Origin of the sequence: Pseudoalteromonas sp. H103 (assembly GCF_001469205.1) — a bacterium.
Taxonomy (GTDB): domain Bacteria; phylum Pseudomonadota; class Gammaproteobacteria; order Enterobacterales; family Alteromonadaceae; genus Pseudoalteromonas; species Pseudoalteromonas carrageenovora.
The window spans coordinates 57,302-220,996 of sequence record NZ_LOFG01000021.1; the positions used below are offsets into that span (position 1 = coordinate 57,302).

The following is a 163,695-nucleotide window of genomic DNA, read 5'->3' on the forward strand; positions in this document are numbered from 1 at the left end:
CCTATTTTTTGTGTGAGGTAAATGATACGCCTGTGCGTATTTACCAAGCACTATTGTTAGTTCTAAATTTGGCAGAGCACCCAGTAATTGCTCTCTCCATGCGGGCGCGCATTCTTTTCGAGGTGGTAAATCGCCCGACTTACCTTTACCAGGGTAGCAAAAGCCCATAGGTAAAATAGCTATTTTTTGCGGATCATAAAACTCATTAACACTTAGCCCAAGCCATTCGCGTAGGCGGTTTCCGCTGGCATCGTTAAAGGGTTTACCGCTTTGGTGCACTTTAATACCGGGCGCTTGGCCTGCAATTAAAATACGGGCGTTAGGGTTAAATTGTATTACTGGGCGAGCGCCCAAAGGTAAATGTGGTTCGCAGATCACGCATTTACTAACTTGCTCTATTAATTGGCTGGTATTCATGTTTATTTGGCCTTAAATGCTTAATATTTATCCTAAATGGCCATTTCTACCCAGTGAGTTGGTAAAAAATCGGTTTATTTTAATTAAAACGGCCTTTAGTTGGTAAAATCGTGATCTCTGTTTAAAAAAGCGCTGTAGCCCTTGTAATACTTAGTGTTTTTCAGACCAAACTGCAAATTCGTTACCACTGGGCTCTGTAAAATGAAAGCGGCAACCACCCGGAAATTCAAAAATAGGTTTTACTATTTCACCGCCAAACTGCGTTACTTTTTTATAAGTTGCATGAATATCGTTACTGTAAAAAATCAGTAGAGCAGCCCCATTTTGAGTAAGCGATTTAAGCGGCGCATTAAAAAAACCGCCATCAAGCCCTTGGCCGCTAAACGCCGTGTATTCTGGGCCGTAGTCGGTAAATTGCCAATTAAACACGTTAGTAAAAAAGCTTTTTGTGGCTGTTAAATCGCACGCTGGAAACTCGACATAATTTAGCTTTTCGTGGTTGCTCATTATAATTTTGCTCTTTATGTTGGCCTGTAATTACCACTTTAAACCTAAGCTATTGGCTTATCAACAATGCTAAAACTGCCCAGATCAGTATTTTACTAAGCTTTAAAAATTTAATTTAGATTAACTTAATTGTACAAATGAGAATAGCTATCTTTTGTATTTGAACCCTATATAATAGCGCCTTCATTTTATCCTCCATGTTTAAATATAGGATTTGTTAACTATGCAGGCACCGTTGCATCGTGCATCTTTTACTAAGTTTAACCTTGCTGCATTATTAAAAATTGCCAGTAGTTACAGGCTATTAGTATTTTTACGTTTTTTTATTGCCATTGTGGGCGGTTACGCTTTTACCTCAGCGAGTATTGCATTATTAAGTGCTGTGTTGCCAATTGCTAAACAAGATGCGGTTTTGTTTTGCGTGTCTATTAGTATTTTAATTTATGCGATTGTGTTTATTTATGCATTTGCGATTAAGTCGCTCAAAACTGTTTGGATCAGTATTTTACTAAGTACAGGACTGTTTGTTGGAATACTAGCAGTATTAAAGGATTGGCTATGAAAGACAGTTTTTTTAGGTCGATGACCTGGCTACACACCTGGGTAGGCTTACTTACTTGCTGGATTATTTACGTCATTTTTTTTGCAGGCACGGTTAGCTTTTTTAGAGACGAAATAAACCTGTGGAACCAGCCCGCAATTCATAATGTGCAAGCTCAAACCGACAGAGTGGCCGCGCAGCGTATGCAAATTGTTAAAGGCTTTGATTATTTAAGCCACCATGGCGCTGGCTCTAATAGTTGGCGAGTAACGCTACCAGAGCAGCGCATTCCCTATTTGGTGTATGGCTATGCGAAACCAAAAGAGCCAGGGCAGCGTCGCAGTCAATTTGTAAATACCCAATTAAACCCTAACACAATGCAAGAACTACCACCTTTTGTAGATACTAAAGGCGGTAACTTTTTTTATCGGCTGCATTACCAGCTTTATTATTTAGATGCCATAACTGGGCGTTGGGTGGTGTGTTTTGCCAGCTTTTTTATGTTGCTTGCGATTACATCGGGCGTGGTAATTCATAAACGTATTTTTAAAGATATGTTTAGTTTTAGGCGTAATAAAGGAGTGCGTAGCTGGTTAGATGCGCACAACTTAAGCTCGGTGCTTGCTTTGCCATTTCATTTAATGATTACCTACACAGGTATTATTACGCTTATATTTATGTTGTTCCCCTACCCTGCGCTAACTACCTACGACAATGGCATGCGTGGCTTTTTTAACGATGTAACACCTAGCAATAACGTGACTAATAAAGCGCAAGGCAGCGCGGCAATGTTGCCTATTAATACCATTTTGGATCAGGTTTATACTAAGTGGCCAGATGCAGATATTCGCAGTGTTAGAGTAAGCGAGCCTAATATGGCGGCCTCAACGGTTACTGTTTTGGTAGACCCTGGTAAGGCGCTGCGCGATCAAACACCAAGGCTTTTATTTAGTGGTGCCACAGGCGAGCTTGTTGACCAATCGGCAGATGAACTCACTAACAGCAAGGCGCTTTACGAGTCACTTAACTCTATGCATACAGGGCGCTTTGCCACACCACTATTACGCTGGTTGTATGTATTAGGCGGTATTGCAGGCTGTGTGATGATAGCTACTGGCTGCATAATGTGGGCTAAACGCATACGCGAGCGCAGTAAAGGTAAGGCATCGCTTGGCTTACAGTTAGTAGAAGGTTTAAACCTTGCCACTATTATGGGCTTACCGCTTGCAACCTGCGCGTTTTTTATTGCTAATAGGTTACTTAGCCCTAGCCTTTCTGGGCGCGACGATAAAGAAGTAACAGCGTTCTTTTTAGCTTGGTTAGTGGCGGGTGTTATTGCTCTAATTAAACGCGATAAGCTGCAATGGCGGGTAATGGCCGCTATTAATGCGCTTGCATGTTTAAGCGTACCTGTAGTTAATGCGCTCACAACTAATGGTAATATTGTTAGTTATTTAATGCATAAACAGTGGGCATTATTTATATTTGATGCGCTATTTTTGCTCTTTAGTATATTGTTTTTAGTACAAACCGAAAAATTACGTACTGCTACAAAAGCTAAATGCTCACCCTCAAGTAGCCGTTCAAACACTAGTAAAGGGCAAAAAGCATGATTGATTTACTTAGTTTTAGCCTGTGTTTGTTTGCGTTTAATGGTTTTGCGCTGGCTAAATTTAACCATTTTAAAGATGTTTTTAAAAAACGCCCAACCGAATTACAACGCAAACAGTTTTTAGCTATTGCTTGGATCAGTATTTTACTAAGTTTAGTGCTTTGTGTAGAAACACAAAGTGGCTATGGTGCACTGCTGTTTTGCGGATTTATGAGTTTAAGTGTTTTAATTATAACGATTTTTTATAATTTACTCACCGGATTCGTAAAAGTGTTTAGTGTTTTAAATGTGGTATTAATTGCAGTGAGCGGGCTATTTTTAGCGTTAAATTATCACTAGTTAGTAAAATCGTGATCTGAAGATACAAATTTTAGGCGAAAAAAATGGCAAGCTATAAAGCTTGCCAACAATAAGGGGATATTCAGTATGTCCAACACTTGCATGTCTCGTTGCAAGTGCAGCTAATATAGCCCGAACATATTTAACTTACCTTACAGTGAGATGATCGTTTTATTACAGCTGTAAAGGGGCTTTACATTGCTTACTGCTCAACCCAAATTATTTGATCTGTAGCAAAACCAAGTTTTTTAGCTTTAGTTGTAAAATGTTGTTTAAGTTCATCGCTCACTGTAGGTGTGCGCGATAAAAACCATAAATAATCACGGTTGTAGCTCGTTATAAATGCATACTGGTAGTCAGGCTGGTCAAGCTCAAAAATTACGTAAGCACCATAAAATGGGCCAAAAAACGACACTTTAAAATGGCCTATGTCACTGCCTTCTACAAACTTTGCTAAGCCTTCTGCTTCATCCCATTTTTGCTCTTTAGTGATATACCCTTTGTTAAGCACCTTTACTGTGCCGTCGTCGTTTACTATGTAAGTAGCTGTTACTTGCTCCATGCCTTCTTCAAATGAGTGATTTAGGCGGGCAATTTCGTACCACTTACCTTTGTATTGCTCAAGGTCAAAGTTTTTAACGGGGGTAATACCTTCAGGTGCACTTGTGCAAGCAGTGAGTAAAAATAACCCTGTAATAAGTAAAATAGTCGTAATGGCCTTCATGAAAGCTCCTTTTTAAATGTGATGATGTTTGTACGATCGCAAGCAAATAAAGTTTGCTAGCCGATTAAAATAAATTGCTATAGGATCAGCTAAATACTAGAGCAATTAAAAGATTAAAGTATGAAAATATGGGTAGATGCCGACGCGTGCCCCGTGGTAATAAAAGAAATTCTTTTTAGAGCAGCAGAGCGCACGCAAACACCAACCATTTTAGTGGCTAATCATGCAATGCGCATTCCGCCTTCAAAGTTTATTAGCCGCGTTCAGGTTTCGAGCGGGTTTGATGTGGCCGATGACGAAATAGTAAAGCGCGTAGAAAAAGGTGATTTAGTTATCACGGGCGATATACCCCTTGCCAGCGAAGTTATTGATAACGGCGGCCAAGCACTTAACCCGCGTGGAGAGCTTTACACGCCAGAAAACATTCGCTCGTTATTAAACGTGCGCGACTTTATGGATACGATGCGCTCAAGCGGCGTTGAAATGAGTGGCGGGCCTCCACCACTTAGCCAAACCGACCGCCAAAACTTTGCTAATAACCTTGACCGAATTTTAGCGCAAAACAAGGCCAAGTAAGTGACAGAGCAAGCTATTGGCCTAGGTGTACAAAATTTTAATGTAGCCGTGTATGTCGCAAAAGCGCCGCCGATGCCCTACTTTGAAACCCTGCAAAGTGTTGAGCCTGTAATAAACGAGCAAATAAATACCATAAATCAGCATTGTGGAAATGGTTGGCGCAAGGTGTTTAACGTATACGCTAAAGTGCTATTTGCACTACCGAGCGAGCATTACAGCTTTGCTAAACAAGCCGATAGTTGGCAAGCGTATCGCGATACATTTTTACTGCAAAATAACAGTAAAACAGCCCTTTTATTTAGTGCGCCAATTATTAACGGCACTAATAAAAACCAGTTACATATAATTGCTGGGCGTACACATGCAAAAAACTTACTTCAACAAGGTAAGCTAAATGCGCAATTTAATTGGCTAGACGATGAGTTTGCAATTGATACAACGAATAATATTATTGTGTGCCCGTATTTCGATTACAGGCAGCTAAGTAATATAAAAATTGCGAGATTAAGCGAGCTAGTTGCCAAGCTTAAAACATCTAATTGAAAATGTAAGGAGTCAACATGGCAGGAATTTTAGAATTAAACACCTTGCTTAAAACAATGAACCCCGAGCTTAAGCAAGATGAATACATATTTTGTTGTTTAGCAGGCAGCCTTGCCGACTATGTTCATTTAAACCCACTTGCCAGTTATGTTGAAGATGAAGGCCTAACCCTTATTTTAAACGCAGACACAGCCGAGAAAGCCGGTATTACTTACGAGAGTAAATATAATTTAATTACCCTTAATGTGCATTCAAGCCTTGAGGCTGTAGGGTTAACCGCTGCGGTATCGGCTAAATTAACCGAGCATAATATTAGCGCTAACGTAGTAGCTGCGTTCTATCACGACCATATTTTTATACAAACCGATAAAGCGCAGGCCGCGATGAAAGCACTTGGAGAGATTGGTTAGAGACTTAGTTGATATAAATCTGATCTGAGTAACTTGTAATCAGTGGTTTGCGATCTTTTTTATGTAAAACACAAAGCCGATATTGCAGTATCGGCTTTGGTTGTTGTTTTATTTATCGCTGCAAAAGTGACGCGCTACAGACTCTAGTTTTACTTTATCGCCTGCAGTTACGGCTACACATTGCGTATTTTTATCAAGTTTTTGCTTTTGAATTACAGTAAATTCACCCTCGTTGGCAGCGTATAAATTATATTGATAGGCATCATTACCGCCTTCAAATAATGCGGTAAATAACCCTCCCACTAACCCACCAATTATTGCTCCGCCGAGCATTTCTTCGCTGTTGCCATCTAAGTTATCGACAAAGCCGAATCCGGCGCCAGCTGCTATTCCTGTGCCTACTTCAGATGAAAGTGTTACGGGTTGCATTGATTCTACTGATGCGTAGTAACGCTTAACTATTTGGTTTTGATTGTTTCGATCTACCCCTTGTGATGCACAGCCTGAGAGTAGTAATACCGCGATAAGATACTTTTCCATGTTGAATCCCTTAAAATATTTAATAGGGAGATTGTAAGTATGAAAGCATAAAAAATATGTGAGGAGTTTGTTTGTAGCTGTCAGGAAATGTAAGGATGTGTATAAAATAAAACACCGAGTATGCATACTCGGTGTTATGGGGTTACATTACGTAAACTTTATGTTTTTAAACAACGTACCCGCTAAAACCAAGCGCTTTAAAATAAAGCTTAGGAATGCCGTATTTACACTCGTTAAGTAACTCGCTAAAGCGCATTCTATCAAGTGGGTAAAATTCACTTTCTAAGTTTTGAGCTGTGTAGGCTTGCCCTGCATCACTTAAGCCTAAATCGGCACACACTGTAATTTGTGCTTCGCGCTCAAAGTCGGTTTCGGGTTTCATTAAATCGCTGATAAATAAGTTTGCGCCTTTATTTAAATTAGCTTTAATGTTTTTAAGTAGCTGCTTTTTACTGCCGTCGTCTTCTAAAAAGTGCATTACGAGTAGGCATAGTGCGGCATCGGCCTTTGTTGAAAGTTTATCAAGCTCGCCTTCAATAACGTTAACGCGCTCTGATATGCCTTGCTCTTCAAACTCTTGTTTAGCAATGGCGAGCATATCACTAGAGATATCTTGCGCAGTAAATTGCCAGGTAGGGTTTAATGCTGCTAGGGCGAGTACTTCTTTTCCTGTACCAGCGCCTACGACTAAAATATGCGCATTATCCTTAAGAGTTGCTTTAAGTTGTGCATTGGTAACTTGGTGTAATAGCTCATAACCAGGCACTAAGCGTGTTATACGGCTATTGTATTGAGTTGCTTGCTCGTCTTTAAATGTTGGCATTTTTAACTCCTTTAATCAGCTTATAAAACTTCAACAGTGGAGTATCCACCACTTTGTTTACTTACATGTACTTGCGTGGCTACACGTTCGCTCATTTCACTCACGTGCGATATAACCCCTACTTTGCGGCCTTGTGCTTGTAATGAATCGAGCGCGTCCATAGCAACGCTGAGTGTTTCGCTATCTAACGTACCAAACCCTTCGTCAATAAACAAAGAGTTGATTTGAACTTTATTTGACGAAAGCGATGCAAGCCCTAATGCCAGTGCCAGTGATACTAAAAATGATTCACCACCAGAGAGCGTATTAACCGAGCGTTGTTCGTCGGCCATGTCGCGGTCAATAATGGCAATATCGAGCGATTGCGCAATGGCTGTGAGCTCGTAGCGTTTGTTAAGGGTTTTTAAATGGCTATTTGCATAATGCAGTAATATTTTTAGCGTTTGTGTTTGCGCTAAATTACGCATGGTTTTACCGGTTGCATCGCCTAATACTTTATTAAGTAGGTGCCACTGCTCTACTTGCTTTTTAAGGGTAGCGAGCTCAGTTTGTTTACCTTCAAGTGCTTTAGCATTTTGATTGTGCTGCCCTATGGCGGTATTAGTGGCAAGTAAACTATTTTGCTGCTCAGTTTGCTTTGTATTTAATGCCGCTAATTGTTCGCTAAGTTCTGTGTGGCTTTGTGATGGCTTGTTAGTATTTTGATGATCTGTATGCGCACTTTGTTGCTGTTTAAGCGCAGCATTTGCATCTAAAAGTGCAGCTGAAAGCTGCTCAAACTGGGTTAAATGGGCTTTAATTTGCTCGCTGCTTAACGTTAGTAAAATTGTGATCTGCTCATGCGTTGCCTCATTATACTGGGCTTTAAAGTCACTAAACCACTGCTTATAACGCGCATCAAGGGTTGTAAGCTCTGTGCTTTGCTCGGCTAATCGAAGCTCTGCGTTTTTAAGCTCAATTGCATGCTCGTCTCGTTTTTTTACAGCACTATCATAAGCTTGCTGGCTTGCGTTTAACTGTGTTTGGCATTGCTCAAGCTGGGCATTAATTTTTGCTTGATAGTCGTTTGCGCTTATTTGTTCGTTATTAAATAATGCAAGGCGCTCACTTTGTGTTGTATTTTGTAGCTGCTGATCGCTGACTAAATCATCTTTTAGTGTTTTAAGTGCACTCTCGCTTTTAGTAATTAGCGGCGTAAGTTGCTGCAATTGCTGATTAGCAGTATCTATTTGTTTTTGGCTTTGCTCAAGTTGCGCATGTGTTTGCTGATACTGCTCAACCTGCTGGCTTAAATCGCTTAAGTTAAGTGAGCCTGTTTGTAGTTGCTGCCAAAAGTTGCTGTGTTCAAATTGTGCATTAAGCGTTGTAGTGAGCTCACTAATTTGCGACGTTAGCTCAGCGTGTTTTGTATTTATTTGGCTTAGTTTATTGGTTAAATCACTATTTAAATTATACAATTGTTGCTGTGTTTGTTGCTCTGCTTTTAGTGAGTTTTGTTGTTGGTTTACTTTTTCTTGCAGGGCATTTTGTTGTTTTTGCGATTCAAAATACTGCGCTTTTTGCTCATTAAGCTGTTTATAGGTTTCATCTAGCTGCTCTGCTGTAAGTGCATTTAGATGAGTACGCGCAGCCTCCATGGTGGTTTTCATTTCGCTTCGTTTAGCATTGAGCGTTTGAATGGTTTGTCCGTGCTGAGCGTGTTCGTTAACGAGTACGGCATGCTGTGTTTGATGCGTGTGTAACTGAGTTTGGGCACTATCGTGCTGCTTTTTAGCATTAGTATAGCTGGCTTCAAAATCGGCTATTAAGTTGTTTAATTGCGAGTTTTGGTTAGTAGCATAGGGGTGCTCGGTTGCACCGCACACTACGCAGGGCTCGTTAGGGTTAAGCTGTGCGCGCAAATGCTCTACGTTTTCGCTGGCACGCAGGTGAGCTTGGTTTAGCGCGTATTCGTTATGTTTTAGTGCTTGCTCGCACGTTGCTAGGTTTTGTAAAAGCGAGTGCTGCTGTTGTTCACTTTGGCTAAGTTTAGCTGCAATGTTATTTTGCGCTTGTGTGCTTTGCTTAAGCTCTTGGGTAAATTGTGCGTAGCGTATTCGCTGCTCTTTTAAATAATCAATATTTTTAAGTTCGCTGTCGCATTGCTCAATATTAAATTGGCGCTGTTGCTCGTTCAGCTCGTTTAGGTTTTTTTGATCATGGCTTAGTTGCTGCTCTTGCTGCTCTACTTTTTTATTTTGCGTTGTTAAAAGCTCTGCCTGTTTGCTTTGCTCAGTAAGTAACGCCTGGTTTTGAGCAGCTGTTGCTTTAAGCTGCTCATTAGCGCTTAGATACTGATTAAAGCTATGTAGGTAGTAATTCCAATCATTAGCCAACGGTTTAAGCTGCGTGTGATCAGCAAGCCATTGCTGATGCTGCGTGTTTAGCTTAGTTGCTTCGTCAAGCGCGGTTTGGCTTTGCTTATGTTGCGCGTGTAAATCACTTAATTGCTGTTGCTCTTTGTCGCGTTGCTGAGTAAGGCTAGTAATGCTTTGTGCGTGTATAGCAAGCTGGCTGTCTAGCTCGCGGGCTTTTGCAATAATTGGCTCAGCAGATTGCTTTTGCTCTTGCGCTGTTTTTAACTCGCTTTGCTTTGTTTTAAGTGTTGCGGCCTGCCCTTCTATAAGCGCGGCATGGTCAATATTTTTTAAGTCAGTTATTTGTGTATTAAGGGCGTTATTTTGCGCCGTTAAATACTCATGTCGCTTACGGTTATCTTTTATTTCTAGCGCACTTTGTGCTTGTTTTGCTTGCTCGCTTTGCTGTGCAATAGCTGCAAGTTCGTTGTTTGCATGTTGCTGATTTTTTGTGGCTTCTTCAAGTGCTTGCTCAAGTGCACTGGCTTGCTTATACCAGTTTAGACTTTGCTCTGTGCTTATTAGCGCTTTTTTAGTATCTTCTATTTGCTGTTTTAGCTCATTAAGCGTGGTGTGTTTTACTGCTAATTCATCTTCACTTAATAAGGTATAGCTTGCGAGGCTTGCTTGAAGTAAATCAAATTTATCTTTTAATTCTTTGTTGCGCTCAAATATACGTTTACCAATCAGGCTAAATTTGTCGGTGCCCGTTAGGCATTCTAATAATTGCGCGCGCTCATCGCCGGTGGCTTTTAAAAAGGCAGCAAATTCGTGCTGCGCTAATAATACCGCGCGGGAGAATTGTTCAAAGCTTAAACCTATTTTGGTTTCTATTTCTTTTATGGTTTGGCTTTTGTCGGCTATTAGGGTTTCATCTGGCAAGGTAACTAACGTATGTTCGGCTACTTTTAATTTACCCGTTACTTTTTTATGGGTGCGCTGGATTGAATATCGCGCGCGGTAAAGTTGTTTGTCCTGCCCTATAAAATCGACCTCAGCGAAGCCTTCCCACTTTCCTCGGCGCAATAAGTTACGCGCATCGTTTAATTTTATGCTGTCGCCATTAAAATCAATAAGATTACCTTTATCGCCTTTTAGCCGTGCTGTTTTTGTGTAAAGTGCTAAACAAATGGCATCTAAAAAGGTACTTTTACCCGCGCCTGTGTCACCGGTTATAGCAAATAAGCCCGCATCTTTTAGTGGAGCTTGAGTAAAGTCGATTTCGGCGTCAACAATAGATGCTAAGTTATGTATGCGAACTGCGGTTATTTTCATAGTTGCTCTTGCTCCGTCAGCTCATTTATAACATCGCTTAAAAGTGCTTTTAGTTCATCGGGTACACTTTGCCCGGCCATGTCTTTGTCATTTGCAAAGGCTTGTTCTAATAAATTGAGCGGGTTGAGCATTTCAACTTCACTTAAATCTTCAAATACAGATTCGTTGTCGTCTGTTGCTGATTTTTCACGTACTCGTTCAATACCACAAAATTTTACATTTTTGCCCTCTAGTGCTTGTTCTATTTGTTCTCTGAAAGTGGTGTCGGTATCACTTGATTTAAGCTTTACGCGTAAATATGGCGCTAATGTACTTTGCGGTGTATCGAGGGTTTTAATTTGTTCGCACAGTTCATCTAATGGTACACACTCCCCTTTTGGTAAAATAATAACGCCGGCTGAGCGCGGAATGTAAAGGGGGTTTACAGTTGTGCTAACACTCTGTTTTTCATCGCTTTTAAATTCGATAATATTAACTTGGTGAGTGTAATTACGCTCTGAAAACGACATAGGAATAGGCGTGCCGCTGTAGCGAATAGCATCATTTTTAGCAACTTGTTGCGCTTTGTGTAAATGGCCTAGAGCTACATAATTGGCTTTATTGCCAAATACATTGGCTGAAATAGACTCTTCCCCGCCTATCACTAAGTTACGCTCTGAATCGCTTGATATGTCGCCGCCTTTAGCATGTAAATGGCCCATAACTATTAACGGTGAATTTTGCTCATTAATTTTATAAGCATGCTCAAGGGCAAGCTCATATGCTTTTGCAACGCCTTGTGCGTAGCTAGGGCCGTTTTTTGTTTGGCTTAGTGAACTTATATCGCTTGAGCGTAAAAAAGGCATAGCGGCGATTACAGCGCGTTTATTATTAGTGTTTATTTCTATAATAATATCGCTAGGCGCTGATACATCAAAACGCCCTACTACGTGTGTATCAAATTGAGCAAGCAAAGGCTGAGCCGCCAAAATACGATTTGCAGAGTCATGGTTGCCCGCGATAAGAACCACATGTAATTGTGGGCACTGCTTTTTAACGTCTTTTATAAACTGATAAAGTTGGTTTTCGGCGCTAGCGCTTGGTGTTGCCGTATGATAAATGTCGCCTGCAACTAATAATAAATCTATTTGTTGCTCAACAAGTGTGGCAAGTAACCAGGTAAAAAATGCTTGATGCTCTACACGGCGGTCGTGTTCGTAAAATTGTTGGCCAAGGTGCCAATCTGAGGTGTGGAGGACTTTCATGTCGCGCTCTTAATAAAACCGTAAGAGCGCCAATATACCCAAGGCAGTTAAAGATGCAAGCCTTGGGCGTGCTTTAGCGCTAGGTTAAGTTATACCACGCTGCAAAAATAACCGGTAAAGCTAAAAGTGCCATTAATAATGGTAATTTTAACGTTTTAGTTTGCTTTGCTTGTAATGCTTTAAGTGCGTTTGTTTCGTTACAGGCCGCTACTTTATCAATATAAAAATAACCTGAATCGAGATACTGCTTGCAGTTGTTCTCACTTGCTGGGATTGCAATTAGTTCTTGTTGTTTTTTTAGGATGTAAAAATCCATAAGCCCACCGCATTTCTTACTAGTAATCGATACAAATTTGAGGATAAATGTGACGAATTTATTTGCCTCAAATAAAAAGGTGGGCGATTTTAAATACAAACAGCAACAAAGATCAACCTAAAATTACACTATTTTTAATTTATCGTATAAATAGTTAAAATTAATGAAAACACCGCAATATTTGCGCCAATTATTAGCCACATTTTACTGTGTTTTTGTTCAGTAGGTAAGCGTTTGAGCGCATCTTGCTTGTCGCATGCCGACACCACATTAACATACGAATATTGGTTAGCTTCGTAGCGTTCAAGTAATGATTTTTCAGCAGGGATTGCTTCGAGCTGATGATCTTTTTTTACGATGTAAAATTTCATACGTTGCCCCTTTAACACGTTACTTAATTTAACTTTAAGCTATTACTATGAATTAGGCCTGAAGCAAGTAAATTCAAGGGTGTGTACCTGTTTTGATACGTGGACTCTTCTGAGTTTTGTAAACCCCCTTTACACTTTTTAGCTTGTTGCATTTTGTTACAAAATAACTGTATTTTTTTATACTTAAAAATAGGCGTATATCACCCTAAAAATACGGTACTTGGTCGCTAATTTATTGAAGCTTGAAGGTATATTTGTCAAAGTACGCTCACAAAATTATTTTAGGACTAACAATGAAAAAAATAAGTCTTACGCTAAGTGCTTTTGTATTGCCGTTGGCAATATCTAGTGCAGCTATGGCGTCTTCAGTTGAGCAAACAAAAGGCTCTTACGTTGATAAGTTTCGTCAATTAGACGAAGCTCTTCCAACACCTAATGTTTACCGCAGTGCAGCCGGTGAGCCGGGTGAAAATTATTGGCAGCAACGTGTTAATTACGACATTGATGTAAAGCTAGACGAAAAAAAACGCCGTATTACTGGTAGCCAAAGTATTGAATATAAAAATAACTCGCCACATACATTAAAATATTTGTGGTTACAGCTAGATCAAAATATATTTAAAAGCGACTCTATTGCTGAAACAACTAAAACTTTTAAAAGCACACTTAATAGCTTACCTGCGCAAAAGCCAGCTAAGTTAAGTTTAGGTGAGCTTCGTCGTCAGCAGTTTATGAGCGATAACGAACTGGGTTATACAATTAGTGGCGTTAAAGATGACAATGGCAAAGAGTTACGTGTAACGGTTGTTGATACATTAATGCGCATTGATTTAAACGAGCCATTAAAGCCAGGCAAAGAAGCTGAGTTTAGTATGAACTTTGCTTTTAACATTGTAGAAGAAGATGCCGTTGGCGCACGCTCTGGTTACGAGCACTTTGAAGAAGATGGCAACGATATATTTTTACTTGCTCAGTGGTTTCCGCGTTTAGCTGCTTACACAGATTACGAAGCATGGACTAACAAACCGTTTTTAGGTTCTGGTGAGTTTACGCTTGAATTTGGTGACTACGACGTAGAAATTACGGTTCCTGCAGATCACATTGTATCGGCAACAGGTAAGCTTGATAACGCAAGTAAAGTACTTACACGCACTCAACGTAATCGCTTAGAAAAAGCAGAAACGTCAAAACGCCCTGTGTTTATCGTTACTGAAGAAGAAGCGTTAGAAAACGAAAAAGAAGGCACCGACAAAACTAAAACCTGGCACTTTAAAGCAGAAAATGTACGTGACTTTGCTTGGGCGTCTTCTCGTAAGTTTATGTGGGATGCAAAAGGGTATCAGCAAGGCGGCGACGTTCAACCGCTCGTAATGGCTATGTCGTTCTTCCCTAAAGAAGGTGGCGATTTATGGAAAAAATACTCAACCGAAGCTGTAGTGCATACGATGGAAGTGTACTCTAAGTACTCGTTTGATTACCCATACCCAGTGGCTCAATCGGTAAATGGACCAGTGGGTGGTATGGAATACCCAATGATTACCTTTAACGGTCCGCGTACGAAGCTACAGGACGATGGTACGCGTACTTATTCGCAAGCTGAAAAGCGTTTTTTACTTGGCGTAGTTATTCATGAAGTTGGTCATATTTACTTCCCTATGATTGTTAACTCAGATGAACGCCAATGGACGTGGATGGATGAAGGCTTAAATAGCTTTTTAGATGGCGTTGCTGGTCGTGAATGGGATCCTAGGATTCCTTGGGGCGTTGAGCCACGCGATATAGTGAGCTACATGAAGTCTGAAAACCAAGTACCTGTAATGACTCAGTCTGACAGCGTATTACGTTTAGGTCCAAATGCTTATACTAAACCTGCTGCTGCACTTAATATTTTACGTGAAGTTATTTTAGGTCGCGATTTATTTGATTTTGCATTTAAAGAGTACGCTCAGCGCTGGAAATACAAGCGTCCTACTCCAGCAGATTTTTTCCGTACCATGGAAGAAGCCTCTGGTGTTGATTTAGATTGGTTTTGGCGTGGTTGGTTTTACACCACAGACCATGTAGATATTTCGCTGGATAAAGTTTATCAACTGCGTTTAGACACTAAAAACCCAGATATTGACTACAGCCGCCTACGCGATATTGAAGCCGATAAGCCAACGTCTTTATTTGTTGAGCGCAATCGAGCTGAAGGTAAAAAAACGTGGGTTGAGAAAAATACTGACGTCACAGATTTTTACGACGAAAACGACCGCTTTACTGTTACCAATAAAGAGCGTAACTCGTATAACAAGTTCTTAAAAGGTTTAGAGCCTTGGGAGCGTAAAACGCTAGACCGCGCGCTTGAAGAAGATAAAAACTATTATGTTATGGAATTTTCAAACCTAGGTGGTTTGGTAATGCCTATTTTGTTAGAGCTAACTTATGAAGATGGCACTACCGAAGAGCGTTATATTCCTGCTGAAATTTGGCGTCGTAATTACAAAAACGTTCAAAAGCTAATTGTTACTGATAAGAACAAACCACTTGTTTCGGTAACTGTTGATCCACGCTGGGAAACTGCAGATGTGGATGTTGAGAACAATAACTACCCTCGTCGTATTATTCCTTCGCGTATAGAAGTATTCAAAAAGGAAAAGAGTAAAGCTAAGGTTAGCCGCGATATCATGCAAGATATTAAAACTGAGCTTAAAACGGACGAGAAAAAAGACGAAAAGGATGACGGTGAGGAGCAACAGTAATGCGCTTTTTGCTTGTTATTGTTTGCCTTTTAGTTGCTGCGCCAAGTATGGCGCATCAACTAAAGTCATCAGTTACTACTGTGCTTTTTAATAAACGTACGAGTAATATTGAGCTTATGCATCGCTTTTACTTACATGACACCGAGCATGCTGTAGGTAAATTATTTGAAGGCAAGGTTGATATTATTAGCAATAAAGTTGATCAGCAGCGTTTTGCTAAATATGTTGAATCGCATGTGGCTTTAAAAACGCTCAGCGGTGAAACTTTGAAGCTTAACTCTGTTGGAGCACAAGTAGATGGTAAGTTTTTTTGGGTATACCAAGAGGCGGCCATTCCTAAAGGGATTAAGGGTATAAAAATGAGTAATGGCGCACTGCGTGATTTATGGCCATCTCAGGTAAATATGGTAAACGTTGAAGGTAAAGGAAAAATTAAAACCCTTAACTTTAGCCAAGACGATACTTGGCTTGAAGCCCGCTTTGAGCAAAACTAATATTTAATACTTTCCCAACCGACGCGCACTGCAGTTAATGTGCGCGTTTTCTTTATACGTTTAAACTGTGTTCATTTTTGATCTGCTATATGTAAATTTGCGTAAAGATTGGTAGTTCAGTTTGTATATTTACCTTTTATTGCGCATGCTACAATTACCAATTATATTTACTGTGTTATCAATAGATTGATAGCGGTGAAAATAAATAATTTAAATATGGTTTCATTTATCCTTTTATATAAAGGCATAAGCAGTAGAGATTTTTATGTTTAAATTTCATTTAGTACTAACTAAATTCAGGGAATGATATGACTACTCAGGTAGAGGCTATTTATGGTGTTATTTTTGATTTAGATGGAACCCTAGTTTCGTCAGAATTAGATTTTTCGTTAATAAAAGCTCAGATTGGTTGCCCTTGTGAACAAGATTTACTTGATTACATTGCTCAGTTGCCATCCCCTTATATGCGTGAGGAGGCAATGAATATTGTTCATCAACACGAGTTAATAGACGCTCAACATGCCAGTATTTTACCGGGCGTGGCTGATGCCGTTAATGCTTTAAAAGCAAAAAAGATTCCTATGGCTATTGTTACTCGCAATTTTGATAAAGCAGCTGCGATTAAGCTACAAAATAACCCACTCCCTATTGAAACAGTATTAACCCGAAGTGATGCGCCAGCAAAGCCCGATCCGAGTGCGTTAAATGCAATTTCTACACTATGGAATATAAGCCCTAGCAATTTATTGTACGTAGGGGATTTTCTATACGATATACAAGCTGCACATAATGCGAATATGCGCGCTTGTTTATACGCTCCTGATACCACTCCAGCATACGCCGACCAAGCGGATTATGTTTTACATGATTTTATAGAATTAGTGACTTTGGTAGACAGCTACTCTAAAAAAATAGAATTATGTTAAATAGCGTGCAGTTTTATTTATTCAACAAATAGAGCTGCATTATTTAAATTTGATAACTAGCCCAATACGACTGAAATTGATAAAATATGGCAAAAGGTAACGTATTCATTAGAGGCACAAAATGGGCAGAGCATTTGTAGTTCGTCAAAGTTCTATGATCAAAACAGCCAACGCAAAAACAAAAATAAACTCAAAGTACGGTAAGGAGATTTACGTTGCAGCAAAAAATGGCGAACCCGATCCTGAAGTTAATCAAACGCTACGTCGCTTAATCGAAAAAGCTAAAAAAGACCAAGTTCCAGCACACGTTATTGAAAAAGCAATTGAAAAAGCAGCCGGTGGGGCAGGGGAAGATTACTCTGTTGCTCGCTACGAAGGGTATGGCCCTGGAAATTGCATGGTTATTGTTGATTGCTTAACAGATAACCCAAACCGTACAATAAAAGATGTGCGCTTACCGTTTACTAAAACAGACTCAAAAATTGGTACTCCTGGGTGTGTTGCACATATGTTTGATCATTATGCAGTACTTGGTTTTGCTGGTGATGACGATGAAGTTGTACTAGAAGCATTAATGATGGCCGATGTAGATGTGAGCGATGTTGAGTGCGAGAATGGTAAAGTATCGGTTTTTGCTCCGCCAACAGAATACTTTAAAGCTAAAACTGCCCTTGAAGACGCATTTGAAGGCATTAACTTTGAAGTAGACGAAATAACGTTTATTCCTCAAGTTAATATTGAAATTGAAGACGAAGAAGTGATTGCTAACTTTGATAAGTTTATAAATATGCTTGAAGATTGTGACGATGTACAAAATATTTATCACAATGCTATTGTAAAAAATTAGAGTAAACTCCTAAAAATATTAAAGAAGCGCGTTTTGTGTAAGCAAAACGCGCTTTTTTACGTTTGAATATATGTTAGATATTCATGCGTATTATGCTAATTTGGATATATCTTTTACAAATGTCATAAAAGTACAAATATTTTAATTTTAGGTTATAAAAACCAGCTCCAAGGCCGGTTTAGTAACGTTAAAGTGTATTAGCTTTTCTGTGATTTATATTTGATACGGTAGTTATGCAGTAATGGCTCGGTGTAACCACTTGGTTGTTTTGCACCTTCTAAAACTAAAGCTAAAGCGGCTTGATAAGCAATGCTATTTTTAAGTGATAGCTCGTTACTTGCCATAGGTTTATAAGCGCTGTCGTGCTCGTTTTGGCCATCAACTACTTTAGCCATTTTAGCCATTGTTGACTCTATTTGAGCCTGGGTACATACCCTATGGTGAAGCCAATTAGCCATATGTTGGCTTGAAATACGCAGTGTAGCTCTGTCTTCCATTAAACCTACATGGTTTATATCGGGCACTTTTGAGCAGCCAATCCCTTGGTCTATCCAACGTACAACATAACCTAAAATGCCTTGTGCATTGTTTTCAAGCTCACTTTGAATATCTTCTTTTGAGAGCGCTGTAACATTGTCCATTAATGGTGGCGTAAGTAAGTCGCTAAGGCTTGCTTGTGCACGTGTCGCTATGTTTTGTTGCTCGTTAAATACATTTACATCATGATAATGCATTGCATGTAAGGTCGCCGCTGTAGGGGAGGGTACCCATGCGGTATTGGCGCCAGATTGCGGGTGCGCAAGTTTTTGCTCCATCATTAGTGCCATTTTATCTGGCATTGGCCACATGCCCTTACCTATTTGTGCTTTGTGACTTAAGCCACAAGCAAGGCCAATATCTACGTTACGGTCTTCGTATGCTTGGATCCATGGCTGCTTTTTAATCTCAGCTTTTGGTAATACAACTCCTGCATGCATTGAGGTATGAATTTCGTCTCCGGTTCTATCTAAAAAGCCGGTGTTAATAAATACAACACGCTCTTTAGCTCTATGTATACAGGCTTTTAAATTTGCAGAGGTGCGGCGCTCTTCATCCATAATACCCATTTTAAGTGTATTTTTAGGTAAACCTAGTGCCTCTTCTACGTGGCTAAACAATGTGTTGGTAAAGGCGACTTCGTCGGGGCCATGCATTTTTGGCTTTACAATATTTATACTTTGCGCGCTTGAGTTTTTAATGCCTGTTTTTTTGTTTAAGTCGTGCAGGGCTGCTGTGGCTGTAAACATTGCATCCATAATGCCTTCAAATACAGGCTGACCGTAAATATCAGAAATAGCCGGATTAGTCATTAAATGGCCTACATTACGTACAAACATCATACTACGGCCTTTTAAGGTCACTGTGCCACCATCAAGAGCTGTGTATGTTTTATCGCTTTGTAAGGTGCGCTCTACCGTTTTATTTCCTTTTTTAAATGACTCAGTTAAATTACCTTGCATAAGGCCTAACCAATTTTTATAAACTTGTACTTTATCCTCGGCATCAACTGCGGCTACAGAGTCTTCGCAATCCATTATGGTAGTGAGAGCGGCCTCGAGTACGACATCTTTTAAGCCAGCTTTATCGGCTTGGCCAATAGGGTGGTGATGGTCTATTTGTAGTTCTAAATGTAGGCCATTATTTTTTAATAAAATAACGCTTGGGTTTTGTGCTTCACCCTTAAAGCCAACAAGTTGTGAAGGGTTAGCAAGCGTTGTTTGCGAGCTGTCGCGAAGCGTTATCACTAGGCTGCCATTAACTACTGAGTAATTAGTGCTTTCAATGTGCGAACCATTACTTAGCGGTAATGCTTTATCTAAAAACTGGCGTGCATAAGCCATTACTTTAAAGCCGCGCACTGGGTTATATGTGCTGCCTTTTTCGGCGCCGTCTTCTTCACTTAGCACGTCTGTGCCGTAAAGAGCGTCGTATAATGAACCCCAGCGAGCATTCGCTGCGTTAAGCGCAAAGCGTGCATTACTAACAGGCACAACTAATTGTGGGCCAGCTGTAAGTGCGACCTCAGGCTCAACATTTTGAGTCTCAATACTAAAATTTTCAGGCTCTTTTACCAAGTAACCTATTTCTTGTAAAAAAGAGTGATATGCAGCGCTGTCCCACGATTTATTTTTTAAGTGGTAGTCGTCTATTTGCTGCTGCAATTGCTCTCTTTTTTCAAGTAGTGCACGGTTTGTTGGCGTCAATGTTTGCACTATATTTGCAAAGCTTTTCCAAAATTGCTGCTCTGATAAATGAGTACCTGGAAGTAGCTTTGTTTTAACAAAGTCAGCTAGCTGTGTATCTACGCTTAGCCCTGAGTGTGTGAGAGTGTGAGTCATAATTACCTTCCTTAAACGGTGCCGTGTGTTGTTTTTATAAGTGTGTGTTAAACAAACAATACCGCATAAATACAGTGTTGAGTGCTTTTTGCTCATTCATAAAATATATAGCCGCAATAACAACTATAAATTTACTAAATCTAAAAAATGAGCCTAATGTTGAATTAAGCAAACGGAGCACACACTCCTAGCCACTCTCACAACATTAAAATAATTTATAGACCCGTTCGAAGGATTTTTATTATGACAACGTACACACACGAAACAGACACTCTAGCGACCCTTTGCCAATCACAAGGTAATGCGTGGAAAGCAATTAACCCAGAGTATGCAAGCCGCATGCGTTTACAAAACCGCTTTCGTACTGGGATTGAAATTGCACAATACACAGCCGACGTAATGCGTGAAGATATGGCTGCATACGATAAAGACACAAGCCAATACACACAGTCTTTAGGGTGCTGGCATGGTTTTACTGCGCAGCAGATGATGATGGCTATTAAGCGTCATCAAAAAACAACTAAACGCAGTTACGTTTACTTAAGTGGTTGGATGGTTGCAGCGCTTCGCTCTGCATTTGGCCCATTACCCGATCAAAGCATGCACGAGAAAACATCGGTACCTGCATTAATTGAAGAGATTTATACGTTTTTAAAACAAGCTGATGCACGTGAACTAGACCATTTGTTTAACGATTTAGATGAAGCAAAAGCAAATGGTGGTGATGTACAAGCTGTGCTTGATAAAATCGATAACTTTGAAACCCATGTAGTGCCAATTATTGCCGATATTGACGCTGGCTTTGGTAACGAAGAAGCAACCTACTTACTTGCTAAAAAAATGATTGAAGCCGGCGCGTGTGCCATTCAGATTGAAAACCAAGTGTCTGACGCTAAACAATGTGGCCACCAAGCGGGTAAAGTGACCGTACCGCATGAAGACTTTTTAGCAAAAATTAATGCTGTTCGTTACGCATTTTTAGAGCTAGGGATTGATAACGGTATTATTGTGGCACGTACCGACTCGTTAGGTGCAAGCCTTACACAAAAAGTGCCGGTATCTCAAACGCCTGGTGATTTAGCTAGCCAATACAACGCCTTTTTAGAAACTACACCTATTAATGGGGTAGATGACTTAAATGAAGGTGATACCGCAATGAAAATTAACGGTGAGCTTTGTAAACCAACTCGTCTTGAAAATGGTTTATACCAGTTCCGCGAAGGCACTGAAAAAGACCGCGTAGTACTTGATTGTATTACTAGCTTACAGTCGGGCGCTGATTTACTGTGGATTGAAACAGAAAAACCACATGTTAAACAAATTGCAGAACTGGTAAATCGCGTTAAAGAGCAAGTACCTGATGCTAAGCTTGTATACAATAACTCTCCTTCATTTAACTGGACGCTTAAGTTCCGCGAGCAAGTGTACCAAGAATGGCAAGAAGCTGGTCGTGACTTAAGTGCTTACCCAAGCTTAGGTGACAACAAAGGTTTAATGGCACCAGAAATGGATGACACTGAGCTTGCTCAAGCAGCTGACTTGCTAGTACAAAACTTCCAGCGCGATGGCGCACGTGAAGCCGGTATTTTCCATCACTTAATCACATTACCTACGTATCACACTGCTGCACTAAGCACTGATATTTTATCTGAAGGTTACTTTGGTGACATGGGTATGCTGGCTTATGTACGTGATGTACAGCGCCAAGAAATTCGCCGTGAGCAGGCGTCAGTTAAGCATCAGGATCTTGCTGGTTCTAACATTGGCGATACTCACAAAGAGTACTTTTCGGGTGATAATGCACTTAAAGCAGGTGGTGAAGATAACACCATGAACCAATTTTAAATTCCTAACTAGATAGTGTTACTCAAGGGCCGGTAGGCCCTTTTTTATTATTTTAAATAAAGTTACGTCACTGACGTACAGCTACAGATCATACTTTAACCAACCAAATTATTTTGGATCACGATTTAACTATCTGAGTAAATTTACAGATCAGAGTTTAACTAACACGGTGTAAAACACATTTTTAACGCTAATTTTTACCGTAAAGGACCTTTGTTGGGCATTAAAAAGCCGATAAGTTACTGATTTTAGGTTTATGGAAAGATTAAATGTGTTTTATAAACCGATTTTTTACTAACTTCTCGTTGCTATAAAACAAAATTTTACTAACTGAGAGGTTATAAACAGTGGCTCAAACCGCTTTTTTACTAACTCAAACTAGTTAAAATAGTATAAACCGAAATTTTACTAACTGAAGTTTTAGCTAAGTCCGATATTTGTCTGCCATAAAACTGTAAAGGGGGTTTACAGTTTGAATGCTACAGCAGTAAATTTAAAAGCCACTTATTTAAAGTGGCTTTTATTTGAACTATAGATTTATTATTTTGAAATTAGGTTATTTAGTATGCTTATCAAACCACCATTGAATGTAAGCTACTTTAGTCATTAAGTTAGATGGGCGTGTAGTAATACCGTGAGAGGCATTAGGAATACGCACCATGGCTGTATCAACACCCTGTAGTTTTAACGCTTGATAAAACTGCTCCGTTTCTGATATTGGTGTACGGTAGTCAGATTCTCCAGTAAGCAACATGGTTGGTGTGGTTACATTACCTACATAGCTTATTGGTGAGCGCTTCATGTAGTGCTCAATGTGATCCCACGGTTTACCCGGAAACCAGTAATCGGCAAAAAATGGATAAAAGTCAGCAGTTAGTACAAAGCTGATCCAATTAATAACGGGTTTAGCAACCACCGCTGCTGCAAAGCGGTCAGTGTGGCCTACAATCCATGCTGTTAGTACACCACCGCCGGAGCCACCTGTTACAAATAACTTAGACTCATCTATAAAGCCTTTTTCAATTACTGCATCAACGCCGGTCATTAAATCATCAAAGTCGTTGCTTGGGTAATTATGGTGTATGGTTTGAGCAAATTCTTTACCGTATGAATCACTCCCACGTGGGTTCATATATAAAACTACATTACCTTTGGCGGCGAATAACTGTACTTCAGCACTAAAATGAGGACCATAATTAGCAACCGGCCCGCCGTGTATTTCTAGTATTAGTGGGTATTTTTTACTGCTATCAAACTCAGGCGGGTACGTAATCCAGCCCTGAATAGGCAGCTCATCGTGGCTTGATTTAACCCATATTTCTTCAACTTTAGCTAATTGCTTGGTATCGAGTGCATCGGCATTTAGGTTTGTTAAACGCTCAGCTTTACCTCGTTTAACGCTAGCTATATCTGCTGGGCGTTGAGTATCTCCCAACGTAAAAGCGACATCACCATCTTCACTCACATCAAAGTCGCCACCCGAATAAGGGCGACCAAAAGCAACGCTGCCAATTTGCTCAGTGATTACTTTACGTTTACCGCTTCGAGGTTGATAGGCAAGGGCGGTTTGGCCTTGATCGGCATAGCTAAAGTACACACCTTTTGAGTTAGCACTCCATTTAATTTTCCCAACGCTTCTATCAAAATTAGGGGTTAAACTTTTTGTATCACCCGTTTTTAAATCACGAATATAAAGCTGGGTATTTTCGTAATTAGTGCGTTTGTCATCGTAACCTGTGTACGCTAAATAACGACCGTCGGGAGAGATTTTAGGTTGCTGATCAGGGCCATTTCTATCAGTTATTGGCTCAATAGCTAAGGTATTTAAATTAAGTTTATACACTTCGCTATTGGTTGGTTTAAGTAAGTTTTGCTCGTGTCTGTTTGCTGAAAAATAAAGTGATTTCCCATCTTTACTAAAACTAACATCGCCAGTGTTATCAAATTCATCATTTGTGAGTTGCTGTGCATTCCCACCGTTGGCATCTATGGCAAAAAGCTGGCTAAATCCTTTTTGCGTATAACCGCCACCATCTGCTCGGTAGTAAACATCGTCAATAAATTTTGCTGGCTCTGCCCACGTTGCACCTTTTGGCTTTCCCGGTAAGCTTACTGGCGCCGAAGAGTTGCTTGGAACAAACATGCTAAAAACAAGCTGGCTTGAATCTGGGCTCCACGAAATAGCACGAGGGGAGCTTGTTAAGTTACTAATTTTTGCTATTGCACCGGTTTTTAGCCACTTCATATAAATTTGGCTACTGCCATCGCGGGTAGATATAAAAGCAAGGCGCTGACCATCTGGAGAAAGCACTGGCGAGTAATCCATATGCACGCCAGAAGTTAATGGCTGCAATTGCTTAGTTTTATAATCAACAGACCAAATATTACCTATTTTACGGTCGGTTTTTATATCCATACGGTTACGAACAAAATAAACCGTTTTACCGTTTTCGGTCATATCTATTTGATTGGCGTATTCTAAATTGAATACGTCTTGTAATTGCAGTGTATTTGTTTCAGCGTAGGCTAAATTACTGCATCCTAAAACGAGGCTACTGCCAAAACTAAGCGCTAAAAACTTTTTCATTTGTGATCCCTGTTGTGATTTTTATCATTCTAAATGTATTTATATGATAGCTTTTCAGGGATTAAAAGGGAGATGCGGTGAAGCTCTTATAAAACTCTATGAGTTAAGCTGTAAAGGGGGTTTACAGCTTCAATTAAAGGTAATGTAAAGACTTAGTCAGCTGATTCGCACAGTGCTTTAATATCTTTAATAAGCGCTATACCGTCTGCATTGTCGCCATGTACACATAAGCTATGCGCGTTGAGCGTTAGTTTTTTATCCGAGCGAGTTGTTACGCTACCATCAAACAAAAGCTGAGTTACTTGCTCTAGTAATGCTGTTTTATTGTGAACGCTGCCTTCAAGCGTTCGTGATACTAAATGTCCGTCATCGGTGTATTGCCTATCTGCAAAGGCCTCTAGTATTAACTCAACGCCTAAACTTTTAGCTATTTTAGTGTGCTTATCGGCATTTTTAGTAGCTAAAATCATTAATTTTAACTTGCTAGGGTAGTTGGCAATAGCATTTATAACCGTTTGTAACATTTGCTCATCAGCCATCATGTCGTTATAAAGTGCGCCATGTGGTTTAACGTAGCTAAGCGTTAAACCTTGCACTTTTGCCATCCCTTCAAGAGCCGCTATTTGATAATGCAGGCAATTAGTAAGTTCTACTTCACTAAGGTTCATTGAGCGCCTCCCAAAACCCTGTAAATCAGGGTAGCTAGGGTGAGCACCAATTTGTACCTTATGCTGCTTAGCAAGTTTAAGAGTTTTAGCTATTACATCAGCGTCACCTGCATGAAAACCGCAGGCAATGTTAGCCATATTAATATGCGGCATTACATCGTCATCTAAGCCCATGTTCCATGAGCCAAAACTTTCGCCTAAATCGCAATTTAGTTTCATGTTAGTGCGCCTTTTGCGGTTTAATTGTGACAGGTAAAACGCCATTTGCTTGCTCTTTACCAAGTAATACTTTTGCTAACGCTGTAAAAGCGGGCCCAGAAACCCTCTCGTCCTCATCTATATCAATATTGTACGCGTATGATGCAAGTACTGCCTGAGCATATTCACCATACGTAGCAATATCGTAAGGCGCTCTTAAACTGATAAACACGGTGCTTTTATTACTTTGCTTAGCCATTTTTAATAATGATTCAAGCGCTTGAGGTTGCTGTGCAGTACTAAGAGCAAAATTAGGGTCATCTTTTAAATCGTCCATTCCGCCAATTTCTACTGCACTTTGATTAGGTGTAGCATTTGCGGCAATAACTACATCAGCAGATTTTATTTGCCTGCCAGCTTGTTCGGGATCAAATCCTTGTAAGCTAGAACAAGTATAGGTAAATACTTGCTCGCTGATAGTTTCAATTGCTTGCTGCATTGCCATACATTTGCGCGTGTCGGGCATAATAATATGCAAACGCTGTGCGTTTTTTAGTTTTAGTGGCAAGGTGTTATCAGTATTTTTTACTTGCGTAATTGCCTCTACGGCAAGATCTGCTTCTATTGCGCGGTGAGCTGTGCTGCCAATAATCTGCTTTGCATTAATAAGCGCGGGAATAGGATCAAAATTAGTGCTTAATCTAAATTTATTTTTAAGAGAGGTAATACGCTTCGCAGATTGTGCTATTTCGTGCTCATCGAGTTGTTTTGACTTTACAGCCGCTACAAGCTCTTTAATTAGCTCATCTAATTTGTTTAGATCATCGGGTGTTCTTATCTCTATAGGCATAAGTGCTATATCAACACCTGCCGCAAAGGTATTTATAACCGCTTGTGTAGGCGTAAAAAAGTGGCTAATACCCGCCATATCAAGCGCATCTGTAACCACGACTCCTTGATAGTTAAGTTCGTCTCGCAAAATATCTGTAATGATAGTTCGTGACATAGTGGCGGGTTTAATCATGGTTTTACCATCAACGCTTACAAAGGTGCTGCTATCGAGTTGCGGGTATTGAATATGTGCTGTCATTATCATGCCAGGGTTTTGCTTAGCAATAATATGTTTAAACGGCGCTAGATCTTGCTCGTAAATAACCTCTTTTGAATGGTTTACTTGAGGTAGCCCTGTATGGCTATCGACACTTGTATCACCATGCCCAGGAAAGTGCTTTAAAGAGGTAATAACACCATTACTTTCAAAACCAGCAACTTGAGCTGCACCTAGTTTGCCAACCAGTGTAGGATTTTCACCAAAGGAGCGAACATTTATTACAGGGTTGTCTGGATTCATATTTACATCAACAGTAGGCGCGTAGTTAACATTAACCCCTAATGATGCAAGCTCTTTTGCTATTACTGTTGCCGTTTTTGTTGCGTATTCAATACCGTGCTTTTTGTAGGTTGCGCCAATCGACATATTACCCGTAAAGGACGTCGCTACATCGCGAGGTAAACGTGCTACGCGTCCGCCCTCCTGATCTATTGATATAAATAGCGGCAATTTACTGCTTGATTTGCTTGCAGCAGTTTGTAGCTGTGTATTAAGCGTAATAGTTTGCTCGATTGATTGTGTATTTTCAGAAAATAAAATAACACCACCAATATTGTGTTTTGTTATTACGTTAGCAAGTTCGCTTGGCAAACTGGTCATTGGGGTACGGCATTGCTTGCTTGATCCTTGCTCACAGTAGTAGCGAAAGTCGAGTATTAACTTTTGGCCAAGTTGCTGTTCAAGAGAAAGTGCTGATTTAGCAAAAGAAGATTGTAATGGCATTAAGCACCCAGATAAAAAAACAAGAGACGATACAACATACTTATTTAGCAAAATATTCTCCAAAGCTAAATAAAATTAGATAAGTACACGCAGCTTATCTATTTTTACGCGCAACTGCAAAGCGCGTATTGTTAACGATTTTTAGTAAAGTATAGATAGTATAATTAATGGCTAAATATTCAGCTAAGAGTTATAATTGACGGCTTTTTTACACTTTAATGTGTTATTAATAACGAGTTGTGGAAGCGTTTTGATTAAAAAATTATTACCTGCTTTAAATTTAAGGTTTCTTATATTATTGCTCGCATTTTCTGCTGCAATGAGCACACTAGTGGGAAGTTTTTACTCTACTTATCAGGTTCAAAAAGAGCAGTTAACCACATATACATTAAATAGTAATTTAGCCTATGCTCAAAAATTGGCATCTGCAACAGATAACTTTTTAAAAGCAGCTCTACAGCAACTTGCTTACTCGGCAAAAGTTATTGAGCAGTCAGCGAGTGATTCAAAGCTATTAAGCAAAGAAGTAATTAGATTAAATCACCAAACAGACAGCTTTAATTCTGTTGTTATTAATGTACATGGTGTTATTGCTGCAACTTCACCGTTACTTGAAAAAATTATAGGAAAAGCAATTAACTCCCCAGGAGCTATAGAGGCTTTAAAAGAAAAGCGGCCTCTAATTAGTGAGCCCTATATGTCGGCTGCAGGCAATTTAATTGTATTTATATCGCACCCATTATTTGATAAAGAAGCTAATTACATAGGTTACGTTGGTGGCTCTTTATATTTAAAAGAAAAGAATATTTTAAATGAGCTTTTAGAGCAACACTACTATAAAGGTGGCTCATACCTATATGTTGTAAGTTCAAGTAAGCGAATACTTTATCATCCAGAGCCTACAAGAATTGGTAACGTAGTAAATAGCAATAGCGTAATTGATGACGTGGTTAGCGGTGGGCAAGGTAAATCACTGGTTGTTAATAGTGTTGGCAAGCCAATGATAGCAGGCTATGCACCTGTTGCGTTGTCTGGCTGGGGAATCGTAGCGCAGAGACCTTTAAAAACAACACTTTCTTCACTGGATATATTAACGATTGAAGTGGTTAAACGAACAATTCCTATGGCATTGATTACGTTTATATTTATCGGTTTATTTGCGCATTTCATTGCAAGGCCACTAAAACGTTTAGCCGACAATGCAGATACCCTTGACGATCCGCAAAGTTTAAAAAAATTAAAAGCAGTTAAATCTTGGTATTTTGAAAGCCATAGATTGAAACTAGCAATGTTAAAAGGGGTTAATATACTGCAAATGCAAATAGGGCAGCTTCGCCACGATGCGCAAACAGATCCTCTTACAGAAACACATAATCGAAGAAGCCTAAATGGCTTGCTAAATCAGCTTATATTTAAACAAACCCCCTTTGCTATTTTAGAAATTGATATCGATTTTTTTAAACGAGTTAACGACACCTTTGGCCATGATAAAGGTGATGAAGCACTTGTTTATTTAACAAACATCATTAAAAAATTATCAAGGAAAGACGATATTGTTGCACGTATTGGCGGCGAAGAATTTGTGCTTGTACTGCCTAACGAAGACAGCCAAAGCGCTTTTAAAATTGCAGAGCGCTTACGTACCACTGTTGAATCATCAAAAATAGATACTATTGGCTACATTACTATTTCGATAGGTATAGCAACTTGGCCAGATCATAGTAACGATATTGACCAAGTATATAAGTGTGCCGATAAAGCCCTTTATCATGCAAAAGAGCACGGTCGTAATCAAAGTGTGGTGGCTGATTTACTGTAGCTGTTACCACTTTTAATGTAATTACAGATACTTACTTGTTTTTATATATTAGTATTGAGATTAATATTATTAGCTACTTGTAGTTATTTAATTAGCTTTAAATGCTTGACAAAATATTCGAACTCTATATAGTGGGCCGCAGCTAGAAAGAAAGCATGTAATTTATAAATCTCCATTTCGTTGTTGTATAAGTAATACTTGTAGTACCGTCCTGAAGTTTTTAAGTACCATCTCATTTTTTGCTACACCCGCTCACATGAGCATATTTTTTATTTTATATCAGGATATTACAATGTCTAACATCGTATCAGGTACAGTTAAGTGGTTCAACGAGTCTAAAGGTTTTGGTTTCATCGAGCAAGAAAATGGCCCAGACGTTTTCGCACATTTCTCAGCAATCAAAAGCGAAGGTTTCAAAACTTTAGCTGAAGGCCAACGTGTAGAGTTCACTCTTTCACAAGGTCAAAAAGGTCCTCAAGCTGATAACATCACAGCTGTATAATTTTACTTTTTAAGTAAAATGAAAAAAAGCGCTTAAGGCGCTTTTTTTGTGTCTGAAATTTGACTCAACCCAACCTGCACCTATTATTAATGTAAGTTTATCAAGTAGGTATTGTTATTATTAAGTCCTTCCTTTCACTCTTTTTTATTTTTTTCAGCTATTATGCACAAGCTGAAGCTTTTGAGCTCACAATTTACACTGAGCATTTTTCGCCATACAACTTTGAAAATAAAGCGGGTCAGCTTGTTGGCATAAATCTCGATATTGTAAAAGATGTATGTATTGCTTCAGACATAAAGTGTGATTTTCAAATGCTGCCGTGGAAAAGAGCCTATAGCTTAGTTCAAAAAAAAGAGCATTCTGGCATTATCTCTATTGCTAAAACGGCTGAGAGAGCTCCTATATTTAACTGGGTTGGGCCTTTGGCATCTAGTCAAACATTTTTTTATAAGCTTAAAAAGAATACCAATCTTAAAATGAATAACCTAAATGATGCAAAGCAGTTTTCACTTGCTATTGTAAGAGGGGATATTTACGAATCTATAGTAAAAAAAGTAGGGTTTGAATCAGGTAAAAACCTTTTAGCTATAGGCGATGAAATGCAGTACATGCACTTATTTTTAAATAGTAAGATAGATTTGATTTTAGGATCTGAGTACACCATTGGCTACCAGCTATCTCCATTTGGGTATAGTGAAGACGATATAGTTAAATTGCAGGAACTACCAATACCTGAAATAGCAGGTAACTACATTGCTTTTAATAAATCTGTACCCAAATACATTGTAGAACGATTTAACAAAGAATATGTAAAGCTTAAAATAAAAGATAATTTTGCGGCCTATAAAAGCCGCTATAAGCTCTAAATTTAGTGATTTTCAGCTAATCCTTTACGCTGTTTTATTTGTAAAAAAGACTTTTGAAGGGCGTTAACTAAGTTTATATCTGTCTTTTTATTAGCGGCTAAATACGCATCCACAGTGAGTTCATCAACTTTGTATACAAATTTTAAATACTCTGGATCAAGCTTTAAGTAATCACTCATTTGCCTCATAAATAAAGGATCATCGACAATTAAATCTACTTTTTTTGCCAGCAATAGGTTGTATGATTTTTGAATGTCACTTGTAAGTACAACATTAAAACCTAACTCCATAAGCGTTTGTGTAGAAAAGTCGTTCCTTTGCATAGCAATTTTATAACTTTTAGCTTGCTGTGTATTTTTAATATGAATGTCATCTCGCTCTGAAAGGGCTATAAAACCAAGCTTAAAGTGCCCAATAGGGGCAATCCAATAAAATTTATCCTCTCGTTCAGGTGTGCGGGCAAGGCTGTAAATAAAAGTATTCTTTAACTCCCGAGCTACTTTGTAAGCCCTTGCCCAAGGATACATATGAATATCAGGGGTTAGTTGAGCATTTTTAAATATATCCCTAATCAGGTCTGTAGAGTGGCCCATCACCTCTCCATCCATTAATACTTGGTTTGGTGGAGCAAGCTCTGTTACTACTAAGTAAGTGTCTTTAGCATTAGCAAAAAAAGAGGATGCTAAACATAAAAAATAAAGAGTATATTTCACAGTTGCGAGTCATTAGTCGTTTATTAATCGAATAATAAGTGTGGCTTAAAATGTTAAAAACACCAAAATTAAATAACCATTAGCTGGCTTAAATAAAAAAATAAATGAGATTAAATAGTAATTTAAAGCGCCCTAGTCAAATAATATGGTATTGATATTGGTGTCTCATTTAATGAAGGGTCACTAAATAAGTACTAAAGAGTAAATCTGATAAGAGAAAGGGTTGTTTGTAAAGGGGGGCTGTTAAGCATAGAGGGCGAGATTTAGCTTTATCAACGATCAGATCAATTTTTTAAAGTCCTAAAACGATAAAAGGGCCTTGCGGCCCTTGGTGAAGTATCGTTCAAGTCAGATAGTGCTTTAACCCCTTAAAGGACTATCTTCTTGTTTTGCAACACCTGAGTTCATCTCAATAAGTTTCTAAGCTAGCGAGAGGAAAAACCCAGCAATTGCTGCGCTCATAAGGTTAGCCATAGATCCTGCTAACACTGCTCTGAGCCCTAAGCGTGCGATATCCTTCCGCCTGCTAGGCGCCATACCGCCTAACCCACCTAGTAAAATGGCTATCGATGATAAGTTAGCAAATCCACACAATGCAAAAGTAACAATTGCCTGTGTGTGTGCGCTTAACGTATCGCGATAATTTATAAAGTCTAAGTAAGCAACAAACTCGTTTACTACTATCTTTTGACCAATAAAGCTGCCGGCTATAATTGCTTCATCCCACGGTACACCGAGTAGCCATGCAACAGGAGCAAATAAATAACCTAATATTTCTTGTAGCGTCAATGTTGGGTAATCAAACCACCCGCCAATACCGCCTAATAAACCGTTTAATAGAGCAATTAACGCTACGAAGGCAAGTAGCATTGCACCAACGTTAAGTGCTAAATGCATGCCGTTAGCGGCGCCTGATGCAGCTGCATCAATGACATTAACGGGTTTATCGTCATCATTTAAATCTAAATCTGCTAAGTTATCTTTAGGAGTTTCTGTTTCTGGCACAATCATTTTTGCCATTAAAAAACCACCTGGTGCGGCCATAAAGCTTGCCGCAATAAGATACTTAAGGTCTACACCAATAATTACATAACCGGCCATTACTGAGCCTGCTACAGTGGCTAAGCCACCCACCATTACTGCAAACAATTCAGACTTAGTCATTGTTGCTATAAATGGCTTAACTATTAGCGGTGCTTCAGTTTGGCCTACAAAAATATTGGCCGTTGCTGAAAGCGATTCTGTACGCGAGGTTTTCAATAATTTTTGTAAACCACCGCCTAAAATTCTAATTATCCAATCCATAATGCCAAGGTGATATAAAACAGCAACAAGCGCTGAGAAAAACACAATAACCGGCAATACTTGAATTGCGAATATAAAACCCAGTGTATCTTGTGACGCCAGCGGGCCAAATAAAAACCCAATACCGTCGTTTGCATAGCCAATTACCGATGAAACGGCTGCCGACATGCTAGTTAATACATTTTTTCCTGCTTCAAAAAACAGAACAAAACCGCCGATAACAACTTGCATGGCAAACGCTATACCAACGGTTCTTAAACTAATTGCTTTACGGTTTGTTGAAGCCGCAAAAGCAATACTTAGCAGCACAACCATGCCAACTAAGCTCATAAATGTTGTCATACCCATGTTTCCCGTTATTATTCTTGTAGTAAATATTTGATTTTACTTTTAATAATATCAATCGCAACACGGTTCATACCGCCTCGAGTCACAACTAAATCAGCATTATGCTTAGAAGGCTCAATAAATTGATAAAACATCGGTCTAACAGTTGCTTGATATTGCTCAACAACAGATTGTAATGTTCTGCCTCTTTGCTCCATATCTCGTTGCATACGGCGCATTAAGCAAATATCTAAAGGTGTATCTATAAACACCTTAATATCAAATTCTTTATTAAGCGCTTTATCGCTCAGTAATAAAATACCTTCTACTATTAAGATTTTTGCAGCAGGTACACGTCGCGTTTTATCGCTACGGGTATGTTGTGCATAATCATAAGTTGGTACTTCTACAGAGTTTCCACTACGAAGTTGTGTTAAATGCTCAAGCATTAGTTCATGTTCAAATGCATCAGGATGATCATAGTTGGTTTGAGTACGATGAGCCATAGGCAAATGCGACTGATCCTTGTAATAAGCATCTTCTTCGATAATGGCGATAGCACCAGGTTCAAGCTCGTTAACCAGTTCGTTGTATATAGTTTGGCTAAATAGAGATTTGCCCGACGCTGATGCGCCAGCAATGGCTATAATAGTAGTTCGTGTCACTAAAGTTCTCACCCACACAGAAAGATATATTGTTGGTAGATCACAATAGCAAAAAAGACACGATTAATCTCTTTTGCTTCGCTTAAGAACGCAAATTTATAATGTTTAGGTTTTATGAAACAGGACTTTTGTCCTGTACGAAAAATTCGATCAGCAGATAAAGTAACCACCTAGAAGCAAAGTGAGGTCAAAATGGCAAGAGCAATTATCTTAATGGCGGATAGCCTAGGAATCGGTGCAGCACCAGATGCAGACAAATTTGGTGATCTTGGCGCCAATACATTCGCTCACTTACTTAAAGCATATTATGACGAAACGGGCAGTGCACTATCGCTACCTAATTTATCTAAATTAGGTTTAGTAGATGCATGTGAAGCTGCCGGTGGGGAAACGTGTTTAGTGTCAGACCGTCAAACACCACAAGGTGCTTGGGGTTGTGCTAAAGAACTTTCGAGCGGTAAAGATACACCATCGGGTCACTGGGAAATGGCGGGTGTACCTGTGTTATTTGATTGGGGTTACTTTCCTAAAACACAGCCGAGCTTCCCACAAGAATTTATAGACGAGTTTATTGCTCGAACAGGTATTCCTGGCATTTTAGGCAATTGCCATGCATCAGGAACCACCATATTAGAGCAGCTAGGTGAAGAGCACGTAAAAACAGGTAAACCAATCTGTTACACCTCAGCTGATAGCGTGTTTCAAATAGCCGCGCATGAAGAGTCATTCGGCCTAGAGAAGCTTTATCAAGTTTGCGAAATCGCACGGGCGCTACTTGATGAAATGAATATAGGACGAGTGATTGCGCGGCCATTTTTGGGTTCAAATAGTCAAGACTTTGCCCGTACAGGTAATCGTCGTGACTATTCAGTACTTCCGCCAGCACCTACCTTGTTAGATGTATTAGCAAAAGACGGTGGCGAAGTAATTAGTATTGGTAAAATTTCAGATATTTACGCGCATCAGGGCATAACCCAAAAGCATAAAGCTCCAGGGCTTATGAACTTACTTGAAAAAACCAGTGAAGTTATTTCAAGCGCGCCAGATCGCAGCCTAATATTTACTAACCTTGTAGATTTTGACGAAAAATTTGGTCATCGCCGTAATCCAGTAGGTTACGCAAAAGCATTAAAAGAATTTGATGACTATTTACCAACTATACTTAAACAGTTAAATGCAGATGATGTATTAATGATCACTGCCGATCACGGATGTGACCCAACCTTTCCAGGTTCAGAGCACACTCGTGAATACGTACCTGTAATAGCTTACAAGCCAGGTATGAATAACACACCATTAGGTGAACGCAACAGCTTTGCAGATATAGGCCAAACCCTAGCACAGTGGTTTAACCTTTCTGAGCTTGAATACGGTGACAGCTTTTTAGATAAGCTAACTACACCAAATAAAAAGGAAAACAATTAATGAGTACTCCGCATATCAGTGCAAACGTTGGTGACTTCGCCGAAACAGTATTAATGCCTGGCGATCCGCTACGTGCGCAATATATTGCTGAAAACTTTTTAGATGATGCAGTACAAGTTACAGGTGTTCGTAACATGTACGGTTTTACTGGCACTTATAAAGGTAAACCAGTAAGCATTATGGGTTCTGGCATGGGCATTCCATCAATGTCTATTTATGCACGCGAACTAATTGTAAGCTTTGGCGTTAAAAACATTATACGTATTGGTACATGTGGCGGTATTGGTACCGACATTAAAATCCGCGACGTAATCTTTGCACAAGGTGCAAGTACAGATTCAAACGTAAACCGTGCACGTGTACGTGGTTACGATTTTTCTGCTATTGCAAACTTTGATCTACTTTTAAACGGCGTAAACGCTGCGAAAGAGTTAGGTATTAAAGCAAAAGTAGGTAACGTATTTACTACCGACACTTTCTATCAAGCAGACGACACCTTTTATAAAGATTTAGATAAGTTAGGTGTACTTGCAGTAGATATGGAAACAGCGGGTTTATACGGCGTTGCAGCTGAATACGGCGCAAACGCAATGGCGCTATTTACCGTAAGTGACCACGTAATCACTGGCGAAGCAACACCAGCCGATGAACGTCAAAGCACGTTTAACGAAATGGTTAAAATTGCATTAGAGTCTATCTAATTAACCAAATAACCTGAACTTTGGTTAAGAGATTTATTATCCAGAGTTTAGGTTAAATATAACAGTTCCTTGGTAACGTATTCACTAAGTTTTGGAGACACGCCCAAAGTGAAGTGAGACTAAACCTCCAAAGCCGCATTTTATGCGGCTTTTTTTATGCCTTAAAAAATTATATAAGTGACTTATACCAATCCGCAATAATACTTAATTATTTTCAGGGGCTAAATGTGTCGCTATCTGCGTTAAAAGATTCTCATTTAGAACAACTAAATAGCGATTTTTTTGCCTTGCTATCAACACGTTTATCTATCCTCAAAATAGATCACTTAATTATGCGGATTGGTATTACAATAAAGCTTTTTATGTGCACAACTTGTAAGCACTATTTTAATTTACTCGCTATCAAATAATGCCTCATCATCGTTCTATATTGTGCTGTAAGTCTTTGTGACTTAATGCTAATGTTTATATTGAAGTCGGTTATTTAAATATTCTGCGGGGGACGTATGTCTAATTGGGTAGAAGCAACAGTAAAAAACGTTACATGGTGGAGTGAAACACTTTTTAGCTTAACGTTTAATGCAGACGTAGAGCCATTTAAGGCAGGGCAGTTTACTAAGCTTTCAATAATGGATGGCGATAAGCGAATTGCTCGTGCTTACTCATATGTAAATGCTCCCGAAAACCCTGATTTAGAATTTTATTTAATTAACGTTATAGATGGATTACTTTCACCTTACTTAGCTAAATTACAACCCGGCGAAACTGTACTTATAGAGCAGCGTGCTACAGGCTTTTTTACACTTGACGAAATCCCGCAAAGCGATCAGCTTTGGATGCTTGGTACGGGCACTGCAATAGGGCCATTTTTATCAATATTGCAGCAACCCGATGTATGGCAAAAATACAAAAGCATTAATATAGTCCATGGCGTAAGGTTTAATAACGATTTAAGCTATCAGGCTCTTATTAACGAACTTTTAAGAGTGCACCCTGAACAACTTAATTATATTCCGGTAGTAAGCCGAGAAGAGCCTTTACAAGGCTTGAGTGGCCGTATTACTAGTGCAATTGAAAACAACAGTTTGTTTGAGCACGCTAACTTAGAGCCGACTCCAAATAACGCACAGTTTATGATTTGTGGAAATCCGCAAATGGTAAAAGACACCACAAATTTACTACTTGATAAAAACTTTACCCGTAACCGCCGCAAAAACCCCGGCAACATCACCGTAGAGCAGTATTGGTAAGCTACATTAGTGGTATTAACTACCCGATAACGTTAAAATTTGCTATGTTGCAACCTTATACCAATTTTATCAAAAATATGAGCATTCTATCGCATTAAATAACTCACTAACTGCGTTAAAAATTATTCATATAGAACAGCTATATGTCACAATTTTTCGCCTTGTTATTGTGCTATTTTCTTGACGCTATAATAGAACACTTATTTAATGCAATTGGTATTACACGTGTTTAGTGTTCATTTTAGGAAAGTTATGAAACCGTTATCTATTATTTTGGCCTCTTTAATTACTACCGTTGCGCTTATTACTTATGCAGCAGATCAAACCGAGCCTGAGCAAAAAGAAGCACAGTCGAGCGAGCAAGTACCGGTGAGTGCACAAAAGCAAAGCACCGAAGAGGAAAAAGCCGCTACACAAGCAACAACTGACGATAAAGTAAATACGCTTGAGTACAAAGCGCCAGAGATTAAAAAGCCAGTTATTGATAACACCAAACCAGATGATTCAAAAGTATTAGGTAACGAGCAAAGTAAACCAGCTGAACAACCTAAAAACAAAGTAGAAAAAGCGGTAGCCGTAGCAGAAGCTGAAAAAGCAGTAACTCAAGCTAAAGAAGCCCTAACTATTAAACAGCAAACTAAAGCTAAGCAGTCACGTGAATCTCTAGCTGTAGTTGAACAATTAGTAAAAGCGTATAACGCACGAAATATTGAAGAATTTTTGCGTGTATATGACGAAGATGTAGAGTTTTATATTTTCCCTAATGAGCTACTATTTAAAGGAAAAGAAAAACTAATAGCACGCTACGGGCTAATGTTTAAAAAGTTAAAGTGTATTCATTCATCGCCAATTAAACGCATTGTGCATGGCGATATTGTAATAGATCACGAGCTATCAGAAACCTGCTCAACCGACGAAAACGTGGTTGATAAACGCTCAGAGCTTATTTCGAGCTACCAAATAAAAGATGGAAAAATAGTACGTGTACTGTTTTTTAGATAAAGGGTAAGTATGCAAATAAATGACGACAAAAAAATTCGCTTAATGTATCGCATTGAGCCGGGTTGTTTAGGGCCTCAGGGTGCTGAGCATATTGAAGATTTTTGTCGTTATGCCAACAAACATATTAAGTCGCCATTTTATGCTCAGTTTGTATTTTTACCACGCTACGATAAAAAAATTGATGAGCGTCAATACAGCGTAAATAGCCGCAATTTATCACTTGTGCAGGCACGTGCCTATTTAAAGCACTTTGATATAGATATAGAAGAATTTGAAGAGCAGCTCGACGAACTCCTTACTAAAGCCATTGATTTATACTTTAAGCGATAATCTTAAATCGCTTAAAGCTATTACAGTTTGTTTTATTGAGCTTTTACTTGCAGCTATAATCTCGTAAAACCCTTACCCAGAAATACCATTCTATTTAAAGCTTTAAAAACAAAAAAAGGGCCTAAGCCCTTTTTAAATATCAGCACGTCCTAGCTAATAACAATTACACTTGCTCACCCGCTACAATAGTATTAAAGCTATCGTTATCGTGCAGACTTGCAAATGCACTCTCATGCAATAACTCGTTACGTAAATTAGGTGAATACTCTAAAGCCATTTTAATATCGGCTAACGCATCGGCATGTTTGTGCGTAAGTGCATAAGCACAGGCTCGTTGCCAATATGCATAACCATAGTCACTATCTATATCAATGGCTTGGTTACAAAGCTCAATAGCCTGCGCTGTTTCGTTTATTTCAAGCAGGGCATCGGCTTTATAAGCAATGGCTTCAACATCTTCAGGTTTGCGATTAAGTATTTCGTCAAAAATTTCAATTTTGTTCGCAAAGTCGCTTTCTAAATTGGCACGCATCCATAATGAATGAACTTCGTTAGTTACCGATATACGCTCTTGGTTACTGAGTATTTCTTCTGAGCGAACGCGTAGTTTTTCTTCAAGAATTTTTAAGCGATCTTCGTACTCGTCTGTAATAACACTTACACGCGTATTTACTATATCTTCTACTTTATTTTTAACATCGCGCAAAGAGTTCCAGCCTACTAATACTAAAATAGAAGCGGTAGCAGTAATTATAAAAAATACATTATTAATGGTGTCGGTGGTGTACGTTAAAGCGCGGTCGGCGGTATCTAATTGGGCATGTGTTACTTGTTTAGTTACATCTTCTCGAAGCTTTTGCTGATCTTGTCGAACAGCTTTTAATTCGTCAAGAATGTAACGCTCCATTAGTGGTTTGTACATAGACTCTTTAAGTTGATCAAGGGCTTGTTGTTCTTCTTGTGCTGTAGGTGCCTGAGGCCTTTGCTCTGCAGTATAAGCCGAGGAAGTAAAGAGTGTAAAACACACACAAACAAAATAGAGGTAATAACGCATTGGTACGCCTAGTTAAATTAATTAAATCTTACAAATACTTTAACACGCGCGCACAATGTTACCCAATTAAAACGGGCAAAAAAAAAGCCAGCTCAAGGAGAGCTGGCAAAAACTGCTTAAAACAACAATATGTCGTAAGGGTTCACAGGAGAACAACTTCATACTAACTGAATTTATCTGAACAATTACTTAACTTAATTCAATTAGTTAAAAATAAAGAAAGGTGCATTGGGCTTAGTAATACACCTTTGTCGTTATAACAACAATTTCATGGTGAAGGGGGTATTCCAATGTGCGCTTTGATAAACCAAGGCCACTTTCAAACCCTTCAATTACCATTACGCCTGCTTTTGTAAATTAGATCAGTGAGTGTTTAAAATTAATTTACAAGTTTTACATGCGCCGCAAACTACGTTTTAAGCGCTGATTGTTACCCTATTCACAAATAAACTGCCTTTAGAAAATTTAGCACTTTGTAAAATAGTGCACTATTTTAAGTTTATTCCTAAATGGTTTTACGCAAACCGAGATAAATTCGTACGAACATCTGAATTATCAATAGTATCAATCGATTTAATTAAATGTTTATAGGTAGCTAATAACGGGGGGGATGCCTATATTACTAATACAGATTATAAAAAGTGCAATAACCGTTAAATATCGATTTTAAATAAATAATTTAAATAAATAAGGATCCACAATGAGCAAGCCAACAGCGGGTAAATGCCCTGTTATGCACGGTAGTAATTCAGTTGTTTCTAAAGTAAACACCGATTGGTGGCCAAACACACTCAACTTAGACATTCTTCATCAACACGATACTAAATCAAATCCATACGGCACTAATTTTAACTACGCAGAAGAATTTAAATCTCTAGATTTAGACGAAGTAAAAGCCGACTTAAAAACCTTTATGACCGACAGCCAAGATTGGTGGCCTGCCGATTGGGGCCATTACGGTGGTTTAATGATTCGTATGGCATGGCACTCAGCGGGTACGTACCGTTTATCTGATGGTCGTGGTGGCGCAAGTACCGGTAACCAACGTTTCTCGCCTTTAAATTCATGGCCAGATAACGCAAGCTTAGATAAAGCACGCAGACTTTTATGGCCACTTAAGAAAAAATACGGTAACAAACTTTCATGGGCCGATTTATTTATTCTTGCTGGTAATATGGCATACGAATCAATGGGTCTTAAAATTTATGGTTTTGCAGGCGGCCGTGAAGACATTTGGCACCCAGAAAAAGATATTTACTGGGGTGCAGAAAAAGAATGGTTAGCACCAAGTGATGAACGCTACGACAATGTTGAAAAACCAGACACCATGGAAAACCCATTAGCCGCAGTACAAATGGGCCTAATTTACGTTAACCCTGAAGGTGTTAATGGTATACCCGATCCACAAAAAACGGCAGATCACGTACGTGAAACATTTGCTCGCATGGCGATGGATGACGAAGAAACCGCAGCGCTAACAGTGGGCGGCCATACAGTAGGTAAAACTCACGGTAATGGTAAAGCAGAGCACTTAGGCCCAGAGCCAGAAGCAGCAGACGTACACGAGCAAGGTTTAGGTTGGAATAGCACCAAAGAAGGCGGCTTTGGTCGTCATACTGTAACTTCAGGCCTTGAAGGTGCATGGACCACACACCCAACAACATGGGATAACGGTTACTGTTACTTACTATTAAATTACGAATGGGAATTAACAAAAAGCCCAGCTGGCGCTCATCAGTGGGAGCCTGTAAATATTAAAGAAGAAGACAAACCGGTAGACGTAGAAGATCCATCAATTCGTTTAAACCCAATGATGACCGATGCAGATATGGCCATGAAAGTGGACCCAGCGTACCGTAAAATTATTGAGCGTTTTAACAACGACTTTGAATACTTCTCTGATGTGTTTGCACGTGCATGGTTTAAGCTTACTCACCGTGATTTAGGACCTAAAGCATGTTACTTAGGTAAAGACGTACCAAGCGAAGACTTAATTTGGCAAGATCCTATTCCAGCAGTTGATTACACATTATCAGACGATGAAATTACAAGCTTAAAAGCACAGCTACTTGATTGTGGCGTAAGCGCGAGTGATTTAATAAATACAGCGTGGGATAGTGCACGTACGTATCGTGGTTCTGATCGTCGCGGTGGCGCAAATGGCGCACGTATTCGTTTAGCACCACAAAAAGATTGGCAAGGTAACGAACCTGCGCGTTTAGCAAGTGTACTTAGTGCCCTTGAAAAAGTACAAGCAGGTTTATCTAAGCCAGTAAGCATGGCTGATTTAATCGTATTAGGTGGCACAGCGGCTGTAGAACAAGCTGCAAAACAAGCCGGTGTTAATGTAGCAGTACCATTTGCACCAGGACGAGGAGACGCAACAGACGAAATGACTGATGCAGAATCGTTTGATGTACTTGAGCCTGTTCATGATGGATTTAGAAACTACCTTAAAAATGACTTTAGCGTATCCCCAGAAGAGCTATTGTTAGAGCGCAGCCAATTAATGGGCTTAACAGCACCAGAGATGACTGCACTTATGGGCGGCATGCGTGTACTAGGCACAAACTACGCAGGCACTAAACATGGTGTATTTACCGATAATGTAGGCACGCTATCTACCGACTTTTTTGTAAACCTAACCGACATGGCCAATAACTGGAAGCCATTAGAGCCAGGTATTTATAATATTGTTGAACGCAAAACAGGCACCATTAAATGGACAGCCACACGCGTAGATTTAGTGTTTGGTTCAAACTCTATTTTACGTGCCCTAAGTGAGTTTTATGCACAAGACGATAATAAAGAGCGTTTTGTACATGACTTTGTAAATGCTTGGGTAAAAGTAATGAACGCAGATAGATTCGATCTTAAATAATCTACGTGTTAAAACTAAAAAAGGTGGCAAATGCCACCTTTTTATATAAGCGTTAAATCACCCACCGCAGGCGTTAAACGTGACCACGTGAGAGGCAAAGTTTCTATCATTTACGCTCAACAAAACCCACCTTTTTACATAAAACGTTAAATCATCCACCGTAGGAGTCAGCTTGCTCACGTGAGAAGCAAAGCTTCTAATCACTTGCACTTAGTAAAGCCTATCTGCATTCATTCAAACTTTTTCAACAGCTATAAAAAAGGTAACCAAAGCCACTTCTTTATATAAGCGTTAAATCATCCACGCGTAGGCGTTGAGCTTGCTCACGCGAGAAGCAAAGCTTCTAATTACTTGCACTTAACAAAGCCAACCTACGCTTAAATTTTTAGCTACGTCTATTCAAACTATCAAAAATCAGGCATTAAAAAAGGTGGCAAATGCCACCTTTTTAGTAAAAATTTACTTAATTATAGTAGTGCAAAAATCTTTTGCAGCTGTGGCATGTACTCGCTCACAAGCTCTAAGTTACTTTCGCTAACTAGCGAATCAGTAGACTCTTCAGCAGCGCTTGATGCTTTACCAAACGAGCCCATTAACGAGCTAGCATCACTACTTTTTGCACTTTTAAGGCTCTGTAGGCCGCCCATTACTTTAGTTGCTGTTTCTTGGTTTTCAGCAGAAAGGCCCGACTTTAAGTTTTCGATGTAAGCCATAGATACTTCAGAACCCACAGATACTAATTCTTCAGGAGAAAAACCATAACGATTTGTCACGCTTGCAAAGCTTTTGTATAGGTCTTGTTCTTTGATCATGTTAAGCGCAGTGTTAGCCATTGAGCTTTGCTCATCAACACTTTGATCGGCAGAGCCACCAAGCATGCTTGCTAAATCTAGGTTTTTTAACGACTCTTGGCTGCTTGCCCAGTTAGACACTGCAGGCAGTGCTTTCATATAGCTTTGTAATTGGCCTTCGCTAATGTCTTCTGCAAGGCTTGAAAAACTCATTGCTAATAAGCTAAGTGATAAAAGTATTTTTTTCATTGGGCATTTCCTATTGTTTAATTAACGCTATTTAAAACTAAATGTAAGCGCTTGCCAATACATAACTAAAGTATTAGGTGTATTTAGGCTATAAAGTAGTATAAATACTTTAAAGTCCTATAAATTAAGCTGATTCAGCACAAATATAGTTACAAATGTTATAATGCATTTTTGTCGATAAGAGCTGAACGTAATGTTAACTATTTCAAATACTGTCACTATAGATGAATGGGAACTTGAGCTAACTGCTATTCGTTCGCAAGGTGCCGGTGGCCAAAACGTTAACAAAGTAGCCAGTGCTATTCATTTACGCTTTGATATAAATCGCTCAAAGTTACCTGACTTTTACAAAGAGCGATTACTAAAGCTAAACGACTCGCGCATTACTAAAGAAGGCGTTTTAATAATAAAAGCGCAAAGCCACCGCACACAAGAACTAAACCGCGAAGACGCACTAAACCGCCTAAAAGATCTAATTCTTAGTGCTACAAAAGTAAATAAAGCTCGCCGCGCAACTAAGCCAAGCCGCAACTCGCAGCGCAAACGCATGGATAAAAAAACCAAACACGGGCAAACCAAAGCCCTGCGCGGTAATATTAAGTTTTAACCGCATAAAAAAACGGCGCTAAATTTGGCGCCGTTTTTTGTAAGCTATTAAAGGTAAAAGCTTACGCTTTTTTCATTTCAATGCTTGATAGGTACTCGTCAAACGTACCTTGAAAGTCAATTACTTGCTTATCTTTAATATCAATAATGCGTGTAGCAAGTGACGATACAAACTCACGGTCGTGGCTTACAAAAATAAGCGTACCTTCAAAGTCTTTGAGGGCATTGTTTAATGCTTCAATGGCTTCCATATCCATGTGGTTTGTTGGCTCGTCCATTACAAGAACGTTTACGTCTTGCATCATTAACTTACCAAATAACAAACGGTTTTTTTCACCACCTGAACAGTTACGCGCTTTTTTGTTTGAATCGTCGGCAGTAAACAACAAACGGCCTAACATGCCACGAACCATTAAATCGTTATGCTTAGCTGTACGCCATTGCGACATCCAATCAAACAACGTTAAATCGTTATCAAAATCTTTTGTGCTGTCTTGCGGGCAGTAACCAAAGGTTGCATTTTCAGACCATTTAATTTCGCCTTCATTACTTTTAAGCTCGTCTACTAAACAGCGTAAAAAGGTTGTTTTACCCACACCGTTTTCGCCAATTACCGCAAGCTTAGCGCCTGCTTCTAGTAAAAAGTCGCCGCCGCTAAATAATATTTCGCCATCAAAACCGTGGCCAAGCTTATTAACTTCAAGCGCTTGACGGTACATTTTTTTGCCTTCGTCAAAACTTAACGATGGGCTCATACGGCTCGATGCTTTAACTTCATCAAGCTTAATTTTATCCATTTTTTTAGCGCGCGAACTTGCTTGTTTAGCTTTTGAGGCGTTAGCACCAAAACGGTTAACAAAGTCTTGAAGCTCGTCTATCTCGGCGCTCTTTTTAGCGTTTTCAGCTAAAAGCTGCTCACGTTGCAGGCCTGCCGCTTCTAAAAACTTCTCGTAGTTACCTGGGTAAATACGCAGCTCGCCGTAATCAATGTCGGCCATGTGTGTACATACCGAGTTTAAAAAGTGACGGTCATGAGAAATAATAATCATGGTACATTTACGTTTGTTTAGCTCATTAGCTAGCCACGTAATAGTATGAATATCCAAGTTATTGGTAGGCTCATCGAGTAGCAGTATGTCTGGGTTTGCAAACAAAGCCTGTGCTAAAAGCACACGCAGTTTCCAACCCGGCGCCACGTTTGCCATTAAACCGTAATGAAATTCTTTTTCTATGCCAGCTTCTAGCAAAATTTCTTCTGCGCGGCTTTCGGCTGTGTAACCGTCCATTTCGGCAAATACGCTTTCAAGGTCGGCTACTTTCATGCCGTCTTCTTCGCTCATTTCTGGCAATGAGTAAATACGGTCACGTTCTTGTTTTACTTTCCAAAGCTCAACGTCGCCCATAATTACCGCGTCTACAACGCTGTATTGTTCAAACGCAAACTGGTCTTGGCTTAGGTTACCTACTTTTAGCCCCGGAGTAATCGACACATTACCCGCACTTGGAACAAGCGCACCGCTTAAAATTTTCATGAAAGTCGACTTGCCGCAGCCGTTAGCGCCAATTAAACCGTAACGGTTACCGTTACCAAATTTAGCTGAAATGTTTTCAAACAACGGCTCTGCGCCAAACTGCATCGTAATATTTGCGGTGGAGATCAAAAAGTTAGTCCTAGAATGAGTACTGACAGGGGCCAACTGTAGCAAAAACGCCACAAACAAGACCAAGCAATAGGGTAAATTAGCTGGCGAATTATACAGATCAGCCCGCTCGAATGAAAGGTAAAAGGCGGCTAATTTTTATAACTTAAATTTAAAAGAGGAAGGTATAAAACGCAGCTTAACGTAAGTAGCGGTTTAATAATTACAAATGTACTCAATGTAGGTATTTAGTGCAGCGTTTTATAAAATTAATAAATACTATAAATTTGCTCAATAGCGGCTTTGTTTTTTTTAATAAACGAATTAATTACAGCAACCTCGGCAAGTGTGGTCGATTGTTTACTCATCATAAAATGTACTCCATTTATATTAATAGGGGGCGTACTTTTTACGGGCATAACCGTGTTGTAGTGCTTAGCAAAATATTGCGCAACAATAGAGTCGTCAATTACATAATCAACCCGTTTTTTATTAAGTAAACCAAAGCGTTTATTAGCATCAGCCGTTAGCACTACTTGGGTAGCGTATTGTTTTTTTACTTTTTCAAATTCAGCGCCAAAAAAGCTTCCTCTATTTACTGCAAGGCTATAATCACTATCAAAAAGAGACTCTAAGCTGGTTACATCCTTTGCGCCTTCATGCTTATAAAGCAGCATAATTTCTTCGCGGTACGCAGTAGTAAAGTGAGCATATTCAGCGCGTTTTTTAGTAAAGCTTGCTGCATAAGTAATATCTATATGGCCAGTTTTAAGCTCTTGCTGCACCCGCGAAAAGCTCGGAAAATAAACCCATTCAATACAAAAAGGCGAATCTTTAAAAATAGCATTAACTGTATCAACCTCTGTGCCTACAAACTCATCACCTTGCTTAATTAAATAAGGCGCCCAATTAGTTTCGTTGGTGCCCATTATTAATGTTTTAGTACACGCGAGTGCATTACATTGAGTAAATAAAAAAATAAACGCCATTAGTAAAGTTTTCATATAAGGTCCTTACAAACGTGTTACTCAAATAGCGCTTTAAGTGCGGCTTTATTTTGTAAAATAAGCTGGTTAATTACTTTAACCTCGTCAACCGACACCTTTTTTTTGCTAAGCATTAAGTGAATGTCGTCTTTGTTTATTGCTTTAAAATTTGGCATAGCCACAATGTTTTTAGCGCGCTTACTAAAATAAGTGCCTACTAGCTCGTCTTCAATGGCAAAATCAATGCGTTGCTTATTAAGCATTTCAAAACGTTTACTGGTTGCACTGGTGTATTCTATTTGGCCTTTATGCGTTGTTTTATATTGCTCAAACTCAGCGCCGTAGTAACTACCAAAATTAGCGCCAATGGTTAAACCTTGGTTAAAAATATCAGCCAAATTTTTAACTTTATGTGTATTGTTTTTGTTTTCGTATAAGCGCATTACCTCGGTGCGGTAGGCTTCAGTAAAGTGCACATACTTTGCGCGATCATGAGTAAAGCTAGCCGCCCAGCCTAAATCTATTCGGCCATGGCGCAGCTCGGTAAAAGCCCGTTTAGAATTAGGCAGCATTTTTATTTCAAAACAAAAAGGCGAGTCTTTAAAAATAATGTTTAATGCATCCACCTCTTTACCCTGCAACTGGCCGTTCATACCCATTACATAAGGTGGCCAAAAAGCATCATGCGAGGCAACGCTAAGCGTTCTTTCGCAGGCAAACACACCCCAAGAGGTACTAAACAACACACACAATAGTAAGGTTATTAATTTATTCATTAAGACTCTGAGGTAAGCTTTTTTGTACGTTATTAAAACAGTATAACCTAGCTTTAATACTTTAGCGGCGTGGGTTTGTGTAAATGTGTAAATAGTTCGTTAGAAAATATTACTTTTGAGGATAATGTTGGGCAGCTAATTTTAAAGTTATATATTTTATTAAAGTAGGTACGTATTAATGCTAATGGCGTAGTCTTTATTGGTTATATAACTAATAAGCCTATATTTTTTTTATGTGATCATGTAAATTGTTTCTAAATGAATACTAACTTAACGGTAAGTTAGTTTTAAACAGACAAACCAAGGAGCGGTTTAATAAAGCCGCTCTGTATTGGGAATATTATTATGCGGTTGAAAGAAGCGCTAAGCGTCTTATCAAAGTCATCCCCTTATGCTGTGTCTACAGAGCGCAGCTCTACAAATAAAAATATTTTGGATGATGTAAAGTCATACTTGTATATTCAAATGCCAATCGAAACTGCTGTAAACAAAGCTATCTCGTCTTTTGGTGCAAACGATAAAAAAATATTGTTTTTATGCGGTAGTAGTGGCGACGGTAAATCAGAACTATTAACTAAAGCTAAAGTTAATTTTGGCTCTAGAGTAAAATTTCATTTAGATGCTACTCACAGTTTTGATCCCCATGGCACAGCAATTCAAACATTAGATAAAGTATTTAATGAGTTTGAAGCTTCAAACTCACCCCTAGTTGTTGGCATAAACGCTGGTATGCTAGGTAATTATGCTGAAGAAGGTCAAAATCAATTAATACGTAGCAAAATTAGTGAATATCTTAAAAATAAAAATACCCAAGATGACACTGCTATTTTTATTAACTTTGAAGACTATCCAAAATTTGAAATAGGCGAAGATGGTTATAAATGTGATTTTGCAGAAAAGCTATTACAAAGAATCACTCAACCCAAAGATAATATTATTAGACAACTTCTTGAAAAAGAAAAAGCTCAATTACTTGATCCATCAACCTCGCGGTTAATAGCAAACTTTGAATTACTTAGTCTATCTTCTGTTCAAAAAGTGATTATTGATTTGCTTCTTAAAGCGCGTTTAATGCGAGATCAGTTTTTAACTGCGCGTGCATTACTCGATTTTATTCACGAGCTTTTACTCGGTGAAGGATGTTTATTCGACAACTTATTTGCCGGTGGAGATAACGAACTTGCAAATAAAATTGAAAATTTTGACCCAGCACACTTTCGCACCAAAGAAGTTGATCGTTTTATTCTTGCTTACGATCTTGGTTTGCCAGATGGGAAGTTTGATGTATTCAAGAATGCATTAAACCAGTTAGGTATTACTAATATTGATACCGGTGAGCAGTACTTACGTTTATTTTACCTACTTAAGTACGACGATTTCGCTAATAACTATCATTATAATTTTACAGATGACTTCAACGAAGGACTAATCGAAAGTTACATTTCTATTTACCAGCTACATAAAGCTTACAGTGGCGATAGCAAACAAAAAAACAGCTTAAAAGAGTTTTATAGAGATACTTTAATTTCAGCTATTCGTACCTACATAAATCGTAATGCTCCAAAGTTAGGTAAAAAATTCTTTTTATTATCTGATTTCGGAGATTACCAAATTGCTGCCCCAGCAGATTTATCAATGGATTCTAAATCTATTGCAGCATCTACCCCCGCTAGCAGTGCAACATTTAATGCACATTTAAAGCTGCAGGATAAAAAGTTTAAGCTGCCAATAAATATTAACCTTTTGTCGTTACTTATTAATATCAACAATGGTTATCGGCCTAATAAACATGACAAAAATTCGGTAATACTACTAGATGAGTTAGCCGCAGAGATTGTACAGCAAGCAAAGGCCGCTAAAGAAATAATCATTACAGGTGTAGATGGTAAATATCATCTAGAGCTTGATGATGAAGACATTATGGTTAGTGAGGGTTAATAAATGCCATTATTAAAAGAGTTAAAACCAAAAAATAATAGTGCAGCTAGTTATTTCCCTATATCAGCTAATAGTACTAACAATAAGTATGATTGGGAAACGGTAGTTGGTTTTTTCATTAAGTCTCTACATAGTCTTAAACTTGAAAAAAACATTGAGTCACTCGACGACTTTAAAAAGCTATGTAAAACGCATTTTACTGATAAGTTAGATGGCGAATCGTTTTGGCATGTTATCGAAAAAATGTATTTTGATAATGAGCAGGTGCTAAATATAGCGCCTGAGATGCAAGTGTTGAAAGTATTAAACCCAGATAAAAGTAACTCAGGTGATGAGCGGCTTACATCATTATTTAATAGCTTAATGGGTGATGTTGAAGTCGCTAATGCTCCAAAAGCGCAGCTTAACTTTTTAGAACAAGAAGTAAAAAAGGTTTTTGACTCGCCACTTGTTACTAATAAAAATCAAAAAATACGCAAGCAACATAGTGCTTACCTGCCTTTTTTGTCAGCACAATTTCAGCAAGATCTTAAATTCTTAGTTAGCTATCCAGAGCATTTTTTACAAAATATTAAGGCCTTTTTAAAGTTGTACGGCTTTTTGTATACGGCGCAATTGTCGCTAAATATAAAAGGTTGGGCGCAAAAGCCTGAAGTAAAGCCTTGCTACTTTATTTTAGACAGTGAAAAAGCCAGTAAAGAGCGTACTAAATTGCAGTTACACGGGCATAAACAGGTTCTTGAGTCTAGTTATGCGTTGTTTCCTTATTTAGCATTAAATGAAAGCTTACAAGATACAAAAACAGCTATTAGCCCTCTGTGGCAGTTAATGGATGAGATTAAGGATACCGACATTGAGGCATTAAATTCTTATGCTAATAAATTTTATATTGATAGAAACTTAACGAGTCAGCAGAAACAGCCAACCACTATTGACGAATCTATTAATCATTTAACCCAGCTTTTTGTTGAACAGTTTAAAAAGGGCACAACACGCGAGACAGCGTTTAATAATTTTGTAAAAGCCACAAGAGAAACCTTAATTAAGCCGTTTGAACAAAACCGCCGCCGAGCAGGATCTTTTTTAGTATTAAACCAAGACTACCTACTGTTGCTCACAAATTTATGTATAGGTGAACGTGAAAAGTTAAGGCTCCATGAGCTGTTAATTGAGTTTCAAAAACGCGGTGTGTTTTTTGATAAAAGCAGTGAAGAATGCTTAATCGATTTGTTTGAAAGAATGGGTAATGTAGAAAGAATGAGTGATAGCGGAGATGCAGTTTATGTCAAAAAAACTATATGAAGACTTTTTAGTTGAACACTTTTGCCAGTGGGCAACTAAAGGTTTTGAAGGTGAAAGCCGCTTTCAGTTTCGCTCGCCAGATAGTGATAATAGTTTAAAGCTTTATCAGGCAATGCTTAATAAGGCAGATACACGCGTTGAATTGAAAACTAATGACATAAACCAAACGCTGCCCGCTATTACTTTTGGTAAAACTACGTTAATACCTGTTGTACATAGCGAAAGCGCACTAGGGCTGAGTGAAAACTTTATCTCACATTTACGCGATTTAGTATCAGCGCAAGACGGCCCTTTGAAAGACTGCGCATTACTCGTTATCCACAACTCTTATTTAGATACACTCATTAATTCAGCACGTGACTTAGGTAAAGCTGGTGAAGTTTGGCATCCGTCAACAATAAAAAAATCACTCAGTGAGCTTATTTCGTCAATAAGCGGTACTGACAAAGTATCGCAGTGCCTGCTCGATCATCGCTTTAAGCTCATTATCGAAGACGGTGCAACCATGTTTGGTTTTACCGAACTTTATGATGCGTTAGAAGATGGCGTTATTCAATTTAGTGAATTAGGGCTTTTTAACGACAACACCATTGTAAGCTGGGACGATACAGACCAAATAGATAAACGTTTATCACAAAACCACCAGTTATACGGTAATATTAGCGAGATAGTTGAAAAGTACCCGCAAGAGCTTGTAGAAAAGCTGGGCGATTTAGAACTTAGCGAAAAGTTTGTAAATACTCATTTTTCAGATGGTCAAAATTGGGAAGAGCTCGATTTTGGCGCAATTATAAAAGAGCGCCGAGACAATAAAGAAAACCTACTGTCGTTTGAAAGTGAAATAGTCACAGATATAAACTTTTTAGCACGCGAGAATAAAAAAGAGCGCCATTTAATCATTCAAATGCCCGCAGATAAAACTGACTTTAAAATTGAAGCGAGCTTTGTGGGCGGTAAAATTCAAAAAAATGAATTAAAACTACAGCACACTAAAGAACAAATTACTCTTGATGTAAATAACCGTTCTCACAAACGTAGCATTGCTGAAATTTCGGGAACGTTTAATAATCAACCGCTTTATTTTAGTGTTGATTTTAAACGCGAAAAACCGCAAGAGCGTTTTAAATACAGAGTTTTAGTTATTCCACAGGGCGCTTTTTATCTTGATGATTTAGCTGATAGCTTTTTGCTCGTACCACGTAAGCAGCTTATAACTTTGCAAACAAATGCCGGGATTTTACAGATTGCTGAACAAGGAACTCCTGCAAAAGTTACGCAATCAAACCAAACTTTCCTAGTTGACCAAACACAGGTTGTCGATTTTGCACAGTTTGCCAATGAAACAGACAGCTTAACTTTTGCAGTTCAAAGTGGATCGCATGTACTTAATTTTGAAGTAGATGGCGCTGTTTCGTCAGATACATTAAGCCTACCACTAGTGCTTGATACCAACCTGTTCAACCGTCTATACAATGATAGTTTCAATGGTTTATACAATCGCGCGAAAGAAAAGGTCGTTATTGACGGGAAAGACTTAAACCCAACTGGTATGCGTAAAAACCTATTAAATTGGGAAGCAAAACTACAAGATGAGCGCATACTTGCAACACAAACTGCTGGTAGGCCAGAAGTTACATTAGACAATATTGAAAGCGCATTCCCAGATTTATTTGTAGCTTATCTATCACTATTTGATTACCTAGACGAGCGAAAGGCACTCATAAGTTCTTGCTCGTGGGGGACCGAGTTTTTAGGTTTAGCAAATAAAGTTGTTGAGTGCTACTTAGCGCAAGTTGATAAATTAGAAACCAAATCGCTGCTATCACCGCAAGCAAACATGCTAGTGAATATAGGGATTGCTGAGTTTGATGAGCAAGAATACATTACGCCGCTGCACCCGTTAACTCTCGCATACTTTTCCCAACTAGTTACTAGTGCGAGTGATGAAAACGACAATAGCTTTAATACGTTACCTAAAGCCACAATTAAGCGTTTAAATGCAGAAGGCTTATTACCTTTTGTATGGCATGCAACAGATGGCTTTGCATACAACCAAGCTGTGCCCGAGAACCGTATGTGGTGCAAACTCGTTTCTAACAAAAAAGCAGCACTTGAATATGTACGCCCATTAGTAAGGCAAAAAACAAGTGAGTTTACAAAAGCGTTTGATGTCCTTTTTGATAAAGGCAGTAAAGAAACTGTTTATATTAACTCTATCAATAATGGGAACAACACCGCGCTATTTTTAGGCTTAGTTGATTACCTAAAAAAGAAATCTCCTGACGAAGCAAACCGCATTCACGTAAATATTTACGACAAAACACTACAACGTACTTACTTTGATGATTTTGCAGATGCGCCAAGTTACGACGAATTAAAAGAGTTAGCTGAGCTCGGTAGCGAAAAAGATAAAGCCGATGCTATTGTCGATATGCTTAAAAATCGCATAACGTACAGTAAGTTTAAGTTAAATGCACAAGAGCCAACATTTAACTATGCACACATTAGCTTTGTACGTAACGATACAACAGTAGAGCCAGTACCTGTTGATGTACTCACCGAAAAAACCGGCGTCGCATGCCATGGCTTATTAGCTGGCGAAACCGCATATCAAGAGCAAAACACGTACTTTACAACCTTTGGCCTTAATAAGCTCGATGTTGACAGTACTGCAACTTTAAAACTGAGTAGTCAGTTTAACAGTTTAGCTAAAGCTGCGTGGTGCGGCCAAAAGTACGAAACTAGTAATGGCTTAGGTTTAAAAGTGGCGGGGCAGTTGTCAGAGCTACTTGATGGGGTATACGAAAACTCAGTATGGACAGTGATTATTGACCCTAAAGTAACACTTGAGTTTTTTAAAGGCCAAAAAGATGCCGTACTGATCCACTATTCAGACAACTTTACTAATTCAGCAAATTACGATGCTATAACCGTTACCAAGCGTCGAGACTTATACGACCAAGTACTTTCTCAAGGAATTAAAGGCCTAATAGACGAGTTTAATGCGTTTAATGGTGAGTGGTTACTTAAAATGATCACCAGTAACGACAACGACCGTAAAGAGAAAAAAAGCATAATAGGTGCCTATAAATACGTAAACTGTTTGCTGCATCAAAGCGATATAACATGGGTGCCAATGAGTGTGGCCGAAATGCTCCGTGTAGCGGGTAATATAGGCTTAAAAATGAGTGATAGTGACTTCTCGCGCTATTCACAAAACATAAAAAGCGGCGCAATTTCTGACGACGTTTTATTTGTTGGCTTTAAAGGCAGCAACATGTACTTGCTACCACTTGAAGTTAAAATTGGTAAAAAGCGCACACATGGTAAAGGTATTCAACAAGCTAAAGAGCTTAAGCGTTACTTAGTTGAGAACTTATTTGGTCGTGACGACTTAGCTGGGCATTTATACCGAGGCTTGTTTATTCGCCAAGTATTAATGCAAGTTGATAAGTTTGAATTATACAAAGTTTACGAGAATAACTACTTTAACGAGCTACAAAACAATCGTGAGTGGTGGCTGCAAGGTGATTACCAAGTCGCTGATTTAGCTGACTACCCGCAAGGCTTTATGATGGCATTTTTTGAAAATGCCGATTTTGCTAAAGAAGAATACACCGTTGAAGACGATATTCTACAAATCATTCTACCAAGCGCTAACTTAAATCGCTTTATAAGCACGCCTTTGCAAACATTGCTTAGCAATATTCAAAGCAGTGAGCTTTGTTATATACCCGAGCAATATATTTTTGAAGGTGAAGCAGTAAATAAAAGTAGCGTGACGCCAATAAAGCCTATCGAAAAAGTGGATCCCGATGCAGCAAAAACCATAGATGAGCCTCTACCTAAAGTTGCCGAAGAAGCAGCGCCAAACATTGTGGCAAAGCCAACGTCAACAGACTCATTAAAAGTACTAGTTGGACATGTTATGCAAAATAATGAGCCTGTTTACTGGGAGCCGACCAACACTGCTAAATTTATGAATACCAACTCGGGTATTATCGGCACTATGGGCACGGGTAAAACCCAGTGTACTAAATCGGTAGTGACTCAGCTTTATCGTAATCAGCACAATAATGTTGATAGCAAACCAATTGGTATACTCATTTTTGATTACAAGTCGGATTACGTAGACGATAAGTTTATTGATGCCACCAATGGTAAAAAGTTTAACTTACATAAATTGCCATATAACCCGCTTAGTTTATTTGGTGATACACCCATGCTGCCAGTGCACACAGCACGTGGTTTTTCAGAGACTATGGGCAAAGCGTTTAACTTAGGGACTAAGCAGCAGCTTAAGTTACGTAAATTAATTGGCGATGCTTACGACTTGGCAGGTATTCATAAAGCGAATAAGTCTACATGGAGTAAAGCTGCACCGACTATGGCTGATTTATGGTCATTGTTTTTAGACAGCGAACCAGCGGAAGATTCACTCTACGCAGCGCTTGAGAGCATCTGTGAGCTTGAAATATTTGAAGATGATACTAGCAAGTGTATGTCGCTTTATGATCTCGTAGATGGCATTACCGTCGTTGAACTTGCGGGTTACCCCGGTGAAATACAAAACCTTGTTGTAGCGCTTACGCTCGATTTGTTTTACTCGCAAATGCAAAAACAAGGCAAACCAGAAGTACAAGGTGACTTTAGACAAGTTACTAAGCTAGTACTGGTTGATGAAGCCGACAACTTCATGTCGCAAAACTTCCCAAGCCTTCGCAAAATATTAAAAGAAGGCCGTGAATACGGCGTAGGCGTTATTTTATCAACCCAAGATATTACCCATTTCAAAACCAGCGAAAATGACTATTCAGCGTATATATTAAGCTGGATTGTGCATCGCGTAGCGCAAATAAAAACCCAAGATATTAAAGGTATATTCAACAAAGATGATAAGACAGAGCAAGAGCTTCTGATGAAAAACATCCGCGAGCTTGAAAAACATACAAGCCTTTATATTGATGGCGAAAAACAAATTAAACGCATTAAAGATAAAGCGTTTTGGGAATTAATTTAAAAACACATTATTAAAAGGTATTCAAAGTGGACGTTAAACCTAACTACTGTTCTTTAGAGACAGTTTTTTCTGAAAATACATTATATATAGTTCCAAAGTTCCAAAGAGCTTATTCTTGGAAACCTGAGAATGTAGTTCAATTTACATCTGATATTGAAAGTTTATATCAAAACATTGCTTCAGGTAATGGGGAGGATAGCCATTTTTTTGGTGGGATTGTCTGTGTTAAGCAAAAAAATGAAAATGTATTAGACGATAAAACAATTTATCAATTAGTTGATGGACAGCAAAGGTTATCTACAACCGTTTTATTAGTGTCTAGATTGATAAATTATCTTAAAAGTTTAAAACTCGATGATGAGCAATCATCAATAAGAGAAAAAAGAATTCAAAAATATAAAAATAAATATCTTGAGTTCAAGACTGAAGAAAATGGTAAAGATGTTGTTTTTTCTCGAATTGAGTTATCAAGAAGAGACAAAGAGTTCTATGAAAGGTTTATCATCAGAAGTGAAGCTATAGAACCAAGCTTGGAGTCTCATAAGTTAATCAAATCTGCAGCACAAAAAGTTGATAAATGGTTATCTGACTTTTTCAAAGAATTGACAGTGGACGAGGTTTTGAAGAAAAGCGATGTTTTGTTCAGGGTTTTATCTACGGCATGTCGAATACTGATGATCAAAATGTCAGATGTAAATGATGCTTACAGGTTATTTCAAGTAATCAATGATCGGGGCCGATCGTTAACAGCTGGAGACTTATTAAGGGCTGCTTCACTAGGTGCTTTTGACGGTGTGAAGGGACGTTGTGAGCAAGAGTTAATTCACTTAGAGAATTGTTGGGATCGCATAACAAATATGGATTCAGCAGCAACAAATAATAAGTTAATAGCATATTACACAGCTAAGAAGGGAAAAGCGTGTCGCAAAACTGCTTTATTTGAGGAGTTTAATAAAGCATTTTTTCAAAACCCTAGCTTTATAAGGGAGACGATAGAGGACATAGATAAAGATTTAGCTATGTATGACAAATTACATAAAGGTATATGGCCATATACTGAATCAAAACTGACAGGGTTTCAGAAGAAAAAACTAGAAAACTTAACTGTTTCATTTAAGCATACGCTTTCACTTCCCTTAATTTTAGCGGCTAGTAAATTAAAAGAGAAAAAGTTTTATCAGATTATTTTCTATTTAGAGAAGTTTTTCTTTTTGTTTAAAGTTTCATTAGATAAGCGTATGAGCCCTGTAACAAAGTTGTACCATTCAACTATACAACAAATAAATAAAGATCCAGAAAAATATCAAGTCCAGAATTTTTTAAATGGTCTTAAAAACATTATTCAGGAAAAAGTTAAAAAAGAAGAATTTGAAAATTATCTTAATGGGCTTGAATATGAAATTGACGGTGATAACAGATCTATTAAATACTTACTTTCTAATATAGAAGAGAATTGGAAATGGGTTTTAGGTGATAATAATAACCCTATTATGATGTATAAAAATGCATTTAGTGGGCTAGCCGAAAGCAATTTCATTTTTAGTATTGAGCATATCTATCCAAAATCAGCGAAAAAAGGCGAAATAGTCGATGACTTAGAAGGTATTAAAAACAATTTAGGGAACCTTTGCCTTTTATACGGTCAGGATAATAGTTTATTAAAAAATGATCAGTTTAAAGATAAAAAAGATTTTTACTCCAAATCACGCCTTAATTCAACATTGCTACTAGCCACTTCACCCAAATTTGAAATGCCTGAATATAGCCAAAGAGCTGAAGATCTGATATCTCAGTTGAATAAAATTTTCTTTTTTGGAATATAACTAATTACTTATAAACAAGGACGCTACGATAGACCTTGTTTATAAGTCACATAGGTTAAAGTACTAGATTATGGTAGTGTTGTTAAAAGCCCTATAAGGTTCTTTTGGTTTCTCAATGAAGAAACCCCATCCTCAACATGCGCTGCCCATGCTGTTTGTAATTCTTTATCAGAATACTCAGGGTAGCGCTGTTTAAGTAGCAACTCAGTGACTATTTGTGTTTTACCTAACCAAGTAAATTTATCGAGTTTAAGGCTACCAGAGAGCTTGTAGTCTTTTTCTTTATTGAAAATAACCCCCTTTTCGATAGAGCGAAAAAACGCGATACGGGCTGCTACGTTTGGTGTAACGCTTTTAGTATTTTAAGGCTTTATCAAGCGATATTGTTCGTGCGGCGGTACAAGCCTTATTTTAAGATAAAATTAAACTTTTAATTCTGCCTTCATTTTACTTAGTAGAATTTTTATCTATGCTTGCGCTGCCCATTCAGAATTAAACCCTGATTTCTTTGCTAAATTATATTGGCTCTCAATTATTTGACCAAGGTTTTTTGAAAAGCTCAGTTCGTTTAAAAGTTCCAAGTGATCTTTAAAACCTAAGTCAAGAACATATGTGACAGCATATTTTTCCCAATCTTTTGTTTCCTTTGCATGAAACTTTATTGCTCTCACCTGTTGCTCAATGAATGGTTGTAGATAAGTACTTAGATCAGGTAAATTGTTACTTTTACTGCTATTAGTACTGCGATCTGTAGGTATTAAATTCCAAAGTTTATCATGGCATATGAAAGACCATGGTAAGAAATGATCTATGGTCACGTTTAATGTTATTAACTTCTTACCAGTAAAGATACATTTTTCTTCTGGGTTTTTAGAAATAAATTCCATCCAAAAATTTTGTTGTTTTTTTAAGCTGCTTCTTTGAGTTGGTGGCTCTGTTTTATAGATAATTGCAGGTATGTTTGGGTTGTTTTTTTGTAAATAATGAACCCATTCAAGCTGTTGATAACTGTCAAGAACAGAAATATTTGTTCTAATAAAATCGAACCACAATGAATTTAACTCTATTGATCTTTTATCAGAATTTATTTTGTACAGAGGGCATTTACTTTCAAAGTACTTGTTAGATAGAGAAAAAATTAGCCGATTTTTTTCTTGGTCTTCTTTACCCCTAAGCTCCTCATTAAAAAATGGAGTTAATAAACGATATTGAACATATTCAGCTAATTTATTTCTAATTCCACTTATATCGATATTATTAGCGATGTCTTTCTTTAGCTGTTTTTTAAAAGAGGAGGAAGTTATTGATACCGAAGAGTTATAGTTAAAACCTTGTTTAAAGAAAATATTGCCAATTTGATCTTGAAGGCCTAGAGATAGTTTAAAGTACTGACTTGGGTACCAAGCTAAAACTAACATATCAAGAATTAAGTCATCGATAAGAATGAGTTTTTCATTATTAATGACTCTTACCGTTATAGCTTTTAAAAATAGGTATTTATAAGAATTTGTAGTGCCTTTTAATAAACGTGAAAATAAAGCTGAATAGTTCATATCGTATGCTCTTTTATAGTTTTCTATAGATATAATTTACGAATATTTCACTTTGAGTTAGATTACTGTTCGACTCCCACGTTTCAACTTTTTCCATTTTATAAAGGTCTATAAGTATTTTATCAACTTCATCCGTACTATAAGAGTAAAAATCCCTTGCATCTACCTTTGAGGGATCAATATGTTTTTTTAATGAAAAATAAAGATAAGCTCCAGGCTTTAATGATCTGTGAAGCCTTAGTATGGCTTCTTTAAAATTAAGCGCATCGAGATGTAGCAAAGAAGCACATGCCCAAACTAAGTCAAAGATAGGTGGATAATTGATAGTTAAAAATGATTTTTCTTCGCAAAAAGCGAATGGGTATTCATTACATAACTCGACCATCCTCGGTGACGCATCAAAGGATGTAACTTTAAAACCATGTTTGATAAAGTACTGAGTGTCCCTTCCTACACCGCAGCCTGCATCTAAAATATTAGAGCCATTTTGGACATACATTCTGACTTTTTTATAAATATCTAACATATCTAAATCATTTGTTTTGTTGTAATAACTTATATAGTTCTGATCGTAATAATTAATTGTTTTTGACTTTACTGGACGTGAAAGTGTTTCTTGATCATCAGATTTGATAATTTCTAGTAATTTACAAATCTCACTATTTATTGCCCCATTTATCTCAAGAGGAAAAACGATGCTTTCTAGGTACTCACTCTGACCAGTCAACTTGCCCTCATACGCAGATTTGATTATGCGATAGTGGGCAGCTAATTTACCTAGAAGAATATGTAGAGCTGGATTGTCAATATGGCCACTTTCTGTTTCGATTAAAACAGTCACTTTATCTGATATATCTATAATGTGTCTAAATAGCTCTTTATCATGTTTTGATAGTCTTTCTACTCCATTATAGTCCTCGTTTGCATCTTCGGTTAAGAACCTTAAAGTTCTGAAATATCCATTTTGTTTTTTAAGTGCTTCTTTTTCTTGGAGTGCAAAATGTGCATATATAGTGCTGGATTCTTCTAGTAAAGCGTTTATAGGACCATAAAACTTTTCAATTTTATCTTTTGCTTTTAATACCTCATCTTTCCTTTTTTCCGACTTTACTTGCTCTATTTGTAATTTGTGATCGTTTGAGTATTTTTTTATAGTTTTAAATGCTAATACTAATGAGATTAGAGCGGTTAATATCGACGCTGTAGGTGTAATTGCGTCAGATAATTTAAAAGAGTCTATCGCTTTATTTTTAGATGGTTGAATTATAAGAGTTACTGTATTACACCCTAATAACCCTTCAGTTGGCTTCTGGATAGGATTGCTTTTATCACTTATTGGATCTACTTCTTGTTTCATAAATCACCTACCAAAGGTAATAGCGATTTATGATTTCTTATCGCAGAAACTCCATCCTCAACATGCGCTGCCCACGCTGTTTGTAATTCTTTATCAGAATACTCAGGGTAGCGTTGTTTGAGTAATAGCTCAGTCACCATCTGGGTTTTACCTAACCAGGTAAATTTATCGAGTTTAAGGCTACCAGAAAGTTTGTAGTCTTTTTCTTTATTAAAGAAATAACCCTTCTCGATAGAGCGAAAAAATGCGATACGGGCTGCTACGTTGGGTGTAACGCCTGTTTTGCCTTTAAGGGTTTGAAGTTGTTCTTCAACGGCTTTATTAAGCCACATAGTTTGTGGGAGCATGTTATATGGCCTCCTGTGCAAGCTCTGCCCAAAAGTAACCTTCTCGCAGGGTTGAACAATTAGTATGTTGGTTAAATTCAATTTCGAACGCGTGAGACACTTTATGCTCAATGGCTTGGTAAAAGTCTTCGTCTACTTCGGTATCGGTTGAAAGCAGTATTACTTGCTCGCTGGCCTCGGGGAAGTAATGCTTAATAAGTTTATCGCGGTGTTTTGAATCTAAACGACCAAGTGGCGTATCAACTACCACTGGCAATACTTTACCCGATAGTTTGCCGAGTGCTTCTAAAATAGCGAAGGCAAATATTTGCTTTTCGCCTGCAGACATAGATTTACGGTTAATAATAACGCCTTCGGCATCGACTAGGTTTACGTCAAAGCTGGTTGGGTCTATTTTAGCCGAGAGCTTTAAATCTTCTTTACGGGCGAGCTTACGGTATGCTTTTACAAATAGCTCTTCTAATTGCGTTACACGCAGCTCTGTAAGGGCGTGTTTAAAGTCGTGCAATACATATTGGCTAAGCTCTACACGCTCAACGGCTTTATCGGCTGAGTGGTTGTTTTTAAGCTTGGCGTAGTCTTTCTCTAAGCGTTTAGCTAGCTCTAACTCTTTAGCTTTTAATTCTTTAGCTTTAAGGAGTTCGCTTATGTACTCTTTGCTTGTTGTATCACGTTGTTTTTCAAGTTCGCGCAGCGATGTATATAGCTCATGTAAGTCGGCAGCATCAGGGGCACGCTCGATATTAATTGAAAGTGAGCTTAATTTATTTTGCGTTTGAGAAAGCGTTGTTGATAGCTCTTTTATTAACGCTTGCGACTGCGAAGCCTCAGTTACTTGTGCGTTTATAAGCGCAAATTCAGAGTCTGAAATATCTAGTTTGGGTTCGGCAAGCGCCGTTTGATTTACAAGCTGACCAAAGTAACTATTTACCGTTGCCATTATATCGCTGCTTTGGGCATCAAACTTTTGATTAAGCGCGCTTTCAAGGTTTGGTAACGCTTGTACTAGCTCGTTGCCAAAAGCTTTAGCCTGTTTAATTTGTTGATCGCTATTTAGCTGCTCAATTAAGTTTTGCATAGCTGTTGGCGCAAGTGCCATTGGTAGGCTGCCGCTTAGTTCTTGGCGTATTTTAGCGGTTAGCTCTTTTTCAAGCTCAATAAGCTCAGAGGCTTGTGCTTGCTCTTGATCTTTGGTTTTAGCCCATGCGCCACCTTGTGCTTGTATTTCGTGCTCTTTAGTGGCTATTTTATTTTTAAGCTCTGTTAGTTGTGCACCAATGCTATCGGCTTTATCTCTTGTAGCATTGACTTGTTGAGTGATTTGCTTTTTTTGATCTTCAGCGGCTTTAATTTTTTTAAGCGTGTCTTTATCGGCAGTTTCTGCGCCTAGGCCTTTTAAGTAAATATCAAGGTCGTTGCTTAGGCGGTTTATAATATCGATACCTAGCAGTTTTTGTACGGCCTCTTTTAAGTAAGAGCCGGTATCGTCCTCTGCTAGCTCTGCTATTTTTTCGCCATCAAAAAAGAATAAATCACCAATACCCGGCGGTACTATTTCATGTAAAAATGCTTGTACCTGCTCTGAGTTTAATGAAGTATCTTGCTCGCCATTAATAGTAAGCGTTAACTTTTCATCGCCCTCAAGTTGCCATTTACGGGTTACTTCGTAAAGGTTATGTTTGCCTTGATGAGTATGCGAAAAGCTTAGCGTTATACTTCCTTCGGCATCTTGCTGGGCTTTGGTAGCTGTTTTATTAGTCTGCTCGTTTAAGTAGCTTAGGTAATCTTTTTTAGTGATTACAGCACCCAAAGCGCGTTTACCTAATAAGGCTAAGCGAATGGCGGTAAGAATAGATGTTTTACCCGCGCCATTTAAACCACCAAATAAAATAATAGGGCGCTCAAACATGCCTTCTTTACGCGGGTCTAAGTCTATAGTGGTTTGGCCGTTAAAAACTCGAAAGTTATTTAGGGTCAGTGTTTTAAAAATCATTCTATGCCCTCAGCTTTGAGCAATGCAGTAATTTGTTTTAGGTCGTCTTCTAGCGCTTTTACTTCGTTACTTTGGCGCATTTGGTTCTGACGAATATCTAAATTAGAGGCAATAATAACTTCGGCACTTTCCCAGTCTTGCTGAATTAAGCGGCCAATGCGATTAAAAATACCTGTACGACGAGCAAGGCCACTCATTTGGGTTTCAACATCTATTAGCTTTTTAACCATTTGCGGCGATACGCCATGCTTAGGTGCAATGTCGTTAAGTAATTGACCTTCGGTTAGGCTAAATTGGTTAGAGTCGTCTATTGTCCAGTCGAGCTTTATGCCTAGCGCATCAAATACAATACCGGGTAGGGTATCGTCCCAATCAGGCTCGTTGGGATCGTTTAACCATTCGTGCCTTACTGCGTGTAATTCATCAACGGTAATTAACTCTACATCACGGCCTTGGTCGTTAAATTGCTTTTGTATATTAAGCAGTAAGCGCATGGCATGCTGGCGATATTTTAATTTGTAAGGGCCTGTTGTGTAGTCGTCTGTTAATACGCGCTCTTTGTCTTCTTTTAGGGTTTTAAACGCTAAACGGCCATCGCGACGAATATGGTTGCGGTATTTCTTTTTAAGCTTAGGCGATGTACTACGCGATAAAATATTGCGGTATTTAAGTAGTGGTGTCATCCACTGCTCGCCGTTTTGAATTAGGCTTTCCATTGCGCGGTCGCGCGTGACTACGGTACATGTCCAACAACCAAAACGTGAGTTACCACACGATGGCGTGGTTTCATCAATAACCATTGGGCACTCGCCTTGGCCTGATGAATCTTTGTATAGGTTCCATAACACAAGGTTCTTACCGCCCCATGGGTTTTCCCACTCTAGGTCGTACTTATCAAACCATTTGTTTTTAGTGCCGTATGGCGTTTCTTCGGTTTTTAAGTGACACAGGCGTAGAATTTTCCACACATCGTCAACACTCCATGTATCAATTGGTGTGTAAATAAAGGCGTTGCTTAAAGTGGTGTGTACGGCGAGATCGGAACCATCGATTTTGTGCTTTTTAATTACTTGCGCACGGGATGCGCTTTCTTGCGAGCGAGAGCCTAATACAACAATTACTTCGTCGTATTCACTTACGCGCTCTTTTATAAAGGTGCTTACAGGGTCGATTTTCATTCGCTCTGTACACCAACGAAAGTTACGCGTTGGTGCTGGGTAGCCTTTACCAAGTAAGTTAGCCCAAAACGTATTATTAGATTTTGGCACTACTTTATGTGAGGTAATTGGTAAGCCTTCGCGCTTTGCACCTTCTTCAATCAGCTTTAGTGATTTATCGACGTGATCAACCACCATAGGTGTTTCTACCAAGGTATCGGACGCGACTACAAAAACAGGCTTATGACGGTCTTCTGGTTTTAAACCAAGTAATGCAAAGTAAATTAGAGTCATCACGGCAGATGAATCTTTACCGCCACTGTAACCTAACACCCATGGGCGTTTGTCAGCCATGTATACTCGTTGGGTGTCGGCTACAAAGTTATGTAGTTGGCTACCTGCAAACGATTCGTTTTCGATAAATTCGATGTAGTCTTCTAGATCGTACTGGTTTAATAATTTCATGCGTTTAAGTATTCATTCTCTTTTTGTACATCTTCTTTCGAAAGAGGGAGGCCAATTTCACGTTTTATTTGCATGCTGGTAAGGAAAATATTGCTCATAGCTTTTGAAAGTCTGCCATGTTGCATTGCTCTATGAGCCCAAGCAGGATTACTTTTAAGCCAGTTGATGTTGGCAATTAACTTAAGCTTTTTTTGTTTTTCTGATTCGCTCAGAGTTAATAAGCTTTTACCAACTAGTGCAAGTGCCTGAAGACCAATACCATGTGCCGAAATATACTCTTGTCGAAACTCAGCAGCCGAAAGCTGTTTGTTTTGTACTTGTATCCATTCTGGCATATAAATATTTAGTGCTTCCCAGTACTTTGCGGCAATTTGCCTTTCGTCTTCGTTAAAGCCTTCCTTAGTCCCTTTACCAAGTAAAACGCGGTTTGCTTGTTTAATGCCACTAAGGGTAAACAGTTTACTACTTTTAACGGCAATTGTAGAGCGTTCAAACTCAGTAAATCCTGCAAAAGGTTTTGTATTTAAAGCTAAATAACGAGCAAGTTCAGATGCTTGATCGCGGTGATCGTACATGGTGCCGAGCGATGGGCTAGGGCGTACTGCGTATTTATTTAAATCGGCAAACATTTGTTGGCTACGTTGTAAGCCTTCGTCTACAAAAAATAATACGGCTATGTTGTCTTGGCTGAGCTCTGGGCGCTCTTTTATAGCCTCTTCAATAGCTGCGCGACGGTGTTGCCCATCGTTTATTAAAATTTGCGCATCCATTGGTACTTTTAAGCTCCCAATGTTGCTGTTTTTATCTACTTCGATAAAGTCAATTTCAGCCCCAATTGAGGCGGTTATAGCTGAAAATACATAATCGTGCGGTGACTCAACTAAGTAACGAGCCATTTCTGGTATGCGGCCTTTATTGAGAGTACGTTGTGCTCTGAGCTCTACGGGGACTTCTTCTTCGTCATACATGAAGATTTTAGGTATGAGCCTTAAAGGGCAGGTTGCTATATAAAATGGTTTGCCAGCCTGTTGGCCACGAACTGCGGGGAAGCTGTAGCAATAATTGCTTTCAAGGTTGCTCATAGTTTAATCTCATCACGTAAGGTACGTAATATTATTACGTACCTTACGTGATAAATACAGTTTTTATTGTTTTATTTATCGCAATTTCGATACGTAGAAATATAGTTCCTTGTTATGAATAGGATTTATTTCTTAAAAAATTTATCTCCCTTCAACTCAACAGCCCAATATTCAAACACCTTTTGTAATATGGGCCAGTTGGGCCATTCTGCTTTGGTCACTCCTTTGAGCATATCGGCTAATTTTTTATCAAACCGTTGTTGGCTTTTGTATTCGCTACTGTCTTTTTGTAAATAATCTACTTTGTTATAAAAGGGCTGGTAGGGGTAAGCCTCGCCGTAGTAAAAATAGTCTATATCTTGCTCTAGCATTTTTACTTTTATTCGCTCAGTGAGAAGCGGCAGCTTTTTATTAAAGTCATCGTATTTTAAAAATGTTACTTTGCCTGAACGCATATGTATTTTTACTAAATCTACGTCGTCAATATCGCCATACAATTGCACGGCACAGCCTATGTAAACACGCAGTATTGCGGGGAGTTGGTTTAAGTAACGAGTGGGTAAAATGTATGAGTGGTTTTCGTGTAACTCACCGAGCTGAATTTGATCAAAGGCTTGGTAACAAGCATTACCAATATTAGCGGGCTCTGCAATCGAGAAAAGCAGTTGCTTTGCTTGCTCTAATGCTTGGTTGTAATCGCTAAAATGTACTTTTAAATCCCGCGTTAACCTTGCAGGCATATGACTTTTAGCTTGGCGTTTACCAAATAAGCTAAGTGCAAAGTAAACGAGTAAATCGTCTTTTCGTTTTTGCTGTGCTTGCTCAAATTCATTTTGTTCATAGTAATTTTGTAGCAAGTTAAATGCTTTGTTATGGCTGGCAAAATATTTGCGCAGTGTTGTACTTTGCTCAAACTCGTCGTTTGCAGGTAAACGGCCGTAGTGCAGGCAGTGCTTCCAAAAATCATCAAGCAGTGTTTGGTGTTTTTCAAACAAGGTTTTTTGCTGGGCTTTGGGTAGTGCTTTTGGCTGTGGCCTTTGGGTTATATGTTGCCAATTATAATTTTGAAATTGTAGCTCTAGGTGATGAGCCTCTTCTAATTGTGGGCATTTAAAAATAGCAATTATACCTTGCCCAAACGCCATTGTTTTAACGTTTAGGGTTTGCTCTATGTAAGCTCTTATTTGAGCTTGGCTATAGTACTTTTGAAAGGTATTCCATTTTGTTATTACGCCATCTTTGTATTGTTTAAAGTGTTCTTGTTTGGCCTCATTGGCGAGCATTACCGATACTAAAAGCATTTTTTTAGTATGTTGGTAAGCCGCTTTTAAAGTCTCTTTTCGCTCTTGTTGATCTTCAATAACATTAAGTACAAAGCCCAAATTAACAATATCACTTGCTTGCTTATTTCCGTTTGGCCTGTGTACTGGATCCCACGCGTTAATGTTGAGCCCATGAGCTTCTAGCTCTGTTGCGTCGTCTGCTAGGCCGCAGCCGTAATCAAGTATTGAGTAATCACCATTTAAATAACCGTACTTTGCCAGCTTTTGAAAAGGCGCTGAAAGTCTATCGCGGTTTATTGCTGTTAAATGGCGCTGTATTGTTTGTGGCTCATTTTTAACTATCGGCTCTGGCAACTCAGCTATTTTGTTTAGTCTGCCTTGTTCATCTAGTTCAAAGCCTTTACGTTTAATTAAGTTTTGCCATTGCTGTTTATAGCCGATACTTTTGGTGTTTTGATACAGACCTATTTGCTCGCCTTCTTTAGTTATAGCTTTAAATAATGCGTAATGAGGGTAATTAGGCAGTACAAAGGTTTCTTTACGGTGCAAAATAGGCGGATTATTTGAGTTACTGTAGTTGGTTGTTTTTATTGTTTGCTCGTCACCATCAATTGTATAGCTGGTGTGGAGTTCGGGGTATGCGTATTCATCAAAGTGAGGGTAGTTAAGTAACGTAAATTTTAGATCGCGTTTATAGAGTTTAATTAGGTTCCAAGGCTCATTTGTGTTTAGTTTGCTTACGGTGCTTTGAATAAAACTTAGTAACTCAAGCGGTAGCGCTTCCTCTAGTGAGCTTTTGTGTAAATAAATAGCTGTTGGTAGTGATTTACCATGTTTGAGGTTTTTTACTAAATCACGGTATTGAGGGAAGTTTAGCGTTGAAGATAAGTTAGCAGCCATTAAAATTACTCAAACAGTTAAGATAGTTAAATATACATAACGGTAATACCAACAACAAATTTAAAGGCCGCTGTTAAGACAATCCCCCCGTCATTTTGCCTGAAAGGACTCAATTGATGAGTAATTGATTGCATGGAAGCAAGTGAAGCCGTGACTTCGCCATGGACGGCGAATACACGGCGGTTACGTTCATATTGATTTAGGCTTTGAGGAAATTGCAAAATGCTCGGGGCGCCGAAAGATTCCAAAGAGAAGTCGGCGGTTACTTCTCTTTGGTTGCCATCGCCAACGCGATATTTGTAAATTATTTTAAAGCTTCGCTTTTCGCGCGAGCAAGCTGAGCGCCTACATTAAATTTAAAGGCTGTAGCTCAAATATTTCCCCCTTCAACTTCACCTGAAAACATATAATTAATGAATAATTGCCTCGCATGGATGTGAGAAAAGCGATGCTTGCAAATGGGTGAAAAACGTAGTTTTGAACGAGAGGGTAGGGATATCCGAACTGGGCAGCGTACAGGGATGTGAAAGTTATGCGTTCATCGCGTTTACGTTCATATTAATTTGGTGTTTAAAGATAAGTGAAGTTGCGGGGCGCCGTGGGTGACGAATGACCAAAGCGTAGCTTTGCAGCTTGAGGAAGTGGAAGCATGGATGCTGACAGGAACCCGGCTTCAGGGATGAATTATTAGCAGCAGAGCTTGTTTGAAGAAGATCGCCCCTTGGTTGCCATCGCCAACGCGATATAAGGAACTAAAAACACAGAGCGCGAGCAAACTTCGCGCCTACGTCGAGTTCTAACAGAACATTTTGATATAACCTTGTAGACGCGCAACTTGTTGGCGTTTTAAAAGCAGGGCTTTTACGTTGTTAATTTATTGAGTAATGAGAAGCTGCGCTTCTAACGTGAGCAAGCTTGGCGCCTACGGTAAACTTGAATGCCGCTGCTCGAAGCTCATTACGTCTCTATTTAAATAATATTGCAATCATAATAAATACCGCTAAACTAATCATTAATGTATTAATGACCGATTTGGTAGTCATTTATGAGATCAGAACAAGCATTAAAGCTGGCGCGTCGCTTGGGTGATTTAATTCGTCAGCATCGTACTTTACTTTATACCCAGAGCACGTTCGCTAAGATGATTGGTGTATCTCGTTCCACGGTACAAAAGCTTGAACAAGGAGAGGTAGTAAAAAGCGATATATTGTTTGAAGCCCTTGTTGTTCTTCAATTGCAGGGCTCATTGCTGGATGAAATTAACGAGCTAGCCGCAGATGTGGGCGGTTATAATGCAAGACAGCGTAAAAGCAATAAAACTCAGGTGATTAACGATGACTTCTGAAGCTTATGTATTTATTGACGGTTTAGAAGACAGCCCCATAATTTGTGGTTTTTTTAAGTTAAATCCACAAACTGGCCGAGGTGAGTTTAATTATGGTAAAAGTTACCTTGCGCGCTCTGATGCGTTTGCGCTCGATCCGCTGCATTTACCATTACAGCCTGGCATAGTTAGTTATTCTGCCAATAAAGGTGTGTTTGGGGTGTTAAGTGATGCGGGAGCTGATTCGTGGGGGCGTAAGCTTATACTGTCGTTACATAATACCAAGCCAAAGAATGAGCTAGAATTTTTACTCGCAGGGTCTGGGTATGGTGTTGGCGCCTTGGTATTTAGTTTGTCGCGCAGCGCATCAAAACATAAAGCGAATAAAAATACATTAGCCGATTTAGCCTTGTTAGATCAAGCAAAGGACGATTTGCTCGCCAATAAAGCGATTTCACAGGAAGCAAAAAAAGCCTTTGAATTTGGCCAAAGCATGGGGGGAGCAAGACCTAAAACCTCTGTGAAAATTGATGATAAGCTTTATTTAGCAAAGTTTAATCGTCAAGACGATTTGTTTAATTTAGCTAGGGCTGAGCATGGTGCTATGTGTATGGCTAATGAATTGGGGATTCGCACTGCAAATACCCGTATTCATGAAACAGAAAATGGCGATGTTCTGTTAGTTGAACGTTTTGATGTAAGCGATGACTTACCAACTCATCACTTTTTAAGCGCCAATAGCTTATTACAAAAACCAAAAGTCGCGATAAGCGACTTAGCAACATACTATAGCTACGGTGAACTGGCAGAATTTATTCGCCACCACACAAGTGAGTTCGCTGCTGATGCTACAGAGCTCTACAAGCGAATGGTATTTAACGTGTTTATTGGTAATACCGATGATCACAGCCGAAATCATGCATTTTTGTATCACTTTGCTGGGCAAACGTGGCGTATGAGCCCCGCTTATGATATCACCCCTATTAATAACTCAAAGCAGCATGGCATAGGGCTTGGTGATGATGGCCGATATGCTAGTATCGATAATTTATTGTCGCAAGCCAAACGCTTTGGCCTCAACAAGGCTCAAGCAACAAAAATAATTGCAGAGGTTGAAAGCTATACTCGCCAGTGGCCAACGCACTTTAAACGTTTTGCTAATATCAGTGATATTGACATAAAGCGCTTAGAAAGCGTGATCCCTCATATAAGTTAAAGATTATTTAAGCATTCATTAGATAGTTAATGACTGATTAAGTGGTCATTTATTGGTTGGCGCTTTTATGAACCATAAAGAAGAAATGAGAAGGCAGCGGGCTTTTGGTAAAACCTAGCTTGTAGCTCTAAACCAGCGCCAGGTTAGTCGGCCTGAGCTTTATTTGTGGGCTGATAAACGCCATTATCTAACGCATAAAAGTAAGCTTGATAGCGGACGGTTTGCTCAAATTTAAGTAATTGCTGATTAAAAAATTTCAAGCCGCTGCTTACTGTGTTCGTTATTTTTGGCGAGCATCATAAAGCTTTGAGATGATGGTTAATCGAGCTAGATAAGTTAGGTAACTTACTGGCCAAGGCAAAAAGGTAAAGTTAACTTTAATATACATAACGGTAATAACAACAACAAACTTAAAGGCTAATGCCAAGACAATTTCCCCGTCATTTTTGCCCGAAAGGACTTAATTGTGAGTAATTGATTGCATGGCGGAATTTTGTTCCCGATAAATTCCAAGTACCTAAATCCCTTTAGGCAATGCAATTAAAGCCGTGACTTCGCCATGGACGGCGAATACACGGCGGTTACGTTCATGTCGATTTAGACTTTGAGGAAATTGCAAAATACTCGGGGCGCCGAAAGATTCCAAAGAGAAGTCGGCGGTTACTTCTCTTTGGTTGCCATCGCCAACGCGATATTTGTAAATTATTTTAAAAGCTACGCTTTTCGCGCGAGCAAGCTCTGCGCCTACGGTATATTTAAAGGCTGCTGTTAAAGGCGCTCCATATTGTTGGCTGTCGTCAACGCGATATTAGTAAATTATTTTAAAAGCTTCACTTTTCGCGCGAGCAAGCTGGGCGCCTCCAGCCAATTTTAAGGCTGCTGCTAAGGCGGCCTCTTTTTGATTGCCGTCGCCAACGCGATAAAAGTAAATACATTCTAAAACCTGCGCTTTTTGCGCGAGCAAGCTACGCGCCTACGGTTAAAAATCAAAGCGCGTAGTAAAATTGCATCTACAAAGTTTAAATTACTGTTGTCTATAATTTAAAAGGCGGTGGTGCTTAAAAACAATGAGGCAATTAACTTTACTATTCGCCTCATTGAATGAGGCAATTAAATCATATAGACTGAGGCTAACTAACTTAAGGGCTAAAGACTATGTGGATATGGCAACAACAAAACTGGCCAAACTTTACGTGGGACGATGCGGCGCTTGCTCCTTTACTAAGGGAGCTTTCATATAACCAAGGTTTGTTAGTGGGCCGTATGGGCGTGCAAAGTGCTCATCAAAAGCAGCAGGCTCTTGATACCTTACTTGCAAATATTATTCACTCCAGTGCGATTGAGGGCGAAAAGCTTAATGCATTTTCGGTTCGCTCTTCGCTTGCTAAAAAGCTCAACATTAATGAGCAGCCTTACCCCACAACAGTGCAAAGCGACAATCTTGCAGAAATTATGCTTGATGCAATAACGAACACAGATTCGCCGCTTGATTTAGAACGGGTGCTTAACTGGCATCGGTTATTATTTGCCGATGAGCAAAGCTTGCTTACTAACATTGAGGGCGGGCAGTTGCGTGGCGGCGAGCCAATGCAGGTGGTGTCGGGGCGTTTAGACAAACCAGTATTACATTTTACAGCCCCCCCTAAAAAGTTAGTAAACAAAGAGCTGTTACTATTTTTTAATTGGTTTAACAACACGCAAAACGATCGACAAATAGACCCTTTTATTCGTGCTGCTATCGCACACTTATGGTTTGTAACAATACATCCGCTTGAAGATGGTAACGGGCGTATAACACGGCTTATAACCGATTTGGCTTTAGCACAAATGTATGCAGAGTCTATTCGGTTTTATGCTATGTCGGTGGCTATTTTAGACGATAGAAAAAGCTACTACGAGGTGCTAGAAGCCACGCAGCGTGGTGGGCTTTGTACAACACAGTGGATTAAATGGTTTTTATGTACGCTTAATAATGCGATACACCATACGCTTAAAAACATTGAGCAAACAGTTTTTAAAACCAATTACTGGGCAAGTAAAGAACAAGCAAAACTAAGTGAGCAACAGGTAAAAGTAATTAATAAATTACTCGATGGCCAATTTGAGCACGGCATTAGTGCCAGTCAGTATCAAAAGGTGGCTAAAGTTAGCCGTGCGACTGCAACGCGCCATTTAGCTGATTTACAAACGCTTGGTTTCATAACAAAAACGGCTGCCGGTGGGCGCAGTACACGTTACAAAGTTGCCCAATGAGGCAATTAAATTAATATTTGACTCACCATATGAGGCGAATAGATGTTTAAGTTGAACAAGTAATGTTAAATGCTTTAATGAGAGCGCAAGGTAAACTTTTGTCCAAAATTTAAAGCTTCGCTTTTCACGCGAGCAGGCTTTGCGGCTAATGTGTAAATGGTATTTTATATGTAGTAGGTTGCTATGAGTGTGATAAGCCGCGCTGTTACCTCCCTCGTAGGTTTAAAACAGTATCTTAATGTGAATCATTCCTACCTAAAATTTTTTGCTGGTATATAAAAGCAAACAAATAAAGCATACCGATATTTATAGTAACCAATTTGTACCTATAAAGTAATTTATTAGCGTGTGGTTTAATAAATATGCAGCTTTTACTTATGTGAAATTGAAATTGCTTAATAAGTTACTTGATAGACTATTCGATCTTGGTATTATTGTGGGTCTATATAAAAAAATTACTGTGTAAGGCGTTTTGTAGATTTACAAATAATGGGTAATTTACGCAAGCAATCGTAGATAATGAAAAACACGGTGTTCAATAAGTAGTCAGCTCGTCATTTTTAGAATTGATTTACTTTAAGCTAAATTTTTTATCAATAGTATGAGTTAATAGCCTGGAAATACTTGGGCATTAGTTTCACATTGTTAAATAGGTACAAGCTCTAATTTAGGTTAGTAATTAAAACTATTAATGATAAAGGGTTGGTTTTTAAAATTTTGTACTATTTAACTATCAGTAATAATAGTTGGCTATTTTTTAAATGCAAGTAAACCTTATGTGTATGAAATAATTTGTAATTTAATAATAGCAGTTTGTATTTTTAGTATTTAACACTGCCCGGCCTTTAAAATAGCGGCTATTTAGGCAATATTTATTGATTTGGTAGTTAAATGTTAGTATTATTTTTAGTCAATAAATATTATAAATATAAAACAGTTTATATTGTTTTTTAAAATTATAATTTTAAAAGTTATTGTTAATAATTTTTATTTGGCCTTGTTCAAATAATCACGCAATTTTTTAATTGCTGTACACGGATGTTTTTAAGATGATTAATAGGAAATTTTTATGCACAATATTGGGGTAGTGATACCATTTTATCAAAGAGATAAAGGGATACTATTAAAGTCTCTAAAGTCTATACTTGAACAAAAATGCTCAAGTGAAATAAATTATTATGTTGTTATTGTTGACGACTGCTCCCCACTTGCATTGTCTGAAGAATTATCTCAACTACCTACCTTACCTAAAAATGTACACCTTATTAGCCTTTATCATAAAAATAATTCTGGCCCAGCGATCGCTAGGAATACAGCTTTAAGGCATATTCAAGAAAAGCTCAGTAGTGTTGTAGATTACGTTGCGTTTTTGGACTCTGATGATCAATGGGGCGAGAAGCACTCTTCTTTAGCCTTAGAAGCATTTGATTTAGGTGCTAATTTTTATTTTGGAAATACGGACCGTGATGGTTTTTATGATTCAAATTGGAATACAGATATCCCTGAAATGGAACAAGACCTTAGTCGTTTTTCAATAGGTGACTCTCAGTTTATTATTGATTCGTCAGTTGTTATTGAGTCTATGTACAATAAGTACTTATCGCAAACCTCCACTGTTATGTATAGGTTAAACAAGTTCCCTGATATTTTATTTTGTGACCAATTAAGGTTTGCAGGGGAAGATGAGTTAATGTGGTTGTTACTATGCGCAGGCGCAGACAAAGTAGCTTATTACCCTTGTGATGTTACCAAATGCGGTAAAGGGGTTAATATGTTCTTTTCTAATATTAGTTGGGAACTGGTCGGCTCTTGCAATATTATGGGAAGTAAAGCATTAGCAACCGCGATGATTTTAGAAAACATAGAGTTAAATTCTAAACAACGAAAAATTTTAAAGAAAACGTTTAACTCTCATTGTTATGTTTATTTTAAACTGATGATAAAGCATGCTTTTAAATTTCGTGAAATAGATTTCAAAAACACCATGCTGATAGTGAAATACTTACTAACTAAAGACCTTTCTAGTTTAAATAAGCACGAATGTGTTGAGGCTAAAATTTATAATTAAACTAAGTGTTCCTCATTTGGTTGCAGTTTATTTTAAATGTTAAAGTTAATAATATTTAACTATTTAAATTTTAATATATGTTTTAGTTTATAAATAAATTATAAACGTAATTAAGCTAACTTTAATTTGTTTATATTAAATATTCTTGTTTATAAACAAAAGTATTTAACTATAAATAAAGGCGGTAAATAGGCTTTTATTTATAATAAATTATATCTTTTAAATTTAATATTTACCCTCCAATTAATCCCCTTTTTAATTTCTGCTAATTTATACAGGCTTACCAAATGCTTAAATGGATTTTAATATTAGTGCTTAGCGTGTTTGCAACATTAACCCAAGCAGGTACAGCTTACTCACAATCTCAATGCGACAGTATTAAAAAGCAACGCGAAGCTATCCGCTCGCAATTTAGAAGTAGTTGCAGCACAAAAGAAGGCGAACACTTAACTGCGCGCGATAAAGCGTTATTTACCTTACTTGCTAATCACTGTAGTAAGCCTAAAAAGAGTAGTAGCGTTTCTTCTATTGCTTCAACTCGAACGTCTAACAGCAATTGGTTACTTAACTAAAATGTATCTAATATGTCTTTACACAGCGATAGCTATAAAGATGCAGCTAAACTAGATGCTTGGTCTAAATTTTATAAACTGCCTAAACGTTGTCGTAAAAAAGGGATGGAGTCGGCCGATTTTGTGTGGTGTAGCGAATACAGAGGTAAACAAAAAGATTTATTTGAAGCGCAGTGGCAAGGGCGCCCATAACGATGTTTAACACAAAGTTACGCATAATATTTATGTTTATTGTGTTGCTTATAGCATCGGCACTTATTGCTAATCATTTTACGGGGCGGGTGTTTAATTATCACGACCCTGTGGGTGAGGTTAAACGAATTTATAATGGTTTAACGCAAACGATTGTTACTAAACCACAATTTATAAAACGTTTAGATAATCAAAGCACTGTAACTTTACAAAATACGCCAGTAGCTATGGATAATCATTCGCCACAAGGCGATATTACGCGCTGCGTGGATGTATCGTTAGGTAAAGTTAAATACAAACAAAATGGCGATATATTTACCTGGACCGACACTGACGGCGTACAGCACTTTAGTGATAAAAAACCTGACTTTGCAGTAGCCACTTATAACACTGGTTTTATTGAGCCATTAGATTATTTTGATCTCACATTAAATACGCCTAATTTACCCTCGTCGTTTAACCAGGCATTACACATCAAACTTAATACGGTGTTTAAAGTATATGGCCAGATTATTGGTGTGCACGCGCTTAAAAATGTAAAACTCAATTTAACTGTATTACCTACGCGCCGTGCTTACGAAGCGGCAATAAAGCAACGAGGCGCTAACCCTACCAATACGGCAGGTATGTACTTTCATGCAAGTAATTCTGCCTTTATTAATTATGATAATGAACATGCTGCAATGCGAACTGCAATACATGAGGCTGTGCATGCTATTAATAAAGCGGTATTAGGTTATACGCCTAGGTGGCTTAATGAAGGATTAGCTGAATACTTTGAACTAACAAAAAACCATATGCAAACAGGTATTGTTGAACCTAATAGTTCATGGGTAAAAAATAGCAAAATTACAAAAAGTGTATTCACATTTAACTCGCTAATTACTTTGGATAAATCTTGGAGTAAAAGTGATACTAGCAAGTTATATGCAAGCAGTTGGGCTGCTATTTATTTTTTGATGGACTCGCATTCAGGCAAAGTTTTACTTAAAAACATAATGCTTGCTGAGCAAGAGTTACCTTGTAATAAGCTATCTAAAAAACAATTGAATACTTTGCTGAATGAGCAGTATCCTGATATTGATAGTCAATATTCAAAGTGGTTAAAAACCTCTTTTAAAACACATAACTTTTAGCGTGAATGGCAATTTAAAAGCTTCGCTTTTCGCGCGAGTAGGTTTTACGCCTAAGATGGTTGTAGCAAGCTCTGGTATTTAATTACAGACCTCGAGCTTGCTCTCGTTAAAACCCCGAGAATATTTGTAAGCGCAGCAAACCAAAGAGTAAGTGCTACTCTTTGGTTTTCATATTTTTAGCGCGTTCTTCTGCGTCTATAAGTGCTTGTGATTTAGGGGCACGTTTTTTCTCTTCTATTTTTGGCTTTTCTGCAGAGTTTGGATCCCAGCTTTCATCAAGTGATAGGTTTGCAAATGGATTGCTGCTATCTGCCTTTTTAGGCTCTGGTGCCGGCTCTGGTTTTGAAGGAGCTTGCTCTGGCTCTTCAATTAGTGGCGTAATGTTTTCAGGTTTATTTTCAGGTACAGGTTCAACTTTAACTTCTGCTTTTTTAGGTGCTGGCTTTTTACCTGGAAGTGGTGCGCTTGGGTCAAATGTACGTACTTCTGGCTCTTTAAAGTCGTGCTCGGTGGCGAATGATGTAGCCTCATTGTTTGCTGTTTCATTGGGTGTATGTAAGTCAGCAACAGGCTCGCTGGGCGTTATTGGCTCAGGCGTGTTTTGTGTTTGCTCTACTGTATTGCGCTCAGTTTCTGTGTGGGTAGGCTCTGTAATTTGAGCGCCGTGATTACGCTTTCTTTTTACTGGTTTTGCGTCAGGATCAAATTCACGTATTTGTGGTTCGCTAAATTCATCGGCGCTTTTTATGCGCTCTAACGTGGTTTTGGCTGCGGCTTCAAACTCGGCGGTATTAGGCTCGGTTTTTTGTTTAGCATCGCTAAAAGTAGCGCTAGGTTCATCAGTTGGCTGAGCGCTTTGAGGCTCGATAGCAACGGGTTGTTCAGTGGTATTAATTGCTTCATTGCTGATTAGTTGCTCATTTGGCTGCTGAGCCACTTCCTGAGTTTCGCTTTTTGTATTTGGTAAATTAGCCTGCTCAGCTTTTACTTCTACAGGTATTGGTTTATTTAGCTCTGTGCTTTGAGTTGAAGGTGCTTTATGTTGTTTTTTAATAGGCGCAGCTGCAGTCGTACTTTCGGTATTTACTTGCTCAGCGGCAGGCTCTGGTTGTTTAGTCTTTTTAGCTGCGCTTTGCTCACTTTTAGCATTTTTAATTAAAGCGGCTGCGGCCATAACTGGCTCGGTTTTTTGTTGCTTAGCGCGGCGTATACGCACTAATACCATTGCGCCAATTAGCACCACAATAACAATAATTAAGGTCGGTAATAACAGCGAGCTTGAATTTTGGTTTGCCGGTGGTGGTGTAACTATTGGTGCTGGTTTGCTTGGTACTTTTTTAGGCGCCGTGTTTTCAGGTGCTGTGTTTACCGGCTCTACTTTTGGTTGTTTAACTGGCGGTACGGCTGGGGTTTGGCTTTCATCTGTATTGTTATTAATTGTGTTTTGCGCTGCGCTTTGCTCATTTTCGGTTTGTGTTTGTGGCTGATCATTAGCTGTATTTACATCAATGGTTATTACATCGTTTGTGTTTAGCTGCTCACTTATTTGCTGCTTTTGCTCGTCTGTTAAATTAAGTGTTTCTTCGTTTATGTTATTAGCAGGTGCGACAATGGGCTCAACAACAGGTGCGGGCTCTACAATTACAGGCTGAGGCTGAGTAACTATAGGCGTTGGCTCTGGCTCACTTATTTGCGGCTTAGGCTGGGTTTGAACTTGTTTTGGCTTATTACAATTGTTTTTGTAGTCGCGCGCGGCTTTTCGGTATTGTCGGCTGGCTTTATTATTGCTGTTTTGCTGCATTTCTTGTTTTATTAAAATGCACATGGCTTCGTTGTAAGCAGCGCTTTGTGCGCTATAAAAAAGGGCAAAACACAGAGTAAGTCTAACTAATTTTATGATCATAAAGTAACAGCGCTTAAATATTAATAGTTTGATTTTAAGCGCAAAATTAAAAATTATCTAGGGGGCGCGCGACTTAGTCGATCACCATCAGGCTGCGGTATTCATCATATGCAAATTGATCGGTCATGCCGCTTATGTAATCTTGAATTAACCTACAGCGATAATAAAACTCGTACGCTGCAAAGTGGTCAGGCTCTTCTTGCATGGCATCTATTGCATGTTGGTAACTGTTTAGGTGTTTTTTAGAGAGCTTTTTAACTAAACGCGACTCTATTAATAAGCGTGAGTCGCCATTAAGTGCTCGCCTAAAATCGTCGCTGGTTAATTGCAGCAAAGGTTTATAACAATCAAGCAGGCCGTTAATTATTCTATAGCCTTGTAGCTCTAGTTTTTCTACCTCTTTATTAGAAAAAACATGCTCAAGCGCTACTTGTTTAAGCGTTTTAGTTACGGCGTGTAAATGGCTTCTGTCTTCTAAAAGGGCTTGGTTAAAGTCGCCATGGTAAATAGGCTCTATGTGCTTAATAAAGCGTTTTGCCGCATGATTCACCAGCGGGTGGAGCAGTGCTACGCGCAGGTATATAAAAAATTCGCTATTAAAGTTATATGGCTGAGCCTGTGCACGATCGAGAGCGTAATCTACCGCTTTATCTACAAAAGACAGATGCTCAGCATCGGCTATGGTTAGGTTTATAAGCGCTTTTTTATATTGGCTTTTAAGTGCTTGGCACAACAGCTCGGTGCTTATTATGTCTTTTTCTACAGCGTCTTCTATGTCGGCTAGGCAATACGAAATATCGTCGGCGGCTTCCATTATGTAACTTGCGGGGTGGCGGCAATACGGCTCAATGGTTAGCTCGTTTTGAAGCGCTTCTACAAACGCTTTTTCGCTGTAGTAGTAACCTACTTTTTTCATTAAGTAGTTTTTGTTTTGCGGTATGTCTTTTACATCAAGCCCTGCTGGGCGAGTGTATTTTAAAATCCCCGCGCTTTGGCTGTAGGTTAAATTAAGGGTTTGCAGCGAATGAATAATGCGTATGCCTTGTGCGTTACCTTCAAAATTACATATATCGAGTGCAAGGTGTTTAAAAATAACGCCTATGCCGGTGTTTGGCTCTTTACAGCGCTTTGGTGTAACACTTGCTAAATTATTATTAAACCAGTGATTTATTGCAGCTTCGCCAAAATGTCCAAACGGTGGGTTGCCTATATCGTGCATTAGGCAGGCCATTTCTACTAAGCTTTCGAGCGGGCGTTCTAGCCCTTTTAAGCCAAACTCGGTTTGTTGCTCAAAGCTTAAATTAGCAAAAATGCGCTGCACTATAAAACGGCCCACTTGTTGAACTTCGAGTGAGTGAGTTAACCGCGAGCGCACTGCTGCGTTTCGCTCTAGCGGAAAAACCTGGGTTTTTTGCTGCAACCGACGAATAGCTGCACTGTTAATTATGCGACCGCGATCGCTTTCCATCGCCATTTGTAAATTTGCAGTCGTGCGATACATGCGCGCGGGGGTTATTTTTTTACTAAAGTCGATAGTCATCGGAGTCCTTGCTTAGTGGTGACGACTGGCAAAGTAAATGCGCGTTGTCATTCGTTTTTAATACTTACTTGTTAATATATACATCTAGACGAGTTAGGTACAGGTGCTTGTATCATTTAAGGCCCGGCAATTGTATTATAAAGCTATATTTTTCAGTATTTAACGCATTTTAATGTAGGCGAGTATTTGTAATGAAGTATGTATTTTTAAAGGCAATGATGTTGGCTCTTTTAGTGTTAACCAGCCAAGCGGCATATGCGGCAAAAGAGCAAACAGTGGTGCTGGTATCAATAGATGGCCTGCGTTGGGATTACATAGAAAAACACGGCGCGCCTAATTTAAAAGCAATGGGGGAGCGCGGTGTAAGGGCTCAAAAGCTTATTCCGGTTTACCCAACTAAAACGTTTCCTAATCATATTTCTATAATTACGGGTTTACTGCCTGTAAACCATGGCATTGTAGATAATAACTTTTGTGATAAAGCCCGTAAAAACGAGTGTTACAGTATGGGTAAAGGCATGGGCGATAGCACGTGGGTAAGCGGTATTCCACTTTGGAATTTAGCAAAAATGCAGGGGCTAAAATCGGCTACTTATTTTTGGCCAGAGTCGGATGCGCGCTTTAATGGCATGACGCCCGACTATTACTTTCACTACTCTAAATACAGTGAGTACCAAGGCCGTGTTGATCAAATAATACAATGGTTAAGCTTACCTAAAGCACAGCGTCCACGCTTTGTAGCGAGTTATTTTTCGTTAGTAGATAGCATGGGGCATGAGTTTGGGCCAGACGCGCCGCAAACTCGCGATGCGGTAAAGCAATTAGACGATTTAATGGGCCAATTACAAACCCGATTAAGCAAGTTAGAGCAAGACGTTAATTTAGTTATTGTATCCGATCACGGTATGGCGCACGTAGACCCTGAGCAAAGTATTGATATTTCAACACTGCCACAAGACGATAACTTTTTAGTTAAAAACACAGGCCCTCGTTTATTAATTTATACGCAGCCAGATGCTAAAAGTGCAGATATTGAAGGCTACAAAGCACGTTTAAAAAAGGCTGCTAATGGGCGTTATACAGTGTTAAATGACGAGCAGTTAGCTGGGTATCATTATAATAAGGGCACTCGGGTGGGCGATATTGTAGTGCAAACTACAGCGCCGGCGGTATTTACCAATTCAGATAAAGCAATGTATTTAGGTACTCATGGCTATGCCTATACTGATGACATGGCGGCATCACTTGTAGCGGTTGGCCCAGCCTTTAAACAAGGTGTAAAACTAGAAAAAGTAAGTAACCTTGATATTTACCCAGTACTTGCAAAAGTAATGGGGCTTAAGCTTTTAAATAAAGTAGATGGTGACGGTAAAACGTTAATGCCTGCTGTAAAACAAAAAATAGTAGTGCATTAATTAGCAGCACACTTTTAGGCTTTTAGTTACTACTTTTTAGTTATTACTATGGTGTAAGTGTACCTATTACCAAATATTATAAAGGTGGACGCAACATTAAATTTTGTTAATGATTTAAAATAAAAAAGAGCGCAAATGCGCCCTAAAGGGAATAACAAACTAAGCAGGCTATATACAGCCTGCTTTAAATCACTTACTTAAAGTTAGCAATACTTGTTTTTGTGTCGGTAACAGTACGAATTGCATATGCTTGGTTAGTTACACCAAACGCTAAACCGTTTACTGTCCAATTAGGGTTAGAGAAGTAATCGTATTGTGTTGCGCTACCGTAAACGTGCGGGTAAGCCATTATACTTGCAAATTCGTTTTGAACGCCGTGGCCCATACCATCAACATACACGCCACCCGATGTATCGCCTTGCTTACGAGAATGCGCTAAACCTTGGTTATGACCAAGTTCATGTACAAACGTAGTTGCGCCACAATCAATAGCAGTAATAGAGTACATACGATCGCTCATTGAGCTGTATAAATTACCGTTAGTGCCTTGGCCAACCCAGGCTAAGCCGCACGAAATTAAACCGTTACCAGCACTTTGGCCTGTACCTAGTACAGCAATCATGTCGGCTTTCCAATCTGTGCGTAAACCATCAACGTAACTGCTGTCGGTAACAGCGTCGAGCCACTCCTCAGACGGTGTTACTGCGTAATCGCCTAGGTTTTGTGTGCCTGCTAAGTTAAGTGTAATGTCTACACCATTTTGGCTATAAACTTGGTTGCTAAAAGCAATTAGCTGGTTAATTTTTGTTGTAATGTTACTTGTAGCAGCCGCCGATTGATCAGTATATAAAATACCAATATTAATCGTTTCTGCTTGAGCAACACTTGCTGCACATAACGATGCTGCTATTACGCTTGTTGAGATTACTTTTTTCATTGTTGTATTTCCTTACTTTTGTAGTGGTTTTAATTTGTTAAGTTTTCATCTTTTTTAGGTGCAAATACATCAACTCCTTTTTGTGTATTTGGCGAAAGCGAACTTGTGTCGTGTTCAATATGGCTTTTGTATAAATCACGCTTAGCGGCTATCCAGCCATATTTACCTTTACTTTCAAAAACGTAATTACCATTAGGGGTCGTAAATTGCCCGTATACAGCGTCTTTACCTACGGTTAAAACGGTATTGTGCATGTTCCCATCTATACCTGTTACTTGGCCAAAAATACTTTTATCGCCATTGCTAGCCTCACTCACGCTTGTAATTTCTGCTGTGTAGGTTTCTGCAGATTGCGGAATCGCTAAATCGAAGTTATCACCCATATTTAGTGCTTTTAGTGTTGGTAAATCAAACTCTATATAGGCTTCGTTGTTTAAATCGGTTGGTAGAACTTTGGCATTTTTAAGTATTGCTTTTGCATCATCCGAAAGCTTATTTATGGCATCAAAGTGCTCGGGTATTGAGGTTTTTGCAGGCTCAATATTTTTAACTGTTATTGGATCTTTGCTCATATCAATTGGTTGAGGTGCTTTTTGATTCGTCGCAAATTTAGAGTTCACAGGCACTACGTCAATAGCAATTGGGGCGATAGGTTTTGCTGCTTTTTTGGGAGTATTTAAAAATGAATAAATAGCATATGCCGATAAAGGAATGGCAATAATTAAGGCAACATAACGTTTCATTTGTTTCTCTTATGGGGTTTAAAGTTAACTAGGTGTTATGTTTTATAGTATAAAATAGTTTAGATCAAGTTTATAAATGTAATCATAAAGTGGTAAGAGGTGTTTTTGTAACTCATTGTAAAAAGGATCTTTACCTATTTTAGGACTGCTAAATGTAAATTTATGTATTGGTTTTTTACAATGTTCATGCGCCCTGCAGGGCTGTTTTTAGGTACTTGATTTGTTTTTATAATTACAATTATAAGTATGCTTTTTAAGCGTTAAAAAAAGTTTAACTATGCGTGAAAATTTTTCATTGACCATAGCGTAATAGCCAATTGCAAAGCACTAACATGCAAAGTATGTTGTTTGCTGTAAAAATGAAGTATGAGGGATTTATGAAGGTATCTGATCAGTTGCTTAACCGAATTACAGCAGGGCTTGTAGCTGTAATTATTGGTTTTTCGAGTTCAATTGCACTGATTTATCAGGTAGTAATTACTTTAGGGGGCACGCCGGAGTTAGTTGCCAGTTGGGTTTTAATGCTGGGTTTAGTAATGGGTATAACCTCAATTGGGTTATCGTATTATTACAAAGTGCCGGTTTTAATTGCGTGGTCTACTACAGGGGCTGCACTGCTTATATCTAGTGCGCAGGGATATAATTTAGGTGAGGCAATTGGCGCGTTTATGCTCAGTGCATTGCTGGTTTTTTTGTCGGGTATTACTGGTTGGTTTGAAAAAATAATGAACCGCATACCTAGCGAACTGGCCTGTGCGATGCTGGCAGGCGTACTGGTTACTTTTGGTATTGATGTGTTTAATTTTATGAACGATATGCCGCTAGTAATTGGTTTAATGGTGCTCACGTACTTTATTGGCAAACGTTTTTTTGCACGTTTTGCTATGTTAAGCGTACTTATTGTAGGTGTGATGCTTGCTTGGCAAATGGGGCATATAGATACCAGCGCACTGCAATGGAAAATAAGCGAGTTTGCTTATATTGAACCCGTTTTTGATCTTCAAGCTTGTATTAGTATTGGCTTACCGCTTTATATAGTAACCATGACGTCGCAAAATTTACCTGGTATAGCGGTATTAAAAGCACATAAATATAAAGCGCCAATTTCGGCATCTTTAAACGTTACAGGTTTTGTAAATTTACTAACCGCCCCATTTGGTGCTTATTCAATTAATTTAGCCGCGATAACCGCTGCAATTTGCATGAGTGATGAAGCCGATAAAAACCACGATAAACGTTATTGGGCAAGTATTGCAGCCGGTGTATTTTATATTTTAATGGCGCTGAGTGCCGCTACGCTTGTTGGGCTGGTAGCTAGCTTACCTCAAGCTCTAATTTTAGCTTTAGCGGGTATTGCATTATTTGGCACCATTGCCAATAGTTTACAACAAGCACTTAATGGCAGTGAATATACAGAAGCCGCCATAGTTACGTTTTTAGTTACTACATCTGATTTAACTATGCTGTCGGTTGGCTCCGCCTTTTGGGGAATAATTGCAGGTGTTTGCACGGTAATGATCACCCGAAAAGATTAGATGATTTAGTTTTTGTGCTATGTATTTCTTGGGCGTATTTATTCTTTGAAATAGTTTGAGTAGCTTGTATTCATGTTATGAAAAATTACGAGCTGCGCTCGTCACGCCAGCAAGCTACGTGCCCAAAAGCATGAGCTAATCGTGTAGCAGCGAGTTTAACTCGTGCTTGTATTACATTCTATCGCGGCATAAATACTCTGCTACTCATGAATTACACCACAGAGGACACAGAGGCGCTTCGCGCTACACAGAGAAAATACAGGTATAGGTTCATGGCTTCTCCTGTTCTTCTCCTTCACTTCTCTGTGGTTCATTTGTCCTGTACACGTGGAGTTTGATCGCGCAAAATATTAGCTATGATATTTAATAAATGTTTATCTTTAAAATTAAAAAGCGGTGTTAAATGTAACACCGCTTTTTTTGCGAACTATGTATTATTCATGCTTTAGAGCATAGGTTTGATCACATCAAATATGGCATCAATATGATCGTCTCTGTCGTTTAAAGCGGCTATGTAGCGGTATTTTTCGCCGCCGGCATTTTCGAATATTTCACGGTTTTCTTCTTCTAGCTCTTCAAGCGTTTCTAGGCAGTCGGCACTAAAAGCTGGGCTTATAATAGCTACATCGGTGATGTTTTCATCTGGTAAGGCTGCAAGAGTTGCATCTGTGTAGGGTTTTAACCATTCAGCTTTACCAAAGCGACTTTGAAAAGTACTTATAACTTTGTCTTTATCTAGGCCTAGCTTTTCAACAACTAAACGTGTGGTTTGCAGACATAGGCAGTGATAAGGGTCACCTCTGTCTAAAAACAGTTTAGGCATGCCGTGATACGAAAAAACCAGTTTTTGTGGCATACCGTTTTTTTCTAAATCTTCACTTATACTATTAGCAAGCGACTCTATATAACGGGTATTTTTGTGATAACCATTTACAAAGTGCAGCTCTGGCACCCAGCGCCATTTGCGCAGTACATTAGAGACCGCGTCAAATGTTGAACCCGTCGTTGGGCTTGAATACTGAGGATACATTGGCAAAATAATAATACGCGTTAAGCCTTTATCGCGTAGCGCTTCAAGACCTGCCTCTATAGAAGGATTACCGTAGCGCATAGCCATAACAACTTCGGTGTTTGCATAACCTTGCTCTTTTAATAAGGTGTTTAATTTAAGGCTTTGCTGGCGAGTTATGTGAGTAAGCGGCGAGCCGTTTTCGGTCCATATGCTTTCGTATAATTTTGCAGAACGTTTAGGGCGTACGCGCAAAATTATGCCATGTAAAATTACCATCCATACTAGGCGAGGAATTTCTACAATACGAGGGTCAGATAAAAACTCACGTAAATATGTACGTAGTGCTGCAGGCGTTGGCGCATCGGGGCTGCCTAAGTTAGTAAGTAATATCCCCGTTTTTTGATTAAAACGCCCGTCGTGGGGATTGTCAGTAACAGCAGAAAATCGCGACACGGTGTGCTCCTTCAAGCAAAGTTAGTTAAATAAGCAAAATTTTAGGTTATGCAAGGTAGATTTAGCCACATTGTAACGAAAAAAACTGCGGTTTAGATCAATCATTTAGCGCTTTTAACCATTATTCTAAATGGTGCTGGTTTTTTAGCTTCAAGCTGTTGTAATTTTTCGATTGATTTTGGGCTAAATACATGTCCTTTAGGTAGTAACATTATACCAGTGTGGTTATGCAGTGCATGGCTTAGCACCATGTTCTCTTTAAGCTCACTTGCTTTACAAATTTGTATAGTACCAGCGCTACTTAATTTTTCGTTTAATTTTGCGTGGCTAGCTTCAAGCGCGCGTACAATTTTTGGGTGATAAAATGAGCCACTGTAAAGTTTTACGCTTTCAAGAGCGTGTTCGTGGCGCTGTTTATCGTCAGTTATATTGCATTGCTCGAACGCATCCCAATAATCGCGCGCCACACCTAATACCATAGCACCTATTGGAATATCGTTTCCGGCCAGGCCTTTAGGTAACCCATTTCCATTATAACGCTCAAACTGATGGTAAATGGCATCCGATACATCGTGTAAATGTATGGCAGGCATAAGCATTAGCTGTGCTGTACTTGGGTGAGTGTAAAATGTTTTACGTTGTTGCTCAGTTAAAGAGTTTACTGGTTTTTTATAGAGCTCGGGGTCCATTGCGAGTAAGCCTATTTGCGCTAAGTAACCTGCCATAGGGGCAAGGTCGATACTTTTTTGCGATAGGTTTAAATAAAGCGCTATTTGCGTGCAGGTATTGGCAATATTTTGTGCTTTATTGCCATCTAAGTATGGGTTTGCATTAATAAAATTATAAAGTAGCTCTACGGTTGCTTTGTGCTCGTGTTTTTCTCGCTCGTTAGCCGCCTCTAGTTGTTTTAGCACTTTTTTAATTTGTAGCGTTCGCTTTTCTACGCTTTGCTCTAATGTGTTATTTAGCTCTAGTAACTCTTGGTTTTGTGCTTTAACTTGCTGCTCTAGCTTTTTATTTTGTTTTTTTAATGCAAACTTTTCAAGGCTGTCTTTAATACTACGAAGCAGTAAGTCGTTTTGCCATGGCTTTTGAATATACCCATTTATTTGCCCTTGGTTTACTGCTGCAAGCGTGGTTTCAATGTCGGCATAGCCAGTTAAAAGTATACGCTGGGTGTCGGGGGCAATAGCGCGTGCTTTTTCTAAAAACTCAGCGCCGTTCATTCCAGGCATTCGCATATCACTAATAATTAAGCCAAACTCGTGATTTTTAAAAAGCGTTAGTGCGCTTTGTGGGTTGTCACACACTATTACCGAAAGCTCATTCACTTTAAGTAAACGTGTTAACGAACGCAGTACAATTTCGTCATCGTCTATGCAAAGTACATCAACTTGATTAATAGGTGTGCTGGATGTTGTTTGTGTCATGGTTCACCTTGAAATTACTACTGCTTAAATAATAGCTTAAAACTGCTACGGCGTATTTATCGTTAAAGCAATTTACTATTTTGTTCAAAATATACACTAAAGTAATCGGCTATTACCTATAAATAATTGAGGCTAGTTGCAAATTTGTATGTTGACGACTAAACGTTAGGTATTAACGCTATATATATGGACTGAAGGAATGAAAGGATCAGGTCGCGATTTTGAGCAGGCTTTTTTAAACGAGCAAAAACTTCGCTTAGCGGCAGAGCAACTACTTAAAGATAAAAGCGATGTTTTAGTTGCAATAAATAATGAGTTGCAAAAAAAGGTGGCCGATTTAGAGCACCAGCAAGCATTGTTTGTACAAACAGAAAAAATGGCTACGCTTGGCACCCTTAGTGCTGGCATTGCTCATGAAATAAATAATCCGCTAGCATATGTTATGAGCAATATAGAAAGTATTCAGCATGCAACCCCTTTACTCGTCACTCTTTTGAAGCTTAATGAGCAATATCTTAATAACGAAATTAAAGAAACTCACTTTAAGCACGAGCTCGATATACTCAATTTACAATATCCTTATGCATGGCTGTATAACAATTTACCTGGGCAAGTAAACGACAGCGTTGAGGGCCTGAAGCGCATTAAACAAATAGTACATAATTTATTAGACTTTGCTCACCCAAGCACACAACAAGACAAACAGTTAACAGATATAACTGTGGCTGCAAAAAATGCTTTAAAATTGCTCAGCAGTAAACTTAAGCTATGTGAAATAAAAACACGTTTCGAGCCTTTACCACTTATTTGGTGTAATTTATCGTCAATTAATCAAATTTTTGTCAATTTACTAATGAACGCGTGGCATGCTTGCGAATACGATTTAGAAAAAGGCTGCATAATTGAAGTTAATCTTTTTGAAATAGAGGAAAATATTTGTATTGAAATAAAAGATAACGGTTGCGGCATGACTGAGCACACAATAGAGCATATTTTTGACCCTTTTTACACAACCAAAGAGGTGGGTAGAGGGACTGGCATGGGAATGACACTTGTATATGCTATGGTGCGCGATCATGGTGGAAAAATAGAAATTAACAGCATATTAGAGACAGGTTCGACCATTCATTGTCTATTCCCTTTAAAAACACCAATCAACTAATAAAACTACATTGTAAATAATTCATTAACAATTCTATTTATTGAAATATAATGCCTTATTAGGGTGTAAATTAATCAATTAAACGTGGTTTTATCCCATCTTTAAGGTTATTTGCATACTTACACCAAAAAATTAGATTTTTTCATTTCTTTTTGTTTGCATATGTTGCTAGGATGTTTGCAACAAGCGGCACATAACACCGCTTTAACAAATTAAACAGAACACACAAAAAACAGGGTCGTCACCATGTCAACATACCGTTTAAACACATTAGCTGCAGCCGTTGCGTTTGCTTTTAGCGCACCGAGCATTGTAAACGCACAAGAAGCGCCTGTTCAGGCACAGCAAAACATAGAACAAATATCTGTATTAGGATCGCGCGTTTCTAACCGTACCTCAACTGAGTCTTCGTCACCTATAGATTTAATAGACGCAGATGATTTAAATAAAGGCGGATTCACAGAGTTAGGGCAAAGCCTGCAAGCAACTGCGCCTTCGTTTAACTTTTCGCGTACACAGGTATCTGATGGCTCTGATTTATTTAGACCTGCAACGCTTCGTGGTTTACAGCCTGATCAAACGTTAGTTTTGGTTAACGGTAAGCGCCGCCATAATCAATCAATTTTTGGCCTTAACGGTACTGTAGGTGCGGGCGCTGCCGGCACCGATATGAACGCTATTCCGCTTACTGCACTTAAAGGTGTAGAGGTATTACGTGATGGCGCAGCAGCGCAGTACGGTTCAGATGCAATTGCGGGCGTAATTAACTTATCACTTAATAATTCAACGGGTGTAACCACTGGTTACGTTCAGTACGGTGGCACCAGTGAAGGTGACGGCGATACGCTTTCTGCAGGTTTAAATCGTGGTTTTGACTTAGGTAACGAAGGCGGCTTTATTAACTTATCGCTTGAATACCGCGATGCCGATGGTACAAACAGAGCTGAGCGCGATACGGGCGGCTCGTTAAATGTTGAACCCGGTACGCTTAGTGAAGATGTACGTTGGAGCCAAGGTAATTCTGAAAGTGAATTTACCTCGTTGTTTTACAATATGGCATTGCCTATGGGCGACGGCGAGCTTTACTCGTTTGGTGGTTACTCTGAGCGAACTGCACTAGGTAATGGCTTTTACCGCAACTTTAACGAAGCCTCTAAAAACGTAACTCAAGTGTACAGTGATGGTTTTTTACCTCGTATTTATAACGAAGCTGAAGATATTTCAGTAGCGGTTGGTTTTAGAGGCGATATAAACCCAGATTGGAATTACGATGTATCGGCAGTGTATGGTGAAAACCAATACGACTTTACCTCACGTAATACTATAAATGCCTCTTATGCGGCGGAGTACGTATTTAACAACCCAGATGCAAGCGATGCCGATATAGCAGCAAATGCAGGCCCAAGCGGCGGTTACTCTGGTGGTTTTAGGTTTGATCAAACTACGGTTAATTTAGATGTAAACGGTATTGTAGATATTGGCCGCAATGAACCTTTATATGTAACTATTGGTGCAGAATACCGTAAAGAAAACTACGAAATAGTACCTGGCGATGAAGCATCTTACGCATGTGGCTTGGCAAATACGGATGCTTCGTATCCATCAGTAAACGATCCTGATCAGTTTGCAGAGTGTGGTTTTCAGGCGTATAACGGCCTGCGCCCAGAGGCAACTAATGAAAGCGATCGCAACAGTTACGCGTTTTATGTAGACGTAGAAACTATGATCACTGACGCATGGAACGTAAGTGGTGCGCTGCGCTACGAGGACTTTTCGGATGCGGGTGATGATTTAATTGGTAAGTTAGCCACACGTTACGAATTTAACGATGACTTTGCAGTGCGCGGGGCGGTATCTACTGGCTTTAGAGCACCTTCGCTTCAACAAAGTGGTTATACAGCGTTTACAACTAACCTAGGTTCTGATGGAACACTTACCCAGTCGTTCACTGCAAATACGGGTACTGCTTTTCCAAGTGCATTAGGGGTAGATAACCTAGAGCTTGAAACATCAACTAACTACAGCGCAGGTTTTGTTTACGATGTAACAAGCGAGCTTTCGTTAACGGTTGATTTTTACCGGGTAGAAATTAAAGACCGTATTACCCTTGGTAGTTTACTGTCTGCGGATGATGTTGCCTTTAGTGATGAAGCCGTAGCTGCTTTACAAGCAACAGGCGCCGTGCAAGCTAACTACTTTTCAAACTCTGTAGACTCAACTACGCAAGGTGTTGATATTATTGCATCTTACCGTACAGAGGTTGAAGGCGGAAACTTTGGTGTAACCTTTGCTGGCAACTTAAACGACACTAAAATTGATAACGTAAATGCAGAGGAAGGCATTCCTGAGTCGGTTGCGTTTGATGATTTACAACGTAGCTTTTTTACTGATGGGCAGCCAAGTGAACGTGCCACACTAACGTTTGATTACGAGCGTGATGTTTACACATCAACACTTCGTTTTAACTACTTTGGCGAAACAGACGTTAAGTACTTTGGTAACGACCATATCTCTTTACCAGGAGAGCTTTCGCCGACTGGTTCGTTTAAACCAACAAGCACGGTTGAATCAGCAGTATTAGTGGATTTAAACGTTAGCTACCAAATTAACGAAATATTTAATTTATCAGTGGGCGCCGACAACGTATTTGATGAAACACCAGATGAATTAGGTGACGACGAAGTACTTAATTTTATCACCAATGGTGCGTTTAAATACCCTGTACGTGCATTGCCTTATGGCTTTGACGGGCGTACTTACTATGCAAAAGTAAGCTTTGAATTTTAATTAAAGCTAAAAACTATTTAACCTGAACTCTGGCTAGAGATAGATTTATTATCCAGGGTTTAGGTTGCTTATTAAGCGCAGTTATTTACTGCGCTTTTTTTATGCATATTTATTATGACAAAATAGCGTTATGCAATGATAAAAATACTTGCAAGGTTGAAAATTAGGCATACAATCGCCACTTCTTAAAATAGAAACTCATAGTCAAAATAGGAAATAAAATGGCTAAAAAATCGAAAACCAAAGCCGCAAATAATAGTGCGGTAGACACCGGCCGAGGTGTTATTAATCATAATGCGCTTGCGGCTTTAGTAACCTCTAAAGTGTTTAAACCACAAGTGGTAAAAGCTAAAAAAGGTAAAGGTTCGTTTAAACGCAGCAGTAAGCATGTAGGACGAGAGTCTTATTTAATCGCGGCTTAAATAGCACCGATCAAATAAGACTTTTACTGCCTACTTTTTGCCAAGCATGCGGGTAAGCGTGTTGTCTTTATCTATAACGTGATGTTTTATAGCGCCCACTGTATGTAAGCCTAGCGCAACTAATAGCGCATTAGCTGTTAAGCCGTGAACGGTTTTACCTAAATTTGACCAGCTTTCGCTAAATGGCATGCTTCTTTGTGGGTTTTCTAGGTTAGGATTATGCGGAATAATTTCTAGCCCAAACAAGTCTACGCCATGCCCACCCATACCTGAGGTTATTAATCCTGAAATTGGCATTAATAACATGCTAATTATCAATACGTAGTGAATAACTTTAGCGAGTATCATTTCATACTCTGGATGAGTATTAGTGTGTTTTGGCCAGCCATTTATAATGCGCCATGTTACCCTTAATAAAGCAAAAGCAAAGAGTAATACTCCAAATGATTTATGCCAGCTCATAAGAAAAAACGCTTCAAAGTTTTCCATGTACAGCCCAGAGCCTAATAACCCAATAATAAGTACCGCTACAATCCAATGTAGGCTGATTGTGGTTTTGCTCAGCGTGAGAGGTGTATCTTTTATAAGTTTCATACAGTCTATTCCTAACTTTAATACTTAAAAAGTTTTCAATATGTAGTTATACAATTGAACAAACTACATCAATGCAGTTAGCTTAATTTATAGAGGGTTAAAGTAGGGTTAACGAAAATTATTTTTTAAATTTAAAAGGATAAACCCGCAACGTGAAATGAAAGTTGTAGGCGCGAAGCTTGCTCGCGCAAGATGATAGTTGCTTCTCTAAAAGCGACGCGCCTCTGAGCCTCTTTGTGGTTTATTGATCTTTAATACAAAAATGCACAAAGAGAAAGGATAGAGAAGTAAATGAGCAGCCAAAGTAAATTGGTATAAGTTATCTGTATATCACCACCGAGTACACCGAGGCGCTTCGCGCAACACAGAGAAAACACGCGTAACGTTTAGTCACTTCTCTCGGTATTCTCCTTCGTTTCTCGGTGGTAAAACAATTACTTTATACCTCGGTTAAAGCGTTGCTTTTAAAGGCCAGCAAGGTGCGCCTCTACAAGGTAATTTACCTCGGAGTTAATTTTGTCGGTAGGCGCGAAACTTGCCCTCGCAAGATGTTAGTTACTTCTCTAAAAACGAAGCGCCTCTGAGCCTCTTTGTGGTTTATTGATCTTTAATACAAAAATGCACGAAAAGAAGGGAATAGTGAGAAAATGAGAAGTGAAAGTTGTAGGCGCGAAGCTTGCTCGCGCAAGATGCGCAGCATCTAAAAATCTAGGCCGCTTTCTTTTAAATTATTTGCTATGGTTTGTGATGGGTTTTCGCCAAATAACTGAGTGTAGTCTTTAGTAAATTGCCCGGCATGCCAAAACCCCCAATTGGCTGCTATGACTGAAATAGGCTTGGATTGACCAACCAATTTAAGCTCGCGCCTTACATTATTAAGGCGGGTTAAACGCAAAAACCTAAGCGGATTAATTCCTAATATACTTTCGAAACTGTACTGCAAAGTACGTCTACTAACAAAAGTAAGCTCGCAAAGCTCTGTTATAGTAATTGTTTTTTGTGGGTTGGCTGCTACGTACTCTTTTACTTTATCGACCACTGCTTTACGGTGTTTGTAACTTGGGGCTATGTTTTGCTGCGGGTTATCGGCTTGCAATAAGTGTAGTGCTAGCATACTTAGCATATCTTGCTGAGACTCTGGTTTAAGCCCAAAGCCTTTACTTACAACCATACTGTTAATAATTTGCTTTGCAGTTTGCAGCGATGAGTCACTTACCGACAAACGAGCAAATTGTGCAGATGATAGGTTTTTTATTGTTACGCCTTGTAACTGTGCCATGTACTCAATTGAATGCCAATCAATAACCAAACCGTAAATATCAAATTGTTCAGGCGTAATTAGCTCAAAGTCGCTGTTACTTGTACGGCACATAAACTGATTGCTCGCTACATCAAGGCCATTAATTTTACTTTGTTGTGACTGGCTCGGTATTCCAAGCCAAATAGAGTTAGGCGCTATGCTGCATTGTTGGCGAAGTGAGCGCTCGGTATATTCTTTAAAAGCATGAATATCGCTGTAGTTAACACCTTCTATACAGCCAAAAAAGCTGCCATCGCTTACTTGGTCGTACTTTTGTTGCCACTGAGTGAGGTTATGCGCTTGCTCGTCAATATCGTGCGTATATACCTTGCTCTTTTGTGGTGCGTTGTTGCTGCCTTGCTGCGCCATATAGGTGATGCTCTTTTAAAGTAAACATATTTTTATTTTAAGTTAGTGCCTAATAAAGGCAGCAACTTACTGAAATAAAATAATAAAACGTGATTTGCCAAAATTCGATAGTCACTTGGTACAAATTAAGCTCCCTTGTGACAATTAAAAATTGATTTATAGCTTATATAAGGCAAGACCTATACCAAGGTTTGTAATATTAGTTATGTGGAGTAAATCATGGGGCATGCGTACAGTTATACGTTAGGAACACATACTTATCAATTCAAGAGTTTAGCGCAGTTAATGGCTAAAGCTACGCCTCAGCGCTCGGGTGATAGGTTAGCGGGAGTGATTGCACAATCGGCGCAAGAACGTGCCGTAGCACAAATGACATTGGCCGAAGTACCGCTTAAAACATTTTTAAACGATGTACTTATTCCCTACGAACAAGACGAAATTACACGCTTAATAATTGATGAGCACGATGCAAACGCATTTTCGCTTATATCGCACTTAACCGTGGGAGATTTTAGAAACTGGCTATTAAGTGATTATGCCACCCCTGCGGTTCTTGCAAGTGTAAGGCAAGCTATTACACCAGAAATGGCCGCTGCGGTAAGTAAAATAATGCGTAATCAGGATCTTATTTTAGTTGCTAAAAAATGCCACGTAAAAAGCGCATTTAGAAATACCATAGGTTTGCCAGGGCATTTATCTACGCGTTTGCAACCAAACCACCCAACTGATGACATAAATGGTATAGCCGCATGTATGCTCGATGGGCTTTTATACGGCAATGGCGATGCGGTAATTGGCATTAATCCCGCAACCGATAACGTAGCGCAAGCCATTAAGCTTATGATGCTGATGGATGATGTTATTCAAAAATACGAAATTCCAACGCAAAGCTGCGTGCTTACCCATGTAACGAACACCATAGAATGCATAGAAGCAGGCGCGCCGGTTGATTTAGTTTTTCAGTCTATAGGCGGTACAGAGGCTACAAATTCAAGCTTTGGTTTTAATTTAAATACGTTAGCAGAGGCGCAAGATGCTGCGCTTAGCTTAAAGCGAGGCACGGTTGGCAATAATGTAATGTATTTTGAAACCGGGCAAGGCAGCTCGCTTTCGGCAAATGCACACCATGGGCTCGATCAACAAACTTGTGAGGCGCGTGCTTATGCTGTGGCGCGTAAGTTTAATCCTTTATTAGTTAATACCGTTGTGGGGTTTATTGGTCCTGAGTACTTATTTGATGGCAAAGAAATTACCCGCGCAGGCCTTGAAGATCACTTTTGCGCCAAGCTTTTGGGCATACCTATGGGGTGTGATGTGTGTTACACCAACCACGCCGAAGCCGACCAAAACGATATGGATAACTTACTTACGTTACTAGGTGTGGCGGGTTGCTCGTTTGTTATGGGAATTCCAGGTTCGGACGACATAATGCTTAACTACCAAACGACCTCATTTCATGATGCGCTCTATGTGCGCCGGGTTTTAGGCTCTCGCCCAGCCCCCGAGTTTGAAGCATGGCTAAGCAAGATGAAAATTATGGAAAATACCGCCGAGTCTATTTTATCAAGTACCTTACCAAGCGCATTTGCTAAGCCTTTAAAAGCGGTGCAAGGGGGGATGTGATGAAAGCTGTTGAGCCTATAAAAACAAGTCATCATATAAATAACGGTAAAGTGGTTGAAAACCCATGGAGCGATTTACGCCGCTTTACCGATGCCCGAATAGGCCTTGGCCGAGCGGGTATAAGTTTACCTACAGCTGAAATGCTAGCGTTTCAGTTATCGCATGCTCAGGCGCGCGATGCGGTTAACTTTCCGTTAGATATTAACGAAATGACAAAAACACTCAGTGCTATTGATGCGCTTAGCGGTGCAGATAAACCTTTGAGAGTGCAAAGCGAAGCTGTGGACCGTGTTACTTATTTACAACGCCCCGATTTAGGCCGAAAGCTAAACCAAGCAGGGCGTACAACGCTTTTAAACACCATGCAAAGTAGGCAAAGCAGTACTCAGGCGCAGTACGATTTAGCCATTGTAGTGGTCGATGGGCTTTCGTCTTTAGCGGTACAAAAAAATGCTGCGCCGTTTATTAGCGAGCTGCTTAGCCAATTACATAGCAATTCAATGCCTTATAAATTAGCGCCTATAACGCTTGTAGAGCAAGGTCGCGTAGCGATTGGTGATGATATTGGCGAGCTATTAAACGCACAAGTTGCAATGGTACTCATTGGTGAGCGCCCCGGGCTAAGTTCGCCCGACAGCCTAGGCCTTTATTTAACGTGGGAGCCAAAAACGGGGCTTAACGATGCGTGTCGTAATTGTATTTCTAATATTCGCCCTGCAGGGCTTAGTTACTCTGAAGCCGCTCGAAGAGCTGTATATTTGCTGCAAGAGGCTAAAAAGCTCGGGCTTACAGGGGTTAATTTAAAAGACAGAACACAAGACGATGTAATTGAGCACCAGGTTCAAACAACTAATTTTTTAATTGCACAATAAAACTATAAAAAGAGGTCAAAATGTCTAATAACAATAAAGAGTATCTTGCACAAAGGCAGTTAAAAGGCGGCACCGCTGGCTGGCTATTACTTGCTGGTTTAGGTGTGTCGTATGTAATATCGGGAGATTTTGCTGGTTGGAACTTTGGTATAGCAGAAGCCGGATGGGGCGGCTTTGCAATTGCTGCCGTGTTAATGGCAATAATGTATTTAACGCTTGTGTTATCGCTTGCTGAAATGTCGGCTGCTATTCCTGCAGCCGGTGGTGGTTATAGTTTTGCGCGTCAAGCAATGGGGCCTGCTGGGGGATATTTAACGGGTCTTGCGGTATTAATTGAATACGCACTAGCACCCGCCGCTATTGTTATATTTATTGGCTCAGCAGTTGAAGCTTTAACGGGTTTTAATGGCCCGTGGGTATATGCACTGTTTTATTTAGCGTTTGTGGGTATTCACTTAGCGGGTGTTGGCGAAGCCTTAAAAGTGATGATGGTGATCAGTGGCTTAGCTGTATTGGCTATTATTGCAACGGCTGTTGTGCTTGTTGCTAACTTTGACGCCTCAAACTTATTTGATGTAGCAGTAACCGACGCCGCAGGTGCAAGCGACTTTTTACCGCTTGGTTGGTATGGCGTGTGGGCTGCATTACCATTTGCTATGTGGCTATTTTTAGCTGTTGAAGGTGTGCCGTTGGCAGCCGAAGAAGCTAAAGACCCTGCCAAAGATGTACCTAAAGGCATTATTGGCGCTATGTTATTTTTACTGTTTACGGCATTACTGGTTGTTGTGTTGGTGCCAGGTGCTGGTGGTGCACAAGCTATGGGTTCAAGCGCTGTGCCGCTAGTAGATGCGCTTAATGTAACGGGTAATACAAGTTTAGCAACAGCCGTAAATATTTTAGGATTAGCAGGTTTGGTTGCATCGTTTTTCTCAATTATTTATGGCTATAGTCGCTTAGTATTTGCACTTTCGCGTGCAGGCTATTTACCGCGTTCGTTATCAATTACCACAGAGCGTAAAGTACCAGCGCGTGCGCTCATTGTACCTGCCATATTTGGTTTTGTTGTATCACTTAGCGGTGAGGGTGATTTAATACTGGCCATGGCGGTAGTAGGTGCAACTGTATCGTATGCACTAATGGCGCTTAGCCATATTATGTTACGTATAAAGCAACCCGATTTAGTACGCCCTTATAAAACACCGGGCGGTATGGTTACATCTGGCGTTGCATTGGTGTTATCGCTAATAGCATTAACGGGTGTATATGCGTTCGACCCTCGTGCATTTTTATACACCGTAGTGCTATTTGTTATTGGCGCAGCTTATTACTTTGGCTATAGCGCAAAGCACTTAGTTGCTAAAAGTGCAGATGAAGAGTTTGCAATGCTTGCCGACGCTGAAGCGGATTTAGCAGCCTCAAACTAAGTGGGTTAACGACGATATTTATAGGCAATACGAGCTATTGCTCGTCACGCCAGCAAGCTGCGCGTCTACAGGTAATTTAACCGTTGTGTTAATTTTGGCGATAGGCGCAGAGCTTGCTGGTGTGAGATACAAAGCATTTAAGTACTTAATTATATAACTTAAAAGTAGGACTATCACTTACCCTAAACGTGTTACTTTTACTTTTATTTTACCTGCATTAGCGCCATAAAAGCGGCTTAAGTCGTTGGCAAATGGGCAAAACTCGCCCGACTTAGCTATTTTTATATCACCGCCACCAGCAATTTCAAACAGGTGTTCATCGTCTTGATTTATTGCACCCACTAAAGAAAACCATTGTGCGTGAGGAAGTCGCCTAAATGGCTCAAGTAATGCCATGGGTATTTCTTTTACACCTAACTGCACATTATCGCGATGCCAACCTAAAGAAGTGCACTTTATGCCATCATCGTACCAAAACTGGTCTGGGTAGGGTGTAAATCGATACGTAGCTCCTTGTTCGAGCATTAAGCCTGTGGTGTTGTATTGCTCTGAGGCAAATACCATTACATCTTGGCTTTGGTTAATACTAAGCACGCTCATATTTTGGTTTGCGAGTGCAATATGTGGGCTTAGCCCTACAAAGCTTAATGTTGTGCCATCGTTATAACTAATTTTGTAATGACGTTTTTTAAGAGACTCAGGGCGATAACTGGTGAGTTTATTTATACGCGCAGCCACACTTTGGTGAACTAATGGCTCAAGTTTGCTTGCTTCATTATCAATAAGTACATAACACTCCCTATCAACCAATTTAAAAAAGGGGTTAAACCAAAAGTAATTTTGTTGATGGCTTAAAGCAAGTGGGTCGGGTATGACTGTTACATCATCTTGATCTACTAAATTGCTCTCTGGCAGTAAGGCGTTGTAGTCAATGTCGTGACTCGTTAATAGCGATATATTAAGTGGCTGCTCAATTAACCACTCTAGTGCGTAACGCAAGCAAATATCAGCAAGACCATCGCGATAATAGCCACCACCAATATCTGAATGCGCACCTGCAAACCAAAGTTCTGTAATGTTATTTTGATGGTTCATTAGGGTGGGTTCAAACGCACGGCGTTTTTCATCAAGGGCAACGCAGTGCAGCGCCTGCGAAATATTATTAGCAATGGTGTGGTTTTCAAAAATAACGTGTTCAGCGCCGCGAGTTGCTTTACTTACTTTTGATAAACCAATAGAGGCCACGGTATCAAACACACATATATAAACATTATTACTAATTAAAGGCTCTAGAATTTTTGCAAAACGCCTGGCAAGTGCGCCGCCTCGGCTAAAACCACTAAGGAGTAGGGTATCGCCCATTTGGTAATGTGTTTTAAAATCACTCATAGCCTGATTTAAAATACTGGCAACATCGTCACCGCGCGGTGCTAAGGTTTGGTTTAAAATACGTTTTAAGCGGCTGCCTTTAGTGCCAATACCTTGGTAATAAAAACTAAGCTGATTTGTAAATGGAGTAGTGGGGGAGTCATCAAGCTTGCCGCCTAATAACAAGTGCAGCTTAAGAATATTAGAAATACTACTGTCTTCTTTAAAATGGTCTGAGCTAAATTGCTCTGCGTCGCGGGGCTCGCCCCCTGTACCATCAAAATTAAAAATCAGCGTTTTACCCGTCATAGCGTCATTCCTTCAGTAGATTTTGGTAAAAATACACATCCAATGTTAAATATTAAAGACAGCAGCGATAAATAATTATTATCGCTGCTTACTCTATTTTTAATGCAATTTCATTTTAGGGCGTACTACGCGTAGTACTTTTTCGCTTATCCATAATGCAAAGGTTTTTGCGCTGCCGTGTATGGCGCGCTGGTGCATGCGATAAAGCGATATATACATAAAGCGGGCAATTTTACCTTCTATAAAAAAGGTATTGCTGGTTAAGTTGCCCATTAAGTTACCTACAGTACTGTAGCGCGATAAGTTAACAAGTGAGCCATGGTCGCTATATTTAAAGCCGCATAGTGGTTGTTGTTTTAAAGTGGCAATGAGGTTTTTTTCAACGCATAGTGCCATTTGATGAGCCGATTGTGCGCGTGGCGGTACAAGTTTTCCGTCTTCTTGGGTAAAGGCGCAACAATCGCCAAGTACAAAGATGCTCTCATCCACGGTGCTTTGTAAAAACTCGTTAACCTTAATTTGGTTGCTACGGGTAAGATCAAAAACACCTAAGTCTTTAATAAAATCTGGCGCTTTTACGCCTGCGGCCCATACCATTATATCGGCATCTATGTGTTCTTCATCTTTTGTGATAAAACCTTGCTCGGTGGCTTCTTTTACCTGTGTTTGCTCTCGCACGTTTACGCCCAATTTGAGTAGCTCACGTTTAGCGCTTACGGCAATTCGCTCGGGCAGGGCGGGTAAAATACGAGGGCCCGCTTCAATTAGGTGTATATGTAAACGCTTAGACGACATGTTTGTAAGGCCGTAAAGCTTAAGTAATTCAGATACATGGTACAGCTCAGCTGAAAGCTCAACGCCGGTTGCGCCGCCGCCTACAATGGCAATATTTAACGATTGCTGTTGGTTATCGTCTTGGTGCAGGCGGGTAAAACTGTCGAGCAGTGAATGCTGAAAACGCTCTGCTTGCTGGTTTGAGTCTAAAAAGTAGCAATGATCTTTTATACCTGGCGTATTAAAGTCATTACTTACACTGCCTATGGCAATAACAAGATGATCGTAGCGTACGGTGCGCTTTGGTAAAATGGTGTGGCCTAGCTCATCAAGGTGCGGCGCAAGGGTGATAGTTTTATTGCTTTGATCAATATTACAAAACGTACCAAGCTGAAAATTATAATGGTGTTTTGCAGCGTGGGCTGAATACACAACACCATCTAAATCGGGGTCAATAGAGCCTGTCGCTACTTCGTGAAGTAACGGCTTCCATATGTGAGTACGGTTTTTGTCTATTAGTAGAATTTCTGCTTGTTTTTTCTTTCCTAGTTTATGCCCTAATTGTGTTGCTAGCTCTAATCCACCAGCGCCACCGCCAATAACGACGATTTTAGGTTTAGTAATACTCATAACGTTGCCCTCAAAAAATAATATACCCAAATAATCTGTATTATTTTTAGTATTTTGAGGTCACTTGGGTATAGAAAAAGTTATTTTTGGCAAACGCGACTATTTATTTTTGCGCTATTAGTTTGCGCCTAAATAAAGGATATGTCAGCAAAAAATGCTGAATAAAGACATATAAGTTATACTCACTTTCTTATCGTTTAGCTGTGCAGTTAAATTGCTGTTAAAAACACCGAAAAGGAATATTTATGACCTCGCCATTAATACAGTCGCTTGAGCAACATTTTGGTTTTAGCCAATTTAGAACAGGGCAACAGCAAACCATTGAGCAGCTTTTAAATGGGCAATCGTCACTGGCTATATTTCCTACAGGATCGGGTAAGTCGTTGTGTTATCAGCTAACGGCTATGCATTTACCAAACTTAACCTTGGTGGTATCGCCTTTACTTGCATTGATGAAAGATCAAATTAGCTTTTTAAATAGCAAAGGTATTTACGCGGCAAGCCTTGATTCGAGCCAAGACCAAATGCAAAGCAGCACCGTAATGAACGATGTGCGAAATGGTAAAATTAAAGTGTTAATGGTGTCGGTTGAGCGTTTTAAAAACGAGCGTTTTAGAGAGTTTATAAGCCAAGTTGCGCTGTCTATGCTGGTGGTAGACGAAGCGCATTGTATATCTGAATGGGGTCATAACTTTAGACCCGATTACCTTAAATTACCGCGATACCGCGAAGAGCTAAATATTCCACTGGTACTATTACTCACCGCCACAGCCACTAAAAAAGTAAAACGCGACATGAGCGAGCGTTTTAATATTGCCCCAGAGTGTATTGTACAAACCGGCTTTTACCGCGCTAACCTCGATTTAAGCGTGCTAAGTGTCAAAACGGCTGATAAAAACACTGAGCTTACAAACATAGTGCGTGCGCAAAATGGCCCAGGTATTGTGTATGTAACCCTTCAGCAAAGTGCTGAGCAAGTGGCTAATACGCTAAGTGCGCAAGGTATTCAGGCGGTTGCGTATCATGCGGGGCTTGAAGATACACTTAGGTGGCAAATTCAGGATGATTTTATGGCGGGTAAAATTAACGTTGTTGTGGCAACTATAGCCTTTGGTATGGGCGTTGATAAATCAGATATTCGCTTTGTTATTCATTACGATTTACCAAAATCAATTGAAAACTACAGCCAAGAAATTGGCCGCGCAGGGCGCGATGGCAACCCATCAAACTGCTACACCTTGGCTAATTTAGATGGCCTAAACACAGTAGAAAACTTTGTGTACGGCGATACTCCCGAGCTTAGCGGCATTGAATACGTAATTAACGATATTAAAGCCCAGCCGCAGCAATGGGAAATGCAAGAGTACAGCCTTTCAAGCGAAAGTAATATTCGCCAATTAGCGCTTAAAACCTTGCTGGTACAACTCGAAATGCAAGGCGCAATAACGCCGCAGTACGCCTATTACGCCGATTTTAAATACAAGTTTTTGGTAGATAAAAACGAGCTACTTAGCCAGTTTGACGAGCAGCGCCAAGCCTTTTTAACGCAAATATTTAGCCACACCGATTTTAAAAAAATATGGGGCACGCTTAATTTTGACACCCTCACACAAGCCGCGCAGGTTGACCGTAAACGCGTAGTAGCAGCGCTTGACTACCTAGCCGAAAAAAACCTAATAACCCTTGAAACCAAACGTATTACCCAAGTATACAAAGTGCATAGTGAGGTTATAAATAACCCTGAGCTTGCAACGCAATTACACAGCTACTTTTGCGATAAAGAACAAGCCGAAATTAAACGTATTGCTGCACTGGTGCGCTTTTTTGAATTACAAAGCTGCTTAAGCTATAACTTAGCGCGCTACTTTGACGACCAAAACGCGCCAGCGCAATGCGGGCATTGTAGTGTATGCCGTGGTAATGCTGTTAAGCTTGAATATTCAATAGAGCCTGCTCACATTGCCGATGACGTTGTTTATCAAAAAGTGGATGAGTTTTTAGCGCACATGGCAACAAAAGGTATTCACAGTGTAGGTATTGAAACCCAGTGCCGCTTTTTAGCGGGCATGAGCGTGCCATTATTTGCACGTAATAAAGTGCGCCAACTGAGTGGTTTTGCGCTTTGCGAGCAGATGCGTTACAGCGATATAAAAGCAAAATTACTAGCGCGTTAAATTAGTTACTGTATCCTAGTGGCTTATTCAAAAAAGTAAGTCACTATGCCTAATACTGTTATTCCAAGTAAAACTATTTCCTCTACACCTGAGCCCGTAACCTGCGCTAATTGCCAGGCATGTTGCTGCCAATTAGAAGTGCGCATAGTGACCGACACCGGCGTGCCTTTTCAGTACATTGATTACGACAAATGGGGCAGCGAAGTAATGAAACGCGCAGACGACGGCTGGTGCCAAGCACTCGACCGCAACACGCTAATGTGTACCATTTACGAAAACCGCCCACTTACGTGCCGCGAGTTTGAAATGGCCTCAAACGAGTGTATTACAGAGCGCGAAATAGCGGGTATTTAATAAAAACATATGCACTAAAAAAGGGGCTTAAAAAGCCCCTTTGTTATTTGCGTTAAAAAATTATTTCACTTTAAAGTAACTGATGTACTGTTTTAGTGTTGTTGAAAGGTCGGCTAATGCAACGGCTTTTTGCGCGTTGTTATTAAGCGATTGACTGGTTTCTTGTGACATACTGGCAATTTCTTCAACGCCTGAGCTAATTTGTGCAACGGTTGCTACTTGGCTTGATGTGGCTTCTACAATTTCAAGTACGTTACTTAATGAGTCGTTGGCTTGTTGTTGTATTTGGTTAAGTAACTGGTTGGCTTCATGGGTTAGGGTTAAACCGTTTTCTACCTGTGGTACGGTGGTTTCCATTGCTGTTACCGACGCTTGAGTGTTTTCTTGCACTTGTAAAATCATTTTTTCAATATCGCCGGTTGCATCGCCGGTGCGTTGTGCAAGCTGCCTTACTTCGTCGGCTACAACAGCAAATCCTCGGCCAGATTCACCCGCTCTTGCTGCTTCTATTGCTGCATTAAGTGCTAATAAATTAGTTTGATCAGAAATACTGCGGATCACACTTAATATATCACCTATGTGTTTTACATGTTCTTGCAGCACATTTACTTGATTTACAGTGGCTTTAACCGTTATTGAAATTTGCTCAATTTCGGCCGCTACCTTTTGCACTGCAATACTGCCCTGCTGCGATAACTGTGCGGTTACTTTTGAGTTATCTTCTGTTTGTTTAACAGAGCCTGCAACTGCATTTATACTGCGGCTCATTTCTTCTAAGCTGCTTACCGCTGAATTAGTATAAGTAACTTGTGCATCGGCTGCGCTAAGTGCTTGCTGTGAGCCTGATGCAACACTTGCAGAATGGGTAGACAGCTCATCTGATGAATTAATAATGCTATCTACAATGGTTTTTAATTTACTTTGCATAACGGCTACAGAGGCCATCATGCTATTCGGGCAGCACGAATCGACATTTGCAGTTAAATCGCCTTGTGAGATTAACGCTATTACTTTAGCGGCTTCTTGTGGCTCACCACCTACTGAATCTCTTATACGCAAACTAATCACGTAAGCTACGCTTGCACCAATTAAAATAGCGAGCGCGGTAAGCGTAATCATCCATATTTTAAAGGAGCTAGCTACATCGAGTGTATCGATAGTTGTGCTTTGATTTGCTTGTTCTTGCAAATTTATAAACTCGTTTATAGTGTTTAACCAAAGCGTGAATGCAGGGCGAGCGTCGGTTAGCAATATACGTGATGCCTCGTTTAAATTCCCTACACCTTTAGCATTAATAACATCTTCAATATACGGCTGGGTTTGTTGCTCAATTTGGTTTATTTTATTAATTAAAGCGCGTTCTTCGCTATTCATTTCACTCATTAAAGCACGCATAGCGCGGCTTGATGTTTGGTAAAACGCATCTAACTCTTTTATATCATTTAACACCGCATTTAAAGTGCTTTTCTCGGTTATTAATACTACATCTCTAAGTGCTATAGCACGGTCGTGTACGCTACCTCTATAGTTAATTGCATAACGCTGTTTGACCGAGTTTACGTCGGTCATATGAGTTATGTTGCTATTAATGAGGCTTACACGCGATATACCTATAATAGTTAAAATAAGCATCATCGCTAAAATAATGCCAAAGCCTGTTACTAAACGCATGTTAATGGTCATAGTCATTTCCAATTTAAAACACTAAACCATATGCGGATTAATGAGATATCTAAAATAATGTTTTATTATGCACCAAAAAAAGCGCATTGAAGCAATAATAGACCGATAATCGTTAATTTACTTTACAAACTTTATTAATATGTAATGCCAATAGCAGAAATAAATTATTTTGAGTATTAAAAAAGGGGCTTAAAGCCCCTTTGGTTTATCTGTGTTTTGTACTTAAGCTAGGGCGTGTCGATCTTTGGTGGGTGAATTTGCAGCAGTATGTTTGGTTTCTAGGCAAGGCAGAGCCTATGTAGTGTGGTTATTCCCCATGAATAGGCGATAACGTAGCATAAATACCAAACATGCGCTGCCCAAAGGGTTCTTTCTAGGGACGATTAACTCTTTGTTGCTCGGTTTTTACTTAGCCCACTAGGTTACAAACCTCGCGCCGCGATTTAATCGCCCATAGATTGAACAAATTTCAATCCACAAAGATCAACACGCCCTGATTAATCGTATTTAGCTTCTAGCTCATTAGCTGTATGAAACTTCTCATGGCTTTGTAATTGCTCATCGTACTTTACAAGGTGTTTAAAGTGCGCAAGTTGGCCTGAGTTTTTAACTATTTCTACAATAAACGACATCATAATGTCGGCACCAGTAAGGGTGTCGCCTACTAAATAGCGCTTACCTTGTAGTCGGTCATTAAAATAGCTAATTACTTTAACGGTTTCTGCGTCGGCATAATTTTCTAAAAACTCTGTTTTAGCGCCATCTTTTAAAACAAACATTTTAAGTAATAGTGGTAAAATAGCTGAGCTTTCAGCAAAGTGTAGCCATTGTTGATATTCAACATATTCAGCGGTGCCTGCTTCTGGCGCAAATTTTCCGTTACCGTATTTAGTAATTAGGTAGTCGGTAATAGCGCCAGATTCGGTAACAATTAAGCCATCGTCTTCAATCACTGGCGACTTACCTAATTGGTGTACTTTTTTAAGTTCGTCAGGCGCTAAAAAAGTCTCGGTATTGCGCTGGTAAGCCACAATTTCGTAATCAACATCTAGCTCTTCTAAAAGCCAAATAATACGTTTTGAGCGCGATTTATTTAAATGGTGTAGTTTAATCATGTCAGTCCTTGTTGGCGTTACAGCATTTGCTGTAACGCCTTAATATTTATTAAAGTGGTTCGTTAATTTTAACCACAGTTTTACCAAAGTTTTTGCCGCAAATCATATCGTTAAATGCGCTTACAGTGTTTTCAATACCTTCAACCATGTGCTCGCGGTATTGAACTTTGCCTTCTTTAAGCCATTTTTTCATGTCTTGTGCAAATTCGTCATAGCGGTGGCCGTAGTCGTCAAAAATTATAAAGCCTTGCATTTTAATACGTTTAGTAAGCAACTGCCCCATTAGCATACCCATACGATCAGGGCCTTCAGGTAAGCTTGTAGAATTGTATTGCGATACTAAACCACACAGTGGCACACGGGCAGCGGTATTAAGTAGAGGCAATACGGCATCAAACACTTTACCGCCCACATTTTCGTAATATACATCTATGCCGTTATCACAGACTTTTTCTAGCTGGTCTGCAAAGTCATCAGCTTTGTGATTAATACAGGCATCAAAGCCCAGTTTTTCAACAGCATGTGTACATTTTTCGCTGCCACCAGCAACCCCCACTACTTTACAGCCTTTAAGTTTAGCTATTTGGCCAACGGTTGCGCCAACCGGCCCTGTTGCTGCAGCTACTACAACGGTTTCGCCTTCTTTAGGTGCGCCAATATCTAGTAAGCCCATGTAGGCTGTAAAGCCAGGCATACCTAAAATACCCAGTGCGTACGATGGGTTTTCTGGCTCTTTACCTAATTGCATTAAGCCTTCGCCATTACTAATGGCGTAACTTTGCCAACCGGTGTAGGCAAGTACCCATTCGCCTTCGCTGAATTTATCGTTTTTAGACTCTTCTACTTGGCATACGGTAGCGCCTACCATTACATCGCCCACATTAACCGGATCGGCGTACGACTTTGCGTCGCTCATGCGGCCACGCATGTATGGGTCTAGTGATAGGTATATGGTGCGCAGCAGCACCTCGCCATCTTTAAGCGCTGGTAAATCTACTGTTTTAAGGTCAAAGTTTTCATCGGTAGGGGCTCCGTGCGGGCGTGATGCTAAAGTAAGTTGACGACTAGTTGCAGACATAAAAATCTCCTCTTAAGAGTGAATTTACTTAGCGAATGTTTATGCGTTAAATCTCTATTTAACCTAAACAATAATGCGCGCTAAGTAGTGTGAATATATATTTTTACCTTAATACATGAGCTTTGGGCGAGGTGATGGTAATTCAAGCTTTACAGAGTATTTATTCTAAATGGTTTATTTTAGCTTGCTAAAAATATGGCTATCGTAAAATACACCATTTTTATAAATGGCCTGTTTGAGAACAGCTTCAGCTTCAAAGCCGCATTTAGTCAGCGCCTTTATAGAGCCGCTATTACCAGTAAATACAGCGCCAAAAATCCTATTTAGATTTGAGTTTTTAAACGCGTTATCGCAAATTTTTGTAATAGCGTGAGTTATTATTCCTTGCCCCCAAAAGTGGCTATTAAGCCAATAGCCTATTTCGCCACTGCGGCTATATTCAAACTCTCCGGGCGTTATACCTATACACCCTGCAAATTGCTCATTTACTATAATTGCTTTAATAATCCCATTTTTAGAGCCTTGGTTTATCCACCAATCGGCATCGGCTTGAGTATACGGAAATGGAATTTTAGACGATAAAAAGCGCGTAACCTGTTCATCGTTTAAGGTATTAATAATGTGTGGCGCGTCTGTTGGTTTAAAGTCTCTTAGGGTGATCATTGTTTTAATTAAGTGTATGTTGCATACGGGTCAACTTAGCAAGCAATTATAGATTGCACAATCACAAAGATTAACCGCTTACGCCTATAACTTTGTTTTAAAGTACTCTAATATAAGCAAAATATGATACCTGTTTAAGATACCTTTATGCACCCACACATAGCCGCCCTTTATAATAGTGCCCAAAAACCAAGCCGTTTAATTATAGGTTTAATGAGTGGTACCTCGTTAGATGGGCTCGATGTAGCACTGTGTAAGGTAACGGGCGCAGGTATAAATACGCAAATTGAAGTGCTGAACTTTACCACCGTTGACTATAACAACGAGTATAAAAGTAAAATAAAGCAGGTATTTGCCAAACGAGAGTGTGATTTAGAACTAGTTACCTTACTGCATCCATGGGTGGGTAAAATCCATGGCGATATGGTTAATCAGTGCTTACATACTTGGCAGGTAAATCCAGCAAGTATTGATGTAATAGCCAGTCACGGGCAAACAATTTACCACTGCCCACAGTCGCAGCATAATCATAAAAGCTTTACTAATGGCACATTACAAATTGGCGATAGCGACCAAATAGCCGTTACTACCGGTATTACAACTATTGGCGACTTTAGGCAAAAACACATAGCCGCAGGAGGGGAAGGTGCACCGCTTGCGGTATATGGCGATTACTTATTTTTTGCAAACCCCAATGAGAACCGCATTTTATTAAACATGGGTGGTATTGCTAATTTAACGTTTTTACCTAAAAGTGGTGATGCAAATAGCGTATTTAGTAGCGACGTAGGCCCAGGTAACACCATTATGGATGCGTACATACAGCAGCATTTTGAAGGCATGCACTTTGATGATGGCGCTAAAATAGCAAAAGCGGGCAAGGTAAATACAGCCTTATTAAATGCAATGTGTAGCAACACTTTTTTTGAGCTTGCGCTGCCTAAAACAACGGGGCCTGAAGTATTTAATTTAGCGTATTTGCATGCTGCTCAGCTGCAAACAAATACACAGCACTTAAGCCATGAAGATGTAATGGCAACTTTAAATATGTTTAGCGCAAGGGTAATTGCAAATGCGTTAAACGAATGCGCGCAAAGTGCTAAAGAGTGTGTGGTGTACGCAAGTGGTGGCGGTATTCATAACCCATTATTAATGGCGCACCTTAATGCGCTGTGCCCGACAATTAAAGCGTTTAAAAATACTGATGATTTAGGCATAAACCCCGATGCCAAAGAAGCCGTACTATTTGCCATTTTAGCCAACGAATGCCTAGCAGGTGAGCAGCAGCACCTAAATAATACTGCGCAGGGTATTGCTGGGGTCACTATGGGTAAAGTGAGCTTTGCTGATTAAGGTTTTATGAGTTTGTATACCAACACATTAAAAAAACGAAAATAAACTTGAGCTCATATTACGAAAGTATTTTTTAACGCCATGGGGCTTAGCTTGGCTTTTAAGGGCTTGCTGATTTTTATAACCAGCCTCAAACGCATTTACTTGCATATCAAACTGTAAACTATTTTTTAAAGTGGCATTTAAGCCATGCAGCATCAATTGCATTACTAAGCAGTGGCTTTGGGTAATTTTACTTAATGTTAAATACACATAACCACGCTCTAAGTCGGCGTTAGTGAGTGCTTTTTCAATAAAGTATTGCGCATCACGCGCATTGGGATACGTTGCGCTCAGCGAAATAATATCGTTTTCGTGGGCGTCGTCGGGCAATACGCATTGCAGCGTAATTTCATGCATAGCACTGGCTTGCAAGGTTAACTGCTCGTATTCCATTGTGTGACCCATCGCCGCAGAGAGAGGATCTTCAAACGATTGTAACGCAAATGTGAGTTGCGTCATTGGTGTGCTCATTTACTTCAACTTCTAGATTATAAAAAATACAGTTCGAGTTTAAATTATCACCTATTTTGATTGCAGTTTTATGACAAATTGCACTTAATCGTATAATCGCTGTATTTTGATCAAAAAAGATCGCTATATGTTCTTTCTCATTCAACTTTGGAATTTGGTTGTTGGGATTAAACTAATTGAAACACTAAATAAAGATCCTAAATTAATATTCCATACTTTATTTTTCTTGATTAAATACGGTATAGGTTGCGGTTTATTGTTGTAGCCCGTATTAGAAGAGTGCCCTCACAAGCTAAGCTATCTTATATTAAAAATGTAGTAAGGCGTTTATGAGCGATAACCGCTCATTGAGATTGGCTAAATATCGCCGTTAATTGATTGGTTAAACTGCGCTTTGCGCATATATTCATGAAAATGAGCGCTGCGCGCAAATTGGATTATTTAACTTTACCTAAAAACTTTAGAAAACTTAGTGATAGTAATAGCTTAGGTAATTTGTTAAAACTATATAAAGTAGATAAGTGAGCGTTAAGTCGGCAGAAATATGCGCGATGAGCGCACTATTAAATTGTTAGGTGCTTTGGTGAAAAAAATGTTTACTTCGGGATGGGAACCAACGCTTCTTTCAGAGGAAGTTTTGGCCTCTGGCGTATGGTTTTATGATAATAAAATACCATTCAATGCAAAGTTGCTTAGACAAAAATATGATTACACATCCTTTGATTTACCAAAAATAGAAGTGACTGTTCACCCTTATAATTTGGATTATATCGATTACTCCATAAGTGACGAGGGCTCTGTATATTTCTGGCAATTTGAAGGACAGGGGCGCAAAAGTAAATCACCTACATTTAGTACTTATTTCGCCGCAAGGGACCACATCAATTCCTACGGTACAAAATATGATATTTCATGGTAAGCACGCACCTAACAAAAAAATTAAGTTCGCCCGCTTCGCGGGCTGGGACGCATACACGCAGGCCGGCTTCGCCATTATGCCCTACGTGCCTGCGCCCCTTATTTAAAAGTTAGCTGCTTTGAGGTCAATCATTAGTAAGGTGTCATAGTGGGAATTTTAGTAACGGGCTCTGCCGGTAGAGTCGGGCGTGCAATCTATATTAAATTAATGCGCACCCATGACGTGGTCGGCATTGATAAAACGCCTTGCTCAACAGCCGATTACATTGGTGATATGCTTGATAGTAATCTGATTGAGCGGGCTCTTAAAAATGTTGATGTCATCATTCATACAGCGGCTCTTCACGCTCCACATGTTGGTTTAGTACCTGATTCAGAGTTTCAGTCTATCAACGTAGACGCGACCGAGAAACTCGCTCTGGCTGGATTAAAAGCAGGTATTAAGCACTTTATTTTTACCAGCACTACTGCATTGTACGGCTATGCTTCAACACCTAAAGGTATTGCAGGTTGGATAAATGAAGACGTCACACCTCAACCCAAGTCGATTTATCATAAAAGTAAAATTGCGGCTGAAGCTAAGCTAGAAGAAATTTCAAAGTTGTTTCAGCTTCCAGTTACTGTGCTGCAAATGTCGAGATGTTTTCCTGAACCTGCGGATTTAATGGCAGTATTTCGCCTTACTCGTGGCATAGATGCTCGTGATGTAGCAAACGCTCATTTATGTTCTGTGGAAAAACGCTTAAGTGGTTTTAATCGTTTTATAATCTCAGGCGCTACACGTTTTCAACTTTCTGATTGTGAAGCTCTATATACTGATGCTGCATCTGTCATCGAGCGTCAATGTCCTGACATCGCGCTAGCATTTAAACAAAGAGATTGGCAACTACCTCAAAGCTTAGATCGCGTATATGATTCATCATCTGCATGTGACAAATTAGGGTGGTCACCTATACATGGTTTTAAAAGCGTTTTGGAAATGTTAGATACTGAAATACCTGAAGTATTGCCAATTTTGAAACGCAGCTAACAAAGCAATTAAGAGTGATTCGGCATGGGTAGCGTTTTTACTATGCATTGCTTTTAACATTAGGCAAAGCGAGTTCGCCCTCAGTACACTCTTTTTTAAAAGTTTCATACTTTGTGCCTAAACTCGTTTGCAAGTTTAGTTTTTCGATAGCTGCCTGTATTAGCCCTTGTCCATCTTTTGTTCACTAAATGCTGGTGTTCATTTTTATTGAACGATATTAATTAGTGAACAGGTAAACTTAAATCCCTTACTGTAATTAGTGGAATAAGTACAAGCCTGATAAGTTACCTTTAGAGAGTTTATAACAGCTCAATTAAAAAGCCCTGTGCTAAACGTTACGTTTAACACAGGGCTTTTTAGTTTTAGATTAACCGGCTTAAAACTACAAAGCGCATTAAAACGAATACTGCAGCCTTAATGAGATTGCATTGCCGGATGTGATAGTACCGCCTGCCTCGTAGTAATCGGCTTTAATGTAGTCGGCCATAAACTTTATATTCTTGTTTACGGTGTAGTTAACGCCGAGGGCGTAGGTTTTTGCGTCTTGGTTTTCTTGCTTGAGCTTAAGTAGGCTGTAGCGGCCTGTAATTTCCCAGCCGGGCTCTGAGCTTGCGCCTAGTTTTGCGTTTTTATACTTACGGTATCCGCCCGATAGCTGATAACCAAATTGCAAATAGCCGCCTTCGTAATCATTGGTTGTATTTTCAATACTGGTTACTTGTGCTTGTTGCCACTCGGCCATCATGGTAAATCTATCTTTAAGCCATAGTAGCTCTACGCCTTGTTGCGAGAGGCTATCGGCATTAATTTTATCGCCTTCTATTAATGAGTCGGCGGTATAAACTTCAAGAGGTTCATTCACTCTAAATTCGTTACCGTCGTACTGCCTCTCACTAAATGCGACGCCTAGGTGTAAAAGGTTGGTGTTTTGCTGCCATGGCACCCAAGCTACGCGCCCTGTAATAGCAGACGTTGCTTCGTCTTCATCGGGCTCGTAATAACCTAGTTGCCAATTTACTGAGGCTATGTCTCCCGATAGGCTAATACCTAAGCTACGGCCTGGCGAAAACGCTTCGCTTATCATGCTTCGTTCGAGCATTAATAAATTACGAGAGCTGGTTAGTTTTTCTAGGCCAAAGCCTTCTTTTTGTTGGCCTATGGTTAAATCGGCATATTTCCAGCCAGAGTATTCTAAGTAGGCGTCTTTTATTTCGGTTTCGCCATCGGCAAAGCCAAGTTGAAATTTACTTTTCCAGTCTTTGCTGATGTCTGATTTAAAACTTAGGCGTGCGCGGCGTATTTCAGAGGTACTTTCTGAGTCGTTGCTTTCGTATTGCCCCTCTAATAATGAAGTATCAAACTTGTTGTAGTCGAGCATAATATAGCCGCTTAGGTCTATATCGTCGTTAATTTTGGCAAAGCTTGCGTTACTTACAAAGCAAAGTGCTGAAAGTGCCGCATAAGTAATCGTTTGTTTAGAGGTCATGTTAGGCTGCCTTTGTTTGTTTTTCGGCTAAGTAACTTACTTTCAGTTGCGCTACGTCTCTTAAAAAGTCGATGTGTTCTATATCTACAGCAACTACGTTTAGCCCTGTGCGCTGTTTTAAATCATGGATGAGTGTGGCTTGGTTTTGCGGGGTTATGTTTTCAATACGCTCGTAGCAAACGCTTTGTACTTCGTAGCGTTTTACAAATACGCTAGAGTCAATCAAAAAGGCAATTAAGCAAATTATGCCGTTAAGAATGCTTAGCTCAATTAAGCTCATTTGCCCTACAGAGGTCAGTAAAGCAATGGCAGTAACGAGAAATAAGTAAGTCATTTCTTTAATCGAAATAGACTCAGTGCGGTACCTTAGCATGGTAAATACGGCAAATAGGCCAAATGCAAATTCCATCGACATATCAACGCCGTGCAGCAAAAAGGTAATAATAAAAACGCCTACGCCAAATAAAATAAACGAGCCTGCCACCACTGCATTTTTACTTATGCGAAAGTAACAGCCATAGCAAAGTACAGCCAGCGATAGGATGTTAACTAAAAAGCGGGAAAGAAAAATAAGATCTAATTTGGTCATTTTAATTATTCTCTAAAGGTAATAGTGGGTTAGTGCGGTTAAGGTGTTTTAAGCGGGCTAAAACAGGTTTAAAGCGGTTTACTTTTAAGCGCTCGGGGTAAAGCAAAGCACAGCCAATGCAGTATTTACTAAACGAGGCAGGGAATATGTGGTGTTTGCTCATAAGCTTATAAAATGGCGAGTGTTTTGTTTTTTTACGTTGCTTAAGTTCGGCAATAAAAAAGCCCGGTAGTGTTATTTTGTTATCGCCTTTTGGGGTGTTGTACCACAGGTTAAAATCAAGCGTTAAGCGCTCGGCTTTTTCTTCGTTAGCTAGTGCTATGCGGTTATAGCCGCTTTGCTGGGTTACGTTTAGATGTGCAAAGCTGTTTTTCATTTGCTCTTTCATAAACGCAGTACAATGGGCTTGCTCGTTGTTTTTTTCGAGCTTGATGCGTGTTTTAACCGTACGGCTTTGGTTGTTTTTTAGTTTTACTTCTAGGTATTCGGTGGCGGTATCAACGTAGCGTCTTTGGCGCACTTTGTAGCGATTAAGCTTACCGTTATGGTGGGCTTTATATAAATCAAGCTCGGGCGTATCAAAGTACTGATTATAATAAGAAAATAAACGCTTACCTTGTATATCAAGTACGCGGTACTGCCCTTGTAAGTGAGTTAGTAACTCAGGTAAAAAAGACAGTGGCAGCATAAACTTACTGTCTACACGGTTCATTAAATTAGCGTTATTAAGATCGTTTAATCCGTAACCTTCAAATGGGGTGAGTAACTCGTTAATCAATGTTGATAATGAGCCATCAGCATTTGGCTTTTCAGGTTGAGCCTGCTTATTTTTAGTGTTTATAGCAGTAATTGCTACTGGTGAGATTGAAGTATCCTTTTCAAAAAGTTCATCCTTAAAACGTGCTTGAATAGTCATAATTTTCTCAGATTATTAAATTGCAAAGTTACAGAGTGCAGTGCCAGCGTGCTGGCACTGCGCAAAGGATGGGCTGTTTATCTAGCGCAAAATCCGCTGCCATCACCCGCTGAGGGTAATGTGCCATCAAGCTGCGCGACCATATTTGCTACGCGGTACTGCATAAAAGACGTTAAGCCGTAAAACTGCCCCGTTGTAGAGGTAAGGTTTTGCTCAAAGTAGGTTGAGCCATAAAAGCTAGTTGGGTCGTTTTGTACGTGCTCACGAATTAAATCGGCTATTTCATTTACGCGTGCGTTAAATGTGTCACTTGAAAGTGAGCCATTAATAAGCTGTGTTAAGTAACTGTGGTACGTGTCTAGGTTGCTTTGCTCGGCAAAGACATTAGCAATTAACGGGCGCTCGCTTAATGCGCCGCTTACTGGCTCATCAATGTAGAGCTCTCTTACATCTACGTTATTACAATCCATGGCAAAGGTGCCGAATGACTCGTTAAAATCCCACGGCAAAATGCTAAATACGCCATCGTCATCGTAAATATAATAGTTATGTGCAAGCGGGCCGTGGTAGCTATCTAAATTGGACAGTGAAGTACTAACCGACATATAACGTAAAAGTGTGTCTACTTCTATGGCGCTGGTTTCGCCTTTATCGAGCGATTCAACAAAGTTAATAAAGGCGCCGTTATCTGTGGTGTCTTCGTTGGTTTGCAGGTTTATATCGGTGTAGCTTTGTATGTCGTCACCTAGCCATAATAAATCGCTGCCTGTGCCATCTGGCTTGTATAAATCGCCATTACTGTTGGTAAAGTGTTTTTCAACAAATTCGCCATCTACGGCTTCTACCATTAAATACAAACCAAATAGTTCGCCGTTTACATAAAAGTTAACGTAAGCATGCTCAGGCGTTGGTACGCCCATTTCATCCATTAGCTCGTAGGCGATTACTTCACGCATGTACGACGGGTCGTTAAACGAGTTTTGTAGTGTGAATTTTTTTAGTCCAAAAAACTTTTGCCCCGACACATATTCGTTAATATCAACCTTAAAGCTGTAACGGTCGCTGCTAGAGTTGGCAACACTGCTTAAGCTTGAGCCGCCTTTAGTGCGAATAGCAACGCTATCAAGTGTTACACCATTAAAGGTAATAGCGGTTTCGTGATATTCCTCATCAAGTGGGTTATCTAGAATGTCTTGCCAGTTTTCGTCAGTAATTGTAATAGAAAGCGTATTAACCGCTGTGGGTGTAAAGGCGGTTGCAACTGTATTTTCACTACTTGGGGTAGGTGTTAAAAACGCATGAGTAAAGCCTGTATTGCTACTTAGGCCGTAACTAAAGCCTGTGGCTACATCACTTTCATCCCAGTCAATGTAGTCAATTACTTCATCGTTGAGTATTAAGCTTAGCTCGTCTTCTTTGCCTAGTTTAAACGGGACGTAGTAAGTGCCTGGGTCTTCGTCGGTGGCATAAATAGTTATGTATTCACCCGCGTATAAATCTATGTCGGGCAGGGTAACGGGGTCTATGTCGTCGCTTTCATCAATAACTTGGTAGTTGGCTAAGTTAATTGTATTTGCGCTGTTGTTGTATAGCTCAAACCAGTCGTTGCCATCGTCTGCGGCGCTTGCCACTATTTCGTTAATAACGAGTGGCCCGTGGGTTGCTTGGCTGTTTGAGCTAAGCTCTGTTGGAGTGAGTACCGCAGTTGCATCGCTGCCATCAGGGTAGCGACCATAGCTGTAACCACTCAGCGCTTGGCCTTTATTCCACGATAACTGCTCTATAATTACATTGTTACTGTAAAGGCTTACGGTATCGCTTGAGCCTAATTTAAACGCAACGCTTGGCAGATCGCCTAAATCATCGGTGCTTGCGTAAATACGGTAAAACTCACCCGGCGATAACGTAATATCAGGTAGAGCAAATTGTTCGTTATTGTCATCACTTAGGGTGTAGTCTGCTAAATAAACATCGCTACTGCTTGTTACATAAAGCTCTATCCAGTCCTCGCCGCCACTACTATCTTTTGCTACTACTTCGTTTATACGAAGTGGTGCATCTTCAGCAATTAGCGTTGTAACAAGTGTTGAGGTATCTGCTGTTTGGTTAGCTGCGCCCTCTGTGGGCGTTAGTATTTGCGCGGTGCCGGTGCCATCGGTGTATAAGCCGTAACTAAAACCTTCAGCGGCTTCGCCTTCTTCCCAATCAAGTACAGAGATAGCAGTGCCGTCCTCGTATAACGTAACCGCATCGTCGCTACCTAGTTTAAAGGTGACGTAATAACCGTTATCGGGCGGTGTATCGGTTTCATCAATGGCTTGAATAACAATAAACTCACCTTGGGAAAGCGATACTGCGGGCAGAGCTTGAGGCTCTCTGTCGGCGTTATCATCAACAAGTGAAAATATCGATAAGTCGGCTATATCTTCAGTGGCGTATAGCTCAATCCAATCGTAGGTGGTATCGCTTGGGCTTGCGACAATTTCGTTAATAACTAAACCAGTTGACGTGATTGTTGATGATGAGTCAGTACTTTGCTCTGTGCTGCTATCGGCTGTTTGCTCAGTACCGCCACAGCCATACAATAATGTAGTAGAGGCAATAACTGAATAAAATATAAAAGGTTTTATATTCATGTATGCACGCTTATTATTTTATTAAAGTGGATAAACTATAAGAATAAAAGGTGCAAACAATGTGTAAAAATTCAGTAAATTACATTTTTATGATGGTTTTGTGACGAGCTTTAGGGACGCGTTAACTGCAAGGCTCACAATAATAGGGTGCGTGTATTTAAACGTAAAAAAGCAGATACTTAATTAGCATCTGCTTTTTAATTTTAACGAAGAATATTTAATTAAGCTTGAGGTTTAATTAAGTACTTCTCGCCGGTAGCTTGTTTAGAGTAAGCCGCGATTGATTGTAAATGTAATACCTCAGCTAATGACACTTCGTGCGTGTAGTTGCTCGCAAATGTAGTGGTGATTTCATTAGCAACGCGTTTGCGCATTTTCATTACTGTATCTGTGCCTAATTTACCTAAAGCATTAAATAACAAGAACCCGTTTACAGCCCAAGCAAAGCCAAAGTTACGATTAAGTGTAATAGGCCCGCGATCTAACGCACCATAAATATATGCTTGTTTAAACGTGTCTGAGCCATATAGGCTGTGCTCTTTCATATCACGCGCAGCTGCCGCTTCCATACAGTTCAGTATGTCACTTGTTAGTTGGCCGCCACCAATTGGGTCAAACGAAATAGTCGCGCCAGTTTCAATAATGGCCGCAGTTAAATCGTCAATAAACGTATCACTGCTTGAGTTTACAACGTATTTAGCACCCATATCGCGCAGTAACTTTTCTTGTTGTGGTTTGCGTACAATGTTAATTAAATCAACGCCATCGGCAATACAAATACGGTTTAGCATTTGCCCAAGGTTAGAAGCCGCTGCGGCGTGAATAATGGCTTTATGGCCTTCAGCGCGCATGGTTTCTACCATGGCGAGTGCGGTAAGTGGGTTAACAAAAGATGATGCACCTTCTTTAGCGGTAGTCCCTTCTTTTAACTCTAGGCAACTTTGTACATTGGCACATATAAATTGACGGTACGTACCGCCACCAATAACAGCCACTGTTTTGCCCATTAATGCTTGTGCGGCTGGCGATGAGCCTGCTGCCACTACGGTGCCCGCGCCTTCATTACCTACGGGTGTTGCTTTACCTACACGGGTTTTAAGTGATGGCATAAATTGAACTGGAACATCGGCAGTAATTACTGGGTCTTGAGCAGTACCCGATTGCTTTGCTGTGCTCATATCGGCTGCGCTAAATAGCACACCTAAATCAGATGGGTTCAGCGGTGCGGCTTCTATACGTACTACCACTTCATCGGCCTCTGGTGTTGGTATATCTATATTTTTTAAAGCAAGCGTTAGGGTGTTGTCGTTGTTAATTGTTGAAGTAAGTTGTGTATTTGTATCTGTCATAAGACTGTTCCTATAAATTGAGAATGGGTAGCGTATAGCGTAATTACTTGCTTTGAGCTGCCTGTATTTGTGCTGTTACCTTTTGCATAAACTCAGGCATATTTGCTTGGCGATCTGCCTCTATTTGCTGAGCAATGGTCGATTGACTCATTTTTGTTTGCCACTCTTTCATACCAGGTATTTCGGCTAGTACATCCCAGTTAAGCTCTTTTGGCGTAAATGCGTTAACCACTGTATTTACGTAGTAAACGTAAATATCTGCCATGCTAAATTGTTCGCCTGCTATCCACGGCGAAAAATGCGTTAATTCACAAAGGGCATTTACACCGCGCGTTAATAGCCTGCGAATGTCGTCTTTTACGTGTTCAGGTGCAGGGGAGCCTGTAAATACATACGGGATTAAGCGCCTGCTTGGCAATTCAAAGTAAAGCTCACTTATTTTCATAATTTGGCGAACAAAAGCACGCTCGGCTGAATCTTCAGGGTATAGCGTGTTGCTTGGGTAGGTTTCTTCAAGGTAGTCGCAAATAACGCTCGACTCTGCAATATTTAGCCCATCAGCGGTGGTAATAGCCGGTACTTTTCCCATAGGGTTTATAGCTAAAAACTGCTCGTCGTTGTTGTATATAAGGTGCTCATTAAATGGCAGCTCTTTGTGTAAAAGTACATGCTTAACCAAGTTGTAATAGTTACTAGCTGCGAAGCCGTGCAAAGTAATCATAATGTAGCCTTTGGTTTTAAGCTTTAACTATTGGCGTTAAATAAATTAAAGCGTGTAGATAAGTTAAGGTTATTATTACTTGTTTTAATTTGCTTATATATAAGGGAAAATGCGAATCACTTTTGTCTTTAAGACAATAAAGCATTTTATTTAATGGAGAGGCAACTTGGATCAACTAAAAGCAATACGGTATTTTATTAAGGTGGTTGAAACAGGCAGTTTTACCAAAGCCGCAAAAGCATTTGATGTGCCGCCCTCGTCGTTGTCACGGCGGGTTGCTGATTTAGAAAAAAGCCTAGGGGCGACGCTTTTAAAGCGTTCGACCCGTATAGTTAAATTGACCGAAGTTGGACAAATTTACTATAACGATGTTCAGCAAATATTAAATCAGCTAGAGCAAAGCCACGAAACAGTGCGTAGTTATCAAACAACACCAATGGGGCGATTATGTATAAGCTCAATGGTGAGTTTTGGTGATAAAATATTACTGCCTCTGCTTGATGAATTTAGCGCGCTATACCCCGAAATTATATTAGATGTTAGCTTAAGTGATGAGCTGTCTACACTTGGGCGTGACGATGTAGATATTGCTATTCGTGGTGGTTATGCGCCAAATGAACGCGTGCTAGCAATAAAACTAATGGATAATGGCTTTATACCTGTTGCGTCGCCTGGCTATTTACAAAAATACGGCGTGCCTAATAATGTTATGGAATTAAAGGATCACAGTGGCCTTTATTTTAAAACGCCAGCGGGGCCAACGCCTTGGTTATGTAAAGTGGATGATCAATGGCACGACGTTTCTGGGCCTGCGGTCGCTATTTCAAATAACGGATCGTGGCTGGCTAAAAAAGCATGTAATGGTGAGGGTATTTTAATGTCTACTCGGTGGGCGCTCGACTCATACCTTGAGTCTGGCCAGTTGCAAGAGCTTAAGTTTGAGCATGAATTAGCGATAAGCCAAAATGCGACTATGGCGGTTTATTTGTTATATCAAAAACAGCGCTATTTAGTACCAAAGGTGAAAGCGGCGGTCGACTTTTTAGTACAAAGAATAAAAGAAACAGATGAAGATAGTAAGCGAATAAAATAGGCCTTAAGAGTTAGGCCTATTGTTTGTATAAATAATAGGTAAAAAATATCTCCTTAAGCTAAAGCTTTTAACTAAGCGCCCGATACATTACTTAATAGGGTTTAGCGATTAAGGATAATCATGGTTAATAATGCACTTGGCAGCCAGTCTAATTTAAGCATTTTACTTGCCCAATCAGTTAATAACGCTAACCAAACCTCTGTGAGTCCTTCGCTGCTAACCGGTAGCGACCTTCAAGCTATTAATGATTTACAAACTAACGCCCCCAAAATATCCGATGAATTATTAAGCCAGCTAAATAACCACACTATTGATGAAGCACTAGCTAGCAATCAAAAAGTAGGGGATATTTTACAACAGCAACTTACCTCGCTATTTACTATTTCAAGTACGCCTAGCACGCTTAACTATAAACTCTCCGATGAAGAACTCGCCCTGCGCACCGTAATAAGCTCTCAGCATGAGGGGTTATTAAAAAACGAAAACAGTACCCAATTAATTGAGCGATTAAATACGTCGGTTAAAAATATTCAGGGTGCTTATGCTAATACCAGCGATATTTTATCGAGTTTAGGGCAGCTTGGACATGAGCAAAAAACGTTTTTAGCCTCAAGTCAGCAACGTGTTGAGCGCTCACTTAATCCCTACATGGAAAGCCTCAATCGCGCAAAATACGAGGATGACGATAACTACCTGTTTGAGCTCTCGGTAAAAACTAAAGAGGGTGATGTTATAAACATTATCTTTAACTCATCGCAAGGTTATGACGAAGAAACAGGCGAAGCCGTTGATGGCTTTAGCTTAAGTTACGAAGTAAATGGCGATTTATCTGAGGCTGAGCATAAAGCACTTACGCAGGTGCTCAGTGGTGTTGGCGAAATGGCCGATGAATTTTTTAAAGTGAGTGAAAACTCATTTAATCCTCTTATAGTGCCAAACCAAACAGACATGAGTTTAGATTTTTTAGCAGGGTTTAATAGTGAGCAGCTAACAGGCTTTGATGTGTCGTTTTCAACAACGCAAAATAAAGATCTTGATTCGAAAGAGAACACGCTTGATTTAAGTTACTCCATTGATGAAGCATCAAACCAGCAAGCACTTGTGTTTAAAGCCGCAGGTGGGCAAAACGACATTGATTTTGCACTTGATATGTCAACCATTGGCGCTAAAGACACGCAGCAAATGCAGCAGTATTTAGCGTCGCTCGATCAAAGCTTAGAAGATAGCCGAGTAAACAGTACCAAAGACGATAAAGAGTCGGCATTTGGGCGCAAAGGCGACGAAGTAATGCAGCAAGGTTTTGCATTGTTTAAAGGCGCTTTTGCGAGTATGTCGTCAGCGGCTGAGCGTTATAGCAATTTAGAGTCGCTTGCAGATCAGCAATTTAATGACGGGCGCGCTATGGTAGCCGATTTAGTTGATAACATGATTACAAACGATAGCCGTTACCAAGGGCTAGGTAATAAAGCGCCGAATACATTAGGGGCGGGGATTTCTAAGCTCGCTGATTTTGATGCTACATTTTCTTATGCGCTGGATAACGGCGACTATCAACCAAAAAGCAGCATTGAATTAAGCCAAGCAACTGAGCAAAGCCAGTTAGGGGAACTCAGCGGTGTAACGCAGAGTAAAAATGTAAGTAGCCATTTTGATTATCAATACAGTCGCCCTGATTACTACAACAAAGAAGAGAGTTATAACGTAGGGACTGCGGTTAAAAATAAAGAGCTAGTGGGGCTTGATCAGTCTCACGAAGTGGATGTTGATACAAAAATGTATGCGTTTAACCCGCAAACTAACCAATATGAACTGCAAATGGCGATGCAAGAGCAAACAGTTAGTAAAAGCGACATTCGCTTAATTGACGATATTTGGCTCGAAGAAAACGAAAACAGCTACTCTATGCATAAAAAAGAGCGCGATGAGAGTGATGACAAGCAAGATGATTTTATAGAAACAAACCGTCACTCACACACCAAGCTTGTTACCTTAATTGGTGACTTAGATAAGTTAGCCGAGAATAAAGCAGTAAGGCGAGAATATTTAACTAACTTATCGCAAGTTAATTTTTTTATGGATAAAAAGTAACGCCTGAGAGTTATTCACTCCACGCTCAATATTGGGTATAGTCGTTTAATACCTAAATTAAGAGTAACCTCATGTTTAAACAATTAATTTTATTGTGTGCTTTAAGCATGCCGCTTGTAAGCTGCGCTGCTACAGCGCCATTTTCGGGCGAGATAAGTACGCAATCACTGTTAAGCGACTACGACAAATTTAACGAACAATACAAGGCATATACCCCAACAGCACAAGATATAGCCCTAATGCAAAAACTAGAAGGCAAAGAGCTTATTGTATTATTTGGCACCTGGTGCCACGACAGTGAGCGCGAAGTGCCAAAACTCATTAAGTTACTTGATGCATCGAAAGTACAACTTGCAAGCATTGACTATGTGGCCGTGGGTTACAACAAGCAAGACGATGCAGGCATTGCAAAGGCTCACGACTTGCAATACACCCCAACGTTTATTGTTAAGCAAAATGGTAAAGAGTTAGTACGCGTAATTGAAAAGCCAACGGGGTCATTGGCACAAGATTTAACTAAGGGTTTGTAAGGCCTATTCTTATGTTATGGCAATTCAATTAAAAGGATGTATAAAGTTTGGCATTCTTTGATTTGTTGCTAATTATAGCCTGTCATTTAACGTCAATTAGGTAAGCGTTATGTGAGCATCATCCCGCGATTTTATTTATAATTAATATGGATATTTATGAAGTGCAAAAAGTGTAAATCAGGAATTACCTCCCCAATAGTTAAAACGGCAAATCTTAACGGGACTCCAATCGCGTCATCATCTTGCCCAGTGTGCGGTGAAAATTTAGATGGTTCAAAAAGATATTGGGCTTTATTAATTATTTTACTTATCGGCATTGGTGTAGCATCAAGGTATTTTTCTTAATTTTTTTGGTAACTTACACATAACAAACGCACTAGAACGAACTATGCTGTTGTGACTTCATTCAACATTTTAGCCCCTTATGCGGCGTTAAATTTTAAAGGAATTCTATGACGCTGATTGAGTTTGAAGCTCTAGCATCTGAAAAGCTCTCGATAAATAACGAAGAAAGCAGAACAGACTTTCTTCGATTGTTAAATGCTGGATTATTGTCAAAAGTTATTGAAAGCTTATTAGGTAATGAAAGAGAGCTTAACGAAGTAGCAAGCAGATCCTATTATCACAACAACGGCTTTTTAAAGGTTGTTTTAATAGAAAAGCGACCTCAATACTCAGTTAGATTTCACATTTGGCCAGAAGAGTCTTTTCAAGCACCTGACGTTCATAATCATCCTTGGGATATGACGGGGTTACTTTTGAATGGTTCATATGAGTGGCCAATTTATACCTTCAATCAAGCTTTGGGAAGCTGTGAAAGTCTTAATTTATTTGAGTGCCGGTATTTGGAAGATTACTCAGGACATTCGTTCCACAATCTTGATAAGGTTATTTTGAATCAGGTAGATAAAATAAGCTTTCAAGAAGGTGATATTTTTCAATTTCCTCAGACACAATACCATAGTGTAAGAAAAGAAAACTCCCAACCTGCAGAATCAATAGTCATAACTGGTGAGTCTGTCGGGTTAAGTGCAAATGTGATTACAAATAGGAATATGATGTGTAGCTCTATATTTAAAAACTCCCCTGTCGAGAGTGCTTTCTTACAAGATAAATTATCCTCATTTCTAGATCGGAGGCTGTTTTGATCGTTAAAGATATAATAAAAAGTCCCGCAAAATTAAGAGCTTACTTTATTGGTCTAGCAGTGTTTTTAGTATTCATGATTGTTGCTAATTATTACTTGTTACCGGAGGCATTTATTTACTTTGGAGGACAATATGATGGTGCGATTCCTTCATTTATAAATAATTTAATAGCGTTACTTGGTTCAAGCTTGATTGCTTCAGGATTTATATGGTTTTTGACACCCAGTGGACTAGATAGTAGTGATGTGAATGTAATTTCCTCGCATGATATTAAAGATTCTCTTAATTCCATGCTCAATAGAACAGAACGCTTTTCGTACTATGGTCATACGGCTAGGTGGAACAGAGCTGTTACATTCCCCAAAATTCTAGAGCAGGCCAAAGATTTAAGAGTTACTAAGTATATTGATTTGATAATAATCGACCCTGATGATGCAAGTGCTTGTGATCTCTACGCTTCATTCGGGCATGGCGAAAGAAGCAAAGGTAGAAAAATACAGACAGCAACAGATGTAAGAATTGAACTGCTTACAACTTTTTTGTGTTGCCTAGAAATCAATAAATCACCATTTATCGAAATCGGTCTATATGTAACAGATAGGGTTTCAATATCCAGGTATGATATTTCCGATAACGCATTGATGATGACTAAGCCATATCAAGGTGATCCCGCTCTTTATTTTCCTAAAAATACATTCTTTTACTCTTCTTATAAAGAAGAGTTTAATGTCGCCAAGCAGCAATCTAAGAAGATTAATTTGAACATCTCGGAAAAAGATATCAATGTATCGAATCTAAATAAGGTTCTATGCGAGGCGGGTTTTCAGATAGACTATGTTAATAATGAATTTGAGACAGAACTATTAAAAGCATTTGACAAAGTAGAGAGGCCATATTGATTTTACAATCGCATGTTGAAAAACTGCTTTTCCGCTATGCTCCAAACCAGCCGAAAATGCGGCTGTTAAGTTTTTTGGGAGGTTTCGGTGATTGTTAGGAAAATGGATGTGAAGGATATTGAAGCTGTAAGTGCAATTTGTTGTGCTTCGTTTTCTCACTCTATTGCAGACACTTTGTCAGAGGAGGGGAAGGAAACCTTTGCGAATATTGCTGCGAACAATGCTTTTCTTGGTAGAATGAAAGGCGACAACTTAATGTTAGTTTCCGAAAACGATAAGAAAATTGAGGGCATAATTGAGCTAAAGGAAGGTCGTCATATTGCCATGCTTTTTATTAGCCCTGATCGTCAGAAAAAAGGCATTGGCAAAAATCTGCTTTCATCAGCCCTAAAGCATGCAAAGGTTGACACTGTCACTGTGAGTGCGTCTCTGTCTTCAATACCTGCTTACGAGAAGTATGGGTTTGAGTGCAAGGGCGAGGCGAAAGAATCAGCGGGTTTAGTCTATCAACCTATGGAGATAAAGCTTAATGGGGCAAAACAAACAACAAAATAATAGAGTGTAAATATTAAATTAATTCACCACGATTTATCAACGCTTACTATTTGTACATAGGCTACTTTCAGCTCAATTCTAATTTTACTCACATAATCACTATCCACTAAACAGGCTTTTTTCGAATGCTTGCGCAGCATGTGAAGACGGTCTGTCTTTATAATGTAGTTGATACAGTGGCCGAGAGAGTTGCTCGTTATTTTTTTGGCTCAGGCGTGTTAATTTGCCCAGCTGCACTAAATCTTCTGTGACTACATTTGGCAATAAAGCGACCCCCATACCTTGAGCAACGGCCCTAGCTATGGCTTCGTTGCTGCCTAATTGCATACTTTGCTCAGCTTGTACGCCATGTTGTGCTAATAACTTAACCGACATTTCTAAAGTGCCCGAGCCTGGCTCGCGCAGTAGCCAAAACTGCTCGTTTAACCATGCTTTTAAGTCTTTAGTAGGCTTAAAGTTGCTGGGTATAACGACACTCATTAAATCGTTTTGCCAGTGCTTACTTATTATATGCTGCTCGGTAGGTGTGCCTTCAACAAGGGCTAAATCTATAGTGCATTCTAGCAATGCGTGCTCAATTTGCGCGGTATTAGCCACTTGTACTTCTACTTTTATATGCGGGTACTGCGCACAAAATTTGGCTAAATAAGGCGGTAGCCAATAACTGGCAATGGTGGTGCTGGTGCCTATAACTAATGTACCGCGCTTAAGCCCTGTGCGCGATTTTATATCGTCAATAGCGGCTTTTTCGATAGCAAAAATACTGCGGGCGTGATCATACAAAGCTTGACCGCCTTCGCTTAAGGTGAGCTTTTTACCCTTAGATGCGCGCTCAATAAGTTGCATATTTAACTGATGCTCTAGCTCTTTTAGCGCTTTAGAAACAGCGGGCTGGCTTATAAAAAGCGCTTCAGCTGCGCCTGAAAAGCTACCCAATTTAGCCACTGTATAAAACACCCTAAGTGCATGTAAGTTCATTGAACACCCTTAAATTGTATAACTCTAAATTGTATAACCTTAAGTTATCAAATCATGATTTTAATATATTGGAGTTATATTTTGAGCTTTCTTACAATTAAGTCAACACATCAATATGGTTTAAGTGAGGGAATATTATGCTTAGCGCTATTAAAAGTAGTTTTCAGCCTTTGGGTATTAATACTAAGCAATACGGCGATACGCGCTGGTGGTTAGGTATGCTGCTGGTGGTTGTGTTAGCGGGGGTATCTGTTGCATTAAGTAAGTTACCTATAATGCAAAGTGCGCAATTTAGCTCCTTAACAATTGGTATTGTGCTTGGCATTATTGTGGGTAACAGCGTGTTTGCGCGTATTGCTACGCGTACAGATGTAGGCGTTGATTACGCTAAAAGTATATTACTTAAAGCGGGCGTTATTTTATTTGGGTTTAGAATTACTTTTGCGCAAGTAGCGGGTGTAGGCTGGCATGGCCTATTAACCGATGTGGTAATGCTGCTTGGTACGTTTATATTAGCAGTACAGCTAGGTAAGCGCGTTTTTAAGCTTGATGAACAAACAACCATACTAATAGGTGCGGGTAGCTCTATTTGTGGCGCCGCAGCGGTAATGGCAACCGAGCCAGTAATAAAAGCACAAGCGCATAAAGTATCGGTAGCGGTGGCAACGGTTGTGGTGTTTGGCACGTTAAGTATGTTTGCCTACCCAATTATGTTTGAATATATGGGTGTGAGTGAGCATGCGTACGGTATTTTTGTTGGTTCAACCATTCATGAAGTTGCGCAAGTGGTAGCAGCAGGTACTGCGGTAAGTGCCAATGCAGCCGACACCGCCGTGATAGAAAAAATGCTACGCGTAATGATGCTTGCGCCATTTTTAGTAGGCTTATCGTTTTGGCAAAGTAAAAAGCATGCAAACATAAACGCACATGGCGGCGAGCAAAAAGCGGGTATTACAATCCCTTGGTTTGCGGTGTTATTTATAGTGGCAAGTGGCGTGCATTCGTTATCGGTTATTCCGCAAGGTGCTACAAACGCCATTGTATGGTTTGATAATATATTGCTCACCATTGCCATGGTCGCACTTGGGCTGCGTACACATGTTGGCGCTATTCGCCAAGCGGGTATAAAGCCACTGTTATTAGCAGGTTGTTTATTTTTGTTTTTAACCTTAGGTGGCTTTGCCATTAATATAGGCATTGCTCAGCTGTTTTAAATATAACCTGGTGGAGGTAGATTGGCTTAAATAGGCCAGTCTACTTCGTTTAAGTGATCGAGCTGCTGTGTTTTATTACTGTGCCCGTGCCATTTATTGGTATAAATACCATTTGGGTCAAACTGCTGTGTTTGCTTTTGTATATTAAAGTGGCGTCCGCCACGCGGGTCAACCCCTACACCGGCTATGTACTGCCAGTTGCCCCAGTTAGCCGTTACATCGTAATCAATCAATTGCTGCTCAAAATAGGCTGCGCCGTATCGCCAATCAAGGCCAAGCTCGTTTACTAAACAGCTTGCTGTAATTTGCCTTGCTCGGTTTGAAATGTAACCCGTAGTGTTTAGTTCTTCCATAATGGCATTTACAAGCGGGTAAGGCGTTGTGCCGTTACACCAAGCAGCAAAGCGTGTAGGTGTAAAAGTAGTAAGCGGTTTAGTTTGTTTTTGCCCTTTAAAGCTAAACAGGCTGTTACCTGCTTTAAGTGCGTGCCATTTAAAATACTCTCGCCATAGCAATTCAAATTTAATCCAGTAAGTAGACTCGTTTGCCGTGTTGCTTTGTTCGTAATCTTCTACGGCTTTATATACTTGTTTTGCACTTAAACAACCAAAGGCAAGCCAAGTACTAAATTTGGTGGTGTTGTTAAAGCCATCAAGCTCGTTGCGAGTCGTTTTATAAGTACTTGGCATAGCGCCTGCAAAATACTGTTTTAAATGAGCTTGCGCGTTGTTAAGCCCGCCATGCATTACGCCTTTATTTGTTATACGTTCTATAGGTTTTTTTGCGCATAAAGTTATTGGCTTAGGCAGCAAGCCGTTTGGCAAAGTTGTTGGTGTAATAGGGCTATTAGCGGCCTCTACCTTTTTACGAAAAGGGGTAAAGTGTTTGGGTAATTCGCTTAAATCAAAGGGGAGGTCACTTTGCTTAAAGAGCGTGTCTTGCTGCGACCCTGTAAATTGTGTATTGGGGCAATGTGCTTTGAGTAAGTTTATTTGGCGTTGTTCGTACAGGCCAAATTGCTCACTGTATACCACTTCATCAATATTTTGCTCATTTATACGCGCTTTTAAAAGCGATACGGGTTCGCCTTCAAGCACATGTAGCGTTTGCCCACGCTCAATAAGTGCTTGTTGTAGCTCGTACAAGCTTTGCATTAAAAACTGCTGCTTATGTTTACCGTAGGGTTTTTGTTGGTAATTATTATTTTTAAACCAGTGCGGGTTTATAACAAATACAACATCAAGCGCGCACTGCCTAGTAGCAAGGTCACTAAAAACTGGGTTATCGGTTAGGCGTAAATCGTTTTGTAGCCAATATAAAATGCGTTTGCTCATACTTATGCTCTGGTCTTTGTAATCATTAAGTTTACGAAGCAAAAGCGGGTAGGGATTGATTTTCACTTGTATTTAATTAAGAAAGGATGAGCAAGTGTGACTTGCTCATCTAGGTTTACTTAAGAGATTGAGTGGCTTGGCGTATATTTTCAGATATATAGGCAATTAAATAAACAAAAACAGTGAGTGGTAAACCAAATATAAATAAGGCAATTTTGTACTTATTAGCAACAGTTGATTTAGGTAATGTAATTGCAAAGCAAACGCTCATGGCTAACCAAAATAAAGCTAAAAGTGGTGATATGTTTGATTGAGGGTTAGATAAATCACAAGTGCCAAATGAAATACTGGCAATAGATGCGTTACCTATTTCTATACACTCGTTGCTGTTAATAAGGCTTAATGTAATTACTGTTATGATTAATACTAGTAATAGAGGTAATAAGTGTTTCATATTTTCTTCCTTAATTATTTAATTTTATGGGTCGCTCTATAGCGCCTAAACAAATTAAAACGATTGGCAAAAAATAACGATAACAAAGCCATTAACTAGTTATTATAAAGTTATAACCATGGTATTACCTTGGTTATAACTTTTATAAGTCATTACTATTCAATAGGTTGTGTTTTTACTTCAGCTATAAGCTGATAACCTCGTTTCATTACAGATTTTATATATGTGGGGTTTTTTGTGTCGTTATCGTTAAGGGTCACACGTAGTTCGCTAATAACTCGCCTAACTGCGGTGTCGGTTACAATTTGATTCTCCCATACATTATTGTGTAACTCTTCAAGGCTAACTATTCTTGGTTGTTGTTCTATTAAATAGCTAAGTACCTGCATGCATTTGGGCTCTAATGTGTAGGGGTTATCTTCTTTAATTAAAGACTGCTGCATGCTGTCAAAAGTGTACTCACCAATTATTAGCTGATTAATACTCGGTTTTTCAATAACAGCTTTTGAGTCATCAGGGTTAGGCTGAGCTGTTTTGGCTGAAGAAGTAGTTGCAGATTTTTGATAAACCCGAAATACCACCATCCCAGTTAAATTCATTAATAGTACTAACGGGCTCAGTGGGAACGCACATAGGAAAAGTAAATATTTAAACCCCACGTGTATATTTGGCTTATTAAGCATTTGCCCAAATAACACATTTAAAAGCATCCATATAACAAAATAAGGCGTAAGGGAAATTGAATCAGTTTGCTCCCCACAAACGCCATATTTTACTCCCTCTATGTAGTTTGATGCGTCTAAACAAAACGCAGTAGCTTGGCTGCTAAATAAAATGAGTGATATAAAAATAAGTAGGTGTTTCATTAAAAAGTCCGTTTAGAAAGAGGCGGAAAATAATACCGCCTTCATTAATGTTAAATAGCCGATTTTTGTTGTGCTATCCAATCGTTTATAACGTCTTCAAGCACTGCCATAGGCAATGAGCCTTGGCCAATAACGGTGTCGTGAAAGCTGCGTATGTCAAATTGTGGGCCGAGTTCTTTTTCGGCTTTTGCACGCAGTTCGCGTATTTTTAGCTCGCCCATTTTGTACGAAAGCGCTTGGCCTGGCCATGAAATATAACGATCTATCTGATCTTCCACTGCGCTTTGTGGTAAGGCAGTGTGACTGGCTAGGTAATCAATTGCTTTTTGGCGGCTCCAGCCAAATGCATGAATACCGGTATCAACCACTAAGCGTACTGCACGCCACATTTCGTAACCTAAACGGCCAAAATCACTGTACGGGCTTTGATAAAAACCAGCTTCTTTGCCTAAGCGTTCTGTGTATAGTGCCCAACCTTCGCCAAATGCAGAGTGGCTAAGTGTGCGTCTAAATTCGGGTACATCTAACTCCATAGCAATGGCGTTTTGTAAGTGATGCCCAGGGATTGCTTCATGCAAGCTAAGTGCTTCTAAATTATATAAAGGCTGCAGTTTAGGTGTTGAGGCTAAAAAGTAAGTACCAGGGGAACGGTTATCGGCCGGTGGCATATAAAATGCGCCGCGACTCGCTGAGCCTTTTATAGTAAAGGTATTACGCGGTAAATGGCCAAAGTAGGTTGGTAACTTGCCATACATTTTTTGCGTAATAAAGGCTGTTTTTTCAAGCAGGTCTTGCGCGTCTTTTGCGTAAAATTGCTCATCGGTTGCTAAAAATTCTAAAAACTCACTATAGGTGCCATCAAATTCTACTTCATCAATAATGCTTTGCATTTGCGCTTTAATACGCGCGACTTCTTTAAGGCCTAGTTCGTGAATTTTTTTAGGTGTGGCGTTTGTTGTGGTGTAGTAATTAACCGTATACTTGTAGTAATCAAGCCCGCCTTTAACGCTTGCAATACCCGGCTGCGCTCTACAATGGGGCATATAGTCATTTTTAAAAAAGTCGTAAAAATGCTGATAGGCAGGAATTACTTTTTTTTCAATTACGGCTTTTGCTTTTTGTTTTAAATTTGCTTTTTGCGATGCACTAAAGGTATTAGGTATACGGGTAAAGGGTTCGTAAAGGGCGCTATTTTCGGGGTTGTTAACTATGTGCGCGCTAATGCTTTGGCTGTAATTTTCAAAGGTTTTACAATAATGAGTAAAGCCTGTTTTTATACCTTCTTTCATTAAATCAATATTTTGCTGATTAAAGTGCGGGTAGTCGGCAAGGCTGATTAAAAATGCGTTGTAATCATCAACTGTTAAAAAAGCCATGTTAGCCGGCGCTTCGGCAAAGTAAGTATGCCAGCCACTTAAAAAATTTACCGGAAAATACTTATCTTGATAAAGATAGCTTTGCTGCTCGGTTTCTCGCTCATATTTAAATAAGCGGTAGTTCATTAGCTGCTCGTTGTTGAGCGTTTTTGGGTCAATATTGGCTAAGCTTTTTAGTACGCTGTTGTTATAAGCTTGGCGCTTAGCAATGGCTTGCTCGCTCCAATTTGGTAATGTGCCGTTTGGTTTCCAACCGTCTGGATCGGTACGAAAAAATATTTTTTCAGCTTTGGCGTTTTGCCAGTGGTTATCAATAATTGTTTTTAAATCGCTGTTGCCGTCGGCAAGGCATGATAGCGAGGTGGCTGCTAAGCAAATAGCTAAAATACGTTTTTTAAACATAGTCATCCATTATTGGCGAGTTAGTCGCGCTTTTTTATTTTAATTTGTGCTCAATATAGTACCAAGTTAACTTTATTAATGCGCTTAATTTTATAACCTGTATTAATTGGCTTTACTTTTTGATTGAACAAATTTCACCGCTGAAGTGAGTGGGGCACTAGTTTATTGTTTTACCAGCGTTTAGAATGATTAAAACTAATTACAATAAATGACCGTCATGTTTAATAAAGTAATAACGCTGATTGATGAAGCTAATAACCAAGACCCGAATACTGAGCAGCACAATGGAGAAAGTTTTCCAAAAGAGTATTTATACTCACAGCGTATGAGCGAAATGCTAACTCGCTTTAAGCCTGATACCGATGAACTCATGCAAATTGCAGTGCGTGCGCAACATATTCAGCGTTGGAAGTCGCCACGTAGCGACTTTGAAATGAACAAACAGGGTTATCATCAATGGCGTAGTGCTCTTTATATATTTCATGCAAGTAGTGTTGTAGCGCTTATGCAGCAAGCAGGGTACAGCGAGGCTGAGCAAAACAGAGTGTACGATGCAGTCGCTAAAAAAAATATTAAACGTAACCCAGATAGCCAATTAGTAGAAGATGTAGCAAGCCTAGTATTTATTGAGCATTACATGCTTGGGTTTGCCAATGCAAAACCAGATTACAATGAAGAGAAATGGATAGGGATTATTCGCCGTACATGGCAAAAAATGTCACATGACGCGCATGAGTTTGTACTTGCAGGTAATATTACATTGCCAGCGCCGCTTGTTGGGCTTATTCATAAAGCGCTTGAGTAAAAGAACATAAATAAAAAGGAATTTTAAATGTATTGTCCTCGTAGTAATACGCCACTTGAACCTTTACTTGTTGGCGGCATTACTGTTTTTACGTCAGCGCAAGGCGGCGTATTTTTTGATAACAGCCAAATTTTTAAGTTTAGCTCTCCAGAGTTAAAGCATGGTCAGGTATTACTTAAGTATTTGAGTAATTACATTGAAGGTGAGGGCGATGTATCATCGCGAGTAAATTGCCCAAAGTGCGCAAGCATAGTGATGATGCGCCGGTATTTTTCACCGCTCAAAGTAGTTGAGATAGACGAGTGCCCGGGTTGTGCAGGAATATGGCTTGATAGTGGTGAGCTGGCAAAAATACACGAAAACCATTTAACACCCAAAGAGAGAAAGTTGTTAGCCCATGAAATGGCCACCAACCATGGGTTTGTATCTATTAAGCCACCAAAATCAAAGTATTATCCTAAAGCGCCTACAAATGTTCAAGGCACCACAGTTGAACGGCTGGTGCAATTGGCATTACTTAATTTTGAGTAATAAAAAACGGCGTACTAACAAGTACGCCGTTTTTTTGTAATAAATTAACGCTTATGCGGTTTATTTATTACGATTTTCTTTTGCAAAGGCACGTATTTTACGTTTTTGCGAAAGGGTTACTTTATTAGTACGCCCTGCAAATGGGTTATCACCTTCTCTAAATTCAATTTTGATTGGGGTGCCCATAATTTTAAGTGCTTTACGGTAGTAGTTCATAAGGTAGCGTTTGTAGCTATCTGGTAAATCGTGAACTTGGTTACCATGAATTACGATACGTGGCGGGTTATAACCACCGGCATGCGCATATTTAAGCTTAACACGACGACCACGAACAAGTGGCGGCTGGTGATCGGCCTGTGCCATGTCCATAATACGGCGAAGCATTGCGGTACTAATACGCTTAGTTGCTGACTCGTACGCTTCATCAACCGACTCAAATAAGTGGCCAACACCTGTACCATGAAGTGCAGATATAAAGTGCAAGCGTGCAAAGTCAATAAAGCCTAAACGGCGATCAAGCTCTGTTTTAATACGGTCTTTAACGTAATCATCAAGCCCATCCCATTTGTTCACGGCAATAACCAATGAACGACCTGAGTTAAGCGCAAAACCTAATAAACTTAAATCTTGATCAGAAATACCATCGCGAGCATCAACAACAAGTAGTACAACGTTTGCGTCTTCAATCGCTTGAAGTGTTTTAATTACTGAAAACTTTTCAACTACGTCGCTTACTTTTTTACGCTTACGAACACCTGCGGTATCTATTAAAATATATTCTTTGTCGTTACGAGTCATCGGAATATAAATAGAGTCGCGGGTTGTGCCTGGCATATCGTATACAATTACACGTTCTTCACCGAGTATACGGTTTGTAAGTGTTGACTTACCTACGTTAGGGCGGCCGATAATAGCCAGTTTTACAGGTTTATCTGCAAATGCTTGATGGTCTGTATCGTCGCCTTCACCTTCTTGATAAAGGTCAATTAGGCTTTCGTCATCGTCTGTTACATCTTCGTCTTGTGCAGCTAGTTCAGCAATTACTGGCTGAAGAGTTTGCTCAAGTAGTAATGTAATACCACGGCCATGTGCAGCAGCAATATGGTGTATTTCACCTAATGATAACTGGTAAAACTCAGCACAGTTTGAGTCTGCATCAATACCATCGGTTTTGTTAGCAACAACAAAGCTCTTTTTCTCTTGCTTGCGCAAGTGATTAGCAATGGCTTGGTCAGCTACGGTCATGCCCACGCGGGCATCAACCAAAAACAACACTATATCGGCTTCTTCAATGGCGAGTAATGACTGATCAGCCATTTCTGTTTCAATGCCTTCCTCAGAGCCATCAATACCACCCGTGTCTACCACGATAAATTCAAAGCCATCGTAATTAGCTTGGCCATATTTTCTATCTCGTGTTAAACCTGGAAAATCGGCTACGAGCGCATCACGAGTACGTGTTAAACGGTTAAATAATGTGGATTTGCCCACATTGGGTCGCCCAACTAGAGCGATCACGGGAAGCATAAACTACCTCTTTAAAAAACAACAAAAGGCTTCGCAGTGCGAAGCCTTACAAAAAACCTTTAAGTGTTAGCTAGTTAGTTAGGTATGTTTACCACACTAACTTCACCATCACGGGTGTATAAAATTAGCTTGTCGTCGGCAACAACTGGCTCAACAAAAAAGCCTGAGCTGTCAAAGTCTTCGCGAGATACTAACTCGCCAGTTTCTTTGTTAAGCCAATGTAGGTTACCTTCTTGGTCACCTAAAGCTAAGTGGTTACCTGCAACTGCAGGACCTGTTAGGTACCAACCACGTAGAGCGGGTTGGCTCCAACGTTCAATACCTGAATTTTTATCTAATGCGTAAATTACACCATCGCTATCGACTAAATAGATAGTTTGTGAATCCATCGCAATTTCGCGGTAGCTGCTGTATTCACGTTTCCATACAACATTACCAGAGCGAATATCAACTGCAGCTAGGTTACCGTTGTAGGCAATTGCGTAGGCGTATGGGCCGCTAATAAGTGGCTGAGTATCTACGTCAACAAGGCGTTCAAATTCTGATGCACCTTTAGCAACCGCAATTTCTGCGCTCCATGCTGAGTAACCACTGTCTGAAATTAATACGCTTAGCTTGCCTGTTTCAAGGCCTACTAATACACCACCGTTTGCAACAGTTGGTGAGCTTTGGCCGCGTAAAGTAAGTGGTGGAACTTCTTGTTCAAAGCTCCAACGCTCTTCGCCAGTATCTGGGTGAAGGGCTAACAATTTACCAGAGCCTAAATTTACAAAAATTAGGCCATCACCTGCTATTGGTTTAGACAGGGATTCGCCTGGTACTTGTTTACGCCAAACTTCTTTACCGGTTTCGCGGTCAAGGGCAATAATAAAGCCATGTTCAGAACCTATGTATATTTTACCATAGGCTTGCAAAATACCCCCTGATAATTTTGCAGTTCCGTTGTCGCTCCAAGGCCAGATAGATAAATCTTGGCGTACATCGGTTTCCCATTTAACATCGCCATTAGCTAGTGATAACGCTTCTACTTGGCCTTCGCGGCTGGCAACAAAAATAGTATCTTTATATACCGCTGGCGATAAACGAGAGAAATAATGCTCAACGCCATCACCCACTGATTCTTGCCAAACTACGTCTGTTTCAAATTGATTTACAATTTCAGGTAGTACTAGTTCGTCTTCATCATCGCTTGATGAGCAACCCATTAATGTTGCCATACATAAGGCAAGCGTTGCTGTAGTTATTTTTCTCATACCTAAAACCTTATGCCGCTGGGCTAGTTACTGCTAGGTCATCTAACTTAATTTGTAAAAGTGGGTTACCTGTTAATCCACCTGCATCTACTGCAGCTTGATACGCAGTACGAGCTTGTTCTTCATTACCTTGCTCTGTGTAAATATCGCCTTTAAGCTCGGCAACGTTTGCATCAAATGCTTCGGGTAATGGTGCATTTAGTGTAGATAATGCATCGTCATATTTAGTTTGAGCAATTTGAATACGCGCTAAACGAGTAATAGCAATTGCTTTTAACTCTGTGTTTTCAACGTTTGATACTATCCAGCTTAATTTTTCGCTAGCAACATCTAACTTTTGCGCTTCTACAGCATCTTTAGCTGCTACAAATGCAGCTAAAGTTGCGTAGTTTGTATCTTTGTTTTCGCTAATAAATGTATCTGCAGATGATAAAACATCATCACTTTCAACAAGCTTAGTGTATGAATCAGACGCTTGCTCAGCGGTAGTAATTTGGTTTTGGTTATATGCTTTCCAGCCATATAAACCGCCTAAACCAACAATTACACCTAGCGCAAGTGAAAGGCCGTTTTCACGGAAAAAGCGCTTAATGGCTTCTGCTTGTTGTTCTTCTGTTGAATAAATATCCATTCTTACCTCTAATGTTCGCTTAGCCGTTTATAAGCTCAGCTAGTAGCGCTTTAGCTTGTTCTAATTCTAATGTGACTTGTTCTTTACGCTCGCGTAAATATTTTATGGTCACAACGCCTTTTTCTAATTCATCTTCACCAATAATCACTGCAACAAGTGCATCGCTTTTATCAGCACGTTTTAATTGTTTTTTAAAGTTGCCGCCGCCAGCATGAACCATAACGCGTAAACCTGGTACGTCGCTACGCAGTTGCGCTGCTATAGCAGGTGCTTGAATGCTGGCTTTGTCGCCCATTGCAGCTAAATATACATCAGCATTACGACGAATGTCACCTACGCACTCAAGTGCTTGTAGTAACAATACTAAGCGCTCTAGACCCATAGCAAAACCAACTGCGGGCGTTGCTTTACCGCCAAGTTGCTCAACTAAGCCATCGTAGCGTCCGCCAGCACACACTGTACCTTGTGCACCTAGGCTATCTGTCACCCATTCAAAAACTGTACGGTTGTAGTAGTCTAAACCACGTACTAACTTTTCATTAACCGTGTATATGACGCCAGCTGCGTCTAAACGTTCACATAAATTTTCAAAATGTTCTTTTGATTCAGCATCTAAATGCTCAGACAATTTAGGCGCATCAACTAAGATTGCTTGAACGTCTGGGTTTTTGCTATCAAGTACACGTAACGGGTTTGAATACATACGGCGTTTTGAATCTTCATCAAGCACGTCAGTATGTTGTTCAAGGTAGGCCACTAATGCATCGCGGTAATCGGCGCGCGCTTCGTTAGAACCTAAAGAGTTAAGTTCTAAACGAACGTGTTCACTAATACCAAACGCTTTCCATAATTGCGCCGTTAATAAAATAACTTCTGCATCTATGTCGGCTGTGGAAATACCAAATGTTTCTAAACCAAATTGGTGAAACTGGCGGTAACGACCTTTTTGCGGGCGTTCATGACGAAACATTGGACCCATGTACCATAGGCGCTGCTCTTGGTTGTACAGTAAGCCATTTTGGTTACCTGCACGTACACACACTGCAGTGCCTTCTGGGCGAAGTGTTAGCAAATCGCCATTGCGATCGGCAAAGGTGTACATTTCTTTTTCTACTATATCGGTAACTTCACCAATAGAGCGTTTAAATAGATCGGTTGATTCTACAATAGGAAAACGAATTTCTTGATAACCGAACGAAGCTACTGTCTCGCGTAAAATGTTTTCTACTTTCTGCCAAACTTGCGTGTCGCCCGGCAGACAATCGTTCATACCGCGAACTGCCTGAATTTGTTTTGCCACTGATAAATCCTAATTACTGTTTATGTGTAATAAAAAAATGCTTACACAACAAGAATGCTAAAAATTGACCCGCTATTATAGCGTTCTGGCTATAAAGGTAAACGCCAAACACCGCTGTTTGGCGCTTTATGCGGTATTTATTCGACGATTTTAACGTCGATAGGTGTTTGCTGCTCTTTTTGAGCAATAAAGTCGCGCACGTAGCCTTCAAGTTGGTCAACAATGTTATTGTTATCTATACGTGCTTTTTGGCGTTCGCCATTAATGTATAAACCTGAGCGACGGTTTGCACCTGCAAGGCCAATATCACTAACAAGGGCTTCGCCTGGGCCGTTTACAACACAGCCAATTACCGAAACCGATACCGGTTCAATAATATCCTCTAGGCGTTCTTCAAGTTGGTTCATGGTGCTTACTACATCAAATTCTTGGCGTGAGCAGCTAGGGCAAGCAATAAAGTTAATACCGCGTGAGCGTATACGCAGCGATTTTAAAATATCAAAACCTACTTTTATTTCTTGCACTGGGTCGGCAGCAAGCGATACACGTAGCGTATCACCAATGCCTTCAGCAAGTAACATACCCAAGCCAACAGCCGATTTAACCGAGCCTGAGCGCATGCCGCCAGCTTCAGTGATCCCTAAGTGCAGTGGCTGATCTATTTCTTTAGCAAGTAAACGATACGCGCCTACCGCTAAAAATACATCTGACGCTTTTACAGATATTTTAAATTGATCAAAATCAAGGCGACGTAATATGTCTACATGGCGCATTGCTGATTCGAGTAATGCCTCTGGTGTTGGCTCGCCATATTTTTCTTGTAAGTCGCGCTCAAGTGAGCCACCGTTTACACCAATACGAATAGGAATGTTATGTTCGCGTGCTGAGTCAACTACGGCTCTAATACGCTCTTCGCTACCAATGTTACCTGGGTTTATGCGCAAACAATCTACGCCATATTTTGCCACTTTTAAGGCTATGCGGTAATCAAAGTGAATATCGGCAACAAGCGGAATACTTACTTGCTCTTTTATACTTTTGAACGCTTCAGCTGCATCCATAGTTGGCACTGATACTCGAACTATGTCGGCACCGGCATCTTGTATAGCTTGAATTTGTGCAACGGTTGCATCAACGTCCATGGTGTCGGTGTTGGTCATCGATTGCACTGCAATAGGGGCACCATCACCAATAGGTACGTTGCCTACATTAATGCGGGTTGATTTTCTGCGTTTAATTGGAGATTCTGAAAACATAGCGACTACTCTGCTAATGGTAATTTAAATTTAGCTAAACGATTTTTAGGGAACGCTGAAATATCAATAGGTTCGCCGTTTAGGGTAATGCTTACAACGTCATGCTTACCAAGCACAACAGAAAAAGGAGGGGTGCCGCTTACAGTCATTTTGTAGCCTGCTTTTTTAACACCAAATGCTACTTTTTCGCCTTCGCCATCGTAAATTTCAACCCAACTTTCATCGTTAAAGTTCATTACAATTGTACTTAGGTTATCTGTACTTTGTTCTTGCTGTGCAGCGGGTGCTGCTTCAACAGGCGTTTGTGGCGTGAGTGTTTCGCTAGTTGCAAGTGTGCTTTGCGGCGTTAATAACGATTCGTCATCTATTTGGGCTTGCTGCTCTTGTTGTAAAACTGTGGGCTGCGCAGCTTGGCGTTCACTCATTTTTGAGTTCTCGACATTTATATTGCTGGTTTGCTCTTCTATTGGGGTCGCGTTTTGCCAAAACCATAAAGCAGATGAGCCAATAACAATCGCCAAAATTAAGTAACTAAATAGCATTAAGCGGCTATCGTTTGCTTCTTTTTCTGTGCGACGCGAAAAACTTTGCATGTTAGCTGGCTTTGTAGGCTCAGGCGGCGCAGGCATCATCGCTATTATTGGTGCGCTATCAACTTTTAATTCGCGGCAATAGTTTTTTATATACCCTTTTACAAACGTAATAGGGCCTAGTAATGCAAATTCGTCGTTTTCAAGGCGCTGTACTTGTAATTCAGACAGCTTTAAAGGGGCTGCGATAGTTTCTATGCTAACGTTTGCTTGCTCACGGTGTTTTTTTAATATTTGGCCTACCGTAGGCTGCTCGCTTTGAGCTTGCGTATTTTCTTCATTCATAATTTGTATGAGTCTGGATCCACTAGTAAAAGTCTATGCCCTGGTGTTAATGCAATGTCAGGACTTAATTTATTCCATCGCATTAATTCATCAATTAATACATGCCGCTGGGTAGCTATATCGTAAAGGGAATCGCCAGCTTTAATTTCGTAATAAATATTAGGATCGTTTAGGTAAATTTTACTTCCGTTCATCACCCGATCCGACTCTTTTAAACCATTCCATTGCAGGAGCTTTTGTAGTTTAACATTGTATCGCACCGAAATGCTAAATAGGTTTTCACCAGCAGCAATTACATGAAACGGTACTCGCAAAGCGGGTACTTTAGGATTGAGCATTGGTGGCTCTGTTTTTTTCACTGCATCGTAAGGTTTAAACTCAATGTCTGAGCTATTTTGATAATCGTTATTTTTAAATACACCGGCATCTTTAGTGGTTTCGTAAAATACCACATCAGCGCCTTCATTTTTTACAGAGCTTGCAGGTGCAGTTGTTGCGTTACTCGTTGTTTTCGGTGAGTTAAAGTTGGCTGCTTTAGGCGCACCAAATGAAATTATTTTAACCTCATCATCTGTTGTTGCAGGAGCCTGCATAGCGTTAGCAGTCGTTGGCTTAGAAACATTCGGTTTAGGTGTGCTTTTTTGCATTTTTGCAGGCTGAGCAGCAATGCTACTCGCCGAGTCATGCTCTGTAGTAAGTGCTAGCATAACTGCTGATGTATCGTTAGGTGTACTTGGTGTTAATACTTTTTTACTTGGTGCCGGCTTTGCAGCGGGTGCCATGCTTGTAACTGTAGGCGCTGCATTTGCTAGTTGTTTTGTGCTTTTATCGGCTTGGTTAGTTATTGCAGCTTGAGCTGGCTGCGTTTGCATTGTTCGGGCAATAACAGGGTTTGCGTCTTCTGCAGGGGCTACTATCGGTAGTGTTGCCGTTGGCTGATTGTTTTTTGTAACTAAACTGGTTGAGCCATCTGGCGATGCGCTTTTTTTTCTGACAATTTTTATTTTTGGTTTAGCACCCACTAGAGCGCCATTGTCGTCTTCTTTTAACTCATTTAATTTAGCTTTGCGGTATTTTTCGCGTAGCATTTCAAACTCGTTAAAGCGTGTGCGTTTTTCTCTTATTGCGTAAGCTTCGTTACTGCTTGGGTAAGTTTGTAAAATAGTGGCTGCTATTTTTTCCGACTCTTCTATTCTGCCCATTTTATTTTTAACTAAGTAGCTAAGCATTAGGGCTCGAGAAGATACACGTCCTGTATCATCGTATCGCTTTACAAGTTCGCCGGCTTTATGTAAATCGCTTTTAGCGTAATACAGTGCCGCTAAACTAATTAAAGTAGATGTACGTTGCGAGCTATGATTGAGCGCTTGCTTAAAGTAGCTTTCGGCATTTTCAAAGTCGTCAAACTCAATGGCACATAAGGCTAAGTTTTCGTAGCTTTCGGCAACTCGAATATAGCTAGGTATGTCAATGGCTTTTAAAAATTGGTCTGTTGCGCGGTCGTACTCGTCAATACCACACAAAAATACGCCGTAGTTATTTAGCGTATTAGGATCGTCTGGTTTTATATCAAGTGCTTTTTGGTAGGCTTTATCTGCACGAGCGTTTTCGCCAACTTGTTGGTAATAATAAGCAAGCGAGTAGTGAACTTCAGGTAAGTTAGGGGCAAATTCAGATGCGCGTTCTAAATTATATTTTGCTTGAGAGTTGTTACCCGCTTTTAAGTACTGAAGGGCTAAAGCTATACGTGTGCGTGCTGCGCCAGCATTATTAATTTTATTTTTGACGACGGGTTTGTTACTTCCGTTATAACTACTTTCGCTAACACAGCCACTTAGGGCAAGTGCTGATAGTGTTAAAGCAAGTATAGATCGCATTACCTTGTCTCTTTATTTTTGTCCATAGCGCCTATCTTACCTAAAACCTTTCGTGTTGCATCATTTATTTAAAAATAAACAACTTAACCACCCTGCACAGCTAATATACGCGGGGTGGTTATAGGCTTATGCTTGCTGAATATTAACGCTAATAGCGTTATCATCACGCATTTTCTTTTTCGCCATACGTTTAGTACGGTCAACTACATCACCTGCTAATTGCCCACACGCTGCGTCAATATCATCGCCTCGAGTACGGCGCACAATACAGGTAATACCAGCAGCCTGTAAAACCTTAGAAAAACGGTCAATTCGGCTATTGCTAGAGCGCGTGTATTCGTTACCAGGGAACGGGTTAAATGGAATAAGGTTTACTTTACAAGGTGTACCTTTTAACGTTTTAACTAATTCGTGAGCTTGATCAGTGCTGTCGTTAACGCCGTTAAGCATTACGTATTCAATCGTTACGTCTTTATTTGCTTTAGAGCCATCAATGTAACGACGACATGCTGCTAAAAACTCTTCAATAGGGTACTTTTTATTAATAGGCACTAAAATATCACGCAGTGCGTTATCTGGTGCGTGAAGTGAAATAGCAAGCGCTACGTCAATCTTCTCTTTTAATAAATCAAGTGCAGGTACTACACCCGACGTACTTAATGTTACGCGGCGCTTAGATAAGCCAAAGCCCCAATCGTCCATCATTAATTCCATTGCTGGTACTACGTTTTTAACATTAAGTAATGGCTCGCCCATACCCATCATTACTACGTTAGTAACAGGGCGTTTTTCGCTGTTACCATCAAGGCCAATATCTTTAGCTACGCGCCATACTTGGCCAATTATTTCTGATACTTTTAAGTTGCGGTTAAAGCCTTGTTGCGCGGTAGAACAAAACGTACATTCTAAAGCACAGCCAACTTGTGAAGATACACATAACGTTGCACGTTCTTTTTCTGGTATCCACACAGCTTCTACTTCTTGGCCGCCTTCAAGTACTAATGCGTATTTGATTGTGCCGTCGCTCGCTTGTTGGCGTACAGATATTTCTGGTGCAACAATTTCGCATTCGTTTTTAAGCTTTTCTTTAAGCTTTTTATTTACGTTGCTCATTTCGTCGAAGTTATCTACGCCAAAATGATAAATCCATTTCATCACCTGGTCGCCACGAAATGGCTTTTCACCGAACGATACAAATAGCTCGCGCATTGCATCTCGGTTTAAATCTAATAAGTTAATCTTTTTTTGCTCGGTCATGAAACAACCTCAATCGGTGACGGTGGAGATAAAAATTTACAAGGACGAATTGTACACAATTCACTCAGTTTAATCATTAAGTAAAATATCAAAAATGTACTTATGAATACTTTACGTAATGACTAAAAAAGGGCCCGAAAGCCCTTTTCATTTTGTTAACGAGTTCGAATTAACGAGTACGTGAACAAAGCTCTTCATCAGAGAAGAAGTACGCGATTTCGCGAGCAGCAGATTCAACAGCGTCAGAACCGTGAACAGCGTTTTCGTCGATGCTATCAGCGTAGTCTGCACGTAAAGTACCAGCTAGTGCTTCAGCAGGGTTAGTAGCACCCATGATTTCACGGTTTTTAAGAACAGCGTTTTCGCCTTCAAGAACTGTAACCATTACTGGACCAGATGTCATGAAAGATACTAAAGCGCCAAAGAAAGGACGCTCGCTGTGCTCTGCGTAGAAACCTTCAGCTTTCTCTTGTGAAAGGTGAACCATTTTAGCTGCAACGATTTTAAGGCCAGAAGTTTCGAAACGGTTGTAGATAGCGCCAATGTGGTTTTTAGCTACTGCGTCTGGTTTTACGATTGAGAAAGTACGCTCTAAAGCCATCTTTATGCTCCAATAATTTATAAGTAAAAGTGTGAATATTAACGGGCGCGAATTATACGCGCTTTAGCTGAAAAATCCTAATTTTATTAAAAACCAGTTTGATTGCAGTTTTGTGATCTTGATCAAAAGCACAATGCTTGTCGGATTTATAATGCCGCGCTTGTAAATTAATTAATCATGCAACCGACTTATACTCGGTTCGATGTATGGAGCGCACATGCCAACTGTTTCTTCTTTAACTTCTTTTGTACCTGAACTGTTATGCCCTGCAGGGAGCTTAAAAAATATGCGCTATGCGTTTGCTTATGGCGCAGATGCCGTGTATGCAGGTCAGCCCCGTTACAGTTTGCGTGTACGAAATAATGAGTTTGACCTAGACACTTTACAAATAGGCATTAATGAAGCACATGCACTAAATAAAAAGTTTTATGTGGTATCAAATATTGCCCCGCATAACGCTAAGGTTAAATCGTATTTACGTGATATTGAGCCGGTAATAGCAATGGCACCCGATGCGCTAATTATGTCAGACCCTGGGCTTATTATGCTTGTTCGTGAAAAATGGCCAGCCATGCCTATTCACTTATCGGTGCAAGCAAACGCCGTTAACTTTGCTAGCGTGCAGTTTTGGGCGAAGCAGGGCATTGAGCGGGTTATTTTATCAAGAGAACTGTCGCTTGAAGAAATTAAGGAAATACGCACGCTCTGCCCAAATACTGAGCTTGAGGTGTTTGTACATGGTGCATTATGTATGGCGTACTCTGGTCGCTGCTTATTATCGGGTTATATAAACAAGCGCGACCCAAACCAAGGTACATGTACAAATGCATGTCGTTGGGATTACGATGTAAAACCAGGCGTTGAAAACGAAACGGGTGAGATGGTGCATAAAATTGATCCGAAACAGGTTATTCCTACCCTTGGTGAAGGCGCGCCAAGTAGCGAAGTATTTATGTTAGAGGAGCAAGGCCGCCCTGGTGAATATATGCCTGCATTTGAGGATGAACACGGCACGTATATTATGAACTCAAAAGATTTACGCGCCGTGCAATATGTTGAACAGTTAACAAAAATGGGTGTACATAGTTTAAAAATAGAAGGGCGCACTAAGTCATTTTATTATGTGGCGCGCACTGCACAAGTGTATCGACAAGCAATAGACGATGCGGCTTTGGGTAAACCATTCGATACTAACTTATTTAAAACACTCGAAAACTTAGCACATCGTGGTTATACCGAAGGTTTTTTAAAACGCCATGCCCATCAAGAATATCAAAACTATGAATACGGTCACTCGGTATCTACTAAGCAGCAATTTGTAGGTGAAGTGCTAGGGCGTGACGAAAATGGATTAGTAAACATAGACGTAAAAAATAAATTTTGCACAGGCCACTCACTTGAACTGATGACACCACAAGGGAACATTATTTTTGAACTTGAATACATGCAAAACAAAAAGGGCGAAAGTATTACCGATGCCAAAGGCTCTGGGCATATTGTAAAAATTCCGCTAAATGAGAGCGTTAACTTAGATCACGCTATTTTAATGCGTAATCTAGATGCACACCAAGATACCCGAAATCCATTCAAAGAGGTCAGTTAGAGTCCACTTTAATAACTGCTCAAAGCTATTTTATTATTAAATATGATACATAGAGTGACGCTGAGCAGTTATATCTTCACCTGCTATTTTTAAATACCATTTATGGAATTTACTTTATCATTAATGCTTATTTATAAAATTTTAAAAGCGAATATAATGGATATTCGTACTTAATACGTGTTGTTAAATCGCTCCTCACTGTTACCCCATTATTTTTTAAAGGAATCATTTTTGTATGTGGATAATTTTTGCATTACTCGCGACCGTTTTTTTTGGTGCTCGAGGAGTGTTGTATCAATGGACGTCGCAGAAAAAGATTAACCGTAACTTATTATTATTCGGTGTATTTTTTGTAGGGTTTATTATTAGTGCGCTAGGTACTGTGGTGTTTGAGCACACGTGGTATGGCTGGGCAGACATTACGGTTGGGTTGGCTTTAGGGTTTGGCTCTTTTGCTGCTAATGGTTTGTTGCATAAAGGGTTTTCGGTTGGTAAAGCGTCTTTAATTAGTATTTTATCTGGATTAACACCTCTGTTTGTCCTTTTATTTGCTTTTTTATTGTGGCAGGAGACCTTAACAACAATTCAATTAATTGGTTTTTTCATTATTTTTGGTGGCCTTTATATCATTCGCTACTCAAGCGATATTTCGTTGAATAATCTACAAGGTGCGCAATGGGGATTACTCGCTGCACTTGCCTTCGCATTTAATGATTTAATGGGTAAGCAATCAACACTCCTCGAGGCAGATACGTTTGCAACTTTAACGTCTATGTTTGGGTTTGGGAGTTTTCTTTTTGCTGTCAGTTGGTTAGTAAAACGTAAAAATGCACTTGCAGCGCAAGACCGATCTCATACGTATTGGTCTGCGAGTAAAACATTTTCGTGCGGGTTACTTATAGGGCTAACAAACGTGGCGGGTATGGTGGCAATAATATCGGCGTTTTCGCTTGGTAATACAGGACTTGTTTCAGCTATTTCCGGAATGAACATTTTAATTATTTTGCTCTATTCACGCATCGTTTTAAAAGAGTCGTTTACCCGCCAAGAAGTGATAGGATTAGCAACAGCATTTTTAGGTGTAATTGTACTTAGGCTCAGTTTTTAAACGTTTAAAGCTTTAATACTTTCTTTTTAAAAGCATACATTGCTAACTTTCGTTAAAGTGTTGCAATGTATGCTCTATTAACAGTCGCACTCGATAAGGGATTTGTTTTCTGTCGCGATAAAGTATAGAAAATGGCTGCCCGTTACTTTTCCAGTCAGGAAGAATACGTTTAAGTCTTCCTGCATCTATAAGAGGTAATGCTATGTAATCGGGAATGTAGCTAATACCTAAGCCTGATTCGACCGCTTGTTTCATCATTTGTATTTCATCAACTTCCAATCGAACATGTGTGTTTGGGTTGAAGCTATATTCCTCGTTCGTTTGCAGGTTTTTTAACTGCCACGGAGCTAACCCAACGCACGTAATTTTTGGGTGATCTTTTAATTGCTCAGGATGAGTGATGGATTGATGATCATAATTTGGGTGAACACACAGCAGATTATGAGTAAGCTTAAGCTCTCTAATAACCCAATTATCAATGGCTGGGTTTCTCACTCTAAACGCTATATCAATCCCTTCTTTTTCAATATCAATAAGGTTATTTGAAAAGCGTAAATCTAGTTGAATATTGGGATACTGCAGTAAAAAATCACAAAAAATGGCACTTAAAAAGTGTTTACCCATGTAAATGGGGGCAGAGATCCTGATTTTCCCTTTAGGTTGGTCTTTCTCATCACAAAGTGCTTGCTCTATACACTCCACCTCGTCAAATAACTTACGATAGCGATCGTAATATAACTCGCCAGTATGCGTTAGCGTTACTCGATGAGCATCTCGATTGAGTAGCGTTAATTGAAGAGCTTGCTCTAATAGACGTATTCTACGGCTTAAGGTTGATAGTGATATATCAAGATTTGCTGATGCTTTTTTAAAGCTACCCAGTTTTACTATGGTGCAAAAGTAACGTAAATCATCGAGAGAATAACTAGCTGCCATCAGAACTACTTTAATATTTAGGAGGTAGGCAATAGTAACAGCGGCACTTTAAAATTTCATTAGAGATTAAGGGGGGAAAGAACTGAAGTTAGGCAATAAAATTTTATATAACTTTGATTTCATGACCTTTAAATAAAAGCACTGGTAAATAACGTAACTCAATCTGATCAGCTAAATTAATTAAAAGTAGTTTTAAGTCATATTTGCTAAAGCCATTGAAAATAGATTTACATTGAGTACTTTATTTAATTAAGTGTATTTATAAGTCGTCTTTTTAGGTGAATAGCTAAAGAATAATTAGAGGCTCTACACAAAATAGAGCCTCATTTTTATAATTTAGAAACGATAACTTGCACCTAAATAAACAGTACGGCCATTAACCGTTGTGTTGTATAAACGATTATTAGAGTCTGAATATTGCTCTTCTCGTTCATTAGTTAAGTTACTGGCTTCTATAGTGAGTTTTAGCTTTTCATTTACCTGATAAAAAGCAGATGCATCTATGTATGTGCTGGCATGAAAACCGTTTTCGTCTTCATCGCCGTTACCCGCTTGTACCGCTGCAATATAGTCACTTCTATAAGCGGCTGCAACGCGAGCGCCCCATGAGTCAGAATCGTAATATACTGTAAAGTTACCAGAGTGTTCTGAAAGCCCTGGGAACGATTTATATTGATCAACACCTGAGTTACCCACATTACGGTACAGCGCTTCACCATCAGCAAATGTATAATTCGCAATAACACCTAAGTTATTAAAAGGAGCAGGTAAAAAGTCGAGATCTCGTTGAAAAGCCAGTTCCCAGCCACTAATATCACTTTCATCTAAGTTTTGTGGCTGAATAACGGTAAAAACAGTACTTGCAGTTTGCGGGTTGCCGTTTTCGTCTACGTCGCCTAATAAACTAACAGGGTAGCCAGTCTGGCTGTATGGAATGTCATATGTTTCGGTGATAATGAAGTTATCAATAGATTTATGGAAGTAACTTACGGCTGCATACCCTATATTTTCAAAGTAATATTCAACTGAAAAGTCGAAATTAACTGATTCATAAGGTTTAAGGTTTGGGTTTCCTGAACTGATACTTAGGCCATTGGTTGATGTGGCATCATTTTGTACCACACCTGTTGGCACTAATGCAGCGAGTGAAGGGCGGGTGAGATTTTCGCCATAACTTGCACGTAGCACTAAACTGTTATTACTATCCCACACTAAATTTATAGCGGGTAGTAACCCTGAATAGGTATTTTCAACGTCAACTACTTCTCCATTTATTAACCCTATAGCATTGGTAGTTGTATCGTAATGGCGTACACCCGCATTACCCAGTAAGTAACCTGAGCCTAGCTCCCATTCAGCTTCGTACTGCAAATAAGCGCCAAAGGTTTTTTCTTGTACGTTATCGGTAAAATCAGGGTTATCTAAATTAGGGTCGATATTCATACTCGCTAGAGTGCCTAGTACATCAACACTTACCCATTGTTGCTTATTGTGTGCGGTATTGGTAAATGTGAGGCTTGAATCTACCGTGTCATCCAGTACGCCATCTTCCCAGTCACTACGGTTAATGTTGTCAGATTTACTTTCACCGTTTTCACTTTCAAACTTTTTATTAGATACACCAAACTTTATATTTGAAGCATTGTTTAGTGTGTAATTAAAATCTAATTTTACAGAGTCGAATGTATTAGTTATTTCTTCTTCAGATATATCAATTTCGTGATAACGAAATAAACTACTGTCTGTAGGCTCAAATCCGTATGTGTTTTCACCATAATAAGCATCTTGGCGGTAATCAATTGTTTCATCGCCAAATGTTTCTAGATAAACTTTAACACTCCCGGTATTAAATTTGGTTTCTGAGCGCCCCACGAGAGCGGTCATATTTAAATCGTTTGTAATTTGCCAGTCACTTTTTAATACAAATTGGCTTATTTTAGTGTCTGCATATTGGCTGCGGCTTTCTGAGTGTATTGCGGCATCTTCGTATACTGAGTAAATAGCGTCGTTATTTTCATTTATTTCAAGTGCTGTGAGCTTTGAACATACTTGCTCGTTGTTATAAGCAGGGCCTGTACAGCCAAGAGCTGTTGAGCTTGAGCCTCGGTTTTGTAAGTGGAATTCACTACGATCATTATTCAGTTCACCATATAAAGCATCAAAACTAAATTCAAGGTTATTATTTGGGCGATATTGCAGAGCAAGGGTCGTCCCTAAACGTTCCTGTTCGTTTTCAAATAATGAGTAGCGGCTACCACGAGAAAAGCTCACTTCTTCGTTGTTAATTTTATCTTGTAATTCATCTGATAGTTCAGATATATCGGAGCCTGATGCATTTTTTTTGCGCCAGCGATAAGTATTGTAGCCTTGCTCATTTACATCACGTTTGCTGTATGCAATTGAAAATAATGCACCAAATTTATCATCCCATGTATTTGAGATAAGCGCTGCAACTCGTGGGCTAACATCATCGGTTTGTGAGTTGTCGCCAAGTTGACCTGATAGAGCAGTATTAAAACCATCAAAATCAAATGGTTTAGCTGTATGAAGCCCAACAGTGCCGCCTATGCCGCCTTCATCCATTTCGGCTGAAAATGATTTTTTCACATCAACGCGTTGAAATAACTCAGAAGCAAATATATTAAAATCAAAAGCGCGAGAGCGACTTACTGAACCTCGGCTATCCATTGCTGAAGACGATGTACCTAAAGCTTCCATACCGTTGAGTTGTACTTGTGTAAAGTTTGGACCCAAGCCTCGTAACGAAATTTGTCGGCCTTCGCCGCCTTCTCGAGTTATGGCAATGCCAGGTACACGTTGTAGTGAGTCTGCTAGATTTAGATCGGGAAAATCTGCAATATCTTCAGCCACAATAGAATCTTGTGCGCCCACAGCATTTCGTTTTAAATCTTTTGCTTTTAACAAACTGTTGCGATAACCCTGTACAACAATTTCTTCCACTTCTGTTTGCGCAGATTGTTCTGCATACACATAATTAGACACGCCTAATGAGCTCATTATAGCCGTTGCTAAAAGCGTACGAGATGGTTTGTTCAACATAATGCTTCCTTGGTTTTTAATTTAAAGTTGATTATTAATAAAAGGGTTTGTGCGCACTAAATGACCTTCGTCAAATTGCACCACATAGTTAAAGCGCGCCTGCTGTGGCGAGCCGGGTATAAAATCGGTTGAAATTACTTGTGCGCCGCTATTTTTTGCAGCATTAAACTGCATTGTTCGTTGCGAATTAGTGGCACTTAAATTTGCATCTGCGCGGGTACGCACCATGTAGCCTTTTAATACAAGTTGCTGAATTTTATAAAAGTCGCGTATAGGGTTGTTCACAATCATAAAAGCAGCTTCGGGGTGGTTTTCATCATAATGGGCAAACATGCTAGCCCCCTTTAACGAAGGTCTATTTTGTTTATAAAGTGCGGATTGCTGTGTATTGCCATCAAATAAGAATATGAATTTACCTGCTAAAGCACGTGTACTTGGCCACCCAAACTTAACGACGGTTTGGTTTAAAGATAATGGCGTTTTGCGTAAATCATCTGGCGTGAATAATAAGTTAGGTAACGATTTTTGAATTAACTCATCGAGTAAATAATAATCTTTCGATGTAAATTTAAGTGGCTGGGTTCCTAAAATTAAATCAGATCGTGTTTCTTTTACATTAAGCATTACAACAATTGGAAAGTGCTGCGGATTTGCCTCTGACCATGCTTTGAGTGTATTTAAACAGCCACTAAACAACACACAATGGCTTTGCACATCAATGTCGGGAATGTGCATTACTTTAAATCCTGGCGTTGCTAATTGCTTTTTTTCTAACTCATTAAACAAAGGCGTTGTTGCAAAAGTATTAGCCCAAGGTTTTATGTATAAATCACCATTAGGGTCTTTTAAAACGTCAATTTCTAAATGGCGAACACCGCTATTTAACTGTTTAATAATAGATGAATGACCGTAATCAATACGGGCCATTAGCTTGGGGCTTAAATCATTTAATTTATGTTTAACGCCTACGTTTAATGTTTTTTTATAGCTGTTATGTGAGCCAATCATTTGCAGGGTATTTAATGGCATAGCGTTAATGCTAGTTACATAACCTGCAAAAATAATAAAAATAAAAAATGGCATAGCACGTCTCAATTGTTGAGTTTGCTATCTAAGAGCGAGCATTTATAAATTAGGGGACACAAAAATATGCATTTAATAAAAGTTTCATAATAGAAAAGCATGTTTATAAAATTTTATGTCCCCTTTTATCCATTACCGCGCTCTAAATAATAAGTGAAATAAAAACGGGATAAAGCCATCATGATTAGAGTCAAAGTACTATGGTTAGCACTATGGATTGGGTTATGTATTACATGCAAAGTAAGTGCTATTGAATACTTTGAGGTTAAAAGTGCGCCGCAGATGGAGACGGTTAAAGTGGCCTTTTTAGCCGATATTCATCTACATGATATTTTTGCTAATTTACATGACGTAGATAATATAGAACTCCCAAAGGACGTTACCTCAAAGCAACCATTACTAATGCGTAGTATGCTTGCCCAGCTTCATTCAACACGTCTTTTTAATGAAAATTATTTTGTTTTTTTACATGTATTAGATGAACTAGCCGAAAAAAAAATAAAACTAGTCGCCTTACCTGGCGATTTTACTGATGATGGCCAACCTATTAATGTGCGGGCTCTGGCGCGTATTTTAGGTCATTATGAAAAGAAATATGGAATGCGTTTTTTTGCCATACCGGGTAATCACGATCCCGTAAAACCATATACAACACCGGCAGGTAAAGCGGACTTTTTAATGGCGCAAGGTAAAGAGTTTGGTGTTTATAGTTATCAACATGAAAAGTGTATGGCTAAGCTGGCAGTATGTGATGATGGTTTAAAAAACTGGGGATACGCTGAAATACTAAGCACACTCGATGACTTTGGGTTTAGTAAACATAAAGGTGATGTGCTATATGAAACGCCTTATAAAAACCGAGAGTTTATATGGTGTAACCCCAATAACAAAAAACACTGTATCACCATGCCCGATGCGAGCTATTTAGTTGAGCCTATAAAAGGGGTTTGGTTAATGGCAATTGATGCCAATGTGTATGCACCGCAATGGCAAAACTCACCGCTCACTTTTAAAGGGTCGTCTGGTGCCGGCTATAATGCTTTAATTGATGCAAAGCCTCTATTGTTAAAGTGGATAAAAACGGTTGTAAAAAGAGCCAAAACTCAAAATAAAACACTGGTTGCATTTAGTCACTTTCCAATGGGGGAGTTTTACGACAATGCAAATGACGAATTACATAAAGTGTTTAGCCGTGGTCATTTTTCTCTACCAAGAGTGCCAACACCACGTACAGCAAAAATACTGGCAGATACAGGGTTAACGCTCCATTTTGCAGGGCATATGCATTTAAATGATACGGCGCTGATAACCAGTAATCAGCACTCCCAGTTAGTTAATGTGCAAGTGCCAAGTTTAGCGGCTTACAAAGCGGCCTATAAAGTTGTAGAGCTAAATTTAGCTAAGCAAACCGCGCTTATTAGTACTCATACATTAGACGATGTGCCGGGTTTTAATAACTTATTTAGTTTATATGAAAAGGAATGGCAGTATCGTAACTTGCATAATCTTAGTAATTTTGACCGCACTATTTTGAACTCAAAGAGTTATGGTGATTTTACCAAGCAACATTTATTTGGGCTGATTAAACAGCGTTTTTTAAAACGCGATTGGCCTAAAAATTTAGTGGCATGGTTAAATGACAATCATCATTTAGCCGATTGGTTTATAAATATGCAATGTTTAAATGAAGCACCGCCTAATTTGCTCTCTCAGCTTGAAGCTGTATCGACAAAAGAATGGCTTCAAGATTTTTATTTATTACGAAATGGTGATGTAACAGCAGATATAACAGCTAAAAAGCGTATTACTTATCAACAACTAAATACTTTTTTAGCACAATCGACATGTAAAACAGATACGCAAATACAGCAATACTTAGCCCTGTTAATAAAAGTAATGGCAAAATTTAGTCAGCATACCCAGGGGGAGAATTTCCGCGTTGATTTAAAAACAGGAAAAATCATTTAATACTGATAACTCAACCCTAAGTAAAAGGTACGTCCACTTGTGGTTGAGTTGTAAGCTCTGAGGGTTGAATTACTGTATTGTCGCTCTTGTTCATTACTGAGATTAAATGCGCTAAATTTAAGTTTCCAATAATTAGAAAAATAATAATTTACACTTGCATCCCAATAGGTGGTCGGCATAAATCCGGTTTCGTTTTCATCGAGTAAAAGGCTGCCAGCACGCACTAAATATTTATCTCTAAAAATAGCGCCGAGTTTAAAATTGAATTTGGGGTGGTCGTAAAAAATCATACTTGATGCGGTAATTTTAGATAAAAAAGGCAGGTTTTTTTTAAATAAAGCAGTGCCATTATTTGAGTCGTAATAGGTGACTTTACCTTTATTATAAGCAGCTTGTATATTAATGCCCCAATCAGAATTATGTATTAAGTAGTTTAAACTTACCTCGGCTCCCCACTGGTAGGCCGTTTCTGCATTACTTAGCCAAAGTAATTGACTATCGGAGTTTGGAGGCGGCGAACCTTCAAATAAAGGCGCTTGTGTTGTGACTATGTAATCCTCTAGATCTTTATAAAAAAGTGATATGTTAAACGAACTGTGACTACTAAAATCAGCCTCTAAAGAAATATCGCTATTATAAGATAAGTAAGGTTTTAGATTTGAGTTAAATATGTATTTTGTACTATTGGGGGTATCGTTTGAGCCATCAAAATTGAGTGAATTTAGTAATGGTTTTGAATAGTTTTTGGAAAGTCCTGCACGAAATCGCCAATTATCGTTAATAAAATATGACCCATTAAAAGTTGGAAGCCATAGACTATACAAAATCGGAGAGTAAGGCGCTTGAGTGTAAGATGTTATAGATTCTGATTGGTAACGTACACCTATATGAGCCTCCCATTTTTCTTGCTCTGTACTTAATAGAGTATAAGCACCTCTGCTATATTCCTTTATATGTTCAGCTTTAGTCGTGATTAAAAAATTATTGGCTTGTACATTAAATGGGTCAATGCCATAAAGCTTAAGTGCCTCATTCGTGTTTATTTTTAACCACTGCTGTTTTTTATGTGCATTTTGCGATGAAACATACGATGCAGGAAGGTCAATTAATTGTTGTGGTGTATCGGGTATTTCATTAAAAAAAATATCGTTTTGCTGTGCGTTATTCATTTTATTTTCAAACAGAGTCCAGTCAGCCCCGAATTTAAGGGTTATTAAACTATTAACGTCATATTGAAAATCTAATTTTGCGAAGGTGTACTCACTATTTGAATTGTATTGCTCTATATCACCATGATGCATTTGCCACATCGTCGGATTTTTCAAGTTTTCGCTGTACTTAATATCTGCATAAAATGGCGTTTTACGATAATCAATTGTAACGTCACTTACACCTTGGGTATAAATCTTATTGCTGAAAGGAATGTCATACTTTGAGCGCTCGTTTCCTAATATGGCGTTTATTTTCCAATTTTGATCTACTTGTTGTGTAAGCGAGAGCACGCCTTGCTGATATGCCGTTTTTATTTTTTGGGCTCTACTTTCAGTAGCGACTCTTGCATTTTCATAACGTGCATACACAAGCTCATTATTTTTATTAGCTTGAATGTCTTTAATTGTTGTTAGCCCTATAATTATAGGCGTTGACTGATCCCCCCTTGGGTATAAATGATATTCATGCCTATCACCTTTTAAAAACCCTGAGAGCATATCAAAATCAAAATGGGTGGTTTCATTTTTGTACTCTACAGATAGGTTTGCCCCAAATCGCTGCTGGGTTGCTTGCCATACCGAGTAGCGATTACCGCGAGGGATTATATAATCGCCTTGAGTTAAATGCTGAGCTTGTGATTGAGTTAACGCCGAGAGATCAGCGCCTTCTATGGCAATATTTCGCCAGCGAAATGTATTAGCGCCTTGCTCTAACGATTCTCTGTTTGTGTACGCAACGCTTGCAAGTACCCCCCAATTATTCCAGGTGTTAGAAATTAAGCTTGAATAACGCGTTGCGCCAGTACCTGTATAGTCGTTGTAGCCAAGCTCAGGGGTAATAACAAATTTAAACCCCTCATTATCTAAGGGGTTTATAGTTTTCAGTGCCATAGTACCAGATATTCCACCTGCTATTTTGTCGGCAGAATAGGCTTTAATTACATGAATTTGTTTAAATAGTTCGGCAGGTAATATATTAAAATCGAAAGAACGATCGCGCTGTTTTTGCACTCGGCTATCCATCGGTGAATCGTTATTTGCTAAGACAGGCATGCCGTTAAGTGTTACCAAACTAAAATCAGGATAACTGCCACGTATTGATACTTGGCGTCCTTCGCCAGCTTCGCGAGTAATGGCTACACCCGGAATATACTGTAAGGCTTCAGCCAAGTTAGTATTTGGTATATCGGTAATATCTTGTGCAGAAATGGCTTCGCTAATCGTTTTATTAGTGTGTTTTAAGTTTCGTGAGCGAGCCAACGAATAGCGGATACCCTTTACTGTTATTTCTTCAAGTGTTTCGTTATCGTTTACTACTTTTTTTGGAAAAATAACAAAACCATCGTTTTGAATTTTATATGTTAATTCACTGTCTTCTAACAAATAATCCAATGCTTGAGCAAGTGTATGATCGCCAATTAAGGTGGATGTAGTTTTGTCGTCGATAAGTGAAGGGTTACTACTAAAAGAGACTGCATACGCATTTGCTACTTCTCTTAAGCTGTCACTGAGAGAACCGGCAGGTATATAAACAAACGTATGTATGTTTTTTGCGGCACTTGGCATTGCTGTTAAGCAACTAACAGCAATAAAAAAGTACACTAAAATACGTTTATTTAATGTACACACATGTTTTAGCATAAGAGTTTAATCAACATACTTCATTTAAGGTCGCGTTAAATGAAGTTCGTTGCTCTTTTTTTCTACATTCCAGTTGTAAGTAGATGCTATTAGCATAAGGCTTTGTTGCGGCGTTTCGAGATTAAATCGTCCGCTAATTAAAGTATTATTGAGTGCGTTATCTACTTTAATTACCATAGGGCTATAACGCTGCAATTGCTTAATAACAGTGGTTAGAGGTTCTTTTTTTGCATCAATCCAACCCATTCGCCAAGCAGGGAGTTGTGCCAACTGCTGGCTATAATCTACAGCTATATGTCCATTTTTTATAACAGCTTGTTGAGAGGGAGTTAATATCACTTTATCTAAGGCCGAGACTTCTACCCGGCCTTCGTACACTGTTACCACTACTTCATCCTTATTGCGCTCTACATCAAAAGAAGTACCTAGTACTTTAATGCTTGCTTGTCCGGAATTTATTATAAATGGCCGTGTTTTATCTTTGGCTACATCAAAAAAAACCTGTCCTTTTTTTAATTCGATTTGCCTAGAGTGTGGTAGTAAGTGTGCAGTCAACTCACTATCTGCATTTAAGTGTAAATATGAACCGTCATCTAATAACTTAGATACACGTTTGCCTAAACGTGCTTCTAAAAGCTGAGGTAGGTTAGTTTCAACTGCTGTTTTTGCAATAGGTGTTGGTGTAAACGCTTGTTGAGATATAGCAAGCCAGTACACTGCAAAGGCAATAGCGCTAAAGCTTGCCGCTAACGCGAGCACAGGGAAATTTCTAGAGCGTTTAGTGTTAGGTGCAATTTCTGGAGTCGCTAAATTATTTTGTTTAGTGTAAATGTATAGAGCTTGTTTAACAGCAGGATCGCCAAATACATTGGCTATTTTTTCAAATGCATTCTTATTTTCTGCGCATTTTAACCAAAGCGATAGTTCTTCACGGTCATGATCATTTAAATCATTAATCCGGTCTAGCCAATCTGCTGCCTGTTCTAAGCGTTGTTCGTTCATTAAAAAACCTAATCTGCGTTGATTAAATATAAAGAGCGTAAAAATTTAAAAAAGGGGACATTGTTATTGATTTTTTTCTATGTGAAGCGTTATCTGTATCATTGCACGCGTAATATGTTTTTTTACAGATTCTTGGCTCATATTTAACTGCTTAGCAATTTCTTCGCGACTTAATCCATCAATACGACGAAGCTTAAATACATTTCGCCTTAGTGGTGGTAAATCTTGAAGTGCATTTTTAACAAGATCGAGCTTTTGCTCTGTAATAGACTGCGCCTCAGGATCGCTATTCTCATCTGTAAACAGCTCAATATCGTCAGTATTATTTTGTTGGCTTTTGTTTTTTTGCCAATCGCTATACATAACAGACTTTGCTACCTGATTTATATATGCCTGAAGGTTTTCTATCTCCGATGTATTATTTCTATTTAATGTTCTTAATAGAGCCTCTTGTACTAAGTCGTCTATGTCATCTGCATTGCTAGATCGGCGACTAATGAACTTACGAATATGGCTAATAATATTTTTTACATCGGTCTGTTCAGAAGAAGCATTTAAATTCGATGGCAGGGGGCTTTTAAAAGTCTTCATTACTCGCTCTAGAATTTTATTTTAAATAAATAATAAGCGAATAATATGACCAGCTTATTACAAGCAAGTTGGTGCGTAAATTTAAAGAAAGTAATTGATTAAGATCAATTGTTCTATATTAATAAAGTGCATAATTTTGGGATAAAATAAATTATTAACTAGCGAGACTAAAAAGTGGCTCTACTTATAAATAACAAGTGCATTAACTGTGATATTTGTGTTGCCGAGTGTCCCAATACAGCCATTTATATGGGGTCAAAAACTTATCAAATAGATCCAGCAAAATGCACAGAATGTGTTGGGCATTATGACAACCCTACGTGCGTTATTGTATGTCCAATTAATTGTATAAAACCCGATCCTAATAATCGTGAAAACCTCGATGAATTAGCTCAAAAGTATGTCAGGTTAACTAGTTCGCATTAATAAACCTTTTTAGTGCTCACAATACGGTACAAATGCCACATCCTTTAAGGTTGCTTAAGGGGGGTTATAATTTGAACATACTTCAATCCCGAGAGGCCAATATTACTTTGGCTTCATTAAATGTTAACTATAGTGTGTTACTTTAGTACTTTATAAACTCAATGTTTAATCTAGAAATAGGGTTAGATTTATAGGAGTCTATTTTGAAAATAGGTACTAACGCTATCCAAAATGCACCTTCTAAATGCGTAATATCGCTTGATAATGATTGTCGAGTATTTGTTATTGGCGATCTTGATGGTGACTTACCCGCCTTAAAGCATGAACTTAACAAGGTAAATTTTGACCCACAGAAAGATTTTTTATTTTGCTTAGGCGATTTCGTTGATCGAGGTGAGCAAACCCCTGATTTATTCACTTACCTACAGGCCATTAATGCATTTATGGTTTTAGGTAATCATGAGCATTTAATGCTTGAGTCGTTATTGAGTAACGATAAAGCTGCATATAAATTATGGACAGAAAATGGTGGTAATTGGCATAAGTCAATTTCAAGTGAAAAGCTTAAAGTTATGTGTAAAGCGCTTTTAAGTAAGCCGCTTTCTATAGTACTTGAATATCGTGGTTACAAAATTGGTTTATCTCACACATTTCCTCAAATATGGGATTGGAATAATTACCCCGATGATAAGTCAACGGTTGTAGATTCGTTACTGTGGGATCGTGATGTAGTTAAGCACGATAAAATAATAAGCAGTGATGGCGTTGATTTTTCTATTCATGGGCATAATTCAACAAAGACGCCTTTTTGGGTTGGCAATAGTTATCATATTGATACAAATTACTTAGGAGGAAAACCAACCCTTTTAGAGCTTAGTGAAGTTATTAAAAGTATATCTTTAAAATAATTAACAGTAATGGCTGTTTAATAATCTATTTTTTATTTGCGTTAACAAACGATTAAGTTTGGCTATGTAAAATTGGCGCAAATTTGCCATTACGTAACATAATTACGTAAAAGGATTAACTATTTGCTTTAGCTTGTGTAAAGCAAGTTTAAATGGAACAGCCTCTCTCATGTTATCAACACGCCATTTTTCTCTCCCTTTTTCAAAACTTTGTAAATCATCACTTTATTTATCTGTACTTTCAGCGCTTGGTTCAGGTTACGCCTATGCAGAGCAGGAAGCTTTAAATGCAATAAATAAAAAAGAGATGGAAGTAATAGAAGTACGCGGAATACGTTCCAGCATGGCCGAAAATTTAGATGTTAAGCGTATGTCGGGATCAGTGGTAGACGCAATTACTGCTGAGGATATTGGTAAGTTCCCTGATAAAAATGTGGCTGACTCATTGCAACGTGTTCCAGGTGTAGTTATTGAACGCGATGGTGGCGAAGGTGCGTCGGTGAGTATTCGTGGTTTATCGTCAGAGCTTACGTTTACTCAGCTCAATGGTAATTTTATTGCGTCTTCGCCGGGCGAGCCTTCACGTTCTTTTGATTACACATTATTACCCTCTTCCATGATTGAAAGTGTAGAAGTATTTAAATCGCCAGAAGCGCGTTTAGATGAAGGTGGTGTTGGTGGTACTGTATTAATGCATAGCCGAAAGCCATTAAGTATGGAGGCGAACTCAGGTGTATTTAATGTAGAAAGCACTTACGCCGATGTTACCAAAGAGTATGAACCTCAATTTACTGGGTTGTATTCGTGGAAAAACGATGATGAAAATTTTGGCATTTTAGTGGGTTATACCTATCAAGAGCGAACAAATAGAACGATCTCAGGTGGTACCGATGCAAATGTATGGCGCTACACCGGTGACGGCCAACCTACTGATGTTACTGGCAACTCAGTTGATAACAATAATGGCTGGGATACGATAAATGATTCAAACGGTAATAGTTACGATGGAGTGTGGTTTCCGCAAGTAGTGCGTGGCTCAGTACTGAACGAAAAACGTGAGCGCGAAGGAGTTCGATTTAGTACGCAGTGGCGACCAACAAATCGTTTAGAGCTAGGTTTTAATTACTTTGGCTTTACACTTGGACAAGACAGAACTGAGTCTGTAATTGATATACCTGAATGGTCACTCAATCCAGACTTTTTAACGGCGGTTAATCTCGACGAAACAGGCACTATTGCAACAGGTATGCAGTACGATGCTATGGCAAGCGGTATTGAAAGTGATATGCAGTTTCCGTGGATGCGCGGAAGCTATGTGCGAGAAGAGTCAACTTCAGACACGTTTGATTTTAACTTAACTTACGAGGGTGATAACTTCAAAGCACGCTTTGTAATTGGTAATACACAATCAGAGGGTGGCCCAGAGGAAAGCTGGGAAGCGGCCTATAAAAGTTCTAACGCGGGCGAAAACGCAGCGACTATACAAAACGCAGCTCAAATGGCTGGTTGGTCACTAGAGCAAGATAACGTATCACTTAATATTGACCCTAATACATTAGTTAATTTACAAAATGGAATTGGAGGCGGTCGTGATGCGGGCTCTTCAAATTCAAGCTTTGTACGCAGCGAGCTTGAAGAAAACTACTACCAAGCAGATGTGGATTTTTATATTGATTGGGGATTTTTAAAAACAATTAGAACAGGCGCTAAATATCGCCATGCGACACTTCATCGAGAAACAGGTAATACTTTCTTTTTAGATCCTAATTTTGATATAGCTGCAGGGGAAGCAAGTGAGCAAGGTATTACGCGTTTTGATAGCTACCAGTGGAATGGTGGAATGCCATTAGCTCAAAATGTATTTACAAGTGAGAATAATATTGCTGGTGGTTTTGATATAAACCAAATGCCGAGTATCGACTGGAATAAATACCGCGATATGGTCACTGCTAATTATGTACCTTATACGCGCATTGAAGATAATTTTGTTTACGATATAGAAGAAAAAATATCAGCTTTTTATATTCAAGGTGATTTCGAATTTAGTGAGGTAAGAGGTAATTTGGGTGTGCGTGTTGTGCAAACAAAAACATTTACGTCATCTACCGACTTATATACCTACCAGTTAGATCACACTAATGATGAAACAGGTGAGCCAGTAACAGGTGACGCTCGCTTTGTTGAGGACTATCAATTAGTCACTCAGCAAAATAAAGACACTCAAATTTTGCCAAGCTTTAATATTGCGTGGGATGCTACCGATGATTTGGTTGTTCGTGGAGCAATTGCTAAAGTGATGTCTCGTCCTGATTACAGCGATTTAGGTGCGCAGCAGCGTATTACATTTGTATCGGATGAATGGGCAGATGATAGAGCTGCATTTAACGAGCTTCCTGGTTTTAGTGGCAGCGGTGGTAATAAAAACTTAAAACCGTTTGAGTCAGTACAGAGCGATTTATCTATTGAGTATTATTACAGCGAAGGCTCAGCAGCAGGTTTAGCACTATTTTACAAAAAGGTCGATAACTTTGTCGTACCGCTTGTAATAGATGCACAGCAAAGCTTTGCAGGAAAAACCAACATAGTAGATAGTGGTACTATTACTATTGCACCCTATAGCACTGTAGGTAATGGCACCGATGCAGTATCTAAAGGCGCGGAAGTATTTATTCAGCATGCATTTGATAATGACTTCGGGTTTTACGCAAACTATACTTACAACAAAACTAATAAAGCAGACGTTTCTATAAATGGCGAAGCGTTCGGTCAATCGCCACTAATTGGCAGCGCCAAATATCAGTACAATACTTCTGTTTATTACGAAGCTGATTATTTTAATGTACGTGCTTCTTATAATAAGCGAGGCGAAACAGTACTCGGTTTAAATAGCGGATTAAATGTATACCAAGATCCTTACGAACAGCTCGATGTAAATGCATCCGTAAATTTATACGATGGGCTTAGCCTTACCGCAGCGGTTATTAATTTAACTAAATCTGAATCAGTAACGCGTTTAGGAAATGACACCGATGCACGATTACTCAATACGAGCTACTCAGGTCGTCGTTATTACGCTGGTTTTAACTATAGCTTTTAGATATATGGCTTAATAGCAGATCAATAGACATTACTATTTGATAGCGCAGGCTGTAACAAACACTTTAAAAGGCATTAAATGTTAATAAAGTGCTAGTTATGTTGTTTTTTTAAAGTGTTTAGCTCAAATACTCAGCGAATAGTGTTTTATTTAAAGTTTTATCAATAAAACGCTTGCGTAAGAATCGAATCTCCCTATAATGCGACCCCACTGAGACGGGAAACGCCGATGCATAGCAAGGCAGCAGCGGCTCAGAGAGTTAAATAAAACTTCGGTTTTGAATCTTCTAAAAAGAAAGTTTAAAACAAAGTGTTGACTCGAAAAATAAAGGGTGTATTATTCGCATCCCTTGAGACGCTAAAGCGACTCAAAACGTTCTTTAACAATATAAAGCAATCATCTGTGTGGGCACTCGTACAGATTGAGTTCTAACAGCCAACCTACTTCGGTAGCGAGGCAAGCAAATTAGAGTCTCAATTGAAACTGAGTGACCAACAGCAATAACTACTTCGGTAGGAATTGCAGCACAGTCAATTCAATATCGAAAGATATTAAATAAATTCAGAATTCATTGAGCTGTCGAAAGACATAAAACTTTTTAATTGAAGAGTTTGATCATGGCTCAGATTGAACGCTGGCGGCAGGCCTAACACATGCAAGTCGAGCGGTAACAGAAAGTAGCTTGCTACTTTGCTGACGAGCGGCGGACGGGTGAGTAATGCTTGGGAACATGCCTTGAGGTGGGGGACAACAGTTGGAAACGACTGCTAATACCGCATAATGTCTACGGACCAAAGGGGGCTTCGGCTCTCGCCTTTAGATTGGCCCAAGTGGGATTAGCTAGTTGGTGAGGTAATGGCTCACCAAGGCAACGATCCCTAGCTGGTTTGAGAGGATGATCAGCCACACTGGAACTGAGACACGGTCCAGACTCCTACGGGAGGCAGCAGTGGGGAATATTGCACAATGGGCGCAAGCCTGATGCAGCCATGCCGCGTGTGTGAAGAAGG

At 39.5% G+C, this 163,695-nt stretch carries 129 protein-coding genes, 1 rRNA gene and 1 pseudogene (1 of these 131 running past the window's edge); 61 read left to right on the plus strand and 70 right to left on the minus strand.

Annotated elements, in window-relative coordinates:
• Both ATS74_RS18950 and ATS74_RS18955 read right to left on the minus strand, forming a co-directional pair.
• Positions 1 to 417, minus strand: the 5' portion of a protein-coding gene (locus ATS74_RS18950) for a uracil-DNA glycosylase family protein (RefSeq protein ID WP_058550421.1). The gene continues 165 nt to the left of window position 1, outside the view; 417 of the gene's 582 nt are visible here — the first part of the coding sequence; the start codon lies at positions 415 to 417; its stop codon lies off the left edge, out of view.
• A gap of 150 nt (positions 418 to 567) precedes the next feature.
• The gene (locus ATS74_RS18955) at positions 568 to 924 is read right to left on the minus strand and encodes a VOC family protein (protein WP_058550422.1); all 357 of its coding nucleotides are present in this window, start codon (positions 922 to 924) and stop codon (positions 568 to 570) included.
• A gap of 223 nt (positions 925 to 1,147) precedes the next feature.
• Between ATS74_RS18955 and ATS74_RS18960 the strand changes: the two genes are divergently transcribed.
• Genes ATS74_RS18960 through ATS74_RS18970 form a run of 3 tightly spaced genes read left to right on the plus strand, consistent with a single transcriptional unit; the run spans position 1,148 to position 3,416 of the window.
• Positions 1,148 to 1,486: a hypothetical protein gene (locus ATS74_RS18960; RefSeq protein ID WP_058550423.1), complete on the plus strand. Its 339-nt coding sequence runs from the start codon at positions 1,148 to 1,150 to the stop codon at positions 1,484 to 1,486.
• The gene (locus ATS74_RS18965) at positions 1,483 to 3,078 is read left to right on the plus strand and encodes a PepSY-associated TM helix domain-containing protein (protein ID WP_058550424.1); all 1,596 of its coding nucleotides are present in this window, start codon (positions 1,483 to 1,485) and stop codon (positions 3,076 to 3,078) included. The genes ATS74_RS18960 and ATS74_RS18965 overlap by 4 nt, the downstream gene beginning before the upstream one ends.
• Positions 3,075 to 3,416 (plus strand): DUF3325 domain-containing protein, encoded by a 342-nt coding sequence (locus tag ATS74_RS18970; RefSeq protein WP_058550425.1) that lies wholly within the window; start codon positions 3,075 to 3,077, stop codon positions 3,414 to 3,416. Before ATS74_RS18965 ends, ATS74_RS18970 begins: the two co-directional genes overlap by 4 nt.
• A 202-nt stretch (positions 3,417 to 3,618) precedes the next feature.
• Here ATS74_RS18970 and ATS74_RS18975 read toward each other — a convergent pair whose 3' ends face one another.
• Positions 3,619 to 4,140 carry a lipocalin family protein gene (locus ATS74_RS18975; protein ID WP_058550426.1) on the minus strand — a complete coding sequence of 174 codons (522 nt, stop codon included), beginning with the start codon at positions 4,138 to 4,140 and terminating at the stop codon, positions 3,619 to 3,621.
• A 120-nt stretch (positions 4,141 to 4,260) separates the two neighbouring features.
• Between ATS74_RS18975 and ATS74_RS18980 the strand changes: the two genes are divergently transcribed.
• The 3 genes from ATS74_RS18980 to ATS74_RS18990 are packed head-to-tail and all read left to right on the plus strand — an operon-like array spanning position 4,261 to position 5,669.
• Positions 4,261 to 4,716, plus strand: a complete 456-nt coding sequence (locus ATS74_RS18980) for a YaiI/YqxD family protein (protein ID WP_058405404.1) — start codon at positions 4,261 to 4,263, stop codon at positions 4,714 to 4,716.
• Entirely contained in the window at positions 4,717 to 5,259 is a 543-nt protein-coding gene (locus ATS74_RS18985) for a DUF6942 family protein (protein WP_058550427.1), read from the plus strand.
• 17 nt (positions 5,260 to 5,276) lie between these two features.
• Entirely contained in the window at positions 5,277 to 5,669 is a 393-nt protein-coding gene (locus tag ATS74_RS18990) for an ACT domain-containing protein (protein WP_058550428.1), read from the plus strand.
• 108 nt (positions 5,670 to 5,777) lie between these two features.
• On the opposite strand, the gene ATS74_RS18995 is transcribed toward ATS74_RS18990, so the two are convergent.
• The 6 genes from ATS74_RS18995 to ATS74_RS19020 all read right to left on the minus strand — a co-directional run bounded on the left by ATS74_RS18995 (position 5,778) and on the right by ATS74_RS19020 (position 12,634).
• Entirely contained in the window at positions 5,778 to 6,209 is a 432-nt protein-coding gene (locus ATS74_RS18995; RefSeq protein WP_058550429.1) for a hypothetical protein, read from the minus strand.
• A gap of 166 nt (positions 6,210 to 6,375) precedes the next feature.
• On the minus strand, positions 6,376 to 7,032 hold the full coding sequence (locus tag ATS74_RS19000; protein WP_058550430.1) for a class I SAM-dependent methyltransferase: 657 nt from the start codon (positions 7,030 to 7,032) through the stop codon (positions 6,376 to 6,378).
• A gap of 20 nt (positions 7,033 to 7,052) precedes the next feature.
• Positions 7,053 to 10,703 carry an AAA family ATPase gene (locus ATS74_RS19005; RefSeq protein WP_058550431.1) on the minus strand — a complete coding sequence of 1,217 codons (3,651 nt, stop codon included), beginning with the start codon at positions 10,701 to 10,703 and terminating at the stop codon, positions 7,053 to 7,055.
• A complete protein-coding gene (locus tag ATS74_RS19010) occupies positions 10,700 to 11,947 on the minus strand; it encodes an exonuclease SbcCD subunit D (protein ID WP_058550432.1) in 1,248 nt (415 codons plus the stop codon). Before ATS74_RS19010 ends, ATS74_RS19005 begins: the two co-directional genes overlap by 4 nt.
• A 79-nt stretch (positions 11,948 to 12,026) precedes the next feature.
• A complete protein-coding gene (locus ATS74_RS19015; RefSeq protein ID WP_058550433.1) occupies positions 12,027 to 12,263 on the minus strand; it encodes a hypothetical protein in 237 nt (78 codons plus the stop codon).
• 134 nt (positions 12,264 to 12,397) lie between these two features.
• Complete coding sequence (locus ATS74_RS19020) at positions 12,398 to 12,634, minus strand: hypothetical protein (RefSeq protein WP_058550434.1); 237 nt, start codon at positions 12,632 to 12,634, stop codon at positions 12,398 to 12,400.
• 293 nt (positions 12,635 to 12,927) lie between these two features.
• On the opposite strand from ATS74_RS19020, the gene ATS74_RS19025 reads away from it, so the two are divergent.
• The 4 genes from ATS74_RS19025 to ATS74_RS19040 all read left to right on the plus strand — a co-directional run bounded on the left by ATS74_RS19025 (position 12,928) and on the right by ATS74_RS19040 (position 17,642).
• Positions 12,928 to 15,375, plus strand: coding sequence for a M1 family metallopeptidase (locus ATS74_RS19025; protein ID WP_058550435.1), 2,448 nt, complete (start codon positions 12,928 to 12,930; stop codon positions 15,373 to 15,375).
• Positions 15,375 to 15,869 (plus strand): DUF6702 family protein, encoded by a 495-nt coding sequence (locus tag ATS74_RS19030; protein WP_058550436.1) that lies wholly within the window; start codon positions 15,375 to 15,377, stop codon positions 15,867 to 15,869. The genes ATS74_RS19025 and ATS74_RS19030 overlap by 1 nt, the downstream gene beginning before the upstream one ends.
• Before the next feature lie 308 nt (positions 15,870 to 16,177).
• Positions 16,178 to 16,795 (plus strand): HAD family hydrolase, encoded by a 618-nt coding sequence (locus tag ATS74_RS19035; RefSeq protein ID WP_058550437.1) that lies wholly within the window; start codon positions 16,178 to 16,180, stop codon positions 16,793 to 16,795.
• Positions 16,796 to 16,916: 121 nt separating this feature from the next.
• Positions 16,917 to 17,642, plus strand: a complete 726-nt coding sequence (locus ATS74_RS19040; RefSeq protein WP_058550438.1) for a YebC/PmpR family DNA-binding transcriptional regulator — start codon at positions 16,917 to 16,919, stop codon at positions 17,640 to 17,642.
• 197 nt (positions 17,643 to 17,839) lie between these two features.
• Here ATS74_RS19040 and ATS74_RS19045 read toward each other — a convergent pair whose 3' ends face one another.
• Positions 17,840 to 20,020: a malate synthase G gene (locus ATS74_RS19045; RefSeq protein WP_058550439.1), complete on the minus strand. Its 2,181-nt coding sequence runs from the start codon at positions 20,018 to 20,020 to the stop codon at positions 17,840 to 17,842.
• Between the two features lie 243 nt (positions 20,021 to 20,263).
• On the opposite strand from ATS74_RS19045, the gene ATS74_RS19050 reads away from it, so the two are divergent.
• Positions 20,264 to 21,865 (plus strand): isocitrate lyase, encoded by a 1,602-nt coding sequence (locus tag ATS74_RS19050; RefSeq protein ID WP_058550440.1) that lies wholly within the window; start codon positions 20,264 to 20,266, stop codon positions 21,863 to 21,865.
• A 556-nt stretch (positions 21,866 to 22,421) separates the two neighbouring features.
• On the opposite strand, the gene ATS74_RS19055 is transcribed toward ATS74_RS19050, so the two are convergent.
• The 3 genes from ATS74_RS19055 to ATS74_RS19065 all read right to left on the minus strand — a co-directional run bounded on the left by ATS74_RS19055 (position 22,422) and on the right by ATS74_RS19065 (position 27,152).
• A complete protein-coding gene (locus ATS74_RS19055) occupies positions 22,422 to 24,452 on the minus strand; it encodes a S9 family peptidase (RefSeq protein ID WP_058550441.1) in 2,031 nt (676 codons plus the stop codon).
• Between the two features lie 152 nt (positions 24,453 to 24,604).
• On the minus strand, positions 24,605 to 25,339 hold the full coding sequence (locus ATS74_RS19060) for a 5-oxoprolinase subunit PxpA (RefSeq protein WP_058550442.1): 735 nt from the start codon (positions 25,337 to 25,339) through the stop codon (positions 24,605 to 24,607).
• Between the two features lies 1 nt (position 25,340).
• The gene (locus ATS74_RS19065) at positions 25,341 to 27,152 is read right to left on the minus strand and encodes a glycoside hydrolase family 3 protein (RefSeq protein ID WP_058550443.1); all 1,812 of its coding nucleotides are present in this window, start codon (positions 27,150 to 27,152) and stop codon (positions 25,341 to 25,343) included.
• Between the two features lie 331 nt (positions 27,153 to 27,483).
• On the opposite strand from ATS74_RS19065, the gene ATS74_RS19070 reads away from it, so the two are divergent.
• From ATS74_RS19070 to ATS74_RS19080, 3 genes are all read left to right on the plus strand, one after another.
• Positions 27,484 to 28,971 carry a sensor domain-containing diguanylate cyclase gene (locus tag ATS74_RS19070; protein WP_442960111.1) on the plus strand — a complete coding sequence of 496 codons (1,488 nt, stop codon included), beginning with the start codon at positions 27,484 to 27,486 and terminating at the stop codon, positions 28,969 to 28,971.
• A gap of 292 nt (positions 28,972 to 29,263) precedes the next feature.
• Positions 29,264 to 29,473 (plus strand): cold-shock protein, encoded by a 210-nt coding sequence (locus ATS74_RS19075; RefSeq protein WP_002959120.1) that lies wholly within the window; start codon positions 29,264 to 29,266, stop codon positions 29,471 to 29,473.
• Between the two features lie 191 nt (positions 29,474 to 29,664).
• Positions 29,665 to 30,339 (plus strand): substrate-binding periplasmic protein, encoded by a 675-nt coding sequence (locus tag ATS74_RS19080; RefSeq protein ID WP_104643741.1) that lies wholly within the window; start codon positions 29,665 to 29,667, stop codon positions 30,337 to 30,339.
• A 2-nt stretch (positions 30,340 to 30,341) separates the two neighbouring features.
• Here ATS74_RS19080 and ATS74_RS19085 read toward each other — a convergent pair whose 3' ends face one another.
• The 3 genes from ATS74_RS19085 to udk form a co-directional block, all read right to left on the minus strand.
• Positions 30,342 to 31,052: a substrate-binding periplasmic protein gene (locus tag ATS74_RS19085; RefSeq protein WP_058550445.1), complete on the minus strand. Its 711-nt coding sequence runs from the start codon at positions 31,050 to 31,052 to the stop codon at positions 30,342 to 30,344.
• A 420-nt stretch (positions 31,053 to 31,472) separates the two neighbouring features.
• The gene (locus ATS74_RS19090) at positions 31,473 to 32,699 is read right to left on the minus strand and encodes a NupC/NupG family nucleoside CNT transporter (RefSeq protein WP_058550540.1); all 1,227 of its coding nucleotides are present in this window, start codon (positions 32,697 to 32,699) and stop codon (positions 31,473 to 31,475) included.
• A gap of 17 nt (positions 32,700 to 32,716) precedes the next feature.
• Complete coding sequence (udk, locus tag ATS74_RS19095; protein WP_058550446.1) at positions 32,717 to 33,349, minus strand: uridine kinase; 633 nt, start codon at positions 33,347 to 33,349, stop codon at positions 32,717 to 32,719.
• A gap of 192 nt (positions 33,350 to 33,541) precedes the next feature.
• Between udk and ATS74_RS19100 the strand changes: the two genes are divergently transcribed.
• The 5 genes from ATS74_RS19100 (at position 33,542) to ATS74_RS19125 (ending at position 38,057) form a co-directional block, all read left to right on the plus strand.
• Positions 33,542 to 34,774: a phosphopentomutase gene (locus tag ATS74_RS19100; RefSeq protein WP_058550447.1), complete on the plus strand. Its 1,233-nt coding sequence runs from the start codon at positions 33,542 to 33,544 to the stop codon at positions 34,772 to 34,774.
• On the plus strand, positions 34,774 to 35,475 hold the full coding sequence (gene deoD / locus ATS74_RS19105; RefSeq protein ID WP_055018945.1) for a purine-nucleoside phosphorylase: 702 nt from the start codon (positions 34,774 to 34,776) through the stop codon (positions 35,473 to 35,475). Before ATS74_RS19100 ends, deoD begins: the two co-directional genes overlap by 1 nt.
• 506 nt (positions 35,476 to 35,981) lie before the next feature.
• Entirely contained in the window at positions 35,982 to 36,725 is a 744-nt protein-coding gene (locus tag ATS74_RS19115; protein ID WP_058550449.1) for a ferredoxin--NADP reductase, read from the plus strand.
• A 252-nt stretch (positions 36,726 to 36,977) separates the two neighbouring features.
• Complete coding sequence (locus tag ATS74_RS19120) at positions 36,978 to 37,727, plus strand: nuclear transport factor 2 family protein (protein WP_058550450.1); 750 nt, start codon at positions 36,978 to 36,980, stop codon at positions 37,725 to 37,727.
• A gap of 9 nt (positions 37,728 to 37,736) precedes the next feature.
• Positions 37,737 to 38,057 carry a hypothetical protein gene (locus tag ATS74_RS19125; RefSeq protein WP_058550451.1) on the plus strand — a complete coding sequence of 107 codons (321 nt, stop codon included), beginning with the start codon at positions 37,737 to 37,739 and terminating at the stop codon, positions 38,055 to 38,057.
• A gap of 163 nt (positions 38,058 to 38,220) precedes the next feature.
• Here the strand turns inward: ATS74_RS19125 and ATS74_RS19130 are convergent, their stop codons facing one another.
• Entirely contained in the window at positions 38,221 to 39,111 is an 891-nt protein-coding gene (locus ATS74_RS19130; RefSeq protein ID WP_058550452.1) for a tetratricopeptide repeat protein, read from the minus strand.
• Between the two features lie 700 nt (positions 39,112 to 39,811).
• Between ATS74_RS19130 and katG the strand changes: the two genes are divergently transcribed.
• Complete coding sequence (gene katG, locus ATS74_RS19135; RefSeq protein ID WP_058550453.1) at positions 39,812 to 41,992, plus strand: catalase/peroxidase HPI; 2,181 nt, start codon at positions 39,812 to 39,814, stop codon at positions 41,990 to 41,992.
• Positions 41,993 to 42,459: 467 nt separating this feature from the next.
• Here the strand turns inward: katG and ATS74_RS19970 are convergent, their stop codons facing one another.
• Positions 42,460 to 43,032, minus strand: coding sequence for a hypothetical protein (locus tag ATS74_RS19970; RefSeq protein WP_058550454.1), 573 nt, complete (start codon positions 43,030 to 43,032; stop codon positions 42,460 to 42,462).
• 193 nt (positions 43,033 to 43,225) lie between these two features.
• Here ATS74_RS19970 and arfB point away from each other — a divergent pair, with 193 nt between their 5' ends.
• A complete protein-coding gene (arfB, locus tag ATS74_RS19145) occupies positions 43,226 to 43,639 on the plus strand; it encodes an alternative ribosome rescue aminoacyl-tRNA hydrolase ArfB (RefSeq protein WP_058550455.1) in 414 nt (137 codons plus the stop codon).
• 61 nt (positions 43,640 to 43,700) lie between these two features.
• Here arfB and ATS74_RS19150 read toward each other — a convergent pair whose 3' ends face one another.
• The 3 genes from ATS74_RS19150 to ATS74_RS19160 form a co-directional block, all read right to left on the minus strand.
• The gene (locus ATS74_RS19150; protein WP_082660694.1) at positions 43,701 to 45,299 is read right to left on the minus strand and encodes an ABC-F family ATPase; all 1,599 of its coding nucleotides are present in this window, start codon (positions 45,297 to 45,299) and stop codon (positions 43,701 to 43,703) included.
• 248 nt (positions 45,300 to 45,547) lie between these two features.
• Positions 45,548 to 46,282: a substrate-binding periplasmic protein gene (locus ATS74_RS19155; protein ID WP_058550457.1), complete on the minus strand. Its 735-nt coding sequence runs from the start codon at positions 46,280 to 46,282 to the stop codon at positions 45,548 to 45,550.
• Positions 46,283 to 46,302: 20 nt separating this feature from the next.
• Positions 46,303 to 47,040, minus strand: coding sequence for a substrate-binding periplasmic protein (locus ATS74_RS19160; protein ID WP_058550458.1), 738 nt, complete (start codon positions 47,038 to 47,040; stop codon positions 46,303 to 46,305).
• Positions 47,041 to 47,385: 345 nt separating this feature from the next.
• Here ATS74_RS19160 and dptF point away from each other — a divergent pair, with 345 nt between their 5' ends.
• Genes dptF through ATS74_RS19180 form a run of 4 tightly spaced genes read left to right on the plus strand, consistent with a single transcriptional unit; the run spans position 47,386 to position 57,123 of the window.
• Positions 47,386 to 48,978, plus strand: coding sequence for a DNA phosphorothioation-dependent restriction protein DptF (dptF, locus tag ATS74_RS19165; RefSeq protein ID WP_058550459.1), 1,593 nt, complete (start codon positions 47,386 to 47,388; stop codon positions 48,976 to 48,978).
• A gap of 3 nt (positions 48,979 to 48,981) precedes the next feature.
• Positions 48,982 to 50,280: a DNA phosphorothioation-dependent restriction protein DptG gene (gene dptG / locus ATS74_RS19170; protein WP_058550460.1), complete on the plus strand. Its 1,299-nt coding sequence runs from the start codon at positions 48,982 to 48,984 to the stop codon at positions 50,278 to 50,280.
• The gene (gene dptH / locus ATS74_RS19175; protein ID WP_058550541.1) at positions 50,261 to 55,300 is read left to right on the plus strand and encodes a DNA phosphorothioation-dependent restriction protein DptH; all 5,040 of its coding nucleotides are present in this window, start codon (positions 50,261 to 50,263) and stop codon (positions 55,298 to 55,300) included. The genes dptG and dptH overlap by 20 nt, the downstream gene beginning before the upstream one ends.
• Positions 55,301 to 55,326: 26 nt before the next feature.
• Positions 55,327 to 57,123, plus strand: a complete 1,797-nt coding sequence (locus ATS74_RS19180) for a DUF262 domain-containing protein (protein ID WP_058550461.1) — start codon at positions 55,327 to 55,329, stop codon at positions 57,121 to 57,123.
• A gap of 68 nt (positions 57,124 to 57,191) precedes the next feature.
• Here the strand turns inward: ATS74_RS19180 and ATS74_RS19795 are convergent.
• The 8 genes and pseudogenes from ATS74_RS19795 to ATS74_RS19215 form a co-directional block, all read right to left on the minus strand.
• Positions 57,192 to 57,464 (minus strand): annotated as a pseudogene (locus ATS74_RS19795) (DndE family protein); the annotation flags it as partial.
• A gap of 126 nt (positions 57,465 to 57,590) precedes the next feature.
• Positions 57,591 to 58,676: an HNH endonuclease domain-containing protein gene (locus tag ATS74_RS19185; RefSeq protein WP_058550462.1), complete on the minus strand. Its 1,086-nt coding sequence runs from the start codon at positions 58,674 to 58,676 to the stop codon at positions 57,591 to 57,593.
• Between the two features lie 13 nt (positions 58,677 to 58,689).
• The gene (locus ATS74_RS19190) at positions 58,690 to 60,033 is read right to left on the minus strand and encodes a class I SAM-dependent methyltransferase (protein WP_058550463.1); all 1,344 of its coding nucleotides are present in this window, start codon (positions 60,031 to 60,033) and stop codon (positions 58,690 to 58,692) included.
• Positions 60,030 to 60,380, minus strand: a complete 351-nt coding sequence (gene dndE / locus ATS74_RS19195; protein ID WP_058550464.1) for a DNA sulfur modification protein DndE — start codon at positions 60,378 to 60,380, stop codon at positions 60,030 to 60,032. Before dndE ends, ATS74_RS19190 begins: the two co-directional genes overlap by 4 nt.
• Before the next feature lies 1 nt (position 60,381).
• Positions 60,382 to 62,373, minus strand: a complete 1,992-nt coding sequence (dndD, locus tag ATS74_RS19200) for a DNA sulfur modification protein DndD (protein WP_058550465.1) — start codon at positions 62,371 to 62,373, stop codon at positions 60,382 to 60,384.
• Complete coding sequence (locus ATS74_RS19205) at positions 62,370 to 63,995, minus strand: DNA phosphorothioation system sulfurtransferase DndC (RefSeq protein ID WP_058550466.1); 1,626 nt, start codon at positions 63,993 to 63,995, stop codon at positions 62,370 to 62,372. The genes dndD and ATS74_RS19205 overlap by 4 nt, the downstream gene beginning before the upstream one ends.
• Positions 63,992 to 65,077 (minus strand): DNA sulfur modification protein DndB, encoded by a 1,086-nt coding sequence (dndB, locus tag ATS74_RS19210; protein ID WP_058550467.1) that lies wholly within the window; start codon positions 65,075 to 65,077, stop codon positions 63,992 to 63,994. The genes ATS74_RS19205 and dndB overlap by 4 nt, the downstream gene beginning before the upstream one ends.
• A 125-nt stretch (positions 65,078 to 65,202) precedes the next feature.
• Complete coding sequence (locus ATS74_RS19215; RefSeq protein ID WP_058550468.1) at positions 65,203 to 67,260, minus strand: DNA phosphorothioation-associated putative methyltransferase; 2,058 nt, start codon at positions 67,258 to 67,260, stop codon at positions 65,203 to 65,205.
• A gap of 1,045 nt (positions 67,261 to 68,305) precedes the next feature.
• Between ATS74_RS19215 and ATS74_RS19220 the strand changes: the two genes are divergently transcribed.
• The 7 genes from ATS74_RS19220 to ATS74_RS19245 all read left to right on the plus strand — a co-directional run bounded on the left by ATS74_RS19220 (position 68,306) and on the right by ATS74_RS19245 (position 76,021).
• Entirely contained in the window at positions 68,306 to 68,605 is a 300-nt protein-coding gene (locus ATS74_RS19220) for a helix-turn-helix domain-containing protein (RefSeq protein WP_004589614.1), read from the plus strand.
• Positions 68,595 to 69,800, plus strand: coding sequence for a type II toxin-antitoxin system HipA family toxin (locus ATS74_RS19225; RefSeq protein ID WP_058550469.1), 1,206 nt, complete (start codon positions 68,595 to 68,597; stop codon positions 69,798 to 69,800). The genes ATS74_RS19220 and ATS74_RS19225 overlap by 11 nt, the downstream gene beginning before the upstream one ends.
• Positions 69,801 to 70,955: 1,155 nt before the next feature.
• Complete coding sequence (locus tag ATS74_RS19230; RefSeq protein WP_058550470.1) at positions 70,956 to 72,053, plus strand: Fic family protein; 1,098 nt, start codon at positions 70,956 to 70,958, stop codon at positions 72,051 to 72,053.
• A gap of 1,069 nt (positions 72,054 to 73,122) precedes the next feature.
• On the plus strand, positions 73,123 to 74,121 hold the full coding sequence (locus ATS74_RS19235; protein WP_058550471.1) for a glycosyltransferase family 2 protein: 999 nt from the start codon (positions 73,123 to 73,125) through the stop codon (positions 74,119 to 74,121).
• Positions 74,122 to 74,408: 287 nt separating this feature from the next.
• Entirely contained in the window at positions 74,409 to 74,693 is a 285-nt protein-coding gene (locus tag ATS74_RS20160; protein WP_235592038.1) for a hypothetical protein, read from the plus strand.
• A gap of 12 nt (positions 74,694 to 74,705) precedes the next feature.
• Positions 74,706 to 74,885, plus strand: coding sequence for a hypothetical protein (locus tag ATS74_RS20165; RefSeq protein ID WP_235592039.1), 180 nt, complete (start codon positions 74,706 to 74,708; stop codon positions 74,883 to 74,885).
• Between the two features lie 2 nt (positions 74,886 to 74,887).
• Positions 74,888 to 76,021 (plus strand): DUF1570 domain-containing protein, encoded by a 1,134-nt coding sequence (locus ATS74_RS19245; protein ID WP_058550472.1) that lies wholly within the window; start codon positions 74,888 to 74,890, stop codon positions 76,019 to 76,021.
• Positions 76,022 to 76,175: 154 nt separating this feature from the next.
• Here ATS74_RS19245 and ATS74_RS19250 read toward each other — a convergent pair whose 3' ends face one another.
• Positions 76,176 to 77,924, minus strand: coding sequence for a hypothetical protein (locus ATS74_RS19250; RefSeq protein WP_058550473.1), 1,749 nt, complete (start codon positions 77,922 to 77,924; stop codon positions 76,176 to 76,178).
• 73 nt (positions 77,925 to 77,997) lie between these two features.
• The gene (gene dgt, locus ATS74_RS19255) at positions 77,998 to 79,464 is read right to left on the minus strand and encodes a dGTPase (RefSeq protein WP_058550474.1); all 1,467 of its coding nucleotides are present in this window, start codon (positions 79,462 to 79,464) and stop codon (positions 77,998 to 78,000) included.
• Positions 79,465 to 79,655: 191 nt separating this feature from the next.
• On the opposite strand from dgt, the gene ATS74_RS19260 reads away from it, so the two are divergent.
• Positions 79,656 to 80,879, plus strand: a complete 1,224-nt coding sequence (locus ATS74_RS19260; RefSeq protein WP_058550475.1) for an alkaline phosphatase family protein — start codon at positions 79,656 to 79,658, stop codon at positions 80,877 to 80,879.
• Between the two features lie 193 nt (positions 80,880 to 81,072).
• Here ATS74_RS19260 and ATS74_RS19265 read toward each other — a convergent pair whose 3' ends face one another.
• Positions 81,073 to 81,816: a zinc-dependent metalloprotease family protein gene (locus tag ATS74_RS19265; RefSeq protein WP_058550476.1), complete on the minus strand. Its 744-nt coding sequence runs from the start codon at positions 81,814 to 81,816 to the stop codon at positions 81,073 to 81,075.
• A 29-nt stretch (positions 81,817 to 81,845) separates the two neighbouring features.
• Positions 81,846 to 82,559, minus strand: coding sequence for a hypothetical protein (locus tag ATS74_RS19270; RefSeq protein ID WP_058550477.1), 714 nt, complete (start codon positions 82,557 to 82,559; stop codon positions 81,846 to 81,848).
• Between the two features lie 377 nt (positions 82,560 to 82,936).
• Here ATS74_RS19270 and ATS74_RS19275 point away from each other — a divergent pair, with 377 nt between their 5' ends.
• Positions 82,937 to 84,094, plus strand: coding sequence for a benzoate/H(+) symporter BenE family transporter (locus ATS74_RS19275; RefSeq protein WP_058550542.1), 1,158 nt, complete (start codon positions 82,937 to 82,939; stop codon positions 84,092 to 84,094).
• 445 nt (positions 84,095 to 84,539) lie between these two features.
• Here the strand turns inward: ATS74_RS19275 and hemH are convergent, their stop codons facing one another.
• The gene (gene hemH, locus ATS74_RS19280; protein ID WP_058550478.1) at positions 84,540 to 85,559 is read right to left on the minus strand and encodes a ferrochelatase; all 1,020 of its coding nucleotides are present in this window, start codon (positions 85,557 to 85,559) and stop codon (positions 84,540 to 84,542) included.
• Between the two features lie 101 nt (positions 85,560 to 85,660).
• On the minus strand, positions 85,661 to 86,989 hold the full coding sequence (locus tag ATS74_RS19285; RefSeq protein WP_058550479.1) for an HD domain-containing phosphohydrolase: 1,329 nt from the start codon (positions 86,987 to 86,989) through the stop codon (positions 85,661 to 85,663).
• 199 nt (positions 86,990 to 87,188) lie between these two features.
• Between ATS74_RS19285 and ATS74_RS19290 the strand changes: the two genes are divergently transcribed.
• From ATS74_RS19290 to arfA, 3 genes are all read left to right on the plus strand, one after another.
• Positions 87,189 to 88,151: a sensor histidine kinase gene (locus ATS74_RS19290; RefSeq protein ID WP_058550480.1), complete on the plus strand. Its 963-nt coding sequence runs from the start codon at positions 87,189 to 87,191 to the stop codon at positions 88,149 to 88,151.
• Positions 88,152 to 88,397: 246 nt separating this feature from the next.
• Positions 88,398 to 90,938: a TonB-dependent receptor plug domain-containing protein gene (locus ATS74_RS19295; RefSeq protein ID WP_058550481.1), complete on the plus strand. Its 2,541-nt coding sequence runs from the start codon at positions 88,398 to 88,400 to the stop codon at positions 90,936 to 90,938.
• Positions 90,939 to 91,159: 221 nt separating this feature from the next.
• Positions 91,160 to 91,360, plus strand: a complete 201-nt coding sequence (arfA, locus tag ATS74_RS19300; protein WP_058550482.1) for an alternative ribosome rescue factor ArfA — start codon at positions 91,160 to 91,162, stop codon at positions 91,358 to 91,360.
• A gap of 30 nt (positions 91,361 to 91,390) precedes the next feature.
• Here arfA and ATS74_RS19305 read toward each other — a convergent pair whose 3' ends face one another.
• Together ATS74_RS19305 and ATS74_RS19310 are read right to left on the minus strand one after the other, a co-directional pair.
• Positions 91,391 to 91,954, minus strand: a complete 564-nt coding sequence (locus ATS74_RS19305) for a cytochrome b (RefSeq protein WP_058550483.1) — start codon at positions 91,952 to 91,954, stop codon at positions 91,391 to 91,393.
• A 700-nt stretch (positions 91,955 to 92,654) separates the two neighbouring features.
• Complete coding sequence (locus ATS74_RS19310) at positions 92,655 to 93,623, minus strand: helix-turn-helix domain-containing protein (RefSeq protein WP_058550484.1); 969 nt, start codon at positions 93,621 to 93,623, stop codon at positions 92,655 to 92,657.
• Between the two features lie 219 nt (positions 93,624 to 93,842).
• On the opposite strand from ATS74_RS19310, the gene ATS74_RS19315 reads away from it, so the two are divergent.
• Genes ATS74_RS19315 through eat form a run of 3 tightly spaced genes read left to right on the plus strand, consistent with a single transcriptional unit; the run spans position 93,843 to position 97,542 of the window.
• A complete protein-coding gene (locus ATS74_RS19315; RefSeq protein WP_058550485.1) occupies positions 93,843 to 95,246 on the plus strand; it encodes an ethanolamine ammonia-lyase subunit EutB in 1,404 nt (467 codons plus the stop codon).
• Positions 95,246 to 96,118 (plus strand): ethanolamine ammonia-lyase subunit EutC, encoded by an 873-nt coding sequence (gene eutC / locus ATS74_RS19320; RefSeq protein WP_058550486.1) that lies wholly within the window; start codon positions 95,246 to 95,248, stop codon positions 96,116 to 96,118. The genes ATS74_RS19315 and eutC overlap by 1 nt, the downstream gene beginning before the upstream one ends.
• A 20-nt stretch (positions 96,119 to 96,138) precedes the next feature.
• Positions 96,139 to 97,542, plus strand: a complete 1,404-nt coding sequence (gene eat, locus ATS74_RS19325) for an ethanolamine permease (protein WP_058550487.1) — start codon at positions 96,139 to 96,141, stop codon at positions 97,540 to 97,542.
• A 177-nt stretch (positions 97,543 to 97,719) separates the two neighbouring features.
• On the opposite strand, the gene ATS74_RS19330 is transcribed toward eat, so the two are convergent.
• Together ATS74_RS19330 and ATS74_RS19335 are read right to left on the minus strand one after the other, a co-directional pair.
• On the minus strand, positions 97,720 to 99,219 hold the full coding sequence (locus ATS74_RS19330) for a phospholipase effector Tle1 domain-containing protein (protein ID WP_058550488.1): 1,500 nt from the start codon (positions 99,217 to 99,219) through the stop codon (positions 97,720 to 97,722).
• A gap of 99 nt (positions 99,220 to 99,318) precedes the next feature.
• Positions 99,319 to 100,623, minus strand: coding sequence for an NAD(P)/FAD-dependent oxidoreductase (locus tag ATS74_RS19335; protein ID WP_058550489.1), 1,305 nt, complete (start codon positions 100,621 to 100,623; stop codon positions 99,319 to 99,321).
• Between the two features lie 245 nt (positions 100,624 to 100,868).
• On the opposite strand from ATS74_RS19335, the gene ATS74_RS19340 reads away from it, so the two are divergent.
• Positions 100,869 to 102,797: a RecQ family ATP-dependent DNA helicase gene (locus ATS74_RS19340; protein ID WP_058550490.1), complete on the plus strand. Its 1,929-nt coding sequence runs from the start codon at positions 100,869 to 100,871 to the stop codon at positions 102,795 to 102,797.
• A gap of 45 nt (positions 102,798 to 102,842) precedes the next feature.
• Positions 102,843 to 103,151, plus strand: coding sequence for a YkgJ family cysteine cluster protein (locus ATS74_RS19345; protein ID WP_004586962.1), 309 nt, complete (start codon positions 102,843 to 102,845; stop codon positions 103,149 to 103,151).
• A gap of 60 nt (positions 103,152 to 103,211) precedes the next feature.
• Here ATS74_RS19345 and ATS74_RS19350 read toward each other — a convergent pair whose 3' ends face one another.
• The 4 genes from ATS74_RS19350 to ATS74_RS19365 all read right to left on the minus strand — a co-directional run bounded on the left by ATS74_RS19350 (position 103,212) and on the right by ATS74_RS19365 (position 107,690).
• Positions 103,212 to 104,834 (minus strand): methyl-accepting chemotaxis protein, encoded by a 1,623-nt coding sequence (locus tag ATS74_RS19350; protein ID WP_058550491.1) that lies wholly within the window; start codon positions 104,832 to 104,834, stop codon positions 103,212 to 103,214.
• A 497-nt stretch (positions 104,835 to 105,331) separates the two neighbouring features.
• The gene (locus tag ATS74_RS19355; RefSeq protein WP_058550492.1) at positions 105,332 to 105,949 is read right to left on the minus strand and encodes a glutathione S-transferase family protein; all 618 of its coding nucleotides are present in this window, start codon (positions 105,947 to 105,949) and stop codon (positions 105,332 to 105,334) included.
• Between the two features lie 49 nt (positions 105,950 to 105,998).
• The gene (locus ATS74_RS19360; protein WP_058550493.1) at positions 105,999 to 107,027 is read right to left on the minus strand and encodes an NADP-dependent oxidoreductase; all 1,029 of its coding nucleotides are present in this window, start codon (positions 107,025 to 107,027) and stop codon (positions 105,999 to 106,001) included.
• 174 nt (positions 107,028 to 107,201) lie between these two features.
• Positions 107,202 to 107,690, minus strand: a complete 489-nt coding sequence (locus tag ATS74_RS19365) for a GNAT family N-acetyltransferase (protein WP_058550494.1) — start codon at positions 107,688 to 107,690, stop codon at positions 107,202 to 107,204.
• Between the two features lie 147 nt (positions 107,691 to 107,837).
• On the opposite strand from ATS74_RS19365, the gene ATS74_RS19370 reads away from it, so the two are divergent.
• The gene (locus ATS74_RS19370; protein ID WP_058550495.1) at positions 107,838 to 109,043 is read left to right on the plus strand and encodes an anhydro-N-acetylmuramic acid kinase; all 1,206 of its coding nucleotides are present in this window, start codon (positions 107,838 to 107,840) and stop codon (positions 109,041 to 109,043) included.
• Positions 109,044 to 109,070: 27 nt separating this feature from the next.
• Here ATS74_RS19370 and ATS74_RS19375 read toward each other — a convergent pair whose 3' ends face one another.
• Complete coding sequence (locus ATS74_RS19375; RefSeq protein WP_058550496.1) at positions 109,071 to 109,556, minus strand: hypothetical protein; 486 nt, start codon at positions 109,554 to 109,556, stop codon at positions 109,071 to 109,073.
• A 544-nt stretch (positions 109,557 to 110,100) separates the two neighbouring features.
• On the opposite strand from ATS74_RS19375, the gene ATS74_RS19380 reads away from it, so the two are divergent.
• The gene (locus tag ATS74_RS19380) at positions 110,101 to 110,475 is read left to right on the plus strand and encodes a hypothetical protein (protein WP_058550497.1); all 375 of its coding nucleotides are present in this window, start codon (positions 110,101 to 110,103) and stop codon (positions 110,473 to 110,475) included.
• Positions 110,476 to 110,622: 147 nt separating this feature from the next.
• Entirely contained in the window at positions 110,623 to 111,504 is an 882-nt protein-coding gene (locus ATS74_RS19385; protein ID WP_058550498.1) for an NAD-dependent epimerase/dehydratase family protein, read from the plus strand.
• Between the two features lie 394 nt (positions 111,505 to 111,898).
• Here the strand turns inward: ATS74_RS19385 and ATS74_RS19390 are convergent, their stop codons facing one another.
• From ATS74_RS19390 to ATS74_RS19415, 6 genes are all read right to left on the minus strand, one after another.
• Positions 111,899 to 112,990 (minus strand): OprO/OprP family phosphate-selective porin, encoded by a 1,092-nt coding sequence (locus tag ATS74_RS19390; protein ID WP_058550499.1) that lies wholly within the window; start codon positions 112,988 to 112,990, stop codon positions 111,899 to 111,901.
• Between the two features lies 1 nt (position 112,991).
• On the minus strand, positions 112,992 to 113,579 hold the full coding sequence (locus ATS74_RS19395; RefSeq protein WP_039037236.1) for a DUF4956 domain-containing protein: 588 nt from the start codon (positions 113,577 to 113,579) through the stop codon (positions 112,992 to 112,994).
• 1 nt (position 113,580) lies between these two features.
• Positions 113,581 to 114,495 (minus strand): polyphosphate polymerase domain-containing protein, encoded by a 915-nt coding sequence (locus ATS74_RS19400; protein ID WP_058550500.1) that lies wholly within the window; start codon positions 114,493 to 114,495, stop codon positions 113,581 to 113,583.
• A 77-nt stretch (positions 114,496 to 114,572) separates the two neighbouring features.
• Positions 114,573 to 117,131 (minus strand): CotH kinase family protein, encoded by a 2,559-nt coding sequence (locus ATS74_RS19405; protein WP_058550501.1) that lies wholly within the window; start codon positions 117,129 to 117,131, stop codon positions 114,573 to 114,575.
• Between the two features lie 221 nt (positions 117,132 to 117,352).
• The gene (locus tag ATS74_RS19410; protein WP_058550502.1) at positions 117,353 to 118,480 is read right to left on the minus strand and encodes a zinc-binding dehydrogenase; all 1,128 of its coding nucleotides are present in this window, start codon (positions 118,478 to 118,480) and stop codon (positions 117,353 to 117,355) included.
• Between the two features lie 43 nt (positions 118,481 to 118,523).
• Positions 118,524 to 119,201, minus strand: coding sequence for a glutathione S-transferase family protein (locus tag ATS74_RS19415; RefSeq protein ID WP_058550503.1), 678 nt, complete (start codon positions 119,199 to 119,201; stop codon positions 118,524 to 118,526).
• A gap of 166 nt (positions 119,202 to 119,367) precedes the next feature.
• Between ATS74_RS19415 and ATS74_RS19420 the strand changes: the two genes are divergently transcribed.
• The 6 genes from ATS74_RS19420 to ATS74_RS19450 all read left to right on the plus strand — a co-directional run bounded on the left by ATS74_RS19420 (position 119,368) and on the right by ATS74_RS19450 (position 125,514).
• Positions 119,368 to 120,294 carry a LysR family transcriptional regulator gene (locus ATS74_RS19420; protein ID WP_058550504.1) on the plus strand — a complete coding sequence of 309 codons (927 nt, stop codon included), beginning with the start codon at positions 119,368 to 119,370 and terminating at the stop codon, positions 120,292 to 120,294.
• Between the two features lie 120 nt (positions 120,295 to 120,414).
• Positions 120,415 to 122,382, plus strand: coding sequence for a hypothetical protein (locus ATS74_RS19425; protein WP_058550505.1), 1,968 nt, complete (start codon positions 120,415 to 120,417; stop codon positions 122,380 to 122,382).
• 71 nt (positions 122,383 to 122,453) lie between these two features.
• The gene (locus tag ATS74_RS19430) at positions 122,454 to 122,912 is read left to right on the plus strand and encodes a thioredoxin family protein (RefSeq protein WP_058550506.1); all 459 of its coding nucleotides are present in this window, start codon (positions 122,454 to 122,456) and stop codon (positions 122,910 to 122,912) included.
• 452 nt (positions 122,913 to 123,364) lie between these two features.
• A complete protein-coding gene (locus ATS74_RS19440; protein ID WP_058550508.1) occupies positions 123,365 to 124,060 on the plus strand; it encodes a hypothetical protein in 696 nt (231 codons plus the stop codon).
• On the plus strand, positions 124,057 to 124,959 hold the full coding sequence (locus ATS74_RS19445; protein ID WP_058550509.1) for a hypothetical protein: 903 nt from the start codon (positions 124,057 to 124,059) through the stop codon (positions 124,957 to 124,959). The genes ATS74_RS19440 and ATS74_RS19445 overlap by 4 nt, the downstream gene beginning before the upstream one ends.
• 102 nt (positions 124,960 to 125,061) lie before the next feature.
• Positions 125,062 to 125,514 (plus strand): GNAT family N-acetyltransferase, encoded by a 453-nt coding sequence (locus ATS74_RS19450; protein ID WP_058550510.1) that lies wholly within the window; start codon positions 125,062 to 125,064, stop codon positions 125,512 to 125,514.
• Between the two features lie 99 nt (positions 125,515 to 125,613).
• Here the strand turns inward: ATS74_RS19450 and ATS74_RS19455 are convergent, their stop codons facing one another.
• Complete coding sequence (locus ATS74_RS19455) at positions 125,614 to 126,492, minus strand: LysR family transcriptional regulator (RefSeq protein ID WP_058550511.1); 879 nt, start codon at positions 126,490 to 126,492, stop codon at positions 125,614 to 125,616.
• A 137-nt stretch (positions 126,493 to 126,629) separates the two neighbouring features.
• Here ATS74_RS19455 and ATS74_RS19460 point away from each other — a divergent pair, with 137 nt between their 5' ends.
• Entirely contained in the window at positions 126,630 to 127,706 is a 1,077-nt protein-coding gene (locus ATS74_RS19460; RefSeq protein WP_058550512.1) for a YeiH family protein, read from the plus strand.
• A gap of 26 nt (positions 127,707 to 127,732) precedes the next feature.
• On the opposite strand, the gene ATS74_RS19465 is transcribed toward ATS74_RS19460, so the two are convergent.
• From ATS74_RS19465 to ATS74_RS19480, 4 genes are all read right to left on the minus strand, one after another.
• Positions 127,733 to 129,040, minus strand: coding sequence for a DASH family cryptochrome (locus ATS74_RS19465; protein WP_058550513.1), 1,308 nt, complete (start codon positions 129,038 to 129,040; stop codon positions 127,733 to 127,735).
• Positions 129,041 to 129,155: 115 nt separating this feature from the next.
• Positions 129,156 to 129,494, minus strand: coding sequence for a hypothetical protein (locus ATS74_RS19470; protein WP_054981643.1), 339 nt, complete (start codon positions 129,492 to 129,494; stop codon positions 129,156 to 129,158).
• 155 nt (positions 129,495 to 129,649) lie between these two features.
• On the minus strand, positions 129,650 to 130,360 hold the full coding sequence (locus ATS74_RS19475) for a winged helix-turn-helix domain-containing protein (RefSeq protein WP_058550514.1): 711 nt from the start codon (positions 130,358 to 130,360) through the stop codon (positions 129,650 to 129,652).
• 50 nt (positions 130,361 to 130,410) lie between these two features.
• A complete protein-coding gene (locus ATS74_RS19480) occupies positions 130,411 to 132,138 on the minus strand; it encodes a DUF885 domain-containing protein (RefSeq protein ID WP_058550515.1) in 1,728 nt (575 codons plus the stop codon).
• Positions 132,139 to 132,355: 217 nt separating this feature from the next.
• Between ATS74_RS19480 and ATS74_RS19485 the strand changes: the two genes are divergently transcribed.
• Positions 132,356 to 132,943, plus strand: coding sequence for a DUF4202 domain-containing protein (locus ATS74_RS19485; protein WP_082660707.1), 588 nt, complete (start codon positions 132,356 to 132,358; stop codon positions 132,941 to 132,943).
• A 27-nt stretch (positions 132,944 to 132,970) separates the two neighbouring features.
• Positions 132,971 to 133,474, plus strand: coding sequence for a TFIIB-type zinc ribbon-containing protein (locus ATS74_RS19490; protein ID WP_058550517.1), 504 nt, complete (start codon positions 132,971 to 132,973; stop codon positions 133,472 to 133,474).
• 60 nt (positions 133,475 to 133,534) lie between these two features.
• On the opposite strand, the gene der is transcribed toward ATS74_RS19490, so the two are convergent.
• The 9 genes from der to ndk form a co-directional block, all read right to left on the minus strand.
• Positions 133,535 to 135,001: a ribosome biogenesis GTPase Der gene (der, locus tag ATS74_RS19495; protein WP_058550518.1), complete on the minus strand. Its 1,467-nt coding sequence runs from the start codon at positions 134,999 to 135,001 to the stop codon at positions 133,535 to 133,537.
• A 74-nt stretch (positions 135,002 to 135,075) separates the two neighbouring features.
• Positions 135,076 to 136,254: an outer membrane protein assembly factor BamB gene (gene bamB, locus ATS74_RS19500; RefSeq protein ID WP_058550519.1), complete on the minus strand. Its 1,179-nt coding sequence runs from the start codon at positions 136,252 to 136,254 to the stop codon at positions 135,076 to 135,078.
• Between the two features lie 10 nt (positions 136,255 to 136,264).
• Positions 136,265 to 136,885 (minus strand): YfgM family protein, encoded by a 621-nt coding sequence (locus ATS74_RS19505; RefSeq protein WP_058550520.1) that lies wholly within the window; start codon positions 136,883 to 136,885, stop codon positions 136,265 to 136,267.
• A gap of 19 nt (positions 136,886 to 136,904) precedes the next feature.
• Positions 136,905 to 138,185 carry a histidine--tRNA ligase gene (gene hisS / locus ATS74_RS19510; protein WP_058550521.1) on the minus strand — a complete coding sequence of 427 codons (1,281 nt, stop codon included), beginning with the start codon at positions 138,183 to 138,185 and terminating at the stop codon, positions 136,905 to 136,907.
• 137 nt (positions 138,186 to 138,322) lie between these two features.
• Entirely contained in the window at positions 138,323 to 139,441 is a 1,119-nt protein-coding gene (gene ispG, locus ATS74_RS19515; protein ID WP_058550522.1) for a flavodoxin-dependent (E)-4-hydroxy-3-methylbut-2-enyl-diphosphate synthase, read from the minus strand.
• Between the two features lie 5 nt (positions 139,442 to 139,446).
• On the minus strand, positions 139,447 to 140,316 hold the full coding sequence (locus tag ATS74_RS19520; protein WP_058550523.1) for a RodZ domain-containing protein: 870 nt from the start codon (positions 140,314 to 140,316) through the stop codon (positions 139,447 to 139,449).
• Entirely contained in the window at positions 140,313 to 142,193 is a 1,881-nt protein-coding gene (gene pilW, locus ATS74_RS19525; protein WP_058550524.1) for a type IV pilus biogenesis/stability protein PilW, read from the minus strand. The genes ATS74_RS19520 and pilW overlap by 4 nt, the downstream gene beginning before the upstream one ends.
• A 126-nt stretch (positions 142,194 to 142,319) precedes the next feature.
• Positions 142,320 to 143,450, minus strand: a complete 1,131-nt coding sequence (locus ATS74_RS19530; RefSeq protein WP_058550525.1) for a bifunctional tRNA (adenosine(37)-C2)-methyltransferase TrmG/ribosomal RNA large subunit methyltransferase RlmN — start codon at positions 143,448 to 143,450, stop codon at positions 142,320 to 142,322.
• 169 nt (positions 143,451 to 143,619) lie between these two features.
• Positions 143,620 to 144,051, minus strand: a complete 432-nt coding sequence (ndk, locus tag ATS74_RS19535) for a nucleoside-diphosphate kinase (protein WP_058550526.1) — start codon at positions 144,049 to 144,051, stop codon at positions 143,620 to 143,622.
• Positions 144,052 to 144,268: 217 nt separating this feature from the next.
• Here ndk and trhP point away from each other — a divergent pair, with 217 nt between their 5' ends.
• Both trhP and ATS74_RS19545 read left to right on the plus strand, forming a co-directional pair.
• Complete coding sequence (gene trhP, locus ATS74_RS19540) at positions 144,269 to 145,654, plus strand: prephenate-dependent tRNA uridine(34) hydroxylase TrhP (protein WP_058550527.1); 1,386 nt, start codon at positions 144,269 to 144,271, stop codon at positions 145,652 to 145,654.
• A gap of 235 nt (positions 145,655 to 145,889) precedes the next feature.
• Positions 145,890 to 146,762 carry a DMT family transporter gene (locus ATS74_RS19545; protein WP_058550528.1) on the plus strand — a complete coding sequence of 291 codons (873 nt, stop codon included), beginning with the start codon at positions 145,890 to 145,892 and terminating at the stop codon, positions 146,760 to 146,762.
• 42 nt (positions 146,763 to 146,804) lie between these two features.
• On the opposite strand, the gene ATS74_RS19550 is transcribed toward ATS74_RS19545, so the two are convergent.
• From ATS74_RS19550 to ATS74_RS19560, 3 genes are all read right to left on the minus strand, one after another.
• Positions 146,805 to 147,698 (minus strand): LysR family transcriptional regulator, encoded by an 894-nt coding sequence (locus tag ATS74_RS19550; protein WP_058550529.1) that lies wholly within the window; start codon positions 147,696 to 147,698, stop codon positions 146,805 to 146,807.
• Positions 147,699 to 148,034: 336 nt separating this feature from the next.
• Positions 148,035 to 150,758: a TonB-dependent receptor gene (locus ATS74_RS19555; RefSeq protein WP_058550530.1), complete on the minus strand. Its 2,724-nt coding sequence runs from the start codon at positions 150,756 to 150,758 to the stop codon at positions 148,035 to 148,037.
• Between the two features lie 21 nt (positions 150,759 to 150,779).
• Positions 150,780 to 151,841 (minus strand): Ca2+-dependent phosphoinositide-specific phospholipase C, encoded by a 1,062-nt coding sequence (locus ATS74_RS19560; RefSeq protein ID WP_058550531.1) that lies wholly within the window; start codon positions 151,839 to 151,841, stop codon positions 150,780 to 150,782.
• Between the two features lie 180 nt (positions 151,842 to 152,021).
• Here ATS74_RS19560 and ATS74_RS19565 point away from each other — a divergent pair, with 180 nt between their 5' ends.
• Complete coding sequence (locus tag ATS74_RS19565) at positions 152,022 to 153,809, plus strand: metallophosphoesterase family protein (protein WP_082660700.1); 1,788 nt, start codon at positions 152,022 to 152,024, stop codon at positions 153,807 to 153,809.
• On the opposite strand, the gene ATS74_RS19570 is transcribed toward ATS74_RS19565, so the two are convergent.
• The 3 genes from ATS74_RS19570 to ATS74_RS19580 all read right to left on the minus strand — a co-directional run bounded on the left by ATS74_RS19570 (position 153,806) and on the right by ATS74_RS19580 (position 158,254).
• Complete coding sequence (locus ATS74_RS19570; protein WP_058550532.1) at positions 153,806 to 156,661, minus strand: TonB-dependent receptor; 2,856 nt, start codon at positions 156,659 to 156,661, stop codon at positions 153,806 to 153,808. The two genes, ATS74_RS19565 and ATS74_RS19570, sit on opposite strands and share 4 nt — an antisense overlap.
• Positions 156,662 to 156,685: 24 nt before the next feature.
• Entirely contained in the window at positions 156,686 to 157,663 is a 978-nt protein-coding gene (locus ATS74_RS19575) for a FecR family protein (protein WP_058550533.1), read from the minus strand.
• 63 nt (positions 157,664 to 157,726) lie between these two features.
• The gene (locus tag ATS74_RS19580) at positions 157,727 to 158,254 is read right to left on the minus strand and encodes an RNA polymerase sigma factor (protein ID WP_201023039.1); all 528 of its coding nucleotides are present in this window, start codon (positions 158,252 to 158,254) and stop codon (positions 157,727 to 157,729) included.
• A 174-nt stretch (positions 158,255 to 158,428) separates the two neighbouring features.
• Between ATS74_RS19580 and ATS74_RS19810 the strand changes: the two genes are divergently transcribed.
• The 4 genes from ATS74_RS19810 to ATS74_RS19595 form a co-directional block, all read left to right on the plus strand.
• Complete coding sequence (locus tag ATS74_RS19810; protein WP_082660702.1) at positions 158,429 to 158,680, plus strand: YfhL family 4Fe-4S dicluster ferredoxin; 252 nt, start codon at positions 158,429 to 158,431, stop codon at positions 158,678 to 158,680.
• Between the two features lie 203 nt (positions 158,681 to 158,883).
• A complete protein-coding gene (locus ATS74_RS19585) occupies positions 158,884 to 159,588 on the plus strand; it encodes a metallophosphoesterase (protein ID WP_058550534.1) in 705 nt (234 codons plus the stop codon).
• A gap of 169 nt (positions 159,589 to 159,757) precedes the next feature.
• Entirely contained in the window at positions 159,758 to 162,685 is a 2,928-nt protein-coding gene (locus ATS74_RS19590) for a TonB-dependent receptor (protein ID WP_058550535.1), read from the plus strand.
• Positions 162,686 to 163,284: 599 nt separating this feature from the next.
• Positions 163,285 to 163,695: ribosomal RNA gene (locus tag ATS74_RS19595) — 16S ribosomal RNA — on the plus strand; the annotation flags it as partial.

Coding starts and splice junctions, on each gene's coding strand:
- ATS74_RS19245 (WP_058550472.1), top strand. CDS start 74,888: ATGTTTAACACAAAGTTACGCATAATATTTATGTTTATTGTGTTGCTT.
- ATS74_RS19335 (WP_058550489.1), bottom strand. CDS start 100,623: ATGAGTATTACTAAACCTAAAATCGTCGTTATTGGCGGTGGCGCTGGT.
- ATS74_RS19480 (WP_058550515.1), bottom strand. CDS start 132,138: ATGTTTAAAAAACGTATTTTAGCTATTTGCTTAGCAGCCACCTCGCTA.
- ATS74_RS19265 (WP_058550476.1), bottom strand. CDS start 81,816: ATGAAAAAAGTAATCTCAACAAGCGTAATAGCAGCATCGTTATGTGCA.
- ATS74_RS19470 (WP_054981643.1), bottom strand. CDS start 129,494: ATGAAACACTTATTACCTCTATTACTAGTATTAATCATAACAGTAATT.
- dndE (WP_058550464.1), bottom strand. CDS start 60,380: ATGCTCCCACAAACTATGTGGCTTAATAAAGCCGTTGAAGAACAACTT.
- ATS74_RS19295 (WP_058550481.1), top strand. CDS start 88,398: ATGTCAACATACCGTTTAAACACATTAGCTGCAGCCGTTGCGTTTGCT.
- ATS74_RS19060 (WP_058550442.1), bottom strand. CDS start 25,339: ATGAAACTAAATTGCGATTTAGGCGAAAGTTTTGGCTCATGGAACATG.
- ATS74_RS19580 (WP_201023039.1), bottom strand. CDS start 158,254: ATGAAGACTTTTAAAAGCCCCCTGCCATCGAATTTAAATGCTTCTTCT.
- ATS74_RS19360 (WP_058550493.1), bottom strand. CDS start 107,027: ATGTCTGCAACTAGTCGTCAACTTACTTTAGCATCACGCCCGCACGGA.
- ATS74_RS18960 (WP_058550423.1), top strand. CDS start 1,148: ATGCAGGCACCGTTGCATCGTGCATCTTTTACTAAGTTTAACCTTGCT.
- deoD (WP_055018945.1), top strand. CDS start 34,774: ATGAGTACTCCGCATATCAGTGCAAACGTTGGTGACTTCGCCGAAACA.
- ATS74_RS19050 (WP_058550440.1), top strand. CDS start 20,264: ATGACAACGTACACACACGAAACAGACACTCTAGCGACCCTTTGCCAA.
- der (WP_058550518.1), bottom strand. CDS start 135,001: ATGCTTCCCGTGATCGCTCTAGTTGGGCGACCCAATGTGGGCAAATCC.
- ATS74_RS19575 (WP_058550533.1), bottom strand. CDS start 157,663: ATGAACGAACAACGCTTAGAACAGGCAGCAGATTGGCTAGACCGGATT.
- ATS74_RS19215 (WP_058550468.1), bottom strand. CDS start 67,260: ATGGCTGCTAACTTATCTTCAACGCTAAACTTCCCTCAATACCGTGAT.
- ATS74_RS19035 (WP_058550437.1), top strand. CDS start 16,178: ATGACTACTCAGGTAGAGGCTATTTATGGTGTTATTTTTGATTTAGAT.
- ATS74_RS19005 (WP_058550431.1), bottom strand. CDS start 10,703: ATGAAAATAACCGCAGTTCGCATACATAACTTAGCATCTATTGTTGAC.
- ATS74_RS19020 (WP_058550434.1), bottom strand. CDS start 12,634: ATGAAATTTTACATCGTAAAAAAAGATCATCAGCTCGAAGCAATCCCT.
- ATS74_RS19455 (WP_058550511.1), bottom strand. CDS start 126,492: ATGAACTTACATGCACTTAGGGTGTTTTATACAGTGGCTAAATTGGGT.
- ATS74_RS19115 (WP_058550449.1), top strand. CDS start 35,982: ATGTCTAATTGGGTAGAAGCAACAGTAAAAAACGTTACATGGTGGAGT.
- ATS74_RS19405 (WP_058550501.1), bottom strand. CDS start 117,131: ATGAATATAAAACCTTTTATATTTTATTCAGTTATTGCCTCTACTACA.
- ATS74_RS19225 (WP_058550469.1), top strand. CDS start 68,595: ATGACTTCTGAAGCTTATGTATTTATTGACGGTTTAGAAGACAGCCCC.
- ATS74_RS19440 (WP_058550508.1), top strand. CDS start 123,365: ATGACGCTGATTGAGTTTGAAGCTCTAGCATCTGAAAAGCTCTCGATA.
- ATS74_RS19285 (WP_058550479.1), bottom strand. CDS start 86,989: ATGACACAAACAACATCCAGCACACCTATTAATCAAGTTGATGTACTT.
- ATS74_RS19030 (WP_058550436.1), top strand. CDS start 15,375: ATGCGCTTTTTGCTTGTTATTGTTTGCCTTTTAGTTGCTGCGCCAAGT.
- ATS74_RS19475 (WP_058550514.1), bottom strand. CDS start 130,360: ATGAAACACCTACTTATTTTTATATCACTCATTTTATTTAGCAGCCAA.
- ATS74_RS19485 (WP_082660707.1), top strand. CDS start 132,356: ATGTTTAATAAAGTAATAACGCTGATTGATGAAGCTAATAACCAAGAC.
- ATS74_RS19520 (WP_058550523.1), bottom strand. CDS start 140,316: ATGAATGAAGAAAATACGCAAGCTCAAAGCGAGCAGCCTACGGTAGGC.
- ATS74_RS19235 (WP_058550471.1), top strand. CDS start 73,123: ATGCACAATATTGGGGTAGTGATACCATTTTATCAAAGAGATAAAGGG.
- dptG (WP_058550460.1), top strand. CDS start 48,982: ATGCCATTATTAAAAGAGTTAAAACCAAAAAATAATAGTGCAGCTAGT.
- ATS74_RS19315 (WP_058550485.1), top strand. CDS start 93,843: ATGGGGCATGCGTACAGTTATACGTTAGGAACACATACTTATCAATTC.
- ATS74_RS19425 (WP_058550505.1), top strand. CDS start 120,415: ATGGTTAATAATGCACTTGGCAGCCAGTCTAATTTAAGCATTTTACTT.
- dptF (WP_058550459.1), top strand. CDS start 47,386: ATGCGGTTGAAAGAAGCGCTAAGCGTCTTATCAAAGTCATCCCCTTAT.
- eat (WP_058550487.1), top strand. CDS start 96,139: ATGTCTAATAACAATAAAGAGTATCTTGCACAAAGGCAGTTAAAAGGC.
- ATS74_RS18990 (WP_058550428.1), top strand. CDS start 5,277: ATGGCAGGAATTTTAGAATTAAACACCTTGCTTAAAACAATGAACCCC.
- ATS74_RS19120 (WP_058550450.1), top strand. CDS start 36,978: ATGAAACCGTTATCTATTATTTTGGCCTCTTTAATTACTACCGTTGCG.
- ATS74_RS19270 (WP_058550477.1), bottom strand. CDS start 82,559: ATGAAACGTTATGTTGCCTTAATTATTGCCATTCCTTTATCGGCATAT.
- ATS74_RS19970 (WP_058550454.1), bottom strand. CDS start 43,032: ATGAAAAAAATACTTTTATCACTTAGCTTATTAGCAATGAGTTTTTCA.
- ATS74_RS19570 (WP_058550532.1), bottom strand. CDS start 156,661: ATGCTAAAACATGTGTGTACATTAAATAAACGTATTTTAGTGTACTTT.
- arfA (WP_058550482.1), top strand. CDS start 91,160: ATGGCTAAAAAATCGAAAACCAAAGCCGCAAATAATAGTGCGGTAGAC.
- eutC (WP_058550486.1), top strand. CDS start 95,246: ATGAAAGCTGTTGAGCCTATAAAAACAAGTCATCATATAAATAACGGT.
- ATS74_RS18970 (WP_058550425.1), top strand. CDS start 3,075: ATGATTGATTTACTTAGTTTTAGCCTGTGTTTGTTTGCGTTTAATGGT.
- katG (WP_058550453.1), top strand. CDS start 39,812: ATGAGCAAGCCAACAGCGGGTAAATGCCCTGTTATGCACGGTAGTAAT.
- dptH (WP_058550541.1), top strand. CDS start 50,261: ATGTCAAAAAAACTATATGAAGACTTTTTAGTTGAACACTTTTGCCAG.
- ATS74_RS19190 (WP_058550463.1), bottom strand. CDS start 60,033: ATGAAACAAGAAGTAGATCCAATAAGTGATAAAAGCAATCCTATCCAG.
- ATS74_RS19310 (WP_058550484.1), bottom strand. CDS start 93,623: ATGGCGCAGCAAGGCAGCAACAACGCACCACAAAAGAGCAAGGTATAT.
- arfB (WP_058550455.1), top strand. CDS start 43,226: ATGTTAACTATTTCAAATACTGTCACTATAGATGAATGGGAACTTGAG.
- ATS74_RS19505 (WP_058550520.1), bottom strand. CDS start 136,885: ATGGATATTTATTCAACAGAAGAACAACAAGCAGAAGCCATTAAGCGC.
- ATS74_RS18965 (WP_058550424.1), top strand. CDS start 1,483: ATGAAAGACAGTTTTTTTAGGTCGATGACCTGGCTACACACCTGGGTA.
- bamB (WP_058550519.1), bottom strand. CDS start 136,254: ATGAGAAAAATAACTACAGCAACGCTTGCCTTATGTATGGCAACATTA.
- ATS74_RS19430 (WP_058550506.1), top strand. CDS start 122,454: ATGTTTAAACAATTAATTTTATTGTGTGCTTTAAGCATGCCGCTTGTA.
- ATS74_RS19450 (WP_058550510.1), top strand. CDS start 125,062: ATGGATGTGAAGGATATTGAAGCTGTAAGTGCAATTTGTTGTGCTTCG.
- ATS74_RS19305 (WP_058550483.1), bottom strand. CDS start 91,954: ATGAAACTTATAAAAGATACACCTCTCACGCTGAGCAAAACCACAATC.
- ATS74_RS19075 (WP_002959120.1), top strand. CDS start 29,264: ATGTCTAACATCGTATCAGGTACAGTTAAGTGGTTCAACGAGTCTAAA.
- ATS74_RS19055 (WP_058550441.1), bottom strand. CDS start 24,452: ATGAAAAAGTTTTTAGCGCTTAGTTTTGGCAGTAGCCTCGTTTTAGGA.
- ATS74_RS19400 (WP_058550500.1), bottom strand. CDS start 114,495: ATGACTATTCAAGCACGTTTTAAGGATGAACTTTTTGAAAAGGATACT.
- ATS74_RS18980 (WP_058405404.1), top strand. CDS start 4,261: ATGAAAATATGGGTAGATGCCGACGCGTGCCCCGTGGTAATAAAAGAA.
- ATS74_RS19000 (WP_058550430.1), bottom strand. CDS start 7,032: ATGCCAACATTTAAAGACGAGCAAGCAACTCAATACAATAGCCGTATA.
- ATS74_RS19010 (WP_058550432.1), bottom strand. CDS start 11,947: ATGAAAGTCCTCCACACCTCAGATTGGCACCTTGGCCAACAATTTTAC.
- ATS74_RS19465 (WP_058550513.1), bottom strand. CDS start 129,040: ATGAGCAAACGCATTTTATATTGGCTACAAAACGATTTACGCCTAACC.
- ATS74_RS19045 (WP_058550439.1), bottom strand. CDS start 20,020: ATGACTCACACTCTCACACACTCAGGGCTAAGCGTAGATACACAGCTA.
- ATS74_RS18995 (WP_058550429.1), bottom strand. CDS start 6,209: ATGGAAAAGTATCTTATCGCGGTATTACTACTCTCAGGCTGTGCATCA.
- ATS74_RS19340 (WP_058550490.1), top strand. CDS start 100,869: ATGACCTCGCCATTAATACAGTCGCTTGAGCAACATTTTGGTTTTAGC.
- ATS74_RS19330 (WP_058550488.1), bottom strand. CDS start 99,219: ATGACGGGTAAAACGCTGATTTTTAATTTTGATGGTACAGGGGGCGAG.
- ATS74_RS19565 (WP_082660700.1), top strand. CDS start 152,022: ATGATTAGAGTCAAAGTACTATGGTTAGCACTATGGATTGGGTTATGT.
- ATS74_RS19160 (WP_058550458.1), bottom strand. CDS start 47,040: ATGAATAAATTAATAACCTTACTATTGTGTGTGTTGTTTAGTACCTCT.
- ATS74_RS19390 (WP_058550499.1), bottom strand. CDS start 112,990: ATGACCTCTAAACAAACGATTACTTATGCGGCACTTTCAGCACTTTGC.
- ATS74_RS19100 (WP_058550447.1), top strand. CDS start 33,542: ATGGCAAGAGCAATTATCTTAATGGCGGATAGCCTAGGAATCGGTGCA.
- ATS74_RS19220 (WP_004589614.1), top strand. CDS start 68,306: ATGAGATCAGAACAAGCATTAAAGCTGGCGCGTCGCTTGGGTGATTTA.
- ATS74_RS19125 (WP_058550451.1), top strand. CDS start 37,737: ATGCAAATAAATGACGACAAAAAAATTCGCTTAATGTATCGCATTGAG.
- ATS74_RS19290 (WP_058550480.1), top strand. CDS start 87,189: ATGAAAGGATCAGGTCGCGATTTTGAGCAGGCTTTTTTAAACGAGCAA.
- ATS74_RS19530 (WP_058550525.1), bottom strand. CDS start 143,450: ATGACCGAGCAAAAAAAGATTAACTTATTAGATTTAAACCGAGATGCA.
- ATS74_RS19545 (WP_058550528.1), top strand. CDS start 145,890: ATGTGGATAATTTTTGCATTACTCGCGACCGTTTTTTTTGGTGCTCGA.
- ATS74_RS19350 (WP_058550491.1), bottom strand. CDS start 104,834: ATGACCATTAACATGCGTTTAGTAACAGGCTTTGGCATTATTTTAGCG.
- ATS74_RS19380 (WP_058550497.1), top strand. CDS start 110,101: ATGCGCGATGAGCGCACTATTAAATTGTTAGGTGCTTTGGTGAAAAAA.
- ATS74_RS19355 (WP_058550492.1), bottom strand. CDS start 105,949: ATGATTAAACTACACCATTTAAATAAATCGCGCTCAAAACGTATTATT.
- ATS74_RS19370 (WP_058550495.1), top strand. CDS start 107,838: ATGCACCCACACATAGCCGCCCTTTATAATAGTGCCCAAAAACCAAGC.
- ATS74_RS19590 (WP_058550535.1), top strand. CDS start 159,758: ATGTTATCAACACGCCATTTTTCTCTCCCTTTTTCAAAACTTTGTAAA.
- dgt (WP_058550474.1), bottom strand. CDS start 79,464: ATGACTATCGACTTTAGTAAAAAAATAACCCCCGCGCGCATGTATCGC.
- ATS74_RS19490 (WP_058550517.1), top strand. CDS start 132,971: ATGTATTGTCCTCGTAGTAATACGCCACTTGAACCTTTACTTGTTGGC.
- ATS74_RS19185 (WP_058550462.1), bottom strand. CDS start 58,676: ATGAACTATTCAGCTTTATTTTCACGTTTATTAAAAGGCACTACAAAT.
- ATS74_RS19410 (WP_058550502.1), bottom strand. CDS start 118,480: ATGACAGATACAAATACACAACTTACTTCAACAATTAACAACGACAAC.
- ATS74_RS19395 (WP_039037236.1), bottom strand. CDS start 113,579: ATGACCAAATTAGATCTTATTTTTCTTTCCCGCTTTTTAGTTAACATC.
- ATS74_RS19560 (WP_058550531.1), bottom strand. CDS start 151,841: ATGCCATTTTTTATTTTTATTATTTTTGCAGGTTATGTAACTAGCATT.
- ATS74_RS20165 (WP_235592039.1), top strand. CDS start 74,706: ATGTCTTTACACAGCGATAGCTATAAAGATGCAGCTAAACTAGATGCT.
- ATS74_RS19345 (WP_004586962.1), top strand. CDS start 102,843: ATGCCTAATACTGTTATTCCAAGTAAAACTATTTCCTCTACACCTGAG.
- ATS74_RS19460 (WP_058550512.1), top strand. CDS start 126,630: ATGCTTAGCGCTATTAAAAGTAGTTTTCAGCCTTTGGGTATTAATACT.
- ndk (WP_058550526.1), bottom strand. CDS start 144,051: ATGGCTTTAGAGCGTACTTTCTCAATCGTAAAACCAGACGCAGTAGCT.
- ATS74_RS19015 (WP_058550433.1), bottom strand. CDS start 12,263: ATGGATTTTTACATCCTAAAAAAACAACAAGAACTAATTGCAATCCCA.
- ATS74_RS19375 (WP_058550496.1), bottom strand. CDS start 109,556: ATGAGCACACCAATGACGCAACTCACATTTGCGTTACAATCGTTTGAA.
- pilW (WP_058550524.1), bottom strand. CDS start 142,193: ATGCGATCTATACTTGCTTTAACACTATCAGCACTTGCCCTAAGTGGC.
- ATS74_RS19230 (WP_058550470.1), top strand. CDS start 70,956: ATGTGGATATGGCAACAACAAAACTGGCCAAACTTTACGTGGGACGAT.
- ATS74_RS19555 (WP_058550530.1), bottom strand. CDS start 150,758: ATGTTGAACAAACCATCTCGTACGCTTTTAGCAACGGCTATAATGAGC.
- ATS74_RS19550 (WP_058550529.1), bottom strand. CDS start 147,698: ATGGCAGCTAGTTATTCTCTCGATGATTTACGTTACTTTTGCACCATA.
- ATS74_RS19155 (WP_058550457.1), bottom strand. CDS start 46,282: ATGAAAACTTTACTAATGGCGTTTATTTTTTTATTTACTCAATGTAAT.
- ATS74_RS18975 (WP_058550426.1), bottom strand. CDS start 4,140: ATGAAGGCCATTACGACTATTTTACTTATTACAGGGTTATTTTTACTC.
- ATS74_RS19275 (WP_058550542.1), top strand. CDS start 82,937: ATGAAGGTATCTGATCAGTTGCTTAACCGAATTACAGCAGGGCTTGTA.
- ATS74_RS19365 (WP_058550494.1), bottom strand. CDS start 107,690: ATGATCACCCTAAGAGACTTTAAACCAACAGACGCGCCACACATTATT.
- ATS74_RS19260 (WP_058550475.1), top strand. CDS start 79,656: ATGAAGTATGTATTTTTAAAGGCAATGATGTTGGCTCTTTTAGTGTTA.
- ATS74_RS19205 (WP_058550466.1), bottom strand. CDS start 63,995: ATGAAATTATTAAACCAGTACGATCTAGAAGACTACATCGAATTTATC.
- ispG (WP_058550522.1), bottom strand. CDS start 139,441: ATGTTTTCAGAATCTCCAATTAAACGCAGAAAATCAACCCGCATTAAT.
- ATS74_RS19025 (WP_058550435.1), top strand. CDS start 12,928: ATGAAAAAAATAAGTCTTACGCTAAGTGCTTTTGTATTGCCGTTGGCA.
- ATS74_RS19065 (WP_058550443.1), bottom strand. CDS start 27,152: ATGCCATTACAATCTTCTTTTGCTAAATCAGCACTTTCTCTTGAACAG.
- ATS74_RS19090 (WP_058550540.1), bottom strand. CDS start 32,699: ATGACAACATTTATGAGCTTAGTTGGCATGGTTGTGCTGCTAAGTATT.
- ATS74_RS19040 (WP_058550438.1), top strand. CDS start 16,917: ATGGGCAGAGCATTTGTAGTTCGTCAAAGTTCTATGATCAAAACAGCC.
- dndD (WP_058550465.1), bottom strand. CDS start 62,373: ATGATTTTTAAAACACTGACCCTAAATAACTTTCGAGTTTTTAACGGC.
- ATS74_RS18955 (WP_058550422.1), bottom strand. CDS start 924: ATGAGCAACCACGAAAAGCTAAATTATGTCGAGTTTCCAGCGTGCGAT.
- ATS74_RS19250 (WP_058550473.1), bottom strand. CDS start 77,924: ATGATCATAAAATTAGTTAGACTTACTCTGTGTTTTGCCCTTTTTTAT.
- ATS74_RS19415 (WP_058550503.1), bottom strand. CDS start 119,201: ATGATTACTTTGCACGGCTTCGCAGCTAGTAACTATTACAACTTGGTT.
- ATS74_RS20160 (WP_235592038.1), top strand. CDS start 74,409: ATGCTTAAATGGATTTTAATATTAGTGCTTAGCGTGTTTGCAACATTA.
- dndB (WP_058550467.1), bottom strand. CDS start 65,077: ATGAGCAACCTTGAAAGCAATTATTGCTACAGCTTCCCCGCAGTTCGT.
- ATS74_RS19130 (WP_058550452.1), bottom strand. CDS start 39,111: ATGCGTTATTACCTCTATTTTGTTTGTGTGTGTTTTACACTCTTTACT.
- trhP (WP_058550527.1), top strand. CDS start 144,269: ATGCCAACTGTTTCTTCTTTAACTTCTTTTGTACCTGAACTGTTATGC.